The organism is Streptomyces sp. NPDC088261 (assembly GCF_044740805.1).
GTDB lineage: Bacteria > Actinomycetota > Actinomycetes > Streptomycetales > Streptomycetaceae > Streptomyces.
Map to the genome: position 1 here is coordinate 227613 of NZ_JBIURL010000001.1, position 228775 is coordinate 456387.

Annotated in this window: 193 protein-coding genes, 1 tRNA gene, 5 pseudogenes and 3 CRISPR repeat arrays (2 of these 202 only partly in view); of the genes and pseudogenes, 76 read left to right on the plus strand and 123 right to left on the minus strand. The window is 71.0% G+C overall.

Going from position 1 to position 228775, the window contains the following annotated elements:
* Positions 1-10, plus strand: partial view of a hypothetical protein gene (locus ACIODU_RS00950; protein WP_401762403.1) — the 3' end only. 344 nt of this gene lie to the left of the window's left edge; 10 of the gene's 354 nt are visible here — the last part of the coding sequence; its start codon lies off the left edge, out of view; the stop codon is at positions 8-10.
* A gap of 11 nt (positions 11-21) precedes the next feature.
* On the opposite strand, the gene ACIODU_RS00955 is transcribed toward ACIODU_RS00950, so the two are convergent.
* From ACIODU_RS00955 to ACIODU_RS00965, 3 genes are all read right to left on the minus strand, one after another.
* Positions 22-3324: a type ISP restriction/modification enzyme gene (locus ACIODU_RS00955; RefSeq protein WP_401762405.1), complete on the minus strand. Its 3303-nt coding sequence runs from the start codon at positions 3322-3324 to the stop codon at positions 22-24.
* A gap of 52 nt (positions 3325-3376) precedes the next feature.
* Complete coding sequence (locus ACIODU_RS00960; RefSeq protein ID WP_401762408.1) at positions 3377-5410, minus strand: ABC transporter ATP-binding protein; 2034 nt, start codon at positions 5408-5410, stop codon at positions 3377-3379.
* 208 nt (positions 5411-5618) lie between these two features.
* Positions 5619-6320 (minus strand): hemerythrin domain-containing protein, encoded by a 702-nt coding sequence (locus tag ACIODU_RS00965; RefSeq protein WP_401762411.1) that lies wholly within the window; start codon positions 6318-6320, stop codon positions 5619-5621.
* Between the two features lie 198 nt (positions 6321-6518).
* Here ACIODU_RS00965 and ACIODU_RS00970 point away from each other — a divergent pair, with 198 nt between their 5' ends.
* Both ACIODU_RS00970 and ACIODU_RS00975 read left to right on the plus strand, forming a co-directional pair.
* Positions 6519-8333, plus strand: coding sequence for a S9 family peptidase (locus ACIODU_RS00970; RefSeq protein WP_401762414.1), 1815 nt, complete (start codon positions 6519-6521; stop codon positions 8331-8333).
* A 266-nt stretch (positions 8334-8599) separates the two neighbouring features.
* Positions 8600-9364 (plus strand): SURF1 family protein, encoded by a 765-nt coding sequence (locus tag ACIODU_RS00975; protein ID WP_401762415.1) that lies wholly within the window; start codon positions 8600-8602, stop codon positions 9362-9364.
* 64 nt (positions 9365-9428) lie between these two features.
* Here ACIODU_RS00975 and ACIODU_RS00980 read toward each other — a convergent pair whose 3' ends face one another.
* The 4 genes from ACIODU_RS00980 to ACIODU_RS00995 all read right to left on the minus strand — a co-directional run bounded on the left by ACIODU_RS00980 (position 9429) and on the right by ACIODU_RS00995 (position 14314).
* Complete coding sequence (locus ACIODU_RS00980; RefSeq protein ID WP_401762417.1) at positions 9429-10871, minus strand: hypothetical protein; 1443 nt, start codon at positions 10869-10871, stop codon at positions 9429-9431.
* On the minus strand, positions 10868-11443 hold the full coding sequence (locus tag ACIODU_RS00985) for a SigE family RNA polymerase sigma factor (RefSeq protein ID WP_327238597.1): 576 nt from the start codon (positions 11441-11443) through the stop codon (positions 10868-10870). Before ACIODU_RS00985 ends, ACIODU_RS00980 begins: the two co-directional genes overlap by 4 nt.
* A 434-nt stretch (positions 11444-11877) precedes the next feature.
* Positions 11878-12936: an aspartate-semialdehyde dehydrogenase gene (locus ACIODU_RS00990; RefSeq protein WP_401762419.1), complete on the minus strand. Its 1059-nt coding sequence runs from the start codon at positions 12934-12936 to the stop codon at positions 11878-11880.
* Positions 12937-13012: 76 nt separating this feature from the next.
* Positions 13013-14314, minus strand: coding sequence for an aspartate kinase (locus ACIODU_RS00995; RefSeq protein ID WP_161311291.1), 1302 nt, complete (start codon positions 14312-14314; stop codon positions 13013-13015).
* 460 nt (positions 14315-14774) lie between these two features.
* Between ACIODU_RS00995 and ACIODU_RS01000 the strand changes: the two genes are divergently transcribed.
* Complete coding sequence (locus ACIODU_RS01000; RefSeq protein WP_401762422.1) at positions 14775-15635, plus strand: hypothetical protein; 861 nt, start codon at positions 14775-14777, stop codon at positions 15633-15635.
* Here the strand turns inward: ACIODU_RS01000 and ACIODU_RS01005 are convergent.
* The 10 genes from ACIODU_RS01005 to ACIODU_RS01050 form a co-directional block, all read right to left on the minus strand.
* Positions 15604-15933 (minus strand): hypothetical protein, encoded by a 330-nt coding sequence (locus tag ACIODU_RS01005; RefSeq protein WP_401762423.1) that lies wholly within the window; start codon positions 15931-15933, stop codon positions 15604-15606. The genes ACIODU_RS01000 and ACIODU_RS01005 overlap by 32 nt on opposite strands.
* A 129-nt stretch (positions 15934-16062) precedes the next feature.
* A complete protein-coding gene (locus tag ACIODU_RS01010; protein WP_401762425.1) occupies positions 16063-16947 on the minus strand; it encodes a hypothetical protein in 885 nt (294 codons plus the stop codon).
* 254 nt (positions 16948-17201) lie between these two features.
* Positions 17202-17780 carry a Uma2 family endonuclease gene (locus tag ACIODU_RS01015; RefSeq protein ID WP_401762428.1) on the minus strand — a complete coding sequence of 193 codons (579 nt, stop codon included), beginning with the start codon at positions 17778-17780 and terminating at the stop codon, positions 17202-17204.
* Between the two features lie 50 nt (positions 17781-17830).
* On the minus strand, positions 17831-18949 hold the full coding sequence (locus ACIODU_RS01020; protein ID WP_401762430.1) for a hypothetical protein: 1119 nt from the start codon (positions 18947-18949) through the stop codon (positions 17831-17833).
* 91 nt (positions 18950-19040) lie between these two features.
* Positions 19041-19790 carry a hypothetical protein gene (locus ACIODU_RS01025; RefSeq protein WP_401762433.1) on the minus strand — a complete coding sequence of 250 codons (750 nt, stop codon included), beginning with the start codon at positions 19788-19790 and terminating at the stop codon, positions 19041-19043.
* Positions 19787-21610 (minus strand): alpha/beta hydrolase, encoded by a 1824-nt coding sequence (locus ACIODU_RS01030; RefSeq protein ID WP_401762436.1) that lies wholly within the window; start codon positions 21608-21610, stop codon positions 19787-19789. Before ACIODU_RS01030 ends, ACIODU_RS01025 begins: the two co-directional genes overlap by 4 nt.
* A complete protein-coding gene (locus tag ACIODU_RS01035; RefSeq protein WP_401762439.1) occupies positions 21607-22005 on the minus strand; it encodes a hypothetical protein in 399 nt (132 codons plus the stop codon). The genes ACIODU_RS01030 and ACIODU_RS01035 overlap by 4 nt, the downstream gene beginning before the upstream one ends.
* A 116-nt stretch (positions 22006-22121) precedes the next feature.
* Positions 22122-22799 carry a DUF5063 domain-containing protein gene (locus tag ACIODU_RS01040; protein WP_356421065.1) on the minus strand — a complete coding sequence of 226 codons (678 nt, stop codon included), beginning with the start codon at positions 22797-22799 and terminating at the stop codon, positions 22122-22124.
* Positions 22792-23391, minus strand: coding sequence for a recombination mediator RecR (recR, locus tag ACIODU_RS01045; protein WP_161311300.1), 600 nt, complete (start codon positions 23389-23391; stop codon positions 22792-22794). Before recR ends, ACIODU_RS01040 begins: the two co-directional genes overlap by 8 nt.
* Positions 23392-23531: 140 nt before the next feature.
* On the minus strand, positions 23532-23867 hold the full coding sequence (locus tag ACIODU_RS01050) for a YbaB/EbfC family nucleoid-associated protein (RefSeq protein ID WP_161311310.1): 336 nt from the start codon (positions 23865-23867) through the stop codon (positions 23532-23534).
* A gap of 285 nt (positions 23868-24152) precedes the next feature.
* On the opposite strand from ACIODU_RS01050, the gene ACIODU_RS01055 reads away from it, so the two are divergent.
* The gene (locus tag ACIODU_RS01055) at positions 24153-25106 is read left to right on the plus strand and encodes an SLATT domain-containing protein (protein WP_401762443.1); all 954 of its coding nucleotides are present in this window, start codon (positions 24153-24155) and stop codon (positions 25104-25106) included.
* Positions 25107-25268: 162 nt separating this feature from the next.
* Here the strand turns inward: ACIODU_RS01055 and ACIODU_RS01060 are convergent, their stop codons facing one another.
* The 6 genes from ACIODU_RS01060 to ACIODU_RS01085 all read right to left on the minus strand — a co-directional run bounded on the left by ACIODU_RS01060 (position 25269) and on the right by ACIODU_RS01085 (position 33379).
* A complete protein-coding gene (locus tag ACIODU_RS01060) occupies positions 25269-25919 on the minus strand; it encodes a hypothetical protein (RefSeq protein WP_161311312.1) in 651 nt (216 codons plus the stop codon).
* Positions 25920-26124: 205 nt separating this feature from the next.
* Positions 26125-28785, minus strand: a complete 2661-nt coding sequence (locus ACIODU_RS01065) for a dolichyl-phosphate beta-glucosyltransferase (protein WP_401762446.1) — start codon at positions 28783-28785, stop codon at positions 26125-26127.
* Positions 28752-29435 carry a GntR family transcriptional regulator gene (locus tag ACIODU_RS01070; protein ID WP_401762449.1) on the minus strand — a complete coding sequence of 228 codons (684 nt, stop codon included), beginning with the start codon at positions 29433-29435 and terminating at the stop codon, positions 28752-28754. The genes ACIODU_RS01065 and ACIODU_RS01070 overlap by 34 nt, the downstream gene beginning before the upstream one ends.
* 147 nt (positions 29436-29582) lie before the next feature.
* Entirely contained in the window at positions 29583-30668 is a 1086-nt protein-coding gene (locus ACIODU_RS01075; protein ID WP_401762451.1) for a PP2C family protein-serine/threonine phosphatase, read from the minus strand.
* A 143-nt stretch (positions 30669-30811) separates the two neighbouring features.
* On the minus strand, positions 30812-32227 hold the full coding sequence (locus ACIODU_RS01080) for an aspartate aminotransferase family protein (RefSeq protein ID WP_401762453.1): 1416 nt from the start codon (positions 32225-32227) through the stop codon (positions 30812-30814).
* Between the two features lie 111 nt (positions 32228-32338).
* A complete protein-coding gene (locus ACIODU_RS01085) occupies positions 32339-33379 on the minus strand; it encodes a GlxA family transcriptional regulator (protein WP_401762455.1) in 1041 nt (346 codons plus the stop codon).
* A 151-nt stretch (positions 33380-33530) separates the two neighbouring features.
* On the opposite strand from ACIODU_RS01085, the gene ACIODU_RS01090 reads away from it, so the two are divergent.
* The 3 genes from ACIODU_RS01090 to rph all read left to right on the plus strand — a co-directional run bounded on the left by ACIODU_RS01090 (position 33531) and on the right by rph (position 38884).
* Positions 33531-34169 carry an HD domain-containing protein gene (locus ACIODU_RS01090; protein WP_401762458.1) on the plus strand — a complete coding sequence of 213 codons (639 nt, stop codon included), beginning with the start codon at positions 33531-33533 and terminating at the stop codon, positions 34167-34169.
* A gap of 192 nt (positions 34170-34361) precedes the next feature.
* On the plus strand, positions 34362-36116 hold the full coding sequence (locus ACIODU_RS01095) for a serine/threonine-protein kinase (protein ID WP_401762461.1): 1755 nt from the start codon (positions 34362-34364) through the stop codon (positions 36114-36116).
* A 230-nt stretch (positions 36117-36346) separates the two neighbouring features.
* On the plus strand, positions 36347-38884 hold the full coding sequence (rph, locus tag ACIODU_RS01100) for a rifamycin-inactivating phosphotransferase (RefSeq protein WP_401762464.1): 2538 nt from the start codon (positions 36347-36349) through the stop codon (positions 38882-38884).
* A 1217-nt stretch (positions 38885-40101) separates the two neighbouring features.
* Here the strand turns inward: rph and ACIODU_RS01105 are convergent.
* Positions 40102-40656 (minus strand): AAA family ATPase, encoded by a 555-nt coding sequence (locus ACIODU_RS01105; protein ID WP_401762467.1) that lies wholly within the window; start codon positions 40654-40656, stop codon positions 40102-40104.
* A gap of 199 nt (positions 40657-40855) precedes the next feature.
* Here ACIODU_RS01105 and ACIODU_RS01110 point away from each other — a divergent pair, with 199 nt between their 5' ends.
* Together ACIODU_RS01110 and ACIODU_RS01115 are read left to right on the plus strand one after the other, a co-directional pair.
* On the plus strand, positions 40856-41665 hold the full coding sequence (locus ACIODU_RS01110) for an SDR family oxidoreductase (protein ID WP_401762470.1): 810 nt from the start codon (positions 40856-40858) through the stop codon (positions 41663-41665).
* A gap of 22 nt (positions 41666-41687) precedes the next feature.
* On the plus strand, positions 41688-42230 hold the full coding sequence (locus ACIODU_RS01115) for a DUF1707 domain-containing protein (RefSeq protein ID WP_401762473.1): 543 nt from the start codon (positions 41688-41690) through the stop codon (positions 42228-42230).
* Between the two features lie 115 nt (positions 42231-42345).
* Here the strand turns inward: ACIODU_RS01115 and ACIODU_RS01120 are convergent, their stop codons facing one another.
* Both ACIODU_RS01120 and ACIODU_RS01125 read right to left on the minus strand, forming a co-directional pair.
* Positions 42346-42927 carry a methylated-DNA--[protein]-cysteine S-methyltransferase gene (locus ACIODU_RS01120; protein WP_401762476.1) on the minus strand — a complete coding sequence of 194 codons (582 nt, stop codon included), beginning with the start codon at positions 42925-42927 and terminating at the stop codon, positions 42346-42348.
* An 83-nt stretch (positions 42928-43010) separates the two neighbouring features.
* Positions 43011-43949: an NAD(P)-dependent oxidoreductase gene (locus ACIODU_RS01125; RefSeq protein ID WP_401762478.1), complete on the minus strand. Its 939-nt coding sequence runs from the start codon at positions 43947-43949 to the stop codon at positions 43011-43013.
* A gap of 83 nt (positions 43950-44032) precedes the next feature.
* On the opposite strand from ACIODU_RS01125, the gene ACIODU_RS01130 reads away from it, so the two are divergent.
* Together ACIODU_RS01130 and ACIODU_RS01135 are read left to right on the plus strand one after the other, a co-directional pair.
* Positions 44033-44404 (plus strand): winged helix-turn-helix transcriptional regulator, encoded by a 372-nt coding sequence (locus ACIODU_RS01130; protein WP_401762481.1) that lies wholly within the window; start codon positions 44033-44035, stop codon positions 44402-44404.
* Between the two features lie 189 nt (positions 44405-44593).
* The gene (locus ACIODU_RS01135) at positions 44594-45259 is read left to right on the plus strand and encodes an alpha/beta hydrolase (protein WP_401762483.1); all 666 of its coding nucleotides are present in this window, start codon (positions 44594-44596) and stop codon (positions 45257-45259) included.
* A gap of 13 nt (positions 45260-45272) precedes the next feature.
* On the opposite strand, the gene ACIODU_RS01140 is transcribed toward ACIODU_RS01135, so the two are convergent.
* Positions 45273-45710 carry a hypothetical protein gene (locus ACIODU_RS01140; RefSeq protein ID WP_401762485.1) on the minus strand — a complete coding sequence of 146 codons (438 nt, stop codon included), beginning with the start codon at positions 45708-45710 and terminating at the stop codon, positions 45273-45275.
* 155 nt (positions 45711-45865) lie between these two features.
* Here ACIODU_RS01140 and ACIODU_RS01145 point away from each other — a divergent pair, with 155 nt between their 5' ends.
* Genes ACIODU_RS01145 through ACIODU_RS01155 form a run of 3 tightly spaced genes read left to right on the plus strand, consistent with a single transcriptional unit; the run spans position 45866 to position 51060 of the window.
* Positions 45866-46702 carry a Scr1 family TA system antitoxin-like transcriptional regulator gene (locus ACIODU_RS01145; protein WP_401762488.1) on the plus strand — a complete coding sequence of 279 codons (837 nt, stop codon included), beginning with the start codon at positions 45866-45868 and terminating at the stop codon, positions 46700-46702.
* Positions 46699-46935: a DUF397 domain-containing protein gene (locus ACIODU_RS01150; protein WP_401762490.1), complete on the plus strand. Its 237-nt coding sequence runs from the start codon at positions 46699-46701 to the stop codon at positions 46933-46935. Before ACIODU_RS01145 ends, ACIODU_RS01150 begins: the two co-directional genes overlap by 4 nt.
* A gap of 33 nt (positions 46936-46968) precedes the next feature.
* A complete protein-coding gene (locus ACIODU_RS01155; protein WP_401762493.1) occupies positions 46969-51060 on the plus strand; it encodes a tetratricopeptide repeat protein in 4092 nt (1363 codons plus the stop codon).
* A gap of 100 nt (positions 51061-51160) precedes the next feature.
* Here the strand turns inward: ACIODU_RS01155 and ACIODU_RS01160 are convergent, their stop codons facing one another.
* Positions 51161-52444, minus strand: a complete 1284-nt coding sequence (locus ACIODU_RS01160; protein ID WP_401762496.1) for an adenylosuccinate synthase — start codon at positions 52442-52444, stop codon at positions 51161-51163.
* A 264-nt stretch (positions 52445-52708) separates the two neighbouring features.
* Between ACIODU_RS01160 and ACIODU_RS01165 the strand changes: the two genes are divergently transcribed.
* Together ACIODU_RS01165 and ACIODU_RS01170 are read left to right on the plus strand one after the other, a co-directional pair.
* A complete protein-coding gene (locus ACIODU_RS01165) occupies positions 52709-53791 on the plus strand; it encodes a diacylglycerol kinase (protein WP_401762499.1) in 1083 nt (360 codons plus the stop codon).
* A gap of 54 nt (positions 53792-53845) precedes the next feature.
* A complete protein-coding gene (locus ACIODU_RS01170) occupies positions 53846-54451 on the plus strand; it encodes a hypothetical protein (RefSeq protein ID WP_401762502.1) in 606 nt (201 codons plus the stop codon).
* Here ACIODU_RS01170 and ACIODU_RS01175 read toward each other — a convergent pair.
* The gene (locus tag ACIODU_RS01175) at positions 54448-55077 is read right to left on the minus strand and encodes a TetR/AcrR family transcriptional regulator (protein WP_401762505.1); all 630 of its coding nucleotides are present in this window, start codon (positions 55075-55077) and stop codon (positions 54448-54450) included. The two genes, ACIODU_RS01170 and ACIODU_RS01175, sit on opposite strands and share 4 nt — an antisense overlap.
* 166 nt (positions 55078-55243) lie before the next feature.
* Between ACIODU_RS01175 and ACIODU_RS01180 the strand changes: the two genes are divergently transcribed.
* The 3 genes from ACIODU_RS01180 to ACIODU_RS01190 all read left to right on the plus strand — a co-directional run bounded on the left by ACIODU_RS01180 (position 55244) and on the right by ACIODU_RS01190 (position 57035).
* A complete protein-coding gene (locus ACIODU_RS01180; protein WP_356418718.1) occupies positions 55244-55978 on the plus strand; it encodes an SDR family oxidoreductase in 735 nt (244 codons plus the stop codon).
* 35 nt (positions 55979-56013) lie between these two features.
* Positions 56014-56649 (plus strand): NADPH-dependent F420 reductase, encoded by a 636-nt coding sequence (locus ACIODU_RS01185; protein WP_401762508.1) that lies wholly within the window; start codon positions 56014-56016, stop codon positions 56647-56649.
* A gap of 104 nt (positions 56650-56753) precedes the next feature.
* Positions 56754-57035 (plus strand): hypothetical protein, encoded by a 282-nt coding sequence (locus ACIODU_RS01190; RefSeq protein ID WP_356418713.1) that lies wholly within the window; start codon positions 56754-56756, stop codon positions 57033-57035.
* Between the two features lie 141 nt (positions 57036-57176).
* On the opposite strand, the gene ACIODU_RS01195 is transcribed toward ACIODU_RS01190, so the two are convergent.
* The 21 genes from ACIODU_RS01195 to clpB all read right to left on the minus strand — a co-directional run bounded on the left by ACIODU_RS01195 (position 57177) and on the right by clpB (position 80720).
* The gene (locus ACIODU_RS01195) at positions 57177-57836 is read right to left on the minus strand and encodes a response regulator transcription factor (RefSeq protein ID WP_356418710.1); all 660 of its coding nucleotides are present in this window, start codon (positions 57834-57836) and stop codon (positions 57177-57179) included.
* Entirely contained in the window at positions 57833-59080 is a 1248-nt protein-coding gene (locus ACIODU_RS01200) for a histidine kinase (protein ID WP_356418812.1), read from the minus strand. The genes ACIODU_RS01195 and ACIODU_RS01200 overlap by 4 nt, the downstream gene beginning before the upstream one ends.
* A gap of 433 nt (positions 59081-59513) precedes the next feature.
* A complete protein-coding gene (locus ACIODU_RS01205; RefSeq protein ID WP_356418707.1) occupies positions 59514-60419 on the minus strand; it encodes an alpha/beta hydrolase in 906 nt (301 codons plus the stop codon).
* Between the two features lie 171 nt (positions 60420-60590).
* On the minus strand, positions 60591-61856 hold the full coding sequence (kynU, locus tag ACIODU_RS01210; protein WP_401762513.1) for a kynureninase: 1266 nt from the start codon (positions 61854-61856) through the stop codon (positions 60591-60593).
* Complete coding sequence (locus ACIODU_RS01215; protein ID WP_401762516.1) at positions 61849-62712, minus strand: tryptophan 2,3-dioxygenase; 864 nt, start codon at positions 62710-62712, stop codon at positions 61849-61851. Before ACIODU_RS01215 ends, kynU begins: the two co-directional genes overlap by 8 nt.
* Before the next feature lie 135 nt (positions 62713-62847).
* Positions 62848-63522, minus strand: coding sequence for a DUF3152 domain-containing protein (locus ACIODU_RS01220; RefSeq protein WP_401762519.1), 675 nt, complete (start codon positions 63520-63522; stop codon positions 62848-62850).
* A gap of 149 nt (positions 63523-63671) precedes the next feature.
* The gene (locus ACIODU_RS01225) at positions 63672-64085 is read right to left on the minus strand and encodes a DUF3151 domain-containing protein (protein WP_161310685.1); all 414 of its coding nucleotides are present in this window, start codon (positions 64083-64085) and stop codon (positions 63672-63674) included.
* 52 nt (positions 64086-64137) lie between these two features.
* Positions 64138-65652, minus strand: coding sequence for an MFS transporter (locus tag ACIODU_RS01230; protein WP_401762522.1), 1515 nt, complete (start codon positions 65650-65652; stop codon positions 64138-64140).
* Positions 65653-65676: 24 nt separating this feature from the next.
* A complete protein-coding gene (locus tag ACIODU_RS01235) occupies positions 65677-66948 on the minus strand; it encodes a MalY/PatB family protein (RefSeq protein WP_401762525.1) in 1272 nt (423 codons plus the stop codon).
* Between the two features lie 135 nt (positions 66949-67083).
* Positions 67084-68115: a class II fructose-bisphosphate aldolase gene (gene fbaA, locus ACIODU_RS01240; protein ID WP_327235325.1), complete on the minus strand. Its 1032-nt coding sequence runs from the start codon at positions 68113-68115 to the stop codon at positions 67084-67086.
* Positions 68116-68360: 245 nt separating this feature from the next.
* Entirely contained in the window at positions 68361-68900 is a 540-nt protein-coding gene (pyrE, locus tag ACIODU_RS01245) for an orotate phosphoribosyltransferase (protein ID WP_161310681.1), read from the minus strand.
* Between the two features lie 89 nt (positions 68901-68989).
* Positions 68990-69817 carry an aldose 1-epimerase gene (locus tag ACIODU_RS01250; protein ID WP_401762528.1) on the minus strand — a complete coding sequence of 276 codons (828 nt, stop codon included), beginning with the start codon at positions 69815-69817 and terminating at the stop codon, positions 68990-68992.
* Between the two features lie 100 nt (positions 69818-69917).
* Positions 69918-70892, minus strand: coding sequence for an SRPBCC domain-containing protein (locus ACIODU_RS01255; RefSeq protein ID WP_401762531.1), 975 nt, complete (start codon positions 70890-70892; stop codon positions 69918-69920).
* Positions 70893-71138: 246 nt separating this feature from the next.
* A complete protein-coding gene (locus ACIODU_RS01260) occupies positions 71139-72782 on the minus strand; it encodes a polyamine aminopropyltransferase (RefSeq protein WP_401762534.1) in 1644 nt (547 codons plus the stop codon).
* A gap of 73 nt (positions 72783-72855) precedes the next feature.
* Positions 72856-73374, minus strand: a complete 519-nt coding sequence (locus ACIODU_RS01265; protein ID WP_356418678.1) for a DUF2617 family protein — start codon at positions 73372-73374, stop codon at positions 72856-72858.
* A gap of 344 nt (positions 73375-73718) precedes the next feature.
* Complete coding sequence (locus ACIODU_RS01270; protein WP_356418676.1) at positions 73719-74006, minus strand: hypothetical protein; 288 nt, start codon at positions 74004-74006, stop codon at positions 73719-73721.
* Positions 74007-74166: 160 nt separating this feature from the next.
* Positions 74167-75303, minus strand: coding sequence for an aminotransferase class I/II-fold pyridoxal phosphate-dependent enzyme (locus ACIODU_RS01275; RefSeq protein ID WP_401763485.1), 1137 nt, complete (start codon positions 75301-75303; stop codon positions 74167-74169).
* Between the two features lie 215 nt (positions 75304-75518).
* Positions 75519-76046: a YbjN domain-containing protein gene (locus ACIODU_RS01280; protein ID WP_161310977.1), complete on the minus strand. Its 528-nt coding sequence runs from the start codon at positions 76044-76046 to the stop codon at positions 75519-75521.
* 75 nt (positions 76047-76121) lie between these two features.
* Positions 76122-76643: an RloB family protein gene (locus tag ACIODU_RS01285; RefSeq protein WP_356418673.1), complete on the minus strand. Its 522-nt coding sequence runs from the start codon at positions 76641-76643 to the stop codon at positions 76122-76124.
* 46 nt (positions 76644-76689) lie between these two features.
* Positions 76690-77946, minus strand: coding sequence for an ATP/GTP-binding protein (locus ACIODU_RS01290; RefSeq protein ID WP_401762539.1), 1257 nt, complete (start codon positions 77944-77946; stop codon positions 76690-76692).
* Positions 77947-78086: 140 nt separating this feature from the next.
* The gene (gene clpB, locus ACIODU_RS01295; protein ID WP_401762542.1) at positions 78087-80720 is read right to left on the minus strand and encodes an ATP-dependent chaperone ClpB; all 2634 of its coding nucleotides are present in this window, start codon (positions 80718-80720) and stop codon (positions 78087-78089) included.
* Positions 80721-80860: 140 nt separating this feature from the next.
* Here clpB and ACIODU_RS01300 point away from each other — a divergent pair, with 140 nt between their 5' ends.
* Positions 80861-81334 (plus strand): pyridoxamine 5'-phosphate oxidase family protein, encoded by a 474-nt coding sequence (locus tag ACIODU_RS01300; protein WP_401762545.1) that lies wholly within the window; start codon positions 80861-80863, stop codon positions 81332-81334.
* A 146-nt stretch (positions 81335-81480) separates the two neighbouring features.
* Here the strand turns inward: ACIODU_RS01300 and ACIODU_RS01305 are convergent, their stop codons facing one another.
* Positions 81481-81801, minus strand: a complete 321-nt coding sequence (locus ACIODU_RS01305) for a (2Fe-2S)-binding protein (RefSeq protein ID WP_161310980.1) — start codon at positions 81799-81801, stop codon at positions 81481-81483.
* Positions 81802-82152: 351 nt separating this feature from the next.
* Here ACIODU_RS01305 and ACIODU_RS01310 point away from each other — a divergent pair, with 351 nt between their 5' ends.
* Entirely contained in the window at positions 82153-83163 is a 1011-nt protein-coding gene (locus tag ACIODU_RS01310; RefSeq protein WP_327235337.1) for a helix-turn-helix transcriptional regulator, read from the plus strand.
* 142 nt (positions 83164-83305) lie between these two features.
* Here the strand turns inward: ACIODU_RS01310 and ACIODU_RS01315 are convergent, their stop codons facing one another.
* The 4 genes from ACIODU_RS01315 to dnaK form a co-directional block, all read right to left on the minus strand.
* Positions 83306-83773 carry a heat shock protein transcriptional repressor HspR gene (locus tag ACIODU_RS01315; RefSeq protein WP_161310982.1) on the minus strand — a complete coding sequence of 156 codons (468 nt, stop codon included), beginning with the start codon at positions 83771-83773 and terminating at the stop codon, positions 83306-83308.
* A 6-nt stretch (positions 83774-83779) separates the two neighbouring features.
* Entirely contained in the window at positions 83780-84979 is a 1200-nt protein-coding gene (dnaJ, locus tag ACIODU_RS01320) for a molecular chaperone DnaJ (protein ID WP_356418661.1), read from the minus strand.
* 75 nt (positions 84980-85054) lie between these two features.
* Complete coding sequence (gene grpE / locus ACIODU_RS01325) at positions 85055-85726, minus strand: nucleotide exchange factor GrpE (protein WP_161310984.1); 672 nt, start codon at positions 85724-85726, stop codon at positions 85055-85057.
* Complete coding sequence (gene dnaK, locus ACIODU_RS01330) at positions 85723-87588, minus strand: molecular chaperone DnaK (RefSeq protein ID WP_356418658.1); 1866 nt, start codon at positions 87586-87588, stop codon at positions 85723-85725. Before dnaK ends, grpE begins: the two co-directional genes overlap by 4 nt.
* A gap of 317 nt (positions 87589-87905) precedes the next feature.
* Between dnaK and ACIODU_RS01335 the strand changes: the two genes are divergently transcribed.
* The 3 genes from ACIODU_RS01335 to ACIODU_RS01345 all read left to right on the plus strand — a co-directional run bounded on the left by ACIODU_RS01335 (position 87906) and on the right by ACIODU_RS01345 (position 92146).
* Positions 87906-88625, plus strand: a complete 720-nt coding sequence (locus ACIODU_RS01335) for a sugar transferase (RefSeq protein WP_356418656.1) — start codon at positions 87906-87908, stop codon at positions 88623-88625.
* A 74-nt stretch (positions 88626-88699) separates the two neighbouring features.
* Positions 88700-91045 (plus strand): (Fe-S)-binding protein, encoded by a 2346-nt coding sequence (locus tag ACIODU_RS01340; RefSeq protein ID WP_401762551.1) that lies wholly within the window; start codon positions 88700-88702, stop codon positions 91043-91045.
* Between the two features lie 108 nt (positions 91046-91153).
* Positions 91154-92146, plus strand: coding sequence for a Yip1 family protein (locus ACIODU_RS01345; RefSeq protein ID WP_401762554.1), 993 nt, complete (start codon positions 91154-91156; stop codon positions 92144-92146).
* A 74-nt stretch (positions 92147-92220) separates the two neighbouring features.
* Here ACIODU_RS01345 and dcd read toward each other — a convergent pair whose 3' ends face one another.
* Together dcd and ACIODU_RS01355 are read right to left on the minus strand one after the other, a co-directional pair.
* The gene (dcd, locus tag ACIODU_RS01350; protein WP_356418651.1) at positions 92221-92796 is read right to left on the minus strand and encodes a dCTP deaminase; all 576 of its coding nucleotides are present in this window, start codon (positions 92794-92796) and stop codon (positions 92221-92223) included.
* A gap of 88 nt (positions 92797-92884) precedes the next feature.
* Positions 92885-93115, minus strand: a complete 231-nt coding sequence (locus tag ACIODU_RS01355; RefSeq protein WP_401762557.1) for a hypothetical protein — start codon at positions 93113-93115, stop codon at positions 92885-92887.
* Between the two features lie 148 nt (positions 93116-93263).
* Between ACIODU_RS01355 and ACIODU_RS01360 the strand changes: the two genes are divergently transcribed.
* Positions 93264-93337 (plus strand) — tRNA-Gly (locus ACIODU_RS01360).
* Between the two features lie 51 nt (positions 93338-93388).
* On the opposite strand, the gene ACIODU_RS01365 is transcribed toward ACIODU_RS01360, so the two are convergent.
* From ACIODU_RS01365 to ACIODU_RS01415, 11 genes and pseudogenes are all read right to left on the minus strand, one after another.
* On the minus strand, positions 93389-94540 hold the full coding sequence (locus ACIODU_RS01365) for a tyrosine-type recombinase/integrase (RefSeq protein WP_401762560.1): 1152 nt from the start codon (positions 94538-94540) through the stop codon (positions 93389-93391).
* Positions 94540-94743 (minus strand): excisionase family DNA-binding protein, encoded by a 204-nt coding sequence (locus tag ACIODU_RS01370; RefSeq protein ID WP_401762563.1) that lies wholly within the window; start codon positions 94741-94743, stop codon positions 94540-94542. The genes ACIODU_RS01365 and ACIODU_RS01370 overlap by 1 nt, the downstream gene beginning before the upstream one ends.
* Positions 94736-96137, minus strand: a pseudogene (gene repSA, locus ACIODU_RS01375) (replication initiator protein RepSA). The gene ACIODU_RS01370 and the pseudogene repSA overlap by 8 nt, the downstream one beginning before the upstream one ends.
* A complete protein-coding gene (locus tag ACIODU_RS01380; protein WP_401762566.1) occupies positions 96134-96304 on the minus strand; it encodes a hypothetical protein in 171 nt (56 codons plus the stop codon). The pseudogene repSA and the gene ACIODU_RS01380 overlap by 4 nt, the downstream one beginning before the upstream one ends.
* A gap of 5 nt (positions 96305-96309) precedes the next feature.
* Complete coding sequence (locus tag ACIODU_RS01385; protein WP_401762569.1) at positions 96310-96495, minus strand: hypothetical protein; 186 nt, start codon at positions 96493-96495, stop codon at positions 96310-96312.
* 90 nt (positions 96496-96585) lie between these two features.
* The gene (locus ACIODU_RS01390) at positions 96586-96867 is read right to left on the minus strand and encodes a hypothetical protein (protein WP_401762572.1); all 282 of its coding nucleotides are present in this window, start codon (positions 96865-96867) and stop codon (positions 96586-96588) included.
* 15 nt (positions 96868-96882) lie between these two features.
* Positions 96883-97071, minus strand: coding sequence for a mobile element transfer protein (locus ACIODU_RS01395; RefSeq protein WP_161306717.1), 189 nt, complete (start codon positions 97069-97071; stop codon positions 96883-96885).
* Positions 97072-97086: 15 nt separating this feature from the next.
* Positions 97087-97788 (minus strand): DUF2637 domain-containing protein, encoded by a 702-nt coding sequence (locus tag ACIODU_RS01400; RefSeq protein WP_401762575.1) that lies wholly within the window; start codon positions 97786-97788, stop codon positions 97087-97089.
* 20 nt (positions 97789-97808) lie between these two features.
* On the minus strand, positions 97809-97997 hold the full coding sequence (locus tag ACIODU_RS01405; protein ID WP_401762577.1) for a hypothetical protein: 189 nt from the start codon (positions 97995-97997) through the stop codon (positions 97809-97811).
* Between the two features lie 85 nt (positions 97998-98082).
* A complete protein-coding gene (locus ACIODU_RS01410) occupies positions 98083-99426 on the minus strand; it encodes an FtsK/SpoIIIE domain-containing protein (RefSeq protein ID WP_401762580.1) in 1344 nt (447 codons plus the stop codon).
* A 4-nt stretch (positions 99427-99430) separates the two neighbouring features.
* Complete coding sequence (locus ACIODU_RS01415) at positions 99431-99760, minus strand: hypothetical protein (protein WP_401762583.1); 330 nt, start codon at positions 99758-99760, stop codon at positions 99431-99433.
* Between the two features lie 135 nt (positions 99761-99895).
* Between ACIODU_RS01415 and ACIODU_RS01420 the strand changes: the two genes are divergently transcribed.
* From ACIODU_RS01420 to ACIODU_RS01430, 3 genes are all read left to right on the plus strand, one after another.
* Entirely contained in the window at positions 99896-100669 is a 774-nt protein-coding gene (locus tag ACIODU_RS01420) for a GntR family transcriptional regulator (RefSeq protein ID WP_401762586.1), read from the plus strand.
* A gap of 13 nt (positions 100670-100682) precedes the next feature.
* Positions 100683-101195 carry a GNAT family N-acetyltransferase gene (locus ACIODU_RS01425; RefSeq protein ID WP_401762589.1) on the plus strand — a complete coding sequence of 171 codons (513 nt, stop codon included), beginning with the start codon at positions 100683-100685 and terminating at the stop codon, positions 101193-101195.
* An 806-nt stretch (positions 101196-102001) separates the two neighbouring features.
* Positions 102002-102487 carry a gamma-glutamylcyclotransferase family protein gene (locus ACIODU_RS01430; RefSeq protein WP_401763488.1) on the plus strand — a complete coding sequence of 162 codons (486 nt, stop codon included), beginning with the start codon at positions 102002-102004 and terminating at the stop codon, positions 102485-102487.
* Between the two features lie 68 nt (positions 102488-102555).
* Positions 102556-102943: direct repeats of the CRISPR family, unit length 29 nt; unit sequence GGGTCCATCCCCGCAGGCGCGGGGAGCAG.
* A 468-nt stretch (positions 102944-103411) separates the two neighbouring features.
* On the opposite strand, the gene ACIODU_RS01435 is transcribed toward ACIODU_RS01430, so the two are convergent.
* Together ACIODU_RS01435 and ACIODU_RS01440 are read right to left on the minus strand one after the other, a co-directional pair.
* Positions 103412-103843 carry a Shedu anti-phage system protein SduA domain-containing protein gene (locus tag ACIODU_RS01435; RefSeq protein ID WP_401762592.1) on the minus strand — a complete coding sequence of 144 codons (432 nt, stop codon included), beginning with the start codon at positions 103841-103843 and terminating at the stop codon, positions 103412-103414.
* Positions 103776-104603, minus strand: a complete 828-nt coding sequence (locus ACIODU_RS01440) for a hypothetical protein (RefSeq protein ID WP_401762595.1) — start codon at positions 104601-104603, stop codon at positions 103776-103778. Before ACIODU_RS01440 ends, ACIODU_RS01435 begins: the two co-directional genes overlap by 68 nt.
* 180 nt (positions 104604-104783) lie before the next feature.
* Between ACIODU_RS01440 and ACIODU_RS01445 the strand changes: the two genes are divergently transcribed.
* Positions 104784-105053: a prevent-host-death protein gene (locus ACIODU_RS01445; RefSeq protein WP_356418590.1), complete on the plus strand. Its 270-nt coding sequence runs from the start codon at positions 104784-104786 to the stop codon at positions 105051-105053.
* A complete protein-coding gene (locus tag ACIODU_RS01450) occupies positions 105043-105501 on the plus strand; it encodes a type II toxin-antitoxin system VapC family toxin (protein ID WP_401762598.1) in 459 nt (152 codons plus the stop codon). Before ACIODU_RS01445 ends, ACIODU_RS01450 begins: the two co-directional genes overlap by 11 nt.
* Before the next feature lie 495 nt (positions 105502-105996).
* Here the strand turns inward: ACIODU_RS01450 and ACIODU_RS01455 are convergent, their stop codons facing one another.
* The gene (locus ACIODU_RS01455; protein ID WP_401762601.1) at positions 105997-106479 is read right to left on the minus strand and encodes a hypothetical protein; all 483 of its coding nucleotides are present in this window, start codon (positions 106477-106479) and stop codon (positions 105997-105999) included.
* A gap of 574 nt (positions 106480-107053) precedes the next feature.
* Positions 107054-108106: a CRISPR direct-repeat array (repeat unit 29 nt; unit sequence GGGTCCATCCCCGCGGGTGCGGGGAGCAG).
* A gap of 958 nt (positions 108107-109064) precedes the next feature.
* Here ACIODU_RS01455 and ACIODU_RS01460 point away from each other — a divergent pair.
* The 3 genes and pseudogenes from ACIODU_RS01460 (at position 109065) to cutA (ending at position 112940) form a co-directional block, all read left to right on the plus strand.
* Positions 109065-111083, plus strand: a complete 2019-nt coding sequence (locus ACIODU_RS01460; RefSeq protein ID WP_401762603.1) for a fibronectin type III domain-containing protein — start codon at positions 109065-109067, stop codon at positions 111081-111083.
* Between the two features lie 868 nt (positions 111084-111951).
* On the plus strand, positions 111952-112542 hold the full coding sequence (locus ACIODU_RS01465; protein WP_401762606.1) for a DinB family protein: 591 nt from the start codon (positions 111952-111954) through the stop codon (positions 112540-112542).
* Positions 112543-112616: 74 nt separating this feature from the next.
* A pseudogene (cutA, locus tag ACIODU_RS01470) lies at positions 112617-112940 on the plus strand (divalent-cation tolerance protein CutA).
* Between the two features lie 261 nt (positions 112941-113201).
* Positions 113202-113778: direct repeats of the CRISPR family, unit length 29 nt; unit sequence GGGTCCATCCCTGCGGGCGCGGGGAGCAG.
* A gap of 502 nt (positions 113779-114280) precedes the next feature.
* Here the strand turns inward: cutA and ACIODU_RS01475 are convergent.
* Both ACIODU_RS01475 and ACIODU_RS01480 read right to left on the minus strand, forming a co-directional pair.
* The gene (locus tag ACIODU_RS01475) at positions 114281-114502 is read right to left on the minus strand and encodes a hypothetical protein (RefSeq protein ID WP_401762608.1); all 222 of its coding nucleotides are present in this window, start codon (positions 114500-114502) and stop codon (positions 114281-114283) included.
* A 62-nt stretch (positions 114503-114564) separates the two neighbouring features.
* On the minus strand, positions 114565-116895 hold the full coding sequence (locus ACIODU_RS01480; RefSeq protein ID WP_401762611.1) for an N-6 DNA methylase: 2331 nt from the start codon (positions 116893-116895) through the stop codon (positions 114565-114567).
* 491 nt (positions 116896-117386) lie between these two features.
* On the opposite strand from ACIODU_RS01480, the gene ACIODU_RS01485 reads away from it, so the two are divergent.
* Positions 117387-117716 carry a DUF4259 domain-containing protein gene (locus ACIODU_RS01485; protein WP_401762613.1) on the plus strand — a complete coding sequence of 110 codons (330 nt, stop codon included), beginning with the start codon at positions 117387-117389 and terminating at the stop codon, positions 117714-117716.
* Between the two features lie 94 nt (positions 117717-117810).
* Here ACIODU_RS01485 and ACIODU_RS01490 read toward each other — a convergent pair whose 3' ends face one another.
* Positions 117811-118920, minus strand: coding sequence for a hypothetical protein (locus tag ACIODU_RS01490; RefSeq protein WP_356418564.1), 1110 nt, complete (start codon positions 118918-118920; stop codon positions 117811-117813).
* A gap of 733 nt (positions 118921-119653) precedes the next feature.
* Between ACIODU_RS01490 and ACIODU_RS01495 the strand changes: the two genes are divergently transcribed.
* The 4 genes from ACIODU_RS01495 to ACIODU_RS01510 are packed head-to-tail and all read left to right on the plus strand — an operon-like array spanning position 119654 to position 123741.
* A complete protein-coding gene (locus ACIODU_RS01495) occupies positions 119654-122314 on the plus strand; it encodes a nitrate- and nitrite sensing domain-containing protein (RefSeq protein ID WP_401762616.1) in 2661 nt (886 codons plus the stop codon).
* Positions 122311-122742 (plus strand): roadblock/LC7 domain-containing protein, encoded by a 432-nt coding sequence (locus ACIODU_RS01500; protein WP_356418558.1) that lies wholly within the window; start codon positions 122311-122313, stop codon positions 122740-122742. Before ACIODU_RS01495 ends, ACIODU_RS01500 begins: the two co-directional genes overlap by 4 nt.
* A complete protein-coding gene (locus ACIODU_RS01505) occupies positions 122739-123137 on the plus strand; it encodes a DUF742 domain-containing protein (RefSeq protein ID WP_356418555.1) in 399 nt (132 codons plus the stop codon). Before ACIODU_RS01500 ends, ACIODU_RS01505 begins: the two co-directional genes overlap by 4 nt.
* A complete protein-coding gene (locus ACIODU_RS01510; protein ID WP_401762619.1) occupies positions 123118-123741 on the plus strand; it encodes a GTP-binding protein in 624 nt (207 codons plus the stop codon). The genes ACIODU_RS01505 and ACIODU_RS01510 overlap by 20 nt, the downstream gene beginning before the upstream one ends.
* A gap of 112 nt (positions 123742-123853) precedes the next feature.
* On the opposite strand, the gene ACIODU_RS01515 is transcribed toward ACIODU_RS01510, so the two are convergent.
* Positions 123854-130741 (minus strand): glycoside hydrolase domain-containing protein, encoded by a 6888-nt coding sequence (locus ACIODU_RS01515; protein ID WP_401762622.1) that lies wholly within the window; start codon positions 130739-130741, stop codon positions 123854-123856.
* A 354-nt stretch (positions 130742-131095) separates the two neighbouring features.
* Here ACIODU_RS01515 and ACIODU_RS01520 point away from each other — a divergent pair, with 354 nt between their 5' ends.
* The 7 genes from ACIODU_RS01520 to ACIODU_RS01550 all read left to right on the plus strand — a co-directional run bounded on the left by ACIODU_RS01520 (position 131096) and on the right by ACIODU_RS01550 (position 141022).
* Positions 131096-131944, plus strand: a complete 849-nt coding sequence (locus ACIODU_RS01520) for a PIG-L family deacetylase (protein WP_401762625.1) — start codon at positions 131096-131098, stop codon at positions 131942-131944.
* Between the two features lie 822 nt (positions 131945-132766).
* Positions 132767-134500, plus strand: a complete 1734-nt coding sequence (locus ACIODU_RS01525; protein ID WP_401762628.1) for a trypsin-like peptidase domain-containing protein — start codon at positions 132767-132769, stop codon at positions 134498-134500.
* Complete coding sequence (locus ACIODU_RS01530; protein WP_401762630.1) at positions 134487-136736, plus strand: tetratricopeptide repeat protein; 2250 nt, start codon at positions 134487-134489, stop codon at positions 136734-136736. The genes ACIODU_RS01525 and ACIODU_RS01530 overlap by 14 nt, the downstream gene beginning before the upstream one ends.
* A 25-nt stretch (positions 136737-136761) precedes the next feature.
* Positions 136762-138357 (plus strand): VWA domain-containing protein, encoded by a 1596-nt coding sequence (locus ACIODU_RS01535; protein WP_401762632.1) that lies wholly within the window; start codon positions 136762-136764, stop codon positions 138355-138357.
* A complete protein-coding gene (locus ACIODU_RS01540; RefSeq protein ID WP_401762635.1) occupies positions 138354-139346 on the plus strand; it encodes a hypothetical protein in 993 nt (330 codons plus the stop codon). The genes ACIODU_RS01535 and ACIODU_RS01540 overlap by 4 nt, the downstream gene beginning before the upstream one ends.
* Complete coding sequence (locus ACIODU_RS01545; protein ID WP_401762638.1) at positions 139343-140599, plus strand: ABC transporter substrate-binding protein; 1257 nt, start codon at positions 139343-139345, stop codon at positions 140597-140599. The genes ACIODU_RS01540 and ACIODU_RS01545 overlap by 4 nt, the downstream gene beginning before the upstream one ends.
* A gap of 72 nt (positions 140600-140671) precedes the next feature.
* A complete protein-coding gene (locus ACIODU_RS01550; protein ID WP_401762641.1) occupies positions 140672-141022 on the plus strand; it encodes a CU044_2847 family protein in 351 nt (116 codons plus the stop codon).
* Positions 141023-141146: 124 nt separating this feature from the next.
* On the opposite strand, the gene ACIODU_RS01555 is transcribed toward ACIODU_RS01550, so the two are convergent.
* On the minus strand, positions 141147-142082 hold the full coding sequence (locus ACIODU_RS01555) for an aldo/keto reductase (protein ID WP_356418526.1): 936 nt from the start codon (positions 142080-142082) through the stop codon (positions 141147-141149).
* Between the two features lie 127 nt (positions 142083-142209).
* Here ACIODU_RS01555 and ACIODU_RS01560 point away from each other — a divergent pair, with 127 nt between their 5' ends.
* Positions 142210-142425: a hypothetical protein gene (locus tag ACIODU_RS01560; protein ID WP_401762644.1), complete on the plus strand. Its 216-nt coding sequence runs from the start codon at positions 142210-142212 to the stop codon at positions 142423-142425.
* A 710-nt stretch (positions 142426-143135) separates the two neighbouring features.
* Positions 143136-143912 carry an AfsR/SARP family transcriptional regulator gene (locus tag ACIODU_RS01565; protein WP_356418806.1) on the plus strand — a complete coding sequence of 259 codons (777 nt, stop codon included), beginning with the start codon at positions 143136-143138 and terminating at the stop codon, positions 143910-143912.
* 121 nt (positions 143913-144033) lie between these two features.
* On the opposite strand, the gene ACIODU_RS01570 is transcribed toward ACIODU_RS01565, so the two are convergent.
* The 3 genes from ACIODU_RS01570 to ACIODU_RS01580 form a co-directional block, all read right to left on the minus strand.
* Complete coding sequence (locus tag ACIODU_RS01570; protein ID WP_401762646.1) at positions 144034-146184, minus strand: tetratricopeptide repeat protein; 2151 nt, start codon at positions 146182-146184, stop codon at positions 144034-144036.
* A gap of 49 nt (positions 146185-146233) precedes the next feature.
* A complete protein-coding gene (locus tag ACIODU_RS01575) occupies positions 146234-147454 on the minus strand; it encodes a hypothetical protein (RefSeq protein WP_401762649.1) in 1221 nt (406 codons plus the stop codon).
* Between the two features lie 331 nt (positions 147455-147785).
* Positions 147786-148832, minus strand: coding sequence for a helix-turn-helix transcriptional regulator (locus tag ACIODU_RS01580; RefSeq protein ID WP_401762652.1), 1047 nt, complete (start codon positions 148830-148832; stop codon positions 147786-147788).
* Between the two features lie 111 nt (positions 148833-148943).
* Here ACIODU_RS01580 and ACIODU_RS01585 point away from each other — a divergent pair, with 111 nt between their 5' ends.
* Positions 148944-149693, plus strand: a complete 750-nt coding sequence (locus ACIODU_RS01585) for an NIPSNAP family protein (RefSeq protein WP_401762655.1) — start codon at positions 148944-148946, stop codon at positions 149691-149693.
* Between the two features lie 42 nt (positions 149694-149735).
* Here ACIODU_RS01585 and ACIODU_RS01590 read toward each other — a convergent pair whose 3' ends face one another.
* Positions 149736-150518 carry a polysaccharide deacetylase family protein gene (locus tag ACIODU_RS01590; protein ID WP_401762658.1) on the minus strand — a complete coding sequence of 261 codons (783 nt, stop codon included), beginning with the start codon at positions 150516-150518 and terminating at the stop codon, positions 149736-149738.
* A 310-nt stretch (positions 150519-150828) separates the two neighbouring features.
* Between ACIODU_RS01590 and ACIODU_RS01595 the strand changes: the two genes are divergently transcribed.
* Both ACIODU_RS01595 and ACIODU_RS01600 read left to right on the plus strand, forming a co-directional pair.
* On the plus strand, positions 150829-152427 hold the full coding sequence (locus ACIODU_RS01595) for an alpha-1,2-mannosidase (protein ID WP_401762661.1): 1599 nt from the start codon (positions 150829-150831) through the stop codon (positions 152425-152427).
* Positions 152428-152883: 456 nt separating this feature from the next.
* Entirely contained in the window at positions 152884-153804 is a 921-nt protein-coding gene (locus ACIODU_RS01600; protein WP_401762664.1) for a DUF4232 domain-containing protein, read from the plus strand.
* 61 nt (positions 153805-153865) lie between these two features.
* Here ACIODU_RS01600 and ACIODU_RS01605 read toward each other — a convergent pair whose 3' ends face one another.
* Both ACIODU_RS01605 and ACIODU_RS01610 read right to left on the minus strand, forming a co-directional pair.
* Positions 153866-154366, minus strand: a complete 501-nt coding sequence (locus tag ACIODU_RS01605) for a YfbM family protein (protein ID WP_401762667.1) — start codon at positions 154364-154366, stop codon at positions 153866-153868.
* A 66-nt stretch (positions 154367-154432) separates the two neighbouring features.
* The gene (locus ACIODU_RS01610) at positions 154433-155959 is read right to left on the minus strand and encodes a cryptochrome/photolyase family protein (RefSeq protein WP_401762670.1); all 1527 of its coding nucleotides are present in this window, start codon (positions 155957-155959) and stop codon (positions 154433-154435) included.
* Between the two features lie 247 nt (positions 155960-156206).
* Here ACIODU_RS01610 and ACIODU_RS01615 point away from each other — a divergent pair, with 247 nt between their 5' ends.
* The 3 genes from ACIODU_RS01615 to ACIODU_RS01625 all read left to right on the plus strand — a co-directional run bounded on the left by ACIODU_RS01615 (position 156207) and on the right by ACIODU_RS01625 (position 158717).
* The gene (locus ACIODU_RS01615; protein WP_401762672.1) at positions 156207-157880 is read left to right on the plus strand and encodes an esterase-like activity of phytase family protein; all 1674 of its coding nucleotides are present in this window, start codon (positions 156207-156209) and stop codon (positions 157878-157880) included.
* 190 nt (positions 157881-158070) lie between these two features.
* Positions 158071-158319 (plus strand): type II toxin-antitoxin system CcdA family antitoxin, encoded by a 249-nt coding sequence (locus ACIODU_RS01620; protein ID WP_356418497.1) that lies wholly within the window; start codon positions 158071-158073, stop codon positions 158317-158319.
* Positions 158316-158717, plus strand: coding sequence for a PIN domain-containing protein (locus ACIODU_RS01625; protein ID WP_356418494.1), 402 nt, complete (start codon positions 158316-158318; stop codon positions 158715-158717). The genes ACIODU_RS01620 and ACIODU_RS01625 overlap by 4 nt, the downstream gene beginning before the upstream one ends.
* Positions 158718-158829: 112 nt before the next feature.
* Here the strand turns inward: ACIODU_RS01625 and ACIODU_RS01630 are convergent, their stop codons facing one another.
* Both ACIODU_RS01630 and ACIODU_RS01635 read right to left on the minus strand, forming a co-directional pair.
* On the minus strand, positions 158830-159429 hold the full coding sequence (locus ACIODU_RS01630; protein ID WP_356418491.1) for a hypothetical protein: 600 nt from the start codon (positions 159427-159429) through the stop codon (positions 158830-158832).
* Positions 159430-159750: 321 nt separating this feature from the next.
* Positions 159751-160341: a TetR/AcrR family transcriptional regulator gene (locus tag ACIODU_RS01635; protein ID WP_401762677.1), complete on the minus strand. Its 591-nt coding sequence runs from the start codon at positions 160339-160341 to the stop codon at positions 159751-159753.
* Between the two features lie 170 nt (positions 160342-160511).
* On the opposite strand from ACIODU_RS01635, the gene ACIODU_RS01640 reads away from it, so the two are divergent.
* The gene (locus ACIODU_RS01640) at positions 160512-161234 is read left to right on the plus strand and encodes an alpha/beta hydrolase (RefSeq protein WP_401762680.1); all 723 of its coding nucleotides are present in this window, start codon (positions 160512-160514) and stop codon (positions 161232-161234) included.
* Here ACIODU_RS01640 and ACIODU_RS01645 read toward each other — a convergent pair.
* The 6 genes and pseudogenes from ACIODU_RS01645 to ACIODU_RS01670 all read right to left on the minus strand — a co-directional run bounded on the left by ACIODU_RS01645 (position 161227) and on the right by ACIODU_RS01670 (position 168889).
* Positions 161227-162585, minus strand: a complete 1359-nt coding sequence (locus ACIODU_RS01645; RefSeq protein ID WP_401762683.1) for a VWA-like domain-containing protein — start codon at positions 162583-162585, stop codon at positions 161227-161229. The two genes, ACIODU_RS01640 and ACIODU_RS01645, sit on opposite strands and share 8 nt — an antisense overlap.
* An 86-nt stretch (positions 162586-162671) precedes the next feature.
* Positions 162672-163964: a sigma 54-interacting transcriptional regulator gene (locus ACIODU_RS01650; protein ID WP_401762686.1), complete on the minus strand. Its 1293-nt coding sequence runs from the start codon at positions 163962-163964 to the stop codon at positions 162672-162674.
* A 192-nt stretch (positions 163965-164156) separates the two neighbouring features.
* Positions 164157-165722, minus strand: coding sequence for a hypothetical protein (locus ACIODU_RS01655; protein WP_401762689.1), 1566 nt, complete (start codon positions 165720-165722; stop codon positions 164157-164159).
* A gap of 1512 nt (positions 165723-167234) precedes the next feature.
* Positions 167235-167372 (minus strand): hypothetical protein, encoded by a 138-nt coding sequence (locus ACIODU_RS01660; protein ID WP_401762692.1) that lies wholly within the window; start codon positions 167370-167372, stop codon positions 167235-167237.
* Between the two features lie 270 nt (positions 167373-167642).
* Positions 167643-167951 carry a hypothetical protein gene (locus ACIODU_RS01665; RefSeq protein ID WP_401762695.1) on the minus strand — a complete coding sequence of 103 codons (309 nt, stop codon included), beginning with the start codon at positions 167949-167951 and terminating at the stop codon, positions 167643-167645.
* A 70-nt stretch (positions 167952-168021) separates the two neighbouring features.
* Positions 168022-168889, minus strand: a pseudogene (locus tag ACIODU_RS01670) (IS5 family transposase).
* A 612-nt stretch (positions 168890-169501) separates the two neighbouring features.
* On the opposite strand from ACIODU_RS01670, the gene ACIODU_RS01675 reads away from it, so the two are divergent.
* Positions 169502-170371 (plus strand): hypothetical protein, encoded by an 870-nt coding sequence (locus ACIODU_RS01675; protein WP_401762698.1) that lies wholly within the window; start codon positions 169502-169504, stop codon positions 170369-170371.
* A 571-nt stretch (positions 170372-170942) separates the two neighbouring features.
* On the opposite strand, the gene ACIODU_RS01680 is transcribed toward ACIODU_RS01675, so the two are convergent.
* Entirely contained in the window at positions 170943-172583 is a 1641-nt protein-coding gene (locus tag ACIODU_RS01680) for a helix-turn-helix domain-containing protein (protein ID WP_401762700.1), read from the minus strand.
* 230 nt (positions 172584-172813) lie between these two features.
* On the opposite strand from ACIODU_RS01680, the gene ACIODU_RS01685 reads away from it, so the two are divergent.
* Positions 172814-173569: a DUF4232 domain-containing protein gene (locus ACIODU_RS01685; protein ID WP_401762703.1), complete on the plus strand. Its 756-nt coding sequence runs from the start codon at positions 172814-172816 to the stop codon at positions 173567-173569.
* Between the two features lie 122 nt (positions 173570-173691).
* Here the strand turns inward: ACIODU_RS01685 and ACIODU_RS01690 are convergent, their stop codons facing one another.
* Both ACIODU_RS01690 and ACIODU_RS01695 read right to left on the minus strand, forming a co-directional pair.
* Positions 173692-174024, minus strand: a complete 333-nt coding sequence (locus ACIODU_RS01690) for a hypothetical protein (RefSeq protein ID WP_401762706.1) — start codon at positions 174022-174024, stop codon at positions 173692-173694.
* Positions 174021-175199, minus strand: coding sequence for a Shedu anti-phage system protein SduA domain-containing protein (locus ACIODU_RS01695; RefSeq protein WP_401762709.1), 1179 nt, complete (start codon positions 175197-175199; stop codon positions 174021-174023). The genes ACIODU_RS01690 and ACIODU_RS01695 overlap by 4 nt, the downstream gene beginning before the upstream one ends.
* A gap of 410 nt (positions 175200-175609) precedes the next feature.
* Between ACIODU_RS01695 and ACIODU_RS01700 the strand changes: the two genes are divergently transcribed.
* Complete coding sequence (locus ACIODU_RS01700) at positions 175610-178789, plus strand: FG-GAP repeat domain-containing protein (RefSeq protein WP_401762712.1); 3180 nt, start codon at positions 175610-175612, stop codon at positions 178787-178789.
* Positions 178790-178903: 114 nt separating this feature from the next.
* On the opposite strand, the gene ACIODU_RS01705 is transcribed toward ACIODU_RS01700, so the two are convergent.
* A complete protein-coding gene (locus tag ACIODU_RS01705; RefSeq protein WP_401762715.1) occupies positions 178904-180433 on the minus strand; it encodes an HtaA domain-containing protein in 1530 nt (509 codons plus the stop codon).
* Positions 180434-180557: 124 nt separating this feature from the next.
* Positions 180558-182084: an HtaA domain-containing protein gene (locus ACIODU_RS01710; RefSeq protein WP_401762718.1), complete on the minus strand. Its 1527-nt coding sequence runs from the start codon at positions 182082-182084 to the stop codon at positions 180558-180560.
* Positions 182085-182189: 105 nt separating this feature from the next.
* On the opposite strand from ACIODU_RS01710, the gene ACIODU_RS01715 reads away from it, so the two are divergent.
* The 3 genes from ACIODU_RS01715 to ACIODU_RS01725 all read left to right on the plus strand — a co-directional run bounded on the left by ACIODU_RS01715 (position 182190) and on the right by ACIODU_RS01725 (position 185370).
* Positions 182190-183287 carry a hemin ABC transporter substrate-binding protein gene (locus ACIODU_RS01715; protein ID WP_401762720.1) on the plus strand — a complete coding sequence of 366 codons (1098 nt, stop codon included), beginning with the start codon at positions 182190-182192 and terminating at the stop codon, positions 183285-183287.
* Positions 183288-183361: 74 nt separating this feature from the next.
* The gene (locus ACIODU_RS01720) at positions 183362-184450 is read left to right on the plus strand and encodes a FecCD family ABC transporter permease (RefSeq protein WP_401763491.1); all 1089 of its coding nucleotides are present in this window, start codon (positions 183362-183364) and stop codon (positions 184448-184450) included.
* Entirely contained in the window at positions 184447-185370 is a 924-nt protein-coding gene (locus tag ACIODU_RS01725) for a heme ABC transporter ATP-binding protein (RefSeq protein ID WP_401762723.1), read from the plus strand. Before ACIODU_RS01720 ends, ACIODU_RS01725 begins: the two co-directional genes overlap by 4 nt.
* A 3-nt stretch (positions 185371-185373) precedes the next feature.
* On the opposite strand, the gene ACIODU_RS01730 is transcribed toward ACIODU_RS01725, so the two are convergent.
* Positions 185374-185691, minus strand: coding sequence for an oligopeptide/dipeptide ABC transporter ATP-binding protein (locus ACIODU_RS01730; RefSeq protein WP_401762725.1), 318 nt, complete (start codon positions 185689-185691; stop codon positions 185374-185376).
* An 89-nt stretch (positions 185692-185780) separates the two neighbouring features.
* On the opposite strand from ACIODU_RS01730, the gene ACIODU_RS01735 reads away from it, so the two are divergent.
* Both ACIODU_RS01735 and ACIODU_RS01740 read left to right on the plus strand, forming a co-directional pair.
* Complete coding sequence (locus ACIODU_RS01735) at positions 185781-186098, plus strand: hypothetical protein (protein ID WP_401762727.1); 318 nt, start codon at positions 185781-185783, stop codon at positions 186096-186098.
* A gap of 37 nt (positions 186099-186135) precedes the next feature.
* On the plus strand, positions 186136-186747 hold the full coding sequence (locus ACIODU_RS01740; RefSeq protein ID WP_356418440.1) for a DUF998 domain-containing protein: 612 nt from the start codon (positions 186136-186138) through the stop codon (positions 186745-186747).
* A gap of 47 nt (positions 186748-186794) precedes the next feature.
* On the opposite strand, the gene ACIODU_RS01745 is transcribed toward ACIODU_RS01740, so the two are convergent.
* Positions 186795-187727 (minus strand): LysR family transcriptional regulator, encoded by a 933-nt coding sequence (locus tag ACIODU_RS01745; protein WP_401762731.1) that lies wholly within the window; start codon positions 187725-187727, stop codon positions 186795-186797.
* Positions 187728-187958: 231 nt separating this feature from the next.
* Here ACIODU_RS01745 and ACIODU_RS01750 point away from each other — a divergent pair, with 231 nt between their 5' ends.
* Positions 187959-188957 (plus strand): FAD-dependent oxidoreductase, encoded by a 999-nt coding sequence (locus tag ACIODU_RS01750; protein WP_401762734.1) that lies wholly within the window; start codon positions 187959-187961, stop codon positions 188955-188957.
* 45 nt (positions 188958-189002) lie between these two features.
* Here the strand turns inward: ACIODU_RS01750 and ACIODU_RS01755 are convergent, their stop codons facing one another.
* The 10 genes from ACIODU_RS01755 to ACIODU_RS01800 all read right to left on the minus strand — a co-directional run bounded on the left by ACIODU_RS01755 (position 189003) and on the right by ACIODU_RS01800 (position 203020).
* Entirely contained in the window at positions 189003-189866 is an 864-nt protein-coding gene (locus ACIODU_RS01755) for an immunity 49 family protein (protein WP_401762735.1), read from the minus strand.
* Positions 189863-192769, minus strand: coding sequence for a hypothetical protein (locus ACIODU_RS01760; RefSeq protein WP_401762737.1), 2907 nt, complete (start codon positions 192767-192769; stop codon positions 189863-189865). The genes ACIODU_RS01755 and ACIODU_RS01760 overlap by 4 nt, the downstream gene beginning before the upstream one ends.
* A 106-nt stretch (positions 192770-192875) precedes the next feature.
* Positions 192876-193310 carry a DUF6507 family protein gene (locus ACIODU_RS01765; protein WP_356418426.1) on the minus strand — a complete coding sequence of 145 codons (435 nt, stop codon included), beginning with the start codon at positions 193308-193310 and terminating at the stop codon, positions 192876-192878.
* Between the two features lie 51 nt (positions 193311-193361).
* A complete protein-coding gene (locus tag ACIODU_RS01770) occupies positions 193362-193673 on the minus strand; it encodes a pore-forming ESAT-6 family protein (protein ID WP_356418423.1) in 312 nt (103 codons plus the stop codon).
* A 61-nt stretch (positions 193674-193734) separates the two neighbouring features.
* The gene (locus tag ACIODU_RS01775) at positions 193735-194067 is read right to left on the minus strand and encodes a hypothetical protein (RefSeq protein WP_356418420.1); all 333 of its coding nucleotides are present in this window, start codon (positions 194065-194067) and stop codon (positions 193735-193737) included.
* A 115-nt stretch (positions 194068-194182) separates the two neighbouring features.
* The gene (locus ACIODU_RS01780) at positions 194183-195619 is read right to left on the minus strand and encodes a DUF6177 family protein (protein WP_401762741.1); all 1437 of its coding nucleotides are present in this window, start codon (positions 195617-195619) and stop codon (positions 194183-194185) included.
* Positions 195620-195745: 126 nt separating this feature from the next.
* Positions 195746-199765: a type VII secretion protein EccCa gene (gene eccCa, locus ACIODU_RS01785; protein ID WP_401762744.1), complete on the minus strand. Its 4020-nt coding sequence runs from the start codon at positions 199763-199765 to the stop codon at positions 195746-195748.
* Between the two features lie 5 nt (positions 199766-199770).
* Complete coding sequence (locus ACIODU_RS01790; protein ID WP_401762747.1) at positions 199771-200970, minus strand: MinD/ParA family protein; 1200 nt, start codon at positions 200968-200970, stop codon at positions 199771-199773.
* A gap of 190 nt (positions 200971-201160) precedes the next feature.
* Positions 201161-202516, minus strand: a complete 1356-nt coding sequence (gene eccD, locus ACIODU_RS01795) for a type VII secretion integral membrane protein EccD (RefSeq protein ID WP_401762750.1) — start codon at positions 202514-202516, stop codon at positions 201161-201163.
* Between the two features lie 201 nt (positions 202517-202717).
* Entirely contained in the window at positions 202718-203020 is a 303-nt protein-coding gene (locus ACIODU_RS01800) for a hypothetical protein (RefSeq protein ID WP_401762753.1), read from the minus strand.
* 258 nt (positions 203021-203278) lie between these two features.
* Between ACIODU_RS01800 and ACIODU_RS01805 the strand changes: the two genes are divergently transcribed.
* A complete protein-coding gene (locus ACIODU_RS01805; protein WP_401763493.1) occupies positions 203279-203770 on the plus strand; it encodes a DinB family protein in 492 nt (163 codons plus the stop codon).
* A 55-nt stretch (positions 203771-203825) separates the two neighbouring features.
* Here the strand turns inward: ACIODU_RS01805 and ACIODU_RS01810 are convergent, their stop codons facing one another.
* The 5 genes and pseudogenes from ACIODU_RS01810 to ACIODU_RS01830 form a co-directional block, all read right to left on the minus strand.
* Positions 203826-204485 carry a GPP34 family phosphoprotein gene (locus ACIODU_RS01810; RefSeq protein WP_401762756.1) on the minus strand — a complete coding sequence of 220 codons (660 nt, stop codon included), beginning with the start codon at positions 204483-204485 and terminating at the stop codon, positions 203826-203828.
* A gap of 30 nt (positions 204486-204515) precedes the next feature.
* Positions 204516-204650 (minus strand): hypothetical protein, encoded by a 135-nt coding sequence (locus tag ACIODU_RS01815; protein WP_401762759.1) that lies wholly within the window; start codon positions 204648-204650, stop codon positions 204516-204518.
* A 21-nt stretch (positions 204651-204671) separates the two neighbouring features.
* Positions 204672-204958, minus strand: a pseudogene (locus tag ACIODU_RS01820) (hypothetical protein).
* The gene (locus ACIODU_RS01825; protein WP_401762762.1) at positions 204949-205422 is read right to left on the minus strand and encodes a DUF4259 domain-containing protein; all 474 of its coding nucleotides are present in this window, start codon (positions 205420-205422) and stop codon (positions 204949-204951) included. Before ACIODU_RS01825 ends, ACIODU_RS01820 begins: the two are co-directional and overlap by 10 nt.
* Before the next feature lie 97 nt (positions 205423-205519).
* Positions 205520-206302, minus strand: coding sequence for a CDP-alcohol phosphatidyltransferase family protein (locus ACIODU_RS01830; protein ID WP_401762765.1), 783 nt, complete (start codon positions 206300-206302; stop codon positions 205520-205522).
* Between the two features lie 689 nt (positions 206303-206991).
* On the opposite strand from ACIODU_RS01830, the gene ACIODU_RS01835 reads away from it, so the two are divergent.
* The 6 genes and pseudogenes from ACIODU_RS01835 (at position 206992) to ACIODU_RS01860 (ending at position 213355) form a co-directional block, all read left to right on the plus strand.
* Positions 206992-207990, plus strand: a complete 999-nt coding sequence (locus ACIODU_RS01835; protein ID WP_401762767.1) for a zinc-binding alcohol dehydrogenase — start codon at positions 206992-206994, stop codon at positions 207988-207990.
* 190 nt (positions 207991-208180) lie between these two features.
* A complete protein-coding gene (locus ACIODU_RS01840; protein WP_356418392.1) occupies positions 208181-208579 on the plus strand; it encodes a 6-carboxytetrahydropterin synthase in 399 nt (132 codons plus the stop codon).
* A 34-nt stretch (positions 208580-208613) separates the two neighbouring features.
* Complete coding sequence (locus tag ACIODU_RS01845; protein ID WP_401762771.1) at positions 208614-210215, plus strand: glycosyltransferase; 1602 nt, start codon at positions 208614-208616, stop codon at positions 210213-210215.
* Positions 210212-211219: a class I SAM-dependent methyltransferase gene (locus tag ACIODU_RS01850; protein ID WP_401762774.1), complete on the plus strand. Its 1008-nt coding sequence runs from the start codon at positions 210212-210214 to the stop codon at positions 211217-211219. The genes ACIODU_RS01845 and ACIODU_RS01850 overlap by 4 nt, the downstream gene beginning before the upstream one ends.
* Before the next feature lie 203 nt (positions 211220-211422).
* Positions 211423-212421, plus strand: a pseudogene (locus ACIODU_RS01855) (lysylphosphatidylglycerol synthase transmembrane domain-containing protein); the annotation flags it as partial.
* Between the two features lie 586 nt (positions 212422-213007).
* Positions 213008-213355, plus strand: a complete 348-nt coding sequence (locus ACIODU_RS01860; RefSeq protein WP_401762777.1) for a DUF4573 domain-containing protein — start codon at positions 213008-213010, stop codon at positions 213353-213355.
* A gap of 278 nt (positions 213356-213633) precedes the next feature.
* On the opposite strand, the gene ACIODU_RS01865 is transcribed toward ACIODU_RS01860, so the two are convergent.
* Positions 213634-214698, minus strand: a complete 1065-nt coding sequence (locus ACIODU_RS01865; RefSeq protein WP_401762779.1) for a RibD family protein — start codon at positions 214696-214698, stop codon at positions 213634-213636.
* Positions 214695-215522: a creatininase family protein gene (locus ACIODU_RS01870; protein ID WP_401762782.1), complete on the minus strand. Its 828-nt coding sequence runs from the start codon at positions 215520-215522 to the stop codon at positions 214695-214697. Before ACIODU_RS01870 ends, ACIODU_RS01865 begins: the two co-directional genes overlap by 4 nt.
* A 100-nt stretch (positions 215523-215622) precedes the next feature.
* Here ACIODU_RS01870 and ribA point away from each other — a divergent pair, with 100 nt between their 5' ends.
* The gene (ribA, locus tag ACIODU_RS01875) at positions 215623-216351 is read left to right on the plus strand and encodes a GTP cyclohydrolase II (RefSeq protein ID WP_401762785.1); all 729 of its coding nucleotides are present in this window, start codon (positions 215623-215625) and stop codon (positions 216349-216351) included.
* 8 nt (positions 216352-216359) lie between these two features.
* Here the strand turns inward: ribA and ACIODU_RS01880 are convergent, their stop codons facing one another.
* From ACIODU_RS01880 to ACIODU_RS01890, 3 genes are all read right to left on the minus strand, one after another.
* Positions 216360-216695 carry a hypothetical protein gene (locus tag ACIODU_RS01880; protein WP_401762788.1) on the minus strand — a complete coding sequence of 112 codons (336 nt, stop codon included), beginning with the start codon at positions 216693-216695 and terminating at the stop codon, positions 216360-216362.
* Between the two features lie 170 nt (positions 216696-216865).
* Positions 216866-218059, minus strand: coding sequence for an epoxide hydrolase family protein (locus tag ACIODU_RS01885; protein WP_401762791.1), 1194 nt, complete (start codon positions 218057-218059; stop codon positions 216866-216868).
* Positions 218056-218544, minus strand: coding sequence for a hypothetical protein (locus ACIODU_RS01890; RefSeq protein WP_401762794.1), 489 nt, complete (start codon positions 218542-218544; stop codon positions 218056-218058). Before ACIODU_RS01890 ends, ACIODU_RS01885 begins: the two co-directional genes overlap by 4 nt.
* Before the next feature lie 215 nt (positions 218545-218759).
* Between ACIODU_RS01890 and ACIODU_RS01895 the strand changes: the two genes are divergently transcribed.
* Entirely contained in the window at positions 218760-219716 is a 957-nt protein-coding gene (locus ACIODU_RS01895) for an ABC transporter ATP-binding protein (protein ID WP_401762797.1), read from the plus strand.
* A 3-nt stretch (positions 219717-219719) separates the two neighbouring features.
* A complete protein-coding gene (locus tag ACIODU_RS01900; RefSeq protein WP_401762800.1) occupies positions 219720-221057 on the plus strand; it encodes an FtsX-like permease family protein in 1338 nt (445 codons plus the stop codon).
* 678 nt (positions 221058-221735) lie between these two features.
* Here ACIODU_RS01900 and ACIODU_RS01905 read toward each other — a convergent pair.
* The 5 genes from ACIODU_RS01905 to ACIODU_RS01925 all read right to left on the minus strand — a co-directional run bounded on the left by ACIODU_RS01905 (position 221736) and on the right by ACIODU_RS01925 (position 226251).
* On the minus strand, positions 221736-222938 hold the full coding sequence (locus ACIODU_RS01905) for a TrmB family transcriptional regulator (RefSeq protein ID WP_401762803.1): 1203 nt from the start codon (positions 222936-222938) through the stop codon (positions 221736-221738).
* A gap of 252 nt (positions 222939-223190) precedes the next feature.
* Positions 223191-224129 carry a hypothetical protein gene (locus ACIODU_RS01910; protein WP_401762806.1) on the minus strand — a complete coding sequence of 313 codons (939 nt, stop codon included), beginning with the start codon at positions 224127-224129 and terminating at the stop codon, positions 223191-223193.
* A 288-nt stretch (positions 224130-224417) separates the two neighbouring features.
* Positions 224418-224678, minus strand: a complete 261-nt coding sequence (locus ACIODU_RS01915) for a DUF397 domain-containing protein (protein WP_401762809.1) — start codon at positions 224676-224678, stop codon at positions 224418-224420.
* Positions 224675-225532, minus strand: a complete 858-nt coding sequence (locus tag ACIODU_RS01920) for a helix-turn-helix transcriptional regulator (RefSeq protein ID WP_161306855.1) — start codon at positions 225530-225532, stop codon at positions 224675-224677. The genes ACIODU_RS01915 and ACIODU_RS01920 overlap by 4 nt, the downstream gene beginning before the upstream one ends.
* A 161-nt stretch (positions 225533-225693) precedes the next feature.
* On the minus strand, positions 225694-226251 hold the full coding sequence (locus ACIODU_RS01925) for a hypothetical protein (protein ID WP_401762812.1): 558 nt from the start codon (positions 226249-226251) through the stop codon (positions 225694-225696).
* Between the two features lie 400 nt (positions 226252-226651).
* Between ACIODU_RS01925 and ACIODU_RS01930 the strand changes: the two genes are divergently transcribed.
* Positions 226652-227182, plus strand: coding sequence for a molybdopterin-dependent oxidoreductase (locus ACIODU_RS01930; RefSeq protein ID WP_401762815.1), 531 nt, complete (start codon positions 226652-226654; stop codon positions 227180-227182).
* A gap of 133 nt (positions 227183-227315) precedes the next feature.
* Here the strand turns inward: ACIODU_RS01930 and ACIODU_RS01935 are convergent, their stop codons facing one another.
* Positions 227316-228179, minus strand: a complete 864-nt coding sequence (locus tag ACIODU_RS01935) for a helix-turn-helix transcriptional regulator (RefSeq protein ID WP_356418358.1) — start codon at positions 228177-228179, stop codon at positions 227316-227318.
* Positions 228180-228502: 323 nt separating this feature from the next.
* Here ACIODU_RS01935 and ACIODU_RS01940 point away from each other — a divergent pair, with 323 nt between their 5' ends.
* On the plus strand, positions 228503-228775 hold the beginning of the coding sequence (locus ACIODU_RS01940; RefSeq protein ID WP_356418356.1) for a glycosyltransferase. The gene runs 603 nt beyond the window's last position; only the first 273 of its 876 coding nucleotides appear in the window; its start codon is at positions 228503-228505; its stop codon lies off the right edge, out of view.

Genomic DNA, 228775 nt, shown 5'->3' on the forward strand with positions numbered 1-228775 from the left:
ATCCGTTTGAGTAGTTCCTGGTCAGATGACGTCGGTGTGGGTGAAGAGTCCGTCGGCGACGGGGTGTCGCGCCTTTCGGCTTACGGCTGTGACAGGAAGAAGTCCGGGAGCGACCGCCAAGTCCGCCTGCGTGACGACCGCTTCGGCGAGTATCTCGGTCAGCAGGTCGTTCTGGGTGGGAGCCAGGTCTGTGAGGCGGCGCAGCACAGAGAGCAGTTCTATGAGCTCTCGGGTCCATTCCTGCGGCCAGTGTTCGACGTGGATGTCGTCCAGCGGGCTTGTCTTCTTGCTGCTGGGGCTCGCTTTCCGATAGCCGAACCACTTGTTCACGACGGGCATACCGCCGACCGCGTACTCCCATACAGCCGCCGTCACCGGGGCAAGCACCCCCTGGCCGACATGAAGTGTCTGCGCGCCGAAGTCGTAACGCATCCGATCCGGGACTCCTTTGCCGATGCCGGAGAGGTAGCGCACCTGTCGCACATCACCCGCCGGAAACTCGACGCGGCCGCCGGGTCGTCCGGCGTCCGGGTCAGCGAACCGCTCGCCATAGGTGGAGGCCCACAGAAGCTCGCTTCCTAGGGTGACCGCGCGGTCCCACAAAGCCCTGACGCGGGTCAGGGGGAGACGCACTCCAGGGGTGAGCAGGTCCTCGGCGAATCGTTCGGTGAACGCGCTGTGACCCGCTACAGCGACTGTGTACGCGGCCAACTCCGCCGCGGTTACTCGTTCCCTGCCGAGCACCCGTGCCAGGTGGGGCAACAGACCGGCCCGGGTGTTCGGAGAACCGTCGGGATGCAGGAGCGGCATGATCCTTCCTCCGCGGCCGTTGAAGTGGTGCGTGTCCGGGATGAGATGGGTTGCCACCACCGCCGGCCCGGAATCGATCTCGTGTGACGACTGCTGGTTCAGAAAGAGCTGCCCGTGCTGCATTGATGCCCACAGATCAGGACGCGCGCGGTCGAGCACACGACTGTCCGCGATCAGCCATTGCCGGTCGAAGCTACGCAACGCCGTGCGAATGAGCCTGGGGTGGACGGAGGTCTCGTCACCGATCGCGCGAGGACACGCCGCCTGGCCCGGCAGCGGCCCCTTCTTGCTGTCCAGCGAGCGGTCAGGTGTCTCCTTGAACAGCTTGCCCTTCTCTGTGGCATCAGTTTCGCGTACGAGCGTGGTCCAGCGTCGGCGCAGCGTCTCGGGGGAGGGAGCACTGACCCAGGAGCGGTTCGACGTCGTACCGAGGCTGCCCCAGGGAAAAAGATCGTCCAGCGCCGGGAAGTCCTCCCAGCCCGACTGCGTCAGGGGCGTGAAGGGACGCGCTGCCTGAGGATGAGTCTCCCGCCAACCACCATCGTCCAGACCGACCTCACGCAGTTGTCGAAACTTCTCGGCACGCCTGCCGGCGAGCGAGCGGTAGTGGATCCGCGCCCGGTGGTCCTCACCACGCACAACCCCTGCTGTGCGGACGAATATGCAAATGGCGAGCGGCTGGGCGACACCGGGGAAGATACGCGTGGAAACCTCTGCCCGATGGCCTTCGGGAGAGAGGTTGATGACCCAGCCCTCGTCGCAGGTACGCCGCAGGTAGTCGCGCATGCCACGGCCACCCGGCCCGGTCGCCCATCCGGAGGGGGTGATGAAGGAGACCAGTCCGTGGCGGTTGTCGTCGTGTGCGTCAAAGACCTTCCAGGTGGCCCAGCGCCAGAAGTACACGTACATGTTCTTGAGCATGTGCTCATAGCGCCCGTTGCCCGGATGCCGAAAGTCGTTGAGCGGGGGCACATCGTGCCCTCCGCTGCCCTTCTCCACCCACCCACCGCGGTTCTCCGCCTTGTCGTCGTAGGGAGGATTGGCGATGACCACGGTGATAGGGGTGTTCGCCTTCAGGTCATTGGCGCGTCTGCGGGAGTCGGTCAGGGGACCGTAAGTGGAGGGAAGGTAGTCGTCCTCGGCGAAGGGATTGTCGAGGGTGTCGGTGACGAAGAGGTTGAGGCCGCCTTCGGGCAGCGGCGAGTCGTAACGTTTGAGGAGATCCGAGGTGCGTAATTCCGCAACAGCGAAGGGAGCCATCTGCACTTCGAAGCCGGTGAGGCGCGACGCGAGACGGGAGATGGCGTCGCGTGCCATGGCGGGGCCGTAGCGGTCGGCGGCCTGCTCTGCCACCCGTTCGATGATCGTGTGAAGGTAGGTCCCCGTCCCCATGGCGGGATCCACGATTCGTACCTCGTCCCCACCGAAGCCGTCGGGCTGGCTCAGTCGCGTACGCAGCACATCCTCGGTGAGGCGGACCATGTCCTCCACCACCTCGTGCGGGGTGTAGTAGGAACCGCTCCGCTGTCTCAGTGCGGAGTCGTACACGGTCAGGAAGTGCTCGTACAGGTGGAGGTACGCATCACGATTGCCGGCCCGAATCGCCGACCAGTCCACCTGCGCGATGGTCCGCTGGAGCAGTTCGAGGGTGACGCTGAAGCGCTCGTTGACGTTGTCCGTGAGCAACTGAAGTGCTCGGCCCATCAGCGCGTGATCCGCGTCCAGGAGGCGGCCGACGTTGTGGAGACTCTCTTTCTCGTCCAGGAGGTCCTCGGAGCGGGCCAGCAGGAGAGCGAAAGTGACGGCCTGCGCGTATCCGTCGGCGAACGTGGCGTCGTCGACGGAGGGGAACAGCAACTTGCGCCAGTCGTTCTTCAGACCCGTGAACGGTCTGGCGCGTACATCGTCGTCAAGACTGGAGGACTTGGCTTCCGCGGCCAACTGTTCGAGGACCGCGGACCGCAGAAGGCGGCACAGGGGCGCGACGTGTTGGACGAGACGAGCAACTTGAGAGATGGGGGTTGGCTTCCATAGGAGGAAGGTCTTCAGTAAGGCGTCAAAGGCCGCTGGATCTGCCGGAACAAGCTTGTCTCCCGCGCTCTTCAGTGAGCCGGTGAACCAAACGGTCTCCCCCAGCTGCCGACCGTCCCGGAACAACCTCCACTCCGTCCCGTTGGAGTAGAGCAGGTTGGGCAGGTTCCGCAGCTTCTCCCACTGCTCCCGGTTGGACTTGGCAAAGGTGTCCGGATCGACGGACAGCCCGGGCTTCTTAAGCTCGATGTAGCCGGTCAACTCGCCGTGAGCACGAATCGCGTAGTCGGGCCGCACCCCGAGGTCGGCAAGGCGAAATTCGTCATGCCACATGACTTCGGGCTGCTTGTGGTGCTCACCCACCGTCTGGAGCAGAACCTCGAGTGGGCCACGAATGGCCGCCTCCGCGCTGCCACCTCCGGACAACTTGAGTTTGGACGTGCGCCCGAATTCGGCCACGGCCGCGACCAGCCAGCCGTACATTCCCCCCGACATCTCTCTCCCCCTACAGATCGAGTCAGAGGGCAGACCATAACTACATTGTGTCAGTCAGGGAAGACTTAGCGTCATCACAATCTCGGGCCTGGTTGTCACGATCTGCTGCTTGACTGACCACGGAGATGGGCGCAATGGGGGTTGTGGCGTACTGGGCTGCTTGGAGTTCGTAGAGGGAGCGGAAGAGTTTGGGGCCCTTGTTGTCGTTGGCGATCAGGGCGGGGAATGTGCCGCTTTCTGCTACGCGGCCCTGGTCCAGGACGTGGATCAGGTCTGCCGCGCGGACCGAGCCCAGGCGGTGGGTGATGAGGATGACCGTCTGGCCCGCGTCGGCGAGGGTGCGGATCTGTTCGAAGAGGCGTTGTTCCGCCCTGGCGTCGAGGGCCGAGGTCGGTTCGTCGACGATGAGGATCTGGCCGGCGCGGTAGTGGGCGCGGGCCAGGCCCAGGCGTTGCCATTCGCCGCCCGAGAGTTGGTGGCCTCCCTTGTAGCCGCGGGCCAGCAACGTCCGCCAGCCGCGCGGGAGTTCCGCGATCAGGGATGCCGCGCCCGCGTAGCGCGCCGCCTCGTCGAGGCGTTCGTCGGTGAGGGGTGCGTCGGCTCTGCCGATGCTGATGTTCACCGCCGCCGTGAACGGCCAGCGGTAGAAGTCCTGTCCCACGACCGCGACCCGCGAGACGAGCTCCTGGCGGTCGGCCTTCGACGCGTCCACGCCGTCCCAGAGGATGCGGCCCGAGTCCGGCTGGTAGAGGCCGCAGAGCAGCTTGATCAGGGTGCTCTTGCCGCTGCCGTTCTCGCCCACCAGCGCGACGATCTTCCCCGTCGGGATGGTGAGGCTGACGCCGTCCAGCGCCCGCTTGTTGTCCTTGCCCCGGTAGGTGAACTCCACGTTCTCGAAGGTGATCTCGGAGGGGTTGGGGGGCAGCGGGATGCCTCCCGTCGGGATGGACCGCGTGACCGCCTCCTCACAGAGCCGGTGCAGGTCTCCCACGAACAGGCTTTCCTCGTGCAGGTAGTTGACCTGGAGGACGAGGTTCTCCAGGCTCGCCGACCCGCTCCGGATCGCCAACACCGCCGTACCGCCCACCGCCAGGGCCATCGACCCCGTCCACAGCAGCCCGCCGAGCGTCGCGTACGCGGCGACCGCGGCGAGCCCCGTCCAGCCCGCCGCGATCAGTCCCGTACGGGCGGCGAGCCTGGCCAGTCGGCGCTGTTCCGCCTCCTGCGACTGCGCCATCGCCCGGAAGTGGTGCAGGAGGAAAGGACCGACGTCGTGCACGCGGATCTCGGGCGCCGCGTCCGTGGAGATCAGCATCTGGCTGATGAGGTGGCCGGCCCGGGAGTGCTGCACCCAGACCTGGAAGGAGACGTAACGGCGCCTGGCCACCGTCAGGGCCGCCCACGCGCTGGGCAGTGTCATCGCGACGAGCAGCGGCAGCAGCACCGGGTGCAGTACGGCCAGGACGCCGGCGGCCGCGATGAGGGACATGAGGGCGTTGAGGACGTTCTGGCAGTACTGCACCATGCGCCGCGCCGAACTCGCCCCGTACTGGGCGCTGTCGAGGAGCTTGTGGAACTCGTCGTCCTCGACCGCCTCCAGCTCCACCCTGGCCGTGTGCGACAAGTACCGCTCGGTGGCGACCCGTTCGACCTTGGGCTCCAGCTGGCCCGTACCCGCCGTGGCCAGGGCCCGTAACACCGCGCCCACCAGCGCCGTACTCCCCGCAAGTGCCAACGCGCCACCGGCGTCGGTGAGTCGCTCGGCGGTGGTGCCTCCTCCCAGGAGGTGGGCGAGGACGCGGTTGACGGCGATCAGGCCGACCGCCTGGCTGATCCCCCTCCCGGCCTCGGCGAACGCGACCAGCCGCAGGGCGCTTCTGTCCGCCTCCCACGCCAACTGCCCTGTCGTACGCAGCAGTCGTGGCAGACGCGTGACCATGGACCGCAGGTTCAGCTGGAGGAAGGCGTCCTCGTGCTTGTTCCAGCCCATGTCGTACCGCAGTGCTCCGCCGAAGAGCAGTTCCTCGGACTCCGTGGTGTCGCTCTCGCCGGTGGGGGTTTTCCGCCTCGCCATACGCACTCCCGCTCGTGTCGTGCGTGGGTGTGGGTGACCGTCCGCGCTCCCCGGCATTCAATAGCCCCGCGCCCCTCGCGGGAGAGGGCGCACGGCGCATCGGCGGCGGCGCACGCGGGGCACGTCCGGCGCGAGGGCGGTGGTACGAGCCCGCACCGGGCCCCGGCCCCCCGTCCCGTACCCGGCCCCGCGTCCCCTACTGAAGCCGTCAGCGCGTCGCGCCCAGGGACTTCTTCGTGGTGCGGTAGCGGGTCAGGAGCAGGGGGCGCAGGCGGCGCAGGGGGGCCGGGAAGTTGGCCGCCATCGCCTCGTAGCCCGGCACCCGTACCGGGTCCTCCATCAGGCCGAACACCAGGTACGGGCTGTGGCGCGGCGCGCCGTGGACGATCGCCTTGCGGACGCGGACGATGTCCGCGTCCGGGACCTGGGGGAACAGCTCGCGCAGGACCGGTTCCTCCCGGTCCAGGTGGGTCGCGAGGAGGTCCTGCACCTTCTGCGCCGACGGCAGGCCGGCGAGGGCCGCCCGGCCGACGACCGCCAGGGTCTTCGCGCGCTCCCCCGTGACGTCCGGGTCGGCGATGCCGTCCACCGCCCTGGCGAGGGTGTGCAGCTCCGTGTCCAGGGCTTCGTGTTCGGCGGTCAGGCTGTCCAGTACGGCGGTCGAGGACGGGAAGAGGCCGCGGAGGACCGGCCAGAGGAGTTCGTCCTCGCTCGCGTGGTGGTGGTGCACGAACTCGATCAGCCAGCGGGACGTCCTGACCAGCGTCCTGACGTCGACCGCCTCGCCTGCGGTCAGACGCGCGAACGACGCGGTGACGAGAGCGGTGCCCCGGCGCATGATCATGTGTACGGCGAGCAGCTCGTCGTACATCGTGGAGCCCTCGGCCCCGGCCTGGGGTGAAGCAGCCATCGTCTGGTCCTCGGCTTCGATTCCGTGACGCGTCCGCCCCCCACAGTGCCCCCGGCGGCGGGGCCGCGCATCTCGGACCTGGGGCGGACCTGGGCGGGACCTGGGCCGGACCTGGGCGGGAAAGTTATCCACAGGCAGTTGTCCACAGGCTGGGCGGTACGCCGACCGAATGTCCTGGCTCGGGCGCAGAATGGGGTCATGACTCAGATCACCGGTTCGATGCCGGATTGGGAGAAGCGCTTCCGGGCGCCGCGGGTTTCGCTGCCCGACTGGGCGGAGGACGCTCCGCAGCGGGCGCTGTTCGTGTCGAACGCGACGGGGACGTTCGAGCTGTACGCGTGGGACCGGTCGACGGGCGAGCAGCGGCAGGCGACGGACCGGCCGAACGGGACCACGGACGGGGTGCTGTCTCCCGACGGCGAGTGGATCTGGTGGTTCTCCGACACGGACGGGGACGAATTTGGAGTCTGGATGCGCCAGCCCTTCGTGACCTCCCCCTCCGGGACCGGGGCGGGCGCGGGCGCCGGCGACGAGCCCGCGACACCGGGGCTCGCCCCCTCCTATCCGGGCGGGCTGGCGCTCGGGCGGGACGGGACCGCCATCGTGGGGCGGTCCACCGACGAGGACGGGTCGACCCTCCATGTCGTACGGCCCGGGGAGCCGCCCGTCGAGATCTACCGTCACCGGGAGTCCGCGGGGGTCGGGGACCTCTCGTACGACGGCGATCTGCTCGCGATCGAGCACACCGAGCACGGGGACGCGATGCACTCGGCGGTCCGGGTGCTGCGGCTGGACGGTTCGGTGGTCGCCGAGCTCGACGACACCGCGGGCGGGACGCGCGAGCTGGGTCTCGAGGTGCTGGGGTTCGCGCCGGTGGCCGGGGACAGCCGGCTGCTCGTCGGGCACCAGCGGCGGGGGCGCTGGGAGCCGATCATCTGGGACCCGCTGACCGGCGAGGAGACCGATCTCGCCATCGAGCTGCCCGGGGACGTCAACGCCGAGTGGTATCCGGACGGGTCGGGGCTGCTGGTCACGCACAGCTTCGAGGCGCGCGACGAGCTGTGGCGGTACGACTTCGTCCGGCGCGCGCTGATCCAGGTGGACACCCCGCCCGGCACGGTGGTGGGGGCGACGGCCCGGCCGGACGGGAGCGTCGAGTACCTGTGGTCGTCGGCCGAACTGCCGCCGGAGGTACGGTCCACGGCGGGCGGGGTCGTGCTCGATCCCCCCGGAGCCGCCGCGCCCGCGTCGGTGCCGGTGGAGGACGCGTGGGTGCCGGGTCCCGGCGGGCGGGTGCACGCGCTGGTGCAGCGGCCGGCGGGCGAGGGGCCGTTCCCGACGGTCTTCGAGATCCACGGCGGGCCGACGTGGCACGACAGCGACGCGTTCGCGGCCGGGCCCGCCGCGTGGGTGGACCACGGGTTCGCGGTGGTACGGGTCAACTACCGCGGGTCGACGGGGTACGGGCGCGACTGGACGGACGCGCTCAAGCACCGGGTCGGGCTGATCGAGCTGGAGGACATCGCGGCGGTCCGGGAGTGGGCGGTGACGTCCGGTCTCGCGGACCCGGCGAAGCTGGTCCTTTCGGGTGGATCGTGGGGCGGCTATCTGACCCTGCTCGGGCTCGGCACGCAGCCCGAGGCGTGGGCGCTGGGGCTGGCGGCGGTCCCGGTCGCGGACTACGTGACGGCCTACCACGACGAGATGGAGGCCCTGAAGGCGATGGACCGCACGCTCCTGGGCGGCACGCCGGAGGAGGTGCCGGAGCGCTTCGAGGCGTCGTCCCCGATCACGTACGTCGACGCCGTACGGGCGCCGGTCTACATCTCGGCCGGTGTCAACGATCCGCGCTGCCCGATCCAGCAGGTGGAGAACTACGTCGACCGCCTGGCGGCCCGGGGCGCGCCGCACGAGGTGTACCGGTACGACGCGGGTCACGGCTCGCTGGTGGTGGAGGAGCGGATCAAGCAGGTCCGGATGGAGCTGGACTTCGCGGTGCGGCATCTGGCCTAGCGGGTGGTGGGGGCTCTCGGCGCTGCCGCCGCCCGCCGCCGCCCGCCGCCGCCTGCGCGGTGGGGGCGGGAGCCGGGAGGTAGCGAGGCGGGAGGTAGCGAGGCGGGAGGTAGCGAGGCGGGAGGTAGCGAGGCGGGAGGTAGTGGGGAAAGTCAGCGGGGGGTAGCGAGGCCGGAGGTGGCAGCGGGTATCGAGGGGGGAGGTAGTGGGACCCGGGGATGGGGGGCGGGGGCTGGGGGGTGGGGGGCATTCCGTACCGTGGAGGGGTGTATCGCTTCCTGGTGACTCCCCACTGGTGGGGGATCAATCTGTTCGTCGTCCTGGCGATCCCCGTCTGCATCTTCATGGGCACCTGGCAGCTCGGGCGCTTCGAGGACCGCGTCGCCACCCAGAACGCGGCCGAGAAGAGGCCGGACCCCGCCAAACAGGACGCCGCACCGCTGGCGACGCTGCTCCCCGTCGATCAGGAGACCTCCGGCCGGCACACGACGGCGACGGGGCGGTACGCCGACCAGTTCGTCGTGCCGGACCGGGAGTTGGACGGGAAGGACGGTTCGTACGTCCTGACCATGCTGCGTACGGACAGCGGCAAGGCGCTCCCCGTGGTGCGCGGCTGGCTGGCCGACGGCGAGAAGGTGCCCGCGCCGCCGGCCGGTGAGGTCACCGTGACCGGGGCGCTCCAGGCGTCGGAGACCTCCGGTTCCACCGGGGTGCATACGAGTGGCGGGCTGCCGCGGGGGCAGCTCGGGATGATCAGCGCGGCGTCGCTCATCAACGTCGTGCCGTACCAGGTGTACGACGCCTGGGTCACCGTCAGCCAGGCGTCGCCGGGGCTGCTGCCCGTACCGGCCACGGCGGCGGAGAACACCGGGCTGGACCTGAAGGCGTTCCAGAACCTCGGGTACACGGGTGAGTGGTTCGTGTTCGCGGGGTTCGTGGTCTTCATGTGGTTCCGGTTGTTCCGGCGCGAGGTGGAGAGCGCGAAGGACCGGGCGCTCGGGCTGGATCTGGGGCTGGACACCGCCGCCTGAGCGGTTGCCCGAAGCCGGTTAGGCCCGGCCCGCGGACCCGGCCCTCGCCATGCTCCTCGCCCGCCTACGACGGCGGGAGTACGCCCGTACGGTAGATCGTGCCCGCGCACGCGTTCGGGATCGTCGCCTGGGCGACCGGGGAGCCCGGTTCCGCCGTGTGGGAGACGGTGACGCTGCCGTCCTCCGTGCCGCCGTCGGTGACCAGCTGCGGGGCGGTGTTCGTGGTGTCCGTACCGGACGTGGCGCCCGAGCCCGGGTTGGAGGCGCTGCCACCGCTGCCACCGCCGGCGCCCGACGACACGTTGTCCGTCGGCGAGGGATCCGGGGAGGGCTCGCTCGTCGGACAGGTGTCGGCCGGCACCCAGGCGAACCGCACCTCGTACGCGCTGTTCGGCGCGAGGACCAGCGCCGACGCTTCCTGGGACGGGTCCGGCAGGCCGCTCGCCCGGTCGCCCGCCGTGTGCTGGACGACCGCGATCCTGCCCGGGTCGGCCGCGCCCGCCGCCGTGAAGTTGAAGGAGCCCTTGCCGGCGACCGAGCAGTCGCTTCCCGAGACGTTGGCGACGCGGAAGGTCCCGTACACCGTGCCGTCCGACGTCGGCGTCCCCGTCTGGGCCGTCACGACGTTGAGCTGGCCGGGGTCGCACACGGGTGAGGAGGCGGCGAGAGTGTCGTCCGGCTGCGCCGTACTCCCCGTACCACCGTTGACGGAGCCCGATGCCGTGTCCTGGGGCTCGTCGGGGCTGCCGGACGCGTTCGGGTCCTCCGACGCCTTGCCGGGCAGGTGGTCGGTGTCCTTCTCGATCCCGCCCGAGGACTTCTCGCTTTCGCCGCCGCTCCGGTCCTCCGTACCGTGACCGGCGTTGATGGCGCTTTTGTCCGACGAGCTGCCGGAGTTGGCGACATGGACGAACGCCGGGATCGCCGTACCGCACAGCAACGCGGCGGCCGCGACGCCCACCATCGCCTGGCGCTTCCTGGCGCGCCGGGTCGGGACCGCCCTGCGGAGGTGGTCGAGCGCGCCGTCGGACGGCTCCAGATCCTCCACCGCGGTGTGGAACAGCCGGCGCAGCGCCAGCTCGTCGTCCCCGGAGTCGGAAGCGGGAGAGAGGAGGGAGGCAAGGCCGGCGCCCGTAGCAGCGCCGGTGCCCGTACCAGCCCCGTTGTCGCCGCCGAGGGCCCTGCCCGGGCCACTCGGCTCGTTCTCCGGCACCTTGTTCACAGTTCCGTTTCCAGTCAGGTCGGTCAGGTCGTTCATCGGCGCGTCGAGCTCGTCGCCCGGCCGGTGGTCGGTCGCGTGGTTTCCCGCGTGATCCTCCGCGTGGTCCGTCTCGCGGGCTTCCCCGCGGTCTCTCGCGCGGTCCCGATCACGGTCGCCGTCACGGCCCCTGTCACGGTCGCCGTCGCCGCTCCCGTCGTGGTCCCACCCGCCCGGCCCCTGCCGTGCGTTCTCCCGGCCGTCTCCGTCTCCCCGGCCGTTCGTACGGCCGAAGCCGCGCCCTTTCATGCCTGTGCCTCCATCACGACGCGCAGCGCCTTGATGCCCCGCGAGCCGTACGCCTTCACCGAACCCAGCGATATCCCGAGGGTCTCGGCGACCTGCGCCTCCGTCATGTCCGCGAAGTACCGGAGCACCAGCACCTCGCGCTGCCGCCGCTGGAGCCCGCGCATCGCCTTGATCAGCGCGTCCCGCTCCAGCTGGTCGTACGCCCCCTCCTCCGCGCTCGCCATGTCCGGCATCGGCTTGGAGAGGAGCTTGAGTCCCAGGATCCGCCGCCGCAGCGCGGACCGAGAGAGGTTCACGACCGTCTGGCGCAGATACGCCAACGTCTTCTCCGGCTCCCGTACACGATTGCGCGCGGAGTGCACCCGGATGAAGGCTTCCTGCACGACGTCCTCGCAGGAGGCGGTGTCGTCCAGGAGCAGGGCGGCGAGACCGAGCAGCGAACGGTAGTGCGCGCGGTAGGTCTCCGTGAGGTGGTCGACGGTCGTACCCGCCGCCACCGTGTCGTCACTTCCGTCGCGCTGGGACGGAATGCGGGTGGAACGCGCGGCGGGCATGCGGGCGATCACCGGCATACCGCCGGGCGCACGCGGACGCCGGACGGGGCGCACTGCCGCGCCGCGCACCGGGACGATCGCTGTGATGTCGAGAACCTCTGCCACGCCTGTTGGACACGCTCCCCCCCGTCAGGGTTGTACGCGTAGGTCCACCCATTTGACGTTGCACCAAATACCGTCATGCGTACCTGATCTCCCCCAATGCCCCATTTGCTCGCGGCACCCCGCACCCCCACAGGCGCGACCGCATAGACGCCTCCCGGCGAGCGAGCGGTTGCGGAACTCCCGAAGGAAACTCACAGAAAGACTGATACGCATCGTCGGACACGACGACACAGCAGTTCAAGCGGTACAGACCATCGTCTTGATCACAGGGTGTTCACAGATCCTACAAACACTTAAGGATCCGGGGCTTCTCGTTTTCTCCCGACTGCGCGCGCCTCAGCGGGACTTCAGCCCTTCGACAGCTCGACCGCCACCGCCTCGGCGATCTGCGCCACGTTGAGCGCCGCGCCCTTACGGAGGTTGTCGCCGCAGACGAACAGTTCGAGGGCCCGGGGGTCGTCCAGCGACCGCCGTACGCGCCCCACCCATGTCGGATCCGTGCCCACCACGTCCGCGGGCGTGGGGAAATCACCCGCGCCCGGGTTGTCGAACAGCACCACACCCGGCGCGGTCGCCAGGATCTCGTGCGCCCGGTCGACGGTGATCTCCTGCTCGAAACGCGCGTGTACGGCCGCCGAGTGGGCGGTGATCACGGGGACGTTGACGCAGGTCGCGGAGATCCGCAGCCCGGGCAGGTCCAGGATCTTGCGGGTCTCGTCGCGGATCGCCAGCTCCTCCGACGACCAGCCGCCGCCCTGGACCGAACCGGCCCACGGCACCACGTTCAGGGCGAGCGGCGCAGGGAAGGGCCCGGTGGTGTCCCCCACCGCGCGGCGTACGTCGCCCGGATGCGTACCGAGATCCGTACCGGCGACGAGCGAGAGCTGGTCGCGCAGCGCGGAGACGCCGTCCTGGCCGGCGGCGCTGACGGCGAGGTACGACGAGACGACCAGTTCGCGCACCCCGAACTCGGCGTGCAGCGCGCCCACCGCGACGACCATCGACAGCGTGGCGCAGCCGGGGCTCGCCACGATGCCGCGCGGACGGGAGCGTACGGCGTGGGCGTTGAGCTCCGGAACCACCAGCGGAACGTCCGGATCCATCCGGAAAGCCGATGAGTTGTCCACCACGACCGCGCCCTTGGCGACGGCGACGGGTGCCCACTGGGTGGACACGTCGTCCGGTACGAGGAACACCGCGACGTCCACGCCGTCGAGCGCCTGCTCGGTGAGCGCGAGGACCTCGGTCTCCCGGCCCCGTACGGACAGCTTGCGGCCGTTCGTACGGGGCGAGGCGACGAGCCGGATGTCGCCCCAGACGTCGGCGTGCTGCGACAGGATCTGGAGCATGACGGCGCCGACCGCACCGGTCGCACCCACGACCGCGAGCGTCGGCTTTCCGTTCATCGCAGGGTGCCTTCGTTCATCGCCGCGTGCCTTCGTTCGTCATCGGGTGCCACCGCTCACCGTCGGATGCCACCGCTCATCGTCCGGTGCCGCCGTACACCACGGCCTCGTCGGAGTCGCTGTCGAGGCCGAAGGCGGTGTGCACGGCACGTACCGCCTCCGTCACCTCGTCCGCACGGGTGACGACCGAGATGCGGATCTCACTGGTCGAGATCAGCTCGATGTTCACGCCCGCGTTCGACAGCGCCTCGAAGAAGCCCGCGGTCACCCCCGGGTTGGTCTTCATGCCGGCGCCGACCAGCGAGATCTTGGCGATCTGGTCGTCGTACCGCAGCGAGTCGAAGCCGATCTTCGCCTTCGTCTTCTCCAGCGCGTCGATCGCCTTGCGCCCCTCGGACTTGGGCAGCGTGAAGGAGATGTCGGTCAGACCGGTCGCCGCGGCGGACACGTTCTGCACGATCATGTCGATGTTGATCTCGTTGTCCGCGATGGCGCGGAAGATCGTGGCGGCCTCGCCGGGCTTGTCGGGGACGCCGACGACCGTGATCTTCGCCTCGGAGGTGTCGTGGGCGACACCGGAGATGATGGCCTGCTCCACCTTGCGGTCCCCTTGCGGTTCGTGACTGAGCGGTTCGCGATTGAGCGGTTCGTGGCTGACCCACGTGCCCGGCAGCCCCGAGAAGGACGAGCGGACGTGGATCGGGATGTTGTAGCGGCGCGCGTACTCGACACAGCGGTGCAGCAGCACCTTCGAGCCGGAACTCGCCAGCTCCAGCATGTCCTCGAACGAGATCCACTCGATCTTGCGGGCCTTCGTCACGACCCGCGGGTCGGCGGTGAAGACGCCGTCGACGTCGGTGTAGATCTCGCAGACCTCGGCGTCCAGCGCGGCCGCGAGGGCGACGGCGGTGGTGTCGGAACCGCCCCGCCCCAGGGTGGTGATGTCCTTCTTGTCCTGGGACACGCCCTGGAATCCGGCCACGATGGCGATGTTGCCCTCGTCCAGCGCGGTACGGATCCGGCCCGGCGTGACATCGATGATGCGCGCCTTGTTGTGGACCGAGTCGGTGATGACGCCCGCCTGGCTGCCGGTGAACGACTGGGCCTCGTGGCCCAGGTTTTTGATCGCCATGGCCAGCAGCGCCATGGAGATGCGCTCTCCCGCGGTCAGCAGCATGTCGAACTCGCGCCCGGCAGGGATCGGGGACACCTGCTCGGCGAGATCGATCAGCTCGTCCGTCGTGTCGCCCATCGCCGAGACCACGACGACGACCTGGTGGCCGTTCTTCTTGGCGTCGACGATTCGCTTGGCGACCCGCTTGATGCCCTCGGCATCGGCTACGGAGGAGCCTCCGTACTTCTGCACGACAAGGCCCACGTGCGCTCCTCGCTCAATCCATCACTACTGTCGGCTCAGTCTAACGAGCGGCCGTACGACGCCCCGCCTATATCACATCGTGAGATGTCCCGCTCACTGAATGATCACCGGGGTACGGGCGCGGCCGCTCGGTGGGGATGCATGCCCGCGATCACCGGGGCCACGCGGAACGTAACCCACGTCACACCGCAGAGCGACGAGCCGAAGCGACCACAGGGTGGCCGGAGGGTCGTACACGAAGGCCGTACGCGAGGGTTGTACGGGAACGCGTCTCGATCGGACGGCTCTGGCGTTGCGTGAGCATCACAATCACCGAGGCGGGTCTCATTTCTTGATCATGGGACGGCAAAGAAACGTACTTTCGGTCGACCAACAGAATTCCGCCAGCATCTGCGTGTCGCCGAACGGTGAACGTCGGGCGGGGGGACCGTTGTTCACCGAGACACAGAGGAACCGTTTCATGCGCAGCACCACCAGCACTGCCCGCACCACCACCGCCCGTGCCGCCGCGGCCCGTACCACCCTCGCGGGCAGCGCCCTCGTCCGCCGTACCGCCGTCGCCGCGTCCGCGCTCTCGCTCGCCCTGCTGGTCAGTGCCTGCGGCGGCTCCGACGACAGCGCGGCCGACTCCGACAAGAAGGCCGGCAAGACCGCCGACAAGTCCACGTCGAGCGCCGCGGCCAAGCCGGCGGCGGACGCGGCCGACGCCACCGCCCTGTCCCAGGCCGAGCTGGACAAGCTGGTGCTGGCCGAGGGAGATGTGAAGGGTTACAAGATCGCCAAGGCGTCCGCGGCCGAGATCGCCATCGGGAAGGGCATCACCACCGACAACGAGGCGTGCACCCCGCTGGTCGACGTGCTGGGCTTCCGCCCGTTGGGCAAGCCCGCCGCGTCCTCGCCCGTCCGGTTCACGAGCGTCCCGGAGAAGCCGGGCGCCGACGCGTCGCCCGAGGACGCGCTGGCCGCCCTCGGCGACATGACGATGGCCGCCGAGACCCTCAACTCGTACGCCGGTCAGGGCGCCCCGGAGGCGCTGGAGGCGCTGAGCGCGGCGGGCAAGGCGTGCGCGGGAGGCTTCACGTACACCGCCGACGGGGAGAAGACGAAGGTCACGAAGGTCGCCCCGGCCACCTACACGGCCGGCGACGAGGCGGTCGCCTTCACCGTGACCTCGGAGGTGGAGGGCGAGACCACCTCGTCCCCGCTGGTGGCGGTGCGCAAGGAGGGCCTGCTCGCGACGTTCATGTCGCTCAGCCTGGGCGGCGGCGACAGCAAGCAGCCCAAGGACATCATCGACGCGCAGCTGGCCAAGCTCGGCTGATCGCCTCCCGGCAGAGGTCGCAGCCCGTCCCGGCACCGCGCCGGGACGGGTTCGCGCCGGTGTGGGGCTGGTTGGCGGCGGCGGAGAGCGCGGGTACGGGGGTGTCCGCCGCGCCCTTCGCCACCGCTCGCACCAGTACGGCGCCGGCCCCGACCAGGCTCCGCGCGGTGAGCGCGCCCATGGCGAGGGCGGTACGGCGTACGCGCCGGGCGTGTTCGGTACGGCGCGTCGTGGGGAACGCGGCGGTGGAGAGGGTCGTGCAGGCGGGCGCGGTCGTCGGGCCGGTCGCGCGTGCCACGCGCGTCACACGTTTCCTACGTTTCACACGGACAGGCATGGGCGATCGAGTCCATTCCGACGAATCCGACAAAGTTTGTTCAATGCGCAACCAAGCTACCCGACCCCCTACCCGACCCCGTCCGGGGAACTACCCCACCAGACCCGTGATCTTCCAGAGCGAGCCACCGCCGCTGACGACATCGGTCGCGTAGGCGTCCCCGTTCCTGTCGACCCTGAAGAAGACGGAGTTGAGACCGCGCAGGGTGGCGATCTCGACGGCCTCGCCGGTGACCGGATCCAGCCGGGTCACCTCGGAACCCACGGCGAAGTACACCTGCCCGTCGCTCCCGACGGAGATGGACGTGGGCTCGTACTGCTCCCTGGCGAGGCTCTTGACCGCGCCGGTGGTCAGGTCGGTCTGGAGGATGCGCCCGGTCATCATGTCGGCGGTGTAGGCGCGGCCCTTGCCGTCGAGCGCGATGCCCTGGGAGAGGCCGAGGCCGGCGGCGACGACGCGTACGGGCTGCCCCGCCCGTACCTCGTACAACTTCCCGGCACTGCCGGTCGCGTACGTGACACCCGCCGCACTGTGGACGATGCCGTGCAGCGGCCCCAGCCCGCCGGCGAGCAACTCCTGCGAACCAGTGGCGAGGTTCACCTTCCGCAGATTCCCGTCGAAGTCACCGACGTACGCACTGCCGTCACCGTCCAGGTCCACCCCGCGGAGATTGCCGAGGCCCTTGGCGACGGTGGTCGTGGCACCGGTGGCGAGGACGACCTTGCGGAGGTCGCCGCCGGCGTACGTGATGTACGCGTTGCCGCTCGCGTCGAGCACGGAGGTGACGGGTTCACCGAGCCCGGAGACGAGCGAACGGCACGAGACGGAAGGGCAGTTGACGACGGCGGGGGCGGCGGCAGGGGCGACTGCGGGGGCGACAGCGCTGGTGGCGTTCGCCGTGTTCCCGGAAACCCCACCGGTGAGGACAAGAGCCCCCGCGGCGAGGGTCCCCACGGCGACGGCGGTGAGGCGCACGCGCCAGGTCGGTCGGGAGGTGCCGGTCGAACTAGCCGAAGAAGCAGTCACGATCGAGTCCATTCCGTGTCGGGGCCGAGTGCACGACCGCACAGATGTACGGCCGTACGTGCCGATCCAGTACGCCGGGAGCAGCCAAGGTCACCCCGCCCACCCCCACCAGACATACGGCCCCGAGATCCCCAGAGTTCAACACCCGTCAGAAACCGGCCGGAACGGGTGGCCGCGCACCCCGGGCGGCACTCGGGCGGCACTCAATCCGCGTAGTGCTTGAGCTTCTCCGTGTCGAGGGTGAAGCCGACGGGGTCGGGGAGTTCGACAAGAGCGCCGAAGGGCCGGGTGGTGACAGCCCGGTACACGCCGTTCTCCGGTTCCGAGTGGACCGTGACAGAAGACGCGTCCCTGTCGACGAGCAGATAGACGGGGATCCCGGCAGCCGCGTACCCGTCGGGCTTCTCGACGCGGTCGCGACTACCGGTATCGGCGTCGTACGACGTGACCTCGGCGACCAACAGCACACCGTCGGGTGCGGCCCACTCCCCGGCGCCGACGAAGTGGTCGTCGGGCGCGAGTGTCCCGTCCGGCCGGGCCCGCCCGTTGCGGTACGAATCGACCTTCAGCCCTTGCTCCGCATAGAGCCACAGCTCGGGCCTGTGCTGGATGCACTGCTTCTGCAACCACTTCACGATCTCGTTGTGGTTACCGTCCGGCGCGGCCTTGACCTGGACCTTTCCCTTGATGAACTCCAGCCGCACCGTTTCGGGCGCGTGGCAGGCAAGCTCTTCGAATACCTCGATCGACATCTGGGGCCGGTCAGCGGTACTGGGGGTCATGGCGTCGCCTCCTCCCCTCCATGGTGCCCCGACCAGGCTCTCCCGCACGCTCATTCCGCCCTCGCCTGACCGAGAGGCGCGTGCATCTGCTGCGGAATCGGGCGGGCCTTGAAGCCCGCCATGGCTCGGCACTCGTCGGCGCGGCGGGCGACGTTCACCTGGGCGGGGACGGCGAGGAACGTGTCCGGTACGCGGTCGACGACCACGCCCGCGTCCTCGGCCGCGTCGTACGCCGCCATCTCCTCGCGGCAGTCCAGGCACACGCCCCGGATCAGCGGCTTCACGTTGTCGGCGACGTCGCAGGTCATGCAGACCATGACCGCGAGATTGACGTGGGCGGGGGCGTGGAACGGCTCGGGCGGCATCTTGTTCTCCAGTCGGGTACGGGCGATCGCCCCCGGGCTGCGCAACGGCTGCGGCAGCCCCGCGGTCAGCGAACGCACCAGGTGATCGGGCGACGCCCCCCGCGCCAGCCACTCGGCGGCGAGGGATTCGAGCGCGGCGCACTCGCGGGCGGACAGGGTCATACGGGGCTCGGTGCGCCCGAGCCGGGCGAGGATGCGGTACGCCTCCGAGGGGGCGGGCCGTAGGGGTACGGGTACGGCGGCCGGCTGTACGAGCGCGGATGCGAACGCGGGCGCGGGCGCGGCAGCGGGCGGTACGGGTTCGGTCCGAACGGACCCGTCGTGAATGGGCACGTCGTGCTTGGACGCGTTGTGAACGGGCGCGGCCTCCGCCGCCTTCTTCCGGCGCTCCAGCTCAGTGACGTCAACTCCGTGCAACCGCTGCACAAACGCGGTCCACCACGCGTCATCCCTGGACGTACGCGAGAAATACGTGTGCGTCACCCAGCGGAAGCTGTTGTCCTCCAGCCGCAGATGCTCCTTCACGCGCCGCAGATGCCCGGCGTCGGAGAGGAAGTTCAGCGCCTTGCCGCACGCCTGCTGGCCGTAGTCGGCGATGTTCGCCGCGAGGGCCTTGTACCCGATCGCGGCCCCCTCGGGCAGACGATCGATGTACGCGGCGATCGCCGCTTCCCTCGTGCGCAGATGTACGAAGTCGGCCTCGCCGCGCGGGCATTGGTCGGGCGCACAGCGCTTCCCGTACCCGGGATTGGCCGGGGGGTGTGCGGGCGCGGGCAGGGCAGCACTAAAGTCGGTGAAAGCCACGATCGAAGTCGCAATCGATTCGTTGGTCAGGCCCCGGGGCCCGGTGTTGGCGCACCGGCCGGGGCCGTTCAATGCTCCGAACGCTAAACGGTCACCACGCTGCGGCGCAAGCCGAGCACGGAAAGTCATCTCGCCTGGTCCGCGAGGGACTTGGGCGGGAGGTTGGGTTCCCACCACCTCCCACTCCTATGGGAAGAGCCCGAGCCCCGAGACCCGAAACCCGAGGCTCAAGCCCCGGGCCGACCTGCGGGATCGCGTGCGCGGCGGGTGCGGCGCACGCGTTCAGTTGGCGGGGGGGCGCCGACCAGAAGTCCGAGTGGACGTTGGGGTACGGGATCTCGACGCCTTCGTAGGCGGGGCCGTTGGGTGGGGTGGTGGGCTCGGCGACGTCGGAGCGGTCCACGCATGGGGTGGCTACCTCGAAGAACGCCTGGCCCTTGTCGCCGATCGTCAACGCCAGCTGGAAGCCGTCGGACGTCTCGGCGAAGATCGCAGGAAATTTCCTGCTGCTGTCCACCGAGGTGATCTCGTAACCCGTCTTCTTCCAGAACCGCTCGACCACTCCGAGGAAGCTCCCCCGCCGCTCTTCGGAGATGATCGTCATCACCGTGCGCCGCCGCGACAGGTCGCAGCTACCAGACGTCGTGTCATCGTGGGCCCAGCGCACGGCCGGTCGAATGGCCTCCATCGTCGCGTCGAGCATGGAATCCGAACGCTCGGCCGCCTCTTGCATATCCATGGCTGCCCCTTCGCCTTTCCCTTCCTGCTCCAGAACTCCGCAGCCCGCGATCAGCAGAGCCGTCGAGAAGAGGAGGGCGGTTCGTGTGCCGAAGCGCGTCACCGCCGGACCTCCTCGACAATCTCGTCGGATTTTCCGGCCACGATCTTGGAGATGTTGTTCGTCGACACGAGGTCCTTTCCTGGCGTGAAGTACTGGGAATGCGCCTCAAAGAGGCCCAGTTCGGTGACAGGGTGCGGCCCATCGCCGACTCGGAAGCGCCTGGCCCCGAATGCCTCGCTGGCCGGATCCTTGCCGAACCAGAGGTCGTCGTCGTGTTGGTCGGCGAGATCTCCTGCGACAACCGCGCCCAGCGGGCCGGCCAAGAGATACCCCGCCCCGCCCGCCACGCTCTGCTGGCCGGAGGGAAGTCTGGTCACCGGGTCGTTCTCGGCGGCTCCGACGAAGACATGGCTCCTGCCCACGCCGAGAGCCTCCGCTCTGTCTGCTCCGACACCAGGACTTCCGAGCAGGATGATGTCGTCCGCTCCTGGAATACCGCTGTCCCGTTGGGCTGCGGTGCCAACGGTGAAAGAGCCGTAGGAGTGGCCGATCGCGGTCAGATGTGGATCCCTATGGTCATTGGTGGCGACCAACCCGTCCATGAAGCTGTTGTAGGCGGGGGCTCCCCGCTTCGCGTCGCCCTCACCCATGACATCCGCGCTCTGTGGGGCGTCATAGCCGAGCCACACAATGGCCGCGCTGGACTTGTCGTACTTCCGGGCGTACAACGCAGTGTCCTGGCCTCGCTGGAGCGTGCCCTCCGCGAACTCCCCATCGAGCTTCGTGCCGAGCCCCGGCACGTACGCCGACACGTTCCGCGATGTGTCCGGGTTGCCGAATGCCACGATCGCGCGGCCGTTTCCCTCTGTTCCGATGCCGAGCAGGAACATCGGCACACGGCTGGGCTCGTTCAGCCTCTTCTCGATTCCCCGAAGGCCCTCCAGCTTCGCCCTCGCGTCCTCGCCGCCCTGTTTCTCCAACTGGTCGATGAGGAGCGGGAGGTAGTGGCGGTTCGCCTCGTCCCGGGACAGGGACGGGATGCCGTCCAGGTTGCCGATCAGGTCGGGGGCGACCTCCATGTAGTCGTTGCGTTGTTCCTCCGTCAGAGAGGTCCACCACGCGTGGATCGCCTGGGGCGACCGCTCCGACGGGATGCCGCGTTCCAGGTAGCGTTCCGCCGTTTCGCGGACCGTTGCCGTGTCTCGGGTGGTGTCCGACAGCGTTGCTTCGGTGACGTCCAGGCCTTTCGCGGCCTTGAGGTTGTTCAGGGCCCGGGTGTAGCGGTCGTCGATTTCCGTCGCCGATCTCACCGCCCTCGCGATGCGGTCCGCGATGGCTTGGGCCTTCGCCGCGTTCGGGTTGGGGGCGGGAGCGTCCGTCCGTAAGGGCGCTGTGTATTCGTCTGTCAGGCCGGGGAGTTGGAGCGCCTGCGTCGCGTTACCCCTTGCTCCGCCTCCCGGAGCCCTCCCCGCGCCCAGCCCGCCTCCCAGGTACGTGTCCGCCTCCGCCGGGGGGTAGTTCACCGCGCCGTCCGGCTGGACCGTGAACCCGAGCGACGCCGCGTCCTCCAGCGCCTCCGTCAGCTCCCCCTGCGCGCGCGTCAGTTCGGCCGACAGGCCGTTCAGCGTCGTCCTGATCAGCGCCGCCTCGGTGTGCACGTACTGGTAGTTCCGGCTCAGGCGGCGCAGCCTCGCGATCGCCGCCCGCGCCGACTCGCTCTCCTGCGTCTCCCGCAGTTTCGCCGTCATCGCCCGGTCCACCGCGTCCCGGTCCGCCTCGGCCCGCGCCGACACCTCGTGCCAGCCGTCGCCCGCGTCCTCGAACTCCGAGGGTTTCAGGTCCCGTAAACGCTGCCAGGTCAGGAGGGAGCCGGTCGTCATCCGCGTGCCCTGACCACCCGGAGCGCGGAGCCCACCGCCGCGTCCGTCTCCCCCAGCTCCCTGCCCACCTGGTTCAACGCCCCCGCCAGGTAGGCGCATTCACCCCGCACCGCGGCGAGGCGTTCCTCCCAGGAGGCCAGTACCGCCGTGGCCGCCGCCACCGCCGACAGTCCCCGTCCGCCGGCCACCATGCCCTCGTGCGCCGGGCGCAGGCGGGCGCGGCTCCGTTCCGCGTTCGTCCGCAGGGTGTTCGCCGTACCGGACGCGCTCGTCCACGGGCCGGTGGTGTGTCGCAGCCCGCGCGGATCCGCGAACGGGGGTGACAGGGGTACGGATGGGTCCGTCCCCTGTCCCGACAGGGCGAATACCTGCTGCCATCCCGCCGAGTACCGCACCGTCGCACTCCCGCGCCACATCCGTCGCGGTGCGCGTTCACACCGTCGCTCAGCGTGACATTAGCGCGGGTCCGTCCTCCAAGGCCAACAGAGCGTGAGGAACACCATCCCCGTATCTACGACCTCGCCGGCCGTGCCCCCAGCCCCAGCGGTCCGCCGATCTCCTCCGCCATCACCCGGCCCGCCTCCTCCGCCAGCGCGTCCTCCGCGTCCTCGCTGAGGTCCTGGTCCGTGTCCAGGCCGTCCAGGGCCGGGAGCGGCTGGTCCAGGCGGACGTGGGCGACCAGGGAGTGGAGGGCGCGGAGGGTGGCCGAGGCCGTGGAGCCCCAGTTCGAGAAGTACGAGAACTGCCACCACCACATCGCCTCGGTCGTCCGCCCCGCGCGGTAGTGCGCCAGGCCGTGGCGCAGGTCCGCCACCACCCCCGCGATGTCGTCCGAGATCCGCGCCGCGACCGGCGCCTTCCTCGGCTCGTACGGGTCGAAGACCTCCGAGTAGACGTCGATCGGCTCCAGGAGCAGGGCGAACCGCTCGCGCAGGTCGTCCGTGTCCGGCTCCGGGCCGAGGTCCGGCTCGTACCGCTCGTCGGGGAGGATGTCCTCGTGCGCCCCGAGCCGGCCGCCCGCCAGCAGGAGCTGGGAGAACTCCAGCAACAGGAACGGTACGGCGCTGTCCGGCTCGTCGCCCTTGGCGACCTCCGTGACCGCGACGATGAAGCTCTCGATCTGGTCGGCGATCTGGACCGCGAAATCGTCCGGATCCTGATGAACCGCGTGCAGCGTTGCGTCAGACATCGAGAAGTCGTCTCCCCTCGAAGGCACGCCCCAGCGTGACCTCGTCGGCATATTCGAGGTCGCCCCCCACGGGGAGACCGCTGGCCAGGCGTGTGACCCGCAGGCCCATCGGTTTGATCATGCGGGCGAGGTACGTCGCCGTCGCCTCGCCTTCCAGATTCGGGTCCGTCGCCAGGATCAGCTCCGTGACCGTGCCGTCCGCGAGGCGGGTGAGCAGCTCGCGGATCCGCAGATCGTCCGGGCCCACGCCCTCGATCGGGCTGATCGCCCCGCCGAGGACGTGGTATTTCCCCCGGAACTCGCGCGTACGCTCCACCGCGACGACGTCCTTCGGTTCCTCCACCACGCAGATCACCGTCACGTCCCGGCGGACGTCACGGCAGATCCCGCACAGCTCCTCCTGCGCGACATTGCCGCACACCGCGCAGAACCTGACCTTGTCCTTGACCTCGAGGAGGGCGTGGGCGAGGCGGCGGACGTCGGTCTGCTCGGCCTGGAGGATGTGGAAGGCGATCCGTTGCGCACTCTTGGGGCCGACGCCGGGCAGCCTGCCCAGTTCGTCGATGAGGCCCTGAACCACGCCTTCGTACAACGGATTGCCTTTCCTGGTGCCGCGTCTGCGCTCGGTGCTGTGCAGTGCCGTGCAGTGCTGTCTGCTGTGCGTGCTGGGTCGTACGCACGTTGTACGTACATATGGTGTACGTACGTACCGTAGTTGGTGCTCCTGTGCCTTCAGAAGGGCAGGCCCGGCATCCCGCCCAGGCCCTGCGCCAGCGGGCCCAGCTTCTGCTGCTGGAGCTGGTGCGCGTTCTCGTTCGCGGCGTGCACCGCGGCGACGACAAGGTCCGCGAGCGTCTCCGTGTCGTCCGGGTCCACGGCCTTCGGGTCGATGACGAGGGCACGCAGCTCACCGGAGCCGTTGACCGTGGCCTTCACGAGGCCACCGCCCGCCTGCCCGTCGACCTCGGTCGCCGCGAGCTCTTCCTGTGCCTGTGCCAGCTCCTGCTGCATCTTCTGGGCCTGCTGGAGGAGCTGCTGCATGTTCGGCTGACCACCACCGGGAATCACGGTCACTCCTGGCATTTCGAGGACGTTTTCATCTGTAAGGCGAGCCTACGTGGTCCCCGAGCAGCGCGCCCTACCCCATGGGGACCAACTCTTTCGAGTGAGTGCTCCGGGCTCCTCTACCTGATCAACACGGCCGCGCGGGCGGAAACCCCCGGATTTCGAGCCTCCGGCCCGCCATTCGGCGGTAGGAAGTGCATGCGCGTCAACACCCGTCGTCACAGCGTCACACATTGTCACGATGTGTGTCCGAAGATCCGTCACAGCAGACCGCAGAGGAGTACCCCGGTGAGCCAGCCGGAGATGCAGCCCGGAGGCCCCGCCCGGGAGGAGGACCCCTCGGACCACTCGTACCCGTCGAACCGCCACGACGCGTCGAACCGGCCCGACCCGCCCGACCACCCCTCGGACGCGCAGAGCAGAGCGGACCCCGGCCGCCCTGATCCCGCCGACGCGTACGCCCCCCAGCCCGGGAACGGGAACGGGAACGGGAACGGGAACGGGAACGGCGACAGCGACGGAAACGGCAATGGGCGCGGAAACGGAAGCACCGCCCCCGGCCCGCCCGTCGGTGATCTCACCGGCGGCCCCTTCCCCCTCGGCGACTGGAACGAGCCGGCGGAGCGGCTGGACGAGCTGTACCGGTGGGCCGAGAACGGAGCCCTGCGTACGGTCGCCTGGTACCTCGCCGACCGGGTACGGAAACGGCGCGCCGCACGCGTCCTGCGCGCCGCCACGGCGTGCGCGGTGGTCGCGGGTACGGCCCTGCCGCTGCTGGACCTGACCCGCGCGCTCCCCGGGGCCGCGGGCTGGGGGTACGTCTCGCTCCTGCTGGGCGCGGCCTGCGTGGGCTGCGACCGGTACTTCGGGTTCACGTCCGGGTGGATGCGGTCGGTCGCGACGGCCCAGGCGGTGCAGCGCCGGCTCCAGACGTTCCAGTTCGACTGGGCGTCGGAGAGCGTACGGGAGGTGCTGGGCCCGGCCGAGGGCACCGCGAGCGAGGCGGCGGAGCGCTGCCTGAACGTGTTGCGGCGCTTCTCCGAGGACGTGACGGAGTTAGTTCGGTCGGAGACGGCGGACTGGATGGTGGAGTTCCGGTCGGGGCCCGCCCCGCTGGTCATGCAGTCCCTGGGGGGCGGTGGCGGGCGGCAGGACGCGGGGCCGGGACCGGGGCGTTTCCCCCTGCCCCCGGGCACCCGCCCCAACATGCCGCGCCAGCGGCCGCCGGAGTCGCCCCGGTGAGGTGAGCGGGGGCGGGAGACGGGAGAAGGGCGGGAGCCGGGAGAAGGGGCGGGAGGAGGTCCCGGAGCCGGCAAGGGACCGGGGCGGGTGCCGGCGCGCTCGCCCGACCCCCGCCCCGGCACCCCGGCGCCCGGCACCCGGGCACCCGGCACCCGGCCGCCGTCAGCTGAAGATGATCATGGAGCCTTGCGCCAGACTCCTCGTGGCCGCCGCGTGCAGCCCCAGCCAGACATGACGCTCCCTGGCGAACGGGCTGTCGTCGTACGGAATCGGGTTCGCCGGCTCCTCCAAGGAGGTCGGCCGGTCCGGCGGGGTCGGGGGAGAGGGCGGGTTGGCCGCGTCGATCCCGATCGACGCGGCGACGAATTCGAGCTCCCGCAGCAGACCGTGCGTGGAGCCCAGCGGGCCACCGCCCGCGAGGAGTTCCTCGTTCGACAGGGGTACGGCGAAGTCCACCGGGACGTACGCGCCCGCGTGGTCGTAGTGCCAGACCAGGTGCGACTGCTGGGCCGTCGACTCGAACATCTCCAGCAACTGCTCGTAGTCACCGCCCAGTTCACCGACCGGCGTGACCGCAAGGCCGCACACCTGGAGCAGGTACACACGCCGCAGGAAGTGCAGCGCGTCGTAGTCGAATCCGGCGACGGGGGCGACGTCCCCCGAGAGGCCCGGCATATAGGCGAAAACGGGGACGGCGGGGAGTCCGGCGTCGCCGAGCGCCTTGTCGTAGACGGCGATCTCATCGGCGAAGGGGTTGTCGGGGCTGTGGCACAGCACATCGACGAGGGGGACCAACCACAGGTCACAGGCCAAGGGAGGCTCGCTCTCCAACGAGTTCGTACGCGTGCGCGCGATGGTCACGATGGTCGGGACAGCGTAGTGCGGCGGGCACGTTCCGCGAAGGGTGCCGGTCGACCGGCCTTGCTCTCTCCCGTCGACCGGCCTTGCTCCCTCACTATGCGTCACCCGCCTCAGGAACCCCTACAGGCGACGTCGCGGGAGCCCGCCCCCGTACGCCTCAGGACCCCGCCCCCGAAGGCGGCAGGTCCCAGATCCAGACCCCGTCCACCCGCCTCCCCGGCTCACCCAGCAGCTTCTCCACCGTCTCGTACAGCGCCGCGTCGTTCGGCTGCGGCGCCAGCACGACCACCCCCGCCTTCCAGAACGCGAGGTCGAATCGCGCCTGGGCCTGCTGCCCGGGCCCGATGGGCGGCACCTGGCCGGTGTTACGGACCTCACTCAGCCAGTTCGAGGTGAAGCGCGGGGACGCCCCGTAGATCCCCACCCGGTCCGGCCCCCAGGGCCCGTTGAAGTACCCGCCCGGCACCGAGAAGCCGAGCCCGGACGCCGACTGCCAGTGCAGCGCCTCCGCCGCCCCGGAATCCGGCAGCGGTACGGGCACGACGGACTCGCCCGGGGAGACGTACGAGCGGTACGTGCCGTCCGCGATGAACGCCGGCACGTCCGGGCGCTCCCGTACCGGCATCGGCGTCGGAATGATCGGGATCAGCGCCGCCGCCAGCGCCAGCAGGCCGACGAGCCGTTCCGTACGCCGGGGGACGGCCTCCGCGTCCGCCAGCCGGTCCGCCGCCAGCGCCAGCAGCGCGCCCAGCGCCGGGGCGCAGATCATCGCCACCCTCGACTCGATGACCGACTCGAAGAGCGGCTGGTGCGCGAGGGCCCGCCAGGGGCCGGTCAGCACGACGTCCGTGAAGGGGATCCGTACCTTCGGCCCCAGCGAGAGCAGGGCGGCGACCACCGCCGTGCACGCCAGCGCCCGCACCACCGCCAGCCGCCACAGCCACACCACCAGCCCCACGGACAGGGCGATCAACGGCCAGCCGTAGAAGGCGTTCTGCTCGGTACGGTTCATGGCCAGCGGGTCGGCCGTCGCCTCCGTGCCGAAGAGCGCGCGGCCGGAGAAGTGGAGGAAGGAGAGCGGGCTGTTCCCGGCGTTGTCGCCGTGCAGGACGCTGTGGTAGCTCTGCGGGCCGAAGAACTGCCAGTACAGCGGGAACGCGAGCAGCGGCAGACACACCTGGAGCGCGTACCCGAGCCCCCGCAGCAGCGGGCGGATCGACGCCTTCGCGACGTCGCGGCGCTGGACGGCGTACGCGAGCGCGAAGAGCAGCATGCCCATGACGGCGAGCAGCAGCGGTTCCTCGCCGAGGAAGATCTGGTACGTCATGAAGAGGCCGAGGAGCACGCCGTCGCGGGCGACGCGGTGGGGGGCACCGCTCTCGCCCCCGGCGCCCCCCGCACCCGCCTCGCCACCCGGACCCGCACCCGCCTCGCACAGCCGCAGCGCCCGGTCGATGATCACCGGGATCATGAACAGCACCAGGAAGTTCGGATGCGCGTTCGCGTGCGACATCATCGGCGGCGCGAACGCGGCCAGCGCCGCGCCGAGCGCCGCGGCCCACCGGTTGCGTACCAGCCGGCGCGCGAACAGCCAGTACCAGGCCGTCGCCGTCGCCGCCAGCCCGAAGGTCAGGACCAGCGCCCAGGTGACGGTCGGCCCGAAGACCAGCGTGACGGGCGTGAGGGGGACGGAGAGGCCGAGCATGACGGTGTTCGCCATGAGGTTCACGCCGTCGGGGAAGTTCTGGAAGGTGGTGAAGAGCGGGTTGTGGAGGTGGCGCACGTTGTCCGCGGTGACCGCGAAGAACCACTCCCACTGGTTCTGGTCCGACCCCGAGTCGGCGAGGTAGGAGTGGCCGAGATCGTTCCAGAGGCCCTTGTAGAGGACGAGCGCGGCGAGGACGAAGAGGACGGTCACCGTCAGGTCGACGGGCCGCAGACCGGGGGCCCTGCGCGCCCAGCGCGCCGAACGCGACCGGCCCGCCTTGAGGCGTACCAGCTCCAGCAGCACCCGCCCGTAGTCCAACGGCCGTACCTTGGAGCCCGGTTGGTGCGCCCAGCGCACCGGGACCTCCGTCACCGGCCAGCCCGCGCGCCGGAAGTACCGCAGTATCTCGACGTCGATGCCCCAGCCGTCCAGCCGGGAGGCGGCGAACGCGGCGCGCGCCTGGTCGCCGTCGAACAGCTTGAAGCCGCACTGGGTGTCGGCTATGCCGTCGACCGCGACGGCCTGTATGAGGCGGTTGCCGAGGCGGCCCAGCCACTCGCGCAGCGCCCACTGACGCACTTCGATCCGGGCGTCGGGGTGGGCGCGGGAGCCGATGGCGGCGCCGGGGCCGGCGTCCGGGCCGCCGCCTGGACCATCGCCTGTGTGCTGCTCGCTGAGCTGCTTGTCCAGCCGGTCCAGCTCCTCGATCGGCGTCGCGAGGTCCGCGTCGGTGAGCAGGACGCGCCTGCCGTACGAGGCCAGTACGCCGAGGCGCAGCGCGTGCCCCTTGCCGTGGTTGCCGGAGCTGCGTACCACCCGTACGCGCGGTTCCTCGGCGGCCGCGGCCTCGGCCACCGCGACCGTACCGTCCGACGAGCCGTCGTCCACGACGATCAGTTCCCACTCGCCCCAGCGGCCCGGATCGGCGCCGAGATGGGCGCGGACGGCGTCGAGGGTGGGGCGCAGGCGCGCCTCCTCGTTGTACGCGGGGACGACCACGGAGAGGGCGACGGTCCGCCCGGCCGTCTCCGCGTCCGCCCCGCCCCGCCCCTCCGGCGCCCCCGGACCGCCCCCGCTCACCCGCGCGTGCTTTCCAGTCGGTCCGCCCATCTCAGGGCGTGCTCGTCGTACGCCCCGATCACCGCCCGTACCTCCCCGGCGTCCCCCAGGGTGAGCGCGTCGACCAGTGGTTCATGTCCGCTCCACAGCCACTTCTCGCCCTCCGCGTCCGCCCGCAGGAACGGCACCGAGAACACCCAGGCCTGCACCCGCATCCGGTGCAGGAACTCACACACGTAACGGTTGGCGATCAGCCCGCCCAGCTCCCGCCAGAAGCGCAGGTCGTACCCGATCAGGATGTCCAGGTCGCCGGCCCTGGCCGCCCGCGCGGCCTCCTCGGCCCTGCGCCGTACGGACACCAGGGACTCGCCGTGCGCGCGGGTCGCCAGACCCGTGCCGTCGAGCTTGCGGACCACGCCGTCCACGACCAGCGAACGCGCCTCGACCATCCCCCGGAAGTCCTCGACGGTGAACTGGTGGACGTGGAAGCCCCGGTGCTGGTCGGAGTCGAGCAGACCCTGCGCGGAGAGGTCGACGAGCGCCTCGCGCACGGGCGTCGCGGAGACCCCGTACTGCTCGGCGATGTGCTTGACGGTGAATTCCTGCCCCGGCAGCAAACGCCCAGCGAGCACTTCGTCACGCAGCGCGTCCGCGATCTGCTGCCGCAAGGTGCTGCGCGTCACAGCTCCGCTGGCAGGCATGGTGGTACGTCCCCTCGTCCGGCTCCCGACACCCTAAGCCAGCGGGCGCGGGACGACGTCACGCCCAGGCACGGGGTGACGTCACGCCCAGACACGGGGCGACGTCACACCCAGGCACGGGGCGACGTCACGCCCGCGGCCCGCCCCTCACCCGCCCGGCGCCGCGACCCCCGCTTCCGGTGTGGTGCGGGGTGTCGTCGGAGGTGTGGTCCGTACGGCCAGGACCGCGATGTCGTCGTCCAGTTTCCCGCCGCCGTGCCGCAGCAGCGCCCGGTAGAGGTGGTCGAGCAGCGGCCGCGGCGGTACGGACGTCCGCTCCCCCGCCCACACCGCGAGCGGGAAGAACTCACCGTCGCCGTCCCGCGTCTCGGTGACGCCGTCGGTGTAGAGGAGCAGTTGGTCACCGGCGGCGAAGGGCACCTCCTCCACGTGGTACGCGCCGCCCAGCAGCGTCGCGAGGTTGATGGGCGGCGACGACGTCCGGGGCGTGAGGGAGCGGACCCGCCCGTCGTGCGTCAGCAGGACCGGCGGGTGCCCGCAGCTGAGGATCCGCGCGTGCGTGCCGCGCGCGGGGATCTCGGCGAGGACGGCGGTGGCGAAGAGTTCGGGCGAGTCCGGGCCCGGGACCGTCGCCTCGTACCGGCCGACGGTGGTGTCCAGCCGCCGGGCGAGCCCGCCGAGGTCCGGCGCGTCGTACGCGGCCTCCCGGAACGAGCCCAGCACGGCCGAGGCCACCCCGACCGCGTCCAGCCCCTTGCCCCGTACGTCCCCGATGATCAGCCGGACGCCGTACGCGGTGTCGACCACCGCGTAGAAGTCGCCCCCGACCCTCGCCTGCGGCGCGGCGGCCACGTACAGCGTCTCGATCTCCAGGCATCCGATGCGCCGCGGGACCGGCCGCAGCAGGACGCGCTGGGTGGTGTCGGCGACGGCCCGGACCTCGGCGAGCGTGTCCTCGCGCTGGAGGCGCAGGTGGCTGGCGTAGGCGGCGGCCAGCGTGACGGCGGCGATGGCACCGGCGGTGTAGAAGGTCCCGTCGTGGTCGGTGAACAGGGCGTACGCGACGACGCCCAGCAGACACACCACGCCGAGCGCGAGGGTGGCCGCCACCGACCACAGCGACGCGGCCAGCGCGGGCGCGGCGGGCAGGAGGCGGGTGAAGGGGACCTGGGGAGGTGTGAGGAACGCCAGGAGGCCGAGGACGGCGGTGAGGACCAGGGGCGCCAAGAGCATGGGGTCCCGCCGGCCGTAGCCCGGTCGGCGGGACGGAAACCGACCGAGTGTTCTCACATAACGCACCATACCTATATGTTCCGCCCGCCTGACGCTCCCTCAGCGCGGGCGGTTCGTTCCCAGCCGCTGCTCCGTGGACTCGTTCACACCGTGTACGCGTCCGCCACCGCCAGCGCCGTGTCCAGGACGGCCAGCCCCTCCTTCGCCTCCGCCTCCGTGACGTTGCAGGCGGGGACGGCGTGCGTACGGTTCATGTTCACGAAGGGCCACAGGCCGTCCTTCTTGCAGGCGGCGGCGAAGGCCGCCATGGGCGCGTTCGCCTCACCCGTCGCGTTGTACGGGACGAGCGGCTCGCGCGTCTCCCGGTTCCGTACCAGATCCAGCGCCCAGAACACCCCCGTACCGCGCACCTCGCCCACCGACGGATGACGCTCCGCCAGCTCGCGCAGCCCCGGGCCGAGGACGGTCGCGCCGATGTGCGCCGCGTGCTCGACGACCTTCTCGTCCTCCATCACCCGAAGCGTGGCGACGGCCGCCGCGCAGGCCAGCGGGTGCCCGGAGTACGTGAGACCGCCGGGGTACGGGCGGGTCGCGAAGGTCTCCGCGATGGCCGCCGAGATCGCGACCCCGCCGAGGGGTACGTAACCGGAGTTCACGCCCTTCGCGAAGGTCAGCAGGTCCGGTACGACGTCGAAGTGGTCGGCCGCGAACCACTTCCCCGTACGGCCGAACCCCGCCATCACCTCGTCCAGGACGAAGACGATCCCGTACCGGTCGCAGATCTCGCGCACCCCCGCGAGATAGCCGGGCGGCGGCGTCATCACCCCGGCCGTGCCCGGGATGGTCTCCAGGATGATCGCGGCGACGGTCGCGGGCCCCTCGAAGGCGAGGGTCGACTCCAGGTGCTCCAGCGCGCGCTCGCACTCCTCGGCCTCCGTCGAGGCGTAGAAGGGGGAGCGGTAGAGGAACGGCGCCCAGAAGTGCACGACCCCGGCGGTGCCGGTGTCCGACGCCCAGCGGCGGGGGTCGCCGGTCACGTTGATCGCGGTGTTCGTACCGCCGTGGTACGAGCGGTACGCCGACAGCACCTTCGGGCGGCCGGTGTGCAGCCGGGCCATCCGGACGGCGTTCTCGACGGCCTCGGCGCCCCCGTTGGTGAAGAAGATCTTGTCGAGGTCGCCGGGGGTACGGGCGGCGATGAGGCGCGCCGCCTCGGACCGCACGTCGATCGCGAAGGCGGGCGCGAAGGTGGTGAGGCGGGCCGCCTGCTCCTGGATCGCGGCGACGACGGTGGGGTGCTGGTAGCCGATGTTGGTGAAGACGAGGCCGCTGGTGAAGTCGAGGTAGCGGTTGCCGTCGTAGTCCCAGAAGTACGAGCCCTCGGCGCCGGCGACGGCGAGCGGATCGATCAGCTCCTGGGCGGACCAGGAGTGGAACACGTGCGCGCGGTCGGCGGCTTTCACGGCCGCGCCGGCCTGCGGGTCGACGTGCGGGCCGATGTGCGGGACGGCCTGCGGGCCGACGTGCGGGACGGCCTGCGGGTCCAGAGGAGGGGTCATGCGGCCCAGGGTAGGGAGGCGCAGGTGGGGGACGGTATGGCCACCCTGTATGGAGTCGGCCACTTTGCTGGGCAGGGTGTCGAACGGGGTCCGGGGGCCGGAGGGCCGCCGTCAGCGGCTACGGACCACCGTCGCGCTCCCCGTACCCGTCACCCCCGTCCCCGCCGTACGGAACCGCGCCCGGTACGCCGACGGCGTCACCCCCAGATGCCGCAGGAACACCCGCCGCAGCGACTCGTCACTCCCCAGCCCGCTCCGCCGCGCCGCCCCCGTCACCGTCTCCCCCGCCTCCAGCAGCGCCTGCGCCGCCTCCAGCCGTACGGACTCCACGTACGCGGCCGGCGTACTGCCCACCTGCTCGTTGAACAACCGCGTGAGGTGCCGCGCGCTCAGCCCCCCGCGCCGCGCCAGCGCCGCCAGCGAGTGGTCGGCGGCCGGATCCCCCGCGACCGCGTCCAGCAGCCCGCGCAGCACGTCGTGCCGCGGGCTCGGCGTACGGGCCGCGACCGAGAACTGCGACTGCCCGCCCGGCCGCCGCAGGAACACCACCAGGTCCCGCGCCACCTCGCGCGCCAGATCCGCGCCCTCGTCGTCCTCCACCAGCGCCAGCGCGAGGTCGATGCCCGCGGTGACGCCCGCCGAGGTGTACGTGTGCCCGTCCCGTACGAAGATCGCGTCCGGGTCCACGGTCACCGCCGGGTGGCGCCGGGCCAGGACCGCCGCGTGCCGCCAGTGCGTCGTGGCGCGCCGCCCGTCCAGCAGCCCCGCCGCGGCCAGCGCGAACGCGCCCGTACAGACGGACGCGACCCGCGCGGACCGCCCGGCCAGGAAGGCGACCGCGTCGAGGAGCCCGTCCGGCGGCGGGTGGTGCGGCAGGTCGTCGGAGCCCGGGACGACCACGGTGTGGACCTCCCCGATCTGCCCCACGGCCGCGTCGGCGTGCAGCCGGGTCCCGGTGGACGTGATGACGGGAGCGCCGTCGGCCGAACAGACGGTCAGCGCGTACGAACCCCCCAGCCCGGCCGCCGTGGCGAACACCTCCAGCGGCGCGGCGACATCCATCAGCCGAACGCCGTCGTAGACGAACACGACGACGGCGCGGGGCGCGGGGCGCCGCCCGCCAGGCCGCTGTCCAGGTCTCATGGCTCCCATACGGCCACGGTAGCCGGGTTCCGTGTCTGGATGTGTGGGGTGTACGTCTCGGTAGACATGGCGGGGCACGGGCGTCCGGCCCGAGAGTGGAAGCCGGAAGCAGCGCCACCCCAGGAAGCCCCCGGAAGCCCCCAGGAAAAGGAACCCCGCCATGCCCGAGACCGTCGCCGGCGTCGAGATCCCCGACAGCGCGCTCGCCAAGGAAGCCACGGAGCTGGTCAGGGACACGGCGAGCCCGCTGCTGTACGACCACTCCCGCCGCGTCTTCCTGTTCGGCTCGCTCCAGGGGCGGCGGCGCGGGCTGTCGTACGACCCCGAGCTGCTGTACGTCGGCGCGATGTTCCACGACCTCGGGCTGACGCCGGGCTACCGCACCTCCCAGCAACGGTTCGAGATCGACGGCGCCGACGCGGCCCGCGACTTCCTGCTGCGGCACGGCCTCCCCCAGGACAGCGCGCGGATCGCGTGGACCGCGATCGCGCTGCACACGACACCGGAGATCCCCGGCCACATGGAGCCGGAGGTGGCGCTGGTGACGGCGGGGGTCGAGTTCGACGTCCTGGGGATGGGGCTGGACGTCGTACCCCAGGAGGTCAGGGACGAGGTCGTGGCGGCGCACCCGAGGCGGGACTTCAAGCGGCGGATCCTCCAGGCGTTCACGGAGGGCATCGAACACCGCCCGCAGACGGCCTTCGGGAACGTGAAGGCGGACGTGCTGGCGCACTTCTCGCCGGGCTTCGTCCGTACGGACTTCGTCGAGGTGATCGAGAACTCGGCGTGGCCGGAGTGACGGCACGGGGCTGACCCACGGATTCTCGGCGCCCTCCGCCCCGAGGGCGCCGAGGCCCCCGAACCCAACGACCTTGGGACAGCCGACGACGCCCGCCCCGTCATGCGAGATGATCCAGGGCGTGACAGGGGCGTGGCCCGCGACGGATCGGGCGCGTCGGGTGCGTCGGGTTCGGGGAGGGGCCGCGCGGCCATGGAGAGACTCGTAGCAGGAGATCCGCAACACATCGGCTCTTACCGGCTGTTGGCACGCCTGGGGGCGGGCGGCATGGGCCGGGTGTATCTGGCGCGTTCGAACCGGGGACGTACCGTCGCCGTCAAGCTCGTACGGCGGGATCTGGCCGAACAGGACGAGTTCCGCAGCCGGTTCCGCCACGAGGTGGAGGCGGCGCGGCGCGTCGGGGGCGCCTGGACGGCCCCGGTGCTCGACGCCGACACGGAGGCGGAGGTGCCCTGGGTCGCGACGGGGTACGTGGCGGGGCCGACGCTCCAGACGATCGTCTCGGGCGAGGACGGCACCGGGCACGGCCCGCTGCCCGAACCGTCCGTACGCGTCCTCGCGTCCGGACTCGCCCGCGCGCTCCAGGACATCCACGCGGCGGGGCTCATCCACCGCGACCTCAAGCCGTCCAACGTGCTCGTGACGATCGAGGGCCCGCGCGTCATCGACTTCGGCATAGCCCGCGCGCTGGAGTCGGTCGGCGAGGACGGCCTGACGCGGACCGGCGCGCTGATGGGTTCCCCCGGCTTCATGGCACCGGAACAGGTGCGGGGAGACCGGGTGACGGCCGCCTGCGACATCTTCTGCCTGGGCTCCGTCCTGCTGTACGCGGCGACGGGCCGGCAGCCGTTCGGCGCGGCGGACAGCGGGATACCGGCGCTGCTGTACCGCATCGCGCAGGAGGAACCGGACCTGTCCGGGCTCCCCGACGGCCTGCGGGAGCTGATAGGCCACTGCCTCCAGAAGGACCCGGCGGCGCGCCCGACGACGGCGGAGGTGCTGGCGCGGGTGGCGGCGGACTCGCCCGGGCCCGGGGAACCGTGGCTGCCGGGCGGCCTGCTGGCCCAACTGGGCCAGGGGGCGGTGGAGTTGCTGAACCAGGAGGACCCGACGACGCGGGTGCAGGGGGTGGGGCAGGAGGCACAGGCACAGGCACAACCCCCCTACGGATACCCGCAGCCACAAACACAGCCACTCACGTCCACACCCACACCCACACCCACCCCGACACAAACACCCCCCGGATTCGGCCCCCCGATACCACCGTCGGCCCCCTTCGGCCCGACCCCGCCGTACGGGGCGACGCCGTACGGCCCACCACAGCCGTCCCCGACCCTGCTCCCTTCCCCGGTCCCGCCACTCCCCGCCCCAGAACCAGCACCGCCCCGCAGCAGGCGCGCGACGATCGCGCTGATCGCGGTGGCCCTGGTCGTCGCGATCGGCGCGGGTGGTTCGGTGTACGCGTTCATGGACGGTGGCGGTACGGACGACAACAAGGCGAGTCCGAGCACCAGCCCCGCCCCGAAACCCCCGTCGAACGCCTCACCGTCCCCGTCCCTCTCCCCCTCCCCCTCGCCGTCCGAGACGGCGGCGGGCGAGGTGCCGAAGGAGTACCTGGGCACGTGGAGCAGCGGCGTCGACACGGCCACGGGCACGGGCACCCGCCAACTGGTCATCACCCAGGGCGAGGTGGGCGACACGGTCCTCTCCCTGACGGCGGACGGCCCGGCGGCGGACGGCACGTACCACTGCGTCTTCGAGGCCCCCCTGGCCGCCACCCCCACCCCCGGAGACCCGGTGAGCATCGGCCCGTCAAAGGTCACAGTCGGCAAACCGGCCTCATCCTGCACCCCGGGCACCCCCACCGAACTGACACTCCTGGACGACGGCAGACTCCGCCGGGTGACAACAAACGGCGAGGAACTGACGTACACGAAGTCGGACTGAGGAAGTCCCGGCCTGAGGGGGTCCGGCCTGAGGAAGTGCGGGCGAAACGACAAAGGCAAGGAGATCGCTCTCCTTGCCGCTCTCAAGGTATAGCGCACTGGGGGGCTTGCGGCAAGGCCCAGGGGGTGGCGCAGAATCGGCGGGCAAGGCCACTACCTGCGGAAATGAGGGCACGACGTGCGTGTGTTGGTGACGTGTGGGGGACCGGCGGCCGCGTCGGAGTGGGTGCGATGAGCCGGCCGTACGTGTGGGATCTGCGCGAGGTCGACGAGAGCCGGGTCGACCTCGTCGGGGGCAAGGGTGCGCACCTGGGCGCGTTGTCGCGTATGGACGGCGTCCGGGTGCCGGCCGGTTTCTGCGTGACCACCGACGCCTACCGGCAGGTCGTCGCGCCGGCCGTGGGCGGTCTCCTCGACCGGCTCGCGCGGCTGGACGCGGAGGACCGGGACGGGATCCGCGCGCTCAGCGCGGAGATCCGCCGGGCCGTCGAAGAGATCGTCATCCCCGGCGATCTCGCCGCCGCCCTCACCCGCGCGCTCGACGGCGAGGTCCCCTACGCCGTCCGCTCCAGCGCCACGGCCGAGGACCTGCCGACCGCCTCCTTCGCCGGGCAGCAGGACTCGTATCTGAACGTCGTGGGCGCGGCAGCGATTCTGCGGCACGTCAGCCGGTGCTGGGCCTCGCTCTTCACCGAGCGGGCCGTGACCTACCGCCGGCGCAACGGAATCGACCACCGTACGGTCCACATGGCCGTCGTCGTCCAGCGGATGGTCCTCGCGGACGCGTCCGGCGTTCTGTTTACCGCCGACCCCGTCACGGGCAACCGCAAGGTCGCCACCGTGGACGCCGGCCTCGGCCTCGGCGACGCCCTGGTCTCCGGGCTGGTGAACCCGGACGGGTTCACCGTGCGGGACGGCGAAGTGATCGCCAGGTCGGCCGGCGGCGCCGTACCGGCGCTCACGGACGAGCAGGCCGTACGGCTCGTCCACCTCGGGCGCCGGATCGAGGCGCGCTTCGGGCGTCCGCAGGACATCGAATGGTGCCTGGCCGACGACGACTTCCAGATCGTGCAGAGCCGGCCGATCACCACACTGTTCCCCATCCCCGAGGCCGGTGACCAGGAGAACCACCTGTACGTCTCCGTCGGCCACCAGCAGATGATGACCGACCCGATGAGGCCCCTGGGTCTCTCCATGTGGCAACTGACCGCCATGGTGCCGATGCACACGGCCGGAGGGCGGCTGTTCGTGGATGTCACGCGGCGCCTGGCCTCGCCCACGAGCCGGGCCGCACTGCTGGACGTCATGGGGAAGGGCGATCCGCTGGTCAGGGACGCGCTGGAAACCGTCCTCGACCGCGGCGACTTCGTCCCGACGCTCCCGGACACCGGCCCCCCGGCCCGCGGCGTGTCCGCCACGGGCGGGCCGGCCGCCCCCGCCGAGCCGGACCCCGCCATCGTCGCGGAGCTGATCGCGCGCAGTCAGGAGTCCGTCGCCGCTCTGGAGCGCGACATCCGGTCGAAGACGGGACCGGCGCTGTTCGACTTCCTGCTGGAGGCCTTCGAGGAGCACAAGCGGGTGCTCGGAGATCCGCTGAACTTCCGGGCGATCATGGCGGGGATGGAGGCCACGTGGTGGCTCAACGACAAGCTGGCGGAGTGGCTGGGCGAGAAGAACGCGGCTGACACTCTCACCCTGTCCGCCCCCGACAACATCACGTCGGAGATGGGACTGGACCTGCTGGACGTCGCGGACGTGATCCGCCCGCTGCCGCAGGTGGTGGCGTTCCTGCGGGACGCGGCGGCGGCGCCCGAGGACGACGGTTTCCTGGACGGGCTGGCGAAGGTCCCGGGCGGGACCGGCGCGCGGGACGCCATCGAGGCGTATCTCGACCGGTACGGCATGCGCTGCGCGGGCGAGATCGACATCACCAGACCGCGGTGGAGCGAGCGCCCCGCCACGCTCCTGCCGGCGATTCTCGACAACGTACGGAACTTTGAACCGGGGGCGGCCGGGCGCCGCTTCGAGGAGGGCCGCCGGAAGGCGCGGGAGAAGGAGCGGGACGTGCTGTCCCGCCTCCGGGCCCAGCCGGAGGGCGGCGAGCGGAGGGCCGAAGAGACGAAGCGGATGATCGACCAGGTCAGAGCCTTCATCGGGTACCGGGAGTACCCGAAGTACGGCATCGTCAGCCGCTACTTCATCTACAAGCGGGCCCTGATGGAGGAGGCCGCCCGGCTGGTGCGGGCCGGCGTACTCGCCGAGAAGGAGGACGTCTTCTTCCTCACCTTCCAGGAACTCCGCGATGTGTCGCGCTCGAACCGGGCCGAGACCGCACTCATCCACCGGCGCAAGGACGACTTCCGCTCGTACGGGGCACTCACCCCACCCCGGGTACTGACGTCGGACGGCGAGGCGCTGAGCGGCTCGTACCACCGCGCCGACGCGCCGGCCGGCGCGCTGGTGGGCGTGGCGGTATCGGCGGGGACGGTGGAGGGCCGGGCCCGCGTGGTCCTCGACATGGCGAAGGCCGACCTCGAAGCGGGCGACATCCTGGTCACCACCTTCACCGACCCCAGCTGGTCACCGCTGTTCGTGGGCATCGCGGGGCTGGTGACGGAGGTGGGAGGCCTGATGACGCATGGAGCGGTGATCGCTCGCGAGTACGGCCTGCCGGCGGTGGTGGGCGTGGAACGGGCGACGCAACTGATCCGGGACGGGGAGCGGATCCGCGTGTACGGGACGGAGGGGTATGTGGAGGTGGTGGGGTGAGGGGGGGTGAGGTGAGATGTTCGGGTGCGGGTGCGGGTGCGGGTGCGGGTTAAGACCGAGGGGTAGTCGGGGGCACCCGGTCTTGTATTGGTCGGCGTGGGGCCGCCCTGGTTGTTGATTGTCGCGGGTCCGGTCCGGGCGTCAAGGGCGCTCCTGCGTCGCGTCGGCTACGCCGATTGCGCTGCGCTTAACCCTTGACCCCCGGCCCGGACCCGCAAGTGCAGGCAGAGGGGGGCGGCCCGGGGAAAGGCCCCCCGGGGGGCTTGTTTGTGCTTTCTGTTTCGTCGCGGGGTGCGGCTTTCGGCGGGGTTTGCGCACGACTTGAATGGGGCGGTGGCGACTGGGCTTAGCGGCTGACGGCTGTCTGTTGGTGGGCGTGCAGGCACCGTGTCTGAGATCCGTGGTCAACTGCGGCGGCCGGACCGGGGGCCTTTCATCCCGGCAGCCAATATGCCCCATTTGGGTGGGTTTTCAGGCCCGGTGGAGGTCTCTTCCTCTCGGCCTTGTGTCCTGTGTTTCATTAAGGGGCTCCGACGACCCACATCCGGCCGAAACGGGCCGGACAGCCGTCCCGGCAAACACATTCCGCCCCACCACCCACTCAGCTCGGGCATGGGGCCCGCGTACGGGCCGGTGGGTGGCAGTCGGCCGCCGGGGCCGCGCAGCAACCCACCCCACCGGGGGGTTATGCCCCATTTGCCCTAGCTTTCAGGGCTCCTGAGGGCTCTTCCCACCCGGTCTTGTGTCCTGTGTTTCGTTAACGGGCTCTCAGAGCACACAACCCACCGAAACAGGCCCGACAACCGCCCCACCCGGCCACGTCCGCCTCACCACCCACTCAGCCCAGACACGGTGCTTGCGCACCGGCCAACAGACGGCCTTCCAGCCGCTAAGCCGAGTCGCCACCGCCCCATTCAAGTCGTGCGCAAACCCCGCCGAGAGCCGCAGCCCGCGACGAAACCCCAACCGCATCCGGGGATTACCGGGGGACCTTCCCCCGGGCCGCCCCCCTCAGCTGCACTTGCGGGGCCGGGGTGGGAGTCAAGGGTGGAACGCAGTGGAATCGGCAAAGCCGACGCTCCGCAGGAGCGCCCTTGACGCCCACCCCGGCCCCGCGACAATCAACAACCAGGGCGGCCCCACGCCACACACAACAGCCCGGCCACCCCCGACTACCCCTCGGTCTGAACCCGCACCCGACCACCCCGACCCCACCCCTACCCCGCCCCCACCACCCCCAGCACCGCCTCGACCGTCTCCTCCACCGTCTGGGTCGCGTTGTCGATCCACGTTCCCTCCCCGGCCAATTCCGTGCGCATCGCCTTGTCCAGCGGGGACCAGTCCGTCGTCAGGGTCTTTGCCCTCGTCTGGTTGCGCTGCCACGCGGTCGCCGGGGCCGGGGTCAGGATCACCACGTGGAACGGGTGGGTTCTCAGCGTTCGCCGGTAGAAGTCCAGGTGGGTACGGCGGACCACCACGTCGTCGATCACCGCGACGAAGCCCGCCGCCGCGAAGCTGTCCGCCAGCAGGCACGCGTTGCGGGCGCGCAGGAAGATCTGCCGGTCGGCCTCGGCGTCCGGCTCCGGCGTCGGCCAGCGGCCGCCGCTGACGATCATCTGCTGGAGCCCATCCACCTCCACATGAGCCGCCCTCCCCAGCCGGGCGGCCAGCGCGGCGGCCACCGTCGACTTGCCGCTGCCGGGGATACCCGTCAGCAGGACGACACCGGCGGCGGCCGGTTCACGGTCGATGGGTACCAAGGCCAACGTCATACGAGCATCGTCGTACACCGTCGTCCGTGTTCTCCACCGCGCGCAGGCGCGGCCGGTTCTCCTCGAAACGCCCGGTCAGCCACTTTTCCTCGCCCATCGGTCACATCCCTCACTCGCGGAGTGTCACTGAGGTAGACCCTCCCGAACCTGCTGAGGTGACAGGGGGGGAGAAAGCCGCACCCGACCACTGGAGAGACCCATGACCACCCCGCCCATCCTCCTCACCGGCGGCACCGGCACCCTCGGCCGCCACGTCCTCCCCCTCCTCCGCGCCACCGGCCACGACGTACGGGTGCTCAGCCGCCGACCCCAGCCCGACCCGCCGCAGGGCGACGGAGCCCGCGTCGAGTACGTCACCGGCGACCTCCTCAAGGGAGAGGACGGCGACGGCATCCAGTCCGCCGTCGACGGGACCGAGATCGTCCTCCACCTCGCCGGCGGCCCCAAAGGCGACGAAGTCGCCACCCGGAACCTGGTGCGCGCCGCCTCCCGCGCCGGGGTGAGACACCTCGTCCTCATCTCCGTCATCGCCGCCGACCGCGTCCCGCTCGGCTACTTCACGTCCAAGCTCGCCGCCGAGGAGGCCGTGACCGCCTCCGGCCTGCCCTGGACCGTTCTGCGGGCCGCGCAGTTCCACGACCTGCTCCTGACCGTCGTGGAGAAGATGGCCAAACTGCCCGTGATCCCTGTCCCGGGCCTCCGCCTCCAGCCCGTCGACTCCCGCGAGGTGGCCGCCCGGCTGGTGGAACTGACCCTGGACAAGCCCGCCGGGCTGGTCCCCGACCTGGCGGGACCGAAGGTGTACGAGTCGGCCGACGCGATCCGCGCGTACCTGCGCGTCACCGGCAGGAAGCGACCGCTGCTCCCCGTCCGGATGCCGGGAAAGGCGGGCCGCGTGTACCGGGCCGACGGAAACCTCTCCCTCGACGGAACAGACCTCGGCACCCGCACCTGGGAGGAGTTCCTGGAGAGCCGTTTCCTCACCGATGCCGTCCCGCCTCGCCCGTAGAGCAGAGCAGTACAGTGAAAAAGTGACCACTCCGCCGGAAGGCCGGCCGCCGCGCATCACCGAAGACGACCGCGACACGGCGGTACGGCGCCTCCAAGAGGCGTACGCCGAGGGCCACATCTCTCACGACGACCTGGACGAACGCCTCCACCAGGTGCTCACCGTCCCGACGCACAGCGAACTCACGGCGGCGCTGGCCACCCTCCCGGCGGAGAAGGCAGCCACCACGTCCACGATCGCCGCCGCCGGCGGACGGATCCGGCGGCGCGGCGTGTGGCGGGTACCGCGAAGCCTCAAGGTCCGGTCCGCGTTCGGCAGGGTGCGGCTGGACCTGTCCCGGGCGGTCATCGACCATCCGGTGGTCGACATAGAGCTGCAACTCGGCACCGGCCGGGCCAAGATCACGGTGCCTCGCGACGCGATCGTCGACATCGAGGGTCTGCGCACCGGCTGGAAGGACTCGCGCTACACACCCCGGCTGCCCTCCCGCCCGGGCGGGCCGACGATCCGGATCTCCGGGACCATGGGATTCGGACGCCTGACGATCCGCCACGCGCGCCGCTGAGGATCCTTCGGGAATCGGGAATCGGGAATCGGGAACGGCGCGGCGCGCGTACGTACCTATCTACGTACCCACCTTCGTACGTACGGTCAGCGCGCCGCACACACCGCGCCCCGGCTCACGACCAGTCCAACGTAGGCGCCAGCACCCCCTCCAGCGTCAGCAGCCACCGCTTGGTCGCCAGGCCGGTCTCACCCCCGCCGTAACCGCCGATCCCACCCGCCGCCACCACCCGGTGGCACGGCACCAGGACGGAGACGGGCGCCGAGCCCATGATCGAGCCCACCGTCTTGGCCCTGAGGCCGCGTTCGACGGAGTCGTCCTCGAACGCCCCGCTTCGGTCGCCCAGTTCGCCGTACGTGATCGTCGTGCCGTACCCGACCGTGCGGTGCAGGGTCCGCAGGACGGCCTGTTGGGCGCCGGTGGTCGCGCGCCAGTCGATCGGGAGGTCGAACTCCCTTCGCCGGCCCGCGAAGTACTCGGCGAGTTGGGTGGTGACAGCGGCGGCTCTGCGGTCCTCGGTGGTGAGGTCCGGGCCGGTGTACGGGCCGCTCTCCGCGCCCAGGTCCGCGTCGCCGCCGGCCCTCGCCCCGAACGCCACGGTCGACACCACGCCCTGGTCCGTGACCCCTATCCGCATCCCGCCCGTGGGCAACGGGGTCTCCACGCTGAACCAGCCCACCCCTTGATCGTTCCGCATACGGGAAACGTACCGGCGCGGCCACCGGACGCCGCCGCGCTCCCGCGACTTCCGTCGGAAACCCGCCAGCCCCACGAGTCCGGTCAGCGCGGCTCCCGGATGCTGTCGATGATGCGGGTCCAGTTGTCGCCGCCGTGCCCGTCCTCGATCGCGCGCCGGTAGTGGGCCTGTACGGCCACGGCGAGCGAGAGGTCCAGGCCCAGCGACGCGCTCGTCTCCACGATGTGGTCCGCCGTCGCGCCCATCATGGTGACCGTACTGAGGTCGCCGGGATGCTCCCCGGCATCAAGCGCGGCGCCGGGGTTCTCCTCACCGGCCCTCAGGATGCCGCCGATCGCGTCCGCGGAGGCGAGCAGTTCCGGCAGCGCCTCCCTGGCCTTCATGCCCGCCGTCCCCAGCATCGCGGTGGCGTGCATCAGTCCCGACAAGGTGGTCAGGAACACGGTGAGTTGGGCCTGGTACATCATCTGGGCGAGGCCCGGATCCCCGCCCAGATACCGGGGAGTGCCGAGCAGTGCCAGCACCCCCCGGTGGTTCTCCACCACCTCGCCGGGGCCGCTGTAGTAGACGTGGGCCGCCTCCGTGCCGACCATCGGCGCCGGGACCATGACCCCACCGCTGAGGAAGGCGGCGCCATGGCCCGCCGCCCAGGTGGCCGCCTCGCGCGTGCGGTCGGGGGTGTCGGAGCTGAGGTTGACCAGCGTCCGGCCGGCGAGGGACGCGATGGCGCCGTCGGCGTCGGGGGTGCCGTCGAGAATGTCGTACATCGCCCGGTAGTCGGTGAGGCTGAGGATCACGAGGTCGCTCGCCTCGACCGCCTCGCGAGGCGTCGCCGCGCGCACCGCTCCGGCCGCGACGACATCGTCGGCCCGGCCCGCGGTGCGGTTCCAGACGGTGACCGGGTGGCCGGCGGTGAGGAGGGTCCGCGTCATCGCCCGGCCCATCGGGCCGAGCCCGATCACGGTGACTGCGCTGCCCTGCCGGGTGGGGTGGTTCTGGTGTTCGTTCTGGTGTTCGTTCACCCCTCCATGCTCGGAGGGCGCGGCTAGTCTCGGAAGTACCCACTATTTACTGCGGTACTTACCTTTCAGTAAGGGGATCACCGATGGCCAAGGCGCCGAGACGCGGGCCTTACATCTGCGGCATCGACGCCGCGCTCGACGTGGTGAGCGGCAAGTGGAAGGGCCTGATCCTCTGGGAGCTGGAGGCCCATCGCGTACGCCGCTTCGCCGAACTCCGCCGCGGTCTGCCGGGCGTGAGCGAGAAGATGCTGACGCAGCACCTGCGCGAGATGGAGGAGGACGGGCTCGTGCACCGGGTCGTCCACGCCGAGGTTCCGCCACGCGTGGAGTACTCCCTGACCGAGCAGGGCCGTACGCTCAACCAGGCGCTCGGACCGCTCGGCGCCTGGGGAACTGAGCGGATACGCCGCGAGGGCGCGGAAACGGCCGCCGCGGCCGAGACCTCACCCGGATGACCTCACACGGACAGGCGTTCCGGCCGGCGTACCGCGTACATCTCCGCGACGCGCTCCGGACCCCCTCGCCGATCCGACGCAACAGCTCACCCACCACGGCACGGGTGACCTCAGGTGCGGCGGCCCCGACACGCGCATCCGTTGTCGAGTCCGGGCGCTAGGGTCGTTCGGGGGGCCGCCGACAAGGAGATGACGACCACCATGTCCATCGCCGGGGAACTCGTCACCGAGGCGCTCGGGTACGACGGCGGTCGGCACGTCACCGCGTACCTCCCGCCGCGCCCGCCCGAGGCCGTCCTGTACGGCGGTGACGGCCAGCTCGTCCCGCAGTGGGGCGCGGCCCTGGAGGCGGCGGCCGACGTGCCGCCCACCGCGGTCGTCGGCGCGCACCGGGCGGCCGACGAGACGCTGCGGCTCCACGAGTACTCACCGGACTTCGACCCGGAACGGTTCGCCGCACACGAGGACTTCCTCGTCCACGACGTCCGCCGATGGACCCGCTCACGCCTCGGACTCGCCCTCCCCGCCGAGCGCACCGCGCTGTTCGGTGTCTCCGCCGGCGGGGAACTGGCCCTCGCCCTCGGGCTCCGCCACCCGGACCTCTACAGCGCGGTCCTCTGCGCGTCACCGGGCGCCGGCTACCGTCCCTCCGGCCCGCTGCCGACCTCGCTTCCGCGCGCGTACTTCGTGGCCGGCACTCAGGAACCGTTCTTCCGCGAGAACGCGACGCGCTGGGCGGACGCCCTGCGCGTCGCGGGCGCGGACGTCGTGATGACCGGGCGGCCCGGCGCGCACGGCGGCGCGTTCTGGCGGGAAGAACTCCCGCTGATGGTCACCTGGGCGTTCGGCCCATGAGCGCCACCGCTCGCTAGTCGCCCCACTGACACACCGTCGCACCGTCGCCGAGCAGCAGAGCGGCGGTGTTGAGCAGCAGCAGCGGATGTACGAACCGGTCGGGCCCGGTCGGCGGTACGTACCAGGACAGCGGCCAGGTGTCCCCCTTCAACGCGGGTACGGGTACGTAACTCACGTGCCCGTAACTGGAGTTGAACCGCGTCGCCTTCGGCGGCCAGGCCCGCAGCGCGGTGCTTCCGGGCGGTAAGTAGAAGTAGACGGCCCGGCGGCCGTTCGCCTCGGCGACGATGGGGCCCGGGTCCCCGGCCGTGATCGCCTCCATGGCGTCGGCGAGACGACGACCGTCGTCCCCGTCCACGCGTACGGCGTCGAATTGCACCCCGGCCTTGCGAAGTTGGAATCCCGTAAACGGAATCCAGCTTGCCTTTAATTGGCGAGTTCTCGCATCCATACAGACAGTGTGCGGTCCACCGGCTAGCGTTTTCTACACCACGACCAGAGGGTTGTGTACGGCCCTGACCTGCTTGAACGTGGTTGAAGACGGGATGAAAACAGCGGGTTCCGGTTGAGACCGGTTGAGTCCGGTTGAGTCGAGAGGGGATCGCAATGGCGCGAGCGGAGAACAAGGAAACGGTCAGTGCGGCGATGCGTGCTATTGCGGGCATCGCACGACTCCTGCGTAAGCAAAAAGGTTGGACGCAGGAGGAGTTGGGGAAAAAGGTCGGGTTCACAGGCTCGGCGGTGAGCGCGATGGAGACGTGTGCACAGCCCGCAAGCGATCAGATGTTGGTGGGACTGGAGCGGGAGCTGGGCGGGGGAAGCGGAATCTTCGAGCAGGCGCGGTTGGACCTACGGCTGGAGAAGTACCCGAAGCAGTTCAAGGACTTCGCCTTGCTGGAACAGAAGGCAGTGGGGCTCTTGATGTACGAGACGCTCGTCATCAGCGGTCTCTTTCAGACTGAGGAGTACGCCGCCGCTCTGATCGGCGGAGGGTATCCGTTCCTCTCTGACCACCGGGTACGCGAGCTTGTCGAGGCCCGGCTTGCGCGTCAGGCGCTGTTTGACCGCGATCCGCCGGCTCACATTGAGTTGGTGGTGGAAGAGGCGGTGCTGATGCGAACCATCGGCAGTCAGCAGGTCATGGCCGCTCAGCTATGGCACCTTGCCGAGATGACTCAGCGACGCAACGTCACGGTCCAGGTGATGCCGCTGAACCGAGGGATGCGCGGCGAGTATGCGGGTGATCGTGGCGGGATGACACTACTGGAGACTCCCGAGCACGAGCATCTGGTCTACCTTGAGGTTCAAGGGGAAAGTCTGCTGATCAGCGATCCCTCAAAGGTAAGCATCCTTGGCCAGCGATATGCGAGGATCCGGTCACAGGCCCTTGGCCCGGACGAATCGCTGGGCCTCATCAAGCGGTTGGCGGGAGAACAACAGTGAGCAGCACCATGCAGTGGTTCAAGTCCAGCTACAGCGACAGCGGCGGCGGCCAGTGCATCGAAGTCGCCTTCGACTGGAGCAAGTCCAGCTACAGCGGCTCCAGCGGCGGCCAGTGCGTCGAGGTCGCCACCACCCCGCACTCCATCCACCTCCGCGACTCCAAGAACCCCCACGGCCCCACCTTCGCCGTCGCCCCCGCCTCCTGGACGACGTTCCTCAACTGGACGGCCTGACTCCGGCACGCACCACCGCAGGGGGCGGGGCTGATGGTCGAACGGCTGCTGGTGGATTTACGGGACGACGGCCTCGTACAGGTGTCGTCGTGGCCGACGGGTGAGCAGTATCCGCGGCCGGCCGGGGATCCGGTGGAGTTGGTCTGGCCGCTGTCGGACGAGGACCTGACCGACTTGCGGTGGTACCTGGAGCGGTACCTCCGCCTCCCCACCGCCGTGTACGGCGAACGCGGCGCACGCGTGGCGGCAGCCCTGCCGCGGTGGGGCGAACAGGTCTTCGCGGCGGTGTTCGGGTCCGGCCCGGCCCGGGACGCGTACGTCGCGGCGCGGGCGCGAGGCGGCCCCGTAGAGATCGCGTTGCTGTCGAAGTCGGCGGAACAGTTGGGGCGTCCGTGGGAGCTGATGGTTGCTCCCGGCCGTCCGGTACCCGTGGCGCTGGACGGGGTGGCGATCTCGCGCACGCTGCAAAACACGGGGATGGCGGACGTGTTCGACGTCCCGGGTTCGCGGTTGCGGGTGCTGATGGTGATCTCCCGGCCCGGGGGGACGGCGGATGTCGGGTACCAGATGATCGCGCGGCCGTTGCTGAGGCGGTTGGAGGCGGTACGCGGGAGCGTGGAGCTGGTCGTACTGCGGCCTCCGACGCTGGAACGGCTGGGTGAGGTGCTGACCGAGGCGCGGGAGGCCGGAGAACCGTTCCAGGTGGTGCACTTCGACGGCCACGGCGTCTTCGGACAGGCGTCCGGAGCCGGGGTGGGGTGGGGCTCGGTGATGTACCAGTCCCCCGGCCCGCGGGGAATGCTCGCGTTCGAGAAGCCGGGGGGCGGAAGCGACCTGGTCGAGGCGGGCCGGGTGGCGCAGGTGCTCGCCGGGGCGAAGGTGCCGGTCGTCGTACTGAACGCGTGCCAGTCCGCGCAGGTCGGTTCGGAGCTGGAGGCGGCGGTGGCCACACGGCTGCTGGCCGGGGGCTGCGCGAGCGTGGTGGCGATGGCGTACAGCGTGTACGCGGTGGCGGCGGCGGAGTTCATGACGGCGTTCTACGAGCGGCTGTTCGCCGGTGACCGGGTGGCGGACGCGGTCACCGCCGGCCGCGTACAGCTCACGCTGAACGACAAGCGGCCGTCGATGAAGGGGATGCTGCCGCTGGCGGACTGGATGGTCCCGGTGCTGTACACGCGCGGCGAGGCGCGTTTCTCGCGTCTGCGCACGACCCGGAGTCCCGAACGGTCCGTCGGAGACATCCTGACCCGCATCCGCGAGGAGTCCGAGGCGGGCGCGGAGACGGCCGGCCAGGGCCGGGACCTGGAGCCGGTGGGTGAGTTCGTGGGGCGGGACGCGGACTTCTACACGCTCGACGTGGCGGCCCGCCTCCAACACGTGGTTGTGGTGCACGGGCCCGGCGGGACGGGCAAGACGGAGCTGGCGAAAGCCTTCGGCCGGTGGTGGCGGGACACCGGGGGTGTCGAGGCCCCGGAGTGGGTGTTCTGGCACTCGTTCGAACCGGGGGTGGCGTCGTTCGGTCTGGACGGGGTCATCAACGCGATCGGTGACCGCTTGTTCGACGCGAGATTCGCCCTCCTGGACCCGGCCCAGCGCCAGGAGGCGATCGAGGAACTCCTCGCCACCCGCCGCCTGCTGCTGATCTGGGACAACTTCGAGTCGGTACGAGAGATGCCGGACCCGGGCCGGGCGACGCCACCCCTGTCCCCGCCGGAGCAGGACAGGATGCGCGGCTTCCTGACCCGCGTGGCCGCCGGGGGCGGCGAGAGCGCGGTGCTCATCACCAGCCGCACCCCCGAAAGCTGGCTGGGCCCGGACGTACGCCGCGTCGAACTGGCCGGCCTGGGGGCGGAGGACGCCACGGCATACGCCCACCACCTCCTGGCCCCCTACCCGTCCGCCCAGGCGCAACGGCAGACCGCCGCGTTCGCCGACCTGATGCGCTGGCTCGAAGGCCACCCCCTGAGCATGCGGCTGACCTTGCCCCACCTGGACACCACCACCGCGCAACACCTCCTGAACGGCCTCCAGGGCACAGCCGCCCTCCCCGCGGACAGCGTCGGCGGCGACCGCCGTACCTCACTCTCGGCGAGCATCGCCTACTCGTTCACCCACCTCAGCCCGGCGGACCAGGAGGCCCTCACCGTCCTGAGCCTCTTCCACGGGGTCGCCCAGGCGGATGTCCTCGGTATCTTCTCTGCCAAGCAGCAGGCTCCCGAACGTTTTCGCGACCGAATCGGCACTCAATGGATGGAGCCTCTGCAACGGGCGGCAGACCTCGGGTTGCTGACACCTCTGGGGGCGGGCATGTTCCGCTTGCATCCCGCGCTTCCCGCACACCTGGCGGCACAATGGCGCGTCCACTCCGCCGACGCCCACGCCCACGCCACCGAACGTTCCGCCGCTACCCGGGCCCTCATACGGGCCCACGCTTCCCTCGGTATCTGGCTGAGAGAACAGATCGTGAGCGGCAACGCACAGCTCGCGTTTGCCGTGATCCTCCGTCAGCAGCGCATGCTCGGAAGCATGCTCGGCCTCGCTCTGGACCACGGCCTTTGGGAGAACGCTCAGGCCGTACTTGAGCCGTTGCACGCGTACTGGGAAACGCAAGGACTGACGGAAGAGGCTCGATCCTGGTCGGACCGGACACGGCTGGCCGTCGAATCGAACGACGGCACCCCGCCCGGCCTGGACACCCCAGAAGGCGCCCTGTGGCTGTTCGCGACCGGAACCCAGGCTGACCGCGAACGCAGCACAGGGCGGCTCGACCGCGCGGAAAGTACCTACCACGCCATCCTTCACGCTCTGCGAGAACAGTCCGCGGCGCCGAACCGCCTCGGCCGCATGACCGTCGCCTACCACCAGATCGGCATCATCGCTCAGGAACGGGGACTCCTGGAGGAAGCCGAAGACTGGTACCACCAAGCCCTCACCATCCATACCGACCTCAACGACCGCCCCGGCATGGCCGGCATCTACCACCAACTCGGCACAGTCGCCCAAGTCCGGGGCCACCTGGTGGAAGCCGAAGACTGGTACCACCAAGCCCTCACCATCAAGACGGACCTCAACAACCGCCCCGCCATGGCCGGCACCTACCACCAACTCGGCACGTGCGCCCAACTGCGGGGACTCCTGGAGGAAGCCGAAGACTGGTACCACCAAGCCCTCACCATCGACGCGGACCTCAACAACCGCCCCGCCATGGCCGGCACCTACCACGGACTCGGCATCGTGGCCCAAGTCCGGGGACTCCTGGAGGAAGCCGAAGACTGGTACCACCAAGCCCTCACCATCCAAACGGACCTCAACGACCGCCCCGCCATGGCCGGCACCTACCACCAACTCGGCTCAGTCGCCCAACTGCGGGGACTCCTGGACGAAGCCGAAAACTGGTACCACCAAGCCCTCACCATCGAAGTGGACCTCGAAAGACGCCCCGGCATGGCCACGAGCTATGCACAGTTGGGGTTGCTCGCAGAGGAACGTGGGGATGCGGCGCAGGCCCTGACGTGGACGGTCAGGAGTGTCTCCCTCTTCGAGGAGATTCCCCACCCGAGTACGGACCCCGGCCCCGTCCACCTCACCCGCTTCACCCGCCAACTCGGCATGAAGTCCCTCGAAGAGACCTGGCAGGCCGTCACCGGTCACCCCCTGCCCGCCGCTGTACGCGAGTACGTCCTCACCCACCCGACCACCAGCGACTCTGACAACGGGGAGTACGCCCTCATGATCGACGTCATCGAACAAGGCGCCCTGGCCGCCGCCCACCGCCTGGCCGCACGCCACCATCCGGACCTGACCGACGACGTGGAAGCCGCCCTGGCCACCCGCGACACCGCTCGCGAACCCGACCAGTACAGCGACCCCGTCGCCATCGGCAGCCTGGTCGTCAGCGTCGCCAGTCTCGTCTGGATGGTCTACAACGACATCCGCGGCCGGAGCGCCGCCGCCTCCGCCACGCCCGACGCCGTCGCCCGCCGCGTACGCCAGCGGCTCGCTCAGGTGGAGGCGGCGGCGACGCCCGCGCCCCCGCTCGACCCCGCCGAGCGCGACCGGATCATCGACATCACCGTCGAGGAAACCCTCAACGCCGCCCGCGCACAGAACCCCGGGAGCGCCTAAGCACGCGCGGCGCCCCCCTGGCCGCCAAGGGCCACGGGAGCGCCGCGTCGTACACGTACTCGTACATCCACACGTACAGCCGTCAGTCAGGCAGCCGTGCCTACAGGAACGAGTTGATCTGGATCGTCTCCGTGCGGCCCGGGCCCACGCCGATCGCCGAGATCGGGGCCCCGGACATCTCCTCCAGGGCCTTCACGTACGCCTGTGCGTTCTTCGGGAGGTCGGCGAACGACTTCGCCTTCGTGATGTCCTCCGACCAGCCGGGCAGCATTTCGTAGATGGGCTTCGCGTGGTGGAAGTCCGTCTGGCTGTACGGCAGTTCCTCGACGCGCTTGCCGTCGATCTCGTACGCCACGCACACCGGGATCTGCTCCCAGCCGGTCAGGACGTCGAGCTTCGTGAGGAAGAAGTCGGTGAGGCCGTTGACGCGGGTCGCGTACCGCGCGATCACCGCGTCGAACCACCCGCACCGCCGGTCGCGGCCCGTCGTGACGCCCCGCTCGCCGCCGATGCGGCGCAGCGCGTCGCCGTCGTCGTCGAACAGCTCCGTCGGGAACGGTCCGGCGCCCACGCGCGTCGTATAGGCCTTGAGGATCCCGATGACCCGGGAGATCTTCGTCGGTCCCACACCCGCGCCGGTGCAGGCGCCGCCGGCGGTCGGGTTGGAGGACGTGACGAAGGGATACGTACCGTGGTCGACGTCCAGGAGCGTGCCCTGGCCGCCTTCGAAGAGGACGACCTTGCCCGCGTCGATGGCGTTGTTGAGGACCAGGGTGGTGTCGGAGACGTACGGCTTCAACTGGTCCGCGTACGTCAGCAGTTCCTCTACGATCTTCGCGGAGTCGATCGCGCGGCGGTTGTAGAGCTTGGCGAGGATCTGGTTCTTGAAGTCGAGCGCGGCGTCGACCTTCTGGATGAGGATCGACTCGTCGTACAGGTCCTGGATGCGGATGCCGACGCGGTTGATCTTGTCGGCGTACGTCGGTCCGATGCCACGGCCCGTCGTGCCGATCTTCCGCGAACCGAGGAACCGTTCCGTCACCTTGTCCATGGTGGTGTGGTACGAGGTGATCAGATGAGCGTTTCCACTGATGAGCAGCTTGGACGTGTCGACACCGCGGTCGTTCAGCCCGCTCAGCTCGGAGAGCAGGACGGCCGGGTCGACTACCACTCCGTTGCCGATCACCGGGATACAGCTGGGCGAGAGGATTCCGGAAGGGAGAAGATGCAGCGCGTATTTCTGGTCGCCGACGACGACCGTGTGGCCGGCGTTGTTGCCGCCCTGATAGCGCACGACATAGTCCACGGACCCACCGAGCAGGTCGGTGGCCTTTCCCTTGCCTTCGTCACCCCACTGAGCACCGAGCAGCACAAGTGCGGGCACAGGCGTACACCCCTTCCGGGCGGGGCATGTCCAAGGTCGGGGGGCGCACATACGGCGTTTTGTACGTCGCGTTTGCGCCGTACGGCCCGTACGGCATCGCACGACTTCGCACGAGACCGCTGGACGTAGATCACAGACGCGGATCGCACGACGTCGTACGACGCAGCCCGAGCCGTCGAACCGGTTGCCCCGGAATAGACGAAGCCCCTGGCGCAATAGCGCAAGGGGCTCTTGCACAAAGATGCTACCCGAGGAAGGACCGAGGTGTCGGCTCCAGGGCCCGCCGAGAACGGCGCGCAGCAGCTTCTGGTGGTCATCGACCCGGTCGCCCGCCGGACCGACGGCGAATCCGTACGGATCGCGAAGGACGTGTTGAGCGCGGGTGCGGCGGTGAAGATATGCCTTCCCGACGGGCCGGAGGAGTTCGCGCGGGCGCTGGCCAGGCGGGGCGGGCGGCGGCCGGTGGTGATCGGCGACGACCGGGCGCTGTTGCGTACGGTCGCGCTGCTCCACCGCGAGCGGGAGCTGTCCTCCGGGGCGCTCTCGCTGGTGCCGGTGGGCGCGTCGGTGGAGCTGGCGCGGGCGCTGGGGGTGCCGACGGGCGCGGTGGCGGCGGCGCGGGCGGTGCTGGACGGGGTGGTGCGGCGGCTGGATCTGCTGGTGGACGACAGTGACGGGGTGGTGCTGGGGGATCTGCACATTCCGGGGCTGCCGGGGTCGAGGCGTGGGGGTGGGGGCGGGGGCGGGAAGGGGAAGTCGAAGGGGGGCGGTCGGGGGAGCGAGGTCGGTTCCGGGTCGGGCTCGGGATCCGGGTCGGGCTCGGGATCCGATACGGGTGCGGGTGCCGGCGTCGGCTCCGGTACGGGCACCGGGACCGGCTCCGACTCCGGCCCCGGCTCCAGCTCCGGCCGCGACCCCGGCGAGGGGCGGCGGGACGGTGACGGGAACACGGCGGCCGGTGGGCACGGCGCGGCGTCCGTGTGGCACACGTGCCGCTCGCTGGTCCGGACGCTGGTACGGCCGCCGCCGGGCGCGTTCGCGCACACGTACCGGCTGCGGGTGGAGGCGGACGGCGTACTGCTGAGCGATCTGGACGAACCGGTGGAGGGGATCCTGGTCCGCTCGCGGGGCGGGCGGGCGGAGGTGGTGATCCGTACGCGCGCGTCGGCGGAGCCGCTGCGGGCGAGCGCGCTGTCGGTGACGGTCTCGGGGGCGAATTTCCGCTACCGGGCCGACACCCGGGTCACCGGTCCGGTCCGGACGCGGACGTGGACGCTCCGGGCGGGGGCGTGGGGGCTGACCCTGCCGACGACGTATTCCGTTCCGGGGGCTTCTGGGACGGGGTGACCACCGATAGCCTCGGGTGCCACGAAGCCGGTACCACGCCTGGGGGCCGACCGAATGCACGATGCGACACGCGACTCGACACGCGACTCGACACCCGACGCGACGCCCGGTTCGACGCCGGTCGGGGAGGTGGCCCTCGACGTCACCGAGACGGCGGAGGCACTGGCCCGCTACCGCTCGCGGGCGGGCATGTGGTTCCGCGTCGGACTGACGACGGCGGCCGGCGGTGTGGTCGTCGAGCTGGCGAACACCGCCCGGCGCCTGGAGTGGGCGGACCTGGTGGCCGAGGGCATGGGCGGGCTGGCGCTGGCGCCGCTGCTGATCGGGCTGAGCGCGCTGCGCCTGGCCCGCCTGATGCGTCTGCGCCTGGCGGCGCACCCCTGGACGGCCGTCCGCGCGGAAACGGCCCCGCACGGCCCCCACGCGGCGGCGGTGATCCTCCACGACCCGTCGGGGGGCGCCCCGGTCGCCCTGACCCTGGTGGGCCTCCAAGGCCGCCACCACGCGGCGGACCCCCGCCCGACGGGCGAACTGTGGTGGTGCGGCGACCCGGCGACGGGCGGCGTCCTGGCCCGCCCGGGAGGCGCGGAACTGATCTGGGCCCGCACCCCGGGCCGCCTGACCCGCGACCGCATCCTGGGGGCGGGGGACTCCCGCTAACGACGTGGGTCGGCGGCAACGGCCGGGGTGGTGCCGGAGCCGGTTCCGCCGGCCGTGGCCGGGATCGCGTTGTCGATGAGGACCGCCGCCATCGCGGCGGCCGTGGGGAAGGCGTCGGCGTTGAGGACCCGGCTTCGGGCCGCCGCGCCGTCGAGGAGTAGTGCCAGCTGCTCGCCGAGCTGTTCCGGGTCGGCGGCGCCGGCCTCGCGGGCGGCGTTGGCGAGCCGTACCGCCACGGCCTTCTTGTAGTCGCGCGCGTACTGCGACGCCGGATGCTCGGGGTCGTGGAGTTCGACCGCGGTGGCGATGTACGGGCACAGCGGCGTGGTGGGCGGGATGTCGAAGGCCGCGAGGAGCCGTTCGCGGGGCGTGAGGTCGGTGCGGTCGAACACGTCGGACAGCACGGAGGGGTCGAACCGGCGCAGGTACTCCGTGACGAGTTCGTCCTTGCCCGCGAAGTGCTGGTAGGCCGTGCGCTTGGACACCTGGGCCGCCGCGCAGAGCTGGTCCATGCCGGTGCGGTTGATGCCCTGCTCGCGGAACAGTTCCCGGGACGCGCCGAGGATGCGCTCGCGGGCGCCCCGGCCGCGGCGGCTGCCCGTGGGGCCCTTCTCCAACTCCGTCATGGAGTCATCGTACCGCAGCAGGGTAACGACCGGTGTACATAGTTGCGCCCTGGTCGCGGCGCCCGTACCGTACGTACACAGTTCGGTGTACGTAACGCCGCCACTCCAGGTGTCCCGTCGCACGCGTACGGCATCACCGGAGGACCAGAGGACCAAGGGAGTCACTGTGGGAAAGCTCGACGGCAAGGTCGCGGTCATCACCGGCGGCACCACCGGCATGGCACTGGCCGGAGCGAAGCTGTTCGTCCGCGAGGGAGCACACGTCTTCCTCACCGGGCGCCGTCAGGACGCCCTGGACGAGGCCGTGAAGCAGATCGGCCGCAACGTCACCGGCGTCCAGGGCGACGCCGGCGACCTGGACGACCTGGACCGCCTGTACGACACCGTCAAGCGGGAGAAGGGAAGCCTGGACGTGCTGTGGGCCAGCGCGGGCGTGGGCGCGCCCGCCCCGCTGGGCGAGATCACCGAGGCCCACTTCCACGACGCGTTCTGGCTCAACGCGCGCGGCACCCTGTTCACCGTCCAGAAGGCGCTCCCGCTCCTCAACGACGGCGGGTCCATCCTCATGACCGGCTCCAACGCCTCCCTCGGCGCCTTTCCCGGCTGGAGCGTCTACGCCGGCAGCAAGGCCGTCCAGCAGGCGTGGGCCCGCGTGTGGCTCAACGAGCTGAAGGACCGCCGCATCCGCGTCAACGTCCTGACGCCCGGCCAGGTGGCGACCGCCAAGCAGGCGGAACTGTTCGACGAGGCCACCAAGCGGCAGTTCGAGGCCCTCATCCCCCGGGGCGAGATGGGCCGCCCCGACGAAATCGCCACCGCCGCGCTCTTCCTCGCCTCCGACGACTCCAGCTACGTCAACGGCATGGAACTCGTCGCGGACGGCGGCACCACGGCCATCTGAACCCCACCCCACGCACCACAAGGACAGGACGCCTCATGAGCGACATCAGCATCATCGGCACCGAGAACATGGCCCGCACCCTCGGCGCGCGGGCCCTGGCGGGCGGCAACACCGTCGAGGTCATGGGCCGCGACCGGGCCAAGGCCGCCGCCCTGGCCCAGACTCTCGGCGGCGGTGCCACGACGGGGGAATGGGGCGCCACCCCGGCCGGGGACATCGTCATCGTGGCTCTGTTGTACGACGGTGTCGTGCCGGCCGTCGCCCAGTACGGGGACTCGCTCGCGGGGAGGGTCATCGTCGACATCAGCAACCCCTTCAACTCCACGTTCGACGGGCTGGCCCATCGCGAGGAGACCTCGATCGCGCGGGAGGTCGCCAAGGCGGCCCCGGCCGGCGCCCACGTGGTGAAGGCGTTCAACACCGTCTTCCGTCACGTCCTGGAGACGGGCCGGCCCGACGTCTTCCTCGCCGGCGACGACGCGCGGGCCAAGACGCGCGTGGCGGCGTTCGTCGAGAGCCTCGGGCTGCGCCCGCTCGATGTCGGCGGCCTGAAAATGGCGCACTGGCTGGAAGGAGCGGGCGTGGTCGCGGTGGGCCTCGCCAACCACGGGGTGGGGAACGTGGACTTCGCGCTCGGCGTCACCGAACTTCCCGTCCGGGCAAACGGTTGACGGATGCGGACCCGCGTCCGGTATCCGGCGGGGCGGGGTGCCGGAGCGTGCTAGAGATAGGGGCGAATAGTCGCAATCAGTCCCCTATCAGGAGGTACGTGACGATGCGTTCAGCTCTTCTCCGTGCGACGGCCACGCTGGGTGCCGCGGCGGCCCTGGCCCTCTGTGGTGCCGGTGTGGCCGGTGCGCACGACATGTGGCCCGCGGGCGTGGGTAACTCGGGTGCGTTCAGCACCGGCGTGGGCAACTCGGGCGCCTTCAACGCCGGCGTCGGCAACTCGGGCGTCGCCAACTGGGGCGTGGGCAACGCGGGCCTCGGCAACACAGGCATCGGCAGCTCCGGCATCGGAAACTCGGGAATCGGCAGCTCCGGCATCGGCAACTGAACGACCGACGGCGAGGGCGTCGGCGGCCGGAGCGTCGGGGGCCGGGGCCGCCCCTCGCCGCCGCCGCACGGGGACCGGTTTGTCCACAGGGTGTGGATGAACCGGGCCCCGTACGGATCCCCCGTCCCGGAGCGAGCCTCGCTAGCCCGGGGTCACCAGCCGGGCCTCGTACGCGAACACCGCCGCCTGGGTGCGGTCGCGCAGGCCCAGTTTCACCAGGATGCGGCTGACGTGCGTCTTGATCGTGGACTCCGCCACCACCAGGTGCTCCGCGATCTCCGCGTTCGACAGGCCCTGGGCGATCAGCACCAGTACCTCCGTCTCCCGCTCCGTGAGATCGCCGACGCGGGCGAGGGCCGGGGGCCTCGGGGTCTCCGCGAGCTTCGAGAACTCCGTGATCAGGCGGCGCGTCACCGTCGGGGCGAGCAGGGCCTCGCCGGAGGCCACCACCCGTACCCCGTCGGCCAGTTGCCGCGCCGACGCGTCCTTGAGCAGGAAGCCCGAAGCGCCCGCGCGCAGCGCCTGGTACACGTACTCGTCCAGGTCGAACGTCGTCAGCACCAGCACCTTCGCCGCCGCGTCCGCCGCGACGATCTCGCGGGTCGCCTCGATCCCGTTCAGCTCCGGCATCCGGATGTCCATCAGGACGACGTCCGGGGCAAGGGCGGCGACCTGCGTGACGGCCTCGCGCCCGTTCACCGCCTCGCCGACCACCTCGATGTCCGGCATCGCGTTGAGCAGCACCGAGAAACCCTCGCGGACCATCACCTGGTCGTCGACGATCAGCACCCTGATGGTCATGCCGCGTCCCCGTCCTTCACGGCGGTCACCGGGATGAACGCCGCGACCTCGTAGCCGCCGTCCTCCTGGAGATCCGCGGTCATCTCACCGTTCAGCATCGACACCCGCTCGCGCATCCCCGTGATGCCGTGCCCCGCGCCCGGCGAGGGCTTCACCAGCCCGCGCGGCGGTGTGTTGACGATCCGCAGCCCGAGCCCGCCGAGGACGTAACTGATCTCGACGCGTGCGGTGGATCCCGGCGCGTGCCGGAGCGCGTTGCTCAGTGCCTCCTGGACGATCCGGTACGCGGACAACTCGACGCCCTGTGGCAGCTCCCGTACCGCGCCGGTCACCGTCTTCTCCACGGTCAGCCCGGCGTCCCGCACGTTGGCCAGCAGCCCGTCGAGGTCGGCGAGCGTGGGCTGCGGGGCGTCGGGCGCCTGGTAGTCCTCCGCCCGTACGACTCCGAGGACGCGGCGCAGCTCGGTCAGCGCGGCGACGGCGTTCTCGCGGATCGTCGCGAACGCCTTCTCCAGCTCGGGGGGCGGATTCTCCACCCGGTACGGCGCGGCCTCCGCCTGGATCGCCACGACCGACATGTGGTGGGCGACGACGTCGTGCAGCTCGCGCGCGATGGTGGTGCGCTCCTCCAGGAGCGTGCGCCGGTCGCGTTCGACGGCGGTGACGCTCTGCTGGATCGCGACCTCCTGCTCGGCGTCGCGGCGGATGTGGAGGACGGTCACGGTGAGGAGGACCAGGGCGGAGAGGAGGAGCATGGGGGCGGAGGTGGCGCCGCCGCCGTACCCGCCGACGAAGACGGTGGCGAACGTCGCGTACAGCGCGGTGCACACCCACAGCCAGGCGGCGGTGCGCGGCCGGGTCCGGAGCGCGACCACCGTGATCACGAAGAGGTACCCGGCGAAGGCGCTGGGGGTCCAGGGCCAGCCGTCGTAGTGCGCGCCGATCACGCTCGTGACGGCGGAGACCGCGAGGGAGAGCCACCAGGCGCCGATGGGCCTGACCAGCGTCATCAGCAGGGGGATGGCGGGGAGCCCGCCGAAGAGCGAGCCTTCCTCGACCACGCCGATGAGGCAGATCATCGTCGCGGCCACCACCACCACGGCGTGCGGCAGCCAGGCCGCGTACTCCCGTATCCGGCCGGGCAGCCGGCGGGTGAGCGGGCCGTCCGTCCGCCTGGGCTTGAGCGGACGGTAGGCGAAGGCGTCGTGGAAGAGGTCCTCGCGCAGGCCGCCGATCGCGTCCATGGCAAGGCGGAACTCGGGGCTCCGGGTCTGCCCGGTCTCTGTCTCGGTCACCCTGCCAAGGTAGGCGGAGCCGGCGCTGGGGTCGTCACCACGGAAGCGGATCCTGGCGGGTCCGTCGTAGGTACTACGGGGGGACGGGGGCGTGGCCCTGCCGGGACGCGTGGCGGTGGCGGTGCGGTGGCGGTCCGATGGCCCGCGCGTCACTGATTGTCCTCAATCGCCGGACGGGCTTGATCAGGCCGCCGCGGGCCGTCGCCGAACCTGGTGGGACCTACCCGTGCGGGACGGGCTTGACGGTGTCGGACGGGCTTGATCGTGCCGCTGCGGGCCGTCGCCGCGCCTGGCGGGGACTACCGGGGACGGACGGGCCTGATCGTGCCGCCCGCCGGCCGTCGTCGCGCTCGGTGGGAGCTACCGGGGCGGCCCGTGCGTCTCACCACGCCAGTTGCGCGATCTCCTCCGCCACCACCGCGCACGCGTCCGCCGACGGGTCGATCAAGGGGAAGTGGCCCACGTCCGGGAGCAGGGTCAGGCCCACCGTTTCGCCTGCCTTGGCCGCCGCGTCCACGTATGCCTCCGCCACCTCGTACGGCACCGTCAGGTCCGTGCGGCCCTGGACCACCGCCGTCGCGATGCCCGTCGGGAGCAGGGCCGCCGGGTCGGCGCTCGGGCGGCGCTCCTCGAAACGGTCCTCGCCGCCCAGGAGTTGGACGATCGCGCCGCCGCACACGTCCAGTTCCACCGCTCGCACGAGGTCCGCGATCGGGGCCAGCGCCACGACCCCGCGCAGGGGCGGCGGGTGCGGCAGCCGCCAGGGCGAGCCCTCGGGGAGGACATGGCGGGCCGACGCCCAGAGCGCCAGGTGACCGCCCGCCGAGTGGCCGGTCACCACGATCCGGCGGGCGTCGGCCTGCGGTACGGCGGCCGTCACCAGCGCGGGCAGCGCGTCCAGCGCGGCAGCCACGTCGTCGAAGGTCTCGGGCCAGCGGCCCGCCGCCGGACGGTCGGTGTCCGGCTGCGGGGTGTCCGTACCCTGGTGCGGGATCGCCGGGCCGCGCCGGTACTCCACGTTCGCCACGGCGAAGCCCCGGCGCGCCAGGAAGTCCGCGAACGGTGTGAGGTGCGTACGGTCGTACCGCGCGCGCCACGCCCCGCCGTGGAGCACCACGACGAGCGGGACCCGCTCCTGGTTGCCCCGGGGCGCGTAGAAGTCGATCACCTGATCGGGGTGATCCCCGTACGCGGCGGTCGCGTCGGGCGGGACGACCGGGTGCGAGAAGGCCGACTCGGTCTCTGCCGCGTCACGAACCACGGGATCGTGCGCGCCGGGGTCCGGCATGGTGCTCCAACCTCTCGGTGCAGGATGCGAATTGACCTGATCAGCCGGGACGGTACCAGTCGGAGCCGGAGTCGATCACATCCCCGGGCGCCGCCCGGTACGCCATCCGCCGGACGGCGGCCGTACCACCTGCCCGACGACGGCAGCGTCACCCGCCGGACGGCAACCGCGTCACCCCCCGGCCGGGACCTCCGCCGGCACCTCCGCCAGCACCTCGCCCAGCACCCGCGCCGCCCGTTCCGCGTCCGCGAAACCCACGTACAGCGGCGTGAAGCCGAACCGCAGCACGTCCGGCCTGCGCAGGTCGCCGACCACCCCGCGCGCGATGAGCGTGTCCATCACCGCCGGGGCCTCGGCGCAGCGCAGGGCGACCTGACTGCCGCGTTCGGCGTGCGCCGAAGGGGTCAGCGAGCTGACCCGCCCCGGCGGGGCGTACGCCTCCACGCACTCCAGGAAGAAGTCCGTGAGCGCCAGGCTCTTCGCCCGTACGGTCTCGATCCGCACCCCGTCCCAGACGTCGAGCGCCGCTTCCAGCGCCAGCATCGAGAGGATGTCGGGCGTACCGACCCGGCCCCGCGTCGCGCCGTCCGCCGCCTCGAAGTCCGGCGCCATCGCGAACGGATCGGCGTGCGAGGTCCACCCCGGCAACGGCGAGTCGAAAGCGGCCTGGTGGCGCCGGGCCACGTACAGGAAGGCGGGCGAACCGGGCCCGCCGTTCAGGTACTTGTACGTGCACCCCACCGCGAGGTCCACCCCGTGCGCGTCCAGCCCCACCGGCAGCGCGCCCGCGCTGTGGCACAGGTCCCAGACGGCGAGCGCGCCCGCCTCGTGCACGGCGGCGGTGATGCCCGGGAGGTCGTGCAGCCGCCCCGTACGGAAGTCCACCTGGTTCATCAGCACGACGGCCGTACGCGGTCCGAGGGAGCCCAGCAGCTCCGCCGGGTCGACGGGGACGAGCGGTTTGCCCGTCATCCGGGCGGCGGAGTGCGCGATGTACCCGTCGCTGGGGAACGTCGTGGCGTCGACCAGGATCTCGTCCCGCGCCGGGTCCGTGGGGTCGAGCAGCCGGACGGCGGCCACCAGGGCCTTGAAGACGTTCACGCTGGTCGAGTCGCCGACGACGACCTGACCCGGTCCGGCGCCGACGAGCGGGGCGATCCGGTCGCCGATCCGCTCCGGCGCGGTCCACCAGTCGCCCTCGGTCCAGGAGCGGATCCGCAGCTCGCCCCACTGGCGGCTGATGACGTCGCGCATCCGGTCGGGTACGTGGCGGGCCAGCGCGCCGAGCGAGTTCCCGTCCAGGTAGACGGAGTTGTCGTCGAGCGCGAAGAGGTCGCGCCGGGCGGCCAGTTCGTCGGCCGCGTCGAGGGCGGCGGCTCGTGCGGCGAGGGAAGCGGTCGGGGCGTCCGAAGCCGCCGTGCGGGTCGTGTCAGACATGGCTGCGGGCCGTCCAGAGCTCGGGGAACACGTTCTTGGTCGCGCGCTTCTCCAGCCACGCCACCCCGGCGGAACCGCCCGTACCGGTCTTGGAGCCCATCGCGCGCCGCGTGGCGACCAGGTGGTCGTTGCGCCAGCGCCACACCAGCTCACCGACGTCCGTCAGCGCCTCGCCCAGCCTGATCAGCTCGGAGTGCTGGTCCGCGTCGGCGTAGACGCCGGCCCAGACCCGCTCGACCTCGGGCGACGGCTCGTACTTCTGGGAGAGGTCGCGCTCGACCACCGCGCCGGGCACGGGCAGCCCGCGCCGGGCCAGCAGCCGCAGCGTCTCGTCGTACAGGCTCGGTTCGTGCAGGGCCTTCTCCAGCTCGGCGTGGACGCGCGGGGCGCCCCGGTGCGGTACGAGCATCGACGCCGACTTGTCGCCGAGCAGGAACTCCATCCGCCGGTACATCGCGGACTGGAAACCGGAACCCTCGCCGAGGGCGCCGCGGTACGAGTTGAACTGCGCGGGCGTCAGCTGGCCGAGCGGCTTCCACGAGGCGTTGAGCGCCTCCAGCTCGCGTACGGACCGCTTGAGCGCGTCCACGGCGACCTGGATCCGGTCCTCGCGCAGGGCGCGGGACGCGGTCTCCCACTCGTGGACGATGACGGTGAACCACAGCTCCATGACCTGGGTGGTGACGAGGAAGACCATCTCGCCCGGGTCGTCGGAGCGGGGGTGCTGGAGGTGGGTGAGGACGTCCGCCTGGACGTAGTCCTCGTACGGGGTGGTACCCGCGAAGTCGAGATGCGGGGTGTCAGGATGCGGCGTGTCCGAACCCGCGGATCCGGAGGCATCGGGGGCGTGCGACATTGCTGTCTCCTCGATATTGCTACCGGGTAGCGGTCCGCCCCTTCCGTTCGTCTCGGAGCTCCGGTCCCCTGTCCGCATCATAATCCGGCTCCCGGCGCGCGGCTCCGCCAGGCCACAGAAGCCCCGCGAGGACCGTCAGGCCGGGGGCCCCGAGAGATACGTCCCCTTGTCGTCGTACGGCCAGGCGTTCGCCCGGCAGCCGTCCAGGCCCTTGATCTGCTGCATCATCACCGGCGCGGGCCGGCCGGGGCCCGGACAGGCCAGATGCCGCCGGATGCCGATCTCATGGCCGATCTCGTGGTTGATGATCAGGTGCCGGTAGTCGGAGGCGGGCCCGTCGAAGGTGGGCGAGCCCTCCGTCCAGCGCCGCAGATTGACCACCACGCCCTCGGAGGTCTCGCAGTTCAGCTCGCCGTGGGTGTCGAGCCCCTCGGCCCGGCAGAGCCGGTCGGCGGTCGCCGGGGTGGCGATCCTGATGACGAAGTCGGCGTCCGCGTGCTCGGCGACCAGCTGGAAGGCGCCGCGCCCGTGCGCGGCCCAGCTGCGCGGGTCGGCGAGGATGTGCTGGATCTCGGTGGCCGCCCGGTCGGCCGACAGGCCCGTACCGGTCTCGACCTGTACGAGGTACCGGCGCGGGGTGCCGGAGCCGACCGGGCTGCCGTGCCCCCGCGCGGTCGTGAACGTGGCGGGCTCGGGGCCGCGCTGCCAGGAGCCCAGGGAGGCGCCGGCGCCGATCAGGACCGCCAGGCAGAGACCGAACAGCAGCGCGCGACCGCGCGGCCCACGGCGTTCCCCCGTCACCACGGCCATTCACCTCAGCCCCTCCCGCACCGGAAATCGACGAAGACCCGCCCCCGGGAGAGACGGGGCGGGCCTTCGCAAGGTTGCTCGTTCAATGATTATCGAACCGCGATCCGCTGTGAGCGGACGTACGAGCCGGGCGCACGTACGGGCCGGGCTCAGCCCAGCGTGTCCGCCGCCAGCGGCGACGAGTCGCGCAGGAACGTCGAGCAGCGCTCGTACTCCTCCTGCTCACCGATCGCCTGCGCCGCCCGGCCGAGCGCGTGCAGCGCGCGCAGGAAGCCGCGGTTCGGCTCGTGCTCCCACGGCACCGGGCCGTGCCCCTTCCACCCGCTGCGCCGCAGCGAGTCGAGCCCGCGGTGGTATCCGGTCCTGGCGTACGCGTACGACTCGACGACCCGCCCGCCCTCGAACGCGTCGTCGGCGAGCCGGGCCCAGGCCAGCGAGGAGGTCGGGTACTTCGCGGCGACGTCGGCGGGCGAGGTCCCGTTGGCGAGCAGCTCGCGCGGCTCGGGATCGTCGGGCAGTTCGGTGGGGGGCGGCCCCCCGAGAAGATCTTTGTGAATGGCCATGCCTACAGTCTGCCCTGCCCCGCCCGGCCCCCGCCCCGATCGGCGGCGCCGCTCAGGAGGCACGTCCCGCGCCACCGTCCGCCGCCGGACGGTCCGCCGAACGGTCCGCCTCCCGCACCGGCTCCAGCGGCGGCGACGACAACCCGCAGTGGATCCGGCACTCGGGCCCCTCGGACCGCTCGTGGTCGCCGGGCGCCCCCGCTTCCGCCGGCTTCGGCGTCCGTACGGTCAGGAACGCGACCACCGAGCCCACCGCCAGGATCCCGGCGCACAGCGGCATCGACGTACGGAAGGTGTGGTTGAACTCGGTCGCCGACCGGAACGCCTCCGGGCTCGTCCCCGCGATCAGCGGCAGCGCCGCCACCGCGAGCAGCCCCGCCGCGCGGGCCGCCGCGTTGTTGATCCCGCTCGCCAGCCCCGCGCGCCCCACCTCCACCGACGCCAGCACCGTCGCCGTCAGCGGCGCGACGATCGTCACCATCCCCAGGCCCAGCACCAGCAGCGCCGGCAGGACGTCCGCGAGGTACGAGGCACCGGGGCCGACCCGCAGCATCAGCAGCAGCCCGCCCGCGCACAGCAGCGGCCCCACCGTCAGCGGGATGCGCGGCCCGATCCGCCCCGCCAGCTCCCCCGACCGCGCCGAGAACAGCAGCATCAGCGCCGTCGTCGGCAGCAGGGCCGCGCCCGCGCCCAGCGCCGAGTACCCCACCACCACCTGGAGCTGGAGCGAGCCGAGGAAGAAGAACCCGCCGAACGCCGCGTACACGCACAGCGTCACCAGGTTCACCGAGGTGAACAGCCGGGACTTGAAGATCGACAGGGGCAGCATCGGATCGGGCGTGCGGTGTTCGTACAGCACGAACCCGACCGCGACCAGCACGCCCGCGAGCCCCGACCACGGCTCCTTGGCGATCAGCGCGTACGTCACCAGCGCCAGCGCCCCCGCGCCCAGCACCGCGCCCGTCACGTCGAACCGGCCGTGGTGCGCCGGGTCCCTGGACTCCGGCGCGTGCCGCAGCGCCACCGGCACGCAGATCGCGGCCAGCGGCAGGTTGATCAGGAACACCCAGCGCCAGCCGGGCCCGTCCACGAGATACCCGCCGAGGAACGGCCCGACCGCCGCGCCCACCCCGCCGAGCCCCGACCACACGCCCACGGCCCGCGCCCGGTCGTCCGGGTGGAAGCTCCCCTGGATGATCGCCAGGGAGCCGGGGACCAGCAGCGCCCCGCCGATGCCCTGCAACGCCCGCGCGAGGATCAGCAGATCGGCGCTGGGCGCGATCCCGCAGAGCAGCGAGCCGAGCCCGAACCACACCACCCCGATCACGAAGACCCTGCGCCGCCCGTAGCGGTCGCCGAGCGAGCCGCCGAGCAGGATCAGCGCGGCGAGGGTGAGCGTGTACGCGTTGACGGTCCACTGGAGGGCGGAGAGCGTCGCATCGAGGTCGTCCCCGATGTGCGGCAGCGCCACGTTGACGACGGTCCCGTCCAGCAGGGCCATGCTGGAACCGAGCACCGTCGTGAGAATGATCCAGCGGCCCTTGGCCGAGGACAGCCTGATCTCCATACCCGGATCATCCCTGCCGGGAGGTCAGGTGGCGAGCCTCCCGAGCGCTCGGATCAGCGCGTCGGCACCCCGTTCCGCCTTGGCGCGCGGACAGCCCACGTTGAGCCGTACGAATCCGTCGCCGCCGGCCCCGTACGTCGAACCCCGCATGATCGCGACCCTCTCGCGCTCGACCAGCTCCCGCTGGAGCGCGTCGTCGTCGATCCCGAGGGGGCGCAGGTCGATCCAGGCGAGGTAGCCGGCCTGCGGGGGGCGCCAGCCGAGCTGGGGGAAGGCGGTGTTCAGCCGGTCGGCGAGCAGGAGGAGGTTCTGTTCGACATACGTGTTGAGGGCGTCGAGCCAGGGGGCGCCTTCGCGGTACGCGGCGATGTGGGCGGTCAGCGCCAGCACGGCGGGCGATTCGAGCCCTTCGCCGGTGGCCATCCGGCGGAGAAAGGCGGCGTGGTCGGCGGGGTCGCCGATGATGCCGTACGAACCGGTCAGCGCGGGGAAGTTGAAGGCCTTGGAACCGGAGGTGATGAGCGCCCAGCGGCCGGATCCGAAGCGGGTCCAGGGGAGGTGGCGGGGGCTGGGCGTACCTGTCGTACGGGAGGCGGCGGGGGCGGGGGCGTCGCCCGCGAGAGCGTCGCGCGGGACGTCCGCGTGCGGGGAGCCCCCGTACAAAAAGTCCTCGTGCAGGAAGTCCGCGTGGATCTCGTCGCTGATCACCGCGACCCCGTACACCTCCGCCAGCCGCGCGAACTCCGTCAGCTCGGCCTCCGTCCATACCCGCCCCGTCGGATTGTGCGGCGAGCAGAGCAGCAGCACCTTGCTGCCGGGCCGGGCGAGCTGCCGCTCCAGCGCGGCCGTGTCGCCGACCGGCGCCCCGCGCAGCTCGCGCCCGAGCCCGGATATCGCCTTGAGGAAACCGTCGTACGTCGGCGTGTGGACCACCACCCCGTCCCCCGGCCCGGTCCACATCCGCAGGAGCTGGGAGAGCTGGTTGAGCACGGACGGCGCGTACACCAGCCGGTCCGTGTCGATCGCGGTGTCGTACCGGCTCGCGAACCAGTGCCGTACCGCCGACAGGAAGTCGTCGTTGCGCCAGTCCGTGTAGCCGAGCACGCCGTGCGCGATCCGGCGGTGCAGCGCGTCCAGCACCACCGGCGGCGACGCGAAGTCCATGTCGGAGATGGTGAAGGGCAGCATCCCGTGGGCCGCCGCCGCGCCGAAGCGGTCGGCGACGCCGTCCCACTGCACGGACCAGGTGCCGGTGCGGTCGATGGCGGTGTCGAAATCGAAGTCCACGTGGCCCATGGTGAGGTCCCTCCGGGCATGACGCGGGCCCGGCATCGTGAGGGATACCGGGCCCGGGGTGCTGAGCTGGTGCCTGCCGCTGGATCCGCTACGTGACCGCTACGTGATCCGCTGCTTGATCCGCTATGTGATCCGCTACTTGATCTTCGTGCCCGAGGAGCGCAGCGCGCCGCACGCCTCGGTGACCCGCGCGGCCATGCCGCCCTCGGCGAGCTTGCCCCAGGTGCGGGGGTCGTAGGTCTTCTTCGAGCCGACCTCGCCGTCGACCTTCAGCACACCGTCGTAGTTCCGGAACACGTGGTCCACGACGGGCCGCGTGAACGCGTACTGGGTGTCGGTGTCGAGGTTCATCTTCACGACGCCGTTCTCCAGCGCGGTGGCGATCTCCTCGGCCGAGGAGCCCGAACCGCCGTGGAAGACGAAGTCGAAGGGCTGGCTGCCGGAGGGCTTGCCGTACTTCGAGGCGACGCCCTCCTGGAGGTCCTTGAGCAGCTCCGGGCGGAGGACGACGTTGCCCGGCTTGTAGACGCCGTGCACGTTGCCGAAGGACGCGGCCAGCAGGTAGCGGCCCTTCTCGCCCAGGCCCAGGGCCTCGGCGGTGCGCAGCGCGTCCTCGACCGTGGTGTAGAGCGAGTCGTTGATCTCGTGGCTGACGCCGTCCTCCTCGCCACCGGTCGGGGTGATCTCGACCTCAAGGATGATCTTGGCGGCGGCGGCCTTGGCGAGCAGCTCGGAGCCGATCTCCAGGTTGTGGGCGAGCGTCTCGGCGGAGCCGTCCCACATGTGCGACTGGAAGAGCGGGTTACGGCCGGCCTTGACGCGCTCGGCGGAGACGTCGAGCAGCGGGCGGACGTACGTGTCGAGCTTGTCCTTGGGGCAGTGGTCCGTGTGCAGCGCCACCGTGATGTCGTACTTCGCGGCGACGATGTGGGCGAACTCGGCGAGCGCGACGGCGCCCGTCACCATGTCCTTGTTGTACTGGCCGCCCAGGAACTCCGCGCCACCGGTGGACATCTGGATGATGCCGTCGCTCTCGGCCTCCGCGAAGCCGCGCAGCGCAGCGTGCAGGGTCTGGGACGAGGTGACGTTGATGGCCGGGTAGGCGAACTTGCCTGCCTTCGCCCGGTCGAGCATCTCGTTGTAGACCTCGGGGGTTGCGATGGGCATCGGGCCGCTCCTTGTGATGTGCGGGTGTGAGGACTAGTCCCTGACCGGGGGCATGTCGTGGGGCGACGTCATCGTCGGCCCCATCTTTCCAGACTCTCGTCCGGGCTCGGCCCTGGCCGGGGGCCGTTTCACGTGAAACGGCCCCCATGCCCGCAAAGGGCCAGGTCAGGGCGGGTGACAGACACCGGCAGGCAGCAGACATCGCAGGAGCCTCAGGCCGGAGTTCCGGAAGTTTCCGGCGGGGCTCAGGCCAGATCGAGATCCGCCGTCGTGTACGCGTGGAGGTACGGGAGCCCCGCCTCCCGCACCGTCGCCGCCGCGCCCCGGTCCACGATGACCGCGACCGCGACGACCTCGCCGCCCGCCTCCCGTACCGCTTCCACGGCGGTCAGCGGGGAGCCGCCGGTGGTGGACGTGTCCTCGACCACCAGGCAGCGGCGGCCCTTGACGTCCGTCCCCTCGATCCTGCGCTGCATGCCGTGCGCCTTCTGCGCCTTGCGCACCACGAACGCGTCCAGCCGCTTTCCGCGCGCGGCGGAGGCGTGCAGCATCGACGTGGCCACCGGGTCGGCGCCGAGCGTGAGCCCGCCCACGCAGTCGAAGTCCAGCTCGGCGGTGGTCTCCAGCATGACCTGACCGACCAGCGGCGCGGCGTGACCGTCCAGCGTGATCCGGCGCAGGTCGATGTACCAGTCGGCCTCAAGACCCGAGGAGAGGGTCACTCTGCCGTGGACCACGGCGATGTCCTTGATCTGCTGGAGCAGTTCAGCGCGTACGTCAGTCATGGTCACGAGCTTAGACCGCCCGGTCAGGGGGGTTGCCGGTGCGCTCGGAGCCCGCCGCTCCGGCTCGCTCGGCGCCGCTGTCCGCTCGCTCAGAGCCGCTGCCAGCTCCACTTCGCCGACACTTCGAGCGGCTCCAGCGGGGTGACGAGGCGGGGCGCGGTGTTCAGGCCGTTCGGCGGGCCCGACTGCGGTTCTACGCAGACCGCCTCGTCCTGCTCGTCGTACACCACGACCCACTCCTCGCGGCTGGTGACCTTCAGCCGCAGCTGTCCGGGCCAGGTGAGGGTGACGTCGACGCCGTCGGGCATCCCGAAGCAGTCGTCCCAGGGGCCGGGCACCGGCTCGATGCGGCGGCCGGTGGGCAGCGAGTTCTCGCCGCGCTCCTCCTGCCAGGCGGGGTTGAAGTCGAGGTGGACGTCGCCGTTGCCGAGGTTGCGGCGGAACCACGGGTGCCAGCCGGCCTGCGCGGGGAACGACGAGTCGTACGTCTCCACCCCCATCGTGAGGACCAGGGAGTCCTCGGCCAGCTCGAAGGTCTGGGAGACCCGTCCGCTGTACGGCCAGGGCTCGGTCAGGTCGTAGCTGAACGCCGCCCTGCTCGCGGTCGCCGCCGCCCGGCCCTCGGTCTCGGTCCCGCTGGTGCGGGCGACCCGCCAGCTGGTGTCGCGGCCGGTGCCGTGGATGGCGTGCGGGCCGGAGTTCAACGGCATCTGGTGCACGACGTCACCCGTGCGGAACTGGCCGTTCTCGATCCGGCCGCACCACGGCACCATCGGGAAGCAGCCGAACCGCTCGCCCTGGCGCAGCAGTTCCGTCCCGTCGATCCGCAGGCTGCTGATGCGGCAGCCGTTCTCCGGGTCGATGGTCAACTCGGCGTCGCCGGCTTTCAGTCGGATGCTCTCATCGCTGCTAGTCACCCTCCGACAGTACTGGCGCCCGCCCCTGCTTGCGCCGCGGCTGCTCGCGCTGCCCCTCCTTGCACGGGCCCTCCTTGCACGGGCCCTATTTACGCGGGCCCTATTTGCGCCGGCGCAGGACACGCCCGACGACCACCGCGGACGCGAGGGCGAGGGCGGCGGCGGGCGCGATCCACCGGAGCGTGGCGCTGACGGCCCCGGTGGCCTCGGGGGCGGGCACGGGGGCGTACCGGCCGCGCGGCGGCGCGTGGTCGACCTCCTCGGCGCTGCGCCCGATCATGGTGCGGCGGGCGTGGGCGGCCTCGGCGGGGGGTTCGTCGGGGACCAGGAAGTCACCTTCGCCGGCGGTGGTCTCGCCGTCGAGGGGCACGTCGAGCGGGCCGTCGAGGGCGGAGGGGGGTACGGAGGCCCCGAAGCCGCTGCCGGCGTCGGCGTCGGGGTCGACGCCGTCCGTGTCGGCGTCCTGGTCGTCGTCCGCGTGACCGTGGTCGTCCTGGGCGGGCGACAGCGGGTCGGCGGCCCGGTCGGCGGACGGCGGGGGCGCGGGCTTGTCCGACGGGACGGCGGACGTCTCGTCGTCGGAGTCGTCCTCGGAAGAATCCGAGCTCGCTCCCGAGGAAGCCCCGGCGGCCCCCACCCCCTCGGCCTCTTCCGCCAAACGGGTGACGAACCGGTTCAGCAGCCGGTGGGCCGCCGCCGTGGCCGCCTCCGGGGGCAGCTCGGCGAGGCGTCCCTCGGCCCGCGAGGCGCCGGTGAAGACGAGGGTGGTGCCGTCGCCGCCCGGCGTGTCGGTCAGCCGCAGCGTGAGCGTCAGCTTGGCGGAGCCCGTACCCCGGATCTCCGTACCCTCGGCCCCGGCGGTGAAGACACCGTCCGCGCCCTCGGTCAGCGTCAGGGCGCCCCGGTACGTGATGGTGTGGCCTCCGGCCCGGACCTTGAGCCGCCCGGCGAGCGCGCCCGCGTCGGCGTCCGCGTCCTGTTGGAGTCCCGGTACGCAGCGGGCGACGCGGACGGGGTCCCGCAGCGTCTGCCGGAGGACCTCTGCCGTCACCGGAACGAACACCTCATGCTCCATGGAAACCGAGCCTACTCAGCCCAACCCCCCAGGGCGCCCCCAAGCACAGAACCAAGCCCGTACGAGTACGGCTCCCGCCCCCTGACCGGCCCCAGGCAGGCTTGACCGCCGACCACCCCCACCCACGCGGACCGCCACCTGAGCCACCCACGGCCAGAACCGCCCCGACCCCGGCCCCGCGGACCAGCCGGCCCCGCAGGCCCGGCCCCGGTCGCCGTCAGGCGACCCCCGCCCGGACGGGCCGCCTCACCCCCCGTACCGCGGATGCACCAGCGTCGAGGCCGGCAGGCCGTCGAGGCGGGAGCGTGTTGCCTCGTGGGCGTCCGACGCCAGCTCCGGCAGGGTCAGTGAGCGGAGGCGCGGGGCGTCGGGGGCCAGGCCCAGGTGGGGGCGGTGGCCGCTCGCGGCCAGGAGCAGGCCCCAGTCGCCCGGCGCCGGGCGGCCGCCCCTGACGCGGTCCGGGCCCGCCGTGAAGCGGGTGAGGCGGCCTTCCGCGCGGTACGGGCTCGTGCCGAAGCCGGCCGCCCGGAGCGTCGCGTCGACCGTCCAGTACGTACGCGGCTGGGCCGTCGGCGAGCCCGCGTGCACCGCCAGCCGCCCGCCGTCCGCGAGGACCCCGCGCGCGAGGCCGTAGAACTCCTCCGAGTACAGCTTCGTGCTCGCGGTGATGCCCGGGTTCGGCAGGTCCGAGACGATCACGTCGTACGGCGCGCCGCGCCGGCCCCGCAGCCAGGCGAACGCGTCCGCCGTCACCACCCGCAGCCGGGGATCGTCGTACGCGTGCCCGTTCAGCTCCGACAGGGCCGGGTCCGTACGGGCCAGCCGGACCACCCCGGGGTCCAGCTCCACGACCGTGACGGCGCGGACGTCCCCGTACCGCAGCACCTCCCGTGCGGCCAGCCCGTCGCCCCCGCCCAGGACCAGCACCCGGCCGTGCGGCCCGCGCATCGCGGGGTGCACGAGCGCCTCGTGGTAGCGGTACTCGTCGCGCCCGCTGACCCGCAGGCGCCCGTCCAGGTACAGGTCGAGCGGCTCGCCGCGCCCGCCCGTGAGCACCACCTCCTGCACCTCCGTGTGCACCGCGACCCGCACCCGGTCCCCGTACACCGCCCGCCGCGCGGCCCGTTCGAAGTCGTCCACGAGCACCGCGGTCGTCGCCAGCACGGCCAGCACCAGGAGGTTGACGATCACCAGCAGCAGCCGGGAACGCGGCGTCAGGTCCCGGCGGAAGACCCACAGGACCAGCGCCCCGCCCGCCAGCGCGTTGACCGCGCCCGTCAGCAGCGCGCCGGTCAGCTGGCCCAGCCACGGCAGCAGCAGGAACGGAAAGGCGAGACCGCCGACCAGCGCGCCCACGTAGTCCGCGGCGAACAGGTCCGCGACCGTCCCGCCCGCGTCCTGCCGGGAGACCCGCTGGATGAGCGTCATCAGCAGCGGGATCTCCGCGCCGATCAGGACGCCGATGGCGAGCGAGAAGGCGACCAGCGCAGGACGGGACTCGCCGATCCACGCGAAACTCGCGTACAGGACCAGCGCCGAACAGCCCCCCAGCAGCGCGAGCGCCGCCTCCACCAGCCCGAACCCGACCGCCGCCCAGGGCCGTAATCGCTTGGCGAGCAGCGAGCCGACGCCCATCGCGAAGACCATCACCGAGAGCACGACGGACGCCTGCGTGACGGAGTCACCGATCAGGTACGAGGCGAGCGCGACCAGCTCCAGCTCGTACACCAGTCCACACGCGGCGCAGACGAAGACCACCGCGAGAATCAGGAAGCGGCCGGCATCCGGCCGCACGGGCAGCCGCGCCCCGCTCTGCGGCGGTCCGCCTGGAGGGGGCCCACCGCGAGGCGGTCCACCCTGCGGTGGCGAGGAGACGGACTGCTCGATCATGCCGTAACGCTACGTCACAGCAACATGCCGGTTTGTCACCCACACGGGTGTAAAAAACGGCGCAAGCGTGTAACTACAGCGTGGCGGGCGTACGGACCCCGATCCGGGTCCGGGTGACGACGAGCCGCCCCTCCTGCGGGTAGGCGTGCCACGTGCGCCAGCCCAGCTGCCCCTTCTCGCGGTGCGCGACCATCGCGGTGAAGGCGTGCGGGGAGCCGGGGAACGTCCCGGCCAGCCCGTTCGGGTGGTCGGTGACCAGCGCGAGCAACTCCTGCGCGCGGGCCGCGAACTTGCCGGGCGACAGGGCCTCCACCCGCGCCGCGAATTCGTACTCCCACTCGCCCAGGCGCTCGGAGACCCCGAGCGGCAGCGGTGTGCTGCTGCCGGGGATGCACGCGACGGTCTCGGAGCAGGTGCCCCGCTCCTCCTCCACGAGCACCTGGTGGGAGGCGCCGAGCAGCCTCAGCTGGAGTGTCGTACCGGACAGTTCGAGATCGAGGACGGCCAGGGCGGGAAGCGGCTCCCGCCCCAACGCCCAGGCCAGATCGGCGGCACGGGTGTCGGTGTAGGCGGTATTGAGGGTCGTGAGCATGGGTCGGCTCCGCAAACACGCTTGACGGGTGGACCGGGGGCTTCCCGGGAACGAGCGAACGGACTGATGGGGAAGGTGGCCCGCCCGGCTTGAACGAGGGCCGGGGGCTGGGGCTCTCCACAGCGAGGGAATCACGAACTACGCGTCACTCACAGCGTTTTTACCCAACTTGACGGGGTTTCCATCCCCATGGGGGCTGGTCGGTTCAACTGTTCACCAGAAAACGAAAATGAAGTCAACGAACCGGTCAACATGGGTACTTCGGCCACACGACGACGCCCGGTGGGCACCTGCTCCCCACCGGGCGTCGTCGCGATCAGCGGCCGCGGACCAGCTGCCCCGTGTCAGCCGCCTCCGCCGCCGCATCCCCCGCCCCCGCCGCACGACGATCCGCCGCCGCAGGAGGAACCCCCGCCCCCGCAGGACGCACCGCCCCCGTCGCCGCCGACGGCGCCGCCCCCGGCCCACCAACTGCCGTCGGAGCGCTTCTTCTTGGCACCCTTCTTCTCCAGCGACGTCACGCCGCCCACGGACGCCTTGCGCCGCTGGTCGCGAGTGACACTCCCGACCACCGCCTTCACCGCTATCGCGATCACCACGAACACGACAAACGCGATCACCAGACCTGCCATGGCCCCCACCGTCCTTCACTCCCCCGAAGCGAGACCCTCGCGCCTTCGCGTGGCCGGCTCCGCTCCTGCCCGGCTTCCTGCGTGACAGGGATGTCCCCCCAAGCCCCCACGGCCAAAGCCGAATTGAGCAACTCCAGAGGTTCGAACGCGACGCGCGCGTTCAGCGGGCGAGCGCGGACAGCCGCTCCACCGCCGTCCCCAGCACGTCCGCCCTCTTGCAGAACGAGAAGCGCACCAGCCAGGCCGGCGCGTCCGCGCCCACGTAGAACGCCGAGGTCGGGATGGCCACCACGCCGGTACGGCCCGGCAGTTCGCGGCAGAAGTCCACGCCGTTCCCGTACCCCGCCGGGCGTACGTCGGCCTGGACGAAGTAGCCCGCGCCCGCGCGGAAGGGGCGCAGGCCGGCCGCCGCGAGTCCGGCGCTCAGGAGGTCCCGGTGCGCGCGCAGGGTGCCGCGCAGCTCCGCCGCCCACTCCTCCACCGAGCCGAGGGCCCGGGCGAGCGCTTCCTGGTACGGCGTGCCCGAGGCGTACGTCAGGAACTGCTTCGCCGCGCCCACCGCCGCCACCAGCGGCGCGGGCCCGCAGACCCAACCGATCTTCCAGCCCGTCGTGTTGAAGGTCTTGCCGGCCGACGAGACGACCACGGTCCGCTCCCGCATCCCGGGGAGCGCGGCGACGGCGAGGTGCCGGACGCCGTCCTCGTACACGAGGTGCTCGTACACCTCGTCCGTGATCACCGTCAGGTCGTGCGTACGGCACACGTCCGCGACCTCGGCCAGTTCGGCCGGGGTGAAGACCTTGCCGGTGGGGTTGTGCGGGGTGTTCAGGATCAGGACGCGGGTACGGGGGGAGACCGCGGCGCGCAGCGCGTCGGCGTCCAGCGCGAAGTGGTCCCCGTCGAGGGCCAGCGGTACGGGGACGAGCGTGGCCCCCGCGAGCCGGGCGTCCGCCGCGTACGCGTCGTAGCAGGGGTCGAAGGCGACGACCTCGTCGCCGGGGTCGCAGAAGGCCAGCACGGCGGCGGCGAGCGCCTCGGTCGCGCCGGTCGTGACGAGGACCTCGCCGACCGGGTCGTACGCGAGCCCGTACCGCCGCAGCTGGTGTGCGGCGACGGCCTCGCGCAGGGCGGGGAAGCCGACGGCGGGCGGGTACTGGTTGTGCCCGGCGAGCACGGCGTCCGCGACGTCGCGCAGGAGGGCGGGCGGGCTGGGCAGCTCGGGGACGCCCTGCCCGAGGTTGATCGCGCCGGTGGTGCGGGCCAGCTCGGTCATCTCGGTGAAGATGGACGTACCCATCCCCCGCACACGCGCGGCGACCACCCGGTCGCGCGCGCCACTCCCCGTACCCACGCCGACGCCCACACCCAGATCCATATCCACGCCTCCACGCCTCCACGCATCCGCCGGTCCGCCGGTCGCCGGCCCATCTCTGCGAAAAGCCCGGCCAGGGCGGCGACCGTGATGATCACTGCCCTGGCCGGGCTGTCGTACCGCTACGGGACGTACGAGACCTAGGCGTCCTCGGGGTTCTCGTCGCCCGGCGCGAGGCCGAACTGCTCCAGGAGCCACTTGTCGAACTCGATCGACGCGCGCACCCAGCTGACCGTGGACGACACGAAGTGCTCCAGGTTGACGCCCATGCTGATGAGCATCTGGGCCTCACCGATGAGGCGGATGGTGGGCGGACCGTCCCCCTCCTCGTGGATGTGGCTGTACACCTTGGGCCACAGCGTCCGGCGGTTCCAGTCGTCGATCGCGTCGAGGATCTTGTCCTTGTCCGTGATCGGGTGCGGCCGGTCGTAGAACGTCCGCACCGAGAAGACCTGCTGGTCGTCCTCGCCGCGGAACATGAAGTACGTACGGAATTCCTCCCACGGCGCCGCGAGGTCACCCTCGTCGTCGACGACGTACTTCAGCTCCATCTGTTCGAGGAGCTGCTTGACCAGATCCTGGTCGGGGACGACGGGGCCCGCCGGTCCTGCACCCTGCGGCTGGGGCGGTCCCCCGAAATTCGGAATCGAGGACGGGTCGATAGACATCGCTGGAAACTCCTGAGGATGGCGTGCGTGCCGTTGTCTCCCATCGACCCTAGTCGCGATGACCGTCCGATGCGCTCACGGGTCAGTCATACGGTCCGTGAGCCGCCAAACACCGGTCGACGGGTTGCGGGCATGATCCTCGCCCGTGGGGTCGAGCGTGCGGGCCCTGGCGGTCGCTTGATCCAGATTGTCCCGGTAGCGGGTGAAGTCGATGCGTGTCTTGTCGTAGGCCGGGACGTGCTTGAGCATGAGGGGCAGCAGCTTCTTGTACGTGGCGACATGCGCGCGGTGATCGGCGAAGTGGAGCAGCAGCCACAGCTCGAAGCAGGGGTTGGAGACGGCGATCCTGATGCCGTACCGGCGGGCGAGAAGGGCCGACGCGGCCACGTCGGGGTATTCGTCCACGTCGAAGACGCACCACACCTCGTCGTACCCGTCCCGGTTGAGGTCCCACTGCCCGCGCGCGTACTCGACCAGCTGCGTCGGCGAGCACGCCTTGCCGCGTACGACGACCGAGACGGCGGGGTTGCGCAGATGGTCGCGTAACCCCTGCAAGTACTGCCGCTCGGTCTCCTTGCTGCCGCAGACGACCAGCATGGTGCGGGCGGACCGCCGGACCGGAGCACGGCGCCGGCCCGAGCCCTCACGTGGAAATGACCTCGGCACGAGCCCCCCAGTACTTCTTGAGCATGTCCTCGAACGCCGTCTCCGGCAGCAGTGGTACGGCTCCGTAGCCGCCCGCCAGGTAGCGCCGCTCAAAGTTCTCTCCCTTGCGCGGCTTGAAGTCACTGAGCGGATAGAGCTCGGAGGCTCCGGTCGCGGGGTCCTTCTCCACGAACCACACCTGATCCCGCCACAAGACCTGGTCACCGAGCATGGTGCCGAGGAGGGACGCGTCGTGCGTGGTGAAGATCAGCTGAGCTCCACGCGGGTTCAGCTCCGGGTTCTGGAACAGGGAGACCAGCTTGGCCGTGAGCATGGGGTGGAGGCTGACGTCGACCTCGTCGACCCACATGGGTTCGCCCTCCAAGATCGAGCTGAGACCTCCCGTCACCATGGTCAGCCACGTTTTGGTGCCTGCCGATTCAGCGTCGACGGGCAGGACGAACTCCTCCGTGCCTACGCGGTGGACGAACTCCAAGGACTCCGACTTCGCCGCTTCGAGGGCGTTCACCTGCTCTGCCCGATCTTGCGACGCATCCGCCGGTCCGCGACGAATACCGTGCACTCCGAGGTCCGCAGCCGCCAGAACCTCCGGTCCGAGGGGCAGCCCTATGCTCGCGAAGCCCTCGTAGGCCGCAACCGCGAATGCCCCCATGCGGGTGACCGACTGCCGTGAGTTGTCCTTGATGATCAGCGAAGTGCGCAGCGCGATCCATACCTTGCTGAGCTGCCGGTGTGCCGACTGGGCGGCAGCGGAGAGGTAGAGGCTGTTGGGCCGCATGATCCGCTCGGCGGCGACCCGCTCGCCCGTCAGCGTGGCACCGTACGTCATCGTCATGCCCGCGCGCTCGAAGAGGACACGTCTGCGGCCCTTGGGGTAGACGTACAGCCACTCCTCGGCGACTTCGGCGTCCGTGACGCTGAAGCCGTACACGTGCCGCACGCCCCCCAGCAGCAGGTCGACGGCGTACGAAGACGCTTCCGTCCGGCTCTCGTGATCAAGGAGGAAAGGCCGTCGCGGGACAGGCGCTCCGGGCACCCACCTGGCCTGCGAATGATTCACGGCCTCCGTGAAGAAGTGGAAGGCGTCCACGACGGTCGACTTCCCCGACGCGTTCGCACCGTAGATCGCCACAACCGGCACCGCGGGCCGATCGTTCCCGTACACCGGTGCGAAATTCAGCTCCTGCGGCTCGCGCAGGGAGCCGTGATTGGCGACACGAAAGCTCAGCAACATGCTGTGGCGCCTCCAAACAGCCTTGTGCGCAAGTGAACCGCCAGTTTCAATCTTTGTCCGATGGTAGCTTCCTGCCCACGCACGTGGACGGGCCCACCACCCGGGTGGGTGAGGGGCCCGTCAGAGACGACACGCGTGCGCTACAGCGTCTTCTCCGTCGGCGTGGTGCCGGGGTCTCCCGGCTGCTCCGGGTCCCCCGGGCCCACGAGCAGGCCGTCGGCGAAGCGGGCCACTCGGACCGTGTCGCCGTCCTTGATCTCGCCCGCCAGGATCTCCTTCGCCAGCTGGTCGCCGATCGCCGTCTGGATCAGGCGGCGCAGGGGGCGGGCGCCGTACGCCGGGTCGTTGCCCTCCTCCGCCAGCCAGGCCAGGGCCTCGGGGGTGACGTCCAGGGTCAGGCGGCGTTCCGCCAGGCGGGCGGCCAGGCGGTCGATCTGGAGGGCGGCGATGTGGGCCAGTTCGTCCTTGGACAGGGCCGAGAAGACCACCAGGTCGTCCAGGCGGTTCAGGAACTCCGGCTTGAAGGAGGCCCGTACGACCGTCAGGACCTGCTGCTTCTTCTCCTCCTCGCCCGTCAGCGGCTCGACCAGGAACTGGCTGCCCAGGTTCGACGTCAGGACCAGGATCGTGTTGCGGAAGTCGACCGTCCGGCCCTGGCCGTCCGTGAGGCGGCCGTCGTCCAGGACCTGGAGCAGGATGTCGAAGACCTCGGGATGGGCCTTCTCCACCTCGTCCAGGAGGATCACCGAGTACGGGCGCCGCCGCACCGCCTCCGTGAGCTGGCCGCCCTCCTCGTAGCCGACGTACCCGGGAGGCGCGCCGACCAGCCGGGCCACCGAGTGCTTCTCGCCGTACTCGCTCATGTCGATGCGGACCATCGCCCGCTCGTCGTCGAAGAGGAAGTCCGCGAGCGCCTTCGCCAGCTCGGTCTTGCCGACGCCCGTCGGGCCGAGGAAGAGGAAGGATCCGGTGGGCCGGTCGGGGTCGGCGATTCCGGCGCGGGTACGGCGTACCGCGTCGGACACCGCCTGCACGGCCTCGTGCTGCCCGACCAGGCGCCTGCCCAGCTCCTGCTCCATCCGCAGCAGCTTCTGCGTCTCGCCCTCCAGCAGCCGCCCCGCCGGGATGCCGGTCCAGGAGCCGACCACGTCCGCGATGTCGTCGGGGCCGACCTCCTCCTTGACCATCGTGTCCTTGGACGCTTCCTGTTCGGCCTCCGCGGCCTCCTCCAGCTCACGTTCCAGGCCGGGGATCTCGCCGTACAGCAGCTTGGACGCGGTGTCGAAGTCCCCGTCGCGCTGCGCGCGCTCCGCCTGGCCGCGCAGGTCGTCCAGGCGCTCCTTCAGCTCACCGACGCGGTTGAGGCCCTGCTTCTCCTTCTCCCAGCGCGCGTTCAGCCCGCGCAGCTCCTCCTCGCGGTCCGCGAGGTCGCGGCGCAGCTTCTCCAGCCGCTGCTTGGACGCGGGGTCGGACTCGTTCTTGAGCGCCAGCTCCTCCATACGGAGGCGGTCGACGGCCCGCTGGAGCTCGTCGATCTCCAGCGGCGAGGAGTCGATCTCCATCCGGAGGCGGGACGCGGCCTCGTCCACCAGGTCGATGGCCTTGTCGGGCAGGAACCGCGAGGTGATGTACCGGTCGGAGAGGGTGGCCGCGGCGACCAGCGCCGCGTCCGCGATCTGCACCTTGTGGTGGGCCTCGTACCGGCCCTTGAGCCCGCGCAGGATCGCGATCGTGTCCTCGACGTTCGGCTCGGCGACCAGCACCTGCTGGAAGCGCCGCTCCAGCGCCGCGTCCTTCTCGATCCGCTCGCGGTACTCGTCCAGCGTCGTGGCGCCGACCATCCGCAGCTCGCCGCGCGCGAGCATCGGCTTCAGCATGTTGCCCGCGTCCATGGCCGAGTCACCGCCGGCGCCCGCGCCGACGACGGTGTGCAGTTCGTCGATGAACGTGATGATCTGTCCGTCGCTGCCCTTGATCTCGGCGAGGACGGTCTTGAGGCGCTCCTCGAACTCGCCGCGGTACTTCGCGCCGGCCACCATCGCACCGAGGTCCAGCGAAACCAGCCGCTTGTTCTTGAGCGATTCCGGCACGTCGCCCTTGACAATCCGCTGCGCGAGCCCCTCGACCACGGCCGTCTTGCCGACGCCGGGCTCACCGATCAGCACCGGATTGTTCTTCGTACGGCGTGACAGCACCTGCACCACCCGCCGGATCTCCTGGTCCCGGCCGATGACCGGGTCGAGCCTGCCCTCGCGGGCGGCGGCGGTGAAATCGGTGCCGAACTTCTCCAGGGCCTTGTACTGGCCCTCCGGGTCGGGTGTGGTCACCCGGCGCCCTCCCCTTGCCTTCTCGAACGCGTCCAGCAGCTTCTTCGCCCCGGCACCCTGCCGGTCCAGCACCTCTCCGGCCCGCCCGCCCTTGGCGGCGACGCCGATCAGCAGGTGCTCGGTGGAAAGGTATTCGTCGCCCAGCTCCTTCGCCCGCCGGTCGGCGTCCGCGATGACGGCCAGCAGCTCGCGGTTGGGCTGCGGGGGCGCCACGGTGGAGCCGGCGGCGGTCGGCAGGGCCGCCAGCAGCCGCTCCGTACCGGACCGTACCGCCGCCTGGTCCGCCTCGACGGCGGTCAGCAGATCGGTGACGTTCTCGTTGTCCTGGCCCGAGAGCAGGGCGAGCAGCAGGTGGGCGGGGGTCAGGTCGGCATGGCCCGCCGCCACGGCCCTGCTGGTGGCGGCGTTGATGGCGTCCCGGCTCTTGTTGGTCAGCTCGGCGTCCACGGGCGCTTTCTCCTCCTCGCGCGGATCTCAACTCTGGCTGCGGTGTCCTGCGGGTGTCCTGAGGTCTCGCAACCCTGACTCAGGCAACCTATGCAAAGTTGAGTCTATTCCACTCAGGGTCGCACGCCTACGCTTTCCGCATGGCTCTTGACGTACACCACCCCAGCCCCGAGTTTCTCGCGTTCTGGCGGGAGCACCACCTGTGCACACTGACCACCCTGCGGGCCGACGGCACGCCGCACGTGGTCGCGGTGGGGGTGACGTACGACCCGGAGGCAGGCCTCGCACGGGTCATCACCAACAAGAACAGCAGGAAGGTGGCCAACATCCTGGCGTCGAGCGCGGAGAGCGGCGGCGCGTCAGGCGCGGAGAGCGGCGGCGCGTCGGACCCGGAGAGCGGCGCGTCAGGCGCTCGCGGCGCGCGCGTCGCGGTCTGCCAGGTGCACAAGAAGCGCTGGGCGACCTTGGAAGGCGTCGCCACGATCCGTACCGAACAGGAAGTCGTGGCAGACGCGGAAAGCCGTTACGCGGAGCGCTACGGACGCACTCCCGCGCCCAACCCGGACCGGGTTGTCATCGAGATCGCCCTGGACCGGGCGCTCGGTCGCGCGTGATCGTCCGGTCGGGGCCAGGGGGGTGCCCCGACCGGACGTGCCCGCACGCGGGCGGGGGGCACAGCGGCGCCATCGTGTTTCAGGTCCACGATGGCGCCGCTGTGTGGGGGAAGTGCCGGAGCGATTTACAACGACGGGGGAATCGCTCAGGCACTGCGGGGGGTGGCGAGGATGGTCTTGGGTTCGACCAGCTGGTGGTCACGCTGGTCGAGGTTCACGAAAATCATGTCGTACCGGATGGCACAGCGGACGGGCTGTGGGGCGCCCCTCGGCTTCCGCAGGCAACGGTAGGCCCGGACATCGTCGTCCTCCTCGCGTACCACGAGGATCGGCTCTCCGAACAGGGTCACTGTCAGCGAGTCGCCACGGTGCGGAATCGCCGTGACAAGGTCGATGAAGTGCCAGCCCGACCGGTAAGCCGTGGCCATCTCCCGCCGGAAGACCCGGTCGTCCGGCGGGACAGTCATGCGCCGGTGCCAGCCGGCTCGCCCCAGGCGATGTCCGTCGGTGCCGGGCCCCACGCGATGTCACCCGCAGCGGCACCCCACGCGATGTCACCCGCCGCGGCTCCCCACGCGATGTCACCCGCTCCCGCGGCCTGCGATCCGGCAGGCGTGGTGACCTGACCCGCGTCTCCCCCGACAGCCAGCACACCACAGGCCAGAGCCGCAGAGAAAGCAGTGGCAGCCACCGCGCGAAGCATTCTCTTATACATAGTCGGCTTCGTCCTCACTTAATGGGTTCCTCTTCCCCCGCCATGAAGACGATGTCCCACCCGGGCACACCAACGCCACCGGATCGAGGCATCATGTTCCTGTATGTTCAGGACCCTGGGGGGTGGAGATTTGCCCGCAAGAGACACAAACCCGACACATCCCCATGCCATCACCGATATGTGTGATGAGGGCAGGCGGCTTTACGCCAGTGCGCTGCGCTCCGGACGCATCGCCCGGAGCGAAGCCGCGGTGGCTCCGTGCCTCATGGAATTCCCGCTTCTGCACCCGGATCCGGACGATGCGGACTGGCTTCGCCCCGTTCCGCCGTCCGCGGCGCTCGCCCAGCGGCTCCACCCCATCGAGCGGGAGATCCAGGAGAGGCGACATTTCGCCGTCGAACTGACCGACTCTTTCGAGCCGTTCATGACGATCAGCGCCCAGGATCCGCCCATCACCCACGCGATCACGGTCCTGGAGGGCGACAGCCGGATCAACGCCGCGCTGGACCTCTCCACCGCCGAGTGCAAAACGGAAGTACTGACCCTGCAACCGGGCGGCGGCAGGAGCGCACACCTGCTCGCCCAGGCGTTGGAGCGCGGCAGGGCGGTCGTGAACCGCGGCGTCAGCATCCGAACCTTGTACCAGCACACGGCACGCCACAGCCAGGGCACCCTCGCCTACGCGGAGATGCTGGGCCAGAACACGGTGGAGATCAGGACACTCGAAGAACTCACCGAGCGCCTGATCATCTTCGACAGGACCGTCGCGTACATCCCCGCCAGGTCCGACCGCCAAGTGGCCCTTGAGCTGCGGCACCCGGGGCTGGTGGACTACCTGGCGCAGGTCTTCGAGCAGCTCTGGCGGCGCGCCACGCCCCTCACGGAGCAGGTGGAGTACGAGCCGACCCCGGCCGGGATCACGGGCGTTCAGCGGACCATCGCGCAACTCCTGGTGGAGGGGTACGTGGACGAGGCGATCGCGCGCCGGCTCGGGATGAACGTACGGACGTGCCGTGCGCACATCGCCAAGCTCGCCACCACGCTGGGCAGCGGCAGCCGCGCGCAACTGGGCTACCTCATCGCGAACTCGGGGATCCTGAACCAGCAGTCGTGACCGGAACGGGGAGGTCTGTGACCAGCATCCTGCATGTGCGGGCCTCTTGGAGGACCCTTCGGGACACAGCACAACGCCCCCGGAGCCGACCAAGGCTCCGGGGGCGTGCTGTTGGGTCTCTCGTGCCGCTCTCGCGGGCCCGCTACGGCCTCTCCGCCGGCCGCCACACCACCAGCGCGCCGGTCGCCTGTACGTCCGTGTACGGCACCAGGTCGCGGCGGTACGAGGCGTGCACCTGCGCCTCGCGCTGGCGCATCGCCGCCGCCGCGCCGTCCACGGCCGCCGACAGCTCGGCGACCCGGGCCTGGAGCGCGGCCACCTGGTTCTCCAGCTCGATGATCCGCTTGATGCCCGCGAGGTTGATGCCCTCGTCCTGGGACAACGCCTGCACCTGGCGGAGCAGTTCGATGTCACGGGCCGAGTAGCGCCGGCCCCGCCCCGCCGTGCGGTCCGGGGAGACCAGGCCGAGGCGGTCGTACTGCCGGAGGGTCTGCGGGTGCAGACCCGAGAGCTGGGCCGCCACCGAGATGACGTACACCGGCGTCTCCTCGGTCAGTTCGTACGCCCTGCCGAACGCAGAGGGCGGTCTGCGCCGCCCGTCCCTGTCCATCTCGGGTCATGCTCCCTTCGCGGCCTGGAACAACTCCGCCCGCGGGTCGTCGTCCGCGGTCGCCTTCCGGTAGGCCTCCAGCGCGTCACGTGCCTCCACGCCGAGGTCCTTGGGGACGGCTACCTCGACGGTGACCAGCAGGTCCCCGCGACTGCCGTCCTTGCGTACGGCGCCCTTGCCACGGGCGCGCATCGTACGCCCGTTCGGGGTCCCCGCGGGCAGTTTCAGCGTGACCGGGGGGCCGCCGAGCGTCGGCACCTTCACCTCGCCGCCCAGCGTCGCCTCCGTGAAGGAGACCGGCACCGTCACGGTCAGGTTGTCGCCCTTCCGGCCGAAGACCGGGTGGGAGCCGACGTGCACGACCACGTACAGGTCGCCCGCCGGGCCGCCGCGCTCGCCGGGGGCGCCCTTGCCGCGCAGCCGGATCCGCTGGTTGTCGCTGACGCCCGCCGGGATCCGTACCTGCATCGTCCTGGACGACCTGGCGCGCCCGCTGCCCTTGCAGACCTCGCAGGGGTCCTGGGCGATCAGGCCGCGGCCCTTGCAGTCCACGCACGGGTCGGTGAGCGAGAAGCCGCCACCGGTGCCCCGGGAGACCTGTCCGGTGCCCACGCAGGTCGGGCAGACCCGCGGGGTGCCGTTCTTGTCACCCGTACCCGAACAGGCCTTGCAGGGCGCCTGGCTGGACATCCGCAGCGGGACCGTGGCCCCGTCCACCGCCTCGGTGAAGCTGAGCGTCACCTCGGACTCGATGTCCTGGCCGCGGCGCGGCTGCACGCGGGTGGTGCCGGGGCCTCCCCGGTTGAAGAGGCCGCCGAACATGTCCCCGATGCCGCCACCGCCGCCGCCGAAGCCGCCGCCCTGCGCCGTTCCCGTACCACCGCCGCCCGGGGCGCCCCCGAAGAGGTCGCCCAGGTCGAAGTTGAAGGAACCGCCGCCGGCGCCCGGTCCCGGCCGGAAGCCGCCGTTGCCGAAGAGCGCGCGGGCCTCGTCGTACTCCTTGCGGCGCTTGGCGTCGCCGAGCACGTCGTTGGCCTCGGAGATCTCCTTGAAGCGCTCCTCGGCCTTCGCGTCACCCTTGTTGGCGTCCGGGTGGAACTCGCGGGCGAGCTTCCGGTACGCCTTCTTGATCTCGGCCTCGGTGGCGTCCTTGGGGACGCCGAGAACCTTGTAGTAGTCCTTCTCCACGAAGTCCTTCGTGCTCATTCCCGACGTCCCTCCTCTCCACCGGCCACCCTCACGCCGTCCGTACGTACGTCAGCACTCTTCCGTGCCTCGGCGTCAGCCCTCGTCGGGGCCACCGTCGTCCTTGCCTTGGGCGGACGAGCCGGACTCGCCCGCCTCCTCCGCCGACTTCGGCGTCGCCCCCGGCTGGGGCTCCGCCACCGCGACGCGAGCGGGCCTGATCGTCCGCTCGCCGAACCGGTACCCAGGCTGAAGGATCGCGACGCAGGTGTCTTCCGTGACATCCGGCGCATACGAGTGCATCAGCGCTTCGTGGATCGTCGGGTCGAAGGGCTCGCCCTCCTTGCCGAACTGCTGGAGGCCCATCTTGGCGACGATGGTCTCCAGCGACTCGGCGACCGACTTGAAGCCGCCCACCAGCTCTTCGTGCTCCCGGGCGCGCCCGATGTCGTCGAGCACCGGCAGCAGCTCCGTCAGGAGCTTCGCGACGGCGATCTCCTTGACGGTGACCCGGTCGCGCTCCACCCGGCGGCGGTAGTTCTGGTACTCGGCCTGGAGCCGCTGGAGGTCCGCGGTGCGCTCGGCGAGCGCCGTACGCACCTGGTCCAGCTGCGCGGTCAGAGCTATGTCGTTCACGTCCCCGGCCGGGGCCGCCGGGCCGGTCTCCTTCGCGGAGTCCGGCCCGCCGGCCTGCGGCGCGGCGTCTTCGGGGGTCGCGCCGGAGGGGACGTCAGGCTTCTCTTCGAAGCCCGGGGTCTCCTCGGTCACGCGGCACCACCCTTGGTGTCACGCTCGTCGTCCACGATCTCGGCGTCGACGACGTCGTCCGTACCGTCCTGGGAGGCCTGGCCCTGCTGGCCGCCCGGCGCCTCAGCACCGGCGGTCGCACCCTCGGCCTGGGCGTTGGCGTACATCGCCTGGCCCAGCTTCTGGGAGACGGCCGCGACCTTCTCGGTGGACGTACGGATCTCGGCGGTGTCCTCGCCCTTGAGCTTCTCCTTCAGCTCGGCGATGGACTCCTCGACCTCCGTCTTGACGTCGCCGGGGACCTTGTCCTCGTTGTCCTTGAGGAACTTCTCCGTCTGGTAGACGAGCTGCTCCGCCTGGTTGCGCGTCTCGGCGGCCTCGCGGCGCTTGTGGTCCTCGTCCGCGTACTGCTCGGCCTCTTCGCGCATCCGGTTGACCTCGTCGCGCGGCAGCGAGGAGCCGCCGGTGACGGTCATCTTCTGCTCCTTGCCCGTGCCGAGGTCCTTCGCGGCCACGTGCATGATGCCGTTGGCGTCGATGTCGAAGGCGACCTCGATCTGCGGCACCCCGCGCGGGGCGGGCGGCAGGCCCGTCAGCTCGAACATCCCGAGCTTCTTGTTGTACGCGGCGATCTCGCGTTCGCCCTGGTAGACCTGGATCTGCACCGACGGCTGGTTGTCCTCGGCCGTCGTGAAGATCTCGGAGCGCTTCGTCGGGATCGTCGTGTTGCGCTCGATCAGCTTGGTCATGATGCCGCCCTTGGTCTCGATACCCAGGGACAGCGGGGTCACGTCGAGGAGCAGGACGTCCTTGACCTCACCCTTGAGGACACCGGCCTGGAGCGCGGCACCGATGGCGACGACCTCGTCGGGGTTCACACCCTTGTTGGCGTCACGGCCGCCGGTGAGCTCCTTGACCAGCTCCGCCACGGCGGGCATACGGGTCGAGCCGCCGACGAGCACCACGTGGTCGATCTCGGACAGCGCGATGCCGGCGTCCTTGATGACGTTGTGGAACGGCGTCTTGCAGCGGTCCAGCAGGTCGGAGGTGAGCTGCTGGAACTGCGAGCGGGTGATCTTCTCGTCCAGGTGCAGCGGGCCCTCGGCCGACGCCGTGATGTACGGAAGGTTGATCGTGGTCTCGCTGGACGAGGACAGCTCGATCTTCGCCTTCTCCGCGGCCTCGCGGAGACGCTGGAGAGCCATCTTGTCCTTGGACAGGTCCACGCCGTGGCCGTTGGCGAACTGCTTCACCAGGAAGTCCACGAGGCGCTGGTCCCAGTCGTCACCACCGAGGTGGTTGTCACCGTTGGTGGCCTTCACCTCGACGACGCCGTCACCGATCTCCAGCAGCGAGACGTCGAACGTACCGCCGCCGAGGTCGAAGACCAGGATCGTCTGGTCGTCCTTGTCGAGCCCGTAGGCCAGCGCGGCCGCCGTCGGCTCGTTGACGATACGCAGGACCGTGAGGCCCGCGATCTCGCCGGCCTCCTTCGTGGCCTGGCGCTCGGAGTCGTTGAAGTACGCCGGGACGGTGATCACCGCGTCGGTGACCTTCTCGCCCAGGTACGCCTCCGCGTCCCGCTTCAGCTTCTGGAGCACGAAGGCCGAGATCTGCTGCGGGTTGAAGTCCTTCCCGTCCAGGTTCATCTTCCAGTCAGTGCCCATGTGGCGCTTGACGGAGCGGATGGTCCTGTCGACGTTCGTGACCGCCTGGCGCTTGGCCACCTCTCCGACGAGCACCTCGCCGTTCTTGGCGAAGGCGACGACGGACGGCGTGGTCCTGGCGCCCTCTGCGTTGGTGATGACGGTGGGCTCGCCGCCTTCGAGAACGCTGACGACGGAGTTAGTCGTGCCCAGGTCGATGCCGACCGCACGTGCCATTTCGATTCCTCCAGCTGACTTGAGTGGAACAGGCTCAAGGATGCATCACGGATCGCGGTGAGTCAAAGGACCTGAGTCGAGGGGGCTCAATAATCGTGCTGACGCGGTGCAACGGGCCTGGCGGGGGGCTTGCGGGGAGCCGGCGGGGTGTACGCCGGCACGCGGGACACCTCCTGCGGCGAGGCGGCCGCGTCCTGCGATCGTTCTGTCATAACTTTCACAAAGGCCCCGAAAGTTCCCGGGGAGCCCCGTGAACCCTCCTGAGCCCCTTGAGCCCACTCCAGCCCTCTTGAGCCCGGAACGGTCAGGTGTCCGCCATGGAACGACTCACGTCATGGGTGGCGAGGCGAGCGGCCCGGCTCGCGTCACGGGTGGCCGGACGCGCGGCCCGGCTCGCGGACCCCAAGCGCCTCCTGGACCTGACGCTCGGCTCGGTCCTGCTGGTTCTGGCGGCGCCCGTACTGGTGGCGGCGACGGTCGCGGGGGCGGTACGGGGCCGGCGCCGCGGCCGGGCCGCCCTCACCGCCGACCGCCGCACCGGCCTGCACGGCCGCCCCTTCGTCCTGCACGCGCTGCGCACCCGCCGCTTCCGCCTCGACCTGCTGTCCCGGCTGCCCCAGGTCGTACGGGGCGACCTGTCCCTGGTCGGACCCGCCCCGCTGCCCCACGGCTCCCCGGCGGCGGCCGCTCCGTGGCGGCAGCTCGTACGGCCGGGCCTGACCGGCCTCGCGCAGCTGCGGCGGCACTCGCCGAAGCCGTGGGACGAGGCCCCGCTCCTGGACCAGCACTACGTCGAGCACCACTGGATCGGCCTCGACCTCCTGATCCTGGTCCGTACGCTGCCGGCCCTGCTCCTGGCAGAGCCGGGGCCGTACCCTCCGCACCCTCCGCGGCCTCCCCGGCGCGCCCCGGCGCACGTACGCGCGGCGCCCGCGCCCCGCTCTCCGGCCCGCGGGCGCGCCCCAGCGACACAGATCACCACCCGCGCCACTACATTGCGTCGAGACAACTGGGTAACCTCAGCACGAACCGATTAAGTTACTGATTAGTACGAGCGCGGGACCGGTACCCGTGCCGACCTTCCACCCGCGCAGGCCCGAGGAGCCCCCACATGCAACTCGCCGCGATCATCGTGTCGCTGGTACTCGGCGTCGTCGGCGTGGCGCTGTTCGCCCGAGCCATCGCGCAGATCTACCGCTTCGTGCGCCTCGGCCAGGACGTCCCCGCGGGTACCCGGACCGACGCTCCCAAGCAGCGCACCCTGACGGTGGCCAAGGAGTTCCTCGGCCACACGCGGATGAACCGGTGGGGTGTCGTCGGCGTCGCGCACTGGTTCGTGGCGGTCGGCTTCTTCTCGCTCGTGCTGACGCTCGTCAACGCCTTCGGACAGCTCTTCCAGGCCGACTGGCTGCTGCCGGTGATCGGCGACTGGACTCCGTACGAGGTGTTCGTCGAGCTGATCGGCGCGCTGACGACGCTCGGCATCCTGACGCTGATCGTCGTCCGTCAGCTGTCGCTGCCGACCCGCGCGGGCCGCAAGTCCCGTTTCGCGGGCTCGAACTTCGGCCAGGCGTACTTCGTGGAAGCGGTGATCCTCGTCATCGGGGTGGCGATCCTGCTGCTGCGCGGGCTGGAGGGCGCGCTGCACCACGCGGACGGCTACCAGGCCGCGTACGTCATCTCGTACCCCCTGGTCGCGGCCTTCAGGGGACTGAGCCTCAGCACGCTCCAGAACCTCGTCTATCTGATCGCGATGATCAAGATCGGGACGTCCTTCGTCTGGATGATCACGGTCGCGCTCAAGACCGACATGGGCGTCGCCTGGCACCGCTTCCTGGCCTTCCCGAACATCTGGTTCAAGCGCGACGCGGCCGGCGGCACGGCGCTCGGCGCCCTGCTCCCGATGACGAGCGGCGGCAAGGAGATCGACTTCGAGGAGCCCGGCGACGACGACGTCTTCGGCGTCTCCCAGATCGAGCACTTCTCGTGGAAGGGCATCCTCGACTTCTCGACGTGTACGGAGTGCGGCCGCTGCCAGTCGCAGTGCCCGGCCTGGAACACGGGCAAGCCCCTCTCCCCCAAGCTGCTGATCATGTCGCTGCGCGACCACGCGCACGCCAAGGCCCCCTATCTGCTGGCGGGCGGCGGCAAGACGATGGAGGGCGAGGAGAAGGCGACGCCGGAGCAGCTGGCCGGGGTGCCGGCCGCCGCGCTCGCCGAGGCCGAACGGCCCCTGATCGGGACGCTGGAGGAGAACGGGGTCATCGACCCGGACGTGCTGTGGTCGTGCACCACGTGCGGCGCGTGTGTCGAGCAGTGCCCCGTCGACATCGAGCACGTCGACCACATCCTCGACATGCGCCGCTACCAGGTGATGATCGAGAGCGCGTTCCCGAGCGAGGCCGGGACGATGCTCAAGAACCTGGAGAAGAAGGGCAATCCGTGGGGGTTGCAGAAGAAGCAGCGGCTGGAGTGGACGAAGGAGGTCGACTTCGAGGTCCCGGTCGTCGGCCAGGACGTCGAGGACCTGTCGGAGGTCGACTACCTGTACTGGGTGGGGTGCGCGGGCGCGCTGGAGGACCGGGCGAAGAAGACCACCAAGGCGTTCGCGGAGCTGCTGAACATCGCCGGTGTGAAGTTCGCGATCATGGGCGGCGACGAGAAGTGCACGGGTGACTCGGCACGGCGCCTGGGCAACGAGCCGCTGTTCCAGCAACTCGGCCAGGAGAACGTGGCGTTGCTGAACATGGCGTTCGGCGAGGACGACGAGGACGCCACCACGCGCAAGCCGAGGTCGGCGAAGCGGATCGTGGCCACCTGCCCGCACTGCTTCAACACGATCGCGAACGAATACCCGCAGCTGGGCGGGGAGTTCGAGGTCATCCACCACACGCAGCTGCTGCAACACCTGGTGGACGAGGGCAAGTTGGTGCCCGTGACGCCGGTCGAGGGTCTGATCACGTACCACGACCCCTGCTACCTCGGCCGTCACAACAAGATCTACACCCCGCCGCGCGAGATCATCGCGAGCGTGCCGGGCCTGCGCAGCGAGGAGATGCACCGTCACAAGGAGCGGGGCTTCTGCTGCGGCGCGGGCGGGGCGCGGATGTGGATGGAGGAGCGGATCGGCAAGCGCGTCAACAACGAGCGGGTGGACGAGGCGCTTTCGCTGAACCCGGACATCGTGTCGACGGCGTGCCCGTTCTGCCTGGTGATGCTGACGGACTCGGTGAACGGCAAGAAGAACGAGGGCGCGGCGAAGGAATCGATCCAGGTGGTGGATGTGGCGCAACTGCTGCTGGATTCGGTACGGGTGCCGGCGGGGGTGGCTTCGGCGGTGTCACCGGACGCCACACCGGACCCGGCCGCGTCGCCCCAGCCGGAGGCGAACCCGAACCCAAACCCGAAGCCGAACCCGAAGCCGGAACCGACCCAGGACGAGGCCCCGGTCCAGTAGCGGACCCGGCGGGAATGGCCCTTAGGGGATGTCACAGCTCGGCAGCAAACCCCGCCCGGCCCCGTACCGCGTCGGCTGTACGGCTCAGGAGCGGGTACGTTCGATGACGTGGCTGGATTCAGGATCGGACGCGGCCGGGACAACCGCACCTCGCGACAGCAACCGCAGCGGCAGCAGCAACAGCAACAGCAGCCGTACGGACGGCAGGCGCCGCCCCCGAGCTACGGGGGAGGCGGCCAACCCACTCCTCCGTACGGGCAGCCGCCACGCCCTCCGCAGCAGCAGTGGCCGCCCACGGGCGGTGGACAGCGGTACGGCGGCGGCCAACAGCAGCAGCAGTACGGCGGCGGCCACGGCGGCCCCGCCCAGGGCGGCGGCGCGCACGGCGAACCGGAGTACTTCGGCGACCCGTACGGCCAGCAGCACCAGGGCCAGGGCGGCGGCCGGGGAGCCGACCCGTACGCCAACAACCCGGGCCACACGCAGATGTTCAGCGTGAACGAGGACCCGTACGGCGACGGCGCGACCTACCACGCCGGCGCCGCGGCGGCCCCCGCGGGCCCGCGGCTGGCCTGGAAGGACCTGCTGAGCGGCATCGTGCTGCGCCCGGCCCAGACCTTCCTCCAGATGCGGGACTACCCGGTGTGGGGCCCGGCCCTGACGGTGACGTTCGTCTACGGCCTGCTGGCGCTCTTCGGCTTCGGCACGGCCCGCGAGGACACGATCGACGCGACGCTCTCCACGGCCGTCCCGTACGTCCTGGTGACCGGCGTGACCTTCGTCATCGGCGGCCTGATCCTGGGCGTGGTGACCCACACCATGGCCCGCCAGCTGGGCGGCGACGGGGCCTGGCAGCCCACCGTGGGCCTGTCGATGCTGATCATGTCGATCACGGACGCCCCGCGCCTGATCTTCGGCGTCTTCCTGGGCGGCGGGAACTCCCTGGTCCAGGTTCTCGGCTGGGTGACCTGGATCGCGGCGGGCTTCCTCTTCACGACGATGGTGAGCAAGAGCCACGACCTGCCGTGGCCGAAGGCGCTGGGAGCGTCGGCGATCCAGCTGATCGCGCTGCTGTCACTGCTGAAGCTGGGCACGCTGTAAGGACTGCCCCAGGGTCATGGCCTCCCCCTCCCCTTCCCCTTCCGCTCCTCCCCGTCCTTCCCCTTCCCTCCCTCTCACACCTGAGTGCGATGAAAGTTTTGGAAGGACCGGGAGGCGGTGGGCCCACGCTGCCCCTGATAACGGGACCCGTACCGCTCGGAACCGTACGGGAACTCCGCCGGCGAACTGAGCCGGAACAAGCACAACTGCCCGATCTTCATACCGGGCCAGAGCTTGATGGGCAGAGTGGCGAGATTGGACAGCTCAAGCGTGACGTGCCCGGAAAACCCAGGATCGATGAATCCGGCGGTGGAATGGGTGACGAGCCCAAGCCGCCCGAGGCTGGACTTCCCCTCCAGCCGGGAGGCGATGTCGTCGGGCAGCGAGATGACCTCGTACGACGAGGCCAGCACGAACTCCCCGGGATGCAGGATGAACGCCTCATCGCCGTCCGGCTCGACCTGGCGCGTCAGATCGCTCTGCTCGACGGCGGGGTCGATGTGGGGATAGCGATGGTTCTCGAACACCCGGAAGTACCGGTCGAGCCGCACGTCGATGCTCGACGGCTGCACCATCGATGCGTCGTACGGTTCGACACGTACGCGTCCGGAGTCGAGCTCGGCCCGGATGTCCTTGTCAGAGAGAAGCACGCCCCGAGGATACGCAAGGAGCACGAGCCACCCGCAATCGGCCAACGCGCACCCCGAGCGCCCCCATCCCCAGAAAAACCCACAACCCCTAGAAAGCGCCCCCCGCACCCCCGGTAACCCCCACGGCCACCTTCCCCACCACGGCGTCCACGTCCCCCGCCCCCACCGGCACGGCATGCCGCAACCGAGCACACCGCGGACACCGAATGAGCCGCCCGGGCCCGATGCGCCCGGCGTCGAGCTGCTGCATCGGAAAACTCGACGTACGGAACACATGCCCCTCGGCACAGCGAACAACAGGGCGCTCGATCAGATCCATGAGGTCCTTTCCCCAACAAACGCGGACAAAGCCCCACACTAGAGGATCCCCAGAACACCCCACCCCCGGCACCCCGCCCACCCACCCGCCCGGCCCCCCAGAATGGGGTAGAGTGTCCGACGACGCGAGGCAAACAAAGCCTCCCTCGGCGGGTGTAGTTTAATGGTAGAACATGAGCTTCCCAAGCTCAGAGCGCGAGTTCGATTCTCGTCACCCGCTCCACGACAAACCCCCAGGTCATTGACCCGGGGGTTCTTTGTTGTCTAGACCTCTTCAGGACCCTTGTGCCCGTTGCGTGCCCGATGACAGATCGGCGTTCTTCCGGCGCTGGGCCTGCACCATCTGGTCCAGGCCAGCCGCCACTTCCTGCTGACGCTCGTGGTCCGAGTGCTGGTAGATCAGCGCGGCACGCTCCGAGGACTGCCCGGCACGCACCATGGTGTCCTTGAGGGTGGCCCCGGACCGCGTCGTCAGAGTGTGTCCGGTGTGGCGCAGATCGTAGAAGCGGAAGTCCTCCGAAAGGCCGACCGCGGTCCTGGCCTTGCGCCACTTCCGGCCCAAGGACGACCGCCTGAAGGGCTTGCCCCGCTCTCCCACGAACAGCAGCCCGTCTGGACCCTTCTCGGCATACCAGTCCAGATGCCGCCGCAGATCGGTCCGCAGGAAGGCAGGCAGAGCGACCAGCCTCTTACCTGCGTCCGACTTCGTATCGCCGATCGCGCGCCGTCCAGTGGTCAGCTCCGGGGCAGCCATACGAACCCTGATGGTCATCGCGTCCAGGTCCACATCCTTGCGGCGCAGCTCTGCCTGCTCCTCCGGTCGCATGGGGCCGTAGGCGCCGAGGTAGACCATCAGCCTCCAGCGAGGACCGAGCACATCAGCGAGGGCATCGACCTGAGCGACGGTGGCGATTTGCCGTTCCCCCGGCGACTCCTTCCCCGCCCCCTTGATCCGGCAGGGATTGCGGCGGATCAGCTCGTCATCCACGGCCGTTTCCAGGATGGCCTTGACAAGCCGGTAGGACTTGGCGACGGTCGTTGGTGCACCCGTGGTCGCCAGCCGCTCTGCTCGCCAGCTACGCACGCGGGGAGCGTTGATCTCATCCAGGTCCCACGCGCAGAACGTAGGCAGGATGTGCAGACGCAGGAGGCGCCGGTACAGCTCCTCGGTAGTCGCCGACAAACCCCGCTCCGCAACCCACTTGAGGGCGTAAACCTCAAAGTTGATCGCGCCAGCATCGGGGTCTTGCCACTCCCCCTTACCAATCTCGCTCTGTCGGTCCGCAAGCCAGTTGTCCGCGTCGCGCTTCGTGGGAAACGTCCGCGGCGCCGGCCGGTCGATACCATCAGGTCCCAGGTAGCGCGCCTGATACCGCCCAGATGCCAGCTTGCGAACACGGCCGAACGATCGCTTCTTAGCTGCCATCAGGCCACCGCCCGCAGTCGCCGGGCGGACGGCCGAACCGTGTTGGAGGCGATGAAGGTCGCAATGACGCTCTCCGAGATCCGGACGTGTCGGCCCACCTTGACGTACTCGATCCTTCGTTCCTCGATCAGCCGCCGGGGGAACCGGACCGTGGTGCCGAGCAGTTCGGCGACCTGTTCGACGGTCAGCAGTCGGTCAGCCATGCTCACCACTCCCCCCCTCTTGGAGTTCGGCTCGTACTTCGCGGGCGGTTTCGCGGTTGTGTTGGATGTCGCGGTGGATGTTGGCGGCGAGCCAGGATTCGCCGGGGGTGTGGCCGTGTCCGGCGTAGGTCCAGTGGGCGACCGTGAGCGTGGTGGCCTCGGGGTTGTCGTCGGGGTTGGGCAGGCCGAGGGCGGTGCGTTGTTGGTTGGCGCGGTAGTCGGCGCGGACTTGGCGGAGTGCGCCGAGGGTGGTGGAGTAGCGGCGGGATTTGGTGGAGAAGTGGCCGCGGAAGCCGAGCATGTGAGCCCACGCCCACAAGCGGCGGTCGGGGTATGCCGCGTCGAGGTCCCAGCAGGCCCGGATGAGGCGGCGGGTGTGGTCGGGCAGGTCGGGAAGCTTGTCGAGTTCGGCGAGTTCCCCAATCCGGCGGTCGACCGTGCCGGTGGTCTCGGCGGCTTTGGTGGCGTATTTGGCGACGTAGGAGGCGACGGCTTGTTCGGTGAGGTCTTCGCCGTTGCCGAAGGCGCCGATGGGCTGGACGTCGAGCTGCGTGCCCCAGCGCAGGACCCGGGCCGGGTAGTCGCCCGCGGCTGGGAGGGCAATCTCAGCGCGGGCGGCGGCGGCACGGAGTGCGTCGGCGAGCAGGTCGAGGGTGGCCCAGGCCGGCGGCGGGGAGTCCGGCCCGTCGGGTCCGTCGAAGCGGATGACCGCGTGGAAGTGGATCGCACCGCGCTTCTGGTACTCAGCAACCTTGCCGTACGAGACCCGCAGGCACTCCCGTAACGCCTTCTGGGTGACGCCGGCGCGAGCGGCCAGTTCCCGGGGGAGGTAGATGGTGACGTAGCGCCACAGGTGCCCGGCGTGGTTGTTCCACAGCACCGCCCCCGCGTAGTCATACGTAGCAGGGTCGAGTGCGGTCCCCAACTCCGTTGCTTCGTCTGGGTGTTGGGTGCCGCACCGACAGCGCCCGGAGGTGGGCCGGTTGTGGACGGGGCCGAAGCTGGGGGCGGTGAGGGTGGCGAAGACGCGGGGGTGGTCGCGGACGGTGTGGGGGGTGCCTTTGGCGGGGTCGCCGGTGAGGCCGGCGCGGATGAGGTGGTAGGTGTCTCCGGCGTAGGTCCAGGCGCAGGAGGGGCAGCGTGAGGCCCGCCGGTTGCCGCAGGCGACCCGGAGCCGTCCGCCCGGTTCGGTGTCGGTCGAGTAGGCGTGGAGGACGGTGCCGGTGGCGGGGTCGATGGTCTTGGTCCCGCCGGACAGGTGGATGGGGTCGGCGCAGCCGCCGGTGCGGCGGATCTGGTCCTGCCAGCGGTCGAAGCCGGGGGACCCCGGCCACCCTCAGGAGATCCCCCAGGGTGGTCGGGTCCAGGCCCGCCAGGGTGGCGGAGTCGCTCACTTGTCCTCCTGCTTGGAGGGGTGGGCGTCGATCCAGTTCTCGGCGCAGACCTTGTGGACGGGCTTGCCCCGGTCGGAGCGGAGGGGGGTCGGTGTGCCGCAGAGGACGCAGGGCTTGTCGCCGGTGTGGTCGAAGTGCTCGGACGAGCGCCAGTTCAGGAAGGCCATGGCGCTCACCGGCCGGCGCGCACGAGGGCGGCGGCGAGGGTGACGTGGCCGGTGCCGTTGCAGGTCCGGCAGACCACGGTGATGGTCTGGCGGGCGCCATCCGGGCGGCGGGTGCCGGTGGTGATGGCGACGGTGGGGAAGCCGTCGCAGTCCTGGCAAAGGCGCGTCCGGGCAAGGGTGTGCTGGGACATGATGGGATCTCCCTTTCGGGTCCGTTGGATCTGGGATGGGTGGGCACCCGGGGCGGCGGATCTTTGGCGAGAGAGCCGCCCCGGGGGCTGTTACTTGCCGCGGTGAGGGCGTTTGAGGGTGAGGCCCACGCCGCCGGTGGCCGAGAGAACGGCGACCGTCGCGGCGGCGGCAACGTGCAGGGTCACGGCGACCATGAGGATGATCAGGGCGATACCACCGGTGATCGTGACCGCGAGCAGGATGGGCCCGGTGTAGTTGCGCGGTGCGGCCCGGACAATGACGATCTGTTTCGGGTCGGTGCCGGGCGGGAGCTGTCCGAGCAGGTCAGCGGGGATGTGACCGGCGTTGAACTGGTCCTCGGGGTAGCGCATGAGGGTCACCTCCGGTCAGGGGTTGCAGTGGTGGGTGCGGGCGGCGAGTTCGGCCGCCGGGCGGCTGTCGTAGTCGGCGGAGAACCCGCACTTGGGGGCGGTGCAGGCGGCGGTGTGCTTGGTCCGTCCCCGGCCGTCGGTGTGGGTGCCGACCTGGACCGGACCGATACGCAGCAGGTCGCGGAAGCGGTTCGGACGCGGCATGAACTTCCCTCCTTGTCAGGCGAGTTGGGCGGCGATCGCGTCAGCGAGCTGCGGCGGGACACCGAGCCTGGCCCGCAGCGTGGCCGGGTCGATCTCCTTGCCGGTCGCGGTGTGGTGTGTGTCCGCGATCTTCCGGGCGTGATCGAGCAGAGCCGGAGGCACCGGCGAAACGGTGACCGGCAGCGGCGCCGGGGGCAGCTCCGGGACCGTGGGGGCAGGGTCGGGAACCCGCTCCACCTCGATGTCCGCGACTTCGACCGCGGTGGGTTCCGTTTCCGGTTCGGCCAGCGGGGCGGGGCCGTCGTTTGCCGGGGTGGCGACGAGGTTGTGCACCTGTCGCATGAGTGCGCCGAAGGCGAGGAGCGCGGCCGACGGAGGCACCGCGGCCACGACGTAATGCAGGCGGGGTGCACCCGCGCCGACTCCGGCGACGTTGAGACCGATCGACCCGAGCGACCCGGCGACCGTGAGGCCGATGGCCCACCAGTCGGTGACACCGCGCAACGCGGCCCGGAACATGAGGACTTCACCGGCCACGATGAACAGGTCGAGGGTGGCGGGCCAGGCCCAGGTGCGGGCGTTGGAGGCGGCGAGGCCGTTGGTCTTAGCGACGTCGGCGAGGTGGGCGTAGGAGAGCCAGAACGCCACCGCTGTCAGGGCGAGGATCACGACTCCCGCGGTGAGGATCGCGGTCCGTTCGGCTTCCTGTTTCGTCATGCGAGGGTCCTTCCGTGTGGTCAGGAGGTGGTGGTGCCGGGGCCGAAGCAGGCCAGGCAGAAGCCCTCCTGCTGTACGACGTTGCGGTGTTTGCGGCCGACACGGACGCTCACGGTGACCTGTCCCGAGCCCTTGCACACCCCGCACTCGGCAGGCTGAACGGGCACCGTCTTCGGGGTGGTGCGAGCGGTGGTGGTCTTCCGGGCCATGGCGGTGATTCCTTCCGGTTTCAGGCATGGGCGGGGTAGGGACCTGGCGCGAGAAGGCCGCGCCAACCTATGGAGCAAGGGGGTGTTACTCGGTCACGGGCCGAGCGGTGACCAGCGGCGGCGCCTCACCCGGGACCACCACGTCAGGAACGCTGGGGCGGAAGGGGGCCAGGGCCGGAAGGTGCGGGGTGAGGTGCGCGTACTCCCGGCAGACCGCCACCGCTTCCGCCGGGCTCATCTCCGGTGTGCGGATACGGGACCAGCCGCCGGACGAGTCACCGGCCACCGCGACGCCGGGGCGGTCCGGGGCAATCGTGGTCACGGCCGACACCGCGTCAGGGGCGATGTCCCCGAGCCCCATTTCGGCGGTCTGCTTGTCATTCACGCGATGGATCACACGGCCGGTGAGCTGGGCACGAAGGGTGGTGGCGCCCTTGCCGAGGTCAGAGCCGAAGCGCTGCCCGCAGATCTCCAGATAGATCCCGACCGCGCGGGCCATCTGACCGAGACGGATCATCTGCATGACCATCCGGTCCCGCCGCTCCTCATCCTTCCTCGCCGCCGTGAGGAACAGCTCCGCCACCTCATCCACCAGCACCACCAACGGCACCGGCCGCACGGCCTTGGGCAGCTCCCACAGGTCCGAGACCTGATGCTCACTCAGCAGGCAGAACCGGGAATCCATCTCTTCCACCAGGGCATCCAGCAGCGCGGACGCCTCATCCGGTGTGGTCGCCAGGGCAGACAGGCGCGAGGCGAAACGGCCCTGCTCGACACCGCGTTTGCAGTCGATGCCGACCAAGCCCACGGGGAGCCTGGCCAGACCGGCAATGAGGTTGCGCTGATACATCGACTTGCCCGACTGATTCGCACCCAGGGTCAGGGCGTGCGGGATCTTCCGGTAGTCACGGACGAACGCGCTCCCGTCCTCCCGCAGCGCCACCGGCACCACCAGCTCCCCCGACGCGATCCGGCGGGGCATCCGCACCCGGCGCAGCACGTCGTACCCCGTCATCCGCAGCTCGATCACACCCGGCTTCGCTTCCACCACGTGGACGGAGTGGACACCCCAGGCGTGGCGCAACCGCTCCGAGGCGGCGGCCACGTCGGCGGGCTCCAGACCGGCCGGGAGCCGCAGCGACACGAGCAGTCCGGTCGAGGTGCCCCGGACGCGGCGGACCTTGGGCGGGACGGGCTGTACGTCGCGGCGGGCGACGTTGCGGACCATGAACGCCCGCAACCGGGAAGGCTGCACCGTCAGCCCGCACACGTCCATCGTGGACCCGTACGTCACGGTGAACCGGCCGATCGCAACCGGCATGCCCACCAGTGACCAGTACACCCGAGGCGCCCGAGCCTTCGCGTAACCGAGACCACCCGCAGCCGCTACAGCCCCGGTGACCTCGGCGATCGTGGTCAGATCCGACATGGCGTCAGATCCCCGCCGTGATCGCGACCGCACGGAAGGAGATTCCGTGGCGCTTCTGCCCGTTGAACTCGTTCTCCCAGTCCCGCGCCTTCAGCCCGATCACCGACACCGGCGTCCCCGGGGTCAGCTTCTCCGGGATGCCCGTGTTCGGCACGGTCACCTGGTAGAGGTTCCCCTCCCCCTCGTCCGAGATCAGCAGACCCACCGTCGCGAGCTGAGCACCGGTCTCCCGATCCACCGCGACCTCACCGGTCTGCTTGTTCACCAGCTTCGGCACCGGCGCCGTCGCCACGAACACCACAGCGGTCGACACATCAATCTTGAAGGACGGCATGCGTCACTCCTCAGTCGAGGGCACGCGAATCAAGCGTGCCAACTGGCTTGAGCCACTTACTGGCTCAAGCCAGTTGAGCATGACGTGGTGCGCCGGGTCAAGCATCTGGCTTGAGCCAGTTGCTAGACTCTTCACATGACCCCGTCCGACGCCCCGGCTCAACAGCCGCCCAGCAGGCGCATCGCCGAAGATCTACGCCGCAAGATCGAAACTGGAGAACTTCCGAGCGGCGCCAAACTGCCGTCCGAACGAGTGCTCGCCGAGAAGTACGGAGCAGCCCGCAACACCGCACGCGAAGCCGTTCGGCTACTCGCCGAGCAAGGGCTTGTCACCGCGAAACACGGCAGTGGGGTATTCGTGCGGACGCCACAGCGACTGTTCCGCTTCGGCAGTGACCGCTACTCGCTCAAGAACCGAGAGACGGGACTGACGCCCTTCCGGCTCGAAGCGAAGCGCCAGGGCAAGGTAGCGAGGATCGATGTTCCCTCGATCGCCAGGGAGACTCCGCCGGCCGACGTGGCAGAGCGACTGCGGGTTTCCGCGACCGAAGAGAGCGTCGTGCACCGCGAAAACCACTACTTCGCGGATGACGAGCCAGTGCAGATCGTTTCGACGTACCTACGGTGGGACGAAGCCAAAGGGACGCTGCTCATGCAGCCCAAGACGGGGAAAGACGGGATCTACGGTCGCCTTGAGGATCTTGGACACGTCATGACCCGGGTGCGCGATGAGATCAGCGCCCGGATGCCGACACCCGAGGAAGCCGCAACACTGCAACTCCTACCAGGGGTCCCGGTTCTCGAAGTTCTGCACACCAGCCTTGACCAGGATGGAGCCCCGTTCGAGGTGTCACGCTATGTCCACCGGGCGGACCAAACCGGCTTGCTCTACGAACTGCCCGTCGAGTAGCTGGGAGATACTGGTGGAGAGTGTGGTTGTACGCCCATTCGAGGACAGCGATCTACCTGGCGCCGCCTCCGCACTGGTCGATGTCCACGAGACGGACGGGTATCCGGTCGAGGGCATCGAGGACCCGGAAGCCTGGATCAGGTCTGACGACACTTTGGCAGCGTGGGTAGCCGAATCAGACGGCAAGATCGTCGGTCATGTGGCGGTGATGCGAGCCCTTCACGAAGCCGCCGTCGAGTTGTGGACGAAGCAGAGCGGCGACGACGAATCCCACATCGGAGTGCTCGCCCGGCTCTTCGTGGTCCGTACGGCCCGGAAGCATGCGACAGGCCAGCAACTCACCGAGGCCGCCACAGCCTACGCGCGGGCTCGGGGGCTGCGTCTTGTCCTCGATGTCATGACCAAGGACGCCTCAGCGATCCGTCTCTACGAACGGCTCGGATGGCGCAAGATCGGCGAGACCGTCCACCACTACGGCGACAGCGAGTCCATCCCAGCCGTCTGCTACGTCTCCCCGACCGACTGAGCTGTTACAGGTTTCTCTACCTCATCAAGTGCCCGCGCAAGGCGCGGGCTGGCCCCTTGTGCCCGGCCCTCTGCGCCTTCGGCGCCCAGGCCGGACACCTGGGGCCGCAGCGAACTACGGCCCCGAGTCGAGAACCAACCCACGGGACAGGACAGCCTCCGGCGGGGGCGCTCAGACTCCGGGATGGGAGGGGCGCCGTACGCGGGTACCGGCCGGAGCGTGGCGAGCGTTGTGGGCTCCCATCCCGACCACCTTCGACCCAGGCAAAGCCGAGCAGCCGCGGCCCAGGGCGTCAAGGTCGTTCGTACAGTGGCGCGCTCCACCTTGACGCCCTGAACCACGCCCGCTCCACGACGTGTGGGTCGAAGGCGGACGGGATGGGAGCCGGGGCGAGTGGTGGGATGAGGTGGGTGGGGAAGGCGACGGGCGGCGTGCCCGTTGCGTGCCCGATAGGGCGGGGAACCACGGGGAAAAGGGGAGATGAGCGGGCGCGTCAGGAAGGGCGCGAGGATGGGAATAGTCGCTGGTCAGAGGCCGTTTCTCCGCTTGATCAACCCGCGATTCCCAAGCTCAGAGCGCGAGTTCGATTCTCGTCACCCGCTCCACACAAAAGCCCCAGGCCAGCGGCCCGGGGCTTCCTTGTTGTCTAGTCCATTCCGAGGACCGCGCACCACTTGTGCACGACATCTGGCGGTCAACAGGAGCAACGAACCGCGCTCCGGAGACCTGTCGAATATTCATTCGGACACGTTCTCGAATTCTGACTATGCCATGTACCTGCCCAGCTCACGATGACCGGACCGACCATGTGCCAAGCAAGCACCCAGTCCGCCCCGGCCTTGGCCGCTCCTGGTCTCCAGCGCCGACTTCCGCAAGACGCCGCGGCCCTTTTCGTTCATGGGACGCTCCAGTTCGATGCCGTACTCGAAGCCTTGATCGGCCGAATACCCCAGGGTGAAACAGCCAGCGCGCCCGGTTGGCGCGCGGCGTCCCTGGAGGGACGCGTCTACCCCGGGCTCGTGGCCTCCCCCGACGCTGCGGCGCCCGGCCTGCTGCTCACCGATCTCAGTGAGCGGGAATGGGCGATCCTCGACGCGTTCGAAGATGACCGATACGACCTACGCGAGGTACGGCTGACCTCCGGAGGGCGCGGGCTCGCCCATGTCTGGCCCGACGGCGAAGTCCGAAGCGAGGACTGGGACGCGAAGCAGTTCACGGCCCGTCATCTCCAGGACTACGCCGCACGATGCGCACGAATCGCCCCGAGACTGGCTGCCGAATTCGGTCAGTAACCTGACCGCGTTGGAGGGGGCCCAGAGGCCCTCGAACGCTGGTGAGCAAGAGACACGGTGAACCCTCAGGTTCCACCCCTGCGGGCGCGGGGAGTAGCCAGCGAGCCCGGCGCGGGGGCATTTGATCGGTCATCCCCGCAGGCGCGGGGAGCAGCAGGCCCTCGCGGAGGCCGTGGCGGACGAGGGTCCATCCCCGCAGGCGCGGGGAGCAGTTGAGGCGGTGGTCGGCGACGGTACCGGTGTAGGGTCCATCCCCGCAGGCGCGGGGAGCAGTGGAAATCGGCACGATCGGCGCCGACGAGCTGGGGTCCATCCCCGCAGGCGCGGGGAGCAGTGGAAATCGGCACGATCGGCGCCGACGAGCTGGGGTCCATCCCCGCAGGCGCGGGGAGCAGACCATGCCGCCGACCGGGGAGGTGATGGTGGCGGGTCCATCCCCGCAGGCGCGGGGAGCAGGCTGCGTGACCAGCGGGTTTCCTAGCGAGCAAGGAGGTTTTGAACCAACTGCAGCGAGAGCGACAAACGGGGCAAATCGGCCAACTAGTCGCATACAGCTCTCCAGCGAAACAGGTTACGGCGGCCCGCAGACCGTCGCCAGTCTCCCGCCGAGATCACGGAATCATCGTGCGGGCCGAGCCGGCCCCATAGAAGACGTCGGACTCCGACGCCCTCCCTCCCCCGCACCACACACAACGGCATCCTGCGGTCAGTCACGGCTCAGCCGCGGCGACACACGAGTCCCGCCCGACCAGCGAAGGAACCACGAAAGCACCCGTGATTCCCAAGCTCAGAGCGCGAGTTCGATTCTCGTCACCCGCTCCGGCGCACAGCCCCAGGTCAACAACCTGTGGCTCCGCAGGCCGCGCGTGGCTATCTTGATATAGAACCGACCGCCCAAGTGGCGGGCAGGTCCGCGGGTGGCGGCTACTCCTGAGGCGTGTTGCCCGGGGAACGTTCGGCGTTGTCGACCAACTCCTTGTAGGTAAGCACCTCGACGCGATGGACGTGTGAATTGAGGGTGCGAAGTGCCTCGTTGATCGATTCCTCCGGTACGGAGGGCTGGACCGAGGGGTGTCCGACAAGGACCATCGCGCCGGCCCGGCGGGTCTCGATCCCGAGCTCCTCGCGGAGCCGGTGGCGGTTCTCGTCCAAGCCCACCAGGTAGTTCACCGCCTGGCCGACGGCGTTGTGCACCTGAGCCGTGGGAACCCACGATCCGCGGTATTTCTTCACCAGTGGGCCGGCCAGGCTCGCGGCGCGCTTCAGTTCGACCACATGCAGCGCTCCGTCACCACGAATCAGAGGGATGTCGACTTCGTCGCCCGGCACAAGCCTGCGGTGGGCGGCCTCCCCCACGAACCGCCCGCCGAAGATCCAGTGCTGCCCTTCCAGGGCTCGCTGTAGCGAGCCAGCGTTCGGAAGCCGTGGCGTCCTCCACAACTGTACGCAAGGCCTCCAGGCCCGCCGCTCGCCGCTGCAACTCCGCCGCTCTCAGGACCATCTGCCCCTCTGTGTCGGCGGCAAGAAGGGCGACGGCGGCGGGTGAGGTGGCGATTCGGCGGGCGGCCTCTGCCGGCTCCTCGATGTCCACCCGTTCACGCAGGACCCGTTCCAGCCACACCCCCAGCTCCGCCCGGCCACGGAGAACGCGGTACCGCCCCGGGCGGTCCTCAGGAGCGTCGAGAAACCGCGCGTCCTCCGAGAGCGAGCCGAGGTGTGCGATCAGGTCGTCCACTCCGGCTCGGGGGTGTTCATCCACGTACTCGCGGCTCGCCCTCGCGGCGAAACCGAACGAGTTCCACAGCGTCTTCGCGGCGAACTCCCGCAGGTTCTCATTGCGCGCGCCCTCCTGAAACAGGCGATACCGCTCGTCGAAGTCAGGCTGGAGAATCCGCCCCTCGGCGTAGTCCAGAGGGTCCTGGAGCAGCCGGACGACGTGCCACTCTCCGACATCCGCCGCGCGCTGACGAGTCGCTTCCAATATCTGGACGAGGGCCTTCCCACCTCTGCGATGGCCTCCACTTCCACTGCTCATATGTGCGCGCGCCGAGACGAGGGCAGCCTTCACGTCCGGATGAACTGCCGCCTCCAGCACACACTCCAGCTGCAAATCCAAAGAGGGATCTGATCTGACACCCGTGTGACGAGTTTGGCCGAAGGGTCCGACAGCCCGGGCCCACCGTGCACGACGCCATATCTGTCGGGCGCCGGGGACGCCGATCGACCGTTTCCGGCCCGCGCTCGCCCACACGTGAGCGTCGTAGCACATGGTGCTACAGAGTGCTACCCTGGATCCATGTCAGCCCAGCCTGAAATCACCCAACGTGACCTGCGGAGCCGTTCCAAAGAGATCATGGACGCCGTCCAGGGCGGGCAGTCCTTCACCGTCACTCGCGACGGGCACCAGATCGGCGAGCTGATCCCCTTGCGCAGGCGTCGGCGGTTCGTCCCGCGTTCGGAGTTCGCCGCCATGTCCCGTACCGCGTCGGATGTCTCCCTGGAGGCGTTCCGGTCCGATCAGGACGCGACGGCCGAGCAGGGGACGGACGACCCCTATGCCCGCTGAATACGCTCAGGGCCTGCTCGACACCAACATCGTGATCCTGCGCAAGTGGGTCGATCCCCAGGAACTCCCTGCCGAGATGGCGATCAGCGCCATCACGCTGGCCGAACTCTCCGCGGGGCCGCACGAGGTACGCAGGAACGAAGAACAGGGGGATTACGACGAGCACACGGAACGGGGTCGCCGCCTCGACATCCTGCAACGCGCCGAGAGCGAGTTCGACCCCATCCCTTTCGACGCCGAAGCCGCCCGCATCTACGGGAGAGTATGTGCGGCCGTGATCGGCGCCGGCCGCAAACCCCGCCGCCGGATCGCGGATCTCATGATCGCCGCCATTGCAATCGCCGAAGAACTACCGCTCTTCACCACCAACCCGGACGACTACAAGGGCCTCGACGGACTGCTGACCGTCGTACCCGTCACCCGGCCCACCGTCCTGCACGACCGGTAGGGCTTGCTCGCCGTGCCACTTCCGCCAGCCTCCACCTGGCATCCGTATGCGCAGCCGCAGGCCAGCCGGCTTTCTTGCCCGACCTGGGAAGCCACATCCGGGCCGCAGATCCTCGCCCGCCCGCGCAAGTGGTCGAGGCAGCCGGAACTGCCTGACCCGCCCCAGCCGCTCCGCAACCGTGTACGGCCCGCCAGAGCGCGGGTGTTGTCAGGTCTGCGGGTCGCCCCCGTAACCCGCAAGCGCCTCGCCCGGCCGGCCAGGCTCACACCTCGGCTTTCAACAGAGCTTTCGCCGCCGCCCGCTTCCGTCCCTCGGCGGCGAGACGACGGGCGTGTACGACACCGAGCAGGGCCCGTTCCCGGGGTGCGGCCGCCTCACAATGACGAAGGGGTGGCAGGTTCAAATCCGCACCCCGGCAGCTGAAGCAGCAGAGCTCAGGGCCGGCTTCCTTCACAGGAAACCGGCCCTGATGCGTTGTGCGCGTTGTGTGCCCTGTCAGCCGGGGAGCTTAGCCAACTGCGCCTCCAGCAGGGGGCGCGGAATCGTGTCCGTGATCACCATGATCGTGGTGAGGATGCGGTCGGTGCGGACGACGACGTAGGTCGCGGGACTGCTGACGTCGGAGGCGCTGGTGGTGAACCGGAAGCCGACGGATTCGTCCCCGAGATCCGGTGCCTGGGCCGGTTGGAGGTCGCGATAGATCACGGGAGCGCCGGGAACCTTGAAGGTGCCCGAGCACTCCGTGAGCGCCGTGCGGACATCGTCGAGCGCCGAGCGGGCGTCATCGCCCCGGTGGACGGTCACCCAGAGCGCCCCGACTACGGAGTGGTGCTCGCCAGGGCCTGAGAATTCGCGGACGGCCCGGGCGGTCGCGGAGCGCGGCGTGTCGGTCCAGGCCAGCTGTGCAATGGGGCGGCATTCGTCCTTGTCGGCCCGGTGCTCCCCCTCCGGGAGCGGGTCCTCTGTCGGCTTGGTCACCCGAAGGCCGGCGACAGTCCCCACCACGGTGAGCTTCTCAAGGGTGGCGTCGGACAGGGAGGGCCCGGCCGCGGGCCCGCCTGCCGGGCCGCCGTGCTCGGAGCTGCCGCAGGCAGTGAAGAACAGGGAGATCGAAAGGGCAGCCACGGCGGCGGTGGGGCGAAGGCGCATAAAAGGTGCTCGGTTCTCTGAACGTCGCCTCCAGGCAGAGGCAAGGCATAGGCGGACAGGCTGTGTTGAGCCTCCGGCCGCGGGGCGCCCAGATGTTCGACGGGCGTAGATATATGGCCAGAAGCCCCGAGGCGTCAAACGCCTTCGGTGGTACTTGGCTGCCCCCGACACCTCAAGGGCACTGGGTCTCTCGCACGTATGCCGTAGTGCCCAAGACGGTGCAGCACGCCCCGACCCGCATACGCGATGGGCAGGGTTTCCGCGTCGGTACGGAAGCGCCGTATCGCACACAATGTCCGCGATTCCCGCGCTCAGAGCGGGAGTTCGATGCTCGTCACCTGCTCCGCGGTGAGGTTCCGGAGGCACCTCACCGCTGGTGAGGAAGAGACATGGTGAAGCCCCGGATTCCATCCCTGCGGGCGCGGGGAGCAGTCGGCGGAGGACGGCCTCAGCGCGGCGAGCCGCGATCCACCCCGCGGGCGCGGTGAGCAGTCCTGGAGGCGCCGGTGCATCTGCGCCCCCGCGGGTCCATACCCGCGGGGGCGGGGAGCAGGGAAGCCGTGGCGCGCCAACTCGCGGGCGAGCGGGTCCATCCCAGCGGGCGCGGGGAGCAGAACAGCGGCCGGGCGGTCGCGAAGCGGGGGACGGGTCCATCCCCGCAGGCGCGGGGAGCAGAGCGGCACCAACATCCAGGAGATCTGGGACGCGGGTCCATCCCCGCGGGTGCGGGGAGCAGATGTCCTCGGTCCAGCGCCAAACGCCGGCCTCGGGTCCATCCCCGCGGGTGCGGGGAGCAGGTTCCGTCCGTCTCCAGGCGGATGCGGCCCGGGGGTCCATCCCCGCGGGTGCGGGGAGCAGCTCGGCGCCGACGGCATCCTGGTGGCCGACGCGGGTCCATCCCCGCGGGTGCGGGGAGCAGGCACTTCCGGGAGCAGTAGATGGCGTTGCCTCGGGTCCATCCCCGCGGGTGCGGAGAGCAGTGTGCCCGAGCGCCGGCAGCGTCGCCCGCCACGGGTCCATCCCCGCGGGTGCGGGGAGCAGCCAGCGGAAACACGCATGATCACCGGGAAGGGGGGTCCATCCCCGCGGGTGCGGGGAGCAGATCATCGGCGCTTCCCCTTGGGAGGTTCGGGAGGGTCCATCCCCGCGGGTGCGGGGAGCAGCCCGCCAAGGGCAGGGCCAGGCCCTCGACATCGGGTCCATCCCCGCGGGTGCGGGGAGCAGGCGGGCTGCCAGGAGTCGACTGCTGACGCCGTGGGTCCATCCCCGCGGGTGCGGGGAGCAGGCGGGTTTCTTGTGGGCGGGGGGTCCATCCCCGCGGGTGCGGGGAGCAGATATGACCTACGGTGGATTCGCTGATATTCAAGGGTCCATCCCCGCGGGTGCGGGGAGCAGCGAAGTACGCGTGGCTGTACGGCAACGAGACCGGGGCCATCCCCGCGGGCGCGGGGAGCAGTCTGCGTGACCTGCGGGTTTCCGGGCGAGCGGGGCAGCTTTGAACCTGCTGCGACGGGAGCGGAATATGGGACAAATTGGCCAGTTAGTTGTGCACGGATCTCCAGTGAACAGGTTACGGTCGCCCACAGACTGCCACCAGCCTTCCGCCCGAGAGCCTGGAAACGTCGCGCGGGCCGCGCCGGCCCGATGGACGATGTCGGACCCCGGCGCCCTCCCTCCACCGCATCACTTCCGCACCACACACAACGGCAGCCAGCGGTCAGCCCCGGCCAAGCAATGGACCGACGGCTTAGCCGACGCCGGACGCTGGCCCCTTCCGGCCAGCGGGGAATCGCAGAGGCGCCCGTGATTCCCGGGCTGAGAGCGCGAGTTCGGTGCTCGTTGCCCGCTCCATGCAAAAAGCCCTAGGCCAGCGGACCGGGGCTTCGTTATAGTATGGGGCGGTTCGGGGGTTCCGTACCTGATCGGCCTTCTTTTGGGTGGATCGGACGTGATCGTCTCGCCCGGTTGCGACTGCCTGCCGGCGCTCAAGGTCCCAGCGACGATGGGGGATCAGCGCTGCCTTCTCGAGGGCTGGCCAGTGGCGGGCGTCCTGTCCTTGAGCGTGGCACCTGATCGCGTGGCCAAGGTGTGCCGCGGGTGGCGGGGACCGTAGAAGCGGGAACCGTTCGGTGTGCCGGCCGCGGGGCGGGGCGGCGCCAGCCCCCGGCCCTAGAAGGAGTGCGCTCAAGCCGGTCGGTGTGCGCGTGGTTTGGGCGTGCGGCGAAGAGACAGACGGCGGTCGCGGAGAGCAACCAGTGGCTCCGCGGCCCCGCCCGGTCCGGGTGGAGGCGGCCGGGATCGGGGCCGGGCCCTGCGATCGGTGCGGAGGCGGCGGGCCGGGTGTACAACCAAATGAGGGTTTCGATGGTCACCTCCTGGTCCAACTGATCATCGTTGAAAGGAAGCCTCGCCCTGTGAGACCCCATCATCGGTTGAGCGGCGTCAGCGCGGCGGGCATCGTCTGTGTCGTCGCGGGCACGCTGCTCGGCGCCACGGCCAACCCGGCCGTCGCGGACGTGAGTTGTGCCTCCCCGGCCTGGAAGGCACAGTTCTACGCCAACACCGCTTTCAGTGGCACTCCCAAGTTGACCACCTGTGACACTGCCGTCAGCGAGAACTACGGCACCGGTGACCCGGCGGGAGTCACCCTGCCCCGGGACAACTTCGCCGTGCGCTGGAGCGTCGTCCGCGACTTCGGCTCGGGTGGTCCCTTCACGTTCTCGGCCGCGTCCCAGGACGGCATCCGCGTCTACCTCGACGGCGTACGCAAGATCGACCTGTGGCGGAACGTCTCCAGCACCCAGACCAAGAACGTCAATCTCACGGTCCCCGCCGGCAAGCACACCCTGCGCGTCGACTTCGTCGCCTGGACGGGGTCCGCGAACGTCAAGTTCTCGTACGCCCCCCGCAGCACCGCCGCGGTCGACAAGGTCCGGCCACTCGCCCCCACCGCGGTGACGGGCCGGCTCGACCACGCCACCGCCAAGGCCGTGGTGTCCTGGGCGCGCAACAAGGAGATGGACCTCGCCGGCTACCGCGTGTACCGGCGGGAGTCGGGCAAAACCGTCTGGAGCCACGTCGGTACGACCACCGGCGCCTCGCTCGCCAACCTGCCCCCGGAGGCCGGCCGTACCTACTACTACGAGGTCCGGGCGTACGACAAGGCCGGCAATACTTCCGCGGGCAGCGCGGACGTACCGGTCACCAGCGTCGCCGTGGCGCCCCCGGCCGGACTGGCCGCGCAGGGCCTGGACGCCGGCAACAAGCTGACCTGGAAGGCGGTGCCCGGAGCGGTGAAGTACTCCGTCGAGTGGCGTGCCACCGACGGCAGCGTCCGCTCTCTCGGCGTGACGACCACCACGGGTTACACCGATACCGCGGCGCCCCGGTCCGAGGAGCGGACGTACCTGGTGCGTTCCGTCGACGGCGCCGGCCGGTACTCCGGCTACGCCGGTGTGGAGGCCTCGCGCCCCGTCGCGGCGCCGCACGAGGTCACCGCCCGGGCCGACGCCCATCGGGTGGCACTGACCTGGAAGGTCAACTCGGCGACGGGCGGGGCCTATTACGGCTACCACGTCTACCGCTCCACGTCCCTGCCGGTGGACACCACCGGCGAGCCGGTGCGGTGCGACGCGCGGTCGACCACGCTCGCCGACGGGCGGAAGCAGTACAGCTGCACGGACACGACCACAGCCGCCGAGACCACCTACCACTACGTGGTGAAGGGTTACGACAACGGCCTCCGCGAGTCGGCCGCCTCCGGCACCGCGTCCGTCACCACGCTCGTCTCCGACCGCGACCTCACCCCGCCGGCCGCCGTCAGCGGGGTCACCGCCGAGGCGACCGAGTACGGCATTACGCTGGACTGGAACGCGAACACCGAGTCCGACCTCGCGCGGTACGTGGTCTACGTCGGGACGGTACTGCGCGGGGACGACGGCGAGACCGTGTGCAGCGGCGCGGAGTACGCCTACCTCAACACGTCCACGACGCACTACCTTTACTCGGCGAAGCCGAACGGCGGCGAGCACTGCTTCTGGATCGACGCCGTCGACACCAGCGGCAACTCGAACTACCGATGGACCAAGACGGCCGACGCCAGGATCGTCACCGCGCTGGACCTGACGCCGACCGTCCCCACTCCCCCGGGTTCGCCCCTGTCCCTGAACGCCCAGACGGGGGCGCAGGGCGCGGTGGAGCTGTCCTGGAACGCGGTCGAGGGGGCGACGGGGTACCGCGTATACCGCTGGGACCGGGCCGCGGGCCGGTACGAGCCGCTGACCGGCGCCGACGCGCAGGCGTCCACGTCGTACACGGACACCACAGCGGCCTCCGGGACGACCCACTACTACTGGGTGACGGCCGTCCTCGCCGACGGTACGGAGAGCGCGCCGGGCGCGGACTGGGTCCCGATGCCACCGACGGCGGGCTGACTGGCCGGGGTTTTACGGGCGGGGCGGGGTTCCTCACGGGCCGGACGGTGGCCTCCGGGGAGGGGTGGGGCCTCAGAGGCGGGGTGGGGCCGATACGAATTCCCCGGCGCCGACTGCTCGCGAGACGGTGGGGGCGCGTGGCCGGGAGCGGTGATCCGAAGGGCTCATCGGTGTGATCGATGAGCCCTTCGGCGTACGGTACGGGCCACCGGTCCGTGACCTGTGAGGGGGCCGGCTCAGCCGTCGTCTGCGGGGATCGCGTACGGCGCGATGGCTGTGACCGGCGTCCGCTAAGGGCATGCGTACCGGAAAGCGCCGCAACTCCCCGCACGGCGGCGGGGGATCCTCTGCCCCTGCCCCCGCCGCGCGCTGCCCGCAACGAGCCGCGACGACAGGGGAGTTGGCTACTGCTGACTTCGTCGGCGACGTCCTCATCTGGTGCCTCGCTGCGACACCGAGTTCCCGGCCGCATAGCGCGTTGCCGGGCGGTGGCTTGGAGGCGTGCCTGGACGCCGAGCTCTTCGTCGGCGATCTGGCACCTATCGCGCGGCTGCTCCAGGCCGCAGGCCGCTGCGGGCGCGCCATGAACTGGCACGTCAGAGGGGCGGAGACGTGCCTGGGAGCGTTCTGACCTAGCGAGGGAGAGGGTCTCCGTCTGTGGGTGGCGAGCGGGTTGCTTACCGGGAGAGCCTCGTCACCGGAGAACCTGAGCGCCCCGGCCTCGCCGTCGGCCTGATGCGTTCTGTGAAGCAGGGGGGAGAAGATCACGGAAATCGTGTCCCCTCCCTCATTTAGGTCAGAAGCTGCCCTCTATGACCTCTAGCGTCCTTCTTGCCCGGCGGAACACAACCCACGGAAGGCAGCGAGCATGAGCGAGAACGTGACTACCGACGACAGGTACGCGACTGACGACGAACTGGCCACCCCCGATCCGGCCGATGCGCCGCCTGCCACCGGCGAGCGCGCCGACCTGCTGGAGGCACTGGCCAAGCAACGGCGCTTCCTGCGTTTCACCACCCGTGATCTCACCGACGAGCAGGCCGGGCGCCGTACCACCGCGAGCCAGCTCTGCTTGGGCGGCTTGATCAAGCATGTGGCTGCGGTCGAGCGGGCCTGGGTGGAGTTCATCCTGGACGGCCCGTCGGCGATGGGCGACTTCACCAACATGACCAAGGCCGACGAAACCCGACGGGCCGACGAGTTCCGGTTGCTGGCCGGCGAAACGCTGGCCGGCGTGCTCGCCGACTACGCCGAGGTGGCCCGCCGTACCGACGAACTGGTTTTGACCCTGCCCGACTTGGACGCCGCGCAACCGCTTCCGAAGGCCCCGTGGTTCCAATCGGGCGCGCGGTGGTCGGCCCGGCAGGTGCTGTTGCACATCGTCGGCGAGACCGCCCAGCACGCCGGCCACGCCGACATCATCCGGGAGTCCCTGGACGGCGCCAAGACCATGGGTTAGTCAGCGGCCTGAGGGGGCTGCGACGGGGGCCGGGTACGTTCCCCAGGACGCCGTACGTACGGAGGAGACCAACTGTGCAGGAGTACCTGACCGTTCTGACGACGACCGACTCCGCCGAGAAGGCCCACGCTCTGGCCGCCGGCGCGGTGGAGGCCAGGGTGGCGGCGTGTGCGCAGATCGACGGGCCGATCACCAGCGTGTACCGCTGGGACGGCGCCGTACAGACCGACCAGGAATGGCGGGTGCTGTACAAGACAACCGCCGACCGGTACCCGGCCCTGGAAGCGCACATCTAGAACGTCCACGACTACGACACACCCGAGATCATCGCCACCCCGATCACGCACGGGAGCGACGCCTACCTGTCGTGGGTGAGCGCGGAGACCACCACGGAGTGAGCGAGGCGGCGAGGGCGACCGCGCCAGTCGGTGCTACTGAAGCACGACGTGGCGGCAAACGCTGACTTCCTGCCGAAGCTCGCCATCGGGCAGCCCCGCCGAGCGGACAGCAACGGGCGCGTAGCCGCAGGCCCAACAGGGGCGGGGGCCGAACGGAACGACGGCCCTTCCCGCGGGCGCGGGGGGTAGTGGGCTGAGGGGCTTCTACCGGAGCAGGCGCGGGGAGCAGATCGTGAACTTCGCCTCGAACTTGGCCGCCTCGGGTCCATCCCCGCGGGCGCGGGGAGAGGTCGACCGCAAATACACGATGCGGAACATGCAGGGTCCATCCCTGCGGGCGCGGGGAGCAGTGGTGGCCCCTGACCGAGCTCCCCGCCCTCGCGGGTCCATCCCTGCGGGCGCGGGGAGCAGCACGACCCAACCCTCGGGGCGCTCACCGACCTGGGTCCATCCCTGCGGGCGCGGGGAGCAGAAACAACAGGTCGACGAAGCCGTCCAGGCCGGGGGTCCATCCCCGCGGGCGCGGGGAGCAGTTGCGTTCCAACTCGATGTCAACTCGACTCGGGGGTCCATCCCCGCGGGCGCGGGGAGCAGAGGGACCGCTCCCTAAGCGGGTACTTCTCCGGGGGTCCATCCCCGCACACGCGGGGAGCAGAGCCCACCCCTGGTGTCGGTCCCGCCACTACAGGGTCCATCCCCGCACACGCGGGGAGCAGTGCTGGACGGTGCGGCCCCTGACAGCGTCCGCGGGTCCATCCCCGCACACGCGGGGAGCAGGAAGACGTGGAGTCCGTGGTTGGCGCCGCGTTTGGTCCATCCCCGCACACGCGGGGAGCAGGCTGCGTGGCCTGCGGGTTTTCTAGTGGGCGAGGCGGCTTTGAACCAGCTGTGACGGGAATCTGTCAGCTAGTTGTGCGCGGCTTTCCAGCGAACAGGTTACGGCCGCCCATGGACCGCCGTCAGCCTTCCGCCCGAGAGCATGGAAACGTCTTGCGGGCCGAGGCGGCCCGGTGGAAGGTGGCGGACCCCGACGGCCTCCCTCACTGCACCGCACAACGGCGTCCTGCGGTCGGGCGCAGTCAGGCGTGGCATTGACGGATCAGCCGCTGCCGGACACAAGTGTGGGGGAGCCACGCAGGCACCCCGGATTCTTGAGCTCTGAGCGCGAGTTCGATTCTCGTCAGCCGCGCCAGGTGTGTCGCACGAAGGCCCCAGGTCGCTGACCTGGGGCCTTCGTTGTCCGGAACCCTTACCCCGTTGGGGCTTGAGGGAGGCTGAGGATCGCCGGCGGGCTGATGGAACCGTCAGACCGGCTCGGCCGCGGAGAGGGCCCGGCCCGGTCAGGTCTGTCGTTTGAGTTCTCGTACGGTCGCGGGTAGGGCGAGGCACAGGGCGAAGGAGGTCGCGAATCCGCCTCCGCCCGCCAGGACGGCATCCGTGGTGCCCACGCCTGACCGGAGTACCAGCACGGTCACGGCGAGGCCGACCACCAGGGAGCAGGTGACGTACAGCGCCAGCCACAGTTGCCACGTATAACCGGAATGGGCTGTCGATTTGGGCATGGACTCGATCCTTTCGAGGAGCACGGGCGAGGTAGGGGGAGGAAGGCAGCTGTGGGCGGTCGTCAGCGTGGGTCTGCCGAGCCGTGCAGCAGATGTTCGGTGAGTTCCGCTCGTAGGCGGTCAAGTGCCGAGGCGTACGCGGCGTGCGCCTCGGCGCGTTGGCCGAGTTCGCCCAGCAGGTTCACGCATTGCCGCTGTCGTTCGATCGGCGGGAAACGCACCGGAAGGTGGCCCAGAGCGGCGGAGCTCAGCGAGGGGGCCGCCGTGGCCGCCGCGCGGTGGGACATCCACTCGCGGGCGTACCGGAGGCCCAGGTAGGCGTGGAGGTACAGAGGGTCGATCCCGGCGTCCGGGCGTACCCGTAGGCGCGTCACGTTCGAGCTGAGCAGCCATCCGGCCTGCGGACCGGAGACCAGCGCGGGTTGCTGCTGGGCCCCCGTACGTACGCAGACGATGTCGTCGGGAAGCAACTCGAACTTCTTGAAGCGCTCGGCCGTCAGCCACGGCACACGGTACTGGGGTACCTCCACGATCTTCCCTCCGACGAGATCCTGCGGGAAGACAAGAGGAGTACCGGCGTCCGTCGTGCGCGCCTCCGCTGGAATGCGGGTGTACGACGGACCGGGACGGATCTCGCACAGGTCCTCGAGAGTTGCCTCGTTCCAGCCCCCCGGGCCCGCGCCCGTGAGGTAACCGCCGCCCGGTCCCGCCCCTCGCCGCTCCAGCAGGCGGAGCGCGTCCATCTGCTCCGACGCCTCCTCATCCGCTTGGCGCAGTTGGGCCGCGTCGGGGGCAGCGCCGTAGGTGCCGCCGCCCAGGTAATCGGCGGGGCGCAGCGAACACCCCTCGTCGGCCATGATGACCGTGCGAGCCACGGCAACGGCCGACAAGCCCCGATCCGCGGCCCCCGCCAGGTATGACTCACCGTCCGGGCCCTGTCGTTCGCCGAGCCAAGGGCTTTCGTCGAGCCACGGGCGAACCACGTTCGTCATCGCCTCGCGGTCCGCGTCGCGCAGTACTCGTCGACGCCGAACCCTCGTCCCCAACTCCTGGGCATCGACGAACAGGACGTCATCCCTGATCGGACGTTCCACACGTCGCAGCACCCACAGGGAAACCGGCACGGGCGTCCCGGAGAACAGGTGGGACGGCAGTGTGATGACGCACTCCACGGCGCCGCCGCGGACAAGGGCGCGGCGGATCTCACGCTCGGCGGCGTTCACCGAGTTGCCCGCCTTCACCGGCATGACCACCACGGCTCGACCGCCGGGGCGAAGGGCTCCGAGAACGTACTGCACCCAGGCGAAGTTGTCGTTGCCCTGCGGGGGCGATCCGTACGGCCAGTTTCCCGTCCGGCGCCCGGGGCCGGGCGCGTCGCTCATGTTGAACGGGGGGTTCGTCAGCACCACGTCGACGCCGTGTTCGCGATTCGGCGGCCATCTGTCCGACCGGGTGCTGGTCAGCTTCGGCCGCACGCCGAGGTGGAGAAGGTACAGACTCGCGACCGCTTGGAGCCGGCCGTCGAGGGTCTCGCCCTGGACGGTCCCCCGCGCGTCCCCGATGTACCGGCACGCGGCCGCCAGCATCTCTCCGCCCCTCGTGTAGGGGTCGAGCACCGTCGCCTTCTGCCCCGCGGTCAGTACGAGTGCCGCCGCCAACGACGCCAGGCCGACCGGGCTACAGAACTCGGAGCTGTGCAGCCCCTCCCGGGCGCTGAACGACTCCCACACCAACTGGAACGCGCCAACGCCGGTGTCCGCGGCCGTCCTTACTGCCGTGGTGAGGTCGTCCCAGCTCCGCGGTTCCAATTGCAGCAAGCTGCCGCGCATGTCGGTACGGTCGCCGTTCCGGCGCAGCGTGTCCTGGGCCAGGTCACCGAGGTTACGGAGCAACGACGGTACGTCCCTGGCCTCTTGACCGGCCGACATGGCGTCCTCGATCCGGCGCCACCGCTCCGGTTCCGCGTGTCGTACGTACATCACGATGAGGCAGAGGTTCACGAAGTCCGCCATCGCCGCCGGGCCCCGGACCCGGTCCCCGAGTCGGCCCATCAGCTGATCGACCGCCTTCCTGTCCTCGGCCGCGACGCGCGAGGCTCCGCTCCCCACGGCCTTCGGTTCCGCGGGCGGTCGGTCGTCGCCGGTCCGGCGGAATCGGTCGGCGTACGTGGTTCCCGCCTGCTCCCCGTCGAGCAGTTGGGATCGCGGAACGGTGCGGTTCGTCAGCCACCGCGCGACCTCGGCCTCGTGGAAGAGCTCCGTGTCGCCGGAGCGCACAGGGGTGGGAAAGTCCTTGTGCCGCCGGGCCCAGTTCGACACCGCCGGGCGCCTCACGCCCGCTCGGTCGGCGATCTGGGTCCTGGTGACGAGTCCGATGTGCTCATGGTGCTTCAACTGCACTGTTCCTCCGGTCGGTTGTTCCGGTTGGCCTTCCGATGCGAGGACCGTACGACGGAGGAGGCTTGCGGGCCAAGTGCGCATTCACGGTGCTCATGCAGCAGCAGCTGTTTCAGCGTGAGGGGACCCGCCCCGCCACGACTGCGGAAGAGACGAAAACGTACGTGGTTACTGGTCCAGTATCGCTCAGGCGTCGCTCAGGCGGCTGGACCCATCGCTCCGATTCTTCGAATACATGGGTTAACAGAATGCCTCGGCCGACCCGCTGCGGTTCGATGACATGGCCGCCGAGGTCCGGGACGCCTGGGGCGACCGGCGACCGCCCGGTTCCGGCCCGGCCGCGTGGACCGGCGTACCACCGGACCCCGGGAGTGGAAGACATGATGTGATGGCGGGCGCGTGCGGCGAACACACCATGCGGAGGGGGAACGTTGGGCACGTGGGGTGTGGGGAACTTTGACTGTGACGCGGCGGCGGATCATCTTGGGGTGCTCGCCGGCAAGTTGGTGGCCGAGGTGGACGAGGCCATGGCCGGGGATCCCGTGGGGCTCGAACCGGACGAGTACGGGGGCGTGTCCGTCCCGTGCAATCTGGAGTTGCTGCTCGTTCTGGTGCGTCAGGGGTGGGTCGGGGTGACGCTGCCCCCGCCCGAGGTGATCGGGGCCTGGCAGGAGAGGTTCCTCGGGGTGTGGGAGCGGACGATCGACGACTTGGAGCCGGATCCCGCGTACAAGGACGCACGCCGGGTAGTGCTCAACGAGACCTTCGAGCGTCTGGCCGAGGCTTCTGCGGCGGTGCGGGGAGCCGCCTCTCGCTGAACCACCCGCGGGGCATCGGGTGCTTCGGCCCGCGGTCAGGGCCCAGGCTGGTGGCCTGGGCCCCTGGTGTGCGCTGTGGTGGCCGCCGGTCAGGTCAGAACGCCGACGTGTACGCGGTGAAGAACGGGACCCTCGCCGGTGCTCCGCCCGGGGCGAAGCACGCGATGTAGAGGCGGACCGAGCCGCCGCTCCTCACCCACGGGGTGTGCAGGCCGCAGTAGGAGGCGCCGCTGCCGTAGGCGGTGACCTGCGCGGTGTCCGGGGGGTTGCCCACCGTCGGCATGGTGACCGTGAAGGGTGATCCCGAGCCGCCGAGGGTGTTGGTGGCCCCGGCGGAGTTGTAGTTGGTCAGGGGAGGCAGCGAGCCGTTGTACCAGAGGTAGCCGAAGGACCTCGGCGGGAAGGCCGGTCCGTGCACCGCTCGCAGGTACGAGTAGCTCAGCGTCCACTCGGCGTCGTACGGGGCGTTGGACGCGTCGTAGCACGTGACCAGGATTGTCTGCCCCGTCGTGCCCGGTGCCCAGTCGGCCACCTTGCAGCGCGCGCCCTGCACCGCGTCGACCGCGGTCACCTGGAGGTCGCCGGCGTTGCCGGACAGTCCGAGACCGGGGAGCCACGCCTTCCAGACACCGGTCGAGCCCTTGCTCACCGCGTTGACGGCACCCGTGGAGTTGTACTGGGTGAGCACCGTGCCGGCGCCGTCCGAGTTCAGGTAGCCGTACGAGCCCGAGGGGGTGGCGGGCACCCCGCTGCTCCTCGTGTAGAGCACCGTGAAGGTGGAGTTGGCGGGCGCGCCGCTGGGCAGGTAGCAGCTCACGTAGACGTCCTGGCCGGACCCGACGGTCGTCCAGTCCGCGACCTGGCACCATTGGCCGGCGCTGTTCACCGCGGTGGCGTGGGCGATCCCGCCCGATCCGCCGATCAGCGGGAAGTGCACGACGTACGCACCGAGACCGATCTGGTCCACCTTGACGGGGTTGGTGGACGGGGAAGCCCAACTCCCCCACTGCCGGGACGGATCGGGTACGTAGGCGGGGGGCGGGGTCGCGTTGTCCAGATACGCGAAACCCCAGCGGTCGGGTACGGCGGCCTGGGCGGAGCCGGCCCCGGGAAGGGCCGCGGCCAGCAGTGCGGCCAGCATGCCCAGGACGAGCAGTACGGCCCGGACGGGTCTGGTGGACAGGTGTGAGGTGCGGACGTGCATGGGCGTGCCTCCTGTTGATGAGTGCTGCCTGCGCGATCCGGTGCTTGAGTTTGCGGGGTTGGGCCTGTGGGTCGAGCCAGTGGGGTTGGGCCGGTCGGAGTGAACCTGTGCGCTTGAGCCTGTGCGCTTGAGCCTGTGCGCTTGAAGGTGCTTGCTTGAACGTGCGGGCTCGGAACCGTACTTGATACGGCGCTTGAGACGGTGCTCGAGGGCGGACGCCTGACACGTGCGCCGTTCGAATCCGATGCCCACTTTCCCAGAAGTACGGCCCCGCACAACGCTCTCGGCCAGCCGTTCCGTTGCTCGCCGCATATGCCCCTGGGGCCCCGAGGCCCCCTCCGTTCCGTCGGCCCGCGCCGTCGGTCAGCCGTTCCCGCCGCTGCGCTGCCCTCTGCCACGTCTTCCCGCCTCTTCCACCCCACCCCCTCCTCGGGCACCACAACCGGGATTGTCCGGAACACACCTCCCCCACCCCGGATCCGCCAGGTGCCGCACAGGGGTTACGAGGTTCGTTGCAGGTGGCTACTATCGGCCACCAGTCGCCGGACTTTGGCGATTTTTCCTCATAGAGGCACCGAACGGTGAGGGGAGCATCCCTAAAGTGACCGGATTGGGTAGGTTCGGGAGCGGGCCCGGGGGCGGGCGGACCCGAGACGTCGCCATCGGGAACCAGCCATCGGGTGCGGCCGCGCCGACGTCAACCCACCTGGTCGCGGGGCCCGTTGGGCCAGGAGTGGGCGGCTCCCGCCGGCTGCCCCTGCGTACCGTACTGATCATCCTCGTGGTCGTACCGAGCCTCGCGCTCGCGACCCTGTGGGGCCTGAGTACGTATCAACTGGCCACCCGCTGGCAGTCGGAGAAGTCGCAGAGCGACCTGACCGCCTCGCTGAACCGGCCGGCGTCCGTCCTCTTCCGGGCCCTCCAGGAGGAGCGGCGGCTCAGCGCGGAAGCGCTGGCCGACCCCGGCGCCACCACCCGGGACAGGCTGGCCGCCGCGCGCACCGCGACCGACAAGGCCGTGACCGGCTTCCGTCCCGTCGCGGCCGAGAGCACCTCGCACGGGCAGCAGGGGCTCGGCAAGGCCCTCGCCGACACCGTGCACGATCTGGACGAACTCCCCGCGAAGCGCCGGGCGGTGGACACCCGGTCGGGCGGCCAGAAGGCGGCGTTCGACTACTACAGCGGTACGGTCGACTCGCTGATCGGCGTCTTCACCGCGCTCGGCCGCAGCAGCAACGGCGGTGTGACCCTGCTGGCGCACACCATGGTCGACCTCTACAGCGCCATCGACATGCTCGGGCGCGAGGACGCCCTGCTCGGCCGGAACTGGAAGAGCGGGTATCTGACGATCCAGGAATACAACGTGTTCGTGGACGCCGTCGGCGCGCAGGACTACCTGCTCCAGCGGGTCGCGCTCAGCCTCACCGGCGCCGAACGCGACACGTACGGAAAGCTGACGGCCGCCGCGTCGTGGGCGACCCAGCAGGACCTGGAGGGGCAGGTTGTCGAGGCCGGCCCGCACCACACGCAGGGCGAGTTGGTGCTCGACCAGATCCACACCCGGTGGCGCGGCTCGGTGGACGCCAACGCCCCGCGGCTGTCGGACCTGGCCCTGGTCCGGGCCGCCCACCTCAGCGAGGTCGCCGACGACAGCGTCGGCCAGCTCCAGCGGACCCTCCTCGTCATCAGCGCCGTCGGCCTGCTCGCCGTGATCCTGGTCATCCTCACCAGCTGGCGCCTCACCGTCACCCTGCGCCGCCGCATCCACGCCCTGCGCGAGGAAGCCGTGGAACTCCAACGACGGCTGCCCGACGTGGTGTCCCGGCTGGAGCGCGGCGAGAACGTCGACGCGGACAGTGAGGTACGGCTGGTCGAGCCGACCCCCGACGAGCTCGGCGAACTCGGGCGGGCCCTCAACGCGGCCAGCCGCAGCGCCGTGTCCACCGCCGTACGCCAGGCCGAACAGCACCGCGGCTTCGAGCGCCTGCTCCAGCGGATCGCCCGCCGCACCCAGATCCTCATCGGCCTCCAGCTGCGCAAGCTGGACGAGTTGGAACGTACCCATGACGACCCGGACGTCCTGAACGGCCTGTTCGACCTGGACCACCTCACCGCCCGGCTCCGCCGCTACGAGGAGAACCTGGTCATCCTCGGCGGCGGCCAGCCGCAGCGCCGCTGGCACAAGCCGGTCCAGCTGCTCGACGTGCTGCGCGCCGCGCAGGGCGAGGTGCAGGACTACCGCCGGATCACGATCGACGTCGAGGACGAACCCTGGGTGCACCAGCGGGCGGTGGGTCCGCTGGTGCACATACTGGCGGAGCTGATGGAGAACGCCGCCGCCTTCTCCAAGCCGCCGAATCCGGTCGAGGTACGGGCCGCGCTGGTCAGCCGGGGCCTCGCCGTCGAGATCGAGGACCGCGGCCTGGGCATGGAGCCCGAGCAGTACGCCGCCGCCAACGCGCTGATGGAGAACCCGCCGCAGCTCGACGTGATGGCCCAGGCCGATGACGTACGGCTCGGTCTGTACGTGGTCGCCCGGCTGTCGGCGGGGCTGGGCCTGCGGGTGGAGCTGCGGCCGTCGGCCTTCGGCGGCACGCGGGTGATCGTACTGCTGCCGCAGGAGATGGTGGTGGCACCGCAGGGCGAGGCGCCGGGGCAGCCAGCCGTGCTCGCTCCGGAGGTCCCGTCGTACCCGCCCGGTCCGCGGCGGCACCCGCACGGCGCCGGTTTCGGTCCGGGGACGTCGCACGAGGACGGGCGGCTGCCCTTCCGCGCCAGGGGACACGCGATGGCGAACGTCACCGCGGGCGGTCTCCGGGCGCCGGGCGGTGTCGAGGCAGCGCCTCCGGCCTCACCGGCCTCTGCGGCCCCGCCGCCCCCTCCGGCCGAGGTGAGACCGCTGCCCCAGCGGGTCCGCCAGGCCAGCCTGGCGCCCGAACTCCAGATCCCGGCGGAACCGCGGGCGCCGGAGGAGCCGGACCTCTGGACGGTCCCCGACCGGCCGGGCCGGTCCGGGGCCACGATCGGCGCGTTCCAGCGGCAGTCCCGGCTGGCCCGGGGCGGGAACGACTCGGACGGCGGCACGGCGGGCGGTTTCGGCAACGGGTACGGAGACGGATACGGCGACGCCTTCGGCAACGGTTTCGGCGGCACTGGGGGCACGGGCGGGGGCGGCGGGGGCGGCGGCGGTTACGACACCGGCTACGACACCGGTCACGCCCATGGCTACGGCTACGACTCCGGCCGCGGGGACGGCTACGGCACCGGCACCGGCGATCTCGGCGGCAGCAGCGACAACGGCAACAGCGACGGCAATGGTGACGGCTACGGCTACCGCGAAGGGCCTCCCGCCTCCAACTGGCCCGGCCCTTCCAGAACGGATGAGCGAGAATGACGCAGCGAACGACGGCCACCGACATCGATCTGGACTGGCTCCTGGACGGCCTGGTCGACCAGGTCACGGGCACCCGGTACGCCATCCTGCTCTCGGACGACGGACTGGCGATGAGCCGCTCACGGACCATCGACCGCTCGGACGCCGAGCGGCTCGCCGCGATCGCCACCGGCCAGCAGAGCCTCGCCCGCGGCGCCGGGCAGCTCTTCGGCGGCGGCCCGGTGCACCAGGTCATCGTGGAGATGGCCGGCCTGTGGCTGTTCGTGATCTCCGCCGGCCACGGCACCCACCTGGCGGTGATCGCCTCCCAGGACGTCGACGCCGAGCTGATGAGCGTCGCCATGCACACCCTGGTCCAGCAGGTCGGCCAGCGGCTGGGCACCGACACCCGTACCCCGCCGTCCGATGACGCGGGGAGAGCCGGATGACGCACTGGACCGAGGGGTTCGACGGCGACGACGCCGCCGAGCAACTGGTCCGCCCGTACACGATCACCAGCGGTCGCACGACCCCCGAGCGGGCGGACCTGACACTGATCACCCTGCTGACGACGGTGCCCGAGACCACCGCGCGGGCGGCGCTCGCGGCGCGCCGGATGCAGCCGGAGCACCGCACGATCCTCGCGATGTGCCGGAACCCCAAGGCGGTGGTGGAAGTCGCCGCCGAACTGGGCCTTCCGGTGTCGCTGGCCAAGATCCTCATCGGCGATCTGGTCGACTCCGGCCAGATGTGGGCCCGTTCGCCGCGGCCGTTCACCCAGGCGGGCGGCCTGCCCGACATGACTATCCTTGAGGCGGTGAGAGATGGACTACGCCAGCTCTGAGCACACGTCCGGCCGCGCTTCCGACCCCGCGGCGGGCGGTACGGACACCGCTCCCCTGGCGGTGAAGATCCTGGTCGCCGGCGGGTTCGGCGTCGGGAAGACGACGCTGGTCGCCTCGGTGAGCGAGGTCGCCCCGCTGCGCACCGAGGAGTACCTGACCCGGGCCAGTGTCGGCGTGGACGACCTGGAGGGTCTGAACAGCAAGTTCACCACCACCGTCGCGCTGGACTTCGGGCGGATCACCATCAGCGGCGACCTCGTGGTCTACCTGTTCGGCACCCCCGGGCAGGAGCGCTTCTGGTTCATGTGGAACGACCTGGTCAACGGGGCGATGGGCGCGGTGGTGCTGGTCGACACCCGGCGGCTGGACGTCAGCTTCGCCTCGATCGACTTCTTCGAGAGCCGCGGCATCCCCTTCGTCGTCGGTGTCAACCTCTTCCACGGGGTACGGGACCGGACCGTGGAGGAGATCCGCGGGGCACTCGCCCTGGACCCCCAGGTGCCGCTGGTGCTCTGCGACGCCCGCGACCGGGCGGCCGGCCGCGATGTGCTGCTGGCGCTGGTCGATCACCTGATGGACAGTCAGCGGGCGTCGTCCGCCTAGGAGTTGGGAAGCCGCGACGGGGACGACGGCCCCTCCGGACGAACACCGAGGTTCGCCCGGAGGGGCCGGCCGCCAACGGCGGTGCCCCCGGCCTACCTGCCTACCTGCCTGCCTACCGGCCGTCGCGGTCCGTGGGCCGGAAGCCCACCGTGTAGGTCCGCGTGACCGAACCGTTGGCCGAAGTCACCTTGACCGTACGGGTGGTGAACCGCGACCCGGGCGACGAGAGGACCGAACCCCCGTCGGTGACCCTCACCCGCGCGCCAACCCGCGCCGGTACGGCGGAGACGGCCGGGATCCTCGTGCTCTTCGGCCAGTCGACCACGTACGTGGACACCGCCGGGTCGAAGCCGTCGATCGCGGCGCCCCCGACCGTGATCGCCCTCGCGTCGGCGGCACTCGCCCCGGTGGCGTCCGGGAAGTTCGTGACCGTGACCGACCCGTCGGCGCCGACCTTCACCCGCGCCGTCATCGCGGCCGCCAGGTTGATCCGCTCCCAGCTCGCTCCCCCGGCCGCGGTGAGGTCGAGCGGGTACCCGGAGTCCGTCGCGGTCTGCTCCAGGATCTGCCTGCGCTGCCCGGTGGTGAGGTCCGGGAACGCGGTGATCAGCAGGGCCGCCGCGTCGGACGGCGTCCTGAGGGCCTGCCCGGCCTTCCCCACCCGGGAGAACCCGTACGTCAGGCGCCGCGTGTACAGGTCGACCTGCTGCTCCCGGCTCAGTCCGCCGTACGAGTCCCCCGCGCAGGCCGCGAGCGTGGCGCCGTACCCCTCCTGCTCGCACCGCGCGAGCAGCACGTTCTCCATCTCGGTGTGCGCCTGGGTCAGCAGCTTCGCGAAGCCGGGGTCCGCCCAGCGGTGCGCGACGGTGGCCTGTCCGGCGATGCGGCCGCCCATGACGTCGAGCGGGTAGTGGAACCCGAGGACTACGCGGTTGTCCCCGTACTCCGAGGTCCGCGCGAGGATCGACGGTGCCAGCTCCGGCAGGAGCGTGGCGAGGAGGGTCCCGGTCTCGTAGCCGCTGTAGGTGTGGCCGCTCGGGTACGAGCCGCTGGCCGCGAGGCTGCCGTACGAGCCGTCCCGCGACTCGTAGATGTCGCCGCCGTCGCCCACGAACCCGAGCCGTACGTACGGGCGCGGGTAGGCGTAGTGGTCCTTGGCCGCGTCGACCTTGTCGAGATTCTTCGAGACGCGGGCGAACAGGGTGCTGGTCTTGGGCAGTTGACCGCCGCTCAGGGCGTCCTGATAGAGCGGGCCGAGCCGCGAGCCGAGGCCGTCGGCCATCGTGACGGTGGGGCTGTTCGTCGCGTCGACCTCGGCGCGGTCCACCTCCCGCTGGGTGGCCGCGTTGTTGATACGTACGGCGATCTCGTCGTTCTCGGCGGTGAGCGCGGTGCCGTGGGGCACCTCGGTGGGGGCACCGAGGAGGGCGGAGGGGAGGGCGTCGAAGCCGTTGAGGAGGGCGTTGAAGTAGTCCGTGCCGTCGCCGGCGCCCGGCCACGTGTCGGACGGGTAGGTCGCGTTCAGCGTGTCGTCCGGGAAGGGGGTGGGCTCGTACGCGGGGTCGGGGGCGGTCGCCGAACCGGGGGCGGTCATCGGAGCGGTCGCCGGAGCCGTCGCGCCGGAGTCGTCCGAGGTGCCGGCCAGGGTGATCGCGGTCACGGTGGCCGTGTGCGCCCTGGCCTTGCCCGTGGTCGTGAGCAGGGCCGTACCAGTGGTGGCGGGCACGTGCGCGGTGGTCCCGTCGCCGAGGGTCACGGTGTAGCCGATGACCGGGAATCCGCCGTCGCCGGCCGCCCGCCAGGTCACCCGGACCTGCTTGCCCTCGGTGAACACGCCCTGCACGGACGGCTTCTGCGGCCTGCCGCCGCCGGTCACCACGGGTGCCGTGGCGGGGCTCGGGCGCGAGGCGCCGACCTTGTTCACCGCCCGGACGCGCGCCGTGTAGGACCGGCCCGTCCGCAGCCGGGTGAACGTCGTGCTCCGGCTGTCCGGGTCGTGGATCTCCACCTGGTGGCCGTCGTCAAGGGTGACCTCGAAGCCGGTGACCGGGGAGCCGCCGGTGTCCCCGGGCGCGGACCAGGCGACGGTCACGCTGGAGCCGGACGACGTGGCCGACACCGCGCCGGGCGGCGCGGGCACCGTCCTGGGCTTCGTGGTGAGCGCGGACCTCGCGTGATCGAGGGCGTTGAAGCGCGCGGTGAGGGTCGCGTCCGTGGCCGTACCGTCCGCGACCGCGGTCCTGGCCTCGGCGAGCGCCGTGGTGAACGCCTTCCACGACCCTTCTGTGTAGCGCTCGTTGGTAAGGGCCGACGCGATGGTGACCAGGTTCTCCAGCCGCAGCCTCGGCAGCGGCACCAACTGGGTCGCGGCCAGGGTGAGTCGGCGCGTCTGCGCGTCGACTTCGAGCTGCGTCGCGTCGTCCGCGCCGAACAGGGCGCGGGCCGCCGCGAGTTCACGTACGTACACACCGAAGTCGATCGGGTTGTAGCGCTCCGCGTCGCCGGAGACTCCCTCGTACCGGTCGATCGCCTTCCGCAGCGCGGACTTGTCCGTGACGGCGGGCGTGTCGACGTGGTCGAAGGTGATACGGGCCAGATTCGCGACGTACGGGTGGGCGGCGTCCGGGTTCGTCGTGAGCCGCAGGTGGACGGCGTGCTTGCCGGTGATCGCTTTGGGCAGCACCAGAGTTGTCGTCCCCCCTGCCGACCACGCGCTGCCCGTGACCGGCAGCGGTACGGTCGCGTACGGCGTGCCCGGGGCGGCCGGGTCGAAGGAGTCCAGGTAGAGCTGGACGGCCGAACCGGTGCCGCAGCGGGCGGAGTTGTTGACGTAGGTCAGCGTGACGCTGCTCTTGGGCGAGGCGCCGAAGTCGATGTCCCCGTAGTCGAGCCAGGCTCCGTCGTACGTACCGCCGAGGTCGGTGGTGGAGCCGGACCCGGGCCAGCCGACGGGCTCGCTCTTGAGGCCGCCCCCGCTGTGCGCGCGGAACGCGGTGGCGTCGAAGCCCACGGGGCCGCCGGCCTCCCGCGTCAGGGTCAGCGCGTAGACGTTGCCCACGTACGGCTGGGCGTCGGTCTGTGTGCTGGAGAGAAAGGCGGCGTACACGTCCTGGACGCCGGTGAGGACGGCCGGGTCGAGCCGGACGCTCGTGGTGGCGACCGTTCCCCAGCCAGGACCGCTGTAGTCCAGGGGGATGTCGACGCTCTTCGGGCCGTCCTTCGAGCCGAGGCGCAGTTCGAGGTGCGAGTCGGACGCCGCGCGCGACTGCGGCTTGTCGTAGCGGACGGTGACGGTGTCGGCGCCGTCGGCGAGGTCGGTGTCCTTCCACCGCGCCCACGCGCCGTTCGTCACGTTCTCGAAGATGCCGTTAGAGAGGTTGAGCGGGAGCGAACCACCCCCGCTTTCCGTGGTGTTGGCCGTGGTCAGTGTGGCGAGCGTGGTCGTGGGCGACGCGGAGACCTCGTACGGCGAGAACTGGTGCCAGTCGAAGTTGGACACCCACTGCTGGCCGGACGGGGCGTGGAAGACGAACGTCGCGCTCTCCGCCGCCAGCAGGGCGTCCGGGTCGGTGACACTCGCCCGCACCGTGCTGTAGTACTGCCAGCCGCCGGTCCCCGGCAGCTGGACGGTGGCGACGACCGGGCCGTCGGCGGCTCCGGCGTGGATGTCGACGCTGCTCGGTTTCGCGTCCACCGCCTGCGAGTTGGCGTAGCGGACCGAGACGCTCTGCGGGGCGACCCCGCCGAAGTCCAGCTTCGTGAACCGCTCCCACGATCCCTCGGTGACGCCGCCGAGGTTGCCGTCCGAGTTGTTCCGCTCGCTGACGAGGCTGGGGCCCTCCTTCTGGTCGGGGTCCTCGGCCTGGAGGACGGCGTAGCCGCCCTCGTCGAGCGTGAGCGTGTCGATGGCGGAGTGCAGCGCGTCGTCCGCGGCCATCAGCGTGCCGGTCGCGGACGCGGGGTCCGCGAGGACGGTCCGCGCGCGTTCGAGGGCCGAACGGAACAGGCTCCAGGAGCCGTTGGAGTAGGAGGCACCGCGCACCAGGGACGCCTGGTCGACCAGGGCGCCGAGGGCCTTGCGAGGCACGGCGGCGGCGGAGAGGACGAGCGGGTCGGTCGGCGAGATCCCGGTGCCGCCCACCGTCGAGGCCGGTACGCCGTGGGCGAAGGCCGCGTCCTGGAACGTGACGCCGAAGCGCGCGTCGACCTTCGTGGTGCCGGTGAGCGACAGCGTGGCCGTGCGCGAGCCGCTGACGCGGAGGTCCGCCGTGACACCGCCCGGGAGGCCGGTCACGGTGGCCGCCCCGGTCCTGGTGAGGCTGGTTCCCTCGCGGGCGGCGAAGGACGCCGGGCCGTCCAGGGTCAGCCTCACGCTGCCGCGTACGGTGCCGTCCGCCGCCGTGTCGACGGTGCCCGGGCGGGCGGAGAGGACGGTGTCGCCCTTGCCCGTCCCCGTACCGCCGTGGTCCGTACCCCCGCCACCGGTGTCGTTGTTCAGCGAGTACGCGGGCTCCGTGCGGGCGCCCCATGAGGAGGGCTGGGAGCCCATGGTGAAGTCCAGCGTGCCGCCGGAGATGATCTGGGAGTAGTCCAGCCAGGTGTTGGTGAACCGCTTGCCGTTGAGGGTCGCGCCCTGCACGTAGTAGTCGCTCGGCGAGACGCCGCCGGCCTTCACCGTGAAGCGGCTGCCGTTGGCGTACGTGATGGTCGTGGAGTCGAAGAACGGGCTGCCGATCTGGAACTGGCTGGAGCCGGCGGTCACCGGGAACAGCCCCAGGGCGGCACCGACGAACATGGTCGACATGGTGCCCGCGTCGTTGTCCATGGTCGGCAGGAAGCCGTTCGGCGCGAGCTTGTAGACCTGCGTCTTGACCGGCGGGGTGAACTGGCCGCCGGAGCTGGGGGCTTCGTTCGTGGAGCCCGTCGCGATGTAGCGGTTCCAGGTCGTGCCGGTGTAGATGGCCCGTACCCACTTCTGGGTCAGGCTCGGCTCCCCGACGTAGTTGAAGAGGTACGGCGCCTGGAGGTCGATCTCGTTCGCGTTGGAGTGCAGCATGGTCGAGCCGTCGTCGGCGGTGGAGTCCTCGCCGAACATGTGCCGGACGGCGGCCTTTCCGGCCTTCGGACCGCCCATGGCCTCGATGAGGCCGCCCATGTCGTACGCGTCGTACCAGTGGTACTGCCACAGCGTGCCCTGGTAGAGGCCGGCCGCCTCGAACTTCTCGTAGTCGGCGCTCTGCCACTCGCCGCCCTCGGCGCGCGGGGTGAGCAGGCCGACCTCCGTTCCGTCGGCCGCCGTCCAGGCGCCTGACTTCACGAGGTGGTCGATCGCCATGGTCGACTCGGTACGGAGCTTCTTCGCGTCCGCCTTCCTGCCGAGCGCGTCGGCGACGACGGAGAGCGCCCACTGGTCGTACCCGCGCTGGACGGTCGTCCCGGGATCCCCGGTGACGTACCCCTGGCGCAGCTGCTCCCCGGTGTAGAAGCCGGAGTACGACAGCAGCGCCGGGTACGCCTCGTCCAGCCGGTCGAAGTTCTTGAAGCCCTTCGACAGCGCGTCGGCGACCAGCACCGCCGAGCGCTCCCAGCGCACGGTCGGGACGGAGTGGGTGAGGCTGCCGAGGCTCTTGCCGGAGGCGCGGGCGTCGGCGAAGAGCACGATGAGCGACTGGACCATGTCCCGGTAGGTGGACGGGTCGATGTACGCCTCGACGGAGTACTTGCGGAAGTCGTCCCAGGTGGACCAGCCGTCGTAGTACGTGAAGCCGTTCGCCCGGTGCACCGCTCCGTCGGCGCCGCGGTACGTACCGCTGGTGCTGGTGGCGTTCACCGGCAGCGCGTACATGCGGTACAGGTGGGTGTAGAACTCCTTGGTGAGCGTCGACCCGGGGTCGGATGTCGCCGAGGCGCGTACGGCTACGGCGCCGAGCGCGCTGTTCCACTCGGCCTTCGTGCGGGCGCGCGCCTGGTCGAAGGTGAGGCCGCCCACCTCGTTGCGCTGGTCGGTCGCGGCCTGTTCCGCGCTGATCGGGGAGAGCGTGACGCGCAGTTCGATGTCGTCGCCGGCCGCCCGGTCGAACCCGAGGACGGCGCCGGTGTCGGAGCCGTCGCGCGTGGTCGCGTCGCTCAGCCTGCCGTCGTTGCCCCAGGTCTTCAGCGAGGTCACGGGGGCGTTCGTGGTGGCGTGGTAGTAGAGCTGGTACGAGGCGCCGTTGAAGGATCCCGCGACGAGCCCGGCGATCGAGGTGGTCCCGTCCGGGAGCGTCGTCGCCTTCAGGGTCGAGCGGGTGCGGCTGGTGAAGTTGTTGGCGAGGTCGAGGACCAGCTCGGGGTCCGATCCGGCGGGGAAGGCGTACCGCTGCAACGCCGTACGGGTCGTCGCGGCCATCTCGGCCTTGATGGTGCCGGAGTCCTGCTTCACGGCGGACCCGGTTCCGGAGAGGGCGCCGAGGCCCACCCGGTAGGAGCCGGGGGTCGCGGTCTCGTCGTCGTGGCTGTACGGGTGGGCGTACGTGCCGGCGGCGGGGCGGCTGTCGTACCGCACGGAGGTCGGGACGACGAGCAGGTCGCCCCCGCCTCCCGAGCCGCCGACGCCGTCCAGGTTCGTGGCGGTGAACCCGGCGATGTGGTCCTCGTTGTAGTCGTACCCGGTGTGGTTGCGGTTCGGCGTGGTCAGCGGGTTGACCTTGGCCAGACCGTGCGGCGCCTGGGCGCCCGGCAGGTCGTTGCCGTCGTCGCCGGCGGTCGAGACGAAGGGGTCGACGAGCTTGGTGTAGTCGGTAGCGCCGGCTGTTCCTGCGGCTGTCCCGGCGGGCGTGGTCGCGGACGTGGTCGCGGACGGCATCGCGGCGGCCGGGCCGACACCGGCACCGGCCAGCGCGCCGAGGCCGAGCGCGCCGGTGAGCAGCGCGGCGACGGTCGCGCGCAGAGGCCGACGACGTCGGCGGGCGGCCCCCGGAAGGACCGCGCGGGGCAGGGGAGTTCGGGGTCTGATGGGCACGTAACCTCTCCAGCGTCGCGATGTGCCCGCACAGTCCGCCCTGGGGGAAGACAACGTTGTCGGTCTGAGCGCCGGAGCGTGCGGAATGGGACGGCCGGGGGCGCCACGGGACAGCACCCGTCGGGTTCACGGCCGCGTCCCCATCAGACAGGGAAAAGGCGTACAAGGGGCAAACAGCGCTCACACAGGAGATGTGCGCCGGACCCGGAGGGCCGGGCCGCGCCGTGCCGGGAACAGCGGGTCCGGTCGGCACGGTTACATGTCTCAAGGGACCGGCGCCGCGCGGGCCGGGAGTACGGAGACCGCAGGTCTTCCGCCCCACCAGGATCCGGGTTCACGCAGGAGGACTTTTTCATGACTGGCCGACCCTTGACGCTCATGGCCGTGCACGCCCACCCCGACGACGAGGCCACCGGGACCGGAGGGGTCCTCGCGCGGTACGCGGCGGAGGGCATCCGTACGGTTCTCGTGACGTGTACCGACGGCGGGTGCGGTGACGGGCCGGGGGGTGTCAAGCCGGGCGACCCCGGGCACGATCCGGCGGCCGTCGTCTCGATGCGCCGCCGGGAGCTGGAGGCGAGCTGCGAGGTCCTGAAGATCAGCGATCTGGAGACGCTGGACTACGCGGACTCCGGGATGATGGGGTGGCCGACCAACGACGCGCCCGGGGCGTTCTGGCGGACCCCCGTGGAGGAGGGCGCCGCGCGGCTCGCGGAGCTCATGCGGCACTACCGGCCGGACGTGGTCGTCACCTACGACGAGTACGGCTTCTACGGGCACCCCGACCACATCCAGGCCCACCGCATCACGATGGCGGCGCTGGATCTGATCGCGCGGGAGACGGGCGCGCCGACGCCGAAGGTGTACTGGACGACCATGCCCCGCTCGGTGATGCGGCGGTTCGGGGAGGCCATGCACGAGGCCGGCGAGCACGCGCCGGAGCCGGATCCGGCGGAGGCCGCCGAGATGGCGAAGATCGGCCTTCCGGACGACGAGATCAGCACGTGGGTGGACGCGACCGCGTTCAGCGGTCAGAAGTTCGACGCGTTGGCCGCGCATGCCAGTCAGGGCGAGAACATCTTCTTCCTCAAGATGGGCAAGGAGAGGTTCGGGGCGTTGATGGGCGTCGAGACGTTTGTACGGGTCAAGGACGCGACGGGGGCGGTGCTGCCGGAGGACGATCTTTTCGCCGGCCTGCGCTGATCCGCCGGGGTCCGGCGGTGGGGGCGCGGCGTCTTGCGTGTCCTCGCGCTGGACGGGCGCCTGCGCCCCGGTGGTGGGCGCGCCTTACTGATGTCCTCAAACGCCGGACGGGCTGGGTTTGTCGTGGTGACGGGGGGCGGGGCCTCCGGAGGCACGTATGTCCGGACTGCATGTTTTACGGCGCGTGCGAGGTCTTGTTTTGCGTAACGGTAGCCATGCGCCACAAAACACGCTTTACGTCCGGACACACGCACCTCCTCCGACCCCACCCCCCTCACGCCGAGGGGAACGGTGAACGACCCCGCCCGCCCCGGGGGTGGTTGTGGCCCGGCACGCGGGCGCGGCTCACTGATGTCCTCAAACGCCGGACGGGCTGGGGGTGCGTCCGGGCGGGCTGGGTCTTGGTGCCCGTTGCCGGGTGCGGGTTAACGATGTCCTCAATCGCCGGACGGGCTTAAAGACCCGGGGTGGGCCGGGGTTGTTTTGACGCGGGCCTGGAAGGGGGACGGGCAGGGGTCGTGTCCGGAACGTAAAGCGTGTTTTGTGTCGCATGACTACCGTTACGCAAAACAAGACCCCGCACGCGACGTAAAACATGCAGTGCAGGACACGACCCCTGCCCGGCCCCCGGCAACAACCCGCACCCAGGCCACCGGCCCGCAGCGGGCACCACCAAGCCCGTCCGGCGATTGAGGACATCAGTAAGCCGCGCCCACCAACGGCGCCCGAACCGCCCCGCGCAGACCCACCGGACCCCACCGATCCCGGGCGGTTTCCCCGCGCCGGGTACGTCCTGCCCGGTGTCGTACTACGGTGGGAAACATGGGGCAGCATCACCACAGCGACAAACCCTGGCGGGTCAGGGTGGACGACGCGGACGGGACTCCCCGTGGTGCCGGGGTGTTGCTCGACGAACGGCACGTCCTGACCTGCGCGCACGTCGTCAGGAACGCGGGGGCCGCGCCCGGCGGGACCGCCGGCGGTGTGCGGATCACCAGTGTCGCCTGCCGCCCGGAATGGACCAGGACCGCGCGGGTCGCCCCGGGGTCCTGGGTGCAGAAGAACGACACCCAGCGGGGCGACGTGACGCTGCTCCGGCTGGACGAGCCGGCCGACTGCGGGACCCGTACCACCCTGTGGCGGGTGCCGCTCTCCGCCGGCGGCGTGAGCGTGTACGGCTTCCCCGAGGCGTCCGGGACGCTCGGCATGGGGGCGGACGCCGAACTGGCCGGCTCCGGCGGCCGGGAGGGCGAGTGGGGTCTGCTCAACCAGGTCCGCCCCCGGGGCCCGTGGATCGAGCCGGGCTACTCGGGCGCCGGAGTGGCCGTCAGCGAAGGGGAGTTCAGGGGCCGCGTCATCGGCATCGTGGTGGCCGACTACGTGGACGGCGACGCCCACGCCGCCTGGATGCTGCCGACCGAGACCATCCAGGCGTACCTGCCGCAGATCGAGCCGTACACCGACGGCGTACGCACCAACGACCTCGGCCCCTCCGCCGGGAAGTGGCCCGACGACGTGCTGGGCGACTCGCTGCGGCTGGCCCTCACCCAGGAACTCACCCGGCTGCTCGACGGCAGGTGGGCGGGCGCCGTGGTCGTCGGCACCGGCGGCGCGACCGGGGCGGGCGGCTCGTGGCTGGTGCGCCTGGTCCGTACCGCCGATCCCGCCGCCCGGGCCGGCCTGTCCGACGCCGAGATCGCCGGGGCGCCCGGGGACACCGTGCTCGGGCTGGGCGCCATAGACGCGGCGTACGACGCCCGGGGCAGGAGTGTCGAGGACGTACAGGGCTATCTGACCGAGCGGTTCGGGCTCCCGGGCGGCGACGACCGGGACATCGTGCGCCAGTTATTACGCCGCCGCCCGCCGGCCTGCCTGGTGGTGGGCAGCGTCGACCGGGCGGAGGATCCCGGGGAACTGGTGCGCCGGCTGCTGGGGCCGCTCGCGGCCCGCGCCCGGACGCGCGGCCTGCGCCTGGCCCTCGGCTTCGAGGACCGGCCGCCGTCCGGCATGCCGTACGAGGTGTCCCTCGACGCCGAGCGGCTCACCTCGACCGTACGGGGCGGGGCGCCCGGCGGCGTGACCGCGGAGGCGGCCGAGGCGGCCGTCGGGCAGCTGGCGGCCGAGGAGGACGCGGCGGCCCGGCTCCAGGCCGCGTCCGGGCGGTGGTTCTTCGCCGCGCCCCGCCTGCCGGTCGCGGCCGCGCCGCGCCTGCGGGTCCGTACCGCCGTCGCGCGCGGCACCGGGCCCGATCCCGAACTCGCCGCGATCCACCTCCATGCCGCCGCCGCCCGCGCCGAAGTCGCCCGGTTCAGCAAGGAGTTGGGGCTGATGACCGCGGCCCTGGAGGATCTGCGCAAGTCCCTGGAGGTCCACCGGGTGCGGGCCGCGCGGTACTTCGGCGACGAGGACCTGGCGCTCGGCGAGCTGTACGCACCCGCCGCCCGCGCTCTCCAGACCCCGCCGATCGACCTGCCGGCGGCACGGAAACGGGTGCGGCGCTACATCGACGAGGTCAACCGCCGGATCGAGGAGGGGGAGTGGCGTGGGGAAGGGTGAGGCGGCGGAGAAGGGCGGGGGCCGGGCGGCGCAGAGGTGCAACCGCCCCGACTGCGGGCGCGGCCCGATCGACGAGCAGGGCTTCTGCGCCGTGTGCGACCGGCGCCCGCTGGAGCGGGCCCCCCTCCCGCCCGCCGAGCACCAGGCCGAGACACAGGGCGTGAGCATCGGCGTGGCGAACGTACGCCCCGATCCCTGGTACGGGCTCGACCTCGCCGAGGCCGGACAGCTGCCCGAGGCCGTCGACACCCCCACCCCGGAGCCCACGGCGATCGCCGAGGAGTACCGCTTCTGCGACAACGCCGCCTGCGGAGAGCCGGTCGGCCGCGGTCACGACGGCGCGCCGGGCCGCGTCGCGGGCTACTGCCCCCACTGCGGCGCCCCGTTCGACTTCGCCCAGCCGCGCGGCCTGACCATCGCCGGGCGGTACGACGTCGAGCGCTACCTCGGGGCGGGCGCGTACGGCGCCGCGTACCTCGCCCACGACCGCAACCTCGCCACGGACGTGGTCCTGAAGAAGCTCAGGAACACCTCGGTGGCCTCGACGGTGCACCACGAGCGGACGGTCCTGGTCGGGCTGCGTCACGACAGCATCGTCCGCATCCTCGGGTACGAGACCGAGGGCCCGCACCTGGTGCTGGAGTACCTGCCGGGCGCGCCGCTGACGGCGCTCCCCGGCGACCGGCTCGAATTCCTCCTCGCGCACGGGGTCCGCATCCTCCAGGCGCTCGACTACCTGCACGCCAGGGGGCTGTTGCACTGCGACGTCAAGCCGCTGAACATCATCCGGTTCAAGGAGGAGAGTTCCGCCGGGCCGCGCGACCGGGTGCGGCTCATCGACTTCGGTGCCGTACGGACCAGGAAGGACACGGGTCCGGTCACGGCGTACACCGACGTCTACGCGCCCCCGGAGCACGATCCGGAGCACGTACGCCCCACTCCGGGCTTCGACCTGTACGGGCTCGGCGTGACGCTGAAGGAGGTGTCCCGCCTCCACCTGCTGGAGCGCACCGCGCCCGGCATCGACTCGCTGCGCCTGCTGCTGGCGCGCGCCACCGACACCGCCGTGCCCCAGCGCCGGTTCGTGTCGGCCCGGCAGTTCGGTGAGCAGCTCAGCGGGGTGATACGGCAGGTCGTGGCGGCGCCGCCGACGCTGCGGCAGGTGACCAGGCCGTCGGCGCTCTTCGGCTCGATGTCGGAGTCCCTGCACGGTGGCCTGGGGGCGGCGCGCCCGCTCGCCCACTGGTTCACGGCGGAGCTGACGGGGGACGGGGCGCTGACGCTGCCGCCGACCTTCTCCTCACCGGCGCCCGCGACCATCGCGGTGGCGCTCCCGACGCCGCTGGGCGATCCCGACGAGCCGGACATAGCCGAGTCCGCGGAGAGTTCGCTCGCCGAGGCCCGGCTCGCGCTGCGCAGGGACGACGCGGACCTGGCCGAACGCGCCCTGGCCCGCGCGACGCTGCCCCGGTGGCACTGGCTGCACTCCTGGTACTCCGGTCTGATCGCCCTGACCCGCGCGGACGCGGTCGCGGCCACCGCGCACTTCACCGAGGTCCGCGCCGCGCTCCCCGGCGAACTCATCCCCCAGCTCGCCCTCGGCCTGTGCGCGGAGCTGCGCGGTGACCTCGCCGTCGCCCGCTCGCACTACGGCACGGTCTTCGACACCACCCCCGCGCTCGGCGCGGCGGGCTTCGGCCTGGCCCGCGTGCACCTGCTGTCCGGCCGGCGCGCGGACGCGGTGGCCACGGCGGAACGGCTGTCGCAGGAGTTCCGGTACGAGCGGGAGGCGCGGGTGGCGGCGGTACGGCTGCTGGTGACCGTCGCCGCGCCGGAGCCCGGCGGGAACGGCGACCCGGGCGGCGCGGCGGCGGGCGACGCGGTCGGCCCGGCCCGGCCCGCCGACCCGGCGGAGGCGGAACTGGCGCGCGCCCGCGAGGCGTTGGCCCGGCTCGACGTGGGCACCGCGGCGGCGGCCGGGCTGAGCGCCGAACTCCAGTACGCGGAGTATCTGCGCACCGGCGACCGGCTGGCGCTGTCGGAGACGGTCCGCCGGCTCGGCCCGCACGCCGCCACCGCGCGCGACTACACGGCCCTGGTCGATCTGGCGAACCGGCTGCGTCCGCCGCTGGCGTGGCGATGGCGGGGGCGCGAGCGGGGGCGTGAGCGGGGCCGCCGGGACGGGACAGCCGACGGGAACGGTCAACGCGTTTCGGAGAGCCGACCGGGCCGCTAGGCTCGAATTTGGAGGGGGACATGACATGTTACGAGGCGGTCAGGTGACGCCGGCGGGGGACAGACCGCCGTTAGGGCTGAGCTTCGCCCTCGAGGTCGACGCGTCCTCGGACGTCGCGTACGACGACGAGCGGATGGACGCGCTCCTCACGATCAGGGCCCGTACCGACGCGCGAGCGCCCGCCGTGGCGCCGATCGCCGAAGTCCTGATCATGGACAAGTCGCTGTCCATGGCCGGCCAGGGCAAGCTCAACGAGGCGAAACGCGCGATGTGCGCGGCGGTCGACGCCCTCCAGGACGGCACGTACCTGGGAATCGTCGCCGGACACCACGAGGCCGAGGTCATCTTCCCGGCGACCGGCGGCCTCGCCCGTATCGACGCCACGGCCAGGACGGAGGCCAAGAACCGCGTCCTGGACCAACTGCCCGAGGGCGGCACCGCCATCGGGAAGTGGCTGGCCTGCGCCGACCGCCTCTTCGCCACGGTGACGGCGCGCGGAACCGTACGGCACGCCGTGCTCTACACGGACGGCAAGGACGAACACGAGACGCCCGAGGAACTGGGCAGGGCGCTCGAAGCGTGCGCCGACCGGTTCGTGTGCGACGCCCGCGGGCTCGGCGGCGACTACCACTACGCCGAACTGCTCCGTATCACCGAGGCGTTGCACGGCAGCGCGGAGGCGGTCGTCACCGTCTCCGACCTCACCCGGGACTTCACCCGCCTCATGGAGCAGGCCCGCCGCATCGTCGTCCCCCGGGTCTACCTGGGCCTGCGCCTCAACGACCGTTTCCGGCTGGGCTTCGTCCGGCAGACCCTTCCCGTCGAGGCCCACCTGACCGCGCGGCAGCAGCACCGCGACGACGAGATCCACGTACCGCTGGGCTCCTGGCCGCCGGAGGACCGGCAGTACCTCGTGTCGCTGCGGTTCGACCCCGCGACACTGCGCGTCGGCGAGGAGCTGCGCGCCGCCCGCATCACCCTGCGCGCCGAACGGGACGACGGCAGCCGCGAACCGTGCGCCGCCCCCGAGGCGCTCGTCGTGGTGCGCCGCGCCACACCGGACTTCCCGGTCAGGACGCCCGAGAGCCACACCCGGGTCGAGAACCTCCACGAACTGGGCCTCGCGATGCGGGCCTGCGCCGACGCGCAGCAGAGCGGACGGTACGAGCAGGCCGACCGCGAACTGCGGACCGCGCTCGAACTGGCGGCGGCCCTCGGGGACTTCGGACGGCTGGAGCTGCTGCGTTCCGTCACCGTCACCGGTCCCGACGGCCGGCCGCGGCTGGACCGCTCGGCGCCGCGCGGGATCATGCAGCGGCTCGGCCTGAGATCCACCAGGACCAGGGCTCCGGACGACGACCCGATCCATCCGCCGCCGCCGGACGGCGAGCCGCTGCGGCGCCGATGCCTGCGATGCGGTACGACCACCACGGCGCGGCGGCCGCGGCACTGCGAGGAGTGCGGGTACGAGTTCGACGGCGGGGCGGACGGGCAGGGCGGCGGTCGGGGCGGGGATCCCGGCGGTGGTCCTGACGACAACGGCCGGGGCGGCAACGGTCGTAGCGGCAACGGCCCCGGCGGCCGTGGCCATGGCGGCGGCACTCCGGTGGACGCCTTGTGACCGCCCCCGACGGACGCCTCACGACCACCGACCCCACCCCGCCCCGGCGCTCCCCGCGCGGCCCCCTGGCCCGAGGGCGGACCCGGCTCCGGGCCACCCACCCGACCACACTGCTGCGCTGGCTCCGCGCCGGCGTTCTCGCCACCGTGGCGGCCACGGCGCTGCTGTACCTGGTGGTGTCGACCAAGGCCGAGGAGCAGCTGTCCGCGGCCCGGAACACCGACGAGGCGATCAGCGACATCAGGACCGCGCACGGCGCCGCCGAGAACGCGGCCGAGGCGCTCACGGCCGCCTTCGACACCGGGCAGGTCTCCCTGATCGGCACCGGTACCGAATTCGCCAACCAGACCGCCAGCGTCTACACGAACGTCACGTCGGCGGCGGAGGGCAACGCGGCGGGCGAGCGCGGACTGACCCAGTTCCAGTTCGTGCTGGGCCAGTTGACCACCTGCCTGCAATTGGCCGACGCCGCCGTCCGCGACTATCCCCGTACCGGCGCGAAGGGCATGGAGGCCGCCCACGCGGCGCTGACCGACCGGCCGCAGGTGGACCCCGACACCACTCCCGGGGCCATCCCGGGCACCGGCGGTCTCACGGCCTCGCTCGACGACCTCACGGCCACCCAGCAGGAGGCGCTGACCCGGCAGCTCGACTCGGCCTGGCTGGACCCGGCCCACGTCTACCCCCTGCTCGTCGGCCCCTCCGCCGTCATGCTGCTGCTCGTCCTGGCCACCGGCCACGTCGTGGCACGGCACTTCCGCCGGTACGTCGGCCCGGGCCTCCCGATCGCCCTGCTGGCCACCGCGTCGGTCGGCGCCGCCACCGCCGTCCGCGGCGCGCGGGACGCCCAACAGGGCCTGGAGAGAACGCCGTTGGCGGGACATCCGCTGACGATGACGCTCGCGCTCGCGTTGCTCGCCGCCGCGGCCGTGCTCGCGTACCTCGCCTACCGTCCCCGCCTCGCCGAGTACCGGTTCCCGCGGTCATGAGCGCCCTCACCGCGCGCCTGACGCGCTGCGCCGCGGCGCTCGGGCTGCTCCTGACCGCCGTCGCCTGCGGCAGTGGGCCGCGCGACGAGCGGCTGACCGTCATGGTCCCCTGGTCGGGGGACGAATTCCAGGCGTTCTACACGGTGATCAAGACGTTCGAGGAGGACACCGGCGTCCAGGTCGACCTGGAGGTCACCCGGGCCCAGACCCAGCAGCTCGACGCCGCGGTCGCCGCGGGCGCGCCGCCCGACCTGGCCGTACTCCCCAGTGTGGGAGCGCTGAACCAGTACGCCGGGGACCTTCAGCCGCTCGGCGACCCGATCACGGAGGAGTACGCGCAGCCGTTCCGCGGACTCGGCACCGTCGGCGGCCGGGTGCTGGCGGTGCCCGTCAAGGCGGACGTCAAGAGCCTCATCTGGTTCAACCCCACGGTCACGCGTGCGCCGCGGTCGACCAGTCCGCCCGCGCTCCGGGCCCTGTCCGGCCGGGCGACGGGGACCTGGTGCCTGGGCCTGGCGTCCGGTCCGACCTCCGGCTGGCCCGGGGCCGACTGGATCGCCGACATCCTGCTCTCCCAACACGGCACGGACGCCTACAAGAAGTGGTTGTCGGGCCGGCTGCGGTGGAACTCGCCGCAGGTCTCGGCGGCCTGGCGGGCGTGGCGCGGCATCGTCGCCGGCAGTGTCGAGGGGGCGTCCGTCCGGAGGTTCGCGGACGCGGCGAACGGCATGACCACCAAGCCCCCCACCTGCTTCTTCGGTCACGGCACCCTGTCCGCCATGGGCTTCCCGGACTCCGCCGCGGCGGGGACGGCGTACGACTTCGTGACGTCGGCGCCGGAGCCGGTGCGCCGGCTGGAGGTCTCGGCGGACTTCGTCGGCAGGTTCACCACGAACCCGAACGCCGGCCGGCTCATCACCTATCTCTCCGGCGCCGAGGCCCAGCGCACCTGGGTCAACGAGCCCGGGGGGTACGGCTTTTCCGCCAACAGCCGGGTACGGCCCGAGGAGTACGCCAACTCCGCGCAGCGGCGGATCGCCGCGATGCTCCGGCCGGACTCCGGCCACACGCTGTGCTTCAGCGCCGCCGACGCGATGACCCCCGACCTGTCGGCCGCCTTCTACCGGGCGGTGCTCGACTACACGTCCGACGAGTCGCTGCTGCGGACGCTCCTCGACGGGCTGGACCAAGTCCGGTCCAGCAGGGGCGGGTCCCCGGTCCCGCCGGACCAACTGTGCGCGCCTCCGTCCTGACCCCCACACGCCCCCGAACCACCCTCACCCCCTCACCCCCTCACCCCCTCACCCCCTCACCAGAGGAGTCCCATGCCAGACGCCGTCCAGTTCACCCTCGCCGACGGAACCGCCGTTCTCGTGGCACTTCCCGCCCGCGCCGGTACGGGAGCGGTCAGCCTCGGCCGCCGCCTGGAGGCCGCCCAGCAGACCCTTCACGAGGCCCTGGCCCCCATCACCGGCGCCGCCGTCGAGGTGATCGACGGCTTCCGTACCCTCGCCCACCGCCCCGACGAGGTCGAAGTCACCTTCGGCGTGGTCCTGGACGCCAAGCTGGGCGGCGTGATCGCCAGCTCCAACGCGGGCGCCCACCTGGACGTCACCCTCCGCTGGACCGGCTCCCCCACGACCCCGCCCCCCGACGCCCCCACCCCTTCCGCCTGATCCACGCGCAAGGGGCCACCCGGACCTGGTCGACGCCCGGATGCCGGGCTCCATGGACGACGTCCGCTCCGGCGGCCGGCAGCGCCGGCGTACGGTACGGGGCGCTCCCGACGCCCGTACGGGATCAGGGGACGAGGTGGCCCGCGGCGCGGAACAGTTCGTACCACTCCGCCCGGGTGAGCGGGAGGTCGGAGCCCTGGGCGGCGCCCGCGACGCGCTCCGGGCTGGTGGTGCCCAGCACGACCTGCATCCGGGCGGGGTGGCGGGTGATCCAGGCGGTCGCGATCGCGATGGCCGGGACGTCGTACTGGCGGGCGAGACGGTCGATGACGGCGTTGAGCTCGGGGTAGTCGGGCGAGCCGAGGAAGACGCCCGTGAAGAAGCCGGCCTGGAAGGGGGACCACGCCTGGATGGTGATGTCGTGCAGACGGCAGTAGTCGACGATCCCCCCGCCGTCGAGGGTGACCGCCTGCTGCTCGGCGAGCATGTTCGTGGAGACGCCCTGGGCGATGATCGGCTCGTGGGTGATCGAGAGCTGGAGCTGGTTGGCCACGAGGGGCTGGCGTACGTACTTGCGCAGCAGGTCGATCTGGCGCGGGGTCTGGTTCGACACGCCGAAGGCACGTACCTTGCCCGCGGATTCCAGCTCGTCGAAGGCGCGGGCGACCTCTTCCGGCTCGACCAGCGCGTCGGGGCGGTGCAGGAGCAGGATGTCGATGCGGTCGGTCCGCAGGGCCGCGAGCGAGCCCTCGACCGACTTGACGATGTGCTCGTACGAGAAGTCGTAGTACGGGCCGTCCGTGACGATGCCCGCCTTCGTCTGGATCGTGATCTCGTCGCGCTGCGACGGGGTCAGGGCCAGCGCCTCGGCGAAGCGGCGTTCGCAGTGGTGCAGTTCGCCGCCGTAGACGTCGGCGTGGTCGAGGAAGTCGATGCCCGCGTCGCGGGCGGTGCGGACGAGTTCGCGGATCTCGTCGTCGGTCTTGTCGGCGATACGCATCAGGCCGAGCACGATGTTCGGGGCGAGGATGTCGGTGCCGGGCAGGGTGAAGGTCTTCACGACGGTGTGCCTTTCGGGTGTTCAGGTCCGCTCAGGTGTTCAGGTCCGCACAGTGCAAACGGGGCCAGTCTGCACTTTAGGGGGCGGGGGGTCCATCGGCGGTGAGCAGCGGGACCTCGGCGCGCGGATGGCTGAGCCGGTTCGTGACGGCCTCCGGAACCGCCGGGTGCGGGGGGTCCGCGGGTTCTGCCTGAGCCCCGACCGCAGCGCCGCGTCGTTCGGGAAGGCGGCGGACGAGGCCGGCCAGACCTGGAGGGACACCGGCCGGGCGGTGGACGACACGTTCGGCCCCTCGCCCGAGGAACGGGCCGCCCGGCGGCAACAGCCCCCGGGCGACGGGTGACACGTGCCGGTGCGGCCGGGAGGCCACCGCCCGCGCACTCGTCCGCCACACCGCCCACGGCATTTTCGGCGTACATCTGTCAAGTTCACAACACGCCGATTCGGCGTGGCCGACCGGGCGTGGGCGGGCTGGGCCGGAAAGGCCCCACAGCGCCGGGCGGTGGCCGGTCCGGCGAACCAGGAACCACGTCGACCCACCTGGACCAGCCCTGACCAGCCCTGACCAGCCGGTCGGCCACCCCCGCCGGGAAAGGTTGCCCCGACCTCTCTTTTGTCCTGAATCCAGCTGTGCCGCGTGGCCGGTTCCTGGAAGGGTTTGCTCCCGTCGAAAGGTCGTAAGAAAAGCACCCATTCTGGGGGAGCTTTACCCCGTACAAAGTACGTCGGCCCGCCTTTCGGCCGCCGGATGAACGCCGCTGGTCATGATGTCGAAATGGCACCGAAACAGATCCGCCCATGGCCCCTGCCCGACCCGGAATCCGTCTTGTGCACGATGCGCTCAACACCTGCGTCAAACCTGCGGAACGACAATTTTTCTACGCGCGTCATGCACACGAAACAAGGACGATATCAGCACTGCCGGAACGATCAGTCAAACGCCACAGAATTCGGAGACCTGCCGTGGTCAGTCAGCTCACCTCAGCATCACCGGGGATCGTCGCTTCGAACGAGACGCAAGGCCCGCGCTATTTCGTACTGGGGCCGGTGGCGATGTATCAGGACGGCCGGCTGTGCACACCCAGCGCCCTCAAGCAGCGGGCCCTGCTGGTCCTGTTACTGCTGTCGGCCAACACTCCCGTACCGACCGACCGGCTGATCGAGGGGCTGTGGGGGGAGCGGCCGCCGCAGGCCGCCGGCGCGACCCTCCAGATGTACGTCTCCGGCCTGCGCCGCGCCCTGGACCCCGCGCACGGCGCGGCCTCCCGGGACCCGCGGCACCACCCGCTGCTGAGCACCGAGACCGGCGGCTACCAGATGCGGCTGGCGCCCGGCGAACTGGACCTCGACCGCTTCCGCTCGCTCACCTCGTCCGGCCGCCGCCACCTCGCCGCCGGACGATGTCAGGAGGCGGGCGTGGCACTCAGACAGGCCCTGGCGCTGTGGCGCGGGCGCCCCTTCTCCGGCATGGAGCACTCCGGCCGCCTCGGCTCGTACCGGGTACGCCTGGAGGAGGAGCACCTGTCGGCGCTCGGCGACTACATCGACGTGGTCCTGTGCCGCGGCCGAAGCCATGAAGTCGTCGATGTCATCAGTGAACTCAGCGAGTTGTGCGCCACCCACCCGCTGCGGGAGTCGTTCCACGAGCAGTTGATCCGCGCCCTGTGCCGCGTGGGCCGCCGCGCCGACGCCCTCATGGTCTACGCCCGGGTGCGCGGCATGATGATCGCCGAGCTGGGCATAGAGCCGGGCCCCGGCCTCAAGGCGGCCCAACTCGCCGCCCTGGAAGGCCGAGAGCCCTACGGAACCGGGCATCCGCGCTGCCGATGACAGAGCCGGACGGGCGCGGGGCGGGGCTTCGGGGACACGCCCCCGCCCCGCTCACCCGCGTCCGTCCGGCGGCCTGACGCCGGGGCGTGCCACGCCCCGGCCCGCTCACGGAGTGAGCGTGCTACACCCCGACCCGCTCGCCCCGCAGGCAGGAGGCGCGGTGGGCGCGGGCGTCCTCGTCGTCGGTCTCCGCCAGCACCGCCTCGAAGTCGCTCGCGGCCTCGGCGAAACGGCCCGCCGCCTCGTACACCAGACCCCGGTTGTAGCGGATCTCGATGCCGCCGCCGAGCCCGATCGCCCGGTCGAAGTCGGCCGCGGCCGTCTCCAGATCGCCCGCGCCGAAGGCGATCTCCGCCTTGACGGCCCACGCCTCCGACAGGTCCGGGTCGCTCTCCAGGGCCGCGGCGAGCGCGTCGAGCGCGGAGTCCGCCTCGCCCCGCTCGGCCAGCAGCCGGCCCTTGAGGGAGAGCAACTGGGCGTGGCCGGGCTCCAGTTCGAGGCCCGTCGCCACGTCGCGCAACGCGGCCTCCTCGTCGCCCAGTTCGGCGTGCACCCCCGCCCGGTTCAGCAACGCGTCCGTGTTGCGCGGGTCGAGCACGAGCGTACGGTCGAACTCGGCGAGGGCGCCGGTGATGTCGCCCAGCTCCAACCGGGCGTCCCCGCAGTTGTAGTGGCCCTCGGGGAAGGGCGGTTCCAGGGTCAGCGCGTGCTCGTAGTCGGCGAGCGCCTCCTCCGTACGGCCCAGGCGGCGCAGGATGTTGCCCCGGTTGAAGTAGTGGTCGGAGAACGAGTCGTCGAACTTCATGACCACCGCGTAGTCCGCCAGCGCGTCGTCCAGCCGGCCGCTCATCGCGTTGGCCTGGGCGCGGTTGTAGCGCAGGCCCACCCGGTGCCAGCTGCGCTCGCCGAGGCCGAGTTCCCTGTCCAGCCGCTCGATGCCCTCGTCGAGCAGCCGCAGCGCCTCGTCGATGCCCCCGGTGCGGGTGGCGACGAGGGCGAGCCCGTTGCGGTTGAAGACGGAGAAGAACGTCCGCTCCTGCGGGTCCTCCAGGATCGACGCGATGGCGATCGCCTGGTTGATCCAGGCGCGCGCCACGGCCGGATCCCGCTTCTCCGGGCCGAAGTGGCGGGCGTAGAGCATGCCGGTCTCGTACGCGAGTTTCATGTGCACGGACGGGTCGATGGTGATCCGCCGGGCCTCGTCCTGGAGCTCCGCGGACTCGTCCGCACGGCCGGCCGCGGCGAGCGACACCGCGGTGTCCCGGGTGAACTCCCACCAGAACTCCGGCTGTTGCTCCGCGTCGACCAGGTGCAGCCCGCGCCTGCCGTACTCGACGGAGGTCGCGTACAGACCGAGGTACTTGCAGCGGGTCTGCGCCCAGCGCAGCGCCTTGACGCCGTCGGTGGCGCGGGCGCTGCCGCGTTCCAGGTGGTACGTGAGAGAGCCGAGCCGCAGCGAGGGCTCCGCCTCGGCGGCCTCGGCCAGGACGGCGGCGCGCGCGTCGTGCAGCGCGGTGCGGCGGGCCGGGTCCAGCGCCTCGTACGCGGCGAGCTGCTTCGTATCGTCGGAGACGCCGTCGGACTCGACGAAGGCCCGGGCGAGGTCGTCCGGGGAGGTGGTCCCGTCACCGTCGGACGACACCGAATCCGCCTCGGACGACACGATCCGCTCCGTGTACGCGAGGAGGGCCCGCGGCAGGGACTCGGAGACCGGGCCCGGCTGCTCGGGCGGTGTGTCGAGGCCGGTGGCGACCACGACGGTCAGCAGCCGCGCGGGAATCCGCCGCAGCAGCACGGCGAGGAACTCCTGGTCGGTGGGGTCGGCGTGCTCGACGTCGGTCACGACCAGGGTGTACGGGGTGTCCCCCGCCGGGCCGTCCCCCGCCGAGTTGTCCCCCGCCCCGGCGAGGTGGCTCTCGATGAAATCGACCAGACCGTGGCAGACACGCAGCGAGTGCAGGCGCGCGGGATACCGGCTCAGCGCGACGGGCCCCTTGGCGTTCGCCTCCAGGGGCCGCAGGATCGCCGGCACCAGGCCCGCCAACTCGGGCGTGGTCTCCTGGATTTCGATGCGGTGGCGCTGCGCGAGACCGGGGTCGCGCCGCAGCGTCTCCGGAGCGATCTTCCGCAGGAGCGTACCGACCGCCGTGTACGGCCCGCGCAGGTGGCGGTGTGCGCTGACCGTCGCGAGGACGGGCGGCAGCACGAGACCGGCGATCAGCCGGTCACGGTCGGCCCGCAGCGGCGCCTGTATCCAGTAGTGGCTGCTCATGAGCCTGCCTTTCGAGCGGGAAGGGTCGGTGCCCCGGGGCGCGGGGCCGTCAGGCGGTGAGGTGGGTGGACGGAGAACGGCGGCGCGCGCGGCGGTCCCTGAACGCGATCCACACCGGGAGCAGGATCTGCGCGAGCAGCAGGACGAGGAAACCCACCGCGTCCAGCAGGCGCAGACCGCTCGACTCCCCGGAGCCGAAGCGCTCGACCGAGCCCAGGAACATGTGGACGAAGACCGGCAGCAGGGCGAACAGCGTGGTGCTGAGGCTGATCGTGTAGCCGACCAGCACCAGCCACGAGTACCAGCGGGCCGCCTTGAGGTCCACGGGATACGCCGTACTGAGGTCGGTGACCCGGTCGCGCCGGCCGACGAGGCGGAAGAAGCGGTTGCGCAGCGTCTTCAGCGCGACGGTGTGCAGGTCGACGTTGCCGAGCACGGTGGTGATCAATACGTAGATGTCGGTGCGCAGGTAGAAGAAGAACTGCCACAGCAGACGGGTGAAGGTGGCGAAGGCGACGCTCAGGCAGATCCGGCCGGCCAGGGACGGGTCGCCGCCCGCCCCGCCGAGGACACCGGCGAGGACCACCAGCGCGCTCAGCACCAGGACGTCGGCGAGCATGCCCGCGAGGATCGGCAGGTAGCGCTTGCGCCGGGGCACCGCGACCAGCCCGTCGAGGGCGGTCTCGACCACCAGGAAGTAGAAGCGGTACGACATCGACACGCGCGAGCGGATGCCCAGCCGGCGTCCGGCCAGCGCGTGGAAGATCTCGTGCAGCGCGATCAGCGGGGTGACCGCGACCAGCAGGGTCAGATTGACCACGGAGTAGTAGGAGCTGAAGACCAGGTCGTACGACGTCGGCACGAGGCTCGGCGTACGTACCATCATCACCACGGCCGCCAGCACCAGCGCCGCGTAGCAGACCCAGGCGTACGGCGAGAACACCGCGCGGCTCAGGCGCACCCACCGCAGCGGGGCGGTCTCGACGGGGTCCTCGTCGGCGGTCCTGGTGAAGCCCAGCTCCTCCAGCGCCGCCAGGACGTCCTCGACGTCCGCGCTCTCACCGTAGGCGCGGCGGTAGCGGTCCGCGGCCTCCTCGGCGGTCGCGCCGGCTTCGAGCCAGCGGACGAGTTGGGCGCCGTCCGGCGGGAAGACCGCGTACGAGTCGATGTCCGCGCGGCCGATCGTCACGTCGTCGCCGTCTTCGAGATAGACCAGCGGGTGGAAGAGGACCGGCTTTCCCGTGCCCTGGCTGGTGGTCTGTTCCGGCACCGCTCACCCTCGCTTCTCCGTGACCGCCCCCGGTCGCCCTGTGCCGCCGCGCGCCCTGAGGCGGGCGGGTGCCGCCGCCCCGCGAGGTTCCGCGGGACGGCGGTGCGCCCTAGGGCGTTTCCGCCCTAAGCCTGGATCAGGCGCTCGGGTAGACGGAGCAGCCCGCGGTCGTCAGACGGACGGGACCGGCCTTGCGGATCTGGATCTTCTTCATGGTTTTACCTCCTGGAGTGGCGGATCGGACGTACACATTCACCTTCGGGGAGCGCTCCAGAACCTCACCAAAGTCCCGCCAAACGCCGTCCGGCGAGGCAGGACGACGAGAGGGACGTCACGCGCGGCGCCGGCGTTCGCCGCCGTCCCCGTAGGTCCGCGCGAGGGCGTGCGCCGTGTCGGAGATCGCCCGGCGCAGTTCCTCCGGGCCGACGACCTCGACGTCGGTGCCGAGGCGCAGGAGTTCGCCGCACGCGTGCTCGGTGCTCTCCGTCGGGATGACCGCCTCCGTCCAGCCGTCGGCGCCGGCCGGCGTCGCGGTGGCGGCGAACGCCCGTACCACCTCGGGAGGGACGTTCGCGGCCAGCCGCTCGCGGCCTCTCGGGGACAGCCGGACGGTGGCGGTGCCCGTGTACCGGCGCGAGGCGAAGTCGTCCAGGTAGGACGACCAGTAGTCGCGCAGGACGAAGTCCTCAGGCCGTTCGAAGCGCTCGTCGCTCGGCGCCGCGTCGAGGATCTGGCTGATCCGGTACGTGGCGGTCCTGCCGCCGGGCCCGCCCCCGGTCCCGCCCTCCGTCCCGCCCTCCGTCCTGCTCCCGGCCGCCGCCACCACGTACCAGGTGCCCGACTTGAGCACGAGACCGTACGGACACAACCGCCGCTCCACCTCCTGCGGTTCGCGCCAGCGGCGGTACCGCACGTCCACCGCCCGCCGGCCGAACACCGCGTCCACCAGCAGGGGCAGATACGGCGTCGCCTCGGCCTCCCCGTACCAACCCGGGGCGTCCAGGTGGAACACCGCGTCCGCCCGCGTGGCCTCGTCGCGCAGGGCGGCGGGCAGGGCAGCCAGCAACTTCAGCCGCGTCGCCGCCACTTCCCCGCCGAGTCCCAGATCGGCGGCGGGGGCGGGCAGTCCGGCGAGGAACAGCACCCTGGCCTCGCCCTCGCTCAACCCGGTGAGGCGGGTGCGGTAACCGTCGAGCAGCTGGTAGCCGCCGGTACGGCCCTGCTCGGCGTAGACCGGGACCCCGGTGGCCCGCAGGCGGTCCAGGTCGCGGTAGGCCGTCCGTACGGACACCCCCAACTCGTCGGCCAGCCGCCGCGCCGACATGCGGCCACGGGTCTGGAGCAACAGCAGCGTCAGCAGCAACCGGTCGGCGGACATACGGCGATTCTGCTCCGGAACACTGACAGGCCGTGGCACACCCGGGTCCTACGGTCGTGCACGGGCCGGGCCGACCGGCCGCACGACGTACGCCGAAGAACGGATTCCGCTGTGTCCAGTGTGTCCAGAACCGAGCCCGTCCACCGCCCCGCCGTCATCGAGCTGCGCCAGTACACCCTGCGCCCCGGCCGGCGGGACGAGCTGATCGAGCTGTTCGAGAGGGAGTTCGTCGAAACGCAGGAGGAGACCGGGATGTTCGTCCTCGGCTCGTTCCGCGACCTCGACCACCCGGACCGTTTTGTGTGGCTGCGCGGCTTCACGGACATGGAGGCCCGGCGGGAGGCGCTGTCGGCCTTCTACGGCGGGCCGGTCTGGGCCGCGTACGGCCCGCGGGCCAACGCCACCATGCTCGATTCCGACGACGTCCTGCTGCTGCGGCCCTCGCCGGCCGGGTGCGGCTTCCCGACGGATCCGGCCGGGCGGCGGCGGGCGGGGGCGGGGGCGCCGGACGGGTTCGTGGCCGCCGCGCTGTGGCACTTCCCGCCGGGCACCCACGACGGCGGCGCGCTGATCCAGGACGGCCTCGTGCCGCTCCTGCGGCGGACGGGGCCCGCGCCCTTCGCGGTCCTCACCACGGAGCCGGCCACCAACACGTTCCCCCGGCTCCCGGTCCGTACCGGGGAGAACGTCGTCGCGGTCCTCACCTCGTACCCGGACGAGGACGCCCACCGCCGCCACCTCGCCGACGCGGCGGCCGATCCCCTCGTACGGAACGGGCTTCTCACGGACATTGAGCGCGCGCAGAGCTCGGCACCCCAACTCCTGCGGCTGGCGCCCACGGTCCGCTCACTCATCCGTTGAGGGCGGAGGCGAGGGCGGGGCGTCACTTCGCACGAGCCGCGGTCACCGTACGGGGAAACCGAAGGAGTACCCCTGCTCCCGCAGCCAGGGCAGCACCTCGCGCAGGGCCGCCACGGTCTGGGAGCGGTCGCCGCCCGCGTCGTGGAAGAGGACGGTCGGCCCTTCGGTGATCTCCCTCTGGACGGTGGCGACCATGGTGTCCACACCGGGACGTTCAAAGTCCTTGGAGTCGACGTTCCAGCCCAGCGGCCGCATCCCCCGGGACGCCGCGAGGTGCCTGCTGTACGGGGTGAAGGCGCCGCCGGGAGCCCGGTAGTACTGCGGCCGTACGCCTCCGGACGCCTCGGTGATCATGCGTTCGGCGTCCAGGATCTGCTGGGACTGGTACGCCTCGGACTTGGTGTCCATGGTGGTGTCGTGCGAGACGGTGTGGTCGCACAGCCGGTGGCCGGCCGCCACGACGTCCTTGACCAGGTCCGGGTACGCCTTGGCCTGTGTGCCCACCATGCAGAACGTGGCCTTCACATGGTTGTCCGCGAGCAGTTGAAGCACCTGCGGCGTCCAGGCCGGGTCCGGTCCGTCGTCGATGGTGATGTTGACGCCCTGGGGGCCTCGGTCCGAGGCGTGCGCGATCTCCGCCGCGACCTTGGTCACGGTACGGTCCCCGGCCCCGGCGCCCGGCGCCGAGACGCGCGCCTGCGGCTTCGACGCGCCGGCGGGGGCGGCCTGCACGGTCCACATCGAGGCGGCGACGGCCGCCGCCGTCACCCCGAGCGCCGCCGCGAGAACCCGGCTGTGCCATCCCATTCGCCTGTGCCGCGCCATGTCCGTCCGCCCTTGCCGTTGCCGTGTCCGTCTGCCGACTCCACCGGTGCACCGCACCCCTGCCGTGCACCCAGGAGGACATACGAACGGCCCGGCGGGCTCCCTGTGTTACCGATCACAGACGAACCCGCAGGGGCCCGGCGACAAACGGAGGAAGCCCGCGACAGAGAGGGGACGGCCCCGGCGCTCCGGGCCCGGGCGGCGGCGCGGGGCGTTGTCAGTGGGTGCCGGTAGCTTCTGAGTATCCGGGGACGGAGGGTGTCCACGGATCGTCAGCGCATCACGCCTGCTCGCTTACTGAGGGACGCTCATGGAACCGGTCTTCGCGGATTTCTCCACCACTCCGGCGCAGCTGTCGAACGCCGTCGTGGCGTACCACCGGTGCGGAGTCGCGCCCTCGCATCTCTCGGTGGGCTCCGACGGATACATCAAGCTGGACTTCCACGTCGCGGCGGAGGGGCGCGGGGACGCCGCCGAGACGGTCCTCACCGTGACGACCCTCGGCGCGGGTGTTCCCATGGACGTGCTGCTCAACGGCAAGACGGTGGCGGAGGGAGTGACGTTCGCCGGGGCCGACGGGCAGGACGCTCCCCTGGGCACGGACCGGTCCGTCGACCGGGTCCTGTCGCTCCCGGGCGAGCTGCTGACCCCCGGCGACAACCTCCTGGAGATACGGAGCCCCGCCGGCGAGGAGGGCCTGCTCCGGGTGACCGCCCTCACCCTGGACCCCGCCGAGGACGCCGGCCGCGCCCGGCGCGCCCTGGCGGCCAGGGCGGCGACGCGGTCGGTCTTCGCGTTCGACACCGAGCAGCGCCCGGTCGACTCCGCCGTGTGGCAGCCCGCCTCGCGGCTGCTCTTCCACGTCGACCGGGGCGACCGGGCGGTCCCCGCGCAGCTGTCCTGGCGCGGGACGGACGGCGCGGAAACGGCGATAGCGCTGCGGGCCGACCTGTCCGGCTTCCACGGACACCACCGGTCCGCCGACGGCGCGCTCGGTGAGTTCCGCGGCAGGCTCAGCGAGCGCTGGCCCTACCCCGAGGGCACCGCGGACGTACCGCTGCACCGGTTCTCCACCGAGGAGGGGCGGGACGGCGACTGGCGTCCCGCCGGTGAGCTGCGCATCCTGCTCAACGACGGCCGGGGGGCGCCCGTGGAGCGGGTGACCTGGACCGACCGGCGGGGGAACGCGGCGTCGGTCACCCTGACCGCCGCCGTCCCCACGGCGGACGCCGGCGCCGCCACGCCGCCCGGCGAACTGCGCGACGTCACCGACACGGTCGCCGGTGTCGAGGCGAGCGACGAGTTCGAGGCGGGCGGGGAGGTCGCGCGGAACGTCCTCCGCAAGTCCCGGAGCAAGTGGCTGGTGCACGACGACACCGCCGATCTGGACTTCACCCTGCGGAGCCCGGCCGCCGTCGCGTCGTACCGCCTGACCACCGCCAACGACGCCCCGGACCGCGATCCCCGGGACTGGCACCTCCAGGGCTCGCACGACGGCGGTACGTGGACGACGCTCGACACCCGTACCGGCGAGCGCTTCTCCCACCGCTTCGAGACGAGGGACTTCACCTTCGCCAACACCACGTCGTACCGCCGCTACCGGCTGCGTATCACCGGCAACGCGGGCGGCGACGAGATCCAGCTCAGCCAGGTCCAGTTCCTCGCCGGCGCCGGCCGGGCCGCCACGACGAGCGCGGCGGACTTCATCGGCTACTACGGGGCGGCCGGGGAGGCCCCGACCGGGTACCGGGGTACGACGGTTCCCGGACCGGGGTCCGACCACCCGGGTGAGCCGACGGACGGGCCGCGGGAGAAGCTGCTCGCGGCCGATCTGACGGACACGGCCCAGGACTTGGACGGGGCCGCCCGCCTCCTGGGAAAGCTGGCGGAGTACCTCCGTACCTCCTGACCCGCGCCCGCCGCCGGGGCGGGAGCGTCGTGGTCCAGGGTCCAGCGGTCGACGCGGCGTACGGCGGTCCACCGGCCGCCGGCGGGGCCGGTACCCGTACGCGAACCGTGGCGCCCACCGGCGACGGGGTCCGGCGCGAGCTCTGGGGAAGGGTCTGGGGAAGGGCACGCAGGAAGGTGTCGGGGACGGGGTGGAGCAGTCAGGGTCTCGCCGGACCCGAACTCCGGTCCGGGGTGGCGGTCCCGGGTGCCGGTCCCGGGTGCCGGTCCCGGCCCGCCGACAGGCGCCGGACGTAGTCGTGCGGGATGTGGCCGGCCACGGCCCGCACGGTCCAGCCCGAGACGTCGACGACAGCCACAACCGGCCCGAGCGGTGCTGCCGCTTGTGACAGCCCTGTGACCCGAAGTGTGACCTCCGCCACGCGCGCGGGGCCAACTCCCCGATGAGGATGACCGGATGAGCCGACGACCCGCCCCTCTCCGCCCGCGCCCCGCCGCGACCGCGCCCCTCCTGGTGGCCCTCGCCGTGATCGGCCCGCTGCTCACGGCCTGCGGGTCGGAGAGCGTGGGCGCCGGGAGCGCCGGCGCGGGCGGGGGCGCGGGCGCCGCCGCGTCGCCGACCCGTACACCGGTCGCCGATCCGGGCATGGACGGGGTACGGATCACCTCGTTCACCGTTCCCGGGGACTCGGCGATCTCCGCCGCGTACGAGGTCACCAACGACGGCACCGAGACCCTGACCTACTCGGTCATCTTCACCTTCACGAGCAGTGACGGCGGGGCCATGGACAACAAGGACGTGACGGTACGGAACGTCGCCCCCGGGAAGACCGTGCGGGGCACGGTCCGGGCCGACCAACTGCCCTCCTCCGCGCCGCTGGTGACCGGGGCCAAGGTGTTCCGGGTGCTCAAGGTCCCCGCCGCCGAGGCCCCGGCCGAGCCGGGCACCTGCCCCGCCTCCGGGATCCGGGTCAGCGCCGACCGGGGCGACGCGGCCATGGGACTGCGCGTCGTGGGCCTGCACCTGGACAACTGCGGTACGGACACGTACACCGTCGAGGGCTACCCCCTCCTGGAACTCCTGGACGACGACCGCGAGCCCGTCACCGGCGTCAAGATCCTCGACGGCAGCAACGAGATCACCACCGGCGCCGGCCCCGACGAGCCACCCCGCCCCGTCACCCTCAAGCCCGGCGAGTCGGCGACCGCCGGCCTGGTGTGGCGCAACACCACCCAGTCCGGAACACCCGTGAACGTCCCGTACGTACGAGTCCGCGCACAACCCGGCGCCGCCCCGGTCACGGTCACCCCAGGCCTCGACCTCGGAACGACGGGCAAGCTGGGCGTCAGACCATGGAAAAAGACGGAACTCCAGTAGAGCCCGCCGAGCGTGACCGTCCCCCGAACACCCCCGGACATGCCCCGGGACGCCCCCGCATTCAGTCGAGCCAGACCAGCATCCCCTCGTCCGCCGAGGCGGCCGCCTCGAAGAAGCGCGTCAGGCCGTCGTACCAAGGGCGACCCCACTCGAGCATTCCGGGCTCGTCCCACCCCAGGGGATACACCTCCGCCCTGGTGAGGTCGGCGGGGTCGACGCCCTCGACAAGCCGCTCGTACGAAAGGGTGCGCAGCGTTCGCGCTGCCAGCCGGACCCGGTCGGGCCGCAGGCAGCGCGGAGGGCCGTAGCCCCAGTCGTCTCCTTCGGCGAAGGGCTCCTCGCCGAAGATCACGTCCACCGGAGCCTCGGCACGCGCCAGCAGGAAGCGGAGCAGGTCCCAGGCCTTGTACGTGGTGAAGTGGCGCGCCCCGGCCGGAGAGGGCTTCGACTCCCCCTCGGAGTCGCGGACTTCCTCGACGTGGGCCAGCGCCCAGGCGGGGTCCCGGATCGCGCGGTCCAGCTCGGCAGCGGTCACACGTACGTACTCACCGATCATGCTCATGGGGGAAGGCTAGGCACGGCCACTGACAACGGCACCGCGCCGACCGGTGGGTGGGTAAGTGGGCCGTCACGGAGGTGTGTTGCCCCGTTGCCTTGTTGTGTTGAGGAGTTCCGGGAGGTCCGTCAGGCGGTCCAGGCCCCTGACCGCCTGCGCTGTGCGGGGGTTGGTGGACAGGCGGGAGCGGTGGCGGTGGAGGAAGGACCAGTAGCCCGTCGTGTAGGGGCAGGCCCGGGGGCCCGTGCGGTGCGTGGGGGTGTAGGGGCAGGGCGCGCACAGGTCGCTCATCTTGTTGATGTACGCGCCCCCGGAGGTGTACGGCTTGGTCGTCATGAGGCCGCCGTCCGCGTACTGCGACATGCCGACGACGTTGGGGAGCATGACCCAGTCGTAGCCGTCGACGAAGCAGCGGTGGAACCAGTCGGTGACCGCCGCCGGGTCCCAGCCGTCCTGGAGGGCGCGGCTGCCCAGGACCATCAGGCGGGGGATGTGGTGGGTCCAGCCGGTGTCCCGTACCTGACCGAGCACCGTGGAGAGGCAGTTGGCCGTCACCGCGTCCGCGTCCAGCTCCAGGAACCAGTCCGGCAGCGGGGTGGTGTGGTGCAGTGTGTTGCGGTGGCGGTAGTCCTCGCCGAAGTGCCAGTACACCTGCCACACGTACTCGCGCCAGCCCGCGATCTGCCGTACGAAGCCCTCGACGCTGTTGAGGGGCGCGGCGCCGGTACGGTACGCCCGTTCCGCGCGCTCCACGCATTCCGCCGGGTCCAGGAGGCCGAGGTTCAGGGGGGCGGAGAGCAGGCTGTGGCTCATCACCGGGTCGGCCGTGAGCATGGCGTCCTCGTAACGGCCGAAGTCCGGCAGCCGGTGGCTGACGAATCGCCGCAGCGCGGACAGCGCCTCCCGGCGGGTGGCCGGGAAGCGGCGCGGTCCGTCCCGGCCGACGAAGGAGACGTCGCCGTCGCGCTCCCAGCGGTCCAGGTCGTGGCGGACCTCGTCGTCGACGGCGTCCTCGCGGGGCCGCCACGGGCCCCGGACGTCGAGCGTCCGCTGCCCGCGCGGCGGGGGTTCGCGGTTGTCGTGGTCGAGGTTCCACCGGCCGCCGGCGGGCTCGTCGCCGTCCATGAGCAGGCCGTGCCGTTCCCGTACCCACCGGTAGAAGCCCTCCAGCCGCAGGCCCTTCCCGCTGCCCCGGCCGGCCCACTCGGCGAAGTCGTCGTGGCTGACCAGGAAGCCCCTCGCCGGCAGGATCTCCACGTCCTCCCGCGCGGCGGCGAAGTCCAGCGCCCGGCGGGAGGTGGGGTGGTGGACGGTCAGGCGGGGGCGGCGGTGGGATGCCGGGGTCCCCAGGGCCCGTTCGAGGCCCTCCGCGTACGTCTCCGCGCGGATGTACGTGACCCGGTCGCCGAGTTCCGCCGCGCGGTGCCGCATCGCCGAGAGGATCAGGTGGGCCTTGGCGCGGTGGAAGCGGCGGCGGCGCAGTACGGAGCGCGCCTCGATCATGATCAGTGGCGCGTCGGCGTCGGGGCCGCCGTGGCGCGGGTCGAGGAAGTGCGGGCCGAGCTGGTCGCCGAACAGCCAGTGGGGGCGTGGTGTCATGACGTACCACCCACCTCTCCGGCTCGCGGCTGCTGACGGACGGCTGACGGCTGACGGCCGCACCCCGCGTCCCAGCCTGTCAGGCCGCGCGCGGCGCCCGCCGCCGACACTCCGGGGACCGTCCGCGACCCGCCGCCCGCCCACGGGCGTCCGTACGAGGACCGGACCGGCCATTTCGAACCGTGGGTTCACCCGGGCTCACCCCGCCGTCGGCCCGGCGTTCACCGGCGAGCGCGAGGTTCAAGCCATGACTTCAAGCCCCTTCTCTCGCAAACACACCCGGATCGCCCTCGCGATCGGTGCCACCGTCGCCGTCGTGGGGGCGGGCACCGTCGCCGCCCAGGCCTCCGGCTGGCTGTCGGCCCCGTCCCACGACTTCGGCGCGACCGCCGACTCCTTCTCCGGCCACGGCAAGGTGACCGGAAACGTACTGCGGAACGACTCCGGCGCGACCGCCGTCGTACGGAACACCGATCCTTCCGACGGTACGGTGACGGTCGGCGCGGACGGCTCGTTCACGTACACACCGAAGTCCGGCTTCCGGGGTACGGACACCTTCACGTACACGACGACGGACGCGGTGCGGCTGTTCAAGGACGCCGGCCCGAACGGCGCGCCCCTGCCGCCGCTCAAGGAGGTCGCGGGGCCGAACGGCACCACCACCAGGATCTCCGGTGAGGGTTTCGGCTCGTCGCTCGCCCCGGTGCCGGGCAAGGCCGGCTACTTCTACGGCCTCACCGACCGGGGGCCGAACGCGGACGGCCCCGACGGCAACAAGTCGGAGATGCTGACCGACTTCACCCCGCAGATCGGCGAGTTCAAGCTGGTCGACGGCACGGCGCGGCTGGTCAGGCAGGTCACGCTGAAGGGGCCGAAGAGCCTCGGCGGGGTGAAGTACAGCGGCCGGCCGCCGCACGACACCAGCGAGGTGATCAGCGACGTCGACGCGACCAACGCCAACGGCGGTACGCCGACCCCGGTCGCCAGGGACGCGTACGGCTACGACTCCGAGGGCCTGGTGGCGCTGCCGGACGGCACGTTCTGGGTCTCGGACGAGTACGGGCCGTACGTCACGCACTTCGACGCGAAGGGGTACGAGCTGGGCCGGCTGACCCCGTACAGGAACAGCCCCGACAACGCGTCCCACAAGATCGTCGGGTATCTGCCGGCCGAGCTGGCCAACCGGGTCAAGAACAAGGGCATGGAGGGCCTGACGGTCACGCCGGACGGGTCGACGCTGGTGGGGATCATGCAGTCCGCGCTCCAGCAGCCGGACCTGGGCGGCACGAAGGCGGCCGGCGTCTCGCCCGCCCGGATCGTCACGGTCAACCTGCGGACGTACCAGTCCAAGCAGTACCTGTACCTGCTGGACAACCCGGGGACGACGGGGAGCGCGAACAGCGAGATCACCGCGCTGTCCGGCACGAAGTTCCTCATCGACGAACGTGACGGCAATTTCGAGCCGTTCGCGCAGAAGACGCTGTACGAGATCGACCTCAACGGCGCCACGGACGTCAGCGGCCTGACGATCGGCGGCAAGTCGCCGGAGGCGTTCGTGGGGGCGGGCACCACCAACGCGGCGCTGGCTGCGCTCACCGGCGCGGGCGTCCACGTCGCGCAGAAGCAGCCCTACCTCAACGTCGGCACGCTGGTGAGCCAGCTCGACCCGACGGGCAAGTTCTTCGCGCACGACAAGGTGGAGGGCGTCGCGGCCGCGGACGGCGGCAAGACGCTGTACCTCTCGAACGACGACGACTTCGGCATCGACACGATCGCGGTCGACCCGGACGGGAAGTGGACCATCCACCAGAAGGTGCTGCCCCCGACGGGCCGCACGGACAACGCGGAAATCCTGAAGGTCGACACCACCAAGCTCCCGGCGGTCCTCAAGACGGTAAAGGTAACGGTCCACGTCCGCTGACGCTCCGCGCGCGGCGACGATCCGCCGGTTGTGACGATCCGATGGCGGTGACGATCGCCGTACGCCGGCGCGCCCAGCGCCCGCCGGGGCCGCCCGCCCACGTGGTGGGCGGCCCCGGCGGCGTGCGCCGCGCCCTCTCCGGAAGGGAGCAGGACAGGCACCGTCGCGCATACTCCAGTATGCTTCTCTTATGTCCTCCACGACGCGCATTACCGTCACCCTGCCGAGCGACCAGGTGGCGGAGCTTCGCAAGCTCACCGACAACGTGTCCGGCTACGTGGCCGAAGCGGTGGCCCGCCAGATCCGGCACCAGCTTCTGGGCGACGACCTGCGGCGCCACGAGGAAGAGCACGGGAGGTTCAGCGAGGAGGAGCTGGCGCGGGCCCGCGCGGAGATCTCCGGTGCCGCCGGTCCCGCCAGGGACGCGGACGCCGCGTGAGTGAGCGCATCGAGACCGTCGTTCTGGATTCGGAGGGGCTCTCGTCCTGGATCGGACAGGACCGCAGGTTCCTCGCGCTGCTGAAGGTGTTCCACGAGATGGGCGCCGACCTGGTCATCGGAGCGAACACCATCGTGGAGGTCTGCCACTCCCGCACCAATGTGCCCCGCCTGAACTGGGCCCTGTCGCGCATCAAGGTGGAACCGGTCACGGAGCAGGCGGCGAAGGCAGCCGCGGGCCTCCTCAAAGAAGCGGGACTGCACGGCCACAAATACGCCATCGACGCCACGGTGGCGGAGGTGGCGCTGCGTCAGCCGAAGCCGGTCGCGCTGCTGACGTCCGACAGCGACGACATGACCAAGCTCTGCGGGAGTCACGTCCGGGTCGTCCCCCTCTGACCCGCACGGCTCCGGGCGGCTCGGCTCGACGCGGCGCGGCGCGGCGCGCGGAACGCCAAAACGCCCGGCCGGGAGGGCCCGGTCGGGCGTGTTGGGGTGCTGTTGGCTCCGATCAGATCGTCGGAGTCTCGTCGACGACCTCCTTGTGCGGTTCGACGACGAACTTCCAGCCGTCGCTGGGCTCCAGGAACCGCACGCGGGTCGGGTAGATGTCCAGGGCGCGGCGGTCGCGGTTCTGCGTGCTCGTGCCCTTGCGGCCGCGGGCCGGCTCCTCGAACAGGTCGACCTTGACGTCCGGCACCGCGGCGACTTCCTCGCTCCAGCGCTGGACGACCCCGACGCCGAACGCGTCGCGCGCGGCGGAGTAGAGCGCGTCCAGGGATTCCTTGGTGCCGTTGGGCACGAAGAGGGCGAGGTTCAGAAGAACGCCGGCGCTCTGGAGGACCTCGATCTCCTCCCCCGTCTTGTCGGCGACCCAGATCCCGCGCTCTTCGGCGTTGTCCGGGAGGATATGGCGCTCCTCACCGAATACCGTCCTGGCGGTGAAGGACCCTCCCTCAAAATTCTTGCCCGGCTCTGTGAGGGAAGCCGGGGCGTAGCAGTCGAGAGGAAGACCATCCATCTCCGCCGAAACAAAGATGCTGTCTTGGAGGCCCAACTCCGAAACCTCTTCGGCCGTAAGACGTCGAGCCGTTACCTTCTCGGTATTCACGCCATTCCCCTTTTTTCGAGGCGTCCTGTAAACCCGTCAAGACTCTACCACGAAACAAGGCGCCAGTTCCCATTGCGCACTTCTCGGGCCGGGGAACATCTCAGGTTTCTCCGCCGCTTTTCTCCTTCGGCGGGGGATGTGGATTTTCATTCGACCGGCGGCGATTCCTGTCGATCCAGGTCGTCAAATGCCCGGTCAGAGCTGCTTACTTGACCTGTGGGCCGCCCACTTGGCGCCATTCGGACAAACCTGTTCGCATTTCGCACGAGGACTGACCCCGCATTTATCTCCGGGCGTTTACGCACATGCTTCCCGCCCGGTTCAATTCTGTCGGCGCAGTCCCGCGACGAGCAGGCCGATCAGCCGGCGCGAGTCGTAACGGGGATTGTTCCCCGCCCCCACGCACAGACTGGCGACCCCACGCAGAAGCTCGTACACGTCCTGGCCGGGCCGGATTTCCCCGGAATCGACGGCGGCGTCGAGCAACTGGGTGCACACGGGCACCAGCCGGTCGAGGAAATAGGAGTGGAGCGGATCGAAACAGGGATCGTCCGACTGCAATACGGCGGCGAGTCCGAGCTTCGTGACCAGGAAGTCCACAAAAAGGTCGATCCACAGCCCCAGGGCGGCGTGCGGGGTCACGCCGGACGCCAGGAGGTCGGGGCCGGCCGCCGCGAGGGCCTCGACCTGGTGGCGGTAGACGGCCACGATGAGGTCCGCCCGGGTCGGGAAGTGGCGGTAGATCGTCGCCGTACCGACGCCGGCCTCGGCCGCGATGTCACGGAGCGGCGCCTCGACGCCCGCCTTGACGAAGACCGCGGCGGCCGCGTCGAGCAGGGTCTTCTCGTTGCGCCGGGCGTCCACCCGCTTGGACCGGGCCTTCGGCCCCGCACCCTGATCGCTGCCGCCCATCGCTCCCCGTCGCTCCAGATCCCCGCGCTTCGGTCCCGTACGGGATTGATAAACGGTACACCGTCCCGTATTTTCGACACCATCCGAAGGAAACGGGACAGCGTCCCGTTTCTTCGTCGTGCGCGGAGCTGTTCCGTACCCGCGCACCCCCCGAGCGGAGCGAGAGAACCATGTCGACCTACCTGTTGGTGCACGGCGCCTGGCACAGCGGACAGTCCTGGGACCGGGTGGCCCCCCTCCTGACGTCGGCCGGGCACCGGGTGTACGCGCCCTCCCTCACCGGCTACGGCGACAAGGCGCACCTGCTCGGACCCGAGGTGGGGCTCGACACGCACGTCGAGGACATCGTCGCGCTGATCACCGACGAGGACCTCACCGACGTGATACTCGTGGGACACAGCTACGCCGGACTGGTCGTCTCGGCCGCCGCCAACCGCGTCCCGCACCGGACGGGCCGGTTGGTCTACCTGGACGCGATGGTCCCGGAGGACGGCGAGAGCGCGGCCGACGTCATGCCCGTCAGCCAGGTCCTCATCGACCGGGCCCTGACGTCCGAGAGCGGCTGGCGGGTCCCGCCGCTCCCCGAACTCCCGCCGCCTTTCGGCCTGTTCGGGGTCACCGATCCGGAGGACGCCGCGTGGCTGCGCACCCTGCTGTCGGACCAGCCGGTGCGCTGCCTCCAGCAACCGGTCCGCCTCGACCACCCGGCCGTGCACACGATCCCCCGTACGCACATCCACTGCACCGTCGTGCCGGACGGCTTCGTACGGCGGCCCGTCCCGGCGACGCAGCCCAACGGCACCCCGGCGCAGGTGTTCGAACTGCCCACCGGCCACGACTGCATGATCACGCTGCCGACCGAACTCGCCGACCTGCTGCTCAAGCTCAGTTGATGGTGACGACGCGGGCCCACGACGGTGGAGTGGTCGGGATGTATACGGGGTCGTCGTCCTCGTCCGTGACGAGGGCGGGGCGGGGGAAGAGGCCCACCACCGTGCGGCAGGGCGGCGGGGCGGCGGGCCACGGGGTCTGGCCGTCCGTCAGGGCAACGATCACGTCCGGGCGGGCGCGGGAGCGGAGTGCGCGGGCGAAGCCCGAGCGGAGGTCCGTGCCCCCGCCGCCGATCAGTTCGACGTTCTCGGCGCGGCAGAGCGGGGCGGCGATCCCGGCCGCCGCGTCGCAGGAGATCACCGAGACCAGGTCACGCCGTCCGCCCAGCGCCCGCGAGATCGCCGCGACCTCCACCAGCGCGCTGCCCAGTTCGGCGTCGCTCACCGAACCCGAGGTGTCGATCACCACGTAGACCCGGGGTGGCGTACGGCGCAGGCTCGGCAGCAGCACACCGGGCACACCGGCCGAGCGGCGGGACGGGCGCCGGTAGCTGTGGTTCTCGCCCGTCCCCGGCCCACTCGCCGCCGAGCGGATCGCCGCCCCCAGCAACCGCCGCCAGGGCTGCGGGGGTTGGAACGCCACGTCGGCCCAACGGCGCCACCCCTCCGGGGCGTCGCCCGGCCGGCCCCTGATCCCCTCGGCGACCCGGAACCGCACCGCGTCACGCTGCTGCCCGCTCAGCCCGTGCGCCCCGTCGGGGCCCAGCTCCCAGGGCCGCTGCTGCCCGTCGGCCCCGCTGCCGCAGTCGAGCCACGCCAGGTCCCCGGTGAGCCCCGACATGGACGACCGCCGCAGGTACTCCTCCATCAACAGCCGTTCGGGCAACCCCAGGAGAGACGGCAGCACCGCGCCGGAGGGCCGGGGCAGGCCGTCGCCGTAGATGTCGTCGTTGATCTCGAAGTCGGCGGCGATGTTACGGCGCAGCCGCTCGCCCGGCCCGTACTCGTCGTGCTCCCGCGCGTACCGCTCGCCGCGCCCGTGATGGTCCCGGAGCAGGTGGGAGACCTCGTGCACCCAGACGCCCGCCAGCTCCTCCACCGGCATGCGCGCCACGAAGCCGGGAGAGACGTAGCAGCGCCAGTGCGCGTCCACGGCCATCGTCGGCACCGACCGGTCCTCCACCACGTGCAGCGCGAAGAGCGCGCTCGCCAGGTACGGGCGGACCTTTACGGCGTGGAGGCGGGCGGCCAGCAACTTCTCTGTGTCCAGGGGGAGTCCGGGGCTCGTTTTGTTGTACGCGGTCCGGTCGTACGAGGTCCGGTCGTACGGAGTCCGGTCGTACGAGGTCCGGGGGCCGGGTGGTGCCGTCGGCACGGTGGCCCGCACCGGGCGGGGTGGCGCGGGGCGGGGCATGGGGCGGGGGCGGGGGCGGGATTGGGGTTGGGGTTGGGGCTGGGGGTGGGCTTCGGAGCAGGGGCCGGGGTGCTGCGCGGGGTCCGTCATCGGCGTGCCCCCGCCGTGCGACCGGCGTCGGCCGCCCCCGCTGCCCGTACCACCGAACGGTCCGCCCGCCGGGCCACACCGATCACACCGACCAACCGTTCCACCGCCTCCGGCACCTCCCACTCGTCGCGCCGCAGCGACGCCAGCGCCGTCGCGGGGGCGACGAGGAGGTCCGGGGCGCCGGTCTCCAGCGCCCGTACCAGCACCGCCCAGCCCGCGTCCCACCTCGCCCGCTCGGGCCGCGCCCCGACCGCCGCCACCACCGCCTCCAGCGCGGCCTGACGCAGATCGCCCCGTACCGGCAGCTCGGCGGAGGCCGGGTCGGCCAGCAGCGACTCCGGGTCCGGGAGGTCCATCCGGTCGAGATGGGCGAGGAGTTCGAGGCCGGGCCCGTCGCCGACCGTGCCCCGTACCAGCAGGGCCAACACCTCCCGCGAGACGTCGGCCGCCGTACCGAACGCCAGCAGGGCCAACGCGGCCTCCCAGCTCCGGGGCGAGGGCCAGGCACCGCCGCGCCGGGTCTCCGTACTGGGCAGCCGGTGGATCAACGTCGGCCGGGCGCGCAGGAATCCGCAGACCGCGCGGAGGGCGAAGGCCACCGCCTCCGGCAGGCGTTCCGGCGCCAGCCGGGGCGGTTCCGCCCGGGGCCAGACGCCGCCCAGCCCGCGTACCACGACGTCGCGGTCGTGCACCCAGTACAGGTGCACGAACCGGTTGGCCAGGGGCGGGCTCAGCTCCCATCCGTCGGCCGCCGACGCGCTGGGGTTGGCCGCGGCCACGATTCTTACGTCGGGCGGGAGTTGGAGCGCACCGACCTTCCGCTCCAGGACAACCCGGAGCAGGGCGGCCTGAACGGCCGGGGTGGCGGTGGAGAGTTCGTCCAGGAAGAGCAACCCCCGTCCGGCGCGCACGAGTTCCACGGCCCATTGCGGCGGTGCCATCGGCACTCCCCGTACGGCCGGGTCGTCGCCGACGATGGGCAGCCCGGAGAAGTCGGTCGGCTCGTGGACGCTGGCGATGACGGTGGTCAGCGGCAGGTCGAGGGAGGTGGCGAGTTGGGTGAGGGCCGCGGTCTTGCCGATGCCGGGCTCGCCCCAGAGCAGGACGGGCAGGTCGGCCGCGACGGCGAGGGTGAGTGCTTCGAGCTGCTCGTCGGGGCGGGGCTCGGTGGTGCTGGAACGGAGGAGGGCGAGGAGGTCTTCGGCCAGGGTCAGTTGGGGGTTGGGGTGAGGGTTGGGGTGGGGGTTGGGGGCGGGGGCGGGGGCGGGGTGGAGCGTGGTGGAGGTCATGGGCATCACCTTGGGTGGGTTGAGGTCGAGATGGCGCGGAAATGAGCCGGTCTGTACCTGAAGGCGGGGCATGGGCGTGCAGCGCCCTAGGTGCGGGCGCGGTGGGCGGTGCGGGCGCGGTGGGCGGTGAGTTACGGGCGGCTGGGCAGCCGGTACGGCAAGCGGTACGCGGTCAGGTCAGGTCAGGTCAGGTCACGGCTGGGTGGTACGGGGCCGGTTCCGCCTGCTCCGCTTGAGGAGTACGGCGGGAGGTGTACGGCGGTCGAGGCGGGGGCGGTGGGTCGCCTCCGCATACCTGGGGTCCGCGGCCGTTCCGCGCCCCGCCGTACCGGCACCGGAGTGCGCGGGGACCAACCCCGCGCGGTATAGCCCGTGTTCGACACGGCGGGCGGCGGCTGATTCCAGTTCCTCCCGCAGCGGCCCGTCACGCAGGAACGCGCTCGGCCCGAGCAACCCCTCGACCACGGCCAGCGCCCCGGCGACGTCGCCATGGAGCAGCCGTTCCCGTACCGCGGGCAGTGCCTCCGGGTCGCGGTGCACCTGGTCGATGGTCCGCAGACAGGGCAGCGGGGGGCCGCCGAACGCCACCAGCAGTTCCTCCCGGCGCAGTTGGGCCCGGGTGTGGTCGATCGCGGTCAGTGTGCCGTCCCGCAGCGCTATCCGGTGGAGCTCGCCCCGGCACTCCACCCGGTGCGGATCACCGGGCGGGTCGGCGGGGTTGGGGCTGGGGGCGGGGGCGACGGCGGGGGCGTGGGTGGACAACAACACCGAGCCGGACGGCGGCCGGGAGCCGAGAGCAGCCCGCGCCGCCGGCACTGGCCGCGCTGCCGGCACTGCTCCCGCCGCCCGCACCGCCAGCGCCCCGGCGACGAGCGGATGCAGCATGTCGGCCGCGATCAGCCCGTTCCGTAGCAGCTCCAGATCCGGAAGGACCCGGGCCGCCGCCTCCGGCAACACCGGAAGCGCGGCCACCTCCTGCGGTGGCAGCGTCTCCCGCAAGATCCGGAACGTCGGGGCGTGGCTGTCGTCGGGGGCGACGAGTTCCAGTACGGCGCGGCTGCGCGTTCCGAGGCGCACGGTGAAGGGCCCGCGAGGGCGCCCCTCGGCCCGCAACAGCAGCTCCGCCTCGGCGGCCCAACTGGCCGACGCCCAGGGGGAGGCAGACGCCCGGCGGGAGGGCGGCGCCCAAGGGGAGGGGGGCGCCGCGCCCGTACCGCACCGCCACGCCAGTTCGCCGCTCCGCTCGGAGTCCCAGAGATGCCGGTGCAGATCGAGCCGGAAACGCCGGTGAGGACGCGGGTGCGGGTGCGGGTGGCCCGGGCCGGTGCCGCCCCCGGACTCCTCCCACAACCCCAGGGACATCCGCTGCCCCGCGTCCGCCCGGACCGGCGGTGTCCGCACGACCAGGTGAGGCGGCGGCGCGGCGCCCGAACTTCCGTACCGGGCAAGGGAGATGGTGAGGCCGGCCCGAAGCCGCCCGTCGGGCGCGCTCCTGGGCATGTGCCAGCGCAGCAGATCCGGCGCCAGGCGGCGCAGGTCCGCGCGGAGGCGGGTGGCGAGTTCGGTGCCGTGGCGATCGCGCACGGCGCGCAGATCGAGATCGACGTCGACTCGGGCGGCGGCGCACGCCCCGGCCCAGTCACCGACCGCACGCCGTGCGGTCGCGGTCTCGATCATGGACGGTGGTACGGCGTACTCGCGCACGCGCTGCCACATCAACAGGTGGGACGGAATCGGGTTCTCGGAGCGAAGTGCCATCAGCACTCACCTTGCGAGAACGATTCCCCCGATCCGTACGAGGAGTTGTAGTTCATCCCGCGCATCATAAGCACCACGCCGAGGATCTGTCAGCGGCATGAGGTCCCACGTGACGAACGCGCCGATCCGTGAGGCATGGGGCCGCAGCCACAGAGAATGGCCCACCGCGCCGAGCATCAGGATGCTCCCACCTTCTACCGACGGTACCGTCGACGACGACCTGGCAGCGGCGTAGATGGACGAGAACATGGGCTGGTCGCCTTTCAAACAATCGACCCGTGCGTCTTCGTAGGGACGCGGGAGACCTCGGAAATCCCTATTTTTATCGCTCCGAAGAGACCCGCCGTTTCTCTAGCCGACAAGCAAGCATGGGCGGATACGGCCCCGTCGACGGTCAACTCGCCCTGTCCGGACATGGCGCCATTGACTTCGGCATCTGGTCGGACGTCCCCGAGGAGCGTGTGGCAGGAGTAGTCGATGACGGTGGAGTACTGGTCAACAGACCGTCGTACACGGTAACGGCGTCTTGAACACCTAGCGTACGTTCAGCGTGAGCAGGTTACGCTTTCTTGTGGAGCAGCGTGACCTTAGTCCGCCATGGTCGGGGCGTTGACGAAAATGGCGGTGTGCGGACACCGCTCCGCGAAAATTCAGTGACGGGTTACGTTGGCGCTTCCGAAGTAGTTTTGCTCTCAAGGGTCACCTCGCGCAGCATCCAGTTACGGGAGCGTGAGGGGCAGGATAGCGCCTTGCTCGATCGGCTCGAGCCCGTTCACAGGGCTCTAGATTGCTGAACTCATTGACACCGCTGGTGAAAAAAGCATCTCTGGCTGCGCTTTGCCGAAGAACGTACATAGTGACCATCCCTTCATTGTTACCGCAATGCAGTAGGAATTAGCCATCGCCCTGTCGCGTAAGTTCGGTGGGAGGTGTTGACGTCGAACTCCATCCGTCAGACATACCAGCGCTGTTCACAAGATGTAGCTCGGCAACGACATTGACTCCGCCTCGTCGCGAGCCCGTTGACACCCAATAGCTGCTACCTCGCCCCGGAAATGGATGTCCACAGAAAAGGACCGTCCAGGCACCGTACGTCACGACCCACCCGACCATCACCGCCACGCTCGGCGTCGACACCGTCGCCCCGAGAAATGCGGCAACACTCGAGCAAGCCTGACATTTTTGTCCTTCAGCTCTGCATTGCACGCGCGAATTTGAAGCCGCTTCTGGCGCCGATTAACGATTTCGAACAAATTCAGAGAATGAGGTGGATACAGGATACGGCTTAGGCCGACCGCTTGAAATTGACCCCCGGTTTGCGAACACGATCTATCACCAAGAAACTCAAGTGAGCGGCAATTTTCGGAACGCAATGTGCTGCGGCCCTAGCAGTCCCCCGCCAGTTCGCGGCTCGCTTTGCCCGACCAGGCTGTGGACCTCCCAGCCCTCCGAACCTGCGGGACCGGCTCGGTCAGAGTTCATCCATACCCGCCCGCAGGCCCCTCAAGCCTCCTAGTGAGGAAAGTGCTTGTCCACGGGACGCTGCGCGATGCATCCGCCCACACGGAACTTGGCATTCACGATCTTGTCGGGGTCGGTCGCCTCCCCCAGGAGCCGGGTGGCCGGCACCAGATGCAGGGGAAGCTGCATTCCGAGTCAGCAGCGACCCACCGGGACGCGGACCACACCCATCTCACCCCCTTTCAATGCGAGCCTCGCCGTCCTTGGGCCGGTTAGCGCGGGAACGAACGGCCAAGGGCGACTTCCAACCAGTTGCTCAGCCGCCCTGTCCGCCCGGCCAAGCGCTGGGGGGCTCATCCAGCCCACAGGACAGCTAGCCAATGGCATCCTCAACGAGCGTGGCCACCTAGCTACGGGTATTACGAGTCCTTAAACCTAGATATAGGTGCGCAGATGCCACTAGGCCGTGTTTTGGAAGTGGCGGGTGGCGAGCCAGATGATGAGGTCGCTCGCGATTCGGCCGATGCTGTTCTCGGTGGTCACGTGGTGTTCGCGGTGGGTGGTGTCACGGCGGACGATCTCGTAGCCGCCTTTGTCGAGGACGGCGACCGACGCGAACCAGGGAGGGTCGTCCTGGTCGGGCTGGATGACGACGAAGGTGTTGTCCGTGCCGTTGAGCTCGCTGATCAATTCGAACAGGGCGTCCTCGGACGGGTCGTCGATGTGGTCGCCGTTTTCGCTGTCCGCGCAGTAGTACTCGGCGGCCACTGGACTTCTCCCCACGGTGCGCTGTCGGTTCGGACGTCAGCATGGCACGGCCGTAGGGGCCGTCGGCGGGTCACAGCCACTGCTGGATCGCCGCGATCTGGACCGTCGCCTCGAAGCGAACGGCGAGCTTGTCGTACCGGGTGGCCACGGACCGGTGCTGTTTGAGGCGGCTGATCCCGCACTCGACCGCGTGGCGGGCCTTGTAGTCCTGGCGGTCGAAGGCCGGCGGACGGCCTCCCGCGCTGCCGCGCCACTTACGGTTGCGGATCTGGTCGGCCGGCTCGGGGATCGTGCACCTGATCCCGCGACGGCGCAGGTAGGCACGGTTGGCGCGCGAGGAGTACGCCTTGTCGCCCCGCACCCGCAAAGGACGCACCCGGGGGCGTCCGCCGGCGGTGCGGGCACCCGGATCGCTTCAAGGACCGGCTCTAACTGCGGGCTGTCACCCCGCTGGCCCGCGCTGACCAGCAGCGACAACGGCTTCTGCCCCTGCTCGCAGGCCAGATGAATCTTCGTGGAGAACCCGCCGCGTGAGCGGCCCAGCCCGTGATCGTCCGGCTCGGTCCGCGTCCCGCCCGCAGGTTCCTTCTGCCCGGCACCGTTCCGGCGGGCACCGGCGGCATGCTATGGGCCCGGCAGACCGTCGAATCGACGTTCACCTCCCACGCGATCAGACCCGCAGCATCAGCCCTGACCTGCAACGCAGTCAGGATCTGGGCCCACACGCCCTCGCGCTGCCAGCGCCTGAACAGCCCATACACGGTCTGCCGGTGCCCGTACTCGACCGGCAGATCCCGCCACGGCACACCGGTCCGCACCCGCCACCGCACCCCGTCGATCAGCCGCCGACGGTTGCGAACCGGACGCCCCAGCCCCACAACCGGCAACAACGGCTCCAGCACCGACCACTGCTCATCAGACAGATCCCCACGCCCCACACCTAGATCATCACGATATGACACACGGTCAGGGACTCAGTTCCAAAACACGGCCTAGGGTTGTCCCACCGTGTTCAGTTTTCGCGCATCCGGGTAGGTAGGACTCCATACTCAGGGACAGCAGGCCCATACACCAACGGGTCATGTCCGGACACACCCCTGCGGCAACGTATCGAAGCTGTCGGGCTACCACTTTTGAACACGAGCCAAACTCCAGTTCTGCTACTCGCCTTTCAGCGGCGAGTCATGCACGTCGCTCCCTTGGCTTGGCATCCCACGCCAGCTCCTACTCCACTGGCCATGTACTCACATCCCGTCCATCGCCACCTACGGACACTGCAAGTTCGACAAGTCCGGGGTCGGTGAGCCCGAGCCGGCATTCATTGAAACCCAGTCGGCGATCTGCCGAGGCCACCCTCAGGCACGTCCTCGCCCAGCTCCACGCTTTCCAGATCTGGATGGATCACTTCAAAAAATTCACCCATGCAGATAGAAGGAATAAAATGGTGTAAATTCCATCAAATTTGATCAGTCTCCGATCATAAACTGAGCAAAAACGTAAGAACTATTCGTCGACTGGCCTAATGGCGAGTCTTGTGTCAAGGTCTCCACATGGACGAATCCGAGACGATCCACCGTTCCGAATTTCCGATCCCCACCGTTGTTGTCATCACTCCGGACATGGCGAGCGAGATCTTGAGGCGAAATACTGGTAACCGACCAGTAGATAAATCGCTGGTGACTCAGCTCGTTGGCGAGATCCATAGGGGGAGCTGGCAGGTAACCCATCAGGGGATCGCCCTCGATGGCCCACTTTCCAGTGGGAACCTTGTGGATGGCCAACACCGCTTGCATGCAATTATGAAGTCAGGTAAAGCAACGCCGGCCTTAGTATTCGAGAATATCCCTCCGGCAACGTTTTCAGTCCTAGACACTGGAAAACGCCGGTCCGGTGGCGATGTACTCGCCCTCACCGGCGAACGTGATTCCACTCTGCTTTCCGCGACCATTCGCCACGTATATCTCTTCCGGACCTTTCCAACTGGTAGCTGGGTGGGTAGCAGCTCTCGAGTCACAAACAACGAGCTTCTTGCTATTTTTCGAGCCCAGCCGGAGGAATTCCGTACGGCGGCCAAGCAAGGGAGGATCCTTGGTAAGGAAATGGGTTTGATTCCTACAGCAGCGGCGTGCGCCTACTTCCTGACTGTTGAATCTGCACCGGTAGCCCAGGTAGGAGAGTGGATGCGGGGGCTAACAACACAGGCCAACCTCGACTCTGACGACCCCAGGCTTGCCCTGATCAAGGTAATGAGCCAGCTTCGAGGTGGTGGCTCCCAGCGACGACGGACTGATACGCGCGGCCAGGTCGGCCTCTACATCAAGGCATGGAATGCTTGGGTGTCCGGTAGGCCGGTCAAATCACTACGCCTGCAAAAGGGGGAGAAGATTCCGCGCCCCATCCAGATGCTCATCGCCGAGTGACCCTATATGGCCGATTCCACGTTTTCATATCGAGAATCCAGTGATGACTACATCCACAGCGACACTTGTTTTGCTGTTCGCACTAACAGTGTTACTGCTCGGCGGCCTTCTGTTTCAGGTAGTTCGTGCCCGTCCAGCGCTAGCCACCCCCCTTGTAGTTGCCATAACAGGTATGACGTTGACTGTCGCGTGTGCCACAGTAGTCACCAGTCGATGACATCCTGCGGTTTCCGCGCCACAGACGAACAGCCATCAATGTTGAACTCAAGATCGCCAAGAGGTGGATGACGGCCTTTCGAGTAGGTCGGAGAGTGACCTTGCTGTGCTCAAAGCAGGGCATCCATCTTGGCGATCTTGAAAAGATCCGACCCGCTCGTCCCGACGGTATGCCGATCAAGTTTCTACGTGCGCATCCTGTCGCGGCTCCCCCGGCCCCTCCTCCGGCGCAACTTGAAGTGAGGATCTCAACCCCTATCGCTCGCATGGGCGCTGGAACCGGCATGGGCATACCTACGCAGCGGCAAGCGCGACGCATCCACATCCTTAACCCGTCGCGGACCGCATATGACCGTCAGCCGCCTTCTCGCGGGATCCACTCGCCGCCGCCCAGCGGGTAGTCGTAGCCGGGGCGGGCGGCGCCGGCGCTTGTACGGAAGGGGGTGCCGGCGTTGTCGATGTGGACCGTGCCGCGGCGGCTGCCGCTGGACCACTCCAGGCTGAGGTCCCAGCGGACGTCGTGCGCCGAGGCGTGCGCGGTGATGTAGAAGACCTCGGGATCGGACTCGCTGACCTTGTACGGGAAGTCGCGTTGGCCGTTCTTGGCGTTCACCGCCGGGCTGCCGTTGTCGAGGTCGACGTCGAACGACTTGGTGTCCACGCCACCGCCGCAACCCACCCCCATCGCGTAGTCGTTCCAGGCGAGGGGCGCGCCCTTGGTGACCACACGTACGTGCAGCGCCTCCAGGACGACCGTGTCCCGGCCGGTGCCCTGGACGGTGAGGGCGACGCGCTGCTCCCCCGAGGAGACCGCGCCGTAGGCGGCGGCCCAGCGCGGCGCGTCCTGCTCGCTCGCGGGCGGGCCGACCTGCTCGGGTTCGCTGTCGACAAGGAAGTGCTGGCTGCACGGGTTGTCGTAGATGTACGGGCGGGTGGCGACGTTCAGCGGTACGGCGTTGCCGCCTTCGGCGGGGTCGGCGGGGTTGGCGGCGCCTTGTCCGGCGCCGTCGTCCGGGGCGCGGGGGTCGGTGGTGCGGGGTGGGGCGGCGGAGGTGGACGGCTTGCGGGTTCCGCCGCTCTCGCCGCTCCCACGGCTGGGGGAAGGTGTACGGGAATCCGTCACCGACGGGTGTGGTGGCCGCGCCTTGCCGGTAGTCACGGACGTGGCGCCGGCGGCGCCCCGGGCTCCGGTGTCGTCGTTACCGCCGCCGAAGGGGCCTTGGGCGGCGAGCGCCGCGGCTCCCAGTACGGCGGCCACGGCGACGGCGGCGATGAGGGCGGTACGGCGACGGCGCGCCGGGGGCGCGGGGGTGGGGGCGGGCGGGACGTCGGTAACTACGGGGACGGGGACGGGGACGCGGCCGGGGTTCGGGCCGGGGCCTTGCGGCGGGCTGTCCGTACTGGCTGTCGATGCGGAATCGGTGGCCGGTACGGGATCGCTCGCGGGTACGGAGCCGCTCGCCGCAGCTGATCCCTGCGCGGGTACGGACCCGGTCGCCGCACCTGATCCCTGCGCGGGTACGGACCCGGTCGCGGCGCCCGATCCCGCCGCTGGTACGGAGCCGTTCGCCGCGCCCGATCCCTGCGCGGCATCCGAAGCGGAGCCCGAGCCCGTACCCGTACCGGTACCAGCACCCGCCTCCTCACCGGCACCCGAACCCGAGCCCGCACCCGCACCAGCGGCAGCCCCGGCGCCCGCCCCCGCCGCCGACTCCGCCCTCCCCCCTCGTACCGCATCCGCCAGAATCCACCGCCGGTGCAGCTCCATCAGCTCCCGCGGCGTCGCCCGGCACGCCCGTGCGAGGCGCTCCACCGGCGCGTACTCGTTGGGCACCGCCGCGCCGCTGCAATAGCGGTGCAGCGTCGACGTACTCATGTGCAGCCGCTTCGCCAGCGCCCCGTAACTCAGCCCCGAGCGCTCCTTCAGCTCCAGCAGCAGCTCCGCGAACTCGTCGGCCCGTCCCGCCCCGGTCGCCTCCGGCACTCGTCCCACCATCTCCCCAAGTCCCCGTATCCCCGTGTCCCGTATCCCCGTGTCGCGTGTCCCCACGTCCCCGACGTCCCATTCGGGCGTTCCAGGGGGACGACGTTTCCGCAGCTCACAGCCCGTTCCAGTGTCCCAGTGTCCCGGACTGCCCGCTGGCCGTGGCGGTTGGGACGGATCACCCCACAAGCTCCAGTCATCCAAGCACCACACCCTCCCGAACACCCAAGGGGCTCAGCGACATGTCCAGTATCCGCACCTCCCGCACCCGCCTCCTGAGCGCCGCCGCGACCGTGGCGCTGGCCGCGCTCACCCTGACCGCGTGCAGCGACGGGACGGGCACGAGGGACGAGGGCGCGTCGTCCGGCCCGGCCAAGAACGCGCTGGCGGCCGCGACCGTCCCCGCGCCGGCGTCCGCCTCGCTCAGCGCGAAGCCGGCCGACACCACCTCAGAGCCTTCGACGTCCTCAACGTCCTCGAAGTCCTCCGGATCGGCGAAGCCCGCCAAGGCCGCCAAGCAGACGCCCGTACAGGCGACCTCCCCAGCGAAGGCCCCGGCCGCCGCCGCCAAGGCGGTGACCTGCGAGGGCTCCAACACCAGGACCGTCGCGGCCCCGCTGAACCGCCCCATCAACCACATGCTCCTCACCGTCACCAACACCGGCGGCAAGACCTGCTACCTGTACAACTATCCGATCGTCCGCTTCGGCGAGGCCCAGTCCGTACCGCCGGTCATCGAGGACTCCAAGCCGCAGGCCGTCGTCACCCTCGAACCGGGCGAGTCCGGCTACGCCTCCGTAAGCCTCTCCGCCGCCGACGGCAGCAGCGACAACGGCTACACGGCGAAGACCCTGACCCTCTACTTCCAGGGCCGCTCCACGGACGCGACCACCGGCAAGCCCGCCCACCCCAAACTCCCCGCCAAGGGCGTCTACATCGACGAATCCCTCAAGGTCACGTACTGGCAGCAGTCGATGAACGACGCCATCATCTGGTGACCTCCCCGCCCCACCCACCCGGCCACCACCCCGCACCCCCCGCGGGTGGTGGCCGGCCCCGCTCCCCGACCACCATTCCGCCGTTCAAGCACCTCGGGTGCCTGTGCCCGGTGTTGTGGAGGTCATCGGGCACGTCCCGGGCGCAGGTGGCGGGAGGCCACCAAGCAGGAGGACAGCCATGTCACCTCTCCGCGATCGATGACCAGGCCGTCGACAGTGATCATGCCTTCCAGTTCGCCGTCCACTCGTATCGAGTGGTCGCCGACGCGGAACATCTCCCAGTCGGCGTCGCCGTGCCAGAGCCTGGCGGTCTTCTCGCCCCGACGCTGGGCGAAGACGAGTTCCTCACCGAACTGGTTCATGAAGTAGCCGACGTAGTCCTCGGGAGTGATCGCACCTCCGCACAAGCGGGCCAGGATCAGCTCAATCGCCGGAGGTGTGTCGCTGTCGCTCATACCGCGGGCTCCTCGTTCGGTTCCGGGTCCTGCGCAGCCGACGACAGGGCCAGCATCCGGGCCGCCGAATCGATCAGGGTCTTGTAAGTGATCACTTCTATGCGCGCCGTATGCGTGTTGTAGGTCCGCAGCGTCTCCGCGATCTCCTGGGACGTGACACTCCCGCTCGCGTATTGCGGGTGCCCGATCACGACAGTCGCTGAGGCCCTGCGCGTGTCGACTCCGTACTGCGTGAGGATGGTGTGGCGGTTCTCGTCCATGACGCGGAGGTAGTTCTGTGCCTGAGATACCGCCTGGTGTGCCGGGGCGCCCAGCATGAGATGGCCGTGGGGCCGGATGACCAGTTTCTCGATGTTGGCACGCTTGAGTTCCACCACATGCAGCGAGCCGTCGCCGCGCAGCAGCGGAATGTCGAGAATGGTGTCCGGGGTGTACTGGCGGCGAGCCAGCTCGGCCACGTAGGCGCCGCCGAAGATCCACTCCTGGTTCTTGAGGCAGGCATGCAGCGTGCTTTCGGAGCTGCCAGGGTTGTCCACCGCCGCCCGCAGGGCCGCGAGGCCGGCTTGCCGGGCCTTCAGTTCGAGCAGTTGGGCGAGCAGTCCCGCGTCGGCGTCCGCCAGGACGTCGCTCATCAGCCGGGCGGCCTCCGCGGAAGCGGGCCGGGGCAGGTTACGGAGAACCAGCTCCATGTGCCCGTACTCCTGGAGCCGCCTCAGGTACTTGGTGGACAGTTGGATCCCGCCCTCTCCGGGCCCGATCCCCAGGTAGTCGGTGGACTGGGCGATGCCCTGGAAGAGGGCACGGGCGTCGGCGGCGGTCGCCTCGGGGTTCTGGTCGCACAGCACGTCCAAGGCGGCAACCGCCCGCTCCGCACCCATGGCGGCCATCCGCCGCATGTACTTCTCGCTGCGCTGCCGCGCCTCGTCGTCGTAGTAGTTCTCCACGGTCTCGAGGAAGAGTTCGCCGCTGGCATAGCCGGCAAACCGCTGGAAGCGCCGGGCGAATGCGATGTCCCCGTGCAGGAGGGACTCTTGAGCGACATCTTCTAAGGCGTCCACCAGTGGTCTGCCCTTGCCGTGCCTCCCGCCGAAGCGCGTCCCCATGATGCGCAGCACCACGTCAATGCGCTCCCGTACGTTCGCGTGCTCGGTGAGCTTCCGTGCTTCTTCAACCATGAGCCGGAGCGTGGAGCTGGATCGGAATGTGGTCGCCATGTGCGGCACCCTAGAACCGAACACTGACAACTGCCCTGAAATCTGCCGTGATCGCACGCAGCGGGACGTGAAGGGGCAGCGGACGGGGAGGCATTGGGGTTGCATCGGGGGCAGCGTCTCTGCGGAGGCGTGAATTGTGGATGGGGGTGCTGCTTGAGGATCGAGGTGGCTTCCCATCGTCCGGTGAGACCGACTCCGCCACGCGGCCTCGTACGCCATAAGAACCGGCCTCATCTGACTCGCCCAACTGCCCCGGCTCGCCTGTCTCCCCCGGCCCGCACACCCACCCCACACCCCACTCACACCGACCCCCACTGGTAATCTCCGCTCACTTGTGCGAGGGCGAAGACCCTCGCGAGGAGGGACATCACGTGGGCAGACACGCCCTGAGACGGGGCGGTCCTACCGCTGCCGTCTCGTCGCTCGCGCTCGCGGTCGCCATCGCGGCCTCGGTCGTCGCCGTTTCCTCCGGGGGAGTCGACTCCGCCCAGGGGGCCACGGCCGGGGCCACCGCGGCCGCCACCACACAGATCACACTCCCCGACCCGAACTCGGACCGCCCGCGCGTCGACCGGCCGCTCAGCGCCGGTACGAGCGGGTTCCTGCACCGGCAGGGCGGGGTCGGCGGACTGCTGTGGACGGACTACGAGCACGGCAGGACCGTCACCGTCGAGAACAAAGCCGGCGTCTACACCCCCGGCCAGGCCTGTACGGACGTCAACTCCGCCTGCCGTACGGCCTGGTACGGCGCGGACAGCGACCTGGTCGCCCTGCCGTCGGCGCTGAGCAGCAAGTCCGTCACCCTCTGGGACCCGGCGACCCGCGCGCTGTCCGACGTCACGTCCGCGTACTACTACCGGGCGCTGGCGGGTGACACCGTCGTCACCGAACGCACACTGATCGACACCGTGGACGGCGAGCGGCGCGAACGATTCGTCAGTGGCGACTGGCTCCGCATCCCGGACAACGCGATCGTGGCCGCCGACGCCTCCGGTGCGCTGGTCGAGCACGGCTCCGACGTGTTCTTCATCGACTTCGAAACGGCCGTCAGCACCGCGGTGTTCACCGGCCTGTCCGCCAGCTCGTCGCAAGTGGCCTATGTGCAGAGCGAGAAGTGGATCGGCTGGTACGACATCGACTCCGGCGCCCTCCACCTCAAGTCCCGTACCGACCTCACCGCCGACGAACAGGTGATCGACTCGCCGGCGTTCGGCGAGCTCGCCGGCTCCCCGGTGCTGCTCGACGACCGGCTGTTGCTGCCCACGTACAAGGCGACGACCGGCAGCGCGATCACGGAGGTGTCCCTCGCCGACGGCTCGTCGCGCACGCTGCTCGATTCCGGCGGCGCGTACGCGATCAACAGTCCGGGCGGCACCGCCCTCGTCACGGGCGGCACCGGACCCACCGACTGGTGGGTGCAGCGGGTCGGTGAAGCGGCCGACGGATCGCTGGAGTTGACGAAGGTACGCGCGGTCCCGGCGACGGAGAACGTCAAGACCGGCATCGCGCTCAGCCGGGGCAGCCTGCGGGTCGCGGAGGACGACCCCAGCCGCAGCGCCCACACCACCTCGGTCCGGACGCTGACCACGAACGGCAGCACCACGCTGTCCGCCACTGCGGCCACGGGGAGCCGGACGATCAGCCCCGCGTGCCCGTACACCGGCGTCAACTGCACCCCGCTCTGGGGCAACAACGGCTCCCTCCCCGAGGACGTCCACCTCGTCCGGTTCGAGGACGTCGACGGCGACGGCGCGAGCGGCCTGGAGAAGGCGGACAAGCTCGTCTCCATGAACGACCAAACGTCCGACAGCGTGCTGGAGTTCAAGACCGGGGGCGGCGCGATCGTCGACGTCTCCGACGACTACGCGGTCTACAACTCCGGTGGCACCACGCCCATGCAGTACGTCGGCGAGTTCGGCCAGGGGCAGCAGCTCAAGCGCACGATCCGCGCCGCCGCCCTCAACGGATCCACCCTCTGGAGCGCCACCACGACCGCCGGCACGGTCACCTCGTACAGCCTCACCGAGAAGAAGACGCTCGCCACGGTCAAGATGCCCGGCGCCGGCTGCGTACCGACCGAGCTCCAGGCGGCGGGGCGCTGGGTGTACTGGGCCTGCGGGACCACTTCGGCGGGCCTGTACGACACCAAGGCCGGGACGTCGGTCGCGACTCAGCCGGGTGACGTCCTGCTCGGCGACGGATTCGCCGTACGGCACAACCACACCACGGACGAACTCGTCCTGACGGAAGCGGCCACCGGCGCCACCCGCGTGCTCGCGTCCGGGCTGGCGCAGGCCGGCCAGGCGGGCTCGGGACCGGCCGTCGACCGGCGCCACCGGTGGACGGTGGACGAGTACACGGGGCTGGTCGGCTGGTTCGACGCGTACGAGCAGACGCACGTCGCCACGACCGGGGTGACGCCGTCCGTACCGACGACCTACCGCGCGACGGTCGACGACATCGTCTCGGCGAAGTCGTCGGACACCGACTCCAAGACGTGGAACGGCAGTTGGCTGCTGTCCCGGCCGGTCACCTCGTGGTCCCTGGCCTTCACCTCGGTCGGGAGCGGCGAGAGCGGCAGGGCCACCCGTACGATTACCGGCGGCGCCGCGTCGGCGTGGCTGGGGACGTCCTGGAACGGCAAGGCGAGCAGCGGGAGTTACTTCCCGAACGGCCGCTTCACCTGGACCCTCAAGGCGACCGGCCTCGGCACCGCCTCGGCGTCCACCGTGGCCACCGGCACGGGGTCGATGTACGGAGGCGCGGCGACACGCCACGACTTCAACAGCATCGAGGGCGAGCCGGACGGTGTCGGGGACATCCTCACACTCAACTCCTCGGGCGGGCTGACGTACCAACTCGGGACGGGGGCGGGGAAGTTCAGCGACAAGCTCACGGGGACGGGGTGGCCCACCACCATCAAGGCCGTCCCGTTCGGTGACCTGAGCGGCGACCGCTGCAACGACCTCCTCGTCCGCCTCAGCAGCGGGGCCCTGCGCCTCTACAAGCCGGGCTGCACCACGGCGGTCAAGCCGACGACGTCGTACACGACGATCGGGACGAGCGGCTGGACGCAGTACGACGTCCTCACCTCACCCGGCGACCTCAGCGGCGACGGCCTCCCCGACCTGATCGCCCGCAACACCTCCACCGGGACGGTCTACCTCTACAAGGGCACGAGCGCGGGCAAGCTGTCCGCCCGCGTGAAGCTCTACGACAACTGGAAGACGTACAAGAAGATCGTCGGCACCGGCGACCTCAACGGCGACGGCAAGGCCGACCTGATCGCCCAGGACAAGTCCAACACCCTCTACCGGTACGCCGGCAAGGGCAACGGCACCTTCGCGGCCCGCGTCAAGGTCTTCACCGACTGGGGCGGCTCGTACAACGTGATCGTGGGCACCGGCGACCTCAACCACGACGGCAAGGCCGACCTCGTCTCCCGAGACACGTCGGGCATCCTGTGGCGCAACTACGGCGACGGAAAGGGCTCGTTCGGCGCCCGCACAAAGATCGCGACGGGCTGGAGCGGCTACAAGTCGCTTTCCTAGCGGGTGGGTTGTGGCGGTGAAGACCTGGAGCCGGCCGGACCGACCTGTTCGGGCTCGGGCTCGGGAGCCGAGCAGGTCGGTCCGGCGGGCGGCGGGTGGCGGGTGGCGGGGGTGTTACGCCTGGGGGTGCTCTGTCGCTGAGCGGCGGCGGGACGATACGACGACCATGGCCGCGCCCGCCGCTACGGTCAGGGCGGAGGCCGTGCCCAGGAACCAGGTCGGGATGTCGGCTCCGGTGGAGGCGAGGTTGCCGGTTCCGAGGGGGGTGGATCCCGTGGTGCCGCCGGCGGTGGTCGCCGCTTCTGTTGTGGTGCCTGTTGTGGTGCCGGTTGTGCCCTCGGTCGTGCCCGTCGTGCCTCCTGTGTCGGGGTTTCCGGCCGGGTCTGAGCCGCCCGTGCTCGATCCGCCCGGGTCGGCGGGCAGTTCGGCCGCTTCGGTGAGGGCGAGGTCCAGGTCCACCGGGTCCAGTGCCGTACCCGCCGTGTAAAAGCCGCCGAACGCCTTCGCGCCCGCGCTGGTGAGGGTGGCCGTGACGTCGTCGAGTGAGATCACGTCGTCGGTCGCCGTCAGGTCGGACGGGGTGGCCTTGAGGTCGGCCAGGACCACGTCCTGGGACGTCTTGCCGAGGCTGTCTACGTCGGCGGAGAGCGTGCCGGTTCCGCCGTCGAGTTCCACCCGCAGGCCGCTGAGGGTCAGGTCGAGGCCGTACGCGCCGCCCGATTCGTGGCCCTTGAACGTCACCGAGCCGGCGAAGGTGGCGGCCAGGGTGTCGGCGTCGAGGTCGTATGCGCCTGTGCCGTCAGTGAAGGTGAAGGCGCCGTTGGCGGCCGCCTGCGTGGCTCCGTCGGCGGTGCTGATCTTGCCTTTTGCTGCCCCTTCCACGACGTACGCGCGGAAGGATTCCTTCACACCCCAGCCGAGTTGGCCGTCGGCGACGTCACCGTGGTCGGGTGCCTCGGTGGGAGAGGGCGTGGGGGTGGGGGTGGGGGTGGGTGTGTGAGTGGGGGTTGGGGTTGGGGTTGGGGTGGGAGTCGGCGTGGGGGTTGGAGTCGGGGTCGGGGTGGGAGTGGGCGTGGGAGTGGGGGTTTCGGGTCTCTTCTGGGTCACCGTCAGCGGGTCGCCGGCTGCGCCCTCGTAGCTCCCGCTGCCTAGCGCGTCGGCCGCGCCTTTGGTGAGCGTGGTGGCCATGTCGGTCATGGCCCGGTTGACCGTGACCTTCGCGAGGGCCACGTCGTCGTCGGTCTTGCCGCCCCGCGTGACGTCGGCGGTGACCTCGGCCGTACCGCTGTTGAACTTGACGTCGGTCAGCGTCACTTCGAAGCCGTGCGCCGCGGACCGGACCGTCACCGCGCCGTCGAAGCCGAGCGCGACCGCGTGGGTGGTGGAGTCGTACGTACCGGTGCCGCCGGTGAAAGTGAAGGCGCCGTTGTCGGCGGCCTGCGTGGCGCCGGACGTGGCGGTGAAGGTGCCGGCGGCCATGCCGGTCACGTACGCGCGATACGACGCCTTGATGCCCCAGGTCAGCTCGTACCCTTCGAGCGGCGTGTCGGCGGCGGACGCGGGCGTGGCCAGCAGGGCGGCGGCGCCGAGGGTGACGGCGGTGGCGACAGCGGCGGCGAAGGCGATGGGTCTGCGGGTGGCCATGGAAAGCGATCTCCTCGGGAAGGTGGTGGTGTGGTGTCGTGGTGTGGTGTGGTGGTGTCAGAGGGAGGTGAGTTGGGCTTGTTCCGTGTGAATCATTCGGTGTGACTTGGTCGGTGGGTTTTGGTCAGCTCGCCTCGTCAGTCAGCCGCCTCCGCCACTTTCGTACGACCCCGAACCCCGCCCCCGCCGCCAGCAGCACACCCGCCGCGATACCGAGCGGCAGCACCGGGACGTGCGACGCGTCCGCCGCCGCCTCCGTCCTCGGCGCCGTGCTCTTCCCGGGCCGCGCGCTCCCGCTCCCGCTCTCCCCCGCCCGAGCCCGAGGCGTGGCACCCGCCCCGCTGCCCAGGTCCGGCAGGGCCGGGAGCGCGGCGGCGGGATCCAGGGCGACGGAGAGCGTGACGGGGTCCATCTCCGTACCCGGCCGGTACATGGAGTGGAAGGCCCTCGCCCCCTCCGCCGTGAGCCTCGCCGGCGCCTCGGTCAGCGTGACCAGGCCTTTCCCCGCCTTGAGCCGCGTCGCCGCGAACGTGACCAGGGGAACGTCCCGCATGGTCGTACCGCCGCCGGTGACGTCCGCGCTCAGTGTGCCCTCGCCGTCCTCGACGTTCACACCGACACCGCCGAGGGCGAGGTCGAGGCCCTGCGCGCCGGTGAAGCGGATCGTCCCCGCGAAGTCGGCGTCCAGGATCTGCTTCTTCTTGTCGTACGTTCCCTCGCCCCGGGAGAAGCGGAAGAGCGCCCCGCCGTCCTCGGCGCCACCGGAGAGCTTCCATCCGCCGTGGGCGATCTCGCCGGTGACGTACTCGCGGAAGGTACGGCGTACGCCCCAGTCGACGGCCCCGTCCTCGATCGTGCCCGGGGGGTTCTTGGCCGGCTTTTTGGCCGGCTTCTTCGTGGGTTTCGCCGACGAAACCTTCGCCCCGGCCGCTGACCCGGCCGCCGACCCGCCCCCCTTTCCGCTCCCGGACGGCTTCGGCTTCGCCGCCCCCGCGGCCGGGGCCTTGACGTCCGCCGACAGGCTGACCGGATCGAGGGCGGTGCCCGCCGTGTAGTAGCCGGCGAAGGATCGCGCGCCCTGGGCGGTCAACGTGGCGGGGATGCCGGTGAGTTGTACGACATTCCCGCCGCCCCTCATGGTGATCCCGCCCAGCGCCAGCGAGGCGAACGCGACCTGCGAGGAGGTCGAGACCTTGCCGCTCCCCTTGGCCCTGCTCGCGATGTCGACGTACAAGGTGCCGCCGCCCCCGGAGATCCGGACGGTCGGGCGGCTGATTGTCATGTCGAGCTGGTACGAGCCGTCGTTCTGCCGGTGGCCGAGGAAGTGGACGGAGCCGGAGAAGCCCGCGGTGAACCCACCGCTGTCGGAGTCGTAGGAACCGATGGCCGAGTGGAAGCGGAACCTGCCGCCGCCGACCGTGGCCGCGCCGCCCCCGAGGGAGTAACTGCCCTGCGCGATCGGGCCGGTGACGTACGACTGGAAGGAGGACTTGACGCCCCAGTCGAGCCGCCCGCCCTGCACCGTACGGCCCGCCGCGTGCACGGTGGTGGCGGGGAGCAGGGCCGCCGCGAGGCCCGTGAGGAGTGCGAGGAGTACGAGGAGTACGAGGAGTACGACGCCGGAGGCGCGCGGACGTCTGGACGATGGCATGAGGAATCCCTCCGGGCCCCTGGTGACTTAGGTAAGGCTAACCTAAGCTATGCCGTGGCTCGATGGGAACCCCCACCGAAACAACGACAACAGGACGACAGGACGGTGCAGCTCGTGCGCACACGACTGGTGGGCGGTGCGGTGGTTTCCGCGCTCACACTCACCCTCGCCTTCACCGCGACCGCGTGCGGAGGGGCCGGGGCCGGGAACGGTGACGGTGACGGGGGAAGCGGCGGTGGTACGAGGGACTTGACCCGGGCCGACGACCGGGCCGCTGACGGGGCCGAGGACCAAGCCGAAGGAAACGCGGCCGTCGCGGACCGCGTCGAACCGCTCGCCGACACCCCCACCCCCCACCTGCCCGTCACCGTCACCTCCGCCGACGGCCGGACGGTCACGGTGAGGAAGTCCGACCGGATCGTCCCGCTGTCCGGCAGCCTCAGCGAGATCGTCTTCACACTCGGGCTCGGCGACCACGTGGTCGCCCGCGACATCACCGCCACCTTCGAGCAGGCCGCCCGACTGCCGGTGGTGACACGTGGCCACGATGTGTCCGCCGAGAGTGTGCTGTCCCTCAAACCCGACCTCGTCCTCGCCGAGACCACCACCGGCCCCGCCGAAGCCCTCGGCCAGATCCGCGACGCGGGCATCCCGCTCGTCACGATCGAGGGCGCCAAGAGCCTCGCCGACGTGGGCACACGCATCGGGGCGGTCGCCGACACTCTCGGAGTCGGCGCGGCCGGGCGGGAGTTGACCACACGCTCGGAGGCACGGATCGCCGCCGTACAGAAGGACGTTCCCGCGAAGCACGACCGTCCGCGCGTCGCGTTCCTCTATGTACGCGGGTCGGCGTCGGTGTATCTGATCGGCGGCAGGGACTCGGGAGCCACCCCGCTGATCGAGGCGGCCGGGGCGGTCGACGCGGGCGCCGACAGCGGGCTGGAGAAGGACTTCACCACGATCACCACCGAGGCGCTGGCCCGGGCCGCGCCGGACGCGATCCTCGTCATGACCAAGGGACTTGAGTCGGTGGGCGGGGTGGACGGGCTGGTCGCACTGCCCGGCGTGGCGCAGACGCCCGCCGGGATGGACCGCCGGATCGTGTCCATCGACGACGGCGTCCTGCTCAACTACGGGCCGCGCACCGACCACGTACTGCGGTCGCTGATGGAGCAGTTGTACGGGAAAGACACCGCGAAGTGACCACGCACGAGGGGCCCACCGCCACGACGCCCCCGGCCGAGAAGCCGACCACGACCCCGACTGCGAAGCCGACCCTGGCCACGACCGCGAAGCCGACCTCGCCGCGCTCGGAGCCGCCTCCCACCACCCGCCACACCCCCACCACCGCCTGGCTCCTCACCGCCGCCCTGGCCGCCGCACTCCTCCTCCTCGTCCTCGCCTCCGCCCGACTCGGCGCCTACGACCTCTCAACCAGAGACGTGATCGGCTCCGTCCGGCACCGAATCGCCCTCGGGGGAACGGAGTTGGACCGGGTGGGCGAGTCCGTCCTCTGGAACGTCCGCTTCCCGCGCATCGTGCTGGCCCTCCTCGTGGGCGCGTCGCTGGGCTGCGCGGGCGCGCTGATGCAGGGCGTCTTCGGCAACCCGCTCGCCGAACCCGGCGTCATCGGCATCTCCTCCGGCGCGGCGGTCGGCGCGGTCGGCTGCATCTCGCTCGGGCTGGACTTCCTCGGTACGTGGACGGTCCCGGTGGCCGCGTTCGCCTCCGGCCTGGCGACGGTCCTGCTCGTGTACGCGCTGTCGCGGTCGGACGGGCGCAGCGAGGTGGTGACACTGATCCTCACCGGCATCGCGGTGAACGCCTTCGCGGGCGCGCTGATCGGCCTCTTCCTCTTCTTCGCGGACACCGCCGCCATCAACCAGATCACCTTCTGGCAACTCGGCTCGCTCGCCCAGGCCACCTGGCCCAAGGTCCTCGCCGTGCTGCCCTGCGCGGTCGTCGGTCTCGCCGTCGCCCCGTCGTACGCACGCAAGGTGGACCTGCTCGCCCTCGGCGAACGCCCCGCCCGCCACCTCGGGGTGGACGTCGAGCGGCTGCGAATGGTCCTGATCCTGGTCATCGCGCTGCTGACGGCGGCGGCCGTCTCGGTGTCCGGGATCATCGGCTTCGTCGGCCTGGTCGTCCCGCACCTGCTGCGGATGGCGGCCGGCCCCGGTCACCGCTTCCTGATCGGGGGCAGCGCGCTGGGCGGGGCGGTGGTGCTGCTGGCGGGCGACCTGGCGGCCCGTACCGTCGCCGAACCCGCCGAACTCCCCCTCGGTGTACTGACCGCGCTCTTCGGCAGCCCGTTCTTCTTCTGGCTGCTGCGCCGGACGCGCCGCAAGCAGGGGGGCTGGGCATGAGTTCCCGATTCCCGAGATCCCGATTCCCGAGATCCCCGTTCCCGGGATTCCCGTTCCTGGGCTTCCCCTTCCCGAGACTCACGCCGTTCACCACCCGCGAGCGCGACCTCCCCGCCCCCTGCTCGACAGGGACCGCAGTCGCGGAAGCCCGTGCCCTGCACGTGAGTCGGGGCGGCCGAGACGTACTCACCGGCATCGACCTCACCTCCCGCGCGGGCGAGGTGCTGGCCCTGGTCGGTCCCAACGGGGCGGGAAAGTCGACGCTGTTGGCCGCGCTCGCGGCGGATCTCGCTCCCGCTGAGGGTGAGGTACGGATCTGCGGCCGCGACGCCCGCGCCTGGTCCGCCCCCGAACTGGCCCTGCGCCGGGCCGTCCTCCCCCAAACCGCCGCGCCGGCCTTCCCGTTCACGGTCGAGGAGGTGGTACGGATGGGCCGGGCGCCCTGGTCGGGCACCGCGCGGGCGGACGAGGACGACGCGGTGATCGCGGAGGCGATGGCCGCGACCGAGGTGACGCCGTTCGCGGGCCGTGCCGTCTCCACGCTGTCCGGCGGCGAACGGGCCCGGGTGGCGCTGGCCCGCGTACTGGCCCAGCGGACCCCGCTCCTCCTCCTGGACGAACCGACGGCCGCCCTGGACCTGCGCCACCAGGAGTTGGTACTCCGCGTCTGCCGCGCCCGCGCGACGGCCGGCGACGCGGTCGTGATCGTCCTCCACGACCTGGGCCTGGCAGCGGCCTACGCGGACCGCGCCGCCGTACTCCACGCCGGCCACCTGGCGGCCGAAGGCCCACCGCACGAGATCTTCGAGGAAACCCTCCTGACCCGCGTCTACCGCCACCCGGTGGAGGTACTACCGCACCCCCACACGGACACCCCCCTCATCCTCCCCAAACGCCCGGCCCGTCCCCCCACGCCCTGATCGCTACGACGAGCCGTCGATGTCCTCGTGCAAGTGGACGATCAGCCACGGGCCCCCGGGGCCGCTGCATTGCAGGATCGCTGTGTTGCGTGCTTGTACGGAGGGGGAGCTGTGGAAGTCGACCTGGAGCCAGTAGCGGGCCACCGCCAGGTCCTCGAAGATGTCGATCACCTGCGGGTCCTCGCGGTCGCAGCCCTCGAAGGCGAGCGGGCAGCGTGGGTGGAAGCGGCAGCCGCTCGGGGGTGCGGGCGGGGCCGGTACGTCGCCGGGGAGTTCGGCGGGGAGCCGGCCCGCGCCGTCGGGCTGCGGGATCGCGGCCAACAGCGCCCGCGTGTACGGGTGTCGGGGGCGCCCTGGCTGTCCGGGCCGAGCGCGTCGACCTGGTCGAGTTCGGCTCCGGCAGCCGGCCGGTGGAGGTCGGGCGCGGCGCGTCCGTGCTCCAGGCGCTGAAGCGGTTCCACGACCTCGGCGGTACGGACACGGCCGGGGCCGTCACCCGCCACTACCGGGAGCACGACCGGGTGGTCGTCGTCACCGACGAGCAGGCGCAAGGGACACCGCCCGGCCGCGAACCGCCCGGCCGCGACGCGCTCGGCGCCGTACCCGAGCACGTGCGGGGGGGGCGGCGGGGCGGCCCTGGGGTAGGGGGCGCGCTTGCGGGGGCGCGCGGGGTATTCGCGTCAGGTCCTCGGGCGCGGGGTATTCGCGTTCCGGTCCTCCGCGTGTGAGGAGCGGCGGGAGGAATGTGGCATTTAGTCTGATCTGATGCGACTCGCACCCTGGTGGGCCTTGCTCTCGTCCGGGTCCGCTCCCCTCCTGCTGGTCGGTGGGTGGGCGACCGCGGAGGTCTTGCAGGGACCCGGTTACAACCCCGTCACCCAGACGATCAGCATCCTGGCGGCCTACGGGGCACCCGGCTACTGGGTGATGAACGCCATGCTCGTCACCCTCGGCACGTGCTATCTGGCCACCGCGCGCGGACTCAAGGCCGCGCGGCTGCCCGGACGGCTGGCGCTCGCGGGCGGCGGTGTGTCGGCGATCGCGCTGACGATCTTCCCCGCGCCGGTGCGCGGGGGCAACTTCCCCCACGGGACGGTGGTCACCATCGGGTTCGCCCTCATGGCGGCGTGGCCGGTGCTGGCCGCCCATCGCTCCAGGACCGGGCCGTGGGCGCTCCAGCTCCCGGCGTCGATCGCGGCGAGCGCGGTGATGGTTCTCGGGGCGGCGTGGTTCCTGGTCGAGTTGCAGAGCGGCGGAGCCGCCGGCGTCGCGGAACGCGTCCTGACCGCCGCCCAGGCTTTGTGGCCGCTGCTCGTGGTGACCTCTTGCCTGCACTACCCCGTGCACGAACGGCGCGAGAGCCGCGAAACGGCGTGATCCGGTGATGCGGTGATGCGCGGGGGCCGCGGGCCGCGGCCCACGACCTACGCCTGACCGGGGACGTCCGCCCCACCGGCCGGCCCACCGCCGGCCGCCGCCCCACCACCCCCCACCAACGGCAGCAGCAGATTCACCACCCGCAGGTCGGCCCCCGGGTGGTACGCCAGTGCCAGCGGGACCGTCGGTACGGGCGCGCTGAGGTGGCGCAGCCGTACGCCGGGAAGCCGCAGCGCGTGCGCGCGGCCCGCCGGGACCGCCGAGATGCCGTGCGCGGCGGCCACCGCGAGCAGAAGTTGCTCGTCGTCGGGCTCCTGCCGGACGATACGGGGGCCGTTCGGCCACACCTGACGGGTGATCAGGTCGTGCATGCCGGGGCCGTTCTCCCGGGGGAAGAGGATCACCGGCTCGTCGGCGATCTGCTCGCGGGTGATCCTGGTACGTAACCCGGCGAGCGGGTGCCCGGCCGGCAGCGCCAGCAGCAGTTCCTCCTCGGACAGCACGAGGTAGCGCAGCTCGGGGGCCTCGTCGATGGGCGGCCGGACGAAGGCGGCGTCCAGCCGGCCCGCGCGCAGTTCCGCCACGTTGTGGGCGGTCCAGCCGGTCTGGACGCTCAGCTCGATGTCCCCGTACCGGCTGCGGAACTCACTGACCAGCGCGTCGACCACCCCGCCCCGCGCCGAACGGGTGTACGCGAGCCGCAGCCGGCCGGCCCGCCCGTGCACCGCGGCCTGGATGCGCCGCTCGGCGGCCTCGGCCTGCCGCAGGAGGCGGCCCGCCTCCTCGGCGACCACCACGCCCACCGGCGTCAGGGAGCACCCCTTGGACTCCCGGAGCACCAGCCGGGCGCCGACCTGCCGTTCCAGCGCCTGGATCTGCTGGCTCAGGGCGGGCTGGGCGATGTGGAGCCGCCGGGCGGCCCGGGTGAAGTTCAACTCCTCTGCCAGTACGGCGAAATAACGCAGTCGTCGCAGGTCCATGAACCGATGGTAGGGGCCGCGCCCGGGCCCCCTCCAAGACGGATTTCCGGCGGGCCCATAAGCGGACCGTATCGCGATGGGCACCCCCCGTACCGCCGCCGATAGGCACCCCGTATCGCCGCCGCGCGAACGCGTCTTGGACAACGCCGGGCCGTACCTGGCGTCCTGGAAGAGCGCTCCGGCGCGCTTCTGCGCGCTCCGGAAACACCGACGGGGAGAGAGGAACGCACTGTGAAACCACAACCACCGAAATCCATGAAGGCGGACGTCGTCGTGGTCGGGGGCGGGATCATCGGGCTCACCACGGCGATACGGCTGCTCGAACTCGGCGCGAGCGTCCTGGTGGTGACCGACGAGGCACTGCCCGCCAGGACGTCGTCCGTGGCGGCCGCGGTGTGGTACCCGACGGGTGTACGGCCCGGCCACGACCTCACCGTACGGGCGGCGGACACCTACGCCGAACTCGCCCGCCAGGCCGCCGACGGCGTCCCCGGGGTCACGCTCGGCCCCTGCCGGACGTACACCGCGGCCCCTGACACCGCGGCCCCTGACACCGCGCGCCCGTGGTGGGCGTCGGCCGTCCCCGGCCTGCGCCGCCTCCGTACGGACGAGGCGAACGGCCCCTGGACGGACGGCTGGTCCTTCGACGCGCCGACGGTCGACATGCCGGTCTACCTCGACTGGCTGGTGACCCGCTTCCTGGCGGCGGGCGGCCTCCTGCACCACCGCCGGATCAACCACCTCTCCGAGGCGGCCGTTTGGGCCCCGCTCATAGTCAACGCGGCGGGCCTGGCGGCGGGTTCGCTCTGCGGCGACCCCACGATGACTCCGGTACGGGGTCAACTCGTCCTGGTGTCGAACCCGGGACTGCGCACCTCGCTGCGCGTGCAGGACCACCCGGAGGGCTTCACGTATGTACACCCGCGCCGTACGGACGTCGTGCTGGGCGGCACGTTCGAAGTGGACCGCTGGGATCTCTCGCCCGACCCCACGACGGCGTCGGCGATCCTGTCCCGCTGCACCGCCCTCGAACCCCGCCTGGCCGGCGCGCCCGTCCTGTCCCACCCGGTCGGCCTCCGCCCCCACCGCCCCGCGGGCGTACGCCTGGAACGCGACCCCCACCTGCTCCCCGCCACCCCCGTGATCCACAACTACGGCCACAGCGGCTCAGGAGTCACCCTCTCCTGGGGCTGCGCCACCGAAACGGCCCGCCTGGCGGCAACGACGTGACGGGAGGGGCGGACGGTCCCGGGCACACCACCCCCGAGCAGCGCCTCAGGTGGGAAACTCGCCCAGCCATCCCCGCTCAAGGAGGTGCTTGGGCAGGTACTCGGACTCGACCTCGATCCGGAAACCGCCGTCGTACGCGAGACAGGCAATGGCCAACGGACCGAGGGCGAAGCTGCCGTCGATGTCCTTCGCCCGGTCCTCGTTCAGGGTCCAGTACAACTTGTGCAGTTGCAGGGCCTCTTCCAGGGCCGGGCCGAAGCCCTCCTCGTCCTTGCGCACGAAGTGATAGAAGAGGTTGATCGGCGGATACATCAGCCCCTGCAACATGTCCTTCGGAGTGATCCGAGCGACCGAGGGATCCGACGCCTGGAGCGCGGCGGTGAGCTTCTCCACCAGCCCAGGCCGACGCTGCCAGTACGTCTGGAGTACGTCCACCCAGTGGTAGACGTACTCGTCGTACTTCCCCTCGGGCGAGCGCAGCCGCTCCAACGGGATGTCGCACAGCCGCGTCATCCGCCCCTGGTCACGGCAGACGACCGCCAACCAGAACGCGGTCAGCCAGTTCCCCGCGTCGGCGGACGGCATCGGGCCGGCGGCCGGGAGATCCCACAGCTTCCGGTCGATCCGGTATTCGACGGTTCCCTCGCTCACCGCCGTCACCTCGAACAGCGCCGACCCCAACTGCATCGCGTTGACCACGGCTTCCCACGTCTCCACCGCCGCCGCCCGCGGATCGATGACGCTTCGGGCACTCACCAGCAGGAGAGCCGTACTGAACGTGGAGTCGATCAGATACGTCGAGTGTTCAAGGCGGCTCATTTCCTTGGCCAGGTGCGCGCCCAGCCGCTCCGCGTAACTCTCGGCGTCGGGTCCCCCCGCCAGCCCATGCCGGGCCACAACTACGGTCACGGAAGAGTCCCCTTGCTGATGTCGAACCGTCGATATTGGTAGCCAGTGTACGTACCGGCGTTCTTCTCACCCTTGACGACGACGTATTCCAGGTTGCCCTCGTCGAGCGCCTTCTTCAGGTCGCCCACGAGCTCGAATTCGCCTCGCTTCTCCATGGCCTTGATGATGTCCATGAAGTATTCCTTGCTTCCCTGGGACACCTGCCCGGATCCCGGAAGATTGCGCCTGCCCAGCTCGGTCTCGACGCTGCTCTTGGCCTCAATGACGACGACCCGACCGTCCTCGTGCTTCCATACCTGATCGAACTGGTCGTTTCCGTTCTTCGGGCCGAGGAGAGTCTGTCGCTCGAAGTCCGGGTGGCGCTCGGCGATGTAGTGGTATTCCGCCGCCTTCTCGCCGAACGCCTCCGCCGCGTCTCCCATCGCCGTGTGGGATTCCTTGTACGCCCCCCTGGCCTCGCCCCAGAGCCCGGCGGACTCGGGCGTGCCCTGGGCCGCGTGGGCGCGGCCCGTCTCCGCCTTCAACTCCGCGACGATGTTGTCCCATTTGATGGCCAGGTGGCGTTCCTGCGCGGCCTCTTCCAGGATCCGGCGCCTGGAGGCGTCCGTGACGGTGTCCGCTCCCACCCTGACGTAGCTGGGGTCGAGGAAGTGGGGTTTGGGGGGCGCCGGAGCGTCCTTGGCACGCATCCACGGGACGTCGTCCGACAGCCGGGTCAGTTGCGGCGGGGTGTATCCGCTCTGGTCGTGGACCTCCAGGTTCTTGCGCGTGCCGTCCTTCCGGTAGTGGTCCTCGAAGTAGCCCGGCTCCTCGTTGGCGCGGTAGAGCTGGATGTCCTCGATCTGCTCGCGTGTGAGGGACCCGCGCGGTCCGTACGGGTTCTCGCCGTCGCGCATGAAGCTGGGACGCGGCACCGGCTCACGCCGCGGCGGAGTCGCGTCGTCCCCGGCGCGGGCGGCGTCGTCCCCGGCGCGGGCCGCGTCATCCCCGACGCGGGCGGCGTCGTCCAAACCACCACCGCCCGGCGGCCCGGAATGGGCCGAGCCGGGGAGGTCGTGGCCGACGGCGGGCCCCGTGGCCGGAGAGTCCGGGCGGGGGGTCGGTGGGGTGTGGTCGCTGCCGCGTGGGGTGTTGTCCGCCGGGTGGCCGGTGGGGGTGTTGTCCGACGGGCGGCCGCTCGGGGTGTTGTCGAGGTTGTTCGTGGGCATGTGGTCGGGCGCCCGGCCCCCCGGGAGGTGGTTGCCCGCTGTGCCGAGGGGGGTTCCGTCGGGCTGCCGGACGGGGGCGTTGTCGCCCACTCGGACCGGGTCCGAGAGGTCCGCGCCCACCCGGATCACGTCGTCGCCCGTGCGGGAGGCCGCGCCCACCAGGGCCGGCTCCCTGACCGGGGTCTCCACCCGCGGGATGTCCGCCCGAGGGGCGTCCGTTCGCGGGGCGTCCGTTCGCGGGGCGTCCGTTCGCGGGGTGTCCGCCCCGGCCACCGGGGGCTTTTCGACCGGTGCGTCCTCGGCGCGTCGGAGGACGCTGCCGTCCTCCCGCAGGATGTTGCCCGAGCGGTCCAGGAATTGGGGCGGCCCCTCCACCGGCAGGCGGACCGTGCCCGGAGGGAGGGTGGTGGTGCCCTCCGGGAGGCGGACCGTGCCGTCCGGGAGTTTCGCCGCGCCCTCCGGGAGCGCCGCGCCCTCCGGGAGGTGGATCGTGCCGTCGGGGAGTTTCACGGCGCCCTCGGGCAGGGCGATCGTGCCCTCCGGGAAGGCCGGGAGGCTGACGTTGCCCAGGCCCTTCAGGCCCGCCATCACGTCACCGATCTTCGACAGGCCGGCGCCCGCGCCCTTGAAGACGTACGTCATCGGGTCGATCGCCCGGCTCGCCTTGCCCGCCACGGACAGCACCTTCGCCGCCGCGCCCGCCTTGCCCGCGCCCGCCGCCGCACCGCCCGTACCGCCGGTGAACACCGTCGTCACCACGTTGAACGTGACCGCGCCGGCCGCCCGGGACGGGTTCTCGCTCCACTGGTCCCAGGCCAGCAGCGCCTTGCCCGTCTCCTTCATCGCCGTACGCGAATCACGCAGCCAGGACGGCAGTTTGTCCTCCGGCATCGCCCAATAGGCCGCGCCCACACCGGGGACGGCGGTGATGAGTACGCCGGTCGCCAGCTTGCCCAGGCCCGTCCACGCCTGGCCCGCCGCGTCCCAGCCGCTGAAACCCACCAGCGTGCCCAGGCCCTTGATCGTGCCCCACACGCCGTCGACGACGATGCCCTTGCCGAAGTCGTACGCGTGCTCCCACACCTGCCACCACGGCACCGACTCGGCCACCGCGTCGCCCCACGGCAGGCTCTTCGACTGCTTCAACGCCTCTGCGTCGTAGCCGTACATGCCCGGCTGGTTCGAGCCGTCGTTCACCTTCAGCGGCGTCCCGCAGAACAGCGCCACGATCTTCGCGTACGCCGCGCGCTCCACCTCCTGGAACGCCGTCCACACCTCGGCGACCTCGTTGCGCCGGTCGAGGTTCTCCTCGATGAGGTCGCCGTCCTCGCGCCACTCGTCGTCGTCCGCGACCTTCGCGCGGAAGGCCGTCGCCTCCGCCCGCAGCGCGTCCAGCTTGTCCTTCAACGGCCGCGCGTCGTTCGCGTACGTCCCCAGCGCACCCGCGATGACACACAGGTCGGAACTGAGCGACAGCCCGATGTCCGCGACCGGCTTTGTCACCGCGAACAACTGCTCGGCCTCGGGCGCCTGGTAGAACGCCCGCAGCCCGCCGAAGCTCGTGTGCACGTCACTCGTGGCGGTGGAGATCTTCGGGCCGGCGCCCGAGATCGCCTTCACCTTCTCGTCCAGCAGTTCCAGATTCCCGGTGAAGACCGGGATCTCCGCCGGGTCGACCGGCGCGTCCCCACTCATGCGTGCCCCCCACTCATGCGTGCACCCCGGTCGCGCGTGCACCCCCGGTCATGCGCCGCCCCGGTCATCTCCTGCGGCCCGATGGCCATCTCCCGCGGGCCCCTGGTCATTTGGGCCCCCCGGCCGCTTCCCTCAGCGCCTCCAGCTGAACCGCCTTCGCCGCGTCCTGGGCGTGCTTCGCGGCCTCCAGGTCACCCTCGATGTACTCGTTGGTGGCCGTCGCCGCCCCCAGGATGGACGCCTCGATCCGCTCGGCCATCGCCTTGAAGTCCGGCTGGCGGTTGCCGAGATACTCGCCCAGGGCCGCCGCCACCGGTCCCGTCGCCTTCGCCCGCAACGGCGCCTGGCCCACCGCGACCGGACCCTGCAACGGCGCACCGCTGTGCACCATCGAGCCCGGCACCGCCGTGCCCGCCGCCTGCGCGGCCTCCGCCATGTCCGCCACCAGCGCGGTCAGGGCCTTCTCCAACTCGCCCGCGTGCGTGCCCACGGTCTTCAACTGACCCTGCACACCCTGCGGTTTGATGTCCCACGACGCCATGACGCACGCTCCCCCGTGAACCGAACCGTCACCTCACCCCGGCGAAGGGGCTCAGCCGATGTTGTCGACCGCCGACTTCGCCCGCGACAGCGTCTGCTGCGCCGTCCCGTCGTTCTTCTCCAGCGTCGTCTTCAACAACTGGATGATGTTCTTGACCTCTTGGGACGCGCTGGTCCAGCGCAGTTCCTTGCCGTGGTACTCGTCCGCCACGCCGTCCGCCGCGAAGTCCGACATCGCCGCCTTCACCTGCGCGTCACGCGCCGCGATCACCGACTCCAACTGGCCGATCACCGACTGGAGGTTGCCCTGCGCCTCCGTGGACGCGCCCGTGTCGTACGAACGACGGTCACTGCCAGCAGCCATCACAATCACTCTCCCCGTGAGATGTGCTCAGTCCTGTGTGGTACGGGTGTACGTAGGCCCCTCAGCGGCCCGAGAAGCGCGCCGCGTCGAAGTTCGCCGCCGACATCTGCGACTGCGCGTTGTCGCCCTGCTCCTGGTCACCGGAGCCGAACGCCGTCTCCATCCCCGACTGACCGCCCAGGATCGCCGACAGCGCGCCGTTCAGCGCCGCCGTGATCTCGTCCGAGCGCGACTTGAACGAGTCGAACGCCACCTTGCCCGCGCCGTTGAACTTCCCCTCCAACGGCTCCGCCGCCTGCACCAACTGCCGGATCAGCACGCCCAGATCGGTACTCGAACCCTGCGACTGCGACATCAGCGTGGACAGGACCTGCGTCCCCATGTCGAACTTCATCGGACTCCCCCCGGTCGTTCCAAATGAATGTACGTCCCTCCATCCCTATCAACCCCGCCGTCACAAACGCAATGACTTATCGGCTGTCTGTGACCAACACATGACATGACACCGCTCACGCACCCTCGGCGCCGCCGGGCCCCTTCAAGTGCCGCATCAGGCGCTCGAATTGCGCCCATCCCGCCAGGTCGGAGGGGTCGCCCGGCAGCGGGTAGTACAGCGCGGGACGGGCCTTCGGGCCGAGGGGTACGGGCGGTTCGGGCAGCGGGGTGCGCCGGGCGCGGTCGCCGGGCATCGTACGGACCTCCTCCGCGCCGAGCACGAACGCCACCGGGACGCCCGGCCCCTCGAAGCGCGGCGGCACCCCCAGGTCCCGCCGTGCTTTGCGGAGTTGAACGAGCATCGACTGGAGGTGGTGGCGTGTGGCCAGCGTCTCCGCCGTACGGCGCAGCGCGTCCAGCGGCGGTTCCTCATCGGGGCCGTAGCCGAACGCCAGCCGGACGTCCTCCTCGACCCCCGCCTTCGTACGGCTGACGCGGACGGTCGCTAGACCGGGCCGCTCCGGGGTGCCGACCACCACGGCCCACGTCGGCTCGGGCGCCCGCGCGAAGGCCACCTCGGTCAAACGGGCGGGCGACCACGGGAGGTTGGCGGGCTCCGCGGTGCCCCAGCCCGCCGGCGGCCCGCCGGTCAGCTCCCGCCACACCGCCTCCAGCGCGCCGCCCAGGACCAGCCGGTCGTCCGCCGGACGCACGGCCCGGAAGGAGACGGCCAGTTGGCGCTCGCCGGTGTCCGCCACCTCCTTGAAGGCCGCGGCCACCGGCGTACGGGGGTCGTCCGGCGTCGCGTCCGCCGCCACGACCGTCGCGAACATCCCTTCCTGCCACCGCAGTACGGCGCCGGAGAGGCCGTCGTAGTAGCCGTCCCGCTCGTCCTGTACGACCCACCGCGACGGCCAGCCGCCCAGGCTGTCGCGGACGGCCGGGGAGAGGGTGGTCCCCGCCGGGGTGACGATCTGGAGCCCCAACTCGGCCTGGGCGGTGGCCCGGAAGGCGTCGGACAGCCACGCCGTCATGGCGACCACCGGACGATCCTGGATGACCACGGCCACCTTGTCGGTCAGGACGTCGACCGCCGGCTGCGCGGCGGCCGGCGCTGGCGCGACGCTCACCCCGTCGGTCTCCACCACGGCCAGCGAGCGCGCCGCCGCCCTCGGCCAGGCGGTGCCGCCGGCCAGCGAGGCCAGCCTCGCCGCGAAGGTCCCGGCGAGCCGCTCGGCCTCAGCCACCCCGGTGGTGGCGCGCGCCTCCGTCCACCAGAACGGGAGCGGCGGGGGTACGGCCCCGAGGAGCCGCTCGGCCTCGCCCGCGACCTGGACGAGCAGTGGCGCCTCGACGGAGACCAGCGGCCGGCCCCGCTCGTCGCAGAGCTGGACGACGGCGCCGTCGGCCTCCGTACCCACCAGCTTGTCGGGACCGCCGGACAGCAGGCCCGCGAGCACACTCAACGGGTCGGGCATGCGGGAGGTCAGGGCGATGACGTCCTTGGTCATGGGGTCGTCCGTCCTTCGCGTCGTCGGTGAGGTGTCGGTCGGTGAGGTGCCGGTCGGTGAGGTGCCGGGGGCCGGTGAGATGTCGGCCGGTGAGATGTCGGGTCAGAACGCCTGGGTCCCATGGGGTCAGCCGGCCGCCCCGTACACCGTCTGGATCAGCCGGTTCGCCTGCCCCCTGCGGATGAACACCCCGCGCCCGGCGGGCTGTTGCCGCGCGTACACCCCCGGGAACAGCTGACCCTCGCTGCGGTCCCCCGCCATCAGCACCGCCGACGCCCCCGACTCCCGCAAGCCCTGCACCAGCGGCTCGTACATCCCCCGCGACGCGCCCGCGACCCGGCGCGTCAGGACGAAGTGCAGCCCGATGTCGACCGCCGACGGGATGTACGGCAGGAACGGGGTGAGCGGCGACTGGCCCGCCGTGGTCAGCACGTCGTAGTCGTCCACGAGGACCACGATGCGCGGACCGCTGCCCCAGCTGCCCGGCTCCAGGTCCTCCGGCCGCGCGCCGTCGTCCGGCAGACGCTTGGCCAGTTCGCCGGCGATCCCGTGCGAAAGGCCCGTGCACATCTTGGTGTTGTACGCGTACCCGCCGTTGAACTCCTCCGGGATCGCGCCGCGCAGACTCCGCCGCGGATCCATCACCGCGAAGACCAAGTCGTCCTCGCCGTACCGCTCGATGAGCCCGGCGGCGACGGTCTTCAGCAGGTTCGTCTTGCCGCACTCGCTGTCCCCCAGCACCAGCAGGTGCTGGTCGTGGCCGAACAGGTCGAGCAGGACGGGCGCGAGCGCCGCCTGGTCCAGGCCGATCGGCACGCGGCGCGGTTCGGCGACGGGGCCCGGCAGGAGGTGCGGCTCCAGGACGTGCGGCAGGATCCGTACGGGCTGCGCGACGTCACCGCTCCACGTCGCCCGGACGGAACGGGCGGTGCGTTCCAGTACGGCGCCCAGGTCCGCGACGTCCACCACTCCGTCCGTCCGCGGCAGCGCGACCTGCGCGAACAGCTTGGCGTCCGTGAGGACCCGGCCCGGCTCGTCCGGCGACAGGGTCTCGGCGAGCTTGCGGTCGACGCTGGAATCGGTCGGGTCGTTGAGGCGCAGCTCGACGCGCGTGCCGAAGTTCGACTGCGTGGCGATACGGACGTCGTTCCAGCGCAGCATGCCCGCGACGACGTGGATGCCGTACCCGCCGCCGCGCTTGAGGATGTCGACCACGGCGTCGTCCAGCTCCTCGAAGTCGTCGCGCAGGGCGCCGAATCCGTCGATGACGAGCACGATCTCGGCGGAGGCGAGGCCCGGCAGCCGGCCCGCCGCGTGGAGGGTACGGAGTTGGTCGACGGAGTCGATGCCGTGCTCGCGGAAGAGGTCCTCGCGGGCGGCGAGCATGTTCCGTACCTCTTCGACGGTACGGGCCGCCCGCTCGCGGTCGGCGCGGCCCGCGATACCGCCGACGTGCGGCAGCCCGGACAGCGCCTGGAGGCCGCCGCCCACCAGGTCGAGGCCGTAGACGCCGACCTCCTGGGGGGTGTGGGTCAGCGCGAGGGCGAGGACGAGGGTGCGCAGCAGGGTCGTCTTGCCGGACTGGGGGCCGCCGATGACGGCGGCGTGGCCGCCCGCGACCGTGAGGTCCAGGTACCACTGCCCCTGCCACTGCCTGGTCGGGTCGTCCAGGAGACCGAGGGGGACGCGCAGCGGGCTCCGGCCGCGACCGCCTCTGCCCTTCCGGGAGTCCACCTCCCCCTGCTCGTACGCCAGTTGCATGCCGCGCGGCCCCACGTCCAGCGGCCCCGCCACCTGGTCCAGGGTGAGCGCGTCCGGCAGCGGCGGCAGCCAGATGCGGCGCACCGGGCCGGCCGCGTCGTTGAGCTGGCCGACGACGACGCCCAGCTCGGTCGGCCCCGTCTCGCGCCGCCGCGCCGACGGCTCCTGCCGGCCCGAACCCTCGCTCGACGCCAGGGTGTTGAACGCCTCGTACTCCAGCGCCAGCGGCCCCGTGTCCTCGTCCTCCACGCGCCGCACGGGCCCTCGGTAGGCGCCGGAGACGTAACTCGCCTTGAAGCGCTCGTAGTGGCTGGTGTCGACCTTGAGGTAGCCGAAGCCGGGCAGCGGCGGCAGGTGGAAGGCGTCCGTAGTGTCCAGGACCGTCCGGGACTCGTCGGCGGAGAAGGTGCGCAGGCCGAGACGGTACGAGAGGTACGTGTCCAGGCCCTTGAGCCGGCCGCCCTCGATGCGCTGGCTGGAGAGCAGCAGGTGCACCCCGATGGAGCGGCCGATACGGCCGATGGACAGGAACAGGTCGATGAAGTCGGGCTTGGCGGTGAGGAGTTCGCCGAACTCGTCGATGACGACGAACAGGTGCGGCAGCGGCTCCAGTTCGGGCCGCCGCTCGGCGCGCAGCGCCGCGTAGTCCCCGATGTCGGCGATGTTGCCCGCGTCCTTGAGCACCTGCTGGCGGCGCTTGACCTCGCCCGCGAGCGAGGCGTGGACGCGCTCGACCAGGCCGGCCTGGTTCTCCAGGTTGGTGATGACCCCGGCGACGTGCGGCAGTTCGGCGAACGGGGCGAAGGTCGCACCGCCCTTGTAGTCGACCAGGACCAGGGCCAGGTCCTCCGGCGGGTGCGTGGCGACGAGGGCGAGGACGAGCGTACGGAGGAGTTCGGACTTGCCGGAGCCGGTGGCGCCGACGCACAACCCGTGCGGTCCCATGCCCAGTTCGGAGGATTCCTTGAGGTCCAGGAGGACCGGCTCGTGGGAGTCGCTGACGCCGATCGGCACGCGCAGGAAGGCGCGTTCGCCGCGCGGCGCCCACAGGCGGCCGAGGTCGAGCCGTGCCACGTCGTCGATGCCGAGCAGGTCGGCGAAGTCGACGGGTCCGGCGAGGGGCGCGTCGACCAGCGACTCGGCGGAGAGCCGCAGCGGCGCCAGCATCCGGGCCAGGCCCTCGGCGAACGGGACGCTGACCTCGTCCACCGTGCCGTGGGCGCTGACCGGTTCCTCCGCGCGGAGATCCTCGATGACCACCTGGTCGCCGTCCACGGTGATCCGTACACCGACGTGACCCGGCTCCTGGATCCGCTGGTCGAGCAGGTGCAGGACGGTGACGCCCATCTCGCGCAGGCCCACCGCGTCGTCGGGCAGCGGCAGGTCGACGGCGTCCTCGCCGTGCCCGTCGGTGACGACGAGCAGCCGGGACGTCATCGACAGCGCGTCCTTGCCGGACAGGCCGCGGCGCACCTCGGCGGCGTAGGAGGCGCGGCGGCGCAGCTCGGGGCCCAGCTGGCGGGCGAGTTGGGGTGCGGAGGGGGCGATACGGCGGGCCGCGACGGGGCCGTCGAACTGCTCGGTGTCGAGCACGTGCGGCATCCACTTGGCCCACTCCCAGTCGGCGAGCCGGTCGCCGGGGGCGGCGAGCGCGATCGCCACGTCGTCGGGGGCGTGCAGGGCGGCGGCCTGGACGAGCAGGGCGCGGGCGACCCGCAGGCAGTCCTCGCGGGGGCCGATCACGCTCACGTTGCCGACGCGGTCGAGCGGTACGGTGAGCGGGAGTTCGGTGCCGGTGCGGAAGCGGGACATCAGCGACGACGCCTCGTTGAGCATGAAGCGGTCGGGCGGGGTGAGGACCGACGAACCCTGCTGGGCGACCTTCAGATCGCGTACGGGCATCTCGCCGGTCCCGACGCGCACGCGCAGGAAGTCGCCGTCGACCCTGCGCCGTTCCCACAGGCGGGCCGGGCCGCGCACGATGTCGTACAGCGCGTGCGGCGGCGGGTTGAGGACGTCGGCGCGCTCGCGCCGTTCGCGTTCCTCGGCGGAGAGTTCCTCGCGCAGGTCCTCCAAGTAGGCGAGATAAGCCTCGCGTTGGGTGCGGCGGGTGCGCTGGGCCTTGCCGCGCTGCGAGAAGAGGAGCGCGACGGTGCCGATCACCGTGACGACGAGGATGAGCGCGCCGAGCGCGGCGAACTGGCTGTTCCGTACGACCGTCATCATCACGACGGACGACATGACACCGGCGACGGGCAGCAGCGACATCGCGATGTTGCCCGCCTTGCCCTCGGGGAGGTTGGGCGGGGCTTCGATGACGCGCGCCTCGGAGGCGGCCGGGGGGCGGGTGGTCCTGGCGGGGCGGTGGATCAGTCGGGTGCTCATCGTGGTCAGTGGCGTTTCTGCGAGAGCTGGAAGACCTCCGCCGCGAGGCGGGTGACGGCTTCCCTGGTCGGGTGCGCCAGCAGGTCGGTACGGATCGGGCCGCCAGCCGCCAAGTGCCGGTCGTACGGCAGGACTTGGACGCTCGCCCCGGTGGACCGGAGCTTCTGCGCGGCCTCCCCGAGGTCGAGCCCGGCGTGCGGGACGAGTTCGGTGAGGACGACGACCGTGCCGGCGATCACCTGGCGGGGCAGGCCCCGCATCCACTGGAGCACCGCGTACGTACTGGTGATGCCCTCCAGCGTGGCGGGCGAGGCGAGGACGCGGGCCTGGGCGGCGGAGAGCGCGGCGCGCGCGACCTCGGCCGGCAGGGTCTCGCAGTCGACGACCGCGACACCGAAGTAGCGGCGCAGCGCGACCATCGTGCGCTCGTACGTGACGGTGTCCAGCATCGCCCCGATCTGGCCCTGGCTGCCGGGCAACAGCCACGCGTTGTCGGGGAGTTGGACGAGGTAGCCGGTGATGTCGAGCAGCGACATCTGCGGCTCCACGATCTGCGCGACGTCGCCGGTGGTCCAGCGCAGTGACGTGGCGCCGAGCCGCAGCGGGAGCGAGCCGAGCGCCGGATCGGCCTCGACCACGAGGACGGGGTCCTGGCGGTAGTGCGCGTACGTCGTGCCCAGCAGCGCGGCGACGGTCGACTTGCCCGCGCCGCCCCGGATGGAGGTGACGGCGATCTGCCGGCCGGTGGTCACGGGCTGCTGGAGTATCTCGGCGTCGCGGGTGGCGTCGGCGACCTCGCGGGCGACGGAGGAGGAGACGGCGCGGCGGGCGGCGCGTACGCCACGGGCGGCGAGGGACTCGCCGTGCCGCGGCTTGCGTACGGCGGCGGCGAGGCCGGGGTCCACGACGGGGCGGGAGTCGGGGGTGGGGCGGGAACGGGGACGGGGGGTGGGGATGGCGTTGGGGGCGGGGTTGGGGGTGGGCTGAGCCACGTGTGGTGCCGGGGTGGGTGCGGGCTGGGGTGGGGGGCTTTCGAGGGCTGGGGCCTGTAGGGGCGGGGCGGGGGGCGCCGGTGTTTCCGTGGCCTGTGGCTGCGACGCCTGTCCGTCGGGACGCGGGGCCTCTTGAGCCCCCTGCGTACGCTGCGAGGCCCCGCCCCGCAGGTCGCGCAGGACGTCCCCCTGCCAGTTGTCCCGGTCCGCCATGTCCGTACGCCCTCCCTTTCCGCTTCCGCCCCGACGCTGCTGCCGTACCGAACCGGCCGTATCGAATCCGCCGTACCGAACTGCCCGTACCGAACCCGCCGTACGGAACCCGCCGTACGGAACTGCCCGTGCTGGAACTCCCCGTACCGAATCCGTGTGCCGAATCCGCGTGCCGATCCGCGTGCCGTACTCAGAACTTGTCGAGCAACTGCCCGTACACCCCGAACACCCCGATCGCGAGCGGGAACAGCCCCACCACCCCGATGGACTCGACCAGATCGGCCACGCGCCGCAGCCGGACCCGCACATGCTCCGGCGGCTGCACCGCCAGGACGAGAAGCGGCAGCACCGCCGCCGCGCACAGCAGCGCGAGCGGCCCGGCGCCGCCGGCGTGTCCCATCCACAGCATCACGAGACGCACGACGAGGACCGCGGCGGCGGCCAGCAGCGCCACGACCTCCGCGACCAGCGGAAAGGCCCGCGCCCTGGACAGCAGCACCACGGCGACGAGGGACGGCAGCGTCACGGTCCACACGGTCGGTTCGTCGGCCAGGGTGAGCAGCCAGCCCGCGCCGGCCGCCGACACCGCCGTGGCCGTCGTCGCGAGGGCGAGGCCGCGGTGGGTGGCGGCGAGGGCGTTGCCCACCTGGTGACGGCTGACGGAGACGCCGCCCGAGCGGCGGTCGTCGAGCGCGGTGAGCCCCGACGCCATCAGGGCGAGGCGCGGCAGCAGGCCGAGCAGCACCACGGAGAAGACGGCCATGACAGCACCGAGCCGCGCCGGGTCGTCCTGGGCGGCGGCGACGGCCTCCCACACCACGGTGATCGCGGCCGTCGCGGCGGCGCCGATGAGGCCGCCGCGGCCCAACGGCGAGAAGAGGCCGAGGAGTACGAGCGTCAGGGTCAGCGCGCCCGCGACGGCGGCGAGGCGCGCGGTGCCCGGCCAGCCGTACGCGTCGGCGGCGGTCCACGCGGTGAGCACGCCGAGCGCGCCGGAGGCGAGCAGGAGCGCGGTGGCGAGCCCCCGGTTGCCCTCCCCGACCCGGGCGGCGAGCGCGCCGGCCACGAGGAGGACCAGCGTGACGGCCACCAGGACGCCGGCCAGGGCGTCGAGCGCGAACTCGCCCCGGGCGAGCAGCGCGGCGACCACGGCGAACGCGACGGTCGCCACCCCCGCGCTGGCCCGGCGCGCGGCGGGGCGCCAGCGCCACGCCTGGAGGTCGAGGTCGTCGGCCACCTGGTCGGTGACGTCGTGCACGACCGGGGCGGGCGGCGCGGAGTGGGCCCGTACGAGCCGCAGCACCGCGCCGTCGGCTATGCCGGCCGACGCGAGCGTGCTGTCGTGCGGCAGCGCGGAACCGTCGGACGTGATCAACTGCCGGGTCATCGGGCGCGACGCGGCCCGGTCGTCCAGCAACTGGAGGATGTCCGGCAGCAGTTGCCCGATGGGGGTGTCGGAGGGCAGGACGATGTCGGCCCGGCGCCGCTCACCGACCAGGGTCACCCGGCTCAGTTGCGCCCGCGAAGTTGCCGCTGTGGTCACCACGTGCCGGAACCTATCATCGGGTTGTCGGGCGCTTTGGGGATTTCGGGCGCGGTCGGTGGCGGCGCCGCGGGCTCGCGATTCTGTTCCGTCGCCTTCACTGAAAGCCCGTCCTGTCGCACGCAATTGACGGATGGGTCTCGCACATTCCGCGCCCTCCCCCTGTTTTCGGCTCGTCTCTGCGGTGTAGGTCTGCGGCGTGGCTCAACGGTGTGCCCGGATCGGCAGCCGGCCGTCCGTAGCGCTGCTCCTGTCGTACTGCTGCTCCTGGACCTGCCGTTGCTTCTCCTGCTCGGCCTTCTGCTTCGCCAGGGTGGCCTGGAGGAAGGACCAGCCGACGCACCCCGCACACAGGACGGCCGCGATGGCGATGCCCGCGAACACCTTCCCGAGCCGCTCGTCCGCCGTACGGCGGACGCGTTGGGCGCCGAAGAGCAGGGCGTCCCGCATCCTGCGCCGGCGTACCGCCACCGACTCCAGAAGCTGACTGTCGTAGTCCCGTGCCATGCCGCGCCCCCGCCGCCCCTGTCGTTCGCCGTTCGTTCGTCGCTCGTCGGTCGTCCGCTTGTCGCTTGTCGCTCGTCGCTCGTCGTGTCAGTGGGGCACCACCGAGAGTTGCCCCGAGGCGTCATTCTGTTCGAGATCCGCCGCTTTGACGAGCCCGTTCCCGCCCGTTGCCGCGGGCCGTTGTCAGACCCCCGTGCCACGATGACGGACATGAGCACTTCGTCCCCCACCCCGGCCACGCCGGGCACCCCCCGCGCCATGCCCCCGCTGGACGCCGACGAGCGGACGTCCCTGGAGAGCTGGCTCGACTTCTACCGTACGACCCTGGCCCAGAAGTGCGACGGCCTGGCGGAGCACCAACTCCGCGAGGCTTCCGCCGCGCCGTCGTCCATCACCCTGCTCGGCCTCGTCCAGCACGCGGCGGAGGTCGAGCGGAACTGGTTCCGGCGGGTGCTGGTCCAGGAGGACGCCCCGCCGATCTACTCCCCCGACGCCGACATCGAGGCGACGGACGGCGGTTTCGACCTCACCGAGGAGGTCACCTTCGACCAGGCGTTGTCCGCGTGGCACGCGGAGATGGACCACGCGCGGAAGAACTGCGCGGACCGCGCGCTGGACGACACCAGCCCGTTCATGGGCGGACAGGTCACGCTGCGCTGGATCTACACCCACATGATCACGGAATACGCCCGCCACTGCGGCCACGCCGATCTTGTCCGCGAACGGGTCGACGGCCGGACGGGCGTCTGAGAGGAGTCCGGACGGTTACGGATATTGCCGATCGCAACGAGGCGGAGGCGCACGGTCAGTATCCGCGCCGTACGTTGGTGATGGCGGCGTCGTCCAGTTTGTGGGCGCGGCGTTCGGACTCCGCCGTCAGTTCGCTCAACGCGTCATCGACGGCTGTCAGTACGGTCCCCACCGCCTCGTCGGTCACGGCCGGGGAGTCGTCCGTCCGCTTGTCGCGGATACCGACGGCCGTGGCGAGCGCGGCCAGGACCGGCTCGTCGGCCCTCCAGCGGTCGGCGGCCCGGCGGCGGGCGGGGGAGTCGACCAGGACAAGTTCACTGGACCGGAACACGCCCCACCGGCGGTGGTGCCGGCGGACGAGCTGCCCTTCCGCCTCCAGCGCGGCGGTATATATGGCGGACAGGTTCCGCCCCCTGCGCCAGAGCCAGTTGCCGACGGACTCGTACGGCGCCTGCCGTACGAACGAGGACGCGGCGTCACTCAACAGCGGATCGCCCGGGAGGTCGGTCCCGCCAGGCCCACCCGTGGCCGGGGGGCGGTCCGCAGCCGACCCGTCGGAGGGAACAATGCGGTCCCCGTCCAGGGTGATCGCCCCCACCGCCAGGAGGTCGATCGCCTCGGCTCCCGCGAGGGCGAGCGACAGGGCGCCCCGCTCCACCGTACGGACGGACGTCATGTCCATCGCGACGATCAGCAGCTCCCGCGCTGTGCTCATGGTCACCTCCACGCGTCACATAGGCACCCATCAGAGCAGCACCGCGCCCGTCCCGGCCACCGCCGCGCCGAGCGGGACCCACCGGCAGCCGTGCCGGAGTGCGGTATCGGTATCGGCGACCGGCCCGGCGTACAGCATGAAGACCGGGAGGCGCGGCCGGCCCATCCTCGGGCTACTGCCCCCGGGCTACCGCTCCGGCCTGGTCCAGAACTGCCGAGGCGCGAAGCCATCGCGCCTCAACCAGTGCTCGGTGCAGACGATCCGCTCCGCCTCGACCACCACAACAGTGGATCAGCGGCGAGGTGGACATACCGCACCGGCGTCGCGAGCGGCCCCTCCGGGCCCGGGCCCGGCGTCGCGATCACGCACATGTTCTGCGACGACAGCAGGTTGAGGATGCGCTCTTCCAGACGTTCCCGACCGAGGCGCCCCTTCGGGGCCGGACCGGCCAGCCACTCGTTGGTCACAGGCATGACCCACTTTCCCACGCGGCCCGGGCCACGACGGCCGTCGCCGCCGCAGAGCCGACGCCGCCCGGCGGCTGTGCCTGGAGAATCTGACGCACTTCCTGGCGCCACTGGTCGGCGTCGGCACTGTCCACCCAGCCGGTTGCCATTTCTGATCCGTCCCGGAGAACCCGGTCCAGTGCGAGTCTCGCCGACACGACAAGTGAGGCCGGCAGTTCGGGCAGCGGTTCCCTGGGGCCGTCATCGGGGTCGATGACGATGGGGCTGTCCGGGAGGGTGCTGGCGACTAGGGCGCCGGCGGCCACAGCTTCGGCCCCGTCTCCGCCGTCGACTCGCTCTCCCGAGTCGATGACTCGCTGGAATGCCCGCGCAAGCACGTCGATGAGCTGCTGGCGGGTGAGTCCGGCGAGTCCGTCGACGAAGTCTGCGGCGAGGTCGTTGTCGAACGGGCCGGTTCCCCACGTCCCCATGCGTGACTCCTGATAGTGCTGTCCGAGACGAAAGCATGGTTCCAGGAGCCACTGACATCCGTCACCGGGGCGAGAAAAAACCGCCGGTCAGCCGACCTCAGGCGGGCTTCGGCGGCGTGGTCGGGACCGTGGCCGGCGGAGTCTTCCCCTGGCCGTGGCCCTCGCCCTGGCCGGTGCGGTGGAGCCAGATGATGTCTCGGGCGAACGACCAGGTCAGCAGGGTCAGCGCCGCGATCACGACCACGAGGGCGGGGACGTACGGGAGGAGACCTGACGCCGTCGTGAGGAGGATGATCCCCTGGAGCGCCGCGACCGTCTTGCGGGCCGTGCTCGGGGGGAGGGAGCCGTTCAGCCACGGCAGGAAGCGGGCCGCCGCGACGAAGCCGTACCTCATCACGCCGATCAGGAGCACCCACGCGCCCAGCGACGTCGCGACGAAGACGCTCAGCACAAGGATGAGGAACGCGTCGACCTCCATGTCGAAACGCGCCCCGAGCTTGGACGACGTGCCGGTACGGCGCGCGACCTGGCCGTCGACCGCGTCGAGGATCAGCGCCACCGTGGCGAGCGCGACCAGGGCGGTGAGGGGCGGCGGGCTCTCGAAGGAGTCGGCGACCAGCGCCGCGACTCCGCCGACGAGGGTCGCGCGGGCGAGGGTGACGCGGTTCGCCGGGCCGAAGGGTCGTGACCAGGAACGGCTCAGGGCGCGTGTGAGTACGGCCCAGGTGGCGATCGCGACCGCCGCCCCCGTCAGCCATCCGGCGGGGCCCAGCCCGATCGCCTTGCTGAGCAGCAGCAACAGGAGCGCCTGCGCGGCGAGTCCGGCGGCCGTCTCGCGCCGTACCAGCTTGGCCTGGTGGGACAGCGACACGTGAGACACGTGCGGGGTGTTTGGGGTGCGTGGGGTGTGCGGCAGGCGGGACAGGCGCGACAGGCGGGGGGTGCGCGGCGCGCTGGGGGCGTGCGCCACGCGGGGCGTACGCGGCGTACGTACCGCGCCAGGCAGGCCCGGCGCACGATGCGCGCTCCGCGCACGCGGCTCGCGCGGGGCGCGTGGCGGGCGCGGAGCCCGGGACGTCCCGGCCGTAGCCGCCGTACCCGCCACCGTACCTACTGCTGCCGCCGCTCCCAGCGCCCCCAGGGCCTTCGATATCCCGAGCGTCCTGGCCGCCTCGGAGAGCCCGGCCACCCCCGCCACCCCGGGCACCCCGGGCGCCCCGGTCACCCCAGCGATCCCCGTCAACCCAGCGACCCCCGTCACCCCGGCGATCCTGGCGACTCCCCCCGCAGGCGCGACCGCCGCGCCCCCCGAGGGCCCGGCGACCCCAGCGGCCCCCAGCAGACCAGCGGCCCCAGCGCCCCCGCCGACCCCACCGGCCCCCGGCAGCCCAGCGCCCCCAGGTATCCCGGCACCGCGCTGGACAGGTGCGTGTACGTGCGTGTTGTACATGTTCACCGTTCACCCCGGCTGTGTGGCCGACTCGATGCGTGCCGCGTACGGTGATCGCGGCCTCGTAACCAGCACTACGCAAACCGCTCCCCGAGCGTTCAGGTCCAGGAGGACACCACATGGAGCGCAAGGCCCGCGCATTCTGGCTCCGCGCCCCCGGGCACGGCGAGATCCGGGATGTCGTCCTGCCGGAACCGGGCGACGACGACGTCGTGGTGCGCACGCTCTCCTCCGGCGTGAGCAGGGGTACGGAGTCCACCGTCTTCCGCGGCGGCGTGCCGGAGAGTCAGCACGCCGCGATGCGCGCGCCGTTCCAGGACGGCGACTTCCCCGGGCCCGTCAAGTACGGCTACCTCAACGTCGGCCTCGTCGAGGAGGGCCCCGCGCACCTGCTCGGCCGTACGGTCTTCTGCCTCTACCCGCACCAGACCCGCTACGTCGTCCCCGCGAGCGCGGTCACCCCCGTACCGGACGACGTCCCCGCCTCCCGGGCGATCCTGGCCGGCACCGTGGAGACCGCGGTGAACGCCGTCTGGGACGCCGCGCCCCTCCTCGGGGACCGGATCGCGGTGGTCGGGGCGGGCATGGTCGGCGCGTCCGTCGCCGCCGTCCTCGCCCGATACCCGGCCGTACGCGTCCAGTTGGTCGACGCCGACCCCGGCCGCGCGGCCGTCGCCGGCGCGCTCGGCGTGGACTTCGCGCTCCCGGCGGACGCGCTGGGCGACCGCGACCTGGTCGTCCACGCCAGCGCCACCGAGGCGGGGCTCGCGCGCTCGCTGGAACTGCTCGCTCCGGAGGGCACGGTGCTGGAGCTGAGCTGGTACGGCGACCGGCGGATCAGCGTGCCGCTGGGCGAGGCGTTCCACTCCGGCCGGCTCGTGCTGCGCAGCAGCCAGGTGGGCATGGTGTCGGCGGCCCGGCGCTCGCGGCGGACCTTCGCCGACCGGTTGGCGCTCGCGCTCGACCTGCTCGCCGACCCGGCGTTCGACGCGCTGGTCACCGGCGAATGCGCCTTCGAGGAGCTGCCGCGCGTACTCGCCGGAATCGCCGGGGGCGAGGTGCCGGGACTGTGCCATCGCGTCCGGTACGGTCCCGAGGCGGAGCCCGCCGGGAGCTGAAGTGCGTGCGGGGTGAACAAGTGGCGGGCGTTCACCGTACTAATCGCCGTACCAGCGGAACAAAGCGCTACCAGCAGGCGGAACGAAGCGCCGTACCAGCAACCAGCAGAAAAAAGCATTGCCGCACCAACAGACAAACAGCCCTGGCAGAAACCCTGACAGGAGTACGTAGGACCTGGAGGGTCATCCGTTGTTCAGCGTCACCGTCCGCGAGCACCTCATGATCGCCCACAGCTTCCACGGCGAGGTCTTCGGGCCCGCGCAGCGCCTGCACGGAGCGACGTTCCTCGTGGACGCCACCTTCAGGCGGCCCGAGCTGGACGCCGACAACATCGTGGTCGACATCGGTCTGGCGACCAAGGAACTGGGCGCCGTGGTGGGCGAGTTCACCTACCGGAACCTGGACGACCTGCCCGAGTTCGCCGGTATCAACACGTCCACGGAGTTCCTGGCGAAGGTCATCGCCGACCGCCTCGCCGACCGGGTGCACGCCGGGGTCCTCGGCGAGGGCGCGCGCGGCCTGACGGCCATCTCCGTCACCCTGCACGAGTCCCACATCGCCTGGGCGAGCTACGAGCGGGCGCTGTGAGTCCCGCCGGCGCCACCGCGGCGGAGCTGGCGCTGTGAACCCGGCCGGCGCCACCGCGGCGCCCGCACGCTCCGTGCGGGTGGTGATGCCCGGTGGCGTCGACGATCCGGCGGCGCCGAGCGGCGGGAACCGCTACGACCGCCGGGTGTGCGGCGAACTGCCCCACGCGGGCTGGCCGGTCCACGAACACGCGGTCCCCGGCGCCTGGCCCGACCCCGCCCCGGAGGCGCGCGCCGAACTGGCCCGGATCCTGGCGGAGTCGGCGGACGGCAGCGTGGTCCTCCTGGACGGCCTGGTCGCCTGCGCCGTCCCGGAGGTCATCGTGCCGGAGGCCGGCCGCCTGCGTCTGGCGGTGCTGGTGCACCTCCCCCTGGCCGACGAGACGGGCCTCACCCCCGAACGCGCGGCGGAACTGGACGCCGCCGAACGCCGGACCCTGCACGCGGTATCGGCGGTGATCGCCACCAGCACGTGGGCGGCGACCCGCCTGATCACCCACCACAACCTGCCCCCGACCCACGTCCACGTGGCCCCACCCGGCACGGACCGGGCCCCACTGTCGCGGGGGTCGGCGGGGGGCGGGGCGGGGGGTGCGGGGGCGGCTGCGGCTGCGGACCTGGCCACGGGTGCGGGTGCTGGAGCGGACGCGGCTGCGGCTGCGGCTGCGGCTGCGGACCTGGGCACGGGTGCGGGAGCGGGAGCCGACGCGGATGCGGGCGCAGGCAGGGGCGCGGGCCTGGGACCGGTCCTGGGCAGGGACGCCGGTACGACCCTGAGCCCAGCCCGAAAGATGGCCGAAGGTACGCCCCCCGGTACGCACCCCAACACGACACCCCCCACAGACACGGCCCCGAACACGAACCCCTGCCACGGCCTGACCCAGAGCACGGACGCGGGCACAGCCCCGGGCACACCCCCCGACCTGGGCACGGACGCCGGTACGACCCTGAGCCCGGCCCGCAGGACGGCCGGAAGTACGCCCCCCAGCACGGCACCGACCGCAGACACGGCCCCGAGCGCCGACCCGGCCGACCCGGCCCCGGACGAAGGCCCCGCCGCCCCCCTCCTCCTCTGTGTCGCCACCGTCAGTCCCCGCAAGGGCCAACTCCGCCTCGTGGAGGCCCTCGTCGAGGTTGCCGGGTTCGACTGGCGGTGTGTCTTCGTCGGGGGGCTCGGGCAGGATCCCGGTTACGTCGCGCAGGTCCGTGAGCGGATCCACGCGGCGGGGCTCGGGGCGCGGATCCGGCTCGCCGGCCCCCGCGTCGGGCCCGCCCTCGCCGCGACCTACGCGCAGGCCGACCTCCTCGTCCTCGCCTCCCACGCGGAGACGTACGGCATGGCCGTGACCGAGGCCCTCGCCCGTGGCATCCCCGTCCTCGCGACCGCCGTCGGCGGTGTCCCCGAGGCCCTCGGGCACGCGCCCGACGGCACCCTGCCCGGCGCGCTCGTACCACCCGACGACCCCGCCGCCCTCACCACCGCCCTGCGCGCCTGGCTCGCCGAGCCCGGTGAGCGGCGCCGGTCGAAGGAGGCCGCGTACCAGCGGCGTACCACCCTGGCCGGCTGGGACACCACCGCACGGAGTCTGGCCGAGGTGCTGGAACAACTCCCCCACGAACCTCGGAGGACCGCGTGAACACCACCGACACGAGCGAAGAGCCCCGCTACACCCCCGAGTGGCTGGAGCTGCGGGAGGGCGCCGACGCCGCCGCCCGCGCCACCGAGTCCCTGGACCCCCTGCGCCGCCACCTTCGCCAGCTCGCCAAGCACCCCGCCGAGCGCTCCACCCTGGGTTCCGTCCAGCGTCCCGCCGAGGGTTCCGCCCAGCACTCCCCCCAGGGGCCCGCCCAGGGTTCCGCCCAGCACCCCACCCAGGGGCCCGTCCAGCATCCCGCCCAGGGTTCCCCCCAGAACACCCCCCTCCTCATCCGCGACCTGGGCTGCGGCACCGGCTCCATGGGCCGCTGGCTCGCCCCCCGCCTCGACGGCCCCCAGCACTGGATCCTCCACGACACGGACCCCGCCCTCCTCGACCTCGCCGTCGCCCAGATGCCCGCGCAGGCCGCCGACGGCAGCCCCGTCACCGTCGCCACCGAACAGGGCGACATCGCCGGCCTCACCGCCGCCGACCTCGCGGGCACCTCGCTGGTCACCGCCTCCGCCCTCCTCGACCTCCTCACCCGCGACGAAGTGGACGCCCTCGCCACCGCCTGCGCCCAGGCGGGCTGCGCCGCGCTGTTCGCGCTGTCCGTCGCCGGGCTCGTCGAGATCGCCCCGCCCGACCCCCTCGACGCCACGATCGCCGCGTCGTTCGACGCCCACCAGCGCCGTACCGAACGCGGCCGCCGGCTGCTCGGACCCGACGCGGTCACCGCGACGGAGGAGGCGTTCGCCCGTCACGACGCGACGGTGTTCACGTACGCCGCGCCGTGGCGGCTCGCCGCCGCCGAGTCCGTACTGACCGCGCAATGGCTGCGCGGCTGGGTCGGCGCCGCCCGCGAACAGCGCCCGGACCTCGCGCCCCGCGCCCACGCGTACCTGCGCCGCCGCCTCGCCGAGGCCGCGGCCCGCGAACTGCGCGTGGTGGTGCACCACCACGACCTCCTGGCGCTACCCCGGCCCACCGGGGAGACCTCATGACGCGCCCCGCGACCCGCCCTGGGACTCCGTCCGCGATACGGCCCGCGGCTGCGTCCGGGACACCACCCGTACGACCCGTGACTCCGCCCGTGGCACAGCCGACGGCAACAACCGTGGCACGGCCCGCGACCCGGCCCACGACAACACCCCTGACACCACCCGCGACCCAGCCCGTGGCGCAGCCCACGACAGCGGCCCCGACCATGCCGCCCGTGGCACCGTCCGCGATATCCCACGTCTCCGGCGTACCCCGCGTATCCCGCGCGCTACGGAACCACCTCGGCACCCTCGCCGGCGCCTGCCTCCTCGCGGTGCTGCTGTGGCGGCTCGGCAACGGCGCGTTCCTCGACGGACTGCGCGGCATCGACGCGCCCGTCCTGCTCGCCGCCCTCGGACTCGGCCTGCTCACCACGGTGTTGAGCGCCTGGCGCTGGCGCCTGGTGTCCCGCGCGCTGGACGTCGAACTGCCGCTGGACGCCGCCGTCGCCTCGTACTACCGCGCCCTGTTCCTGAACGCGGCCCTGCCCGGCGGCGTCCTCGGCGACGTGCACCGCGCGGTACGGCACGGGCAGGACGTCGGCGATGTCGGGCGCGGCGTCCGCGCGGTGGTGCTCGAACGGACCGCGGGCCAGGCGGTTCTGGCCGCGGTCGCGGTGACGGTCCTGGCGGTACGTCCCACCCCGGCGCTCACGGAAGCCGGCCACGCCGTCACCGCGTCGGCGGCGGGGGCGGGGGCGATCGTCGTGGCGGGGGTGGTGTGCGGCCTGACGGCCGTAATCGCGGCACGGATCGTACGGACCCAGCGTGTACGGACTGTACGGACCCGGCCCGCACGGAAGGCGCCCGCAGAGAACCCGGCCGCACAAGACCGGCCCACCCGCAACCCGCCCGCACAGCCCCCCGAAGCCACCACCGCCCCCCGCTGGCACCGCACCCTCCGCGCCGAACTGACCGAAGCGCGCCGCGCATTGCTCGGCCGCGCGACCTGGCCCGGCGTACTGCTGTCGTCCGTCGCCGTACTGGCGGGGCACCTCGCGATGTTCCTGCTGGCCGCGCGGGTCGCGGGAGCCACGGCGCCGGCGTCCGAGCTGCTGCCCCTGATGCTGCTCGCGCTGCTCGCCATGGGACTGCCGCTGAACATCGCCGGCTGGGGCCCCCGCGAGGGCGTCACCGCGTGGGCGTTCGGCGCGGCGGGCCTGGGCGCGTCACTGGGGCTGACCGTCGCGGTCGTGTACGGAGTCCTCGCCTTCGCCGCGAGCCTGCCGGGGATCGTGGTCCTCGCCATCCAGTGGGCCGCCCGGCGCCGACGGGGTCGAGCCGGGCCCGGGCACGAACCCGCTGAGGCCCCACGCGGGCGTGGCTCCGGCGACACCCGGCTCGAAGGCGGACCCGCTGATGCCCAGCTCAGGGGCGGACCCGGCTACGCCGGACTCGAAGCCGGAACCGCTGACGCCCGGCCCGGGCATGGCCCCGCTGACGCCCAGCTCAGGCGCGGACCCGCAGACACCCGGCCCGACGACGGACCCGCTGACACTCAGCTCAGGCGCGGACCCAGCGACGCCCGGCCCGACGACGGACCCAGCGAAACCCGCCTCAGGCGCGAACCCGGCAACACACCACTCGGGTACGGACCCGGCAACGCCCGAGTCAAAGGCGAACCCGCTGACGCCCAGCTCAGGCACGGCCCCCGCGACACCCGGCCCGACGACGGACCCGCTGACGCCCGCCTCAGGCGCAGACCCGGCGACGCCGGACTCGAAGGCGGAACCGCTGACGCCCGGCCCGGGCATGGCCCCGCTGACACCCGGCTCGACGACGGGCCCGCTGACGCCCAGTTCGGGCACGGACCCAGCGACGCCCGGCTCGACGGCGGACCCGGTGACACCCAGCCGGTGCGCCGGCCCGGCGGCGCCGGACTCGAAGGGGAACCCGTTTACGCCCAGCTCGGGCACGGACCCGCTGACGCCCGACTCGAAGGCGAACCCGGCGACGCCCGCCTCAAGCGCGGACTCGCTGACGCCCAGCTTGGGCACGGACCCAACGACGCCAGACTTGAACGCGAACCCGCTGTCACCCGCCTCAGGCGCGGACCCCGTGACGCCCGACTCGAAGGGGGACCCGCTGACGCCCAGCTGAGGCGCGGACCCGGCGAGGCACCGCCCGGGCGCGAGCCCGCTCACACCACCCGCCTTCGGCGCGAACCCGGCGACACCCGGCCCGACGATGGACACGCCGACGCCCAACTCAAGCGTGGACCCGGCGACACCCAGCTCCACGGCGAACCCGCTGACACCCGGCCCGGGCACGGACCTGCTGACCCCCGGCTTGACGGCAGACCCAGCGACACCCGGCCCGGGCGCCGACCCGGCGACGCCCGCCTCGACGGTGGACCCGTCGACACCCGGCCCAGCCGCCTACCCGCTGGCGCCCCGCTCGACGACGGGTCCCCCGGGGTCCCGCTCGACACCGGTCCCCCCAAGGCCCCGCTCAACAACCGCACCAGCGACGTCCACCCCCACAACCAACGCCCCCAGGTCCAGCTCGAAAAGCGTGTCCTCGCCGACGGTGGAGCGTCGGACCGGGGGGCGCAGCGCGTCGCGCATCACGTCCGGGCCGTCGAAGCGGATGCCCGGGACGCCGTCGCCGAGCAGGACCGGTGCGACCGTGACGTACAACCGGTGCAGCGCGCGCTCGTGCAGGAAGCGCGACACGGTGACGCCCCCGCCCTCGACCAGTACCCGGCCCAGGCCGCGCCGGGCAAGCGTTCGCACCAGGGCGCGGGGCGCGAACGCCTCGCGGTCCGGCAGGGTCAGCACCTCGACCCCGTCCCCCACCCGCCCGGGAACGGCCTGCCCGTCCTCGCGGCTCGGGCCCACCACCCACAGGGTCGGGGCTGATCCGTCCGTGAACACACGGCAGTCCAGCGGCACCCGGCCCCGCGGATCGATCACCACCCGCACCGGGTTGGTCCCGGGGCAGGTACGGACGGTGAGTTGGGGATCGTCGGACACGGCGGTGCCGGCCCCGACGACGACCGCGTCGGCGAGCGCCCGGAGGCGGTGGAGATGATCGCGGTCCTCCTCGCCGGTGACGTAGTCCGCGTCGCCGGTCCGGGTGGCGATGAAGCCGTCCAGGCTCTGGCCCAGCTGCGCGAACGTGACGTACGGCCCGGCGAGGCAGAGCGGCAGGTAGCGCTCGACGAGCAGCCGCGCCTCGGACGAGCCCGCCGGCCGCGCCCCGGACGGGCCCTCCCGCCATGCCTGGGACGCGCCGTCCCCCGTACGGAGCAGCCCGGCGGCCACGGCATCCGCCTCGGACCGGACGCCGAGCAGCCGCTCCCACACCTCGGCGGCGCCGAGCGGGCCGGCCGCGCCGAGCGAGCCCGCGGAGTCCAGCGGGCCGGCCGCGCCGAGCGAACCGGCCGAACCGGGCGCACCCGCCGAGTCCAGCGGGTCGAGCGAACCAGGCGCGCCCGTCACGGTGTCACCCGTACGGACGCCGCAGCCGCACCATCCACGCTGCCCGCACCGTCCACGCCGTCCCCGCCGCCCACCTCGTCCATCCCGCCCACCGTCATCAGCGCAAGATATTCCCCGAACGAATCGACAAGTCCGGCAAGCAATTCCTTTCCCTTCTCGGCGGACGCCAAGGACGGCCGCCCGACCACCCCGGAGTCCGTATAGGGACGCATACCCAGAGTGAGCAAATGCTTCCGTTCATCGGCGGCGAAATCGGCGGTTTCATAACCGGAACGGACCAGTTCCGGACGGGCGTGCAGCAGGATCGACGTCTCCACTTCACCCGCGTGCATATCGCTGTACGAGGAGGTCCGCACCCCCGCCCTCTCCCGCGCCGCGTCCCAGTCGGACGAGCCGGGAAATAGCGCCATGCGCGTACCGCTGCCGGCCGACTCCTGGACCACGTTCCGCAGCACGTAGTTTCCGCCGTGCCCGTTCACCAGAATGAGCGCGTGGATACCGGAACGGCGTAGTGAGGCCGCGATGTCCGCGACCACGGCGTAGAGGGTCGCGGCCGAAATGCTGACCGTCCCCGGCCAGTCCGCGTGCTCGTGCGAGCAGGAGATCGTCAGCGGAGGCAGCCGCAGGACCGGATGCGCGGCGGCGATCTCGGCGGCAACGGCGCAGGCCACGACCGTGTCCGTCACCAGCGGGAGGTGCGCGCCGTGCTGCTCGAAACTGCCGATCGGCAGGACGGCGACCTGGGGCCGCCGCTCCCCCACGTCCTCGGTGGTGTCCGCCGGCAACAGGCCGGAGGCCGGTGGTGGTACGGCAGGACCGCTCATCTCTGGGCCTTTCGTTTCCTGTCGTTTCATACGTTCGAGGAGGCCCAGGTTACGTCGTTTTCGCGTTCTCCTTCCGCGATCCGGCCGATAAGATATGGCCATGAGGGAAATTGATGGTACGTCCGACGGCAGTGGCCCCCCGGTCGCGGAACGGGTGGTGGATCTCCGCCTGGCCACCGCGTACGGCGATTTCCTCGCTGTCGGCTACCGGGACGGCAATGGCACGGACGAACAAATGGCCCTGGTGTACGGCGATGTCACGGGAGAAGGGGCCCTTGTCCGGCTGCATTCGGAGTGTCTGACCGGAGATTCCTTCGGCTCCAGGCATTGCGACTGCGGCGGCCAGCTGTCGGCCGCCCTGAGCACCATCGTGCGGGAAGGGCGGGGTGTTCTCGTCTATCTCCGGGGCCACGAGGGCCGGGGAATCGGCCTGCTCGCCAAGCTCCAGGCGATGAAGCTGCAAGCGGACGGCCTGGACACGGTCGAGGCGAACCTGGCCCTGGGCCTCCCGGCGGACGCCCGTGACTACCAGGTGGCGGCGGAGATCCTGCACGACCTGGGCATCCGGTCGGTACGGCTGATGTCGAACAACCCGCTCAAGCGGGAGGCGCTCCAGCGGCACGGCGTGAAGGTCACGGAGGAGGTGCCCCTGCTGATCACCCCTCAGGAGGAGAACATCTTCTACCTGCGGACGAAGCGGGAACGGCTGGGGCACCACTTGCCGCATCTGGAGGGCGGGGGCGTGAACACCACGCCGGACACCGCACCGGCCACCGCCCCGGACACCGCCGGGGATGCGGAATCGGGCGGCGAGGGGAGCACACCGTAACGGCGGAGTCAGCAGCCGGGGCGGCTCGGCGCGGACGAGGCCAAGGCGAGTGCGGCGAGGCGCAGTTCGGCGGCCCACGTCCGCTGGTCGAGCCCGACCGTGTACCCGGTGCAGCAGGCGCACCGGGGGACGAGTGCCAAGAAGGCTCGCTCGTCGGCGACCCCGATGGCCCCGGCGGTTTCGGAGATTTCGACGTCCGTCTCCCCCCAGTCGTCCGTCTCTCCCCACTCGTCCACCGCCGACCACTCGTCCGCCGCCACGTCGGTGGGAGCGATTTCCCCGCCGACGAGCCGCGCCGCCAGCCGCCGAAGGGCGTGGCGCCCCGCCAGAGGCCGATCGGGCAACTCGATCCCGGCCTCGGAGAGTGCGTGCTCGAACGCCTCGCGGATGGCGCGCGTCCGGGGTCGCCGGTTCCGCTGACGTACCCACTGCTTCCACGACTCCTACGATGCCAGCACCTCCCCCAGACGGGCGAAGGGCACCGCACGGAGGAGACAGACCGTCGTCGCGGCCGTCAGCGGAAGCGGCGGAAGAACGTACGTACGTCGGCGGTGAACAGGTCGGGTTGCTCCATCGCGGCGAAGTGACCGCCCCGGGGCAGCTCGGACCAGTGAACGATGTGGTGGTCCCGTTCGGCGAGGCGCCGGACGGGCCGGGCGGCGTCGGCGGCGAAGACCGCGACGCCGGTGGGGGTGGCGGGGCGCTCCGTACGCGCGGCTCCCGCCGCATGCGCCGCCTCCCAGTAGTGGCGGGCGGAGGAGCCGGCGGTCGCGGTCAGCCAGTACAGCATCACGTTGGTCAGCAGACGGTCGCGGGAGACCGCATCCTCGGGTACGTGGGTGCTGTCCGTCCACTCCTTGAACTTCTCCACGATCCAGGCGAGTTGCCCCACCGGCGAGTCGGTCAGCGCGTAGGCCAGCGTCTGCGGGCGCGTGCCCTGGATCTTCGCGTACCCCGACATCTCGGGCTCCGAGGCGAGGAGCCGGTCCAGGCGGGCCCAGTCGTCGGCCGTCAGCTCGGCGGCCACGGCGGGGTCGTCCGGCGGCAGGGTCAGCAGGGTGTTCAGGTGGATCGCCACGACCTGCCGGGGGGCCACGGCCGCCAGCTCCAGGGTGATGGCGTGCCCCCAGTCACCGCCCTGCGCGCCGTAGCGCTGGTAACCCAGCCGCCGCATCAGCTCGGCCCACGCGCCCGCGACCCGCTGAACGTCCCAGCCCGCGTCCGTGGTCGGTCCGGACAGGCCGTATCCCGGAATGGACGGGATCACCAGGTCGAACGCGTCGGCCGGCGTGCCACCGAAGGAGCGCGGGTCGGTGAGCGGACCGATGACGTCGAGGAACTCCACGACGGATCCCGGCCAGCCGTGGGTGATCAGCAGCGGGAGCGCGCGGGCTCCGGCTCCGGCTTCGGCTTCGGCTTCGGCTTCGGGCGATCGGATGTGCAGGAAGTGCACATCGGCGCCGTCGATCGTGGTCATGAACTGGGGAAACCGGTTCAGGTGCGCCTCGTGCTCACGCCAGTCGTAGGTGGTGCGCCAGTACGCCGCCAACTCCTTGAGATAGGCGGGCGGCACGCCCTGCGTCCAGCCGGGAGCGGTGGGTCCGTCCGGCCACCGGGTGGCATCGAGCCGTGCGGCCAGATCGTCCAAGGCGGCCTGAGGGATGTCGAGTCGAAAGGGCCGGATCGCCGTCGGCGCGTGCTCGCTCATGCGCGGTCCTCCTCGTTCCCCTTGTTCTCCTCGTTCCCCTCGTTCCCCTCGTCCGGTTCGCCCGCGAGCGTGCGCGCGGCTGACAGGTCACGCTCGTCCCAGCCCCAATGCCCCGGGTTCCCCTCCTGCTTGGCCTGCCCGTCGATCCATCGGTTGTGGGCCTCCCAGGCGGCCTGCTTGCTGGTGCCCAGCGCGGCGCCGATCTGGGACCACGACGCCCCGGCCCGCCGCGCGGAACGGACGGACAACTGGCGGCCGTAGGTGGCCTTGCGTGCGATCACTTCGCTCAGCGCGAGGACTTCCAGAGCCTCGGCTCGCGTCAGCGGCGCGGTGGCCGGGTCGGCCGACGCGGTCGCGTCCTCGCCGTCCTCGCCGTCCTCGTCGGGTGCCGCCAGGGCGTCGCGCGTCCGCAACACGTCGTAACGCGCCACCGCCGTCAGCAGGGTGAACTGACCTTCGACGGCGTCAGGGGTCGGGTTCGACATGCGCCAAGCATCTCGTCAAGCTACCTTGACGTCAAGGTAGCTTGACATCAAACTCCCTCAACTCCCCCTGATCCGGGTCCGGGTGGCTTCCTGGGGGTACGAAGGTGCACCCAACACCACCTCCGGTCCGGGCACCACGCCCCGTGTGCCTGACCCTCACCCTCCGTAGCGTCATGGACAGGGACGCAGCGGGCGTCCGAGAGGGAGGGACGGCCATGTTCCGTCGTACGGGGACGAGCAAGGGCACGGATACAGGCACGAATGCCGGCACAGTCATGAATACGGGTACGGGCACGAGTACGAGCACGGGTACGGACACACGCACCGCCACCCGCGCCGCCCGCAGCAGCCGCAGGGGTACGAACCGGTCCCCCCACCCCGCCCGCAACCCCGAGGCGCTCCGCCTCGTCGGCGTCAGCAAGGTGTACGGCGAGGCGGAGAGCGCCGTCACCGCGCTCGACCGGGTCACCCTGAGCCTGCCGGCCGGGAGCTTCACCGCCGTCATGGGGCCGTCGGGCTCCGGCAAGTCCACGCTCCTCCAGTGCGCGGCCGGGCTCGACCGCCCGGACCAGGGCCTGGTCATGGTCGACGGCGAGGAGATGACGAGCGGCGGAGAGGCGGCGCTGACGAAGTTCCGCAGGCGGCGGATCGGCTTCGTCTTCCAGCAGTACAACCTGCTGGACACGCTGACCGTCGAGCAGAACACCACGCTGCCGCTGCGCCTCGCGGGCCGCCGCGCCGACCCCGTACGGACCAGGGAGATCCTCACCCAGGTCGGCCTCGGTGACCGTCTCGGCCACCGCCCCGACCAACTCTCCGGCGGGCAGCGGCAACGGGTCGCCATCGCGCGGGCGCTGGTCACCGAGCCCAGCGTGATCTTCGCCGACGAGCCGACCGGCGCGCTGGACACCCGGAGCGCGCGGGACGTGCTGGGTCTGCTGCGGGACGCGGTACGGATCCACGGGCGGACGGTGGTGATGGTGACCCACGATCCGGTCGCCGCGTCGTACGCGGACTCCGTCCAGTTCCTGGCGGACGGCCGGCTGGCCGGGCAGCTGACCGCGCCCACGGTGGACGCGGTCGCCGAACGGCTCGCGCACCTGGGCGACATCGCGGACCAGGGCCAGGGCCACCCCGAAGGCCACGGCCACCACCTCACCCTGGAGGTCTGAGCCATGTTCACTCTCGCTCTGCGTTCCGTCCGGCAGCGGCCCGGCCGGCTCCTCGCCACCCTCCTGTCCGCCTTCCTGGGCGCGGCGATCGTCATGACGTTCGGCTCGCTCCAGGACACCGCCGGCGCCCCGGGCGTCGACGACGTCAGCGCCGAGACCCTGCGGGTGTCGTCGAACGTCGTCGGCGGGTACGGCGCGCTGCTGGTGTTCTTCGCCGTGGCCTCCGCGCTGACCGTGAACGTACGGCAGCGGAGTGCCGAGATCACCCTGCTGCGCAACACCGGCGCGACCCCGGCCCAGATCAAGCGCATGGTCGTCGGCGAGGCCGTCCTGGTGGGCCTGGGCGCCGCGCTGCTGGCGATCGGACCAGCGATGCTCGGCGGACGGGTGCTGCTCGGGCTGTTCCAGGACAGCGGCCAGGTCGCCGACGGGGTGGACTTCGTCTTCGGCCCGGTGGCGCTGGGGATGGGCGTCGCGGTGACGCTGCTGGCGTCGGTGGGCGCGGCGTTCCTCGCGGTGCGGCGGGCGACGAGGGCCGCGGCGGGGGCCCGGGCGGGCCGGGGCCGGATCAAGAAGGCGGCGGGCATCGCGGCGCTGGTGGTCGGTACGGCCGCGATCGCCTCGACCTTCACCATGAAGGCCACGGCCCCGGCCCTGATGGCCGCCCCCGCCTACGGCGCGATCCTGCTCTCCGTCGGCTTCGCGATCTTCTCCCCGGCGCTGCTGCGGGGCCTGTTGAGGATGTTCGAGCGGCCGATCACGGCGCTTGCGGGGGCGAGTGGCTACCTGGCCGTGCACACCATGCGCCACCGCGCCGCGCAGCTGTCGGGTCTGCTGATGCCGCTGGTGCTGTTCACCGGTACGGCCACGGCAGCGCTCTACATGCAGGCGGTCCAGACGGACGCGATCCGGGCGTCGGGCCTCACCCGGTCCGTCGAGGACAAGAACGTGGAGACGGTGAACCTCGTGGTCGTCGGCATCATCGTGGTCTTCGCGTGCATCATGATCATCAACACGCTGTACGCGGAAACGTCGTACCGCCGGGGCGAGTTCGGCCGCCAGCGGCTGGCGGGCGCTACGCCCGGCCAGGTGCTGAGGACGGTCGGCGTGGAGGGCCTGGTCCTGACGGTGACGGGAGTCTTCTTCGGTACGGTGGCCGGCCTCACCGGCCTCCTCGCCTTCACGGCGGTCCGCACGGACTCCGTCCTCCCGGAACCGGGCCCGGGAGTCTGGCTCCTGGTGGTGGCGGCGGCCACGGCCTCCACGCTCGTCACGGGCCTGACCACGGCCCGCGGGGCACTACGCGCACCGGCGGTCGCGGCGGCAAGCGCGACTGCGTGACCCCGCATCCGCACGACACGGCCCGGTACGGGCGCCCGTACCGGGCCATCCGTACCGGGCCGTGTCGTGCGGGGCCACCCACGATGGGGAGCGGCCTGCGCCGGATCCCCGGGGCCCGGTGACACGCGGTCAACAGCACGCCGCCCGGTGCGCGGCCTCACAGACCATCCAGCACCGGCCCCGCGAGGGGCACCCGCAGAGGGGCACCCGCAGAGGGGCACCCGCAGAGGGGCACCCGCAGAGGTGGTCACCGCCGCCGGAGTCCCGCAGGCCGGTAACAGGCGGTCAGCAACTCACCGTTCGGCGCAGGGCCCGGTGAGCCGTCCCCGTACCCTGCCCCCGCAGGGGGTGCCTGCCCCGCCAGGGCCACCCACACCCGGCGTCCCGCAAGCCGCCTCGCGCCCGGGTCGGTTACGCACGCGGCGATCGCCCGGCGCCGACGACCCGACAGCCCGGCGACCCCGCAGCCCGGCGACCCGGCAGCCCGGCGACCCGGCAGCCCGGCAGCCCGGCAGCCCGGCGACCCGGCAGCCCGGCAGCCCGGACGACCCACCCAGCGGCCGCCCGGCCCGCCCCCCCCCCCCCCCCGGCCGTCGATGACCCAGCGGCCCGAGCGACCCCCAACAGCCCTGCACCCCCACCACAGCCACCCCACATCACAGTCACCCCCATCCCCCATCACAGCCACCCCCGGCGCGCCGCCGTCAGGCTCGCCTGGAAGCGGGTGGTGGCGTCCAGCTCCGCCATCAGGCGGTGGATGCGGCGCTGGGTCGTACGTTCGCTCCAGCCCTGCGCGCGGGCGATCGCCGCGTCCGTCAGTCCCGCCGCCAGGAGCGCCAGCAACGCGCGGGTCTCCGGGCCCGGGGGCGGCGACCCGCCGTCGGAGCCGTACCCGGGGCCATCTCCGTACCCTGGGACGCCGGAGGGAACCGCACCCCCACCGGGCCCAGGGCCGCCCCCTGGCCCAGGACCCCCACCGGGCCCGGGGCCGCCCCCCGGCCCAGAACCACCACCGCCCCCAGAACCACCACCCGCCCCGGAAGCGTCACCCGACCCACCACCCACCCCCGGCACCGGCCCCCCGCCCGGCACCCTCACGCCCCCCGGGTGCGACGAATCCGTCGCCAGCAGCGGGAGCGCCCTGTCCCACTGGGCCTCGAACAGTGACGACAGCGCGACCAGCATCGGTGACGGATGGATCAGGTACGCCACCGACTGGCCACCCGGCGCCAGGCTGAACGGAATGATCGCCGCCTGGTCGTCGCTCAGCACCAGCTTCAGCGGCAACTCGTTCCGTACCCGCGCCTGTTCGCCCGTACGGATGCTCGGCACGATGTCGTTGTCCAGCCGCCCCGGCCACGCCACCGCCTCGCGGTCGTAGATCACCCGGTGCACCACACCGGTCCGCTGGCGCCGCACCTGGGCGTCGAGGTTGCTGCCGGGGCGGTCCACGTACGGCGGGCGGTCGAACGCCCGGATCTCGCGCCGCGCCGCCGCCGTCAGCCGGCGGACCGCCGCGCTGATGTCGTCGCGGTCCGAAAGCAGCTCCACCGCCATGTCGGGATGGCTGATCCGCGCCGCCTCCCGGTGCGTCTGGGTGAGCCGTTCCACCAACGACCGCGCCTCGTCGAGCCGGTGTTCGCGCTCCTGGATCAGCGCCGTGACGGCAACGTCCGGCGATACGGCGGTGAAGCGCGGCGGCCGCCCCGCCGAGCGGGTCGCGAGACCGTCCCTGACCAGCCCGGACAGCAGCTTCCCGACGGGGACCGCCGCCCGGCCGCACGCCTCGGCGACCTCCGAGGCGGTGGCCCTCGGCAGCCCGACCAGCACCTTGTAGACGTGCTCTGTCTCGTCCGTGAGTCCCAGGACGCTGAATTCCATGGCTTCTCCGACGTTCCCGTGGCGGCGGCAGCCCGCCGACTGGCGGAAGCGGGCGGCATCACCCACTTGCGCCTCTTCCGTCACGGTTGACATCTTCCACGAGAGTTCCGGTGGATGTAACCCGCACTCAACCGCTTCTCAGGCCACCACCGACGAGGGCCGGGCCCCGTCCCGTGGAGGGAGGGGGCCCGGCCCTTGAGTCGTACCCGAAGTGCTGTCCTGACGTGCCGCCTCAGTTCGTAAAGCGTCGTCTCAGCCGAAGAACACCGCCGAGACATCGTTGTCGAATCCGATCCCGGCGAGGTCCGCGACGTCGCCCTCGATGACCTTCGACCTCCCGGTGCAGTCGGCCCCCGTCCAGATCTTCAGCGAGCCCTCCGCCTGAATCGAGGAGGCGATGTCGTCCCGGCTGACGTTCTGGCAGCCCTTGCCGGACAGCCCCTGGGAGCCGTTGTCCGCGAAGTCCTTGTCGTCGAACAGCACGGCGTTGGAGGCGGGCCTGGCCGCCGGCGCGCCGCTCGTGACGCTGGGTACGGGAACGGCGCCGCCGCCCGCCTTCCGGCCGTCCGGGGTCACGCCGAACCACGTACCGCCCACGCCCTGGCCGTTGGTGTCACCGGGCTTGAGGTCCTTGGCGAACCGGTAGACGGGCCAGCCGCCCAGGGTCACCTGGAGTGATCCGTCGGCGCGCTTGACGACACCGACGTCCTTCTTCTTGATGCCGTCGATGAAGATCTTCCCGTGCGGGTCGACGATCACCGGCGGCCAGGTGACGGCGCACGCGTCGTTGCAGTTGGACTGCGACGGGTCGGCCGTGTCCTTGTCGAAGCGGTAGAGGGTGAAGCCGGCGCCGTTGGCGACGACGGGGTCGAGGGCGCCCGCCTTCGTGGCCGAGAGCTGGACCCACTTCGCGCCGGCGGGGGTGGTGGGCTTGCCCGCCGGGTTCGCGAAGTCCCCTGTGTTCGCGGGGGCGTTGTTCTGCTTCGCCGTACCGCCGCGGAAGTCGAGACTGCTGAGCGCCGCCTTCGCCGCGTCGGCGGCGCGGGCCCCGGCGTCGGCCGCACCCGACGCCACGTCGGCCGCACCCGAGGCGGCGGAACCCACCGCCGTGTCGTCGCCGTTGCAGGCGGTCAGCAGCATCGCGCCCGCGGCGACGGTGGCGGCGATCAGTCCCATGCGCTTCCGGAACATCTTCTGTCTCCCATGATGATCGGCTCCGGCTCGTCCGAAGCTTTCATGGGGGAGTACGAGGTCGCTTTGGGGCGGGCTCACCCGGTTACGTCTCCAGGACACAACACGAACAGGGTCCCGACAACGCGTACGTGATCAAGACGGATGATCGGACATACCGGACAAGCCCCGGAGAACGGGCCCGCACGCGGGCCCGGTCCCGGATCCGCCGCCCGGCCAGACCGACATGGCGTCACCCCGTCATGCGGCCCTGCCGTCACACCGCCATGCCGCCATTCCGCCATTCCGTCATACCGTCATCAGGAACGACGCCCAGGCACCCGCGCTGAACGCCAGCCGCGGCCCCGCCGGGGACTTGCTGTCCCGTACGAGCGTCACGGGCGTCACCGGCGCGTCCCGCACGCGCCCGGAGACCCCGTCGGCCACCTCGGCAAGGCGGCCGGAGACCCCGTCCGCCACCTCCACACAGTTGCCCTGATCGCCGCTGAAACTGCTCTTCCGCCAGGTCGCGTGGCCGAGGTCCACGCCGGGCTCGATGCAGTGCTTCACGTCTGTTCCCTCATTCGGCGCGCGAGCATGTCACGCGAAGGTTCTACGTCCAGGGCGGCCGCACGCAACCGGTCGAAAGTTCGGCCGTAAGCGGTCCGGTCGGCGTCACGTTCGAGGTAAACGCTACTCGCAAGGCCTTCCGAATACACGACATCAAGGTCAGCCTGGACGGGGAACTCAAGGATCACGAACGGACCCAGCATCCCGGCGTGCGCGCCGGCGGCGAACGGCAGGATCTGCAACGTGACGTTCGGCAGCTCCGTCGCGTCCAGGAGCCGCTTGAACTGCTTGGCCGCGGTCGGCGCGCCGCCCACCGGCCGGTGCAGTACGGACTCGTCGAGGATGGCCCAGAGCTGGAGCGGGTCCTCCCGGTTCAGCGCGGCGTTCTGCCGCGCCAGCCGTACCTCCACCAGCGCGTTCACCTCGTCGGCCTTGCGCTCCGGTTTGAGGGACCTGATCACCGTGCGCGCGTAGTCGGGCGTCTGCAACAGGCCGGGAACCAGGGTGGTTTCGAAGCTGCGGGCCGCCGACGCCTCCGCCTCGAAGTTGATGTAGTCGAGATAGCGCGGCGTGAGGACGTCGTTGTACGGCTGCCACCAGACGCGCCGCTTGCCCTCTCTCGCCAGCGCTTCGAGTCCGGTACGGGTCTCCTCGTCGCGGACCTTGTACAGGTCCAGCAGGGCGCCCACTTCGTGCACCCGCAACCCGCTGCGGCCCGTCTCGATGCGGCTGATCTTGGACGGGTGCCAGGACAACTCCGCCGCGGCGTCCTCCGCCTTCAGCCCACAGCGTTCCCTGATCTTGCGAAGCTCAGCACCCAGCATGCGGCGGCGCATGGTCGGAACAGCGGCCAACTGGCGCACCTCCCTCTCACTCGTGACAGGTCAGCGTATGTGGTGGCCGACGTGGTCACCGCCCGACCCGGGCAAAGTGCAAGTACGCTTTCCACAAGGCGTGGTGCGGCCCGGCCGGAGTCCTCCGGCCGGGCCGCGGCCTCTCGTTCGACGCTCGTCGGTCAGTGGTCGTCCACGACGCGGACCGCGACGCCGTTCTCGATCTCCACCTCGGCGGACACGCCCTTCCTGGCCGCCGCCTCCAACTCGCCCTCGGTGCACGGCGTGGCCGCCTGGCCGTCCGCGTCACCGCATATGTCGCCCGCGCCCTGGATCTCCGTGTCCTCGGCGAGCCAGAACATCTGCTCCGTACCCTTCAGGTCGCTGACGGAGTACTTGCCGGGCGCGATGTACGAGACGTTCCCGAACCAGGTGCCCGAGACGCCCTTGCCCTTGCCGGCCGCCGTGTCTCCTTCGCCGGTGGCCGTGTCGGCCCCGGTGTCCCCTTCGTCCGTACCCTTGTCGGCCCCGGTGTCGCCCTCGTCCGTGCCCTGGCCCGCGGCCGGCGGCTCGTCCTCCGCCGCCGGCGTCTCCTTCGCGGGCGCGGGCGCCACCGTTGCCCTGTCCGACGCCGCCGGGGCCGCGGCCGGGTCGTCGCCGTCGCAGGCCGTCAGCAGAGTGGTGGCCGCGACGAGGGCAACGGCGGCGAGGACGGCCTTGCGAAGGTGGGTACGGGCCATGATGACGAACTCCATCTAAATCTGCGGATGTTGGGGCGGCTCCCCCTGGGTGGTCACCACTCTGTCGCGCCGCCACCCCCCGCGTAAGCGCGGTCCTCGACCGAGAACGCGCCCGTCGCCGCCCTGTGACATTCGGGACGGGACGCGGGTCACCAATCGGGTATCGGACCCCAACCGCCGCCGCCACCAAGGGCGGTCGACAACAGCCTTCCCCGTACGCCCTGTTCGGCGCCGCGATCGCTTCTGCGGGCCCGCGACGGCGCCTCACCTCCCACCGGCAAGGTAAAGAAGCGGTCTTGGCTCGCATCCGAGGTTCACCCCCGAGATTCCCCCGGACGGCCGCTGGGCATCACCCCGATGCAGCAGCGCCGCGCACGCTGACCTCCCGAGGGGGATCCTGATGAGCCGAGTCAGCACTGAGCACCGCACCGCGAGCACCGAGCACCCCACCCCGCTCTCCGCCGCCGCCCCCTTCCTGCTCCGGGGGGAGGTCGCCCGTACGGTATCGCTGACCGTCACGGACCTGCGCGAACGGTGGGCCTCGCACCGCGCCGACGTGGTCTTCCACTGCACCACCGACGGCCCCCGGCACCACACCTTCGAGGGCGCGCTGCTCCGGGACGTGATCGCCGCCGCCAGCCCGGACTTCGGGGCCCGGCGCCGCAAGGACCGTACGCGCTATCTGCTCGCCGTCACCGGCGGGGACGGCCACCACACCGTGCTCTCCTGGGCGGAGGTCGACGCCGACTTCGGCAACGTACCGATCCTGCTGGCCACGTCGATGGACGGGCGCGGCCTGGACGCCGAGGGCAGTCAGCTGGTGGTGCCCTCGGACCACTGCGGGGCGCGATACGTCAGCGCGATCACCAGCGTGTGGCTGGGCGCGTACGCGGGGCCGCCCCCGCCCCCGCCCTTGAGGGCGGGCCCGTAGGCCTGGATCCCCTCGCAGAGCCGGTAGATCGTGGGGTCCACGGGGACGGCCGAGTCCAACGCGCCACGCGTGGGCCGGAGTTGGAACGCCGGTCCTCCCACCGCCCCGTCGCGGGTCCGGTCCTCCCGCGGCCTCACAGGTCCTTACGGAACGCGGCGAGGATGTCCCGGGTCCGGCGCGCGGACTCCGCCTGCGCCACCATGCGGTCCATCGCCTCCATGTGCGCGGCCACCTCCGGGGGTTTGTCGAGGTAGAGCGCGCCGGTGAGGTACTCGATGTAGACCATGTCGGGGAGTTCGGGGACGGCGAACCGGAAGAGGACGAACGGGCTGTACGTCCCCGGGTGGTGGCCGGCCGCGAACTCGGCTATCTGGAGCGTGACGTTGGGCTGATCGGTCGCCTCCAGCAGCCGGTCGATCTGCGCCCGCATGACGTCCGCGGAACCGACGGGTCTGCGCAGCACGGTCTCGTCCAGGACCACCCAGTAGACCGGGGGTTGTTCGGTACGGGTGAGGAGCGCCTGACGCCGCATCCGCAGCGCGACATGGCGCTCCAGGCGCCCGGGGCTCGCGCGGCCGACCTCGCCGGCGGTCAGGACGGCCCGGGCGTAGTCCTCGGTCTGGAGCAGACCGGGCACGAAGTGCGGTTCGTACGACCGGATCGTCCGCGCGGCCTCTTCGAGGCTGACGTAACCGCCGAACCAGTCGGGCAGGATGTCGTGGAACCGCTGCCACCAGCCGGGCTTGCTGGCCTCATCGGCGAGGTGCAGGAAGGTGGCGGCCTCGTCCTCGGGAACGCCGTACGCGGGCAACAGGAGTTGTACGTACGGAATCTTGAGCGCGACCTCGGCCATTTCCATCCGCCGTACGGTCGCGGCGGTCACCCGCAGCATCTTGCCGGCGTCGTCACGGCTGATCCCGGCCCGCTCCCGGAGTGCCTGGAGCCGTCGGCTGAGGACGAGCTGTCCGATGGTCGGCGCCGACCGTGGCTCGCTCACACCCTGCTCCTGAGAATCCCCAGCACCATACTGAGCAGTATGCCACAGCGGGCCCCCAAAAACCGACCCCGCGCCCCGTTCTTCCGCCGCCCGGCCCGTCGCGTCCACCCCAGAACCTCAGCCGAATCCTCAGCCAGAACCGAGGCCGGGACCTCGGCCGGGACCTCGGCCGGAAACGTCAACCGCGCCGTCAACCAGAACGTCAACCGGAGCGTCAAGATGAACCCCCGGCATCCGGAGGGGTACCTTCCAGTGGCCCCCGGATGTCGGGGGCCGGATACCATCGATCTCCTGACGTCAACGAGAGCTGGGGTGATCCGGACATGTCCCGACCACGTGTGGGTGTGGCCGTGCTGACCATGGGGACCCGGCCCGTAGAGCTGCGGGCCCTGCTGGACTCCGTGGCCAAGCAGCGCGAACCGGCCACCCGGATCGTGGTCGTCGGCAACGGTTCCCCCCTCCCCCAACTGCCCGACGGCGTCATCGGCATCGACCTCCCCGAGAACCTCGGCGTCTCCGGCGGGCGCAACGTCGCCATGGAGAAACTCCGCGAGTGCGGTGACGTGGACGTCCTGGTCGACCTGGACGACGACGGC

What these genes read in the sequence shown, in the direction of transcription:
- ACIODU_RS00955 (WP_401762405.1), bottom strand. Translation starts at nt 3,324, where the DNA reads ATGTACGGCTGGCTGGTCGCGGCCGTGGCCGAATTCGGGCGCACGTCC.
- ACIODU_RS00960 (WP_401762408.1), bottom strand. Translation starts at nt 5,410, where the DNA reads ATGGCGAGGCGGAAAACCCCCACCGGCGAGAGCGACACCACGGAGTCC.
- ACIODU_RS00965 (WP_401762411.1), bottom strand. Translation starts at nt 6,320, where the DNA reads ATGGCTGCTTCACCCCAGGCCGGGGCCGAGGGCTCCACGATGTACGAC.
- ACIODU_RS00970 (WP_401762414.1), top strand. Translation starts at nt 6,519, where the DNA reads ATGACTCAGATCACCGGTTCGATGCCGGATTGGGAGAAGCGCTTCCGG.
- ACIODU_RS00980 (WP_401762417.1), bottom strand. Translation starts at nt 10,871, where the DNA reads ATGAAAGGGCGCGGCTTCGGCCGTACGAACGGCCGGGGAGACGGAGAC.
- ACIODU_RS00985 (WP_327238597.1), bottom strand. Translation starts at nt 11,443, where the DNA reads ATGCCGGTGATCGCCCGCATGCCCGCCGCGCGTTCCACCCGCATTCCG.
- ACIODU_RS00990 (WP_401762419.1), bottom strand. Translation starts at nt 12,936, where the DNA reads ATGAACGGAAAGCCGACGCTCGCGGTCGTGGGTGCGACCGGTGCGGTC.
- ACIODU_RS01000 (WP_401762422.1), top strand. Translation starts at nt 14,775, where the DNA reads ATGCGCAGCACCACCAGCACTGCCCGCACCACCACCGCCCGTGCCGCC.
- ACIODU_RS01015 (WP_401762428.1), bottom strand. Translation starts at nt 17,780, where the DNA reads ATGACCCCCAGTACCGCTGACCGGCCCCAGATGTCGATCGAGGTATTC.
- ACIODU_RS01030 (WP_401762436.1), bottom strand. Translation starts at nt 21,610, where the DNA reads ATGACGACCGGCTCCCTCCTGACCTGGCAGCGTTTACGGGACCTGAAA.
- ACIODU_RS01040 (WP_356421065.1), bottom strand. Translation starts at nt 22,799, where the DNA reads ATGTCTGACGCAACGCTGCACGCGGTTCATCAGGATCCGGACGATTTC.
- ACIODU_RS01065 (WP_401762446.1), bottom strand. Translation starts at nt 28,785, where the DNA reads ATGGGCGGACCGACTGGAAAGCACGCGCGGGTGAGCGGGGGCGGTCCG.
- ACIODU_RS01070 (WP_401762449.1), bottom strand. Translation starts at nt 29,435, where the DNA reads ATGCCTGCCAGCGGAGCTGTGACGCGCAGCACCTTGCGGCAGCAGATC.
- ACIODU_RS01075 (WP_401762451.1), bottom strand. Translation starts at nt 30,668, where the DNA reads ATGCTCTTGGCGCCCCTGGTCCTCACCGCCGTCCTCGGCCTCCTGGCG.
- ACIODU_RS01080 (WP_401762453.1), bottom strand. Translation starts at nt 32,227, where the DNA reads ATGACCCCTCCTCTGGACCCGCAGGCCGTCCCGCACGTCGGCCCGCAG.
- ACIODU_RS01085 (WP_401762455.1), bottom strand. Translation starts at nt 33,379, where the DNA reads ATGGGAGCCATGAGACCTGGACAGCGGCCTGGCGGGCGGCGCCCCGCG.
- ACIODU_RS01090 (WP_401762458.1), top strand. Translation starts at nt 33,531, where the DNA reads ATGCCCGAGACCGTCGCCGGCGTCGAGATCCCCGACAGCGCGCTCGCC.
- ACIODU_RS01095 (WP_401762461.1), top strand. Translation starts at nt 34,362, where the DNA reads ATGGAGAGACTCGTAGCAGGAGATCCGCAACACATCGGCTCTTACCGG.
- rph (WP_401762464.1), top strand. Translation starts at nt 36,347, where the DNA reads ATGAGCCGGCCGTACGTGTGGGATCTGCGCGAGGTCGACGAGAGCCGG.
- ACIODU_RS01105 (WP_401762467.1), bottom strand. Translation starts at nt 40,656, where the DNA reads ATGACGTTGGCCTTGGTACCCATCGACCGTGAACCGGCCGCCGCCGGT.
- ACIODU_RS01110 (WP_401762470.1), top strand. Translation starts at nt 40,856, where the DNA reads ATGACCACCCCGCCCATCCTCCTCACCGGCGGCACCGGCACCCTCGGC.
- ACIODU_RS01120 (WP_401762476.1), bottom strand. Translation starts at nt 42,927, where the DNA reads ATGCGGAACGATCAAGGGGTGGGCTGGTTCAGCGTGGAGACCCCGTTG.
- ACIODU_RS01130 (WP_401762481.1), top strand. Translation starts at nt 44,033, where the DNA reads ATGGCCAAGGCGCCGAGACGCGGGCCTTACATCTGCGGCATCGACGCC.
- ACIODU_RS01135 (WP_401762483.1), top strand. Translation starts at nt 44,594, where the DNA reads ATGACGACCACCATGTCCATCGCCGGGGAACTCGTCACCGAGGCGCTC.
- ACIODU_RS01140 (WP_401762485.1), bottom strand. Translation starts at nt 45,710, where the DNA reads ATGGATGCGAGAACTCGCCAATTAAAGGCAAGCTGGATTCCGTTTACG.
- ACIODU_RS01145 (WP_401762488.1), top strand. Translation starts at nt 45,866, where the DNA reads ATGGCGCGAGCGGAGAACAAGGAAACGGTCAGTGCGGCGATGCGTGCT.
- ACIODU_RS01155 (WP_401762493.1), top strand. Translation starts at nt 46,969, where the DNA reads ATGGTCGAACGGCTGCTGGTGGATTTACGGGACGACGGCCTCGTACAG.
- ACIODU_RS01170 (WP_401762502.1), top strand. Translation starts at nt 53,846, where the DNA reads ATGCACGATGCGACACGCGACTCGACACGCGACTCGACACCCGACGCG.
- ACIODU_RS01175 (WP_401762505.1), bottom strand. Translation starts at nt 55,077, where the DNA reads ATGACGGAGTTGGAGAAGGGCCCCACGGGCAGCCGCCGCGGCCGGGGC.
- ACIODU_RS01185 (WP_401762508.1), top strand. Translation starts at nt 56,014, where the DNA reads ATGAGCGACATCAGCATCATCGGCACCGAGAACATGGCCCGCACCCTC.
- ACIODU_RS01190 (WP_356418713.1), top strand. Translation starts at nt 56,754, where the DNA reads ATGCGTTCAGCTCTTCTCCGTGCGACGGCCACGCTGGGTGCCGCGGCG.
- ACIODU_RS01195 (WP_356418710.1), bottom strand. Translation starts at nt 57,836, where the DNA reads ATGACCATCAGGGTGCTGATCGTCGACGACCAGGTGATGGTCCGCGAG.
- ACIODU_RS01200 (WP_356418812.1), bottom strand. Translation starts at nt 59,080, where the DNA reads ATGGACGCGATCGGCGGCCTGCGCGAGGACCTCTTCCACGACGCCTTC.
- ACIODU_RS01205 (WP_356418707.1), bottom strand. Translation starts at nt 60,419, where the DNA reads ATGCCGGACCCCGGCGCGCACGATCCCGTGGTTCGTGACGCGGCAGAG.
- kynU (WP_401762513.1), bottom strand. Translation starts at nt 61,856, where the DNA reads ATGTCTGACACGACCCGCACGGCGGCTTCGGACGCCCCGACCGCTTCC.
- ACIODU_RS01215 (WP_401762516.1), bottom strand. Translation starts at nt 62,712, where the DNA reads ATGTCGCACGCCCCCGATGCCTCCGGATCCGCGGGTTCGGACACGCCG.
- ACIODU_RS01220 (WP_401762519.1), bottom strand. Translation starts at nt 63,522, where the DNA reads ATGGCCGTGGTGACGGGGGAACGCCGTGGGCCGCGCGGTCGCGCGCTG.
- ACIODU_RS01225 (WP_161310685.1), bottom strand. Translation starts at nt 64,085, where the DNA reads ATGGCCATTCACAAAGATCTTCTCGGGGGGCCGCCCCCCACCGAACTG.
- ACIODU_RS01230 (WP_401762522.1), bottom strand. Translation starts at nt 65,652, where the DNA reads ATGGAGATCAGGCTGTCCTCGGCCAAGGGCCGCTGGATCATTCTCACG.
- ACIODU_RS01235 (WP_401762525.1), bottom strand. Translation starts at nt 66,948, where the DNA reads ATGGGCCACGTGGACTTCGATTTCGACACCGCCATCGACCGCACCGGC.
- fbaA (WP_327235325.1), bottom strand. Translation starts at nt 68,115, where the DNA reads ATGCCCATCGCAACCCCCGAGGTCTACAACGAGATGCTCGACCGGGCG.
- pyrE (WP_161310681.1), bottom strand. Translation starts at nt 68,900, where the DNA reads ATGACTGACGTACGCGCTGAACTGCTCCAGCAGATCAAGGACATCGCC.
- ACIODU_RS01255 (WP_401762531.1), bottom strand. Translation starts at nt 70,892, where the DNA reads ATGGAGCATGAGGTGTTCGTTCCGGTGACGGCAGAGGTCCTCCGGCAG.
- ACIODU_RS01260 (WP_401762534.1), bottom strand. Translation starts at nt 72,782, where the DNA reads ATGATCGAGCAGTCCGTCTCCTCGCCACCGCAGGGTGGACCGCCTCGC.
- ACIODU_RS01265 (WP_356418678.1), bottom strand. Translation starts at nt 73,374, where the DNA reads ATGCTCACGACCCTCAATACCGCCTACACCGACACCCGTGCCGCCGAT.
- ACIODU_RS01270 (WP_356418676.1), bottom strand. Translation starts at nt 74,006, where the DNA reads ATGGCAGGTCTGGTGATCGCGTTTGTCGTGTTCGTGGTGATCGCGATA.
- ACIODU_RS01275 (WP_401763485.1), bottom strand. Translation starts at nt 75,303, where the DNA reads ATGGGTACGTCCATCTTCACCGAGATGACCGAGCTGGCCCGCACCACC.
- ACIODU_RS01280 (WP_161310977.1), bottom strand. Translation starts at nt 76,046, where the DNA reads ATGTCTATCGACCCGTCCTCGATTCCGAATTTCGGGGGACCGCCCCAG.
- ACIODU_RS01285 (WP_356418673.1), bottom strand. Translation starts at nt 76,643, where the DNA reads ATGCTGGTCGTCTGCGGCAGCAAGGAGACCGAGCGGCAGTACTTGCAG.
- ACIODU_RS01290 (WP_401762539.1), bottom strand. Translation starts at nt 77,946, where the DNA reads ATGTTGCTGAGCTTTCGTGTCGCCAATCACGGCTCCCTGCGCGAGCCG.
- ACIODU_RS01300 (WP_401762545.1), top strand. Translation starts at nt 80,861, where the DNA reads ATGGCTCTTGACGTACACCACCCCAGCCCCGAGTTTCTCGCGTTCTGG.
- ACIODU_RS01305 (WP_161310980.1), bottom strand. Translation starts at nt 81,801, where the DNA reads ATGACTGTCCCGCCGGACGACCGGGTCTTCCGGCGGGAGATGGCCACG.
- ACIODU_RS01310 (WP_327235337.1), top strand. Translation starts at nt 82,153, where the DNA reads ATGTTCAGGACCCTGGGGGGTGGAGATTTGCCCGCAAGAGACACAAAC.
- ACIODU_RS01315 (WP_161310982.1), bottom strand. Translation starts at nt 83,773, where the DNA reads ATGGACAGGGACGGGCGGCGCAGACCGCCCTCTGCGTTCGGCAGGGCG.
- dnaJ (WP_356418661.1), bottom strand. Translation starts at nt 84,979, where the DNA reads ATGAGCACGAAGGACTTCGTGGAGAAGGACTACTACAAGGTTCTCGGC.
- dnaK (WP_356418658.1), bottom strand. Translation starts at nt 87,588, where the DNA reads ATGGCACGTGCGGTCGGCATCGACCTGGGCACGACTAACTCCGTCGTC.
- ACIODU_RS01335 (WP_356418656.1), top strand. Translation starts at nt 87,906, where the DNA reads ATGGAACGACTCACGTCATGGGTGGCGAGGCGAGCGGCCCGGCTCGCG.
- ACIODU_RS01340 (WP_401762551.1), top strand. Translation starts at nt 88,700, where the DNA reads ATGCAACTCGCCGCGATCATCGTGTCGCTGGTACTCGGCGTCGTCGGC.
- ACIODU_RS01355 (WP_401762557.1), bottom strand. Translation starts at nt 93,115, where the DNA reads ATGGATCTGATCGAGCGCCCTGTTGTTCGCTGTGCCGAGGGGCATGTG.
- ACIODU_RS01365 (WP_401762560.1), bottom strand. Translation starts at nt 94,540, where the DNA reads ATGGCAGCTAAGAAGCGATCGTTCGGCCGTGTTCGCAAGCTGGCATCT.
- ACIODU_RS01370 (WP_401762563.1), bottom strand. Translation starts at nt 94,743, where the DNA reads ATGGCTGACCGACTGCTGACCGTCGAACAGGTCGCCGAACTGCTCGGC.
- ACIODU_RS01380 (WP_401762566.1), bottom strand. Translation starts at nt 96,304, where the DNA reads ATGGCCTTCCTGAACTGGCGCTCGTCCGAGCACTTCGACCACACCGGC.
- ACIODU_RS01385 (WP_401762569.1), bottom strand. Translation starts at nt 96,495, where the DNA reads ATGTCCCAGCACACCCTTGCCCGGACGCGCCTTTGCCAGGACTGCGAC.
- ACIODU_RS01390 (WP_401762572.1), bottom strand. Translation starts at nt 96,867, where the DNA reads ATGCGCTACCCCGAGGACCAGTTCAACGCCGGTCACATCCCCGCTGAC.
- ACIODU_RS01395 (WP_161306717.1), bottom strand. Translation starts at nt 97,071, where the DNA reads ATGCCGCGTCCGAACCGCTTCCGCGACCTGCTGCGTATCGGTCCGGTC.
- ACIODU_RS01400 (WP_401762575.1), bottom strand. Translation starts at nt 97,788, where the DNA reads ATGACGAAACAGGAAGCCGAACGGACCGCGATCCTCACCGCGGGAGTC.
- ACIODU_RS01405 (WP_401762577.1), bottom strand. Translation starts at nt 97,997, where the DNA reads ATGGCCCGGAAGACCACCACCGCTCGCACCACCCCGAAGACGGTGCCC.
- ACIODU_RS01410 (WP_401762580.1), bottom strand. Translation starts at nt 99,426, where the DNA reads ATGTCGGATCTGACCACGATCGCCGAGGTCACCGGGGCTGTAGCGGCT.
- ACIODU_RS01415 (WP_401762583.1), bottom strand. Translation starts at nt 99,760, where the DNA reads ATGCCGTCCTTCAAGATTGATGTGTCGACCGCTGTGGTGTTCGTGGCG.
- ACIODU_RS01420 (WP_401762586.1), top strand. Translation starts at nt 99,896, where the DNA reads ATGACCCCGTCCGACGCCCCGGCTCAACAGCCGCCCAGCAGGCGCATC.
- ACIODU_RS01430 (WP_401763488.1), top strand. Translation starts at nt 102,002, where the DNA reads ATGTGCCAAGCAAGCACCCAGTCCGCCCCGGCCTTGGCCGCTCCTGGT.
- ACIODU_RS01445 (WP_356418590.1), top strand. Translation starts at nt 104,784, where the DNA reads ATGTCAGCCCAGCCTGAAATCACCCAACGTGACCTGCGGAGCCGTTCC.
- ACIODU_RS01450 (WP_401762598.1), top strand. Translation starts at nt 105,043, where the DNA reads ATGCCCGCTGAATACGCTCAGGGCCTGCTCGACACCAACATCGTGATC.
- ACIODU_RS01465 (WP_401762606.1), top strand. Translation starts at nt 111,952, where the DNA reads ATGAGCGAGAACGTGACTACCGACGACAGGTACGCGACTGACGACGAA.
- ACIODU_RS01475 (WP_401762608.1), bottom strand. Translation starts at nt 114,502, where the DNA reads ATGCCCAAATCGACAGCCCATTCCGGTTATACGTGGCAACTGTGGCTG.
- ACIODU_RS01490 (WP_356418564.1), bottom strand. Translation starts at nt 118,920, where the DNA reads ATGCACGTCCGCACCTCACACCTGTCCACCAGACCCGTCCGGGCCGTA.
- ACIODU_RS01500 (WP_356418558.1), top strand. Translation starts at nt 122,311, where the DNA reads ATGACGCAGCGAACGACGGCCACCGACATCGATCTGGACTGGCTCCTG.
- ACIODU_RS01505 (WP_356418555.1), top strand. Translation starts at nt 122,739, where the DNA reads ATGACGCACTGGACCGAGGGGTTCGACGGCGACGACGCCGCCGAGCAA.
- ACIODU_RS01510 (WP_401762619.1), top strand. Translation starts at nt 123,118, where the DNA reads ATGGACTACGCCAGCTCTGAGCACACGTCCGGCCGCGCTTCCGACCCC.
- ACIODU_RS01520 (WP_401762625.1), top strand. Translation starts at nt 131,096, where the DNA reads ATGACTGGCCGACCCTTGACGCTCATGGCCGTGCACGCCCACCCCGAC.
- ACIODU_RS01525 (WP_401762628.1), top strand. Translation starts at nt 132,767, where the DNA reads ATGGGGCAGCATCACCACAGCGACAAACCCTGGCGGGTCAGGGTGGAC.
- ACIODU_RS01535 (WP_401762632.1), top strand. Translation starts at nt 136,762, where the DNA reads ATGTTACGAGGCGGTCAGGTGACGCCGGCGGGGGACAGACCGCCGTTA.
- ACIODU_RS01545 (WP_401762638.1), top strand. Translation starts at nt 139,343, where the DNA reads ATGAGCGCCCTCACCGCGCGCCTGACGCGCTGCGCCGCGGCGCTCGGG.
- ACIODU_RS01550 (WP_401762641.1), top strand. Translation starts at nt 140,672, where the DNA reads ATGCCAGACGCCGTCCAGTTCACCCTCGCCGACGGAACCGCCGTTCTC.
- ACIODU_RS01560 (WP_401762644.1), top strand. Translation starts at nt 142,210, where the DNA reads ATGGCTGAGCCGGTTCGTGACGGCCTCCGGAACCGCCGGGTGCGGGGG.
- ACIODU_RS01565 (WP_356418806.1), top strand. Translation starts at nt 143,136, where the DNA reads ATGTATCAGGACGGCCGGCTGTGCACACCCAGCGCCCTCAAGCAGCGG.
- ACIODU_RS01570 (WP_401762646.1), bottom strand. Translation starts at nt 146,184, where the DNA reads ATGAGCAGCCACTACTGGATACAGGCGCCGCTGCGGGCCGACCGTGAC.
- ACIODU_RS01580 (WP_401762652.1), bottom strand. Translation starts at nt 148,832, where the DNA reads ATGTCCGCCGACCGGTTGCTGCTGACGCTGCTGTTGCTCCAGACCCGT.
- ACIODU_RS01590 (WP_401762658.1), bottom strand. Translation starts at nt 150,518, where the DNA reads ATGGCGCGGCACAGGCGAATGGGATGGCACAGCCGGGTTCTCGCGGCG.
- ACIODU_RS01595 (WP_401762661.1), top strand. Translation starts at nt 150,829, where the DNA reads ATGGAACCGGTCTTCGCGGATTTCTCCACCACTCCGGCGCAGCTGTCG.
- ACIODU_RS01600 (WP_401762664.1), top strand. Translation starts at nt 152,884, where the DNA reads ATGAGCCGACGACCCGCCCCTCTCCGCCCGCGCCCCGCCGCGACCGCG.
- ACIODU_RS01605 (WP_401762667.1), bottom strand. Translation starts at nt 154,366, where the DNA reads ATGAGCATGATCGGTGAGTACGTACGTGTGACCGCTGCCGAGCTGGAC.
- ACIODU_RS01610 (WP_401762670.1), bottom strand. Translation starts at nt 155,959, where the DNA reads ATGACACCACGCCCCCACTGGCTGTTCGGCGACCAGCTCGGCCCGCAC.
- ACIODU_RS01615 (WP_401762672.1), top strand. Translation starts at nt 156,207, where the DNA reads ATGACTTCAAGCCCCTTCTCTCGCAAACACACCCGGATCGCCCTCGCG.
- ACIODU_RS01620 (WP_356418497.1), top strand. Translation starts at nt 158,071, where the DNA reads ATGTCCTCCACGACGCGCATTACCGTCACCCTGCCGAGCGACCAGGTG.
- ACIODU_RS01635 (WP_401762677.1), bottom strand. Translation starts at nt 160,341, where the DNA reads ATGGGCGGCAGCGATCAGGGTGCGGGGCCGAAGGCCCGGTCCAAGCGG.
- ACIODU_RS01640 (WP_401762680.1), top strand. Translation starts at nt 160,512, where the DNA reads ATGTCGACCTACCTGTTGGTGCACGGCGCCTGGCACAGCGGACAGTCC.
- ACIODU_RS01645 (WP_401762683.1), bottom strand. Translation starts at nt 162,585, where the DNA reads ATGCCCCGCCCCGCGCCACCCCGCCCGGTGCGGGCCACCGTGCCGACG.
- ACIODU_RS01650 (WP_401762686.1), bottom strand. Translation starts at nt 163,964, where the DNA reads ATGACCTCCACCACGCTCCACCCCGCCCCCGCCCCCGCCCCCAACCCC.
- ACIODU_RS01655 (WP_401762689.1), bottom strand. Translation starts at nt 165,722, where the DNA reads ATGGCACTTCGCTCCGAGAACCCGATTCCGTCCCACCTGTTGATGTGG.
- ACIODU_RS01660 (WP_401762692.1), bottom strand. Translation starts at nt 167,372, where the DNA reads ATGCAGCTTCCCCTGCATCTGGTGCCGGCCACCCGGCTCCTGGGGGAG.
- ACIODU_RS01675 (WP_401762698.1), top strand. Translation starts at nt 169,502, where the DNA reads ATGGACGAATCCGAGACGATCCACCGTTCCGAATTTCCGATCCCCACC.
- ACIODU_RS01680 (WP_401762700.1), bottom strand. Translation starts at nt 172,583, where the DNA reads ATGGTGGGACGAGTGCCGGAGGCGACCGGGGCGGGACGGGCCGACGAG.
- ACIODU_RS01685 (WP_401762703.1), top strand. Translation starts at nt 172,814, where the DNA reads ATGTCCAGTATCCGCACCTCCCGCACCCGCCTCCTGAGCGCCGCCGCG.
- ACIODU_RS01690 (WP_401762706.1), bottom strand. Translation starts at nt 174,024, where the DNA reads ATGAGCGACAGCGACACACCTCCGGCGATTGAGCTGATCCTGGCCCGC.
- ACIODU_RS01695 (WP_401762709.1), bottom strand. Translation starts at nt 175,199, where the DNA reads ATGGTTGAAGAAGCACGGAAGCTCACCGAGCACGCGAACGTACGGGAG.
- ACIODU_RS01705 (WP_401762715.1), bottom strand. Translation starts at nt 180,433, where the DNA reads ATGGCCACCCGCAGACCCATCGCCTTCGCCGCCGCTGTCGCCACCGCC.
- ACIODU_RS01710 (WP_401762718.1), bottom strand. Translation starts at nt 182,084, where the DNA reads ATGCCATCGTCCAGACGTCCGCGCGCCTCCGGCGTCGTACTCCTCGTA.
- ACIODU_RS01725 (WP_401762723.1), top strand. Translation starts at nt 184,447, where the DNA reads ATGAGTTCCCGATTCCCGAGATCCCGATTCCCGAGATCCCCGTTCCCG.
- ACIODU_RS01740 (WP_356418440.1), top strand. Translation starts at nt 186,136, where the DNA reads ATGCGACTCGCACCCTGGTGGGCCTTGCTCTCGTCCGGGTCCGCTCCC.
- ACIODU_RS01745 (WP_401762731.1), bottom strand. Translation starts at nt 187,727, where the DNA reads ATGGACCTGCGACGACTGCGTTATTTCGCCGTACTGGCAGAGGAGTTG.
- ACIODU_RS01760 (WP_401762737.1), bottom strand. Translation starts at nt 192,769, where the DNA reads ATGAGTGGGGACGCGCCGGTCGACCCGGCGGAGATCCCGGTCTTCACC.
- ACIODU_RS01765 (WP_356418426.1), bottom strand. Translation starts at nt 193,310, where the DNA reads ATGGCGTCGTGGGACATCAAACCGCAGGGTGTGCAGGGTCAGTTGAAG.
- ACIODU_RS01770 (WP_356418423.1), bottom strand. Translation starts at nt 193,673, where the DNA reads ATGGCTGCTGGCAGTGACCGTCGTTCGTACGACACGGGCGCGTCCACG.
- ACIODU_RS01775 (WP_356418420.1), bottom strand. Translation starts at nt 194,067, where the DNA reads ATGAAGTTCGACATGGGGACGCAGGTCCTGTCCACGCTGATGTCGCAG.
- ACIODU_RS01780 (WP_401762741.1), bottom strand. Translation starts at nt 195,619, where the DNA reads ATGACCAAGGACGTCATCGCCCTGACCTCCCGCATGCCCGACCCGTTG.
- eccCa (WP_401762744.1), bottom strand. Translation starts at nt 199,765, where the DNA reads ATGAGCACCCGACTGATCCACCGCCCCGCCAGGACCACCCGCCCCCCG.
- ACIODU_RS01790 (WP_401762747.1), bottom strand. Translation starts at nt 200,970, where the DNA reads ATGGCGGACCGGGACAACTGGCAGGGGGACGTCCTGCGCGACCTGCGG.
- ACIODU_RS01800 (WP_401762753.1), bottom strand. Translation starts at nt 203,020, where the DNA reads ATGGCACGGGACTACGACAGTCAGCTTCTGGAGTCGGTGGCGGTACGC.
- ACIODU_RS01805 (WP_401763493.1), top strand. Translation starts at nt 203,279, where the DNA reads ATGCCCCCGCTGGACGCCGACGAGCGGACGTCCCTGGAGAGCTGGCTC.
- ACIODU_RS01810 (WP_401762756.1), bottom strand. Translation starts at nt 204,485, where the DNA reads ATGAGCACAGCGCGGGAGCTGCTGATCGTCGCGATGGACATGACGTCC.
- ACIODU_RS01815 (WP_401762759.1), bottom strand. Translation starts at nt 204,650, where the DNA reads ATGGGCCGGCCGCGCCTCCCGGTCTTCATGCTGTACGCCGGGCCGGTC.
- ACIODU_RS01825 (WP_401762762.1), bottom strand. Translation starts at nt 205,422, where the DNA reads ATGGGGACGTGGGGAACCGGCCCGTTCGACAACGACCTCGCCGCAGAC.
- ACIODU_RS01835 (WP_401762767.1), top strand. Translation starts at nt 206,992, where the DNA reads ATGGAGCGCAAGGCCCGCGCATTCTGGCTCCGCGCCCCCGGGCACGGC.
- ACIODU_RS01860 (WP_401762777.1), top strand. Translation starts at nt 213,008, where the DNA reads ATGGCCCCGCTGACACCCGGCTCGACGACGGGCCCGCTGACGCCCAGT.
- ACIODU_RS01870 (WP_401762782.1), bottom strand. Translation starts at nt 215,522, where the DNA reads ATGAGCGGTCCTGCCGTACCACCACCGGCCTCCGGCCTGTTGCCGGCG.
- ribA (WP_401762785.1), top strand. Translation starts at nt 215,623, where the DNA reads ATGAGGGAAATTGATGGTACGTCCGACGGCAGTGGCCCCCCGGTCGCG.
- ACIODU_RS01885 (WP_401762791.1), bottom strand. Translation starts at nt 218,059, where the DNA reads ATGAGCGAGCACGCGCCGACGGCGATCCGGCCCTTTCGACTCGACATC.
- ACIODU_RS01890 (WP_401762794.1), bottom strand. Translation starts at nt 218,544, where the DNA reads ATGTCGAACCCGACCCCTGACGCCGTCGAAGGTCAGTTCACCCTGCTG.
- ACIODU_RS01895 (WP_401762797.1), top strand. Translation starts at nt 218,760, where the DNA reads ATGTTCCGTCGTACGGGGACGAGCAAGGGCACGGATACAGGCACGAAT.
- ACIODU_RS01900 (WP_401762800.1), top strand. Translation starts at nt 219,720, where the DNA reads ATGTTCACTCTCGCTCTGCGTTCCGTCCGGCAGCGGCCCGGCCGGCTC.
- ACIODU_RS01905 (WP_401762803.1), bottom strand. Translation starts at nt 222,938, where the DNA reads ATGGAATTCAGCGTCCTGGGACTCACGGACGAGACAGAGCACGTCTAC.
- ACIODU_RS01910 (WP_401762806.1), bottom strand. Translation starts at nt 224,129, where the DNA reads ATGTTCCGGAAGCGCATGGGACTGATCGCCGCCACCGTCGCCGCGGGC.
- ACIODU_RS01925 (WP_401762812.1), bottom strand. Translation starts at nt 226,251, where the DNA reads ATGGCCCGTACCCACCTTCGCAAGGCCGTCCTCGCCGCCGTTGCCCTC.
- ACIODU_RS01930 (WP_401762815.1), top strand. Translation starts at nt 226,652, where the DNA reads ATGAGCCGAGTCAGCACTGAGCACCGCACCGCGAGCACCGAGCACCCC.